The sequence below is a fragment of the Mycobacterium sp. NPDC049093 genome (assembly GCF_040704635.1).
In the GTDB taxonomy this organism is placed as follows: domain Bacteria; phylum Actinomycetota; class Actinomycetes; order Mycobacteriales; family Mycobacteriaceae; genus Mycobacterium.
The window spans coordinates 799397-1027437 of record NZ_JBEZJS010000003.1; the positions used below are offsets into that span (position 1 = coordinate 799397).

A 228041-nucleotide genomic window follows, 5' to 3' on the forward strand; every position below is an offset into this window, starting at 1 on the left:
TTTGGCAGACCGCCCACCGCCCGGCACACGAGGAGCCGCCATGCCCGAGGGGCACGAAGAACTCACCGAACAACTCACGGACGACGAACAACATCTCGCCAAACTCGGTTACGTCCAGGAACTGCAGCGGTCCTGGTCAGGATTCTCCAACTTCGCCATCTCGTTCTCGATCATCTCTATCCTCGCCGGTTGCTTCACGTCGTTCGGATTGGGCTGGAACAACGGCGGCCCGGCCGCCATCGCCTGGGGGTGGCCGATCGTCTCGGTCTTCATCCTGATCATCGGCTTCTGCCTGGCCGAACTGGTCTCCGCCTACCCCACCTCAGGTGGAATCTATTGGTGGGCGTCCAAACTCGGTGGGCCCAAGGCCGGCTTCTACACCGGCTGGCTCAACCTGATCGGCCTGATCGCGATCCTGGCATCGGTGTCCTACGGCAGCGCGACATTCCTGGATCTCACCCTGGGCACGTTCAGCGAATCCTGGCTGGCCGGCTACAGCCTGACCCGGGTGTTCATCATGTTCCTGATCATCCTGGCCGTCTCGGCCGTGATCAACATCTTCTCGTCACACCTGCTGGCCGTCATCAACAATGTCTCGGTGTGGTGGCACGTCGCCGGCGCCTCCGCGGTGATCGCGATCCTGTGGCTGCTCCCGGACCAACATGCCAGTGTCTCTGATGTTTTCGCGAAGACCATCAACAATTCGGGGATCTTCTCCGGCTCGACGTCCGGTTGGGGCTTCCTGCTGTTCGTGCTACCGATCTCGGCGATCCTCACGCAGTACACGATCACCGGATATGACGCGTCGGCGCACCTGTCCGAAGAGACCAAGAGCGCGGCCAATGCCGCCGCGAAGGGCATCTGGCAGTCGATCTTCTACTCGGCGATCGGTGGCTGGATCCTGTTGCTGTCGTTCCTGTTCGCCGTGCAGAACTCCGACGAGGTTTCGGCCAATGGTGGCGCGGTCGCAACGATCTTCACCCAGGCACTGGGATCCAAGTGGGCCGGCGTCGTGCTGCTGATCGCCACCGCGGGCCAACTGTTCTGCACCACCGCCTGCCAGACCAGCGCCTCGCGCATGCTGTTCGCCTTCAGCCGGGACCGCGCGGTACCCGGACACCAATTGTGGTCGAAGATCAGCGCCACCCGCGTCCCCGCGAACGCCGTCATCATCACTGCGGTGATCGCCGCGATCATCACGCTGCCCGCCATCGTGCCGGTGAAGATTCCGGTCAACGGCGTCGACGTGCCGTCCCCGGTCGCGTTCTACGCGGTCGTCTCGATCGGTGTGGTGGGCCTGTACCTGTGCTTCGCGGTACCGATCTACTACCGGTGGAAGGCCGGCGACTCCTTCGAGCAGGGCAAGTGGAATGTCGGCAACAGGTACAAGTGGATGGCGCCGGTGGCGATCGTCGAGATCATCGTCACCGCGATCATCGCGATGTTCCCCACCTCGCTCGGTGGCATGCCGTGGGATCCGAGCTTCCAGTGGAAGTTTGTGAACTACACCCCGCTGCTAGTGGGCAGCGTGCTGATCCTGCTCTTCATCTACTGGCACGCTTCGGTGAAGCACTGGTTCACCGGTCCGATCAAGCAGGTGGACACCGCCAGCGCGCCCGTCTCCGGTTGATCAGCCGAGGAGTTCGCGGATATCGGAGGCGGTGATGGCCGAGCCGAACAGATCGCCGTCGTCGACCACCGCGGCGAACAGGGCCCGCTTGCGGTCCTGCAGCGCAACCACTTTCTCCTCGATGGTGTTCTCCGCGACCAGACGGTAGACGCTGACCGGCCGGGCCTGCCCGATGCGGTGGGCCCGGTCGACAGCCTGCGCCTCGGCGGCCGGGCTCCACCACGGGTCGCACAGAAAGCAGTAGTCGGCGGCGGTGAGGTTGAGCCCGAATCCCCCCGCCTTCAGGCTGATCAGGAACACTTGCTTGGTACCGGCACCGAATTCCTCGATGGCCCTGGCCCTGCCGTCGGAGTCGACGGAACCGTCGAGGTAGCTGTAGGCGATCCCCGCGGAATCCAGATGCGACCTGACGATGCCGAGGAACCCGGTGAACTGGCTGAACACCAGCGCACTGTGTCCCTCTGCCACCAGCTGATCGAGCTGTTCGACCAGGAAGTCGATCTTGGCCGAACCTACCGAGCGTGCGGCGTCGTCGATCAACCCCGGGTGCAGGCTGAGCTGGCGCAGCAGGGTCAGCGACCGGAAGATCTGGAACCGGTTCTTCTCCCAGTCCCCCAGCAGTCCCAACACTTTCTGGCGTTCCCGCGCCAGCCGCGTGTCATAGATCTTGCGGTGCTTGGCGCTCAGGCCGATGGTCAGCACCTGCTCGCTCTTCGGGGGCAGCTCGGTGAGCACCTGGCCTTTGGTGCGGCGCAACAGCACCGGTTTGATCCGCCGGCGCAGCACCGGAAGCAGGTCGTCGGCCTGGCCCGATTCGATCGGCTTACGGAAGTACGTCTCGAACACCTTCGGGGACGGGAACAGACCGGGCACGGTGATCGACAGCAGCGACCACAACTCCATCAGGTTGTTCTCCATCGGTGTGCCGGTGATCGCCAGTTTGAATGGCACGTCGAGCAGGCGAGCGGCCTGATGGGTCTTGCTGTGGTGATTCTTGACGAACTGGGCCTCGTCGAGAACCATTCCAGCCCATGGGATTTGCGAATAAGCGGCGATATCCATGCGCAGCAGCGTGTAAGAGGTGACGACGATGTCGGCCGCGGCCACCTGTTCGGCCAACCCCACCGCCGCCCGGGCGGTGGTGGAGGTCAGCACCACCGCATTCAGGTCGGGGGTGAACTTGCGGCACTCGGCCACCCAGTTGCGGGCCACGCTCGTCGGCGCCACCACCAGGAACTTCCCGGCACCTCCGCTCACCGCCCGCGCGATGAGCGCCAGGGTCTGCACGGTCTTGCCCAGGCCCATGTCGTCGGCAAGCACTCCGCCGATCCCGTTGTCCCACAGGAACGAAAGCCAGTCCAGCCCGTCCCGCTGGTAGTCGCGCAGGTCGGCGTCGAGGCCCGCGGGCGGTTCGATGGGCGCCGGCGGACGCGCGGCGGCCAAACGCGCCAGATTCGCCCGCCACCGGGCGAGCTGCTCGTCGACAACGCCGAGCTCCAGCAGTTCGTCCCACAATGTGACGTTGAGCGATGCGGCATTGACCCGGTCCCCGTCGATCTCACCGAGCGCACGCGCCTCGTCGAGTAGGGCCCTCAACCGGACCAGCTCCGGCGTGTCGAGCCGGAAGTAGATACCCGACGGCAGCAACATGTGCGTTGCGCCAGTGGCCAATTCGCGAATGACCTCGGGCAGGGCCACCGTCTCGCCGTCCACGCACACCGTGACGTTCAGGTTGAACCAGTCACCCGGAACGGAGGTGTCCCCGGAGAACGACAGCACCGGGTCGGCACCGGCAGCTCGGTACCGGCCATCGGCATCGACGATCAGCTCCGCGTAGCAGTCCAGTTGCGGCAGGGTGTGGTCACACAGCACCGCGGCCTCCACCGCGGTGAGAGTGACGCCGCCCAGCAGAGTGCGCCGGGACGCGACCGCGACCGCGTCCACAGCACTCACGGCATTGACGATGGCCCGTAACTCGTGGACGGCCTCGGCGTCGAGCGTCGTGGAGATCCGGCGGTTGACATGCTGTGAGGCTTGACGTTTCCAGTCCTGCGCGGCCGCTGCGACCACCTGCAACGCCGGTAGTACCCGCTGCCAGAGCTCCTCCTCCGCGGCCGGGTCGCGATATCCGATCAGCCCGGCCGAAGACAACGGGTCGAAGTCGTGATGCTGATCGTTGACCTCGTACCGGGTGCTCCAGAAGACCCGTGCGCCGCCGTCGACGACCTTGACGGTCAGCGCGGGCTTCGGGCCGGTGATGGTCGGTGGGACGAAGAGACCGTCGGCGACCTCCATGTCCACGCTGCTGGCCAGCCGGGGCAGGATGTCGACCGCGAGTTCGCGCGCCATGTCGGCCGGGATGTGCACCTGCTCGTGGTGGCCCAGCATTTCGGCCATGGTGCGTGCGGGCACCGGATCGAAGGCACCCATGCGTAGCACCGAGTCGACAACCTGGAACATCCCGTGCGGAGCGGGCATCCCGATCAGCCCGACGCCGTCGGGCTCGCGTTCCTGTCCGTCGACGATCAGGGACACTGACATCACCGCACCGCCGCCGCCCTCGGCGGCGAAGTCCAACCGGAGGTGGACGTTCTTGGCCAACTCGACCGCACGGATGCCCGTTGCGGCGTCGGCCAGGATGGTCACGCCGGCGGCGAGCACGTCGTCGAGCCGTGGCCACAAGGTGGCGGGCATTCCGTTGAGCATCATTCCCTCGCCGCTGTGCGGCGAGGAGTACCGCACCATCTCCGACACCAGCGCCCGCACCGCCCGGTACTGCTCGCGATCGAACTCGCCCGAATCGGGATAGTCCGCTAGGCGACCCCAGGTCAATGCGCGGGTGATCCAGGTGCCCCGTTTGCCCAGCGTCAGCGGACGCAGCATCAGCAGGGTTCCCGGGCGGTAGCGGGTGGGTGCACCGATGGAGAATTCCAGCGCGATCGGTTTGCCGCCCCCTGCCGGGGCGGCCACCTCGTCGAGCACCTTGTCGAGCACGTAGCGCCAACGCTCCACCGGCTCATGGGCCGCATCGGCCGGGGACGCCGCCAGCACCAGGGCGACGGCATGTTTGCAGAACGACCCCACGGGGCATGAACACAGTGCCCACTCGACGACAGCCCGACTTCCCGGCGACAGTCCGACCTCAAGGACATACAGCTGACCATGCGAACCCACGCACCGTCCGCGCAGCAGACGCTCGTCGGCATCGAACTCGATGTCGCGGACCCGGCCCTCGGCGGCATAACGTTCGCCGCGCACGGTCGACTGCGCTCCGAAATCGCGAATCAGCTCGTCACGGGCTATCCCGAAGCCGAATCCAGGCCTCATGCGAGGAGAATAGGGCCACTGTCCGACATGTCCTGGTCACACCCCCGACACACCGCGGGTGACGCACCGACGCCAGATCCTGTGTAGGGTCGAACTGATGTGTGGAGCCGCCGGGGAGGTGCGTCTCGATGGCCGGACACCGGATATTTCAGCGGTGTCGGCCATGGCAGACGCGATGGCACCCAGGGGTCCGGACGCGGCCGGTGTGTGGTCGCAAGGCCGGGTCGCACTGGGTCACCGCCGCCTGAAAATCATTGACCTGACCGAAGCGGGCGCCCAGCCCATGGTTGATCCCGAACTGGGATTGACCGTTTGCTGGAACGGCTGCATCTACAACTACCAGGAGCTGCGCCGGGAACTGTCCGGGCACGGTTACCGCTTCTTCTCGCACAGCGACACCGAGGTGTTGCTCAAGGCCTATCACCACTGGGGTGACCGGTTCGTCGAGCACCTGATGGGGATGTTCGCGTTCGCGATCGTCGAGCGGGACACCGGCCGGGTGCTGCTCGGCCGCGACCGGCTGGGCATCAAGCCGCTGTACATCACCGAGGACAACCATCGGATCCGGTTCGCCTCGTCCCTGCCGGCACTGCTGGCCGGCGGCGGCGTCGACACCCGGATCGACCCGATCGCACTACACCACTACCTCACGTTCCATTCGGTGGTGCCCCCTCCTCTGACCATCCTGCAGGGCATCAAGAAGGTGCCGCCCGCGTCGGTGGTCGCGATCGAACCAGACGGCAGCCGGCACACCACCGTCTACTGGTCACCCGATTTCAGCCGGCACGCCGACCGGGCCGACTGGTCTGAAAAGGACTGGGAGGACGCGGTACTGGAGTCACTGCGGCGCGCTGTCGAGCGGCGTCTGGTGGCCGATGTGCCCGTCGGGTGCCTGCTGTCCGGCGGGGTCGATTCTTCGCTGATCGTCGGCCTGCTCGCCGAAGCCGGCCAACACGGTCTGTCCACCTTCTCGATCGGTTTCGAGTCCGTGGGCGGCGTGGCCGGTGACGAGTTCAAGTACTCCGACATCATCGCCGAGCATTTCGAAACCGATCATCACCAGATCCGGATCGACACCGACCGCATGCTGCCCGCCCTCGGCGGGGCGATCGGCGCGATGAGCGAACCGATGGTCAGCCACGACTGCGTGGCCTTCTACCTGCTCAGCCAAGAAGTGGCCAAACACGTGAAGGTGGTGCAGTCCGGGCAGGGCGCCGACGAGGTCTTCGCCGGTTACCACTGGTACCCGCCGATGGCCGAACCGGGCGCGGCCAGCCTTGACGGTTCGGTGGCCAGCTACCGGGGCGCGTTCTTCGACCGGGACAGCGCCGGAGTGAGTGCGCTGATCAGCGACAGCTACCGCGCCGACGGGGACCCGAGCGGGGTGTTCGTGACCGATCACTTCGCTGCGGCGGGCGCCGAGACCGGGGTGGACCGGGCGTTGCGGCTCGATACGACCGTGATGCTGGTCGACGATCCGGTCAAGCGGGTCGACAACATGACCATGGCGTGGGGTCTGGAAGGCCGCGTGCCGTTCCTCGATCACGAGCTCGTCGAGTTGGCCGCCACCTGCCCGCCGGGCCTGAAGACCGCGTACGGCGGCAAGGGTGTGCTCAAACAGGCTGCGCGCCGGGTGATTCCGGCAGCCGTGATCGATCGCCCCAAGGGGTATTTCCCGGTCCCGGCGCTGACCCACCTCGAGGGGCCGTACCTGGACATGGTCCGCGATGCGCTGTATGCGCCGGAGGCCAAGGAGCGCGGGCTGTTCCGTCCCGAGGCCGTCGACCGGCTGCTGGCCGACCCGAACGGCAGGCTGACTCCTCTGCGTGGCAACGAGTTATGGCAGATCGCGCTGCTCGAGTTGTGGCTGCAGCGCCACGGTGTGACGGGAGCCGCGGCATGACCGCCACCGACCACGATGCGTCGGCCCCGGCACTGGAGCCCGACCACACCGAGGCGATCACGCTCGGCCTGCACGATGCCTCCCCGCAGCACCTCGTCGACGCCATGGCCGACGATGTGGTGCTCGAATTAGGCTGGGGCCGGTTGATTTTCGGGCAGACGTTCGCCGACCCCGAGACACTGGCCGAGGTGCTGCAGCAGGAGGGCCCGGGCCGCCGCGACATCTGCATCTACGCCCGCGAATCGCACGTGCTGATCGCCCGCTCCCCCGCGGAACTGTTCATCGACCCGAGCCACACCTACCGGTTGCGGTTCACCGATGAGCTCACCGCGGCCGACCCCGTCGGGTTCACCGTGCGTACCTTGCAGACGCCGAACGACGCCGACGCGATGAACCGGGTGTACGTGCGGTGCGGGATGGTGCCCGCACCCGTCGACGTCATCTGGCACAACCACACCCTCACCCCCGCCGTGGTCTATCTGGTCGCGGTGCGCGACGACGACGGCAGTGTGGTGGGCACCGTCACCGGCGTCGACCACAAGCGACTGTTCGCCGACCCTGAGGATGGGTCGAGCCTATGGAGCCTGGCGGTGGATCCGGCCGCCGGACTCCCCGGCGTCGGCGATGCGCTCACCAGGACCCTGGCCGGGATCTTCCGCGAGCGGGGCCGGGCCTACCTTGATCTCTCTGTGGCCCACGACAATTCCGCCGCGATCGCGCTGTACGAGAAGCTTGGCTTCCATCGCGTTCCGGTGCTGGCCGTCAAGCGTAAGAACGCGATCAACGAGCCGTTGTTCACCCATCCTCCGGAGACCGTGGACGATCTGAATCCGTATGCCCGCATCATCGCCGACGAGGCGATGCGCCGAGGCATCCGGGTCGAGGTGCTCGATGCAGGCGCCGGAGAGATGCGGCTGTCGCACGGCGGCCGCAGCGTCGTCACCCGGGAGTCGCTCTCGGAGTTCACTTCTGCGGTGGCCATGGCCCGCTGCGACGACAAGCGCCAGACCCGGCGCATCGTCTCCGACGCCGGCATCACGGTGCCCAAGGGCCGGCTGTCCAGTTTCGACGCCGAGGATCACGAGTTTCTGGCAGAGGTCGGCGATGTGGTGGTCAAGCCCACCCGCGGCGAGCAGGGCAAGGGCATCACCGTCGGGGTGGACGGCGGCGACGAACTCGACGCCGCGCTGCACCGAGCCCGCGAGCAGTACCCCGAGGTGCTGATCGAGCAGCGCGCCGCTGGCGACGATCTTCGGTTGGTCGTGATCGACAGCAAGGTGGTGGCCGCCGCGATTCGCAGGCCGGCCGAGATCGTCGGCACCGGTAAGCACACCATCGGTGAGCTGATCGAGACGCAGTCGCGGCGCCGCGCCGCCGCCACCGGTGGGGAATCGCGCATCCCGATCGACGACGTCACCAAGGGCACGGTCGCCGAGGCCGGATGGTCATTCGACGATGTGCTGCCCGAGGGCGAGCGGCTGCGGGTGCGACGGACGGCGAACCTGCACCAGGGCGGGACGATCCACGACGTCACCGCGGAGGTGAACCCGGAACTGTGCCGGGTCGCAGTGGCAGCGGCCGACGCGCTCGGCATACCGGTGACGGGAATCGACCTGCTGGTGCCCGATGTGACGGGCCGTGAGTACGTCTTCATCGAAGCCAACGAACGCCCGGGCCTGGCCAATCATGAGCCGCAGCCCACGGCGGCGGCGTTTGTGGATTTCCTGTTCCCGCAGCAGCCGGGGTTGCCGCAGGCCTGGATGCCTTCGGAGGCGGCTGACTGAGCGCCCGCGCGAAGGCAGGCCGCCGGCCCCGCCCCGCGTTGTCACTCCAGCGTGACACTCGACGGCCGGAGCCACTCCAGCGTGACAAACGCGAACGGTCCGGTCACCGGCCCACATCTGCTGTCACTCCAGCGTGACACTCGGCGGCCAGAGCCACTCCAGCGTGACAAACCGCCGGGCGGGCTGAGCCTGTGACCTGGACCTGAACCTGGACCTGGACCTGGACCTGGACCTGGACCTGGACCTGGACCTGGACCTGGACCTGAAGCGCAGGTCACCAACTACTGGTGCGCAGCACGATCTCGGCCGCCAGTTGCGCGGTCGAATCACCGGCATTGCGCCGGCCCGGCATCTCCACCATGCGGAAGTCACCGTAGACATAGCGTTGGCTGGCCTTGGCCACTGCGCGAGCAGCCGGGGTGCTGACCAGCACGGTGGTGTTCATCTCCACCGGGGGGCATTCGTCGTCGCGGATCACGCCGGTGGCGTCGGCGACACGTGGGTGGCCGCGGTCCACGACCACCAGGCCGATGAACTTGTCCAGCCGGGTGGCAGCCAGCTCCCAGGCGAGTTCTCCCCCGAGTCGGTCACCCACCAGCAATGCCCATTTGATGTTGAGCGAATCGAGAATGCCGACCACCGACTTGGCGGTCAATCGCGGATCGGGACCGATGATCACCGTGCGCAGTGACGCGGTGTGCAACCGTCGGCAGATCGGCTCATAAGCGGCCGGACCGTGATGGCCCGCGCTCAGCACCACCACGGTGGAACCCTTCTCGGGTCCCGAGACGTCGACGGGCGTGGTGAATCCGTCGATCGTCGCGACGGTGGTAAGCATTCGGACAAACTACCGTCCAGTAGCGACGTGCGGGCCGGAATCAATATTGTCCTGACGCCTGCGTCAGCGTGCGTCGAGGCGGTGGGCCTGGATACCGAAAATATCCAGAAATGTCTGCGGCAATGCACCTTTGGCGACGATCGATGGATTCTGGGCCGGGAATGCGATGCCGAAAACCGCCCAGTTGCCGACGTTTTCGAAGGCGAAGAAGATGCTCTGTTCACCACCGCCCAGACGCATGGTCTGTTGATAGGCCAAGGCCGACGCACGCGGCGCGGCGAGCTTGGTGGTGGTCATCGGGATGCCCTTGTCCGCCGGATCGAAATATGTGGAGAACTGCGCGCACCGTTGCGCGGTGTCCGCCAGCCGATCGAGCGGCAACGGCGAGCTCATCACGGTCAGCACCATCCGCGCGCCGTCGTAGGCGGCGATGATCTGAGCGGCACTGCCCGGGCCCCGCTCGGCGGATTCGGCGATCACCCGGGTCATCCCGTCGCTGCATCCCGCCGGTGTGGACAGCATCGGTGGCGGCCCACCGGATCCGCCCGGACCCCCACCGTCGTCGATCACGCGATCGAACTGCACGCCCGGAGGGAAGTCGGCGGGCGTCAGCAACACCTTCTCGAGGGTGGCTCCGGGCCACGTGGGAGATCCGGCGACCACGGTCGAGCAACCGGACACCGTCGTCATGGCGACCAGTCCCACCAAAGCTGCCACCCACCGATGGCGCCGATTCATCTGCCCAGGTTACCGAGGTACGTCGACGAGCGCAGTGCTCATGGTGGGCCGCGGCGGAGGCCCGTGCCACACCAGGTCCATCACGGCATCGACGTCGAGATGCGCGGCCAGCAAGTCGGCCATGAGATCCAACTGGGCATCACGCCGACCCCGGACGTCGATGTCGTCGGCAACCACGAACCCTTCGCGATCCGCGGCCGCGGCGACCTCGGTGAGCCAGGCCCGACGCAGGCGGTCATTGTCGAGCAGACCGTGCCAGTGGGTGCCGTACACCGCGCCGCGACGCAGCCCGATCCCCAGCCAATCATCGGCCGCGCTGCGAGTCACCTGCCCATGATGGATCTCGTAGCCCCACAACGGTTCTTCCCAGTGTCGCAGGGTTTTCTGGAGAGCGAATTCGATGTCGGCATCGATCAGCCCCAGCCCCTCGACTGTTTCCGAGGTCGCGGACTCGACGCCGTCGTCGATGCGGCGGCACAGCATCTGGAACCCGCCGCACACCCCGAGCACGGGCCGGCCCTGGTCTGCGTGTTCGAGAATGGCCTCGGCCAGGCCGCGTCGTCGTAGCCAGGCCAGGTCGCTGACGGTGGCTTTGCTTCCGGGGATCACTACGAGGTCGACGCCGGCGAGGTCTGCGGCGTCGGCGACCCAGCGCACCGCAACGCCGGGCTCGCAGGCCAGTGCCTCGATGTCGGTGGAGTTGGAGATGCGCGGCAGCCTGATCGCGGCGACCGTGAGTGTCTGCGCCCCGCGGGGCGATTGCGGTGTGCCCACCATGCCGCCGGGCCGGACCGACACCGAATCCTCGGTGTCGAGCCAGATTCCGTCGTCGAACGGGATCACGCCGTAGGTGGGCCGTCCGGTCAGCTCGAGCAGCTGCCGCAGTCCGGGTTCGAGGAGGGCTGGGTCGCCACGGAACTTGTTGACGACGAATCCCGCGATCAGGGCCTGGTCCTCGGGGGCCAGGACCGCCACGGTGCCGTGCAGGTGGGCCAGCAGACCGCCGCGGTCGATGTCACCCACGACGATGACCGGCAGGTCCGCCGCGCGGGCCAGCCCCATGTTGGCCAGGTCAGTGGCACGCAGGTTGATCTCGGCCGGTGAGCCGGCCCCTTCACAGATCACCACGTCGAATTCGGATCTCAGCGAGGCCAATTCGTCGGCGACGACGGTGGCGAGCCGCTCCCGGCGGGTGAAGTAATCGCCGGCGGCCACCGTTCCGGCCACTTGGCCGCGGATCACCAACTGCGACGTGCGATCCCCACCGGGCTTGAGCAGGATGGGGTTGAACCTGGTGCTGGGCGCCAGCCCGGCGGCCCGGGCCTGCATGGCCTGGGCGCGGCCGATCTCGCCGCCGTCGACGGTGACCGCCGAGTTGTTGGACATGTTCTGCGCCTTGAACGGCGCCACGGACAGACCCTTACGCGCCAGCAACCGGCACAGCCCCGCCACGACCATGGACTTGCCGGCATCGGAGGTGGTGCCGGCGACCAGCAGCGCCCCGCTCACGGTTGCCGCGTCACGGCAGCGTGAGGATCTCGGCGCCGTCCTCGGTGACCACCAGGGTGTGCTCGAACTGAGCGGTCCACTTGCCGTCCTTGGTCACCACGGTCCAGTCGTCGTCCCAGATCTCGTAGTCGAGCGACCCGAGGTTGATCATCGGTTCGATGGTGAACGTCATGCCCGGTTCCAGCACGGTCTCGACAGCAGGCTGATCGTAGTGCAGAACCACCAACCCGTTGTGGAACGTGGTGCCGATGCCATGCCCGGTGAAATCGCGAACCACGTTGTAGCCGAACCGGTTTGCGTAGGCTTCGATCACCCGGCCGACGATCGACAGAGCCCGCCCCGGCTTGACCGCCTTGATGGCCCGCATGGTCGCCTCGTGAGTGCGCTCGACGAGCAGCCGGTGCTCCTCGGAGACGTCGCCGGCCAGGAAGGTGGCGTTGGTGTCGCCGTGTACGCCGTCGATGTAGGCGGTGACGTCGATGTTGACGATGTCACCGTCCTCGACCACGGTCGAATCCGGAATTCCGTGGCAGATCACCTCATTCAGCGAGGTGCAGCAGGATTTGGGAAATGCCTTGTAGCCCAATGTCGATGGATAGGCGCCGTGGTCGATCATGTATTCGTGGGCGATGCGGTCCAACTCGTCGGTGGTGACGCCGGGAGCCACCGCCTTGCCGGCCTCGGCCAGTGCCGCTGCCGCGATCTGTCCCGCGACGCGCATCTTCTCGATCACCTCTGGGGTTTGCACCCAGGGTTCGCTGCCCTCCTGCACGGTGGACTTCCACGCGTATTCCGGCCGCGGGATCGACTTCGGAACCGGCAGGGTCGGTGACTGCACGCCGGGGCGCAGGGCGGTACGAACTGGCATGTGGACAGCTTAATCGTCAGCCCACCGACAACGCCCCCAGCGCCGTGCGCACCCGCTGCGGCAGCGACCCGCCGTGCTCGAGCCAGTCGTCCAGTGCGATGCGCACCGCCGCCATCGCGAGCGCGCCGATCAGGCGCGGCCGGGCGTCGTCCGGGGTCAGGTCGGCGAATCTGGGGGCCACCAACTCGGCGATCGCCGTCTCGTAACCGACGTAGATCTGCAGCGTCCAGGCGCTCAGCGCCGGCGACGACCGGGTCAGTACGGCCAGCTCACGCACCTGATCGCTGATCGTGTCGAAGCCGTCGCCGAGGTCTCCGAACGCGGCCACCACCGCTTCGTGCGCCGACAATCCGCTGGGCTGGGCGGCCAGTTGCGCGGTGATCACGTCCAGCCAGTGCCTGGTCATCCCGTCGGCGACGGCGTCCTCCTTTGAGGAGAAGTACCGGAAGAAGGTGGCCCGTCCGACCTCTGCCTCGGCGGCGATCTGTTCCACCGTGGTGGCTGCCAGCCCGCCGGCAGCCACCAGCGCGGCGGCGCATGCGGCGATCCGGTCGCGGGTGGCCTGCCGCTTGCGAATGTTGAGGGGAATCGGTTCGGTCATTTCACATATGAGACTACGTCTCATTTGAGACCCTGTCTCGCATGAGCGAAGAACGCGCCCCGAAAACCCTCGAAGCCTGGCAGTTCGTCCAGAAAATGCTCGGCGACATCACCGAGATCGTGAAAGGCGATGCCCGCGACGAGCGCGAACTGCTCGACGGGCTACGGGTGGTGTCCCGGGTGGCGGCACTGTGCTCGGAACTGTCGGTGGAGGCCGACCCCGAAGTGCCGTGGTTCTTCGACATGTGCTCGCCCACCCGGATGGTCGGCGGCCCCAATCCCGACGGCCGCTACCTACTCGCGATGATCCGCGGCGACCGCACCTACCGGATCACCGGAACCCGCGGCACCACCGCCTATCTGGGTTTTCAGGTGCTTGCCGGCAACCGGCATGACGCCGCGACGGATGGCCGCCTACCTCAGCGACACCGATCTGAAGCTCGACGGCGACACCTTCACGATCGTCGTGTCGGCCGAGCGGCCGGCCGGACTCGACGGCGCGCAATGGCTGCAGATCCCCGCCGACGCCGCCTCGATCGTGGTGCGTGAATACGTCGGCGACGCGGCCACCGAGACCCCGGCAACCCTGCAGATCGCGACCCTCGACGCCGGTCCCCCACAAGCGCTGACCGACGCCGAGGTGGCCGATCAGTTCACCGCGATGGCCTGGACGCTGATGAAGCTGACGACTCTGCACCGCACCATCAAGCCGGAACTGCTGACCCGGCCCAACGAGCTCGTCACCGCCGAGGCCGCCGCGCTGGGGTCCGCGGACACCACACCCGACAACCTCTACATGATCGGCACGTTCGACCTTGCCGACGACGAGACGCTGCAGCTCGAATTCATCCCGCCGGACACCCGCTACTGGAACGTGACGCTGGAGAACATCTGGCACGAGTGCATCGAGCCCCGGCGCCGACACAGTTCGGTGACGGACAAAGGCGTCGCGGCCGACGCCGACGGCAAGGTGCGAATTGCCATCGGCAACAAGGACTCCGACCACGGCCACTGGCTGGACACCGGCGGCCGTCGCCGGGGGTTCGTGGTGCTGCGCTGGCTGGACAATCCGGCTGCACCCGAGGTGAAGGTGACGGTGCGATGACCCAGCACCGTTTCGATCCCGACACGCTGATCGCCCAAGCCTGCACGATCGCAGACAGCGACGACTTCGGGGAACCCGACGGCTGGCGCAAGGATCTCACACGCCTGGCCGACGGGCTGGCAGGCGAAGCCCGGCTCAACGACCTGGGTATCGAGATCGCCGTCATGGACATCGTCAACCCGCTCGTTCACCGCCTTCGAATCATGCAGTGGCGCAAGGACAATCCGGCTGTTGCGGCTACCCCAGTCGAGCGGCCCATCTTCATCGTCGGTCAGCCTCGCACCGGCACCACCATCCTGTTCGACCTGCTGGCCCAGGATCCCGCGCTACGACCGCCCCTCACCTGGGAGGTCGACGCGCCATGGCCCTTGCCCCGACCCGATACCTACACCACAGATCCGCGCATCGCCCAGATCCAGGCGAACATCGAGATGTCCGAGCAGCTGGTGCCCGGTCTGTTGGCGCATCACCCGATGGGAGCACTGGTCGGGCAGGAGTGCGTGCGGATTTCGGCCGGACAGTTCTGCAGCATGATCTTCTCGACCCAGTACCGGCTACCCACGTACTACCGCTGGCTGCTCCACGATGCCGACCACCGCAACGCCTACCGCTACCACCGGATGTTCCTGCAACACTTGCAGTCCGGAGTGCCCGGGCCAGGTACCGCACCCCAGTGGCTTTTGAAATCGCCTGCCCATCTGTGGCAACTGGACGCGTTGGTCGCCGAGTACCCGGACGCGCTGATCGTGCAGACCCACCGCGATCCGCTCAACGTGATCTCCTCGATCGCCGCGCTCACCACGCACCTGCGTCGACTGGCCTCCGATCACAGCGACATCACCGAATGCGCCACGCAATCGCGCGAGGAGATCGTCGTCGGGCTGGAGAACTCGATGAAGGCCCGCGACTCCGGGATACTGGCCGCGGGCCAGATCGTCGACGTCCAGTTCGCCGACTTCATCCGCGATCCGTTCACCACGATCCGCGGCATCTACGAGGCACTGGACCGCGAGCTCACCCCGGTGGCCGAACAGCGCATGCGGGACTTCCTGGCTGCACACCCCGGGGACAACGGCGGCGCGCGCTACACGTGGAGCAACACCGGTCTTGATGCCGGGGAGGTTCGCGCCCAGGTCGCCGGCTATCAGGAGCGGTTCGGCGTCCCCACCGAAGCGCTGCGGTAACCGCTGCGAGAGCGCCCCTCTCATGAACCGGTAATGGTGTTACCGTACGGGGATGACTGAGGCACGGCGATGACCGAAACCGTTCATGTGCTGCAACTGCTGGACTACCGCGAGGTCGAGTCGAGCGCCGACCGGCTGGTACTCGAAATGGACAACCGGCCCGACCTCGCCAACGTCCGCGGCGCCCTGCAGGGCGGGCTGGTGGCCACCCTGATCGACATCGCGGCAGGGATGCTGGCCGGCAATGCCAGCGGGGTCGGCTACGACGTGACAACCGCCGACCTCAACATCCACTTCCTCGCGCCGATCATGGGAACGGCTCGCGCGGAGGCGAAGGTCGTACGGGCCGGTAAACGCCTCATCGTGACCTCGGTCGACGTCACCGACGTCACCCGCGACCGACTCGCGGCTCGCGCGACCCTTACGTTCGCGGTGCTCGAACCCCGCTGAGATCAGGACCGGCGCAGCGTTAGCTTCCAGTTGCGCCGCGGCCCACGGATATCCACCGAACCGCACACCACCTTGCCGGTCAGGATGATGTGTGGGGAACCGTCGGCCGGCGCGTCGCGACGGTGATCGTCGGCGCTGCCCACGATCACCTCGACGTCATCGATGGAGGCGCTCGCGCCGTCCGGCAACCGGATCTCCACCGACCCGAATTTCATGTCCAGCTCGATGACCACCATCGGCCCGGCGAACCGGGCCCGGGTCAGATCCAGCTCCACCGAGCCCATCCGGCGCACCAGTGCCAGCCGGGTCGGAACGGTCCATTCACCCTGACGTTTCAGTGAGCCGAGCACACCCCGCAACTCGACGCGGTCGGTGGCGGTGGTGACGATGGCTCCAGGTCCCGGCAGATCCCCCACCAGCGCATCGAGGTCCGAATGCAGACGGGCGTGCGAGACCATCGCCGAGCGCTCCTCGAACTCGGCGATGTCGATCAGTCCGAGTGCCACGGCATTGTGCAGCCGCCGCAGCGTGCCATTGCGGTCCGCATCGGAGACCCGTAGGTCCACAGATTGTTCATTGATCCCTGTCATGGCAGGTTCAACGGTACCGCCGTTCAGGCCAGGTAGTCCGGGGGCAGGCTGTCGAACATGGTCTTGCACATCCGCACCGCGTACTCCGAGCTGCCGCCACCGACGATCAGCGCAGCGAACGCCATGTCCCCGCGGTAGCCGGCGAACCAGGAGTGCGAGCCCCCCATGAACTCGGCCTCTCCGGTCTTGCCGCGCACATCGCCGAGCCCGTTGAGATCCTTGGCCGTGCCGTTGGTCACCACCAACCGCATCATCGGCCGTAGTCCGTCCACCATCTTCGGGCTGATCGGCGCCCCCGCGCGGTCGACCATGGTCTGGCGGCCCTCGATGAGTTGCGGCACCGGCGTCCTGCCCGCCGCGACGGTCGCGGCCGCCAGCGCCATGCCGAACGGGCTGACCAGCACCTTGCCCTGACCGAAGCCGTCCTCGGTGCGCTCGGCCAGGTCCACCGTCGGCGGCACCGAACCGGTCAACGTGTTGAGGCCGTCCACCTGGTAGTCGGTACCGATGCCGTAGCGCGCAGCAGCCTGGGTGAGACCGCGCGGCGGCATGCGGCTGGCGAGTTCACCGAAGGTGGTGTTGCACGAATTGGCGAATGCGCGTGACATCGGAACGGTGCCGAGATCGAATGCGTCGTAGTTGGTGACGGTCCGGTGCCCGATGTCGAGCGTGCCGGGGCAACCCAAAAGGGTGTTGGGCGTGGCCATGTCGCGCTCGATGGCCGCGCCCGCGGTGACCATCTTGAAGGTCGATCCGGGCGGGAACTGGCCCATCGTGGCGAGCGGTCCGATGGCGTCGGCGGCCCCGTTCTGCGCGACGGCCAGGATCTCGCCGGTGGACGGTTTGATCGCGACGATCATCGCCTGCTTGCCCGTGGTGTTGACCGCGTTCTGTGCGGCGTCCTGCACGGAGCGGTCCAGGCTGATGGTGATCGACGGTGCCGGATCACCGGGCACCTCGTTGAGCACGTCGACATCGACGCCGTTCTGATTGACCGTGACGACCCGCCAGCCCGGCTGACCGTCGAGCTGGTCGGCCACCGATCTCTTGACCTCGTTGACGATCGCCGGGGCGAAAGTCTCGTCGGTGGGCAGCATTTCGGGTTGCGGGGTGATGACGACGCCGGGCAGCCGGCCGATGGCGGGCGCGATCCGGTCGTTGTCGGCTTGCCTCAGCGTGATCAGGCTCATCGGCTGCGCGGACGCGCTGGCCTGTTCGGCAAGTCGCTGCGGGTCGCCCAGGGCGGGGTCGAATCCCCGCAGGGCGTCGGCGGCCGCACGGGACGTCGGCATCAGCGCGGCACCGGCCGCTCGCGCGTCGAGTGCGTAGGCATAGATGTAGCCGGGCACCAGCACGTCGGTACCGCCACGCTCGTTGACCGATGCCCGTCGCGGCGCGTCGGCCCGCAGGGCAAAGGTCTGGTGCTCACCCAGCCTGGGGTGCAGTCCGGTGGCGCTCCAGCGCACCTCCCACCGACCCTCGTCGCGGATCATGTTGAGTTGGCCGTCGTAGGTCCAGCTGCGGTTCTTCGGCAGGTGCCAGGTGTAGCGGTAGGTGACGCTGCCGGTGTCCCCGGCGTACTTCGAACCGAGGATCTGCGCGTCGAGTCCGGTGGCCTGCAAACCGTTCCACGCCTCACCGAGGGCGGTTTTGGCATCGTCGGGCCGGTCGGCCAGCGCCGCCGCGGCGGCGGTGTCACCAGTGGCCAGCGCCGCGAAGAACTGTTCGGCGGCGGGCTCGGGCCCGTCGGGCCGCGGGGTGCAGGCACTGAGCGCCGTGGCCCCGAGGACCGCGATGACCGTCAACAGGCCTGCGGTCCGTGTGACTGATGATGTTTGAGTTGCCATTGAGGCTGATGTTAGAAACGTCGACGCCGGAATCGTCGGAGGCGCACCGATACCGAACCGAGACTGTGGTGAGACCGACGAGTTGCCCGCTTCACACGTCCAGCGCACTCAACAGGATTTCGAGGCCGCGCCGGAACTCCTCATCGGGCCCGATCCCTGCGGCGGCAGCCGCGGTCTCCGACAACAGCGGGTAGTCGCCGGCCGGCAAACCCGCCAGGACCTGAGTTCCGGGCCCGGCCAGGCTTCCCAGTGTCTCGATCTCAAGCGCTCCGAAGATGTAGGCGAGCAGTGCCCGGAACGCGTAGACCCGTCGCCTGCCGTCATATCCGGCGGCTGTGAGCACGCCGAGCACCGACTCACCCCAGCACAGTGACGCCGGCGAGCGGTGCCGATGCGTGAGCATCAGCGGTGCCACCGCCGGATGCCGCGCAGTCGCCGTACGTACCCGCTCGGCGAGCTCAGCGAGCTGGTGGCGTGTCGATCCCCGCGGCAACGCGAGGTCGACTCCGTCGAGCACGAGGTCCACCACCATCGCTTCGAGCTCGTCCCGATCGGCCACGTAGCGATACAGCGACATGGTGCCCATGCCCAACCGACGAGCGACAGCACGCATCGACAGACCCGCCAGCCCGTCGGTGTCGACGACCTCGAGCGCGGCGGCGGCAACCTGACGTTGGGTGAGTGAGCGTGGGCGAGGCATGACGATTGACAGCGTACACCGTACTCCTATAGCGTCCAATCATAGGCGTACAGCGCACTCTAACCAGGAGGAGCCGTGACCACATCCGCCTCACCCAAGGCGCCCACAACCATCGGCCGATACCAATTCCGCAGTGTCACAGGCGAACACATACCGGTGCCCGATCCGAGCGATCTGGTCCACCTACAGTTCAGGCGCTTCGCCGGCTGTCCGATCTGCAATCTGCATCTGCAGTCCTTCGTCGCCCGGCATGCCGAGATCAACGCCGCGGGCATCCGCGAAGTGGTCTTCTTCCACTCCCCTGCCGCCGAATTGGCCGAGCACACAGCGGATCTGCCGTTCGCGACGGTCGCCGACCCGGACAAGGACATCTACCGGCAGTTCGGCGTGGAGTCCAGCCCCCGCGCCCTGCTCGATCCCCGCAGCTGGCCAGCGATCATCCGGGGCAGTGCCCTGACCCTGCGCGGGCGATTCCGCGCCCCGGCCGGCCGGCAGGCCGGTGGACGACTAGGGCTACCCGCGGATTTCCTGATCGCACCGGACGGCGTGGTACTCGCGGCCAAATACGGCGCTCACGCCGACGATCAATGGTCGGTCGACGAGCTGCTGGCACGAGCCGCCGCCGGACAGCGATGACGCCCGGGCCCGACGCGCTCAGTCGAGCAGGATGGTGGCGAACGTGCCGACCTGTCCGAAGCCGATGCGGGCGTACGTCGCCCGGGCCACGGTGTTGTAGCTGTTGACGTACAGGCTCGCGATACGGCCCGAGGCCACCACGGCGGCCGCCAGCGCAGCCGTCCCGGACGTGCCGAGCCCATGGCCCCGCCACTCCGGATGCACCCACACACCCTGGATCTGGCCGACCGTGGGCGACTGCGACCCGACCTCCGCCTTGAACACCACCTCGCCGCGCTCGAACCGGGCCCACGCCCGTCCCGCGGCGATCAGGCTGGCGATGCGGCGACGGTAACCACGTCCACCGTCGCCCAACCGCGGGTCGACACCGACCTCGCCGATGAACATGTCGATGGCCGCCACCAGGTAGGTGTCGAGTTCCTCCATCCGCACCGGGCGGACCGCCGGGTCGATCGCGCAGATCGGCATCGAGTTCAACGCCATCAGCGGCTGCTGCTCGCGGACGTCGCGGGCCGAACCCCACACCGATTCCAGCCGACGCCACATCGGCATCACCAGCTCGGCGCGGCCCACCACCGAGGAGCAGCGCCGCGCGGTGCTCATCGCCTTGTCCGAGAAAGCCTTGAGATCCTCGGTGTCCCCGCGCAGCGGGATCAGATTGGGCCCGGCGTAACACAGCGATTCGGTGACGCCGCGCCGCGTCCACAGCTCCCCGCCGATCGCGCCGTGCTCGACGCCGAACTCGGCGACACGCGCGGCCACCATGCACGACCCCACCGGGTCCTCGTCGAACACCTGCAGGCAGGAGGTGGCGTCACGCACCACGGACACTCGTCGCTCGTCGACGAGTCGAAACAGCGGCGGAGCCGACATTGGCGATTCCCTCTGCTCAAGCCAAGGCTGGGTGACCCCGCTCACAGGGTCGCTATCAGCTTACGGTCACCACAGGCGAACCGCTGGCATCATCTGAACCCGCGGATTCCGCCAGGCGCATCGCCTCTTCGATCAGGGTCTCCACGATCTGCGCCTCGGGCACGGTTTTGATGACCTCACCCTTGACGAAGATCTGGCCCTTGCCGTTACCGGAGGCAACGCCCAGATCTGCCTCTCGGGCCTCGCCCGGACCGTTGACCACACAGCCCATCACCGCGACCCGCAGCGGGACGTCGAGTCCGTCCAGCCCCGCGCTCACCGCGTTGGCCAGCGTGTACACGTCGACCTGGGCGCGCCCGCAGGACGGGCAGGACACGATCTCCAGGCCACGCGGTCGCAGATTCAGCGACTCCAGGATCTGATTGCCGACCTTGACCTCTTCGGCCGGCGGCGCCGACAGGGACACCCGGATGGTGTCGCCGATGCCCTCCGACAGCAACGCGCCGAACGCCACCGCGGACTTGATGGTGCCCTGGAACGCCGGACCCGCCTCGGTGACACCGAGGTGCAGCGGGTAGTCGCACTGGGCGGCCAGTTGGCGGTACGCCTCGACCATGATCACGGGGTCGTTGTGCTTGACGCTGATCTTGATGTCGCCGTAGCCGTGCTCCTCGAACAGCGACGCCTCCCACAGCGCGGATTCGACCAGCGCCTCAGGCGTGGCCTTGCCGTACTTCTGCAGCAGCCGCGGATCCAGCGAGCCGGCGTTGACGCCGATCCGGATCGGGATGCGCGCATCCCCGGCGGCCTTGGCCACCTCTTTGACCCGGCCGTCGAACTCCTTGATGTTGCCGGGGTTGACGCGCACGGCGGCACAGCCGGCGTCGATCGCGGCGAAGATGTACTTGGGCTGGAAGTGGATGTCGGCGATCACCGGGATCTGGCTGTGCCGGGCGATCTCGGCGAGCGCGTCGGCGTCCTCCTGCCGGGGGCAGGCCACCCGCACGATGTCGCAGCCCGAGGCGGTGAGTTCCGCGATCTGCTGCAACGTCGAGTTGATGTCGTGCGTCTTGGTGGTGCACATGGACTGCACCGCGATCGGGTGCTCGCTGCCGATGCCGACACCGCCCACGTCCAGCTGACGGGTCTTGCGGCGCGGCGCCAGGGTCGGCGCCGGGGGCGCGGGCATTCCCAAACCGATGGACGTCATGTTGTCGGTTCTCCTACTGGAAGATGCTGAGTGGGTTGACCAGGTCTGCGGTCACGGTCAGCAGCATGTAGCTGACCACTACCAGCAACACCACGTACGTGGCGGGCATGAGCTTGAGGTAGTTGACCGGGGCTGCGGCCACTTTGCCGCGGGCCGCCCGGAACATGTTGCGGATCTTCTCGTACGTCGCCACCGCGATGTGGCCACCGTCGAACGGCAGCAGCGGCACCAGGTTGACCGCGCCGAGCACAAAGTTCAACTGCGCCAGGAAGAACCAGAACGCCACCCACAGCCCGGCCTCGACCGTCTCGCCACCGATGATGCTCGCGCCGACGACGCTGATCGGGGTCTCCTTGTCGCGCTCACCGCCGCCGATCGCGTCTACCAGGGCCCCGATCTTGGTCGGGATCTTGGCCAGCGAGTGGGCCAACTGGACACTCATGTCGCCGGTGAACGAGATCGTCGCGGGCACCGCGGTGATCGGGTTGTACTGCGTCGGCGGCTTGACGGGGACGGCGCTGACGCCGATCGCGCCGACGGTGGCCGCTTCCTTGGCGTCCGCGCTGGTGAACCGTTGCGTCTGGGTCACGTCGACGACGGTGGTGATGGTCTGACCGTCACGCTTGAGTTCGATGGACACCGGACCGTTGAGTTTGCGGACCGCTGCGGCCATCGCGGAGAAATCGGACACCTGCGTGTCGCCGACCTTGACGATCTCGTCACCGGCCAGGATCCCGGCCTTCGCCGCCGGCCCGGCACCTTGGCACTCACCCATCTTCTCCAGGGTCAGTTGCGGTGCGACACAACCCGTTTCACCCACGATGGCGGTGGTGGGCTGGTTGATGTTGGGCAGACCCCACATGATCGCGATGGCGTAGAGGAGCACGAACCCGATGATGAAGTTCATCGCGGGCCCGGCGAACAACACCGCGACGCGCTTCCACACCTTCTGCTTGTACATCGCATACGGCCGGTCTTCGGGTGCGATCTCGTCGACCGACGTCATGCCGGCGATATCGCAGAACCCACCCAGCGGGATCGCCTTGAGGCCGTACTCGGTCTCCCCCAGCCGGTTGGGCCGCCGCGTCGACCACAGCGTCGGGCCGAAGCCCACGAAGTAGCGTCGCACCTTCATCCCGGTGGCGCGCGCCACCCACATGTGCCCGCATTCGTGCAGGGCCACCGATACCAGGATGGCCAGCGCGAACAGCGCGATGCCGATAACGAACATCATTTGGTGACGAGCCCTTTTCTGACGGATTTCTGCTCGACCGTGCGCCGTGCCAGTTCCTTGGCCCACCGCTGCGCGTCGAGTACTTCTTCCACGGTAGCGGGTTCGGCGGCCCACTGGTCGGCAGCGTGCAACACGTCACCGACGGTTTGCACAATCGCCGGGAACGGGATGCGGCCCGCGAGGAACGCCTCGGCCGCCTCTTCATTGGCGGCGTTGTACACCGCGGTCAGGCATCCCCCGCCGGTTCCGGCCGCCCGCGCCAGGTTCACCGCGGGGAACACTTCGTTGTCCAGCGGCAGAAATTCCCAGGTGGAGGCGGTGGTGAAGTCACAAGAAAGGGCCGCACCCGGTACCCGTGCCGGCCAGCCCAGCGCCAGTGCGATCGGCAGTTTCATGTCCGGTGGGCTGGCCTGGGCCAGTGTCGAGCCGTCGGTGAAGGTGGCCATCGAGTGCACGATCGACTGCGGATGCACCACGACCTCGATGCGCTCGTAGTCGATGCCGAACAGGAGGTGGGTTTCGATCAACTCCAGGCCCTTGTTGACCAGGGTGGCCGAGTTCAGCGTGTTCATCGGGCCCATGGACCAGGTCGGATGCTTGCCGGCCTGCTCCGGGGTGACCGATTCCAGGTCGGCGGCCGACCATCCGAGGAACGGACCGCCCGACGCGGTGAGCACGATCTTGGCGACCTCGTCGGCGGTGCCGCCCCGCAGGCACTGGGCCATCGCGGAGTGTTCGGAGTCCACCGGGACGATCTGACCGGGTCCGGCCGCCTTGAGCACCAGGGGGCCACCCGCGACGAGTGACTCCTTGTTGGCCAGGGCCAGCCGCGCACCGGTGGCCAGGGCGGCCAGTGTCGGCGCCAGCCCCAACGCCCCGACCAGCGCGTTGAGCACCACATCGGCTTCGGTGTTCTCGACGAGGCGGGTTGCCGCGTCGGGCCCGGCATAGGTCACGTCGCCGACCTTCTCCGCGGCGGCCGCGTCGGCCACCGCGATGTTGGTCACGCCGGTCGCGGCGCGCTGGGCGGCGAGCAGGTCGGGGTTACCCCCACCGGCAGCCAGGCCGACGACCTCGAACCGGTCCGGATTGGCTGCGATGACGTCGAGTGCCTGCGTGCCGATGGATCCGGTGCTTCCGAGGATCAGCACGCGCTGCCGCGCCGGGGAATCGCTCACCAGACCATTGTGCCGCGCTGTGACCGGCGTCCCCTAATGCGTACGGGCCGACGGGTCGGCGGTGGCCTCGATCTTGAGTACCACCCCGTCGCGGATGGTCAGCACCACGACGGCGAACAGCCGGCGCCGGTCGTAGGCCAGCAGCACCGGCTCGGCCGCGCACACCACCGTCGCGCCTGGTCCGAGGTAGCGGAGCAGGTTTGTCGCGACGTCCCGGCGGCCGTGGTTGACCTGACGCAGGGCCGGGTCGGTGAGCACGGTGCCGACCCCCCAGACACTCGGGTCGAGCACCGAGGCCAACGCCGCCACGTCGCCGTTGGCACACGCGGTGATGAACGCATCGGTGACCTGTCGGTGCTCGTCGGTGCTGACCTCATCCAGCGTCGGCGCGGCGCCGGTCACCTTCGTCCGGGCGCGGCGCGCCAGCTGGCGGCACGTTCCGACCGGGCGTCCCACGGTGTCGGCGATGTCGTCGAACGGGATCCGGAAGATGTCGTGCAGTACGAATGCAACGCGCTCGCCGGGACTGAGCCGGGTCAGCACCGCCAGCAGTGCCGAGCCGACCTGGTCGTCGAGCGTGACGCGGTCTGCCGGGTCGGAGCCGACAGCCGCGGTGGTGTCCAGTGCCGCCGAGCCGTCGGGGCGCTCGAACCGAGCCCGGGCCGACCGCAGGAGGTCCAGGGACAGCCGGCCTGCCACCACGGTCAACCAGGCGCGAACGTCATCGAGATGTTCCTGGTCGGCGCCGGCCAGCCGCAGAAACGCCTCCTGGGCGATGTCCTCGGCGTCGCCGATGTCGCCCAGCATGCGGTAGGCGAGGTTGACCAGATAGGGATGGTGGTCGCGCCACGCCGCCTCGAGACCGGCAGATCCGTTCATGTGTCTACGACGAATCCGCGGCCCGAAAAGTTACTCGCGGCCTTGAATTGGTGCCGCTGTAACTTTTCGGACGGCCGCCCCGTCCTTGATTGCATGAACACAATTCTCGTCACGGGCGCAACCGGCAATGTCGGCCGCCCGCTTGTCACCGAACTCGTCCGTGCCGGTGCCCAGGTGCGCGCGGTCACCCGTGATCCGCAGACCGCGGCATTCCCTCCCGGCGTCGAACTGGTCCCGTCGGCCGCCGAGGGCATGGCCGGCGCATCGGCGGTATTCCTCAATTCCCGGGCGCTGGGGCAGGAGCTGGCCGCGACGGTCGAACTGGCCCGCGCCGCCGGGGTGCAGCGCCTCGTCGCGTTGTCGGCGATCAATGCCGATGACGACGACTCCCGCCAACCGTCACGTGTGCGCGGGGACCGCAACCGCGAGGTCGAGGAGCTGGCCGTGGCCTCCGGCCTGGAGTGGGTCAGCCTGCGCCCCACCGTGTTCGCATCCAACTTCGCCGGCATGTGGTCGGCGCAGATCCGGGCCGGCGATGTGGTGAGCGGACCGTATGCCGGCGCGTCTACCGCAGTGATCGTCGATGCTGACATCTCGGCCGTCTCTGCGGTCGCGCTGCTCACCGATGACCTTGTGGGACAGCGCATTCCGCTGACCGGCCCACAGGCGCTGACCAACACCGAACTGGTGGCCACGATCGGGCGCGTGCTGGACCGGCCGCTGCACTATCACGAGGTGCCCACCGAGGTGGTGCGGCAGCGGTTCGTCGATCTGGGTTTTCCGCCCGCGTTCGCCGATGCCTACATGGGCCTGTTGGCCGACACGGTCGAAAGGCCCGCACTGGTCACCCACGAGGTGGACAAGATTCTCGGGCGGCCGGCCACGCCGTTCGCCGATTGGGTAGCCGACCACCGCGAGATTTTCGCCAATAACTGAGGAGGACAAGACATGTCGGAACACGTGACCGAGCCCCACCCACCGCGGTGGCTCAAGCCGATGAACAGGGTGATGATGGCGGTGCAGAGCCTCGGCATCCCGACCGGCCCTGCGATGGTACTCACCGTTCCGGGCCGCAGGACGGGTAAACCCCGCAGCACTCCGATGACGCCGTTCGACCACGACGGCGGGCTCTACACCGTTGCCGGCTACCCCGGCTCGGACTGGGCGGCCAATGCCCGCGCCGCCCGTACCGGAACGCTGACCCGGGGCCGACGGTCCCGGACGGTCAGGATTGTCGAACTCACGCCGGACCAGTCGCGTCCGGTGCTGCGAGCGTTCGCGGTCAAGGTTCCGGTCGGTGTCGGGTTCGCCAAGCGCAGCGGCCTGGTGGTCGACGGCACACCCGACGAGTTCGAGGCACTGGCAGGACGTTTGACGGTGTTTCGGTTCGATCCGGCCTAGCGCGCCGCGGACAACCGGTCGGCTAAGCGGAGTGGCCCGCGGACACCGGACCGACGGCACGGCGGATCGAGATGTCTCCCGATCCGGTGCGGGCCTGGAGCCTGAAGGTCTCGTCGCCGTCGGCCGGGCCGTCCGAAGACTGCAACCCGTTGTCGACAGTGCCGGAGTGGGTCTTGAGTTCGAGCCGCGCGGCAGTGCCCTCCGGAATGCCGACTTCGACCTCGCCGCTGCCGGTTTGCGCACTCAGTGCACCGTTGACGGCTACGGCGATGGTGACAGAACCCGAGGCGGTTTGATGCCTGGCGTGACCGCGCAGCGTTCCGACGGTCAGGCTGCCGCTGGCCGCCTGGAACTTCAGATCGCCATCCACTCGGTCGATCTGCGCGTCGCCGGACGCCGTGGCGATCCGCGCGTTGCCCGTCAGATCGCCGACGGTGATGTCACCGGAGGCGCTGTCTGCCTTGAGGTTTCCCACGAGAGTGGCCACCCGCATCGCTCCGCTGGCCGTGGCGAGGCGGCAGTCCGAGTACCCACCGTCGGCGTCGATGTCGGCCGACGCCGAGGACAGGTTCAGCCGGGAGCCGGTCGGCAGGGCGATGTCGACGCGGACCGCTCCCCCGCGCCCCATCGACAGGACCTTCCGGCCTGCGGTCACCACGAGGGTGCCGTCGTGAAAATCGATCCGGGCCTGCTCGGCCGCACGCACGTCGGAGGTGCGTTCGGGATCCCGCGGCTTGATGTCGACGACGGTGTCGTCGCGGTCGGTGGCTGCCAGGTGCACCGAGCCGGCAACGACTTCGACGACGGCCGTGATGGGTTCGGCGGTGTGGAACTTGGGCATCGGTTTCTCCTGTCGATCGGTCAGCGGACCCAGCCGCTGAAGGTCTTGTCGGTGCCGCGACTCGGACGCCCGGTCCGACCGAGGGCCGCTGCGGCGGAACGTACGAGCCAGGCATTCACGGACACACCGTCGCGTCGAGCGGCGGCCTCCACTCCGGCACGAAGGCTGTCCGGGAGTCGTAGTGACACGCGCCAGGTACCGCCGTCGCCGTCGTCGGGGACGTCCACGACGGGCTGCGCGGGAGCGTCGGCCTCCGCGGACTCGACCGCGAACTCGGGGTCACGCCCGTTGAGCCGGACGTGGACGGATCCGGGAGCGAGTTCACGGGTGATCTGCTCGGCCGCCTCGGACAGCGCCTCCAGCAGTGCCAGCCGCAGCGCCGAATCCAGTGGCACGGTCAGTCGCTGGGCCAACGCCTCGGCCTCGACTCCTCCCGCCGCGGCGGCCACGCCGAGTTCGTGCCGGACGGTGTCGACATACGGCTGCAAGTCCATGCTGTCATATTGACATCATTTCGATGTCATCACAAGCAGCATGTTGACGCAATTCCACCGCGGCGCGCGCTGACGGACCACCTCGGCGCGACCGTATGCTCAGGCGGATGAACTCCGCCGAGGACGCCCGGACGATCCCCGTCACTGCTCGGACCGAGTACCTGACCAGCCGCCACGGGGCGACCCTGGCCGCGGCGGGCACCGCGGGAGTGGCCGGCCTGGCCGCACTGGTGGGCCTCAACTACCTCGGGGCACCAAGCCTTCTCACTGCAGTGGTCGCGGCACTGCTCGTCACCGTGGCGTTGGGCACGGCCACGTACGGGCGCCTGGAGAAGCCGGGCGCGGTGCTGATCACGGTCGATGCCGACACCGTCTATCTCGGCGATGAGACCCACGCGATCGTCAGTTACCCGTTGTCGTCGCTGACGGCAGTGAGCCGAGCAGGTCCGGCCGGTGAGACCGCGGCGACGACCAACACCCGGCGCCTGACGGTTCGTGGCCAGAACTACCTGACACTCACCTTCGCCACCGGCAGTGACGCCACCAACGGCACCGACGAGTGGCGGGTGGCTGTCGTCGGATCCGATCCCGCGGCAGCCGAGATCCTGCGCCGCCTGCGGGCGACGCTGCCCGATGCCGAACCCGACGACGTCGAGACGCCTGCCGCGCCGTCGACGCCCAACCCCACATCGCGGATCGCCGACGCCGGTACCGACGAGGCGGCAAAACGGTTGTGGGAGGAAGCATCCCGGCGCCACAACGAGATCCTGAGCGCCTATGGCAGTTACGAACTGGACCCGACGATGATGCTGCGCTATCCAGCCATCACCGATGTGACGGTCGATACCACCCAAACTTTCCACGTCGCGCTCGATGAGGCAGCGGCCCTGCGCACCGAGGACTATCCGGGCAACAGGAGCCTGGCCGACGCCTACCAACAGGCAGTGGTCACGCTGCGCCGAGCCTGGATCGCCTGCGAATCACACGGCAAGAAGGTCGGCACCACCTATCTCGAACCGGCCGACCAGACCGAATTGGACACTGCGCTCAAGCTTTACAACCACGCGGAATCGAGTACGGCACCAGCCGAGCAGGCGGCGTATTACGGGCGGGTCCGCGACATCGTCACCAAACTCGTCGACCGCGGCGTCCTGCATCCACCCAAAGTCCAACTGGTGCAGCTGGAAGGCGTCACCCGGCGGTCCATCGAGGCCGCAAGGCCGAGCTGAACTCAGTGGCCGCAAGGCCGAGCTGAACGCAGTGGCGGCCCAGCTGACGAGTCAGATCGCGCCCGGCGCGAGGAATTCTCCGGTGAGCGAGTACGTCCCCGTCGCCTCTTCGACACCCGCGAGCTCGATCCGGACCGCCAACCGGTGCTCGTCGATCTCCCGGTCCGTCAGCCAGATGTCGACGGCCTCGCGTTCGTAGGGCTCCAGGGCGCCGCGTTGCATCGCCTGTGCGCGAACGGATTCGAAAGCCTGCTGCGAGATGTCATCGAAGGAGAAGGTCTGCCGTCCCGAGTTGTACGACTCGTCGGTGATCTCGGGCAACTCTCCCGGTACGACGATGATCTGGCCGGCTCGGTCACCGGTCTGGAAATCGAGCATCACACCGCCGTTGGTCTGGACTTCGCTCGGGCGCGCTGTCGGTGTGGCCCGGTGTGTGCCCCGGATCTCGAAGTTGGTCAGCACCCGGTCTGAGGGGGCGATCCCGGCGAGCGCCAAGCCGTCTCGCGCCTTCTGGAACGAGACCGCGAAATCTGCCGGGTCGAAGATCTCGCCCACGGTGCCATCGGGCAGCGCGTCGATGGTCTTGCTGCCGAAAGTACCGGTCAGAATCACCGGAGCGCCGGGGCCCGACCGCTTGATCTCCAGGGTGTCCAGTTTGCTGAGCCGGCCCTGTGAATCAAGTTGGCGCACCATCTTGTCGACGATCGCGTTCAGATCGGTCGACGCGATGTCGGTGGCGAGAAATGTGCTGTCTTTGCGCTGAACTCGCGGCGATGGAGTGGTGAACGCGTCTCCGCCGTTGTTGATGTACACGGTCGTCGTGTCGCCGTTGGTCGGGTCGAGCACTGTCCCGTAATCCGACCCGCTGCCGGTGAGGCGGACATCGAGCAGATTGTTGGCCGCGGCCGGGCCGAATTGCGCGGTGATCGCGCGGATCATGCCGTCCCGTCGGACATTCAGATTCATGCTCTTGGACTTGGGCCCGGCGTCGGCACGCGGCGCCGCGGGGGCCGATGCGTTGGTGAGCGAGATGTGCCAGGCATCGCCGACGCCGAAGATCACCGTGAGCGCCACCAGGATGGTGACCGCCGGATAGATCACCGCCCACTTGCCGGGCTGATCGTGGAACTCGGGTGGGCGGGCCGGCTCGCGGGGCGGCAGCCGCTTGGGTGGCAACACGGTATCGGGGCTGTCGGTCAGTGACCGGAAGTCACCGCGCGACATCGAGGCGATCCACCGCGCCTGATAGGCGGTGTCGTGCGGCGGGCTGATCGTCGCGGTCACCAGCGTCGGCTGCAGATCATCCTCGGCGAGGATACTGCGGGTCAGTGCGTCAACCCGTACCGGCACCATTTCGCCGAGGGTCTGCTCGACGAACGGATCGAGTTCGGAGACGCGTGATGGCCGGGGCGTCAGCGCGACTCCCCCGACGATCAGTGGAATCGACAGCAGCAGCGCGACCCACCAGGAGTTATAGGCGCCCAGTCCGATGCCGAGAGCGATGAGCACACCGGCCGCGCCGGCCTGGCCGACCCGCACCGTCCGCTTCACCGTCGCTCCTCTGCACTGTTTGCTTTTTCAAAAGCATAGGGCGATCTGGGCGAGCTGCTCTACTGCACCTTCGCGATGATCGTCTCGGCGAACTGCTCGATGGGACCGCGGAATCGGTCGACGCCGCTGGCGCCGTTGGGCATTGAGAGCCAGGGCGCACACATCACCGCGGTGATCCCGTGATCCTCGGCCCGCTTGTACAGGTCCGGCGAGGGCGGATCCAGCAGTGCCAGGATGATGTCGAACGGCTCGTCCTGCCGCCCGTAGTCACGGCGCAGTTCGGCCAACCTGGCGGTGTAGCGGGTGGCCTGCTCCAGGGTGTACGCGTAGCCGATCCAGCCGTCGCAGGATCGGGCCGCACGCCGCAGCGCCGCCTCTGATTCACCGCCGCACAGGATCGGCACGGGGGCGGGCGGATGAGGTTCGATCATCAGCTCGGGAATCGAGTAGTACCGCCCTTCGTACGACACCCAGCCGCCGCGCCAGATCTCGCGCAGCGCCGGGATCATCTCGTCCAGCCGCTTACCGCGAGTATCGAAATCCTGGCCCATGAGCTCGAATTCCTCACGCATCCAGCCGACCCCGACCCCGAGGGCCACCCGCCCACCGGAGATCACCGCGGCCGTCGCCACCTGCTTGGCGACCTCGAGCAGCGGACGCGCGGGCGCCACGTACACGGCGTTGGAGAACTGCAACCGGCGGGTCAGCGCCGCCATTGCCCCGATCAGTACCCAGGAGTCCGGCCACGCTGTCTCCGGTGCCCACGGCGGCTTGCCCGTCGACGAGTCCGGGTACGGCGACGACAGCTCGCGCGGATAGATCATGTGATCCGAGCAGACCATGCCGTGATAGCCGGCCTCGTCGAGCAACGGCGCCACCGCCAGCGCGTCGGCGGTGTCCATGAATGCCGTACCGCTCCAGAACTGCATCTGCGACCTTCCGTGTATTCCGGTGTGTTCATCGGCAGCATGGACACATGCCCACGCTGCTCTGGTTCCGGCGAGACCTGCGGTGCCACGACCATCCCGCCCTGTTGGAAGCCGCACGAGAAGGCGGCGAGGTACTGGCCTGCTACGTGCTCGATCCGCGACTGGAGGCATCCGCGGGTGCACGTCGCCTGCAGTATCTGTACCGGGCGTTGCGCAACCTGTCCGACAACCTCGACGGAAAACTTCTGGTGACTCGTGGCCGACCAGAACAGCGGATTCCGGTTATGGCCCGGGCCATCGGCGCCACCTCGGTGCACGTCTCGCAGGACCACTCGCCGTTCGGCCGGCGCCGCGACGACGCGATCCGGGCCGCCCTCGGCGAGATCGCCCTGTGTACGACAGGATCGGGCTATCTGGTGTCGCCCGGGAGGATCACCAAATCGGATGGAGCGCCGTATCAGGTCTTCACGCCGTTTTTCCGCGCCTGGCGCCGGCACGGCTGGCGCATGCCTGCGGATTCCGGGCCCGATTCCGCGCGCTGGATGGACCCGGCCGACATCTCTGACGACGTCGGCGCCCGCGTCGACATTCCTTCTGTCACAGTCCAACTGACGTTCGAAGCAGGAGAAGACGCGGCGCGGTCGCAGTGGCGGGAATGGGTGGCGGAGGAATTGGCCGATTATGCGGCCCGGCGCGACCGCCCCGACCTCGATGCCACCAGCCGGATGTCGGCACACCTCAAGTTCGGCGCCATCCACCCACGCTCCATGGCCGTTGACCTCGACTCCAACGACGAGTCCTACCTGAGGGAGCTGGCCTTCCGCGATTTCTATGCCGCGGTGCTGTACCACTGGCCCGACAGCGCGTGGCGAAACTGGAACCGCGATTTCGACGCGATCGAAGTGGACGACGACGAGGCGGCCCGGCAGGCATTCGAGGCGTGGAAGGACGGCCGGACCGGCTTCCCCATCGTCGATGCCGGGATGCGCCAGCTCGCCTCGACAGGGTTCATGCACAACCGGGTGCGCATGATCGTGGCCTCGTTTCTCGTCAAGGACCTGCACCTGCCATGGCAATGGGGTGCGCGCTGGTTTCTGGACCAGTTGATCGACGGCGATCTGGCCAACAACCAGCACGGGTGGCAGTGGGCGGCCGGTTGCGGCACCGACGCCGCACCGTACTTCCGCGTTTTCAATCCGAACCTGCAGGGCGCGAAGTTCGACCCCGACGGCGACTACATCCGACGCTGGATACCGGAGTTGGCCGATGTCGCCGATGTGCACAAACTCGGCGCCGGCCGACCGCGGTCCTATCCGGAACCGCTCGTCGACCACGCCGAGGAGCGACAGGAGGCCCTGCGGAGGTACCGGCGTCTCGGTTGAACCCCCAGGGCCGGCGTACGACGCAGTGTCGTATGTCAGAATGTGCGGAAGCCAAGCCTGAAGCCAGTTCGATCCGGAGGAGCAACCGTGGCCAGCACCGAAGTGGAGCGCAACAACGGCGTCGACGTCGAGGAAGTGCCGTCCGCAGCGTGGGGCTGGTCGGATCTGAACATCAAGGTGATCCACCTCGGCGGCATCCTGTCCGCGATCTTCCTGCTGGTCATGATGCGCGGCAACCACATCGGCTGGGTCGAGAACTGGTTCCTCATCTCGTTTGCCGCGATCATCTTCCTGGCCGTGATCCGCAACATCTGGCTGCGTCGCCGCGGCTGGATCCGCTAGCCGCGCACCGTGCCCGCCGGCCCTACAACCGGGCCGGCACATCGATCGAGGTATCCACCGGTCGCATCGGGCGAATCAGCCCCTCCTGGGCGAACGACGCCAGCAACTCGCCATCCTCGGTATGCACCTGACCGCGGACATATGACATCCCCTGTCCGGCCGCGGTGCTCTCGTGGCTGTAGAGCAACCAACCGTCCCACTCCACCGACTCGTGGAAGCTGACCGCTGTCGACATCAGGGCTGTCGACAGCGTCGAGTGCGCCTGCGCCGTGCCGATCCCCCGATGCGGCCGCATGGTGGTGGAGATTCCGAGCTGCCCGGTGAAATACGCCAGCAGCGCCTTGGCGAGATCGTCCCGTTCGGGGATCGGGTCATAGCGCAGCCAGGCATAGAGTTCGGGCGGCCCCACCTCCTCGGGACTGTTCACGTCGACCACATCGACCAGGCGCAACTCATGACCCGCCATCGCCCGCCCGGCCGGGTGTGCATCCTCGGGCGTCTCGACGTCGGGCCGCAACGCATGGTGACTGACGACGTCGCCCGTGGGCACATCGGCGAGGACCGTAACGGTCGCGCACAACCGTGAATCCTGGGCGACGGCCACCACAGCCGTCGCCGTCGAACGGCCCTCGTGCACCACGTTCACCGCCAGCTCAACGGTGGAGTCGATCTCGATCGGCCTGGTAAAGACCGCATGCGCCGAACGAATTGTCTTGTCGGGGCACCGCTTTGCCACCGCGACGATGGCCTGGCCCAACGCTTGCGCACCCTTGGCCACCTGCCTGCCGTCGGTGCCGACCGGTCCGGTGACGCCGACGAACCGATCCGACCCGACAGGCGTCACATCGAACACCTCGAGCAGGCCGGCGACGGACGCCTGTTGGGGCATCAACACACCGGCACCAGATCGGCCTCGAGCAGGCCTGCCGACCGTCCATACCGGAACAGTGTCTCCACCTGCCCGGCCGAACCCGGATCCGCCCCGGCGACCGCCAAGGCGTGGGCCTTGAACGCCAGCGCCGCCGCACTCGGCCGGTACTGCACGCGGTCAACGGCCTCACCGAGACCGTCCGGGCCGTGTGCCCCGAAAAACACCACACCGGCACCGGATCGGCGCACGGTGCGTACGTGGTCGCCGGATTCGAACCGGTCGGTCGCGATCGCCGTCATCGCCACCGCATCCGCCTCGGTCGGCAGCCACAGGCCGGTCAGATCAACGGCTTTCAGCCCGAGGATCCGGAGCGCACGCTCGTCTGCACAGGCATCGGCGGCGACGCTGACGCGCCAGCCCGCCATCGCCCGGTCGAACAACCATCCGCCGATGGCCGACACCACGGCGGTGACATCGGCAGCCACCACGTTGAGTTCGTACTGCAGGGCCTTGTCGGGCCGCGCCCGCGGCCCGGAGAGCGGGCTGGTGCGGGCAACCGTGCCGAGCACATTGCCGCCGCGCGCTTCGGACAACTGTGCGGACATTCCTGACTGTGGGGACATAGGGCATCCAATCCGGGTCCAAAGGGCTGATCGGCCGGCACTCTCGACGGGGGTGTTGCGGTGTGGCCCGCCTCACCCAACAGCGTGACATTCTCAAGAGAATCTGTAAAGCTTCTATCTGGACGCAGCGATCAGTCCCACGAACGGACACCGCTGCGTTCGATAGCCGCGCCCACAACCAGCAGGTCTGCCAAAATGGAGGTCCCGCAATGAGTCTCGTCGCAGGGCGGGGTCCGTTGAGTACACAACCGGCCGGTTGGTTCACACCTCCGCTCGCTGATGGCACGGTCTACGTCGAACCGCACCCGCGCCGTATTCAAGCCTTGCGCGGTGATGTCGCCGTACTCGACACCGAACATGCCCTGATGGTGCACCGCGCCGGCCAGCCGCTCAGCTATGCGTTTCCGAGCGACGAGGTCGGCGACCTTCCGCACGCGCCCGTGGCCGAGGCACCGGGATATGTGACGGTGCCCTGGGATGCCGTCGACGCATGGTTCGAAGAGGGACGCAAGCTGGTGCACTACCCGCCGAACCCCTACCACCGGGTCGACTGCCGGCCGACCCGCCGCGGCCTGCGGGTGACGGCCGGTGACACCGTTCTGGTCGACACCGACGACACGGTGATCGTCTTCGAGACGGCGCTGGAACCGCGGCTGTATGTGGACCCCACCCTGGTCCGCACCGATCTCCTGCAACCCAGTTCGACCACGTCGTACTGCAACTACAAGGGCACCGCCACCTATTGGTCGGCGGTCGTCGGCGGCACCGTCATCGCCGACGTGGCGTGGAGTTACCCCGACACCCCTCCCGAGTCCCTGCCCATCCAGGGATTCCTCAGCTTCGACACCACGCGGGTGGACATCCTCGCCGAGCTCCCCTCCTCGGGGGCATCGGCAACCTGCGGCTGCGAACTCTGACCACACTGGGAATACCGAGGAAGGCGAACAACATTGGGCATCGTGACGACCAGTTCCGAAACCGCGTTCACACAATCGGCGGAGGAGATCTATGACTTCGTCACCAATCCGGCGAACTGGGTGAAGACCTATCCGGGCAGCGCGCACATCGGCGGATTACCCGAGCGGCTACCGCTGGAGGTCGGCGACACCTGGACCGAGGCCGGACCCGACGGCACGCAGATCTACACCTGGCACCTGGCGATCGCCATGCGACCGCGGATGTGGGTGTTCAACTCGGTTGGCCGGCTCGGCCACGATGCCGACGGCAACGGCGGTAAAGAAGGCCGCATCACCGTGCAGTACCAGTTCACCCGCCCGGGCAACGACATCACGCTGTTCAGCCGCACGATGACCATCGAGGCCTACAAAGATGCCCCGTTGCCGGATGCGCTGTTCCGCGTGGTCAACCCGGCCAATATCGACGCCTATCACGCCGCTGTGGCACGGGAGCTGAGCGGCGGGTCAAGCTAGGACCGCGGATCAGACGCCTGCGCCGCCCTCGAAATCGTCGGACAGCGCGGCCGCCAGCTGCAGGGTGCGGCGCCGGAACGCCGGTCGCAACAGATCGAAATGGATCTCGGTGCCCGCGGCGATGTGCTTGTCCCACGGCAGCACGAACACCCGGCCCGGGGCCACGTGCTTCTGAAACTGGTGCACCAGGTCGCCGGTGTTCACGTTGGGTTTGCGGGGCCCGACGTGGTTGACCACCACGCAGGAGCGGTTGAGCAGGTCCTGGTAGCCGTTGTGGCGCAGCCAGTCCATGGTGACCGCGGCCTGGCGGGCACCGTCGATCGAGGCGCTGGCCACGATGACCGCGCTCGAAACCGTCGCCAGCACGCCACGGCCCGCCGGCGCGAACATGTCGGCCGCGCAGTCGGCCAGCACCAGGTTGTAGTGCTTGGAGACAGCGGCGGTGGCCGCATTCCAGTCGGTGTCGTTGAAGGCCCGGCCGGCGCCGCTGTACTCATCGCTGGACAGCACCTCCAGCTTCGACTCGTTCATGCTGGTGTAGGCCCGGACATCGTTGTAACGCGACAGGTCCTTGGCGGCCAGGAGATCGCTCACCGTCGCCGCGGACTGCCGTCCTGCCCGATCGGCCAGATTGCCGCCCGCCGGGTCGGCGTCGACGGCGAGGATCCGGTCACCCCGAACCGCGCTCAGCACCGATCCGAGCGCCACGGTGACAGCGGTCTTGCCCACGCCGCCCTTCAGGCCGAAGACACCGATCTGGTGGGACTCACGGGCGGTGCGGCGCACCCTGGCGTAGAGGTCCAGTTCGTACAGTTCGTCACGGGACAACCCCAGGTTGAGGCGGGTGGTGACATAGACCGCCCGCCGCCAGCCGCGCCGTGGCTGCATCTTGACCGAGGAGCGCACGCCGACGCGGGAGAGATTGTCGATGGCGCGGGGCTCTCCCGGAGCGGCCGGCGGAACCGGCTGCTCCAGGATCCAGCTCCCGGCCGAGGACGACCCGCTGATCGGGCGGCCCGGGACCGGCGGGAGCTTGGTGGTGATCTCCGATTCGCGGGGAGCGGCGAAATTCGAGGTCAGAACGATCGGAGGAGTCGATACCCTGGCGTCGCCGTGGCGGGACCGTCCGCTCGGCAGCGCCGCGACCGGTCCACCCAGCAGGGCGTCAAGTCCGCCGTATCCCAGAGGTTCCCTGGCGTGTTTGGCGTCGCCGGAGTACATGAGCCGGTCGTCGTCGGCCGACATAGTTACCTCTCAATCGCTTACTCGCTCCCGACGTACCCGGGTTGACCCCTCGGGCGTGCCGTAGCCATCGTCGCACCGGCCGCACAGATTTGTCCGTGCGAAATCCGGATAGAACAGACCTGCATTATTGCCCACAACGTCGATCGCAACCACCGCCGAGCTGGCCAGCTACCGCGTCATCCGTGCAGGGCGCGGCGCAAAGCCGCACCTTGTAGTGCGAAAAGTTGGTGGCTGACCTCCCACTCGGGAAGCAACGAATCGAACCCGTGGCATGTCCCGGGAAACAGATGCAGTTCGGTGGCAACGCCCTCGGCCAGCAGCCTGCGCGCATAGTCGAGTGCCTCGTCGCGCAGCGGATCGAGTTCCGAGCAGGTGATCAGCGCGGGCGCCACACCGGCCAGGGTCGCGGCCCGGGCGGGCACCGCCGTCTCCGGAACGTCCCTCCCGCCCGCATAGTGCCGCCACATCGCCACCGTCGCCGGACCGTCGAACCCCGGGGTGTCGGTGAATTCCTGCTTGGACCGGGTGGGCCGGTCGTCGAGCACCGGCTGATGCAGTGCCTGGAACACGATCGGTGGAGCGGCACCGGCTGCGGAGTGCTGCGCCAGCAGCGCGGCCAGCGCGCCGCCGGCGCTGGTGCCGGCAACCGCGATGCGGCCGGCATCGATGTCGAGTTCCCCGGCCAGGGTGGCGGCCCAGTTGAGCACCACCATCGCGTCGTCGAAAGCGGCCGGATACGGGTACTCGGGCGCGAGCCGGTAGTCCATCGCGATCACCGTGCACCGGGCTCGCCGGGCCAGCTCCACGCATTGGATCTGGTCGGTGTCGAGGTTGCCGAGGACGAAGGCACCCGAATGGCAGTAGACGACCGCCGGCGACGGCGACGGTCCACCGCGGTAGATCCGTACCGGGATGGTGCGCCGCCCGAGTGCGACGCGGGCCCCGACGATCTCCACGCCGGGGGTGTCCAGGACCTGCGCAGCCTCCCGCCGACGCTGATCCAGCGAGGTACGCACCACGCCCAGCTGATCGGTGCTCAGGTCGGTCCGGGCCTCGGCAAACCCGTGTAACGCGGGGTCGAGGCGCTCCAGCCAGGCCATGGCTCAGCCGTCCGTCCGATCGGCGGCCGCGGTGACCCGGGCCGGGTAGTTGATGGGCGGTTCGAAAGTGTAGTCCGCGGACCGGAACCGACGGGTCATCGACCAGAAAGCTCTGGCGCTGCGTGGCCACTGGGTGACCACCCGGCCGCTCGGAGCCCGGAAGTAACTGCTGCATCGGGTCAGCCACACGGTGCCCTGCATCCACCGGTCAATGTCGGCGAGAAACGCGGCCATCGCGCCGGGACGCACCGCGACATAGGACTTACGTTTGCGCCGAAGGTGTTTGAGTGCCCGCACCACGTAGCGGGCCTGCGCCTCGAGGATGAAGATGACGCTGTTGGAGCCGACATTGGTGTTCGGCCCGTACAGCATGAAGAAGTTCGGGAAGCCCGGCACGGCCATTCCCAGGTAGGCGAACGCCCCGTCGCTCCAGATGTCGTGCAGCGACACCCCGCCCTCACCGGTCACCTCGATCTCGCCCAGGTAATCGGCCGCCGCATAACCGGTGGCGCACACCACCACATCGACGTCGAGTTCCCGACCGTCCTCGGTGACCAGCGACCGGGACCGCAGCGCACGAGCCGGACTGGAGACCACCTCGACGTTGGGCCGGGTCAGGGTGGCGATGAAATCCGGGGAGAACACCAGTCTCTTGCACCCCAGTGGGTGGTCCGGGGTCAGCCGGGCCCGCAACTCGTCGTCGGCCACAGTCGATTCGAGGAGATTGAGCGCAACCGCCTTGAACTCCTGGGTCTTGTCGCTGCCGTTCTCGATGACCGCGATGTTGGATTCACTGCGCAGCCAGAGCCGGGTCCGGTAGATCTTCTTCGCGAACGGCACATGGGCGAACAGCCAGCGTTCACGGTCGGTGTACGGGCGGTCGGGCTTGGGCAGCACCCAGGTCGCCGAACGCTGCACCGAGTACACCTTCTCGGCCACCTTCGCCAGCTCCGGAACCACTTGGGAGGCAGTCGATCCGGTACCGAGCACGGCCACCCGGGCACCGTCCAGCTTCACCCCGTGATCCCACTGCGCGGTGTGCATGACGGTGCCGGTAAACGGCTCCTCGGCCACCAGATCCGGCTGCAACGGCTGGGTGAACAGGCCGATCGCCGACACCACGATGTCGAATCGGTGCTGCCCGCCCGAGGCTGTGGTCAACAACCAACTGTTGGTGTCGGCGTTCCACCGCGCCGAGGTGACCTCGGTGTTCAGCTGCAGATGCGGGCCCAACCGGTAGCGCTCGGTGCAGCGCTCGAAGTACTCGAGGATCTCCGGTTGCCCCGCCCACAGCCGGCTCCAGTCGGCATTGAGATCGAACGAATACGAGTACAGGTGCGACTTCACGTCGCACGCCAGACCCGGGTACGTGTTGATCCGCCATGTCCCGCCGACCCCGTCTTCGCGGTCGAAGATCGTAAAATCGTCGAAACCGGCCTTTTTCAGGAAGATTCCGAGCGCCAGCCCACCCGGGCCGGCCCCGATGATCCCCACCGAGAGTTTCGAGCTGGGCACCGGCGTCATCCGATCTTCAGACATTGGCCGCCGTCGATGACGAGCTCCGAGCCGGTGATGAACGCCGCCTGGTCCGACAGCAGAAACGCCACGGCGTCGGCCATCTCGCTCGGCTTGCCCAGCCGCCCCAACGTCGCCCGCTCTGTGAGCCGGGCCTTGGTGGACTCGTCGAGCATCGGCGTCTCGACGGGTCCGGGAAAGATCGCGTTGACCCGGATCCCGTCGCGGCCGAGTTCGGCAGCTGCCACCTGAGTGAGCCCGCGTAGTGCCCACTTCGACGAACCGTACGCCGCGTGGTGTGGAAACGGGCGTATCGCGCCAGTGCTGCAGGTGTTCACCACTGCGGCGTTGTCCGCCCGCCGCAGCGGCTCGAGCGCGGCCTGCAGTCCCAGGAAGGGCCCCAGGCAATTCACCCGCCACAGGCTCTCGAAACCGCTCGGAGTTTCCTCGGCGATCGAGGCACTGTGCAGCACACCGGCGTTGTTCACCAGTGCGTTGAGCGCCCCGAATCGGGCCACAGTGGCTGCCACGGCGGCCCGCCAGTGCTCTGGCGATGTCACGTCCAGTTCGACCGCCAACACGTTTTCGCCGAACTCGGTTGTGGTGGGGGTGAGTTCGTCGATCAGGTGATCCCCCGCGGTCACCCGGTAGCCGTCGGCCACCAGCCGACGCACGATCGCGGCACCTTGTCCGCGGGCAGCCCCGGTCACCAAGGCCACCCGGGCGCTGCTGGGCTCTGGTCCTGCGTTCAGTTGTAGCCTCCTCGTTCGGTGGCCGGCACGGCCTGCCCTACGGCTTCGTTGAGATGCTCGGCGGCGCCGCGGCGCAACGCCTGCGATTCCGAGGCCAGCGTGACCATCTGGAACCCCAAGTCGGCCATTGCCTTTCCCAGTTTTCCTGCCCCGGCATGGATCCCGGAGACCAGCCCGGCCGCATGGGCGGCAGTCCGGATCGTGACCATCGCCGCCCGCACCTCGGGGTGCGTCCAGGCATCGGACAGTTGGTAACCCATCGAGATGGCCAGATCAGCCGGGCCGACGTAGATCCCGGCGAGGCCGGGCACCGCGCAGATCTCGTCGGCAGCGGCCAGCCCCCGTGCGGTCTCGATCATCGCGAACACACTCACCCGGGATTCCAACGCAGCGGTGTCGTGTCCCAGACCCGCCCGCAGCGGCCCGAAGCTGCGTATCCCGGCCGGCGCATATCGCGTGGCCGCCACCGCCGCGGCGGCCTGCTCGGCCGATTCCACCATCGCGATGATCACCGCGTCAGCGCCGGCGTCGAGCACTCGGCCGATCGGTGCGGGATCGGCCGAGGGCAGGCGAACGGCGGTGGCGATCGGGACGTGTTCGAGCCGCCGCAACAGCAACGCCACGTCCGCATCGTCGAGATAGCCGTGCTGAACGTCGAATCCGACGTAGTGGTAGCCGGCCGCGGCGAACTCCTCGGGACCGAGGATCGTCGGTCCGACCACCCAGCCGCCCCAGACCTGGGCGTTGGACGCCAGTGCGTTCTGCAGTCTGCTGGGGTTCATCGGCTGATCGCAATCTTGACGCGCTCGGGCACCGGACGACAGGCCAGTTCGAATGCCGCCTGCACATCGTCCGAGCCGAAAGTGTGGGTCACGTAACTGGGCAACAGGTCGGGATGCTCCCTGGCGAACTCGTCGGCCCGGCGCAGCACGCGCTGACGGTCCAGTGTCACACCGGATTTCAGGGTCAAGTTGTTCCGCAACATCGTGCGCATGCTGATCGGATAGCTGTCGTCGTCGGGCACCCCGAAGTAGAACACCGTGCCCCCGAACCCGGCAGCTTCCAAGGCATGGTTGAGCGTGGCGACCTGATGTCCGACCGCCTCGATCACGACATCGGGCTTACCGGTGGGCCCGAGGTGCCGAACCCAGCGGTCGCTGGTGGCCCGGATCGGGGTATCGACACCGAACTGGCTGCTCACCGAGAAGCGGTCCACCGGGTCCACGCCGGTGACCTGCGCCGCGCCGAAAGCTTTCGCCACATAGGAGAACAGCAGGCCGATAGAACCCTGCCCGATGACGGCGACGTGGCGGCCCTTCAGGTCCGGTAGCTGCTCGACGGCGTAGAGGACACATGCCAGCGGTTGCAGTCCGACGGCATGCTCCGGGCTCAGCGCCGGGTCGTAGGCCACCAGTCCGGCTCCGTCGGCGACGACGCGTCCCATCAGACCGTCGAATCCCGAGGCCCAGCCGACCACCCGCTCCCCCGGCCGGTGGTCGGGATGACGGCTGGCCAGTACCTCACCGACGATCTCGTGGATCGGGAAGCCGGTCATCTCCGCTGCGCAGCACCCGGTGTCGCCCGGCAACTTGCCCTGGGTGCCGCGGAACCCCGGCAGGTCGCTGCCGCAGATCCCGGCGGCCAGGAAGTCGAGCAACACCTGACCGTCGGCCAGTGATTCCGCCGAGGGCTCTGAAACCTCTTGTCTTTCAAACGTGTACGGGGCGACGAGCCGATAGGACCACACGTCATACCTCCACAGGAATGTTGTTCCAGCCCCACTGGAAACTCGACGGCGGCCGCGATGCCGCGGACTCGTCGATGTGGTAGTCGGGCACACGTTTGAGGAATTCCTGGATCATGATGGTGATCTCCAACCGAGCCACGTGGACGCCGAGGCAGAAGTGCTGCCCGTGGCCGAACGACAACAGCCGTTCGATGCGCCTGTTCCACACGAAGTCATCCGGGTTCTCGTATTCGCGTTCATCCCGGGCTGCCGAGGCCAACAGGGTGATGACACGCTGGCCGGGGTTGATCGTGGTGCCGTGAATGGTGTAGGGCCGCCGGACCGTTCGGGCGAACCACTGTGCGGGTGCACTGTGACGGATGATCTCTTCCCTGGCGATCGGCACATTGCCCTCGAGATCGGATCGGACCTCGGCCAGTTGGTCGGGGTGGCGCAGCAGTTGCCACAGCCCGGTCGCGGTGATCTTGGGAACGGTCTCGGTGCCGCCGATGAACACGCCGAGCATCTGCACGGCAGCTTCCATGTCACCGAAAGCCGAGCCGTCGGGCAACCGGAACTCGATCAGGGCATCGGCGATCGGCACGCTGCCGTCGTGCCCTTCGGCACGCCGGCGTTCGATGATCGGGGTGAGGTAGGACAGGTAGCCAGGCCGTGCGTTGCCGACCTCGACCCCTTCCCCAGGCTGCGCGAGGCTGCCTGCGTTGACCGTCGCCAACACCTCCGGCGCGAGATCGGCTGGTAGTCCGACGAATTCGCAGACCATCGCGGCCGCCACGATGCCCCCATAGTCCTGCGTGAGGTCGAAGGTACCGCGCGGCAGCAGCTCGTCCAGGCGCTCGTTGGCCAATGTTCGGATCCGCTCTGCCAGCTTGGCCGCCGACCGCGGCCGGAACTGCGCCGAGGTGCAGCGCCGCACGTTCTCGTAGAGCGGAGAATCGAAGTTGGCGTGGAACGGCATGGGATGCAACGCCGGATCCGACACCGGGCCGGTGTTGCGGTGCGCCAGCACGTTTGCGGCCGGCAGGGTGCCCTCGGAGGCGACGAAGGTTCCGTCGTTGACCCCGAGCAGGTTCCAGATGTCGTCGAACCGGGACAACGCATAGGTGTCCCACTTGTCGATGTAATACGCCGGGTACTCGTCGCGCAGGATCCGGTAGTACGGCAGCGGGTTGGCCATCACCTCCGGATCGAACGGGTCGTAGGTGAAATCCTGCAGCAGAGGCTGTTTCGTCGAGTTCATGGCCGCCTTCACTTCAGCGGTGACGGCGGCAGCGCCGAAAGGATCGAATCCTCCCAGCCGTCGCGCAGCGCGGGGGCCACGCTCATCCAGGTGACGATCTCCGCGGGCGGGTTCCCCTTCCAGGACGGGTAGTGGTTCTCGAAACAATCCCAGTCATCGTCGAGCGCCCAGTAATGGATGACCTCGTTGAACCGGAAAGTCGTGATGAACGAGCCCAGCCAGCGCTTGCCCGTACTCTCCGACCACGGCACATACAGCCGCTCCAGTTCCCGGATGTAGTCGTCCTGGCGCCCCGGCTTGGTCTCCATGATCTCCTGGATCACCAGGCCGGCACCGAAATTCGCCTCGCGCAGCTGCGCGAGGGTCCTGTTGTACTTGCCGGCGTACATGATCCGGCCCTCACCACGGGCCCCGATCTCGGACAGGTAGGCCGCCCACTGCATTGCGGGCTTCTCATGGCTGCCGCCGACCGCCTGCGCCTTGCCGATCCGGGCGTAGTCGGCAAATGCGTCGATCTCCCAGATGATCGTCACCTGCGGCCAGTGCCCGTTGTACGGCGTGGTTTCCCAGATCGAGAACAGCCGGGCTCCGAGGTCCTCCATCATCGGCTGATAGACCTCGCCGAAGATTTCTGTGAACCGATCGGTCCGACCCGACCCCAGGTCGATGGTCTCGTGCAGATACAGCAGCGTGTGGCCATAGAACTTCTTCATCTAGGGCGCTCCGGTGGTTGACAGTGGCACCCTGCGAGCGTGACACTTGAGGCGTGTTTTGTAAAGGTGCGGGAACATGACGGCGGGAACCGACCAAACCGGGACAACCGAACTGGCACAGGGTTTCTGTTTTGGTGAAGGCCCGCGCTGGTTCGAGGGTCTGCTGTGGTTTTCCGACATGCTGGGCGAGGCCGTGCACACGGTCACGCTGGCAGGCTCCATGACCACGCTGCCGGTCCCCGGACATTCCCCGTCCGGGTTGGGTTTTCGGCCTGACGGCACCCTACTGATCGTGTCCACGGAAAGCCGCCAGGTGCTGCGCTACGACGGCGACGCCGTCGAACTTCTGGCCGATCTGACCGACCTGGTCCCCGCCGCCCTCGGCGACATGGTGGTCGACGAGCACGGCCGGGCCTATGTCGGATCGCAGGCCCGGACCGACGGGGTGATCGTGCGCATCGACCCCGACGGCACCACGGCTGTCGTCGCCGAACATCTCGACTTTCCGAACGGCATAGTGATCACCCCGGACGGCAGCACCCTGATCGTCGCGGAGTCCACCGCGCGACGGCTGAGCGCGTTCACCGTCCGCACCGACGGCAGTCTCACCGACCGGCGAGTGTTCGCCGAGGGTCTCGACGGCCCTCCTGACGGTCTCGCCATCGACGCAGCGGGCGGGGTGTGGGCGGCATTGACGTTGGCTCACGAGTTCCAGCGCATCGCGCCCGACGGATCGGCCGTCACGCACCGATTCGAAACCGACGGACGTACCGCCATCGCCTGCGCCCTCGGCGGTGTCGAGGGACGCACCCTGTTTCTGGTCACCACCACCGACGCCTATCCGGAGCGACTGATCGGCACCAAACTGTCGCGGGTCGACGCGCTGATGGTCGAAACGCCCGCTCCCGGCGATCACGACGCACATCACCACCACTGACGACAGGTAGACATGTCTGACTCTTACTACGAGCTGATCGACGAGAACGATCCGATCGGCGAGAAATTTCGCGCGACCGACATGGCGCGCGGCACGTGGTCGGCGGCGATCCAGCACGGTGCGCCGGTATCGGCATTGCTGGTGCGGGCGCTGGAAGGCTGCGAACACCGCGCCGACACTCGTTTGAGCCGGGTGGCGATCGATCTGATGGGCGGGGTGCCGTCGGAAGGTGACCTGTGGGTACGTGCGCAGCTGGAACGACCGGGCAAGCAGATCGAACTGGTCAGCGCCGAAATGCTGGCGCCCGGGCCCGATGGTGATCCCCGGGTGGTGGCGCGGGCCAGCGGTTGGCGGATGTTGCAGCTGGACACCACCGCGATCGCGCACACCGGGGTCGAGCCGCTACCACCGCTCGAGCAGGCCCGCAGCCGCGACATGGCCAAGAACTGGGAGCCCAACTACGTGCACAGCGTGGACTGGCGCTGGCTGACGGTGCCGCAGGCCCCCGGGCCCGGTGAGTCCTGGCTCAAACCGACGGTCGACGTGGTCAAGGGCGAGCCGATGACGCCGCTGCAGCGGCTGTTCGCGGTCGCCGACGACGCCAACGGAATCGGCTCCAAGATCGACATCCGAAAGTGGACGTTCCTCAACACCGATCTGGTCGTGCACGTCCACCGGGTGCCCGACGGCGAGTGGATCGGCATCCGTGCCGACACCAACTACGGGCCCGACGGCATCGGCGCCACGGTCGGGACGCTGTTCGACCAGGCCGGCGCCGTGGGCGCGATCCAGCAGTCGGTGCTGGTGCGGCCCCGCCCGCCCAAGCGTTCCTAACGCGAGGAGACGTGTAGGTACTCGTCAATAGCCATTTTTGGGTACCTAAGTGTCTACTCGGCGGAGAACTGAGCGGTCGAGGTCGGCGACGCTCGCGACGCCCATCAGCGTCAGCGTGGACCGGATCTCGGCAGCCAGGATGTCGAGCACCGCGCCCACCCCCGCGCCGCCGGCCACGGCCAGCCCGTAAATGTATGGCCGGCCGATCAGCACCGCGTCGGCGCCGAGAGCCAACGCCGTCACGACGTCAGTACCGGTTCGCACACCGCTGTCCAGCAGCACGGTGGCGCGGTCGCCGACCGCGTCCGCGATATCGGGCAGCGCGTCGACCGACGCGATCGCGCCATTGAGTTGGCGCCCACCATGATTGGACACCACCACGCCGGTGGCACCCACGTCGTCGATCGCGCGCACCGCATCATCGGGCTCCAGCACGCCCTTGACGAGGAAAGGCCCGTCCCAGCGCTCACGGAGCACGGCGACGTCACGCCAACTGAGATCCGGCCGCATCCGGCGATTTTGGATGCTGACGGATTCCACTGCCCCTTTCGCTCCGGCGGTATGGGTGAGGCTGCGCATCGTCATCCGCTGGTGTCGCAGCAGCCCGTACCACCAGTGCGGCCGGATCGCGGCGTCAGCGATCCGTCGCGGAGTGAGGATCGGCGGGTGTCCCATGCCGGTGCGTCGCTCCCCGGTGCGGTTGCCCTGCACCGGAACATCGACGGTGACCACCAGGGTGCGATACCCGGCGTCGCGGGCTCGGCTGAGCATCGAATCCGAGAACGGGCCATCGCCCCAGGGATACAGCTGGAACCAGTGGTCGGCCGAGGTGCCCGCCGCGACTTCCTCGATGGAGTACGACGACGCCGTGGACAGCGTCAGCCGGGTCCCGGCACGTTCGGCGGCCTGCGCAGCGGCCAGCTCACCCGACCAGTGCGCGAGGCCGGTGAGCCCCGTGGGGGCCAGCACCACCGGCAGGTCGAGTCGCTGTCCGTCGATCGTCACACCCACGTCAGCCCCGGAGTGACCGGACAGGACCCGTTGGCGCAGTGTCCAATTCGCAAAGGCGCTGCGATTGGCACGCAACGTGCGCTCGTCTTCGGCCCCGCCGTCGAGGTAGGCCCACACCATTTCCGGCAGCACCCGGCGCGCCGCGTCCCGAAAGTCCTCGACCGTGACCAACGGGGTCGGTGTGCGCAACCGATACTGAAAGGCCGGGCTCATTTGATCGCGATGGGTGTGACCGGCGACCCGACGGCATTGCTGATGCGCAGCGGCGGCGCCACGAACAGGAAGCTCCACAGGCCGTCAGCAGCACAGTCGGCGGCCAGCTCGTCGAGATCGAGGATCTCGGCCAGCGGCATGCCCATATCGCGGATCAGGATGCAGTGCAGTGGCAGCGTCTCCCCCGTCTCGCTGGGGATCACCTCGATGGCCCAGTTGTCACTGCCCACCGCCGCGACACCGCGGTCACGCAACCAGCGCGCACAGTCGATGCCAAGGCCCGGCTCGGTGGACATCCAGTCGTCGCGGCCCTGGGCCAGCAGCCTGCCCCGCCAACCGGTCCGCACCAGCAGGAAGTCGGCCTCTCCGACGGTCACGCCCTGCGCCTGTTCGGCCGCCTCGAGGTCGGTCGGCGTGATGGCGGTGCCACCTTCGAGCCAGTCCACTCCGTGCAACCGGGCGATGTCGAGCAGCACCCCGCGCCCGGCGATCTTGTCGGTGAAGGCGTCGACGGCCAGCTGACGGGCTCCGGCGCGGGTGCGGACCTGGTCTGTCGAGTAGCCGTTGTACAGCTTGTCGTCGTAGGCGACATGCGACAGGGCGTCCCACTGGGTGCCCGATTGCAGGGGCATGATGATCCAGTCGTCGGCGACCTGCAGCCCGTGCGGTTCCCAGTCATCGGGCTGCATGGACATCAGGTGAACCGGGTTGAGCCGGCCGCCGATACCGCTCTGCGGACCGTCCTTGCCCACCGGGATGCTCAGCTGAAACACCTTGCCCGAACGGACTTCACCGGCTGCGGCCTGCACGTGGCGCGGCTCGACGAGGTTGAGGGTGCCGATCTGGTCGTCGGGCCCCCATCGGCCCCAGTTGGACAGTTCGCGGCCGAGGTCTTTGAAACTCACGCTTTACAGAATTGCACAAAATTGTCAACATGGCAGCTATGGTCGCCACCCATTTTCCGCTGCTGTCGTTCGACACCACCGACCCGGCGTTCGTCGCCGGGCCGTGGGAGCGGTACCGCGAGATCCGGGATCTGGGCGGAGTCGTTTTCAACGAGCGGATCAACCGTTGGATGGTCGGCGAATTCGACCTGGTCAAGCAGATCCTCAGTGCACCTTCGCGGTTCAGCTCCGAACGCGGTCAGGTGGAGCACGCCGCGGTGTTCGGCGGGCCGACGATGGAGTTCTACGACGGTCCGCATCATGATCAGATCCGGTCGATCTGGTCTGGCGATTTCCGCCCCAGAACCTTGGCACGGCTACGCCCGGTGATCACCGAGATCGTCCGGGCCCGACTGGAGCCGGTCGCCGCCAGATTGCGTGACGGGGAAACCGTCGAGGTGGTCTCGGAGTTGACCCGTGGCATCCCGACGGAGGTGATCGCGCACATGCTCGGCGTGGAGCCGGAGATGGTCGGCCAGTTCACGGCGTGGAGCGACGCGATGGGTGCGTCCGCCGAGGGCTACAGCATGCCGGACGGACACGGCGCCGAGTTGATCGCGGCCGGGAAACACGCCACCGCCCAACTGAATTCCTACATTCGCAAGCAGTTGCCCCGCCGGTGCTGCCCCGCCGACGACAGCTGGGATCTGATCGGGACGATGGTCGCCCACGAGTACGCGTGTGAGCACATGACCGAGCAGGAGATCGTCGCCAGCAACACCCAATTGGTGTTCGCCGGCAACGAGACCACCGCCAAGCTGCTCGCTCAGATCGTCGCGACGCTGGCCACCCATCCGGATCAGCGCCGAGTCCTGCAGGCTGATCGCACGCTGGCGCTGGACGCGGTGGAAGAGGTGCACCGCCTGGAAACGGTGTCGCACTCCATCTTCCGCGATGTGGTCGGTGAGGGCGTGACCGTCGGTGATGTTGCCATGGCCGATGGTGAACGGATCACTCTGCTCCTGGGCGCGGCCAACCGCGATCCGCGACGCTGGGAGCGCCCGGACGACTTCGACGTCACCCGGCGCAAGTTGTCGCATCTGGGCTTCGCGTTCGGTCTGCACAGTTGTCTCGGGATGAACCTGGCCCGCCTTGAGGCCCAGATCTTCCTCGAAGAACTGATCGACACCGTAGGCGACTGGCAGCTGGCCGGTCCGCTGGACTACGGCACCAACTACACGGTGCGCGGGCCGAGCCGGGTCCTTGTGTCGCTGGGCTGACGCTTCAGTCGCCCAATGGCCGGTTATGACACGAATTCCGGGAAATCGCGTGGCATAACTGGTCGCTCGACGTGATTCAGCCCTGCATCCGCAACGCCCCGGCCGGGCACTGAGTCACGGCCTGCTGCAACCGTTCCCGGTCACTGTCGGGGTGATCGTCGCCGTGGATGTGCACCATGCCCTCATCGGAGACCTCGAACACGTCCTCGGCGATCGATTCGCAGATGCCGTGTCCGGTGCACTTGCCCAGATCGACTTCGACGCGCACGGTCGCGACCTACGCGATGTGCGCGGGCACGCGCTTGATGCCGTGCACGAAGCTGCTGTACAGCAGTTCGGGCTCACCGAACTCGATGGTCTTGAGCCGAGTCAGCAACTCACGGAACAGATGTCGCAGCTCGGTCTTGGCCAGCTGGTTACCCAGGCAGAAGTGCGGACCGCCACCGCCGAAACCGACCTGCGGGTTGGGCGAACGACTGAGGTCGAAACGGCCGGGCTCGGTGAACACCGACTCGTCCCGGTTGCCCGAACAGTAGAACAGGCCCACCTTGTCGCCGGCCCTGATCTGCTGACCGGCCAGCTCGACGTCCTCGGTGGCATGCCGCGCGAACTGGATCACCGGGGTGGCCCACCGCACGAATTCCTCGGTGGCCAGACCGATCCGGTTGTCGAAATCCTCCAGCAGCCAATCCTTCTGGTCAGCGTTGGCAGCCAGTGCCATCATCGCGTGGGTGGTGGTCTGCTTGGTGGTGTCGTTGCCGGCCGAGGCCAGCAGGATCAGAAAGGCCCCGATTTCCTCGTCGGTGAGCCGGTGGCCGTCGACCTCGGCGTTGACGATGCTGGTCATCAGGTCGTCACCGGGGTTGGCCCGCCGGAATTTGGCCAGCTCGACCCCGGTGTTCGAGATCAGCATGATCTCGTTGATGGTGGCCATCGCCCGCTCCTCGAGTGACGAGTACTCGTCGTCGCTCATGCTGAAGAGCTTTTCGGCCGCCTTGGCCAGTGCAGGCTGATCGGCGGTGGGCACACCGAGCATGTCGGAGATCGTCCGCATCGGAAGCTGCGCAGAGCAGGCCTCGACGAAATCGACGTCGCCGGCACCGATCAGGTCGTCGACGACGGCAACCGCGTTGCGGTGAATCTGCTCCTCGATCTTGCGCACGTTCCGCGGGGTGAACGCCGAACTGATCAGGCGGCGATAGGTGGTGTGCTCGGGCGGATCCATCATGAGGAAGAACGTGGCGAACTTCTGCACGTCGGCCGGCATCGGATCCAGCGCCACACCCTTGGTCGAGGTGAACAACTCTGGGTGTTGGCTCACGAACTGAATGTCGGCGCGGCGGGTGATCGCCCAGAAACCCGGCTCTTCGACGTCGAAGAGTGTCGACAGCGGCTCATGCCAGCTCAGGCCCTCACCGGCCCGCAACCGAGCGAAAGTCTCGTCGCGCTCCGCGAACGGCCGGCTCCAGAAGTCGTGCGACGTGATGTCGAATGGGCTGTATTCGCGTGCCTGCGGTGAGCTGGCAACTGTCACGGTATTCCCTCCCTGCACAGGCGTTCGACCACGGTGTCGCGCCACGAATTAGCGTGACAGTTCGTCGATAGTTTGTAAAGCTGTGGGCATGGCGGAAATAGCGTCTGTCGACGACGAGAGCAGTACCCGCGGGCGGATCCTGGCCGCCACCGCCGAGGTGCTCGGGGCCAACGGGATGACCAAACTCAGCCTGTCCGAGGTGGCGGTGCAGGCCGGGGTGTCCCGACCTACGCTCTACCGCTGGTTCGCCTCCAAGCAGGAGCTGCTCGACGCGTTCGTCGTATGGGAGCGCAGGTACTACGAACAGGCGGTGGCAGAGGCCTCCGCCGATCTGCCCGAGGGGGAGCACCTGGATGCCGCCCTGCGCACAGTGGTCGAGTACCAGCAGTCCTACCCGGGCCTGCGCATGGTCGATATCGAGCCCGAACATGTCATCAAACGCCTCACGCAGGTCATCCCGCTGATGCGGGAGCGCCTCCAGCGGCTGACCACCGGGCCCGACGCCGACATCGCCGCGGCCACCGCGGTGCGGGTGGCGGTCTGCCACTACCTGGTCCGCAGCGATGACGCCGACGACTTCCTCGCACAGCTCCGCCATGCCGCAGGCGTCCGAAACCCGCATTGACCTGGGCAAGCCGAGCCCAGCGCTACGCTGGCGGCGGTGACCGACTCCACTGATGCCATCGCCGGGCTCGACCTGACCGACCAGGCTGCGCTGGGCAGCGGCGCGAGCTTCTGGACCACCAAACCGATCGGCTCGGTGCCGGCCATCATGCTCACCGACGGACCGCACGGCGTCCGTCGTCAATCCGGTAGTGCAGCAGATCATCTGGGCATCTCCGGCAGTGAGCCGGCGACCTGTTTCCCGCCCGCGGTCGGGCTCAGCCAGACCTGGGATCCCGAGTTGGTGGAACGGATCGGTCAGGCTCTCGGCGACGAAAGCCGTACGCTGGGCGTACACGTGTTGCTCGGCCCCGGAGTCAACATCAAGCGCGACCCACGGTGCGGGCGCAACTTCGAGTACTACTCCGAAGACCCGCTCCTGTCCGGCACGCTCGGGGCGGCCTGGGTGCGGGGCGTGCAGAGCCGTGGTGTCGGCGCATCGCTCAAACACTTCGCGGCCAACAACGCCGAGCACGATCGCATGCGGGCCAGCTCCGACGTCGATGTCCGCACATTGCGTGAGATCTACCTGAGGACGTTCGAGATCGTGGTGCGCCAGGCCCGGCCTTGGACCGTGATGTGTTCCTACAACCGGATCAACGGCGTCTATGCCTCGGAGAACACCTGGCTGCTGACCACCGTGCTGCGCGACGAATGGGGTTTCGACGGCGTAGTGGTCAGCGACTGGGGCGCGGTGGCCGACCGGGTCGCGGCGGTGGCCGCCGGCCTGGATCTGGAGATGCCGACGACCGGTGGCAGCTCCGATACCGAGGTGGTGCGCGCGGTCGGTGCCGGCGAGTTGGACGCGGCCGCCGTCGCACAGGCCGCCGCACGGGTGGCCGACCTGTCACGCCGCGTCGCCCAGACACCCACCACTGCAGCATCATTCGATATCGACGCCCACCACGAGCTGGCCCGTGAGGCGGCCACCCGCGCCATCGTGTTGTTGAAGAACGACGACGATCTGCTGCCGCTGGCGCCGTCAACCCTTGCAGTGATCGGCGGGTTCGCTCAGGAGCCCAGATATCAGGGCGGCGGCAGTTCCCATGTGAACCCGACCCGCGTCGACATTCCGTTGGACGAGATCCGCAGGCTCGCGGGCGGCCATCCGGTCAGCTACTCCCCCGGAACCGACGTTGCGGCTGCGGCCGCGGCCGCTGAATCTGCGGAAACCGCAATCGTATTCCTCGGCCTCACCGCCGAAGAGGAATCCGAGGGTTACGACCGCGAGCACATTGATCTGCCGGCGGAACAACTCGACCTGTTGCGTGCCGTCGTCGAGGTCCAACCGCGCACGGTGGTGGTGCTGGCCCACGGTGGCGTGGTGCGCCTCGACACCGTCGCCGATCTGGCCCCCGCGGTCATGGACGGGGCGCTGCTCGGGCAGGCCGGCGGCGGCGCGCTCGCCGATGTGCTGTTCGGCGTCGCGAACCCCTCGGGCCGGTTGGCCGAGACGGTGCCGCTGCGACTGCAGGATTCCCCGGCCTATCTCAACTTTCCGTCCGAATCGGGCCACACCGTCTACGGGGAGCGGATGTTCGTCGGCTACCGCTGGTATGACACCCGGGCACTACCGGTGGCATTCCCGTTCGGCCACGGCTTGTCCTACACCCGGTTCACGTACTCGGATCTCGAGCTGGAGGCCACCGGTGACGGTGTGACCGTGCGCGTGACGGTCACCAACACCGGAGACCGACCGGGCCGGGACGTGGTGCAGGCTTACGCCGGGCTACCCGGCTCCCGCGTCGGCAGGCCGGTGCGTTGGCTGGCCGGATTCGCTTCGGTCACCCTCGAACCAGGACGCCGACAGACCGTCGAAATCACCATCGACCGAACCGATCTCGCGTACTGGAGCACCGATGCCGCACGCTGGGTCGTGGAACCCGGCAGGTACGAGGTGTCGGTGGGGGCATCGAGCCGGGACATCCGGCTGAGCGCGACGGTGACCGTCGCCGGCGACGAGCCGACGCGGCCGTTCACCCGGGAATCGACGCTGGGCGAACTGCTCGCCGACCCCTCGGCAGCGCAGACCATCCTGACGGTGCTGGGTAGTGCATCGCCGTTCGGAGCCGCCGATTCCGCACTCGGCAGCGACCTGCTGCGGATGCTGGAATCAGTGCCGATCGGGCGGATGGTCGGGTTTTCGGCGGGCAAGGTCACCCACGAGCAGCTCGATGAACTGCTCGCGGGCATCAACGCTCACCGATCCTGACCGTCCCGTAGCTCATCCAGGATCTCGTCGGTGTGCGCACCGAGAGTCGGGGCAACCATGCGCGGCTGCCACGGCGTGGCCGAGAAGTCGGCCGGACTTGCCACCATCGGCACAGTCGAAATGCCATCGGGCACTTCGACAATGCCGCCGGCGGCGTGGAACTGCTCGTCGGCGATGACGTCGTCCAGGCTGTTGATCGGCGACCAGAAAAAGTCGGGCTCGCCATCGAAGAGCGGGGTCCAGTGGTCCATCGGATGAGCCGCGAAGATCACGTCCAACTCCGCGATCAATTCGCGGGCGTTGAGGTACCGATCGCGCGCCGTGGCGAACCGGGTGTCGGTCAACCAGTCATCACGGGCCACCACCCGGCACAGCGCGGGCCAGTGCCGGTCCCCCTGCAGTCCGACGATCCAGAACCGCTTGCCGTCGCCGGCGGTGTAGTTGTTCATGCTCGGGTTGGCCATTGCCTCGCGTTGGCCGATCGCGATCTGCTCACCGCTCATCAGGACGGTGTTGAGATCGAAGCTGACGGTGTAGGCACCCTGCCGGTACAGCGAGGTGCTGACCAATTGTCCTGTTCCCGTGCGGTTTCGGGCGAGCAGCGCGGCGCACACCGCGGCCGCCAGTGTCATGCCCGCGGAGTGGTCCCCCATGCCGCCGCGCTGGAACGGCGGAGTGTCGCCCGGGCGGGTGAGCAGATCGGCCAGACCGGCGCGAGCCCAGAACGCGGCGACGTCGTAGGCCGCCCGGTCCGCCTCCGGCCCGGTCAGGCCATAGCCGGTGACCAACCCGTACACCAGACGTGGATTGCGTGCGGCGACGGTCTCGAAGTCGAGTTCGAGCCGACGCAATGCAGCCGGGCGCACATTTGTCAGGAAAACGTCTGCGGTAGACAGCAATTCCTTCGCGGTATCACGCCCCTCAGTGGTGGCGAGGTCGAGGACGATGCTGCGCTTGGATCGGTTGTCCATCTCGAAGGGTGGGTTGGCCGCCACGCCGAGGTCCGGATCGAGGCCGAGCATCCGACCGAAGGTTCGCGCCGGATCACCCGAGGGCGGTTCGATCTTGATGACGTCGGCGCCCCAGTCGGCGAGGATCGCTCCGGCTGCGGGCGCGGCTACCCACACGCCCAACTCGATGACCCGAAAACCCTCCATCGGACCCGCCATCAACGCTCCTTCCGAAAGTGCTTTACAATCTGACTGAGATTTGTAAACTTGGCCAATGCTTACACCGGCCCGCCGCCTCGTCCCTGTCGCCGGCTTGGCCGCACACATCGGCCATGGCGTGCAACGTATCGCAACCGACGCGGCCATCAGCCGAATGCGTGCGATGCCCCGGCACATCGGCGACCTCGATCCGGCCTACCTGTCACAGATCACCGGGCACAGGATCGAATCGGTATCGGTCATCGGCGGCGACGCCGGGACGTCGTCGCGCGCCCGCCTCGCACTGACAGGACCCGGGGCGCCCGAATCGGTGTTCGTCAAGATGCCCGCCGAGACCGCGGCCACCCGGATGATGGGCGAGCTCGGCCGGCTGGGGCACACCGAGGTGCGCTTCTACCAACAACTGGCCGACGGCCTGCCGGGGGTTCCCCGCTCCTACGGCGCCGCCTTCGATGCCCTGACCGGTCGGTACGTGCTGGTATTGGAAGACCTGACGCTGAACCCGTGCGAGTTCACCGACACCCTCCATCCACTGGACAAGGACCGCGCCGCACAGACCGTCGAGCTTCTGGCCCGGGTCCACGCCGCGTTCTGGGGACGGCTGCCGGCCCGAAGCGGCACCGGGCCGCTGGGCTGGCTGTATTCCGCGTCCGGCGACCACACCTCGCTGATGACCGGTTCCCTGCTCAAGCTGTCGACGAAACGACTGGCCGAGAACACCGACATCCCGGTGGCCGACGGCCGGTTCATCGACGAGAACTACCGCGCAGCGGCCCAACTACTGGACCGGCCACCGCACACCGTCATGCACGGTGACGCGCACCCGGGCAACCTGTTCTTCCGCAACGGCGCGGCGGGCCTGCTCGACTGGCAGGCCGTACGCCGCGGCCACCCGGGCCGCGAGCTGGCCTACACCCTGGTCACCTGCATGACCACGGCCGACCGGCAAGCTGCCGAACGCGACCTGCTCGACGAGTACCGAAGCGCACTCGCCGCGGCGGGCGGCCCGACACTGGGTCATGACGACCTGTGGGAGCGCTACCGCCTCGGTGCGATCTACGCCTATGCCGCACCGGTCATCACCGCCGGACTCGGCGGTATGCAGGACGAAGGTATTGCAATCGAAGGAGCCAGACGGGGCGTGGCAGCCTTGGCTGACCTCGAGACTGTGGCAATACTCAAGAAGTTGCTGTGATGGTCCTACCATTTGGTGAACCACGAACAACCAAGGCCTGGACGTGAATGAACCTCTACCCGCACAGCGGGACGCATCAGTCGAAGACACCTCGACGCGCCACCGAATCCTGGTCGCGACCGCCGAGGTGCTGGCCCGCAGCGGTCAGACCAAACTGAGTCTGTCCGAGGTGGCGCTGCAGGCGGGCGTTTCCCGGCCCACGTTGTACCGCTGGTTCGCCGACAAACAGGAGCTCCTCGACGCGTTCGGTACCTACGAGCGCGAGATGTTCGACCATGGCATCAGCCGCGCGACCGTAGGCCTGCGCGGCAACGAGAAGCTTGACGCTGCACTGCGTTTCATCGTGCAGTATCAGCAGTCATATTCGGGGGTCCGGCTGGTCGACATCGAGCCGGAAGTCGTGATCGCCCAACTGGCCAACGTCATCCCCCTCATGCGCGCACGGTTGCTCAAGCTGCTGTCGGGCGCCAATGCCCCGGTCAAGGCGGCCACCGCGATCCGGGTCGCGGTCTCGCACTACATCGTGCGCAGCGATGACGGCGACCAGTTCCTCGCGCAACTGCGTCATGCCGTGGGCCTCAAACAGCCCGACTCGAACTGAGAACTCCAGCCTCGGCGCTACTCGTTTCTGCACCCCTTTCCGTCACGCCGGCGTGACGCTCGGCACCGACTGCCACTCTGGCGCGACATTCAAGTCTCTACGATTGCAGAGACTCTCCGATCGGTCAATCCTCGTTTTGAGGGGTGACACGACACGCAATTTTTGTAAAGCTATCGGCATGACTCAGGTGCAGAGCGACACCGGCGTGCTCGCCGGGGATGAGCGGATGCTCATCGACGGGGAACTCCAATACACCAGCAGCGGCGCAAAGTTCGACGTCGTGCACCCCGCCAGCGAGCAGGTGGCGGGCCAGGCCACCGACGGCACGGTGGCCGACATCGAGCGTGCCGTCGGTGCCGCGCGACGCGCCTTCGACGAAACCGACTGGAGCCGCGACGTCGAGTTCCGCTACCACTGCCTGATGCAGCTGCACGACGCGCTGGACGCCGAGAAGGAGCGGCTGCGCCGGATTCTGGTGACCGAGGTGGGCTGTCCGGTGACCGTCACCGGCTCCCAGATCGAAGATCCGATCGGCGAGGTCAAGCACTGGGCCGAGCACGGCAGGAATTTCGAGTACGTGGTCGACAACGGCGTCCACCAAACCCAGCTCGGGCCGGCGCGACGCAAGATCGCCTATGAACCGGTCGGTGTGGTCGGCGCCATCACGCCGTGGAATGTGCCGTTCTACCTCAACGTCGCCGAGACCGTTCCGGCGTTGATGGCCGGCAACACGGTGGTGCTCAAGCCCGCGCAGCTCACCCCCTGGTCAGGCACCGAGTTGGGCCGCATCGTGGCCGAGCACACCGACATCCCGGCCGGCGTGTTCAACGTCGTCGTCTCGAACGCCAACGAGGTCGGCGCCGCACTGTCGGCGGATCCGCGGGTCGACATGATCACCTTCACCGGTTCGACCGCAACCGGACGCGCCATCTTGGCCGCCGGGGCGTCGACGGTCAAGAAGACGATGCTCGAGCTGGGCGGCAAGTCCGCGCATATCGTGCTCGACGATGCCGACTTCAACTCGGCACTGCCCATCGCGGCGATGATGGCCTGCGTCATGAGCGGGCAGTCCTGCATCCTGCCCAGCCGAATCCTGCTCCCCCGCAGCCGTTACGACGAAGGCGTCGAGCTCCTCAAGGGCGCGATGGAGAATTTCCCGGTCGGCGACCCGTGGACCCCGGGCATCATGCAGGGTCCGCAGATCAGCACGACCCAGCGCGAAAAGGTGCTCGGGCTCATCAAATCGGGCATCGATTCGGGCGCCCGGCTGGTCACCGGCGGCGGTGTGCCGGAGAACCTGCCCACGGGTTACTACACTCAGCCGACGCTGCTCGCCGACGTCGACCCCGATTCGCAGGTCGCCCAGGAGGAGATCTTCGGACCCGTGCTGACGGTCACCCCGTATGACTCCGACGACGAAGCGGTCGCCATCGCCAACAACTCCATTTACGGCCTGTCCGGGGAGGTTTCGTCCGGCGACGTCGACCGGGCCTTCGCCGTCGCGCGCCGCATCCGAACCGGCAACGTCACCATCAACAGCCGCAGCCACTTCGGTATCAACAGCCCGTTCGGCGGTTCTAAGCAGAGCGGTCTGGGCCGGCGCAACGGCGAGGAAGGTTTCAAGGAGTACTTCGAATCCAAGACCATCGGGATGCCCGAATAGTGAGCGAGCATTCCGACATCTCGGCCCTGCTGTACCGCTACGCGCGGGCGGTCGATTCCAAGGACTGGGAGCTGTACCGGTCGGTGTTCACCGAGGACGCCCACATCGACTACTCGTCGGCGAGCGCCATCGTGGGCAGCCGCGATGAGGTGGTCGACTGGTTCGCCGCCAATTTCGGGGTGATCCCGTGGAGCATGCACTACATCACCAACATCGAGATTCTCGACGGCGACGGCGACGGCGACACCGCGACGGTGCGGGCGATGTTCTACAACCCCATGCAGTTGCCCGGGATGGCCGAGATGAGCGCATGCGGCGGGTACTACCACCACGAGTTGGTGCGTACCCCCGACGGTTGGCGTAGTCGCAGCCTGCGCGAGGAGAATCTCTGGTTCACCAACGCGCCGGGCTAGCACTGCCGGTCACGTTGACATTGAATCTACGCAGACGTCTACTCGATCTTTTGCGACCTCAGTTCAAAGTCGACGCCGCGACTCAGCCCTCGGCGGCCAACTGGCCACAGGCCGCGGCGATCTCACGCCCTCGGGTGTCGCGCACGGTGCACGAGACTCCCTTGGCCTGAACGCGTTTGACGAACTCCCGCTCCACTGGTTTGGGACTGGCGTCCCATTCACTGCCCGGCGTCGGGTTGAGCGGAATGAGGTTGACGTGCACCAGCTGCCCCAGCTTGCTGCGCAGCTTCTTGCCGAGAAGATCTGCGCGCCAGGGCTGATCGTTGACATCACGGATCAGCGCGTACTCGATGGACACCCGCCGGCCGGTGACGTCAGCGTAGTACCGGGAGGCATCGAGAACCTCGTCGACGCTCCACCGGTTGTTGACCGGCACCAGCGTGTCGCGTAGTTCGTCGTCGGGGGTGTGCAGGGAAACAGCCAGGGTGACGCCGAGGCGCTCATCGGCCAATTTGCGAATGGCTGGGGCCAGCCCGACCGTCGACACCGTCACCGAGCGGGCGCTGATCCCGAAACCGTTCGGCGGCGGGGCGATGATGCGCTTGACGGCCGCCAGCACCCGGTTGTAGTTGGCCAGCGGCTCACCCATACCCATGAAGACGATGTTGGACAGCCGCCCGTCATGCTCGGACCGCATCGCCGACGACGCCGCCCGAACCTGTTCGAGAATCTCGGCGGTGGACAGATTGCGCATCAGGCCGCCCTGGCCGGTGGCACAGAACGGGCAAGCCATACCGCAGCCGGCCTGCGAGGAGATGCACACCGTGTTGCGCTGCGGGTAGCGCATCAGCACCGACTCGAAGGTCGTGCCGTCACCCGCACGCCACAGCGTCTTGCGGGTCTCCCCCGCGTCGCACTGGACCTGCTTCACCGGGTCGATCAGCGTCGGGAACAGCGCCTCGGCCACCTGATCTCGCACCGCGGTAGGTAGATCGGTCATCTGCTTCGGGTCGGCGATCAGGCGGCCGTAGTACTGGTTGGCCAGCTGTTTGGCCCGGAATTTCGGCAGACCCAGCTCGGTGACGGCAGCGGCGCGGCCGTCCTCGTCGAGGTCGGCAAGGTGGCGCGGCGGCATACCGCGTCGCGGGGCTTCGAAGACCAGTTCCTGCTTCATGTCTTTTCCAGTATCAGGCTTGTTCGGTGAGAACATCGTGAACAGTGCGCTCAACGGTGTTCAGGACATCGTTGTCCACCCCGGGACGGCCGCGGACGAAGACCGATGCGCGGCTGGCCGGGGCCAGCCCTTCGGCCAGACACAGCCCGTCGGGCAGTCGGCCGATCATCGGCAGCAGGGCCACCCCGAGACCAGAGCGCACCGCTGCGAACAGGCCGGACAGGTTGGCGGATTCGGCGGCGATGCGGTAGTCGGTCCCGCTTCGGTCGAGGGTGGCAAAGGTGGGTTCGCGCAATGTGCACGGTTCGGAGAACATCACCACCGGCAACGGCTGGTTCACCGCAGTGCTGAAGCCGCGGCCCGAAACCCACTTCAGTGCAAGCGTTCCGGACGCGTGCGCGGGATCCATGCCGGACCCGTCGAGCATCACCGCAAGATCGACCAGACCGTGTTCGACGGCGTCGGCGAGCGTGACATTGCGGTCGAGACGAAACCGCAGCCGCCAGTTGGGCAACCGCTCGCCCAGCGCCGCCGTGAGGGCGGGCAACATGACATCGGCGCCGTGCTCGGTGGCACCGATCAGCAGCACCTGCTCCTCGGCTGCACCGAGATCGGTCAGCGCCGCGTCGTGGGCGGCGAGGATGCCCCGGGCGTGCCCGAGTACCCGGTGGCCCAGTTCGGTGAAGGCGACACCGCGACCGGACCGTTCGACGACGGGGCCACCCACGACGGCCTCGATCCGCCGCATGTGCTGGCTGACCGCCGACTGCGTCATGTGCAACACCGCGGCGGCGCGGTGAAACCCGCCACAGTCCGCCACCGCCACCAGGCTGCGCAGCGGCGCGATGTCCAGCACCTGACCCATGCGATCAAGGTACTCCGATCAGTACTTACGATCAAAGACCTGGCATTTCTCGACATACACCAAGTTATTCCACCAGATTGATTAGCGTCGATGATCGATCGTGATTGCCGATAATCGTTGGACCGCGCGTACCAGGCTCGCTCACGATGGGGGCATGCCGCCCACTCCGATGCCGATGCGCACGGCGACAACCGTGACGTTCTTCTACGCCCTGGGTTATCCGATCGGGAACCTGGCGGTGCACGCCGTCTCCCCGATGGCGGTACTGGCTGTTCGTTTCGGGGCGGCGGGGCTGATCCTCGGCACCTGGGCCGGACTGGCCCGGGTGGGCTTCCCCACCGGCCGGAAGCTGCTCCACGTCGCGGTGGCGGGTCTGCTCATGCAGGCCGTGCAGTTCTGCGCGCTCTACGTTGCGATTCAGCAGGGCGCGCCCGCAGTGCTCTGCGCGGTGGTCATCGCGATGAACCCGGTGGCGACGGCGCTGCTCGCGGCGGTGTTCCTACGTGACCGGTTGACACCACGCCGGATCGTCGCGTTGGTGCTCGGTATCGCCGCAGTGGTGGCGGCCTGCGCGACGCGACTGGCCACCTCAGGTGGTATCGACCCGGTGGTCGGATTGCTGCTGGTGGCACTGCTCGGGCTGGCGGCGGGTGGGGTCTATCAACAGCGGTTCTGCTCTGACGTCGACTTCCGGGCCTCGACCTCTGTGCAGAACGCCGTCGCGTTCCTGCCCGCCTTGGCGCTCACGCTCAGCGCGCCGGTCGAGGTGCATGACGCGACCAGGGCCGCGCTGGCGGTGGCCGGTGTGGTGCTGCTCAACGCCGTGCTCGGGGTGTCGCTGTATGTGCGGGCCATCAACCTGCACGGAGCCTCGGCGGTCGCGATGCTGTTCTGCGTGATCCCCGCGGTCGCCGGGGTGTTGTCCTGGCTGATGCTCGGCGAGCGGGTGAACATCGGCATCGCCGCCGGGCTGGTCCTCGGTGCGATCGCGTGCTGGCTGAACGCGTCTGCCACGCGCAGCGAACGCGGTCTACGCGAGGAGCGTGAGCACGATCCAGCCGACGACGGCGGACGGCAACATCGCGTCGATGCGGTCCATGATGCCGCCGTGGCCCGGCAGTAGCGTGCCCATGTCCTTGATGCCGAGATCGCGTTTGACCTGCGATTCGACGAGGTCCCCGAGCACACCGGTGATCACCAGCAACAGGCCGAGCGGTACGCCCACCCAGGCTGGCTTGTCCAACAGGAACGCCACGGACAGCACCGCTGCGGTGACACCGAACAGCAGCGATCCGCCCAGACCTTCCCAGGACTTCTTCGGGCTGATCGCCGGTGCCAGGAGATGCTTACCGAACAGGACGCCCGCGACGTAGCCACCGATGTCGGCGAAGACGACCGTCACGATGATGGTGAAAACCCGGGCTCCGCCGTGGTCGGCAAAGATGAGCAGGGCGGTGAAGGCGGCGAACAACGGCACCCAGGTGGCGAGCAGAACCGTCGCGGCGATATCGCGCAGGTAATTGACCGGCTGCTGGTCGAGACCCTGACCGACCAGACGCCAGACCATGCAGACGACGATCGTGCCGCCGTAGGCGCCAAGCAGACCGGCGGCCCCGAACGGCCAGGTCAGCCAGATCATCGCCTGGCCACCCAAGAGCAGCGGGACGGCGGGCAATGCGTAGCCGTGCTCGCGCATCCGCCGGATCACCTCATGGGTGGCGATGGCGATGGCGACTGCCAACAGCGGCAGCCACCAGATGGGCGCAAAGAGCAGGGTGCCTATCGCGAGGGCGCCGAGGACCACGCCGACGGTGATGGCGGCCGGCAGGTCACGGCCGGCGCGCGAGGTCTTCTGCGGTGGCTCGGTCTGTGCCACGGGACTGGGGTGCTGAAGGTCGCCTAGACCTCCAGCAACTCGCCTTCCTTGTGCTTGACCAACTCGTCGATCTGACTGGTGTAGGTGTGGGTGGATTTGTCGAGGTCCTTTTCCGCGCGTCCGACCTCGTCCTCGCCGGCCTCGCCGTCCTTCTTGATCCGGCTGAGCTCTTCCATCGCCTTACGACGAATGTTGCGCACCGACACCTTGGCGTCCTCGCCCTTGGACTTTGCCTGCTTGACCAGCTCGCGGCGGCGCTCCTCGGTGAGCTGCGGGATGGAGATCCGGATGATGTTGCCGTCGTTGGTCGGATTGACCCCGAGATCGGAGTTGCGGATCGCGTCCTCGATCGGCCGGAGCTGAGCGGCCTCGTAGGGCTTGATGACGACGAGCCGCGCCTCGGGGACGTTGATGCTCGCCATCTGCGTGATCGGTGTCATCGACCCGTAGTACTCGATGTTGATCCGGGAAAACATGCCCGGATTGGCCCGGCCGGTCCGGATCGTGGCCAGGTCGTCACGGGCCACACTCACGGCCTTTTCCATCTTCTCTTCGGCGTCGAAGAGAGTTTCGTCGATCACTTCGGGTTCTCCATCGATCTTGCTCCTCGCGTGCGCGGCAGGTCAGGTGGTGGTGGTGACCAGTGTTCCGATCTTCTCACCCGCCACGGCACGGGCGATATTGCCTTCGGTGAGCAGGTTGAACACCAGCATCGGCATGCGGTTGTCCATGCACAAACTGAAGGCAGTGGCATCGGCGACCCGCAGGCCACGGTCGATGACATCACGATGGCTGACTTCGGTGAGCAACTCGGCGTTCAGGTCTTCGCGTGGGTCGGCGGTGTAGACGCCGTCGACAGCCTTGGCCATCAGCACCACGTCGGCCCCGATCTCGAGAGCCCGCTGCGCGGCCGTCGTGTCGGTGGAGAAGTACGGAAGGCCCATGCCGGCTCCGAAGATGACGACGCGACCCTTTTCCAGGTGTCGCACGGCCCGCAACGGGATGTACGGCTCGGCGACCTGCCCCATCGTGATGGCGGTCTGCACGCGGGTGTCGATGCCCTCTTTCTCCAGGAAGTCCTGCAGCGCAAGGCTGTTCATCACCGTGCCGAGCATGCCCATGTAGTCGCTGCGGGTGCGTTCCATCCCGCGCTGCTGCAATTGGGCGCCGCGGAAGAAGTTGCCGCCACCGATCACGACCGCGACCTGGACTCCGCTGCGCACCACTGCGGCGATCTGGCGGGCCACCTGGTGCACGACGTCGGGGTCGAGGCCGACCTGGCCGCCGCCGAACATCTCTCCGCCGAGTTTCAGCAGAACCCTTTTGTAGAAGGGACGAATGGGTGCTGCGCCCTCGCCGGCGACATTCGGATCCGCCATCGGTCTCCTCGGCACTCCTCGCATGTAGAGAGCCACCCGGGTTACCCCTGGACGGCCTCTCCATCCTGCCCTATGGCGGGCGGCGCACCTAGTGGGGGGAGCCTTCGCGGACCGAGTGTCGCCGGCGGGCGCAGGTCAACCGGCGCCTACCCCAGGTGCGCCTGAAGCAGCCAGGCGGCCATCGACTTACGGTCCTTGCCCTCGTCACGGAGGTCCATTCGGGCGAAATCGGCGAAGTTGGCGAATTCCGCCGGCACGTGCGCGTGGATGCGAGCCGGTCGCACGTCGTCGATCACCCAGTACTTGCCGACGACCTCACGCAATTCGTCCTCGCTGACCGGATTGGCCGGTCCGGAATCGCCCATCGTCCCCTTGTCGAACACCAGCACGAAGTAGGAGGCGCCGGGAGCGGCGGCCCGCACGATCGACTGCTGGTAGCCGTCCCGCAGTTCCACGGGCATGGAGTGGAACAGCGTGCTGTCGACGATCGTGCCGAAACGGCCGTCGTAGCCGGTGAAGGCACTGATATCGGCCACTTCGAAGCTCGCGTTGGCGAGCCCGCGCTTGGCGGCCTCGGCCCTGGCCAACTCGATGGCGGTGGCCGACTGATCCAGCCCGACCGTGGTGAATCCGCGCTCGGCCAGGTCGAGCGCGGTGGCCGCCTCACCGCAGCCGGCGTCGAGCACCTCACCGTGGAACTTGCCCTCGGCGATCAGGGCCGCGATCTCGGGCTGCGGTTCGCCGATGCTCCACGGCGGGCGTACCCCAGCGAACTCCGGAGCCTCACCGCGGTAAGCGGATTCGAACATTGCATCTGACATTTCGCTTGGCGTGGTCATACGTCCGGTATATCAACCTAGTTGATATGTGTCAATATGCTTGATATGAACTCCGATAAGGGAGCCGCCCTGGAGGAGCAGCCACTCGGCTACTTGATGTATCGCGTGGTCGCGGTGCTGCAGCCACGGGTCTCCGCGCAACTGCAACCACTGGGCCTCAAACTGCCCGAGTTCGTCTGCCTGCGCATCCTGTCCATGGCCCCGGGCCAGTCCAACGCCGAGCTCGCGCGCCACACGAACGTGTCACCACAGGCGATGAACAACGTGCTGCGCGGACTCCAAGACCGAGGGGCGGTTCGCAGGCCGGCCACCGTCGACTCCGGACGCGCACTGCCCGCCGAGCTGACCAGCGAGGGTGCCCAATTGCTCGAACGCGCCGAAGCCGCCGTGTACGCCGCCGAGGAGGAGGTGCTCGATCGCCTCGACGCCGAGCAGCGACGCGAACTCAAGCGACTGTTGGCCCACGCCGTTCCCTGAACCGGCATGCCGTCCGGCGCGCCGTGTGGCGTCACAGTCGGTAATGTCGCCAGCCGATGAAGATCGTGCTGGCCCCGGACTCGTTCAAGGAGTCGATGACCGCGTCGCAAGCGGTCGCAGCGCTGCGCGAGGGCGTCCGGTCGGCACTGCCCGATGCCGAATGCATCGGGGTGCCGATGGCCGATGGCGGTGAAGGCACCGTCGACGCCGTCGTCGACGCGCTCGGCGGTGACCGCATCATCGAGACGGTGCAGGACCCGCTCGGCCGCCCGGTCGCGGCCACCTACGGCTACGTTGCCGAGCGTCACCTGGCCGTGATCGAAATGGCCGCCGCCTCCGGCCTCGAGCTGGTGGCACCGGAGGATCGAGATATCCTGCGCGCCAGCACCTTCGGAGTCGGACAGCTCATCACCTCAGCCCTGGAGCACGGCGCGACCGAGCTGCTGATCGGCATCGGCGGCTCGGCGACCAATGACGGCGGGGCCGGCATGCTCACCGCGCTCGGCGCCGCCTTCACCGACAGCGACGGAGCCGCCCTGCCACCCGGCGGCGCAGCACTGACCCGGCTGCACCACATTGACGTCGGCGGCCTGGATCCCCGGCTCGCCGAAGTGCACGTCCGGATCGCGTCCGACGTCACGGCACCGCTGCTCGGCACCGGCGGTGCCAGTGCGGTTTTCGGACCGCAGAAGGGAGCCACCCCCTCGGACGTCGCGACCCTCGAAGCGGCCCTGGCCCGCCTGGTCGAAGTGACCCAGACCGCGCTCGGACACGCCCGGCCTGATCGCCCGGGCGCCGGCGCTGCCGGGGGCCTGGGCTTCGGGCTGATGGAATTCCTTGCCGCCGAATGCGACCCGGGTGTCGAGGTGATCGCCGAGACCGTGGGGCTGGCGCAGGCACTGATCGGAGCGGACTGGGTGTTCACCGGGGAGGGCAGCGTGGACGCCCAGACCATGTTGGGCAAGACTCCGTTCGGAGTCGCCCGGGTGGCCGCGCACACCGGCACCCAGGTGGTGATCTTCGCCGGTCGGGTCTCCCCCGACGCCGACGTCCTGCTGGTCAACGGCGTCGAGAAACTGGTGGAGATCACCGCGCCGGGCACCCCGTTGGAGCAGGCGTTGCGTGACGGCCCGGCCGCGCTGACCCGTGCGGCCGCCGAAGTGTGCCGGACCCTGTAGCGCGAGCTACAGGATCGCCGCCGCGACGATCAGCCCGAACGCCAGGTAGGAAGCCGTCACGACCAGCACCTGGGGCGTGAACCGCTCGGAGGCCAGCACCATGCCGATGTCGATGCCTTTGATCGCACCGATGAGCCGGACGGAAAACGCCTGGGCCGCAATGCCCAAGAGCCCGAACACCAGCGTCATGATGAGGCCCTGGACGAGGTCGCCCGACGACGAGTAGATGGCCAGAACGATGATGAATGCCATCGACACCACGCCGGAGGCCGTCACAGCGGCAGCATTCGGACGGCCAGCTCGGACCAAGGTCCGCAATGGCCCGGGTGTGGTCCAGTCGATCACGTAGAAACCCAGGACCATCAGTGCCACACCGACAATCGTGTACAACACGATCGCCGAGACGCCGTGGCCGAGAACCGACCAGTAATCGGAGTCGAGCGCAACCAGGGTGGTTGTCATAGGTATTCCTTCCGGGTCACTGCGGGATGCGGTGTGGCACAAAGGCAGCGCCGTTGTCGGTGACGAGACCCGAGGTCTCGCGGATCCCGAGTCCGGCGGATTCGTCGCCGACGATCCACGCCCCCAACGCGGGGCGCATGTCGTCGAATTGCGGTAGCGGATCGAGCAACTGGTACACGTAGCCCTCTTCGCCGTAGACACCGCCGGTCTCGGTCTCGAAGCCTGCGCCGACGATGGTGATGTTGGCGCCCTCACGGCCCAGCTTCGGTTTGCGCACGTAGTCAGTGAGCTCGTGCGGGTCATCGACGTAGGCGGGCAACAGATTCGGATGCCCGGGATACATCTCCCACAGGACGGCCAGGATCGCCTTGTTGCTCAGCAGCGTCTTCCACAGCGGCTCCACCCACATGGTGGCCGGCAGCGATTCGACGGCCCGGCGGCCGAAATCGTCGTCGAGCATCCACTCCCACGGGTAGAGCTTGAAGATCGACGACATGGGAGCTTCCTCCAGGTCGACGAACCGGTCGAGGTCGCGGTCGAACCCGATGTCCTCGATGGCCAGGCCCACGGTGTGCAGGCCGGCTTCTGCTGCGCACTCCTGGAGGTAGGCCACAGTGACGTGATCCTCACCGGTGTGCTCGGCACCCGACCAGGTGAAGTAGGTCTCGGCGCCCGGGAGGCGGTCACGGACCTCAGCCCAGCGGGCAACCAGCTTCTCGTGCAACGAGTTCCACTGATCGTCGGCCGGGTAGACGTCGGTCTTCCAGTGCCACTGCAGGATCGCCGCCTCCAGCAGTGTGGTGGGCGTATCGGCGTTGTATTCCAGCAGAACCGGCGGCCGACGACCGTCGTAGCGAAGGTCGAACCTGCCGTACAGATGCGGGTCGCTGCGCCGCCACGACTTCTCGATGTGCTCCCAGCTCCATTCGGGAAGCCCGAAGTCGCGGTAGCGCCCGGTCAGCACGACGTGCTCGACGGCCTCCAGACACATCGAGTGCAGCACCTCGACGGAGGCTTCGATCGACAGCACCTCGTCCATGTCGAAGACGTAGTGCACCGACTCGTCCCAGTACGGGCGGTCGGCACCGGTCGCGTCGCGCGCCGGAGTGCCATAACACATGCCTTGGTCGGCGACGATCTGTTCCCAGCCTGGTCGCGGGGAACTGCGTTGGCGGTGCATTCAGCTCCCCGAACTCTTGCCGTAGCTCGACGACGAGCCGAAACCGCCGCGTGAGATCGACGTCCCCGACTTGGTCTTGGCCGTAGTGCCCTTGGGCTGTTCGATGGTCCCGCCCCGGGCGATGGTGCCGACGCCGCTGTTGTTGCCGCCGTAGTAGTACCGGTACGGCGAGCCGAGGTAGATGAAGGTGCCCCCGGAGCCGCTGTGGCCGCTGGAGCAATACGAATCGGGCACCACCTCGTTGGTGCCGTCCTTGACGCACGACGCCGCGATTTCCTCTTTGTGCAGCAGGTGGTAGCCCAGCGCGATGACTCCGACCACACCGACCACTGCCACCGAGCCCATCAGGATCTTCTTGCCGGTGGCAGCACGCTGTTCGCGTGTCGCCTCCTGCTGCCTGGCCCACTCCTCGGCGGCCTCGCGCTCCTTCTGCATCCTGTCCCGTTGGCGCGCTTCGGCCACGGTAGGAGGCCGCGGCGTGGCGGTAGCCGGGTCCTGCCAACGAATTGATCCCTCGCTGACCTGGTTCCACTGCTCGTCTGGCCCCGACGTCATTCACACCCCCGCATACTCTGACACCTGACGGTCATCATAAGAGCACATCGCCACCCATGAGCGCAGCACCTGAGCAAAACCCCGGCGCGCAGGCGGGAGCGCGCCTGGAATCTGGCTCAGGTTGGGTAAAAACGGTCTATTTCACCGCTTTTCGCGCCCGCTTCCGCGGAGCTGCGGGAACCGGATCCTGAATACGTGGCCAGGGCCTCGCCTCCTCCAGCTCGTAGGCCAACTCCAGCAGCAGCGCTTCGCGGCCACGGGTCGCCGACAGCATCATTCCCACCGGAAGGCCGGTTTTCGTCTGGGCCAGCGGCAACGAGATGGCCGGATCCCCGGTGGCGTTCTGCAGCGGTGTGAACGCCACCCAACCCAGCAGCCGGTCGATGATCTGCTCGTAGTCCGCCGTCGGATCGAGCCGGCCGATCTCCAGGGTGGGCTCGGCCAGGGTGGGCATGAGCACCGCGTCATAGCTGTTGGACAGCCGCTCGGTGATCCGCCGCGACCGGGCCAGGTGGGCGATCGCCGCCGGGACCCGATACAGGTTGCGCGACGCGTGTCGTTCCAGGCCCAACGTGAGATTGTCCAGCTTGCCGCGGTCGAAGCTCGGGCCGAAGGAACGCTTCCCACCGCGTACCAACGCATACGCCAGGAACGACCAGTACAGCAGGAAATCATCCTTGAACCGGGGCTGGACCGGATTGCCGATCACGGTGATCTGGTGGCCGAGCTCCTCGAGCAGCGCAGCGGTCTTGTGGGTCAGCTCGGTCATCTCCGGGCCGGCATCGTGCACGACGGACTGCGTGCACACCGCGATGCGCAGGCGCTGTTTGCCCGGGCGGCTGACATCGCCGATCGGCGGCAGTTTGGGGTTGCGGTAGACGCGTTCCATCTCCCGGTACAGCGCTGCGGTGTCACGCACCGACCGGGTGAGCACCCCGTCGGCCACGATCCGCAACGGCATCATCCGCATGTTCTTGTCCTGCGGCAGTCGGCCCCGGGTCGGCTTGAGGCCGACCAGACCATTGCAGGCGGCGGGGATGCGGATCGAGCCGCCCCCGTCATTGGCGTGCGCGATGGGTACGACGCCCGCCGCGACGAAGGCACCCGAACCCGACGACGACGCACCGGCCGTGTAGACGGGGTTCCACGGGTTGCGCACCGGGCCCAGCCGAGGATGCTCGCACGACGCGCTGAAACCGAACTCCGAGAGCCGGGTCTTGCCCAGCGGCACTAGACCGGTGGCGAGATACGCGCGGGCGAAGTCGCCGTTGGCCGGTTCGGGCCGAGGTTCCCAGGCATCCGTGCCGCTCATCGTCGGCATGCCCTCGACCGCGGAGTTGTCCTTGACGAAGGTCGGGACACCGTCGAAGTACCCGCCGTATTGACTGGGCGCGGCACCGCGGGCATGGGCCCGGTCGAAGGCTTCGAACGCCAGCCCGTTGAGGGTGGGATTGACCGCCTCGACGCGCGCCACCGCGGCTTCGATCAGGTCGGCCGCCGATACCCGGCCGGCTTGCAGTTCTTCCACCAGGCCGACGGCGTCGTGTTCACCGAGGGCGTCGTCGCCGAAGGCGAAGATTCGACTCATGACCAGACGGTACCAACTGGTACCGATCGGGCGGCGGCCTCTCGCCGCCCAACCGCCCTCACTGCGTGCGGGCCACGCTCTGCAGCACAGCAAGATGCTCGTCGACGGTCCGCAGACCGGCTCCCATGGTGTTCACCGTGACGTGCGTGGCCCCGGCGTCGGCCCACGCGGCGATGTCGGCGACCACCTTGTCCGGATCACCGGTCCAGGTCACCCGACCCTCCATGCCGATCCCGGCGGGATCTCGCCCGGCGGAGACGGCCGCACGCTCGACCCTGGCCCGAGCGTCATCGAGTTCCAGTCCGGGCGCGACCATCGGAAACCAGCCGTCGCCGAGCCGCCCGGCCCGCTCCAGCGCCCGCGCGGACGCAGCGCCGAACCACACCGGGATCGGACGCTGCACCGGCAGCGGCGCCAGGCCCGCACCGGTCACCCGGTGGTGGCGACCTTCGAAGGTCACCGACGATTCGGTCCACAGCCGACGCATCAGCTCGACCTGCTCCTCGGACCGCTTGCCACGGTTTCCGAAATCCTCGCCCAGCGCCTCGTACTCGACCGCATTCCAGCCCAGCCCGACGCCCAGGCGCATCCGCCCACCGCTGAGCAGGTCGACCTCGGCGGCCTGCTTGGCCACCAGAACGGCCTGGCGCTGCGGCAGGATGATCACCCCGGTGACCAATTCCAACGAGGTGACCGCGGCCAGATAGCCGAACATCACCATCGGCTCGTGAAAGGTGGTGTAGAGGTCATAGGGCCCCGACCAGTCCCGGTGAACAGCCGGATCGGCGCCGACCACATGGTCGTAGGCCAGGATGTGGGTGAAGCCCAGCTCTTCGACACGCTGGCCGTATGCGCGCACCGCTCCCGGATCTCCGCCGAGTTCCGTCTGCGGAAATACCACACCTACGCGCATGTCACCTCCAACACCACTCCCCAACCCATTCGTACCTGCCACACTCCCACATCGGCAAAGCCCGTTGCCCCGCCGTGAGCAACTACCCGGCACCGACCGGGTTACGAATGAACAAAACCCCGCGCTTTCCGGGATCGCCGGAATGAGCGCGGGGTTTTGCGGCGGGCGGCGACGGCCGAGCCGTCAATCGGGTGTGATGTGCCGCCCGAGTCTTCTGGGTGTTAGGCCTGACCGACCTCGAACCGCACGAAGCGGGTCACGGTGACACCGGCCTCGTCGAGCAGCGCCTTGACGGTCTTCTTGTTGTCGGACACCGACGGCTGGTCCAGCAGCACGACGTCCTTGTAGTAGCCCGTGACGCGACCTTCGATGATCTTGGGCAGCGCCTGCTCGGGCTTGCCCTCTTCCTTCGCGGTCTCCTCGGCGATGCGCCGCTCGTTGGCGACGATGTCGGCGGGGACGTCCTCACGGGTGAGGTACTTGGCCTTGAGTGCGGCGATCTGCAGGGCGACCGCGTGGGCGGCCTCCTTGCCCTTCTCCGCGTCGCCGGCGGTGTACTCGACCAGGACACCGACGGCCGGCGGCAGGTCCGCGGCACGCTTGTGCAGGTAGGTCTCGACCGTGCCGTCGAAGTAGGCGACCCGACGCAGTTCGAGCTTCTCGCCGATCTTGGCGGACAGGTCGGCGATGGCCTGTTCGACCGTGGTGTCGCCAACCTTGGCGGCCTTGAGGGCGTCCACGTCGGCGGCCTTCGCGGCGGCGGCGGCCGCCACGACCTGGTTTGCGAGCTCCTGGAATTCGGCGTTCTTGGCGACGAAGTCGGTCTCGGAGTTCAGCTCGATCAGCGCACCGTCCTTGGCCGCGACCAGACCCTCGGCGGTGGCGCGCTCAGCGCGCTTGCCGACGTCCTTGGCGCCCTTGATACGGAGCAACTCGACGGCCTTGTCGAAATCGCCGTCCGATTCGGCCAGCGCGTTCTTGCAGTCCATCATGCCGGAGCCGGTCAGCTCCCGAAGGCGCTTGACGTCGGCGGCGGTGTAGTTAGCCATTTAAGACTTCTCCTGGAATTACGAAGCGTCAGTGGATGTTTCGGGTGCAGCAGCGGCTTCGCCTTCGGCGGTACCAGCGGTCGCACCGGCGAGCAGCTCCTGCTCCCACTCGGCGAGCGGCTCAGCGGCACCCTCGGTGTCCTGCTTCTCACCGGCACCCTGGCCGGCGCGGGCCTGCAGGCCCTCGGCAACCGCGGAGGCGACGACCTTGGTCAGCAGGGCGGCCGAACGGATGGCGTCGTCGTTGCCCGGGATCGGGTAGTTGACCTGATCGGGGTCGCAGTTGGTGTCCAGGATCGCGATGACCGGGATGCCGAGCTTGATGGCCTCGTTGACCGCCAGGTGCTCCTTGTTGGTGTCGACGACCCAGATCGCCGAGGGCACCTTCTGCATGTCCCGGATACCGCCGAGGCTGCGCTCAAGCTTGTTCTTCTCACGCGTGAGCATGAGGATTTCCTTCTTGGTGCGACCCTCGAAGCCACCGGTCTGCTCCATGGCCTCGAGTTCCTTGAGGCGCTGCAGGCGCTTGTGCACCGTGGAGAAGTTGGTGAGCATGCCGCCCAGCCAGCGCTGGTTCACGTAGGGCATGCCGACGCGGGTGGCCTCTTCGGCGATGGACTCCTGCGCCTGCTTCTTGGTGCCGACGAACAGGATGGAGCCGCCGTGGGCCACCGTCTCCTTGACGAACTCGTAGGCCTTGTCGATGTAGGTCAGCGTCTGCTGCAGATCGATGATGTAGATGCCATTGCGGTCGGTGAAGATGAACCGCTTCATCTTGGGGTTCCAGCGTCGGGTCTGATGCCCGAAGTGAGCGCCGCTGTCCAGCAGCTGCTTCATGGTCACAACAGCCATGAGCTCATTCCTTTATGTGTCGGTTGACGCCCGGCGTCGGGTGATGCCAGGCCCTGGTGCCTGCCGGACGCCGAACCCGATCCGGGAAATCCCAGGTCAGGACCGTCGGCATCCGTGTACGACCCCATCGAGGCGATCGATATGCGCAGACACGCGAAGTCAGCCCGCAAGCGAGCTGCGGGTAGAAGTTTACACGCTGGGCAGGGGTGCTTTTACCACGCGGCAAACCCATGCCCGTCCATCCACAGCCCCCGACTTCGGGGCTTCCGGACCGCCCGGTTTGACGCTGAACTGGAGTGGTGAGGTTTGCCGCCACAGCGCTGCTGCTGAGTATGACGTGGATCTGGCCGACAGCGGCCCACGCCGAGGGCTCCCGACTGCAGTGGCCGGTGTCCCCGCGACCGGCCGTGACCAGGGGTTTCGATGCCCCCTCCCCCAATTGGAACCGCGGCCACCGCGGCGTCGACCTCGCTGCCCCACCGGAGCAGCCGATCTATGCCGCAGCTCCGGGAACTGTGGTGTTCGCCGGTGTGCTGGCCGGGCGGCCCGTGGTCTCGCTCGCGCATCCGGGTGGACTGCGCACCAGCTACGAGCCGGTGCAGGCCGCGGTGCGGCCCGGGCAGAGCGTTGGGGCCGGACAACTGCTCGGCACGCTGCTGGCGGGCCACCCCGGTTGTCCGGTGGCGGCTTGCCTGCACTGGGGAGCGATGTGGGGCCCGGCCTCGAACGCCGACTACGTCAACCCTCTCGGGCTGCTCGCCGAGACCCCGATCCGGCTCAAGCCGGTGGGTGGGTAAGCGGGCTGAATCCCTGGTTGTGGCCAACGATCCCGCGGCGTCGGTGTCTGCAATTTGGTGCGGATGATGCCCTGACGTGGCCGCTAGCCTCATTCCTGGTCACCGACGCGAAGGGCACACATGAGTAGGGCGCGATGGATCCTTATGTCGATATTCACCGTGGCGCTATTCGCTGTCGGCCTGGCACTGGCGATTCCCGGGCTGGAGCTGGCCTTCCGCACCGATGTCACCTGCGGCGACTGGGTAATGCGCCCTGGGGATCAGTGCCGCAACATCGTTCGAAGCTCGTCATTTCTCTATGACTACGACCAGCAGCGATCTCGAAACCGGGATGAAGGCTCCACTCTGGCCACTTTCGGTGGGCTCCTGTTGTTCGGGGGCGTCCTGTCCGTGTTCGGTTTGGTTACTTCGTACCTGTACTTCAAGCGCGAAGCCGCGGACAGCACGACGATCACCGACTAGAAATTTCGCGCATGCGCACACGTCAGTGAGTTCGGCCTAGGGTCGGAATATGACCGTCGCGTCGCATTTCCACCGCACCCGGCCGATGCGCTTCGGTCTGCACACCGCACTCCCCCGCGGTGCCGATTTCGCCGAGTTCGCGCGCACCGTCGAACAATCCGGGTTCGACGTCATGACCATCCCCGACCATCTGGCACCGACCGTGTCGCCGTTCGCCGGAGCCGCCACTGCCTGCGCGGTCACGTCGAATCTGCGCACCGGAACACTGGTACTCAACAACGATCTGCGTCATCCGGTCGATACCGCACGGGAAACCGTAAGCGTGGCAGCCCTGTCGGGTGGACGATTCGAGCTGGGGCTGGGCGCCGGCCACATGAAGGCCGAATATGACGCGGCCGGACTGAAATTCGACGCCGGCGCCACCAGGGTGGACCGACTGATCGAATCGGTCAATGTGATCCGCCCGCTCCTGGCCGGTGAACCGGTTGACGTGGACGGCGCGCATTACTGCGTACGGGCGGACGCCGGCGCACTTGTCGCCCCGGCGGGTGTCGACGTGCCGCTGCTCATCGGCGGCAACGGCACGCGCGTGTTGCAACTCGCCGGCCGGGCCGCCGATATCGCCGGGCTGGCGGGTTTCAGTCACAACCACGACGCCACGGAGGTCCGGCTGACCCACTTCGACGCGAAGGGCCTGCTGGACCGGATCGCGGTTGTGCGCGCTGCCGCCGGCGACCGGTTCGAAGCCATCGAGCTCAACGGGTTGCTGCAGTTCGTGGTCCACACCGACGACCCCGCGGCCGCGGCAGCCGAGGTGGCCGGGCCATTGGGCACCTCGGCGGAGTTGCTGCTGGAATCGCCGTTTGCGTTGTTCGGCAGCTACGAGCAGATGGCCGAGTCTCTGGCCGAGCGGCAGCGCCGGTTCGGGATCAGCTACTGGACGGCGTTCGACGCCTGGACGGACCGCGAGTCGGCACTTCCGCACCTGGCCGAAGTCATCAAGCTGCTGCGCTAACGGCCGACGAGGCCGCCGAGAAACCCGGCCATCGCCTCGAGCACCGCGTCCGGACGGTCGCGCTGCACCCAATGTCCGGCTCCTGCAATGATTTTGAGCTCCGCGTCAGGGATCAGCTGCGCGGCCGCCCGGGCCCGCGCAACCGGCACGCCCGGATCACGGTCACCGTGGACGATCAGCGCCGGCCGGCGAAACGACGACAACCGTCCGCTGTAGTCCGTGCGCAGCCGGTTCCACCGGACCTGATCGCGCTGCCACTGCTCGAACGCCGAGAATCCCTCCGGTTGGCCCGCGGCGGCCATGACCTCGTCCATCAACGCGTCGGTGACCTGCACGGGGTCGGTGATCAAGGCCTGCATGCTGCGCGCCATCGCTCGGCGGTTGGTGCCCACCCACCGGGTCACCGCGCCGAGCAGACCGGTACGCAACGTCACCCAGGTGACCAGTTGCCGCACCCCCGACATCGGCCCGTCCGAGAGGCGTGGCATCAGGCCGTAACTGCCCAGCAGCATCGCACCCGTCACCCGTTGCGGCCGGTCCAGGACATGGCCGATGGTCATGCCCCCACCGAGTGACAGCCCGCCGATCGCATAGCGCTGCAGGTCGAGTCCGTCGACGAACTCCCCCACATAGCCGACCAACCGGTCCTGTGTCACGGGCAACCGCGCCGGCGGACTGCAGCCATAGCCGGGATGGTCCGGCGCAATCACGCGGTAGCCCGCCTGCGCCAACCGCGGGCCGATACCGCCCCAGGACAACGACGCGCTGTCCACGCCTCCGCCGTGCAGCAACACGACAGTCGGCGCCGCGTGGTCGGTGGCCCAGCTGAGATAGGACACCGGCCCGCAGGGCAGATCGACGGTGGTTCGGGTCGGATCGACAGTCAACTCCGGCACGATCTCCTCTTCAGGCTCGTGGGTGCGCCTGGTCGTGCACCGCGCGCAACCGTTCCACTGTGACGTGGGTGTAGAGCTGGGTGGTGGCCAGCGAGCTGTGACCCAGCAACTCCTGTACGACGCGCAGGTCGGCACCGCCTTCCAGCAGGTGGGTGGCCGCGCTGTGGCGTAGTCCGTGGGGGCCGATGTCGGGGGCGCCGTCGACGGCAGAGACGGTCTGGTGCACCACGGTTCGGGCCTGACGGGGGTCGAGGCGCTTGCCGCGGGCCCCAAGCAGGAGCGCGGGGCCGGAATCGGCAGTGGCCAGCGCAGGCCGCCCGTCGGTGAGCCAGGCGGTCAACGCGACCAGGGCCGGTTCACCGAACGGGACCGTGCGCTGCTTGTTGCCCTTACCCAAGACCCGCAGCACCCGGCGCGGGGTGTCGATGTCATCGATGTCCAGACCGCACAGTTCGCTGACCCGAATACCGGTGGCGTACAGCAGCTCGACGATCAACCTGTCCCGCAATGCCAGCGGGTCACCTTCCTGCACAGCTGAATTCATCGCTTCCATGGCGTCCACTGCCTGGTCGCGGCGCAGCACCGCAGGCAGGGTGCGGTGGGCCTTGGGCACCTGCAACCGCGCGGCGGGGTCGTTCGGCAATAGTCCCCGCCGTGTCGCCCAGGTCGAGAAGGTCTTGACCGAGGAGGTTCGGCGCGCCAACGTGGTCCGCGCAGTTCCGGCTGCAGCCTGGGCGGCCAACCAGGACCGCAACCTCGGCAGGGTGAGAGTCTCCACTCCGCCGCCGGTGAAATCGAACAGCGCAGTCAGGTCACCCCGGTACGCGCGTCGGGTGTGCGCAGACCGGCCACGTTCCAGCTCGAGATACTGGTCGAACTCGTCCAGTATCGCGTCGGTCCCGGTGCTCACCCCACCACCGTGTCAGACCGTTCCAACCGTCGCAGCCAACCGCCTGCGCGTGTCGCGGCGTTCAGTTGGTTGCTGCGAGCGGGTCAGTCCACCCGGCGCAGGGCGTCCGGCGTGAGATCGCCCAGCGTCGGATAACCGTCGACCCCCATGATCAGGTCGGCCTCGGCGAGCAGCGACCGCAGCACGTGCACGATGCCGTCGGCCCCGCCCAAGGCCAGCCCGTAGGCGTACGGACGGCCCACACCGACCGCGGTGGCACCCAGCGCGAGAGCCTTGACGATGTCGGCGCCGTTGCGGATTCCCGAGTCGAACAGCACCGGCAGGCCGTCAGCGGCCTCGACCACACCGGGCAGGCAGTCGATCGCCGGCAGGCCACCATTGGCTTGGCGCCCACCATGATTCGAGCAGTAGATACCGTCGACACCGCCGTCCTTGGCCCGCCGGACGTCGTCGGGGTGACAGATGCCCTTCAGGATCAGCGGCAGCGTGGTCAGCGACCGCAGCCACGGCAGGTCGTCCCAGGTCAGCGGATTGCCGAACAGGCTCACCCAGCGAAGTACCGTCGCTTGGGGGTTCTCCTCGGGCGGCTGCTGCAGGCCGGCGCGGAACACCGGGTCACTGGTGTAGTTGGCCAGGCACTTGCCGCGTAACTGCGGGAAGTTCGAGGTGGACAGGTCGCGCGGGCGCCAGCCCGGCACCCAGGTGTCAAGCGTGACGACGATGCCCTTGTACCCGGCCTTCTCGGCGCGCTGCACCAGACTGGCGGCCAGGTCCTTGTCGGTCGGTGTGTACAGCTGGAAAAAGCCTGGGGTGTCGCCGAATTCGGCGGCGACGTCTTCGATCGGGTCCTCGGTGAGGGTGGACACCACCATCGGCACCCCGGTCCGCGCGGCGGCACGCGCGCCGGCCAGGTCACCGTGCCCGTCCTGCCCGCAGATGCCCAGCACCCCGATCGGTGCCATGAACAACGGGGACGGCAGTTTCAGCCCGAACAGGTCCACCGACAGGTCACGTTCTCGGTGGGCGTTCAACATGCGCGGCATCAGCCCCCAGCGATCGAAGGCGGTGCGGTTGACCTGCTGGGTGCGCTCGTCACCGGCACCACCGGCCACGTAGGACCAGATCGAGGCCGGCATGGCCGCCTGGGCCTTGGCCTCAAGGCCCGCGTAGTCCATCGGCATGGTCGGCAGTACGCCGGACAGCCCCTGCAGGTAGATCTCGAGTTGGTAATCGCCGAATGCCATGACGGCTACCTTGCCATCTGGCGTCAGCCCGCGGTGGCGGCCTCCGCTTTTGCCAGCTCAGCCTTCCACTGCCGGAACGTCTCCTCGGTGCGTCCGCGACGCCAGTACCCCGAGATCGAGGCGGCCCACTTCGCCGGGACGCCGCGCTCCTTGCGGATGTAGGGGCGCAGGTTGTGCATGACGGCCTGGGCCTCGCCATGGATGAACACCTGAACCTGCCCCGGCAGCCAGGCCGCCTCTTTGACCGCGGCAACCAGCGGTGCGTTGTCCCCCGCGTGGTCGTCGCCGACCAGGTCGGCGCGCCCACCCCGATGGATCCAGGTGACCTCGACGCCGCCGGGAGCGGTGAGATCGATTTCGTCTCCTGGGCCGGCGACCTCGATGAAGACCTTGCCGATTGCGTTGTCGGGCAAGGCTTCCAGTGCTGTGCTGATGGCGGGAAGCGCGGCTTCGTCACCGGCCAGCAGATGCCAATCAGCGGCTGGGTCCGGGGCATAGGCTCCGCTGGGCCCCATCAGGTACGCGGGCTGACCGGGTTGGACCGCCGCGGCCCACGGTGCGGCTACGCCCTGCTCACCGTGCACGACGAAGTCGATGGTGATCTCACCACGCTCGGTGTCGATGTTGCGCACGGTGTAGGTGCGCACCGTCGGTCGCTGTTCGGCGGGCAATTCCTGAAAGCTGTCCAGCGTCAAGGGTTTCGGCAGCTCCGCTACATCGACACTTTCGGGAACGATGGCGATCTTGACGTAGGCATCGCTGAACTCGTTGGGCGAGAACGTGTCGAAGCCGTTGGCGCCATTGCCGCCCAGTACCAGCCTGACCATGTGGTCGGTCAGTTGCTCGCGGCGCACCACTTCAAACGTGTGCACGGGACGTCCTGCCATACCGCCTCCAAAACTCGCTCGGCCGATCTCTTTATTAGCCGACCTCATCGACTATACGGAGACAGTCCACGTGCATGGGGTCTACCGGCGCCGGCGCAACCGCCAGCACCCGTCCTCGCTGACGACCATCCCCGCGAGCTCCAGCGTCGTCAACGGCCCCAATATCTGATGCGGTGGAAGGGCGGCGAGCATCGCGATCTCGTCCACGGTGTGGGCGCCGCGCGACGGCAGCGCGTCGTAGACCTGTTTCTCAACCGGCGAGAGCTTGTCGAGCGGCGCCACCGGATGCGGTTCCTCCGACGCGAGTTCGCCTATGCGGCCGACGAGTTCGACGATCTCCTCGGCGCGGCCGACCAGGGTGGCACCGCCTCGGAGCAGCGCATGGCAGCCCGCCGATGCCGCCGAGGTCACCGGCCCTGGCACCGCGCACACCGACCGGCCCAGCAACTTGGCCCACCCGGCAGTATTGGCCGCACCGCTGCGCAACCCGGCCTCGACGACCACCGTCGCACCCGAGAGGGCCGCCACCAATCGGTTCCGGGTGAGGAATCGCAGCCTGCCCGGCGCAACCCCCGGCGGATACTCGCTGACCAACAGGCATTCCTGACGGATCCGGTGGAACAGTGCGCTGTGCCCGGCCGGGTACGGATTGTCGATACCGCCGGCCACGATCGCGACGGTCATGCCCTCACAGGCCAGGGCGGCGCGGTGCGCTGCTCCGTCGATGCCATAGGCACCGCCGGACACCACCGTCACCTCGCGCTCAACCAACCCGGCAGCCAAGTCAGCGGTCACGTGCTCGCCGTACGCCGTGGCCGCGCGGGTACCGACGATCGCCGCGGCGCGCTCAGTCACCTCATCGAGCCGCACCGGCCCGCACGCCCACAACACCAACGGCGGATACGCATTGGAACGCTTGGGATCCTTTTTCACGCCCAATGCTTGGAATCGCAGCAGCGGCCACTCGTCGTCACCGGGGGGTGATCAACCGCCCACCCATGCGGTCGAGGGCCTCGAGGTCTCTGACTGCACAATCGAATTCCCGACGGGCCTCGACCCGGCTCAACAACTCCGGCGCGACGTCACCGGATTTGACCCGATCAGCCGCCTCGACCGGGCCCACCTGCGCGACGAAAGCCGCCAGTTCCGCGCACGGCGGCTCGGCGACCCGTGACAGATAGGCCCAGGCACGCCGGACTTCGTCGGTCATGACACGCCCCCGGCCCGACGGAAGCCCAACGCCGTGGCCACGTCCTCACGGGCCGGCATCGTCCGGCCGGCGAGATCGGCCAACGTCCAGGCGACCCTCAAACTCCTGTCGGCTCCGCGCATGCTGATCACCCCGAGGTCGAGTGCGGACCGCAACGGCTCCATGGCGGCTCTGGGCAATCGGAATTCGCGCCGCAGCAGCGAACCGCCGACCTCGGCATTGGTGCCGATCCCGTACGGTTTCCACCGTTCCTGGGCGGCAAGGCGGGCGGCCGCAACACGGGCTCGCACCACGTCACTCGACTCGCCGGCCTGCGGAGTGAACGCCCCGACGCTGACGGGATGCAGCTCCACCTGCAAGTCGACGCGGTCTACCAGTGGCCCGGACAGCTTGCCGCGATACCGCAGCCTGGCCTGGGCCGAACAGACACAGTCCTGCGATTTGGGCGGTGCGCACGGGCACGGGTTGGCCGCCAGAACCAGTTGGAAGCGGGCCGGATAACACGCCACCCCGTCCCGGCGGGCGAGCCGGATCTCACCGTCTTCCAGTGGGGTTCGCAGGGCTTCGAGGGCACTTGAGCCCATCTCGGGGAACTCGTCGAGAAACAACACACCGCGGTGTGCCCGGCTGACCGCGCCGGGGCGAGCGAATCCGCTTCCGCCTCCGACGAGAGCCGCCACGGTCGAGGTGTGGTGGGGAGCCACGAACGGCGGTCGGGTGATCAGCGGTGTGTCGCCTGCCAGCAACCCGGCCACGGAGTGGATCGCGGTCACTTCCAGCGATTCCCCCGGAGACAACGGCGGCAACAAGCCCGGAAGACGCTGCGCCAACATCGTTTTGCCGATACCGGGTGGGCCGGTGAGCATCAGATGATGCGCACCCGCGGCCGCAACCTCCAGGGCGTAGCGCGCCTGGGTCTGACCGACCACATCGGCAAGATCGGATGTGGGCCCGGGAGCGCACCCCGGCGCAGCCACCCGCGCCACCAGATCCGCTTTGCCGTTCAGCCAGGCCTGCAGCTGGCGCAACGTGCGCACACCGCACACCTCGATCCCGTCGACCAGACTCGCCTCCGCCAGGTTGTCGACGGGCACCACCACCAAGGGCCAGCCCTCCTGCTTGGCCGCCAACACCGCCGGCAGGACGCCATGGACCGGACGGATGCGGCCGTCAAGGGCGAGTTCACCGAGCAGCACCGACTTCTCCAGCCGGGCCCACGCCGTCTTGGTGTGCGCCGAGAGCACCGCAGCCGCCAGCGCCACGTCATAGACCGAACCGACCTTGCGCAACGTCGCCGGGGACAACGCCAACGTCAGACGCGACATCGGCCATTCGTTGCCGCAGTTGGTGATCGCCGCGCGCACCCGATCCCGCGACTCCTGCAGGGCGGTGTCGGGCAAGCCCACCAGATGCACGCCCGGCAGCCCCGAGGTGATGTCTGCCTCGATCTCCACGATGACGCCGTCGACCGCACGCACGGCCACCGAATATGCTCTGCCCAAACCCATTTCAGCCCACCCCCTTGAGGTGCGTCAGCTCAGGTTCTCGGCGGCGGCCGAGGCGCACGCCGATCACGTCGATGCGCAGTGCGGCGAAGCGAACCTCCTGCTCGGCCAGCCACAGCGCCGCCAGTCGGCGGATCCGGCGCACCTTCTGTGCCGTGACCGCCTCGGCCAGCCCGCCGAAGCCGTCGCCGGTGCGGGTCTTCACCTCGACGAAGACCGCCGTGTTGGTGGCGACGTCCACGGCGATCACATCCAGCTCGCCGTAGCGGCATCGCCAGTTGCGCGTCAGGGTGCGCATGCCCTGTGCCGTCAGATACTCGACGGCCAGCTGTTCACCCAGTGCGCCGATCTCGGCCCGTGTCAGAGAACTCATGCCCACACCGTGCGGACACGGTCCGACAGCATCGGCTCAATTCGGCCGAGTTATCCCCAGCGTGGCTTTCATCCACAGGACTGAGAGATGCAGAACGACGCCAGGTCAGATCTGATCCACCGGCAATGTTGTCGAGATGAGCTCGTGGTAGGCATCGGATACGTCAGCCGAAAGGGCACCGGGATCGTCGCTCAACTTCTTCGTTTTTCAAACACCATGTGTCACGGCGGTTTTCGTTGCCACCGCGCCTGTCATGCGAATGACGTAATTTCTCGCCGAGGCACCCGTCAGCAAACCTCGGGAGCTACTCTCTACTGGTACGGCTACAACTCGGCAACCTACCGCGGTGAGTCGTTCAGTGAACGTAGGTATCACCATGAACGTCACGAAGTTGATCATCGGCGTCGCGACCGTGACGACGGCACTGACTCTCTCGCCGCCTGCGTGGGCCGACCCTGACCCGCACATCCCTGACGGCAACGCAGGGTGGTGCCCGGGCGGCGACTACCGCGAGAAACTCTCTGGCGGCGGCAGATACTGCCTCGGCGAACCGTTCTCAAACGGCGCGTTCTACGCGCAACGTTGGGGTCACAGTCCGAGTCCTTTCGGCCCGGGCTACTGGATGGACGGAGTGTCGTGCAGCGTGATGGTTGACGGAACGGTCCAGGGCGGTATTCCCTACGGCGGCGTCCCAGATTGCAACGGTGGGCCACGGGTTCTGCACTGATCTCGGCGCGCTCGCTCCGCCGCCGAGGTCGCGAATCTCGTCATCGCCGCGGGTGAGGAACCACTGAGCGCCGCGTCCTTCCGCTACGCCACGGTTCCGGCTGTCCAGGGGCTGGCACCCGCCCACCCCGGTAGTGTCCTTAGGTGATGCTCAGCTAACGCCGAAAGGATTCACTTGATGCTCACACGTTGGAGCCGCCGGGTTGCTGTTGTCCTGTCCGCCGTCGCGGTCGCCGCCGGCATGGTCGCGTGCTCCAGTTCGGGGTCCGATGAGCTGCTCATCTACAACGCGCAGCACGAATCCCTGACCAAGGAGTGGATCGACGCCTTCACCAAGGAGACCGGCATCAAGGTCACCTATCGCCAGGGCGGTGACACCGAGCTCGGCAACCAACTGGTGGCCGAGGGCAACGCCTCACCGGCCGACGTCTTCCTCACCGAGAACTCCCCCGCGATGGCCGCCGTCGAGAAAGCCGGGCTGTTCGCCGACGTCGAGCAGCAGACTCTCGACCAGGTCCCGGCCCAGTTCCGGCCGTCGTCGAACAAGTGGACCGGCGTGGCGGCGCGCTCGACCGTCTTCGTCTACAACAAGGCCAAGCTGCCCGCGGATCAGCTGCCGCACTCGATCATGGATCTGCAGCAGCCACAGTGGAAGGGCCGTTGGGGTGCACCACCGGCCAAAGCGGACTTCCAGGCGATCGTCGCGGCCATCCTCGAACTGAAGGGTGAGCCGGCCACCGCGCAGTGGCTGGCCGGGTTGAAGACGAATGCCGTTGTGCTCCAGGACAACATCGCCACGCTGCGGGCCGTCAACGACGGCCAGGTCGCCGGCGGCATCATCTATCACTACTACTGGTTCCGCGATCAGTCCAAGACCAAGGAAATCAGCGGCAACACCGCGCTGCACTACTTCAAGAACGAAGATCCCGGCGCGTTCGTCAGCCTGTCCGGCGGCGGCGTCCTGAAATCCAGCAAGAAGCAGGACCAGGCCCAGCAGTTCCTCCGGTTCATCACCGGCAAGGCCGGCCAGGAGGTACTGCAGAAAGGCACCTCGTTCGAGTATCCGGTCGCCAGTGGGGTCGCTGCCAATCCCGCACTGCCGCCGCTGGACTCGCTGCAGGCGCCCGCGGTCAACCCGTCCAATCTCGATGCCGCCAAGGTCACCGACCTGATGACAAAGGCTGGCTTGTTGTAATTGGTTGCGACAGAGCCGCCTCCGACACCGCCGGTCACCCAACAGCCCACCTCACGTGCCAGGCCGGGACCGGCGCTGAGCACGGCTGTGACGCTGCTGCTGGCCGCCACCTTCATACCGTTGGCCTACGTCGGCTGGTCGGTGATCACCACCGGCCCGAGTCGGGTGATCGAACTGGTGGTCCGACCGCGCGTCGGGGAACTCCTGGTCAACACGGTGGGACTGGTGCTGATCACGGTGCCTGTGTGCGTGGTGCTCGGTGTCGGTGCGGCGTGGCTGGTTGAGCGTACCGACCTCCCGGGGCGGACGTGGTGGCGGCCGGTGTTCGTCGCACCGCTGGCGGTACCCGCGTTCGTCAACAGCTACGCCTGGGTGAGCGTGGTGCCGTCGCTGCACGGATTCTGGGCCGGGGTGCTGATCGCGACGCTGTCGTACTTCCCGTTCGTCTACGTGCCCGCCGCGGCCACCCTGCGCCGTATCGATCCGGCGTTGGAGGAATCGGCCCGGGCGCTTGGATCCGGATCGTCCGGCGTGTTCGTCCGGGTCGTGCTGCCGCAGTTGCGCCTGGCGATCCTCGGCGGTGCCCTGCTGATCGGTGTGCACCTGCTGGCCGAATACGGCGCGTTCGCGATGATCCGCTTCTCGACCTTCACCACCGCGATCTTCGAACAGTTCCAGGCCACGTTCGACGGCGCCGCCGGCGCCACGCTGGCCGCCGTCCTGGTGCTCCTGTGCCTCCTGCTGCTGGTCACCGAGGCCGCCGCCCGCGGTAACGCCCGGTTCGCCCGGGTGGGTTCGGGAGCCCAGCGCACCGCCGCACCGATGCGATTGGGCCGCACGACGCTCCCGGCCATCGTGGGGCTGCTGGCACTGGCCGCACTGGCGTTGGGCGTGCCGCTGTGGACGCTGACGCGATGGACGTGGATCGGTGGCGCGCAGGTGTGGGACGCCGCCGAGATCGGTACCTCGCTGGTCCAGACCGCGACGCTGGCCGCTGCGGCCGCGGCCCTGACCACGGTGCTGGCTTTCCCGTTCGCCTGGGTCGCCGTCCGGTACCGCGGACTACTCGCCCGCTCGATCGAGGGAGCCAATTTCATCACCAGCTCGATGCCCGGCATCGTGACCGCGCTGGCGCTGGTCACCGTCGCCATCCGCTACGCTCCCCCGCTCTATCAGACTGCCGCCCTGGTGATCTGCGCCTATGTTCTGCTGTTCTTGCCACGCGCTCTGGTCAGCCTGCGCTCGGGTCTCGCGCAGGTCCCGCCGTCGGTGGAAGAAGCCTCGCGCTCGTTGGGAGCCTCGCCGGCGCGGACCTTCATCCGCATCACCCTGCGGTTGACCGCCCCAGCCGCGGCTGCCGGCGCCTCGCTGGTATTCGTCGCGGTAGCAACGGAATTGACCGCGACACTGTTGCTGGCACCCACCGGTACCCGCACCCTGGCGATGCGGTTCTGGTCGCTGAGCAGCGAGCTCGACTACGCCGCAGCCGCGCCCTACGCGCTGATGTTGATCGCCCTGTCCATCCCGGTGACCTTGATGTTGTTACGCCAATCGACGAAGGTGGCCGCCCTGTGACCGACGACGTCCTGCAGGTATCCGGACTCCACAAGTCCTTCAACGGCGCCGAGGTGCTGCGCGGTATCGACCTGACCCTGACACCGGGAACCATCACCGCCGTCCTCGGGTCCTCCGGCTGCGGCAAGACGACGTTGCTGCGGGTGATTGCCGGTTTCGAATCCCCTGATGCCGGCACAGTGATCATCGGCGGGCGCCAAATGGCAAGCTCTACAACACTTGTCGCTCCACACCGTCGCGACGTCGGCTACGTAGCACAGGACGGCGCGCTGTTTCCGCACCTGACGGTGGCGCAGAACGTCGCCTACGGATTGCGTGAGCGTGGGGCTGCGGCCCGAGCCAGGGTCATCGACCTGTTGGACACCGTGTCCCTGGATTCCTCGTTCGCACCGCGCCGTCCGCACCAGCTCTCCGGCGGTCAGCAGCAGCGGGTGGCCCTGGCCCGGGCGCTGGCCCGCCGGCCGGTGGTGATGCTGCTCGACGAGCCGTTCAGTGCGCTCGACACCGGATTGCGCGCGGCCACCCGAAAGTCCGTGGCCCGGGCGCTGTCCGACACCGGGGTCACCACCCTCATCGTGACGCACGACCAGGAAGAAGCGCTGTCGATCTCCGACCAGGTCGCGGTGATGCGCGAGGGCAGATTCACCCAGGTCGGCACACCGCAGGAGGTGTACCGGCACCCCGCCGATCGGTTCACCGCCGAATTCCTCGGTGACTGCGTCACCTTGCCGGGGACCGTCACGTCGGGGGTCGCCGACTGCGCGCTGGGTCCGATACCGGTCCAAGCCGGCGCAGCCGCTGGGCCGTGCACGCTGGTGCTGCGGCCCGAGCAGCTTGTCGCCACCGCGATTTCGGATAGCGAGGGCGATGTCGCGGCAGCGGCCGGCGTCGGGACCGTGGTCGCCACCGAATTTCTCGGCCACGACGTACTGCTCACCATCGATCCGGCCGGCGCCGCCGACCCGATCGTCGTGCGCCAGCACAGCCTCCAACCGCCCGCCCGTGACACCAAGGTCCGCATCGACGTACGGGGCAGCGGAACGGCGCTGCCTTGATCGACGTCCTCGAGGCGCTGCGGGCGCACGGCGAGCGGATCGCGGTGGTGACCGAGAACGAACAGGTCACGTACCGGGAGCTGGCCGGCATGGCCTCGGAGGCCGCGGCACAGCTGGGACCCGGCCGTCGCCTCGTGCTGCTGGAGAGCCGTAACGACCTGCGCACTCTCGTGTACTACCTCGGCGCGCTCGCCGGCGGCCACGTGTCCCTGCCGGTTCCGGCGGGCGGCGATCACCGCGCGATCCGCCAGACGTACTCCCCCGATACCGTCGTCGACGCCACGGGCGTCCACCACCAGCGCGCCTACGGCAACCACCAACTGCACGACGATCTGGCGCTGCTGATGTCGACCTCGGGCAGTACCGGGTCACCGAAGCTGGTGCGGTTGTCCTACACCAACCTGATCAGTAACGCCGCCGCCATTGCCGAGTACCTGACGATCGGCGAAACCGACCGGGCCGCAACCACCTTGCCCATGTCGTACTGTTACGGGCTGTCGGTGGTCAACAGCCATCTGCTACGCGGCGCGGGGCTGGTCCTCACCGATCGCTCGGTGGTCGACGACGAGTTCTGGGACCTGTTCACCCGCCACCGGGCCACCACCTTCGCGGGCGTGCCGCATACCTTCGAACTGCTCGACCGCATCGGGTTCGACACCATAAACCTGCCCCACCTGCGGTACGTCACGCAGGCCGGTGGACGGATGGCACCCGATCAGGTGCGCCGCTTCGTGACGCTCGGACAACACCGAGGCTGGCAGCTGTTCGTCATGTACGGCGCCACCGAGGCGACCGCCCGGATGGCCTACCTGCCACCGGAGTTGGCCTTGACCCATCCCGCAGCCATCGGTCGACCGATCCCCGGCGGCAGCCTGTCCATCCGCACCGACGAGGCCTGGCCGGACGGCACGGGTGAGCTGATCTACCGCGGCGCCAATGTGATGCTCGGGTACGCGCACCGGCCCGAGGATCTGGCATCGGGCGCCACCGTAACGGAGTTGCGCACCGGCGACATCGCGCGACGCACTCCCGAGGGCTTGTACGAGATCATCGGCCGCAGTGGCCGATTCGTGAAGCTGTTCGGACTGCGCATCGATCTCGACCGTCTCCAGACCGCCCTCGCCGACCAGGGGGTGACGGCGTTGTGCACCGAAGACGGCGAAACGCTCGCGGTGGCAGCCGTCGACACCGGCGCAACGACCGCCGGCGATGTGCAGCAGTTGACCGCCACCCTGGCCGGCGTCCCGACCGCTGCGGTGCGCTCGGCGCTCGTCCCCGAACTGCCCCGGTTGATCTCGGGCAAACCCGATTACCCCGCGGTGCGCACGTTGGCCGCCGCACCACGCGTGACCGACAGCGCGGATCTGCAGGGCCTGTTCGCCGAGGTTCTGCACCTTCCGGCAGAGTCGATCGACCGCGACGCCAGCTTCATCGACCTCGGCGGTAACTCGCTGTCCTATGTGGCGATGTCGGTACGGCTGGAACGCACCCTGGGCCGGCTGCCGAAGGATTGGCACCGGATGGCGCTGCGGGACCTGGAGCGCCGCTGCACGCCCCGCCGGCGCCGATGGGCAACCGTCGAGACCAGTGTCGCCCTGCGTGCCGCGGCGATCGTCCTCATCGTCGGCTCGCATGCCGAGTTGTTCGCGCTGTGGGGCGGAGCGCATGTGCTGCTCGGGGTGGCCGGATACAACTTCGGCCGGTTCTGCCTGACGCCGGTGCCCCGACGGACACGACTGCGGCATCTACGCAACACGGTCGCCTGGATCGCTGTGCCCTCCATCGTGTGGGTGGCCGTGGCACTCGTCCTCACCGACGACTACCACGCGTCGAACCTGCTGCTGGCCAACAAGTTTCTGGGTCCCCATGACAGCATGACCGCCGGGCGGTTGTGGTTCGTCGAAGTGCTGGTCTGGATTCTGGTGGCGCTGACCGCGGTGTGTGCGCTGCCGGGCGCCGACCGGTTGGAGCGGCGCCGTCCCTTCGCGTTCGCCGCGGCGTTCCTGGCATTGGGGCTGGTACTGCGTTACGACCTGCCCGGTTTCGGCCTGGACCGCGAAGCCTGGTTCACCGTGCTGGCGTTCTGGTTCTTCGCGGCCGGATGGGCGGCGGCCAAGGCCACCGCCGCCTGGCAGCGGGTGATCGTCACCGTCGTATTGGCGGTCGGACTACACGGCTACTTCGGCAACAGCGGCCGAGAAACCCTGGTTCTGGCGGGTTTGACGCTGCTGGTCTGGTTGCCCGCGGTGCGCTGTCCCGCGGTGGTCGCGACCGGCTGCGGTCTGCTCGCCGAGGCCTCGCTGTACACGTACCTGACGCACTACCAGGTCTATCCGTTGTTCGGTGACCACCGGGTGCTCGGTGTGGTGGCCGCCTTGATCGTGTGCGTCGCACTCACCTATGTGGTCAACGCGGCCCGGAAGTATCTGGGATCTGTGGCGACGACGCACGGACGTGGCCCTCGATCGTGGCGTGCAGTACCGAGGCACTCCCGTCCGGAAGTACCCGCCGGGCCACCAGAAACTCGCTACCAACCCAGCCGTGCCGGATGAACTTCCCGAACCTCAGGCGTGTTCCGGGCGCACCGCTCGCGGCCGGCAGCATCTTGATACGTTCCAACGCCTCTTTGACCGCCGCGCCGTTCAACGGTCGCGCGCCGGCGACCGCGGTCATCATCAGTCGGCCGATGTCATAGCAGTACAGCGGGAAGAAGTACGCCGGACGGCGTCCGTGGGCCCGCTCGAATCGATCAAGGAACGCCTGTCCGGTCACATTGCGTTCGTCGTACTGGTCAAGCCCGATCCAGCCCGCGAGTTGCTCACTCCACCACTGTGCCGTGGCAGCGAATTCGAATGCGGTCGTGGTGTAGCGCCTCGGCATCCAGCCGATGCCCTCCAGCGCCGCGTTCATGCCGATCAGGCCCAGGCCGAACCCGACATGCATGATGGCATCGGGCTTGTCGGCGGCCAGCGTGGACATGGCGGCCCGCTTTTCGCTCTCGACCTGTGGAATGGCCACCTCGGCGGTGATCGTCAATCCGGTATCGCGACAGGCCTCCCGCGTGGTTCGCAGGTATTCGCGACCGATGAGGCTGTCCTCGAACGCCAACCCCACGGTGCGGCACCCGTCGAGGGCCGCCACGGTGGCCATGATGATCGGCTCTTCCTCCATCGATCCGGCCGGAAGGCCGAAAACCCACTCCCCCAACATGCTTTCGGAGGCGGCCATCGTGATGATCGGGACTTCCGCGAGTTCCTCGACATACCGACGCAATGCGACGCCGTTCTCCGAAACCCACGGCCCGAAGATCACCAGTGCATCCTGGTCGACGAGTTCGCGGAACGCATCACGCACTGCCCGAAACGATCCGTTCGGCAGACCCTGAACCGCGCGAACGACGAATTCGACTGGCCGTTCGAGGATTCCACTCTGCAGATATTCGTCGGCGACGAGTTGCAGCGCCGGAACAATGTTCTCGTCGTACCCGCCGTTCCCGTCCAGATAGTCGATGAGCAATCCGATGCGTGCCGGGGACACGTCGGCCATGGGCATCTCTCCAGAAACATCTGACAATTCGACGCATTGAAGTTAACGCACCAACGCTGATCGAGTCTAGAAAAACCTTTATAGGTTTGCGGTCGAGACAACGCGTTTGCCGGCGTCAACGATGGCTGGTCGCCTCGACCGTCGAACTGCCGTGATCGCCGAGCAGCGTCCCCCGCAGGCGCGCCATCTGTGCCGCACAGTGCGCTTGCGCACCATCACCGTCGCCGGCCGCGATCAGGTCCACGAGCTGCTCGAACTCCCGTATAGTGCGGCGTCGCGACGCGATGGGCTCGTTCTGGCTCCGCGTCAGCACATCGGCCACCGCCGCGCGCACGATGACCTCGTTGATCATCTCGCAGATCAGGATGAGCGTCTGATTGCCGGCCAACTGCACCATGTCACTGTGGAATCCGACCATGGCGGTGGTGCATGCCACCGGGTCCTGCACAGTCCGTTTCATCTCGAGCACGAAACCGCGCAGTTGCTGGGCCGCTCGTTCACGCCCGCGTGACATGGCCACCATCCGGGCTGCGGCAGGCTCGATCACGGCGCTGGCCTCGAAAACGTCGGCCAGCGAAACACTGCGGGACTGCAGCACCAGAGCGGCTGCGCGGGCCGTCATCCGTTGATCGGGCCGATGCACGACGACACCGCCGAGTACGCCTCGCACCACCGAGATCAGGCCCTCGGCCTCCAGGATGCGCAACGCCTCGCGCAACGACGGCCGGGACACCTCGAAGCGGTCCAGCAACTCGGCCTCGGTTCCCAGCAGGTCACCCTCGTCGAGTCTGCCGGCGATGATCAAACCGCGCAGTTCGTCGGCGATCTGCTTGGGCTTGCCTGGCGCAGAACTGCCCGCGGTAGCGCCTTTGCCCACGGTCTCTTTGGCCACGTCTCTTCCTACCACCCAACCGATGTGTGCGCCGCGTCCCAGCCTGCCCGCACCCTTTACAGAAGATACCTCTAGAGGTTTAAATGTGGATCTGGACACCGTTATGGACTCGATCTATCCGCTCCGAGCCGCGAGAGGTATCCGATGAAATCCCAAGCCGCTGTACTACACGGGGTCGGCCAGGACTGGCAGATCGAAACCATCGAGCTCGACCCGCCGCGGGCAGGCGAGGTGCTCGTGAAGATGAGCGTCGCCGGTATCTGTCATTCCGACGATCATTTCGCCACCGGCGACAGCGTCCCCGACGACAATCTGAGCGCCCTCATCGAAGCATCCGGAATGCCGAGGCCCGAATGGTTTCCGCTGCTCGGCGGCCACGAGGGCGCCGGCGTGGTCGAGGAGGTCGGTGCCGGGGTGACGTCGCTCAAGCCCGGCGACCATGTGGCCGTCTCGTTCATCCCGTCATGCGGGGATTGTCGGTTCTGCGCCACGGGCGCGAGCTATCTGTGCGACGTCGGTGCACAGGTTTTCAACAAGAACATGATCACCGACGGCACCTCGCGGAGACACCTCGGCAATCAGGATCTGATGGCGCTGATGCAGGTCGGCACCTTCTCCGAGTATGTGGTGGCCTCAGAGCGTTCGTTCATCAAGGTCCACGACTGGCTCCCGCTGGATGCCGCCTCACTGGTGTCCTGCGGTGTCACAACAGGATTCGGATCGGGAAGCGTGTGCGCGGGGACGAAGCCGGGCGATACCGTGGTGGTGATCGGCACCGGCGGTGTCGGGATGAACGCCGTGCAAGGCGCCCGAGTAGCCGGCGCCAAGCATGTCATCGCCGTCGACCCTGTCGATTTCAAACGCGCGGCGGCACCGTCGTTCGGCGCCACCCATGTGCTGGGCGACGCCGCCGAAGCGCTGGCACTGGTCAAGGAGCTCACCTGGGGGGTGATGGCCGACGCAGTGGTCCTGACCGTCGGCGTGCTGTCGACCGACCTGATCCCGCTGGCTTTGATGTTGACCCGCAAGGGTGGAACCTGTGTGGTGACCGCGATGACCCCGTTGGCGCAGATGTCCGTGCCGCTGATCCTGTCCGACCTGGTCAATTCGTGCAAGACGCTCAAGGGCTCGCTCTACGGGGAGATGAACGCCCGCGCCAGCATGCCGATGCTGCTGTCGATGTACGAGGCCGGCACGCTCAAACTCGACGAGCTCATCACCCGGCGTTATCGGCTTGACGAAATCAACACGGCGATAAAGCATCTCCGTGAGGGCAGCAATATCCGTGGCGTGATCGACTTCGGTTTGGGGGCATGACAGTGGACAGTTTCGAGTTCACCGTCGCGACACATCCACCCACACTCGACCACTATCGCCGGGACTGGCTCCCGGGGCCGGACGTCGGGCTGGCCGGCATGTGGATCGGGGCGGTGGTCACCGACGAAGCGGGACAGACCTATTGGGGACTGCGCGGGGCCGATGACTTCCTCACCGGAATGACGCATGTGGTGTCACCGATCACCGGCTTCAAGAAGCTGCCGGCGTCGTTCGATCCCGACCCGCCCCACCTGTTCGCGGAGTACTCGACCATCGACTGGTTCGAGCCGATGACCTACGCCGACACCGGCGCCTCGGTCACGCTGACCTATCCCAGCGGGCGCATCGAGCGCGACGCTGAGGGGTTCCACTGGCACGATGCGAGCGGACGCTGGGAAATGCACGGTACCAACGTCACCGACGTGTTCACCGTCCACGTTCCGGTTCAGCAGGGTGTCACTGAGCAGGTGTACTACCGGCACGAATTGATGGCCGCCACCGGGACCATCGAGGGCGTATCCGTCTCGGGCTACCTGCACCAGGACTATGCCTACGGCCCGTCAGGACGGGTGTACCCGGAGCTCCCCATCGCGCGGCACCTGCAGGGAATGTGGGTGTCGTGGATGCACGAGTATCCGGACGGGAAGTGGGGCGGCGGCTGTTTCTGGCAGGGGCGCGCCGGCGTCGCCTTCGGACCCGGCTATCAGGTCGTCGACGGAAAGACCACCGCGTATGACGACATCACCGCAACGCCGACGTTCGACGACGCCGGCAAGCTGACCAGGCTGGTCACCAATATCGGGTCGGACACATACACATTCACGTTCGACACGTCGGGCAGCTACATCCACTACTTCGGCCGCCTCACCGCCACGGACTCGGGCAAGCTACCATCGCGCAGCTGGTGCTGGGTCGAATACGCCGGTGCGCTGCTCACCCCTGAAATCCTCGACATGGTGATGACACCCTTCAACCTCGCACGCGGGCGCTGAGGCCGGACAACTGTTCGGAACCGAAGCCGAAAGAAACTCAGTCCGTCAGGCGGTCGGCGACCAGCCCCTCCTGCACCAGGGTGGCGGCGACCGCACCATCGGCGCGCAGCAGGCTTGACGTGATCAGCCCGCGTCCCCGCTCGGCGGCAGGTGAGCGCGACTCCAGCAGGTTCCACTCCCCGGCCTGCACCGGGCGGTGGACCCAGATCGACGAATCCGTGGTGCCACTGCGGTGACTGCGCGACCGCATGCTGTGCCCGTGCACGGCCAGCGCCGGATCGATGCCGTACAGATCAGTGATGTACACCGCGATCAGCATGTGCACCAACGGATCGTCCGGCAGCTCGGTGGTGACCCGCCACCACATGCGGCGCACGAACTCCTCACCCGCACCGTCGTCGGCGATGCGGATGTCGAACTCGTCGAGTGGCAGGGACGGCGCCGGACCGGGCGGGCCGGTGCACGGAAGCACCTCGGGGTCGTGTGGCATCGCACCGAGCCCGTGCGCGGGTCCGGCGAGCGCTGTCGCGAACGACACCGTGGCCGTGGTCAGCATGCGACCGTGCTCATAGGATTCGACACGCCGGGCCGAAGCGGTACGCCCGTCGTACACGCGGTGCACGCGATGCTCGACGGGTTCCCCGGCGTCCCCACCGCGCAGGAACTGCAGGTGCATGTTGGTCGGTGACCGGTCATCCCCCACCGTCCGGCAGGCGGCCGCCAGGCTCTGCGCGGCCAGCAGACCGCCGTAGGCCCGCTTGCCGGCCGGACCGCTGGCCTGCCCGGTGAACACATCACCGTCGGCGGCGCGTACGTCCAGCAGCTTCAGCAGGGTGCTCACTGAGCGGTACCCGTTGCGACGGTGCCTGATTCGGTCAGCACAGCAATCTCGTCGGCACCGAGCCCTAGGTGCTCGGCCAGCACGGAGCCCGTGTCGTCGCCGAGGGCGGGAGCGGGGACCGCGGGCGGATACATCCCGCCGATCGACACCGGCAGGCCCGGCGCCAGGTAGGTGCCGATGCGGGGTTGCTCCAGCGGAGCGAACAGCGGGTTGGCGACCACGCGCGCGTCGACGGCGACCTCGGCGAAGCTGCGGTACCGCTCCCACAACACCGACGTCCCCGAGAGCGCCGCGCTGATCTCGTCGGCGGTGTGCTCGGAGAACCACAAGGTGAACAATCCGGTCAGCGCGTCGCGGTGGATGTATCGCTGCCCCTCGTCGGTGAAGTCTGCGCCGAATGCTTCAGCAAGGGCGGCAACGGCTTTCGTGGTGCCCGTGACCTCGGTGAGGTCACGGAAGTGCCGTCCGGTGAGTGCCACCAGCATGAAGCCGACGCCGTCGCTGCTGGTGAAGTTCTGGCCGTACGTGCCGTAGAGCGTGTTGCCGAGCCGCTCACGCCCGGTGCCGTTGATCATCACCTCGGTCAGGAATCCGAGATTGCCCGCCGTGGCGAGTGCGACGTTCTCCAAGGGAATGCTGATCCGGGCGCCCTCCCCGGTGGAATCGCGGTGGCGCAGCGCGGCACTGACCGCCAGCGCCACGTACAGCCCGCAGCTGACATCCCAGGCCGGCAGCACGTGGTTCACCGGGGTGGACAGCTGGGCGGGCCCGGTGACCATCGGGAAGCCCAAACCGGCGTTGACGGTGTAATCCACCCCGGTGCCGCCGTCGGCGCGGCCGGACACCTCCACATGGATCAGGTCGGGCCGCATGGCTGCCAACACGTCATACGAATGCCATTGCCGTCCGGCCACATTCGTGATCAGCACGCCCGCTCCGGCGATCAGCCGCTGCACCAGCTGCTGGCCCTCCGGCGAACGCATATCGGCCGCCACCGAACGCTTACCCTTGTTCAGCCCGGCCCAGTAGATGCTGTCGCCACCGTCGGTCAGCGGCCAGCGGTGATAGTCGGCAGCGCCCCCGATGGGATCGACGCGCACCACCTCGGCGCCCAGCTGGGCCAGGGTCATGCCGGCCAGCGGCACGGCGACGAAACTGGAGATCTCGACGATCCGCACCCCGGCCAGCGGGCGGGTCGGGTCCGGCGTTACGGATTCGGCCATGGGAGTCAAGCTATCAAGCGGATGCCGCGGCCGGCGCGCGCCTACTGGACCGCCGACTGATCTAGCGTTCCACCGTGGCGAGCACCGTGTTGTTCGCGTCGACGATGTTGAGCTTTCGCAGCTTCGGCATGGGAATCGACGTCGCACCCTGGACCACGCCTGCCCCGGTCGGCATTCCCGCCCAGGTGGCTGCGGGCTGCATCTTCCCGCTGTCGTCCATCGTGCGCAGCGTGAACACGCCCTCGGTCGGCAACTGATTCAGGTCGAGGACGATGGCGGTCCCCCACGGCTTGGGCGTCAGCGTCACCGCCCCCGAGGCCCCCGCAGCAGCTACCGAATGCATGACGAAGGTTCCCGTACCCGGCGGACTGGTGTCTCCACGTGGGATGACCACCACCAGCGCGGCTGCGGCCAGGACAGCCGCGCATGCGCCCACAGCCACCCGGCGACGGACAAGCCGGCGGTTGGCCACGGCTCGTCGCACGGCGAGCAGCTCGCGCAGAGCCGGCTCGGCGTCGCCGCCATCGGTGGGTTCGGTCTCCAGATCTACCCGACTGGCTTTACTCAGGAGTGCCGGCAGAGGCGCGAAATCGGCGGCCTGGGCCCGGCACTGCGCACATTCTTTGAGGTGGGTCTCGAACCGCGCGCGTTCTTCTGCATCGAGACCGCCGAGAATGTAGGCGCCCAGCAGGACATGAGGTTCATCGATCACAGCAGCCCCATCTCGTCGAACACCGCCCGCAATGCGCGCACGGCATAGTAGCTGCGCGACTTCACAGTACCCACAGCAACATTGAGCCTTTCCGCCGCTTCGGCGAGAGTCAGGTCATCGAAGTACAGCGCTCTGACCACCTCGCGATGTTCGGGGGACAATCGTTGCAAGGACTCGCCGATCACGATGCGCTCCAGGGACTTGTTGACGGCGTCAGCGCTGGGCAGCACCATGTCGGTGTCGACCAGCACTTCGCCTCGTCGTGACCTCCGCCGCCACTGATCGACGATGACGTTGCGGGCGATGGTGAACAGGAACGACCTGGGATTGCCTTCGGCCGTGTCGATCTGATCGATGTTCTTCCAGGCCCGGGCGAACGTCTCCTGCACGACGTCTTCGCGGTGTTGCACATCGACAACGTGGCCTGCGACGAACCGCCGGACGGCATCGCCGTGGCTGGTGTACAGCATGGTCAGGAGCCGATCATCAGCCGCACGCCCGAGCTGTGCGGCCGGCGATCGGCGACGTCGTGGACGGTTCGGCACGATTCAGTACCTGCGAAGACCGTCACGTTGCACGACTCCCACTGTTCCTTCCATCCGATTACTATCCACGGGCTTACATACGCCGCGTGAGCTCACGAGGTTCATGGCTCCCGGGAGTCATTCGGCGCAGCATCCCATCGCGCAGAGTCAGGGTATGCAACAGCACGGCTGACACATGTGCGGCAATCAGCACGACCAGGGCGTAGGCCACGACCGAGTGACTGTTGCGCAGTAGGCCGAACAGGTCGGCGTCGACGGGTGCGATCGACGGCAGCCGGAGGCCGCCGCCCAGCACGACCGGAACTCCACTCGCCGACAACATCGCCCACCCCAGCAGCGGCTGCGTCAACAGCAACACGTACATGCCGAGCTCCGAGCCGATGACTGCGACACGCTCGACCCGTCCGACCGTGGCAGGCAAGGCGGGCCCGCGATCGGTGAGCCGGTTCACCACGCGGACCACGAACACCACAAAAACCAGTCCGCCCAGAACTTTGTGCACGCTGAGCAGCACTGCATAGTCCGCAAGCGAATTCGCCAGCAGGAACCCGGCCAACAGGGTGGTGAACACCAGGATTGCGCCCAGCCAATGCAGAAGTTGAGTCCTGAGGGCGTAGCGGCGGCCACATCGTCCGGGCGATGCACTCATCGCGCCACCGCCTCTGCCTCGACCGCTGGGGTGGCTCCCGCTACACCGGCACGGCGGCGAAATGATGCCGCGTAGACCGATGACCGTGCCGGCAGGAGCGGGTCCTCCGACGGTTCGATCCCGTCCGGCAGCACCATGGGGTCGAAGTTGACATCGCGGGCGTTTCCGGCGGACTCCGCCGCGATCGAGTCGAGCACGACGGTCCCGGTATCGATCGTGCGCCGGCCGACCGGCCACGCGATGGTCGCGTCGCGCACGTCGTCCTGCGGTTCACCGATCGTCACGAGTAACCGCCAGCGCAGCGGGCCGGATCGAAGGTCTCGAACGACATTGTCGAACAACCAGTTCGGACTGTTCGACTCTTGGCTTGGCGGCTTCACCTCCTGCAGCGGGACCAGTGACCACCGCACGGGGGTACGGTCGCCGGCCTCGTTCACAAAGTAGAAGGCGTTCAGTCCCCGGAAAGTGCTGTCGGCGAAACCGGACGTCGGCGGTTGCCGCTTGATCACCGACATCGCGGCGACGGTTTCGGGATGAGCAGCCAGGAAATCTGCCATGGCGGCGGGATCCGGCTTGCCGGTACCTGGTACCGGCTTGGACGCCAGCAACCGGTCGTAGAACCCCTGCACCGAATTATCTTGAAATACGGGCAGGTTCAGCATGGCGGTCCGCCATTGTTGTCTGTCGGGATATCCGATCGCCAGAGCCAGGCCGCGCGGGGCGGCGGCGGTGTCAGACACCGTGGGATTGCCGCCGGGCACCGAGAATCGTCCGACCAGCGGAATACGGCCGGCCCGGAACACAGCTGCCTCGGTCAGTTCGGCGCCGGCGCCGTTGCTTTCGAAGAACCCACTGACGGCAACGCCTTTCGCATGGTTGAGCCGGTATCCGCGATGGACGCCGGCGACCTTGTGAAAGGCGTCGACGAATGCCTGCGGGGTCAGGCGTGCCTGGGACCCGAGCGGACCACGGGCGAGCAACACCGAGCCCAGATCGACAGCCAGAAAGCCGCCGACGGCAGCGGCGCCGACCAACATGCTGCGCCGACTGATCGAACTGCTGCGCCACGCTGCGGGAATGACCGATCTCCGGTCCATGACGACCTACCTAAGTGTTGGGGGCAGTACCCGCGGGTATACGCACACCGGCCGTCAAAGGTTCACCGCGGCGGCCTCGATGGTGTCCTCGGACAACAGCACCTCCAGTGCGGCATCGCCCAGCGGGATGAAGCTGTCGGCACTGGAGACCCGCCGCACCCGCCCGGTGAAGCCGTGGTCAGCGAGTTCGGCCAGGATGCCTTCCCCCACGCCCCCGGTGCGGCGGGTCTCGTCGACGATGAGGACGCGGCCGGTGGACTCCGCCTCGCGCAGCATGTCCTCGACCGGCAGCGGCGACAGCCAACGCAGGTCGACCACCCGGGCCGCGATCCCGGCGCGCTCCAGGCGAGCCGCGACCCGCAGGCTCATCCAGAGCCCATTGCCGAAAGTCAGGATGGTCAGGTCGGTGCCATCGCCGTAGGTACGCGCCCGGCCGATCGGAACCGGCTGCGCCGGATAGGGCGCCAGCCACCGCTGATCGCCGTCGCCGTGAAGATCCCTGGTGTGGTAAAGCGCGATGGGTTCGAGGTAGATACACACCGCGCCGGCAGTTTTCGCGGCGGCAACGCAGGTGTGCAGCATGGCCGCGGCATCGTCGGGCCGGGCCGGTGAGGCGATCACCACCCCGGGGATGTCGCGGATCGCGGCGATCGTGTTGTCGTTGTGGAAATGCCCGCCGAATCCCTTCTGGTACCCGTAGCCCGCGATCCGCACCACCATCGGATTGCGGTACTGACGGTTGGAGAAGAACTGCAGCGTGGCTCCCTCACCGCGGATCTGATCGGCGGCGTTGTGCAGATAGGCCAGGTACTGGATCTCCGGGATCGGCACCAGCCCCGAAATTCCCGCGCCCAGGGCCAGTCCCAGGATGGTCTGTTCATCGAGCAGGGTGTCGAAGACCCGCCCGGGCCCGACCGCAGCCCGCAGGCCGCGGGTCACCCCGTAGACCCCGCCCTTGCGGGCGATGTCCTCACCGAACACGATCGCCTCCGGATGCGCCTCCAGCACCTCCTGTAGCGCCCGATTGATGGCCAGAGCCAGGGTCAGCGGTGGGCCACCGGGCTCCCCCAGCGCAACACCGGAGACCGACCTGGCGTCATCGAGCGTTTCGCGCAGCGGTGCCGTCACCGCCGTCGCACTGTCCAATTGCGGACAACCGGTCACCTGACGAGCCAGGCCCATCACCTCGGCCCGTTTGTCCTCATAGCGTTGCAGCACCTGCTCGGGCGTCAGGATGCCATGGGCCACAAGTGTTCTCGCGGTGTTCAGCACCGGGTCACGCTCATAGTCGGCAACGATGTCGGCCGGCCGCAGGTAGGCCTGCTCGTAGTCGGACCCGGCATGGCCCATCAGCCGCACCGTGCGCAGGTGCAGAAATGCCGGTTTGCGAACGCGCCGGACCCAATTGGCCGCGGCGCGTGCGGTTTCGACCGCGTCGACGAGGTCGCAGCCGTCTGCGGCGAAGTACTGCAACCCTTCGCGGCCCCCGTAGGCACGGGCGATCCACCCGCGCGGCGTCGGCGTGCTGATCCCGATGCCGTTGTCCTCGCAGACCAACAGCAGTGGCATCGGCAAACCCTGGTAGGCGGCGTGCAGGGCGGCATTGACGGCGCCGACGGTCGTCGAATGATTGGCCGAGGCGTCACCGAAACTGCACACCGTGACCGCGTCCTCCGGCCATGGGCAGACCACACCGAGCTTGCGGGTGCGGGCGATCGAGAAGGCCACCCCGACCGACCGCGGCAGATGTGACGCGATAGTGGACGTCTGCGGAATGATGTTGAGGTCGTGACGGCCGAACACCTTGTGCCGCCCGCCGGAGATCGGCTCAGCCGTGGCCGCCACCAACCCGAGCAGCACGTCACGCAGCGGATCGGAGCCGTCGACCTGCGCGGCGCGGGCCAGGTAGAAGCCGCCCGACCGGTAGTGCAGCAGCGCCGGATCGGTCGGTTGCAGGGCGGCGGCGACGGCGGCATTGCCCTCATGTCCGGACGATCCGATGGTGTAGAAGCCCTGTCCCTGCGAGCGCAGCCACCGGGCGGCGAGGTCCAGATGCCTGCTGCCCAGCTGAGCATCGAAGAGCGCCAAGGGATTCGGCACATCCAGTGCAGGGACATCCTCTGAGCCCGGTGCGGTGAGCGACGCTACCGTCGCCGTGAAGTACGCGTCGATGGGCTCGATGGTCATTCAGATCAGCTCGATCGCCTCGGCGATCGACGGCAGCACGCGACTCGGCCGGAACGGATAGCGCTCGATGTCGGCGACCGAGGTGGAACCGGTCAGCACCAGGATGGTGTCCAGACCCGCCTCGATCCCGGCCACCACATCCGTGTCCATCCGGTCCCCCACCATCACGGTGTTCTCCGAGTGCGCCTCGATCCGGTTGAGCGCGCTGCGGAACATCATCGGATTGGGCTTCCCGACGAAGTAGGGGTCGCGGCCGGTGGCCTTGGTGATCATCGCCGCGACTGATCCCGTCGCGGGCAACGGGCCCTCGGCCGACGGACCTGAGACATCGGGGTTGGTGGCGATGAATCGGGCGCCGCCGAGAATCAGCCGGACGGCCTTGGTGATCGCCTCGAAGGAATAGGTGCGGGTCTCCCCCAACACCACATAGTCGGGATCGATGTCGGTCAGGGTGTAGCCGACCTCGTGCAGCGCGGTGGTCAGCCCGGCCTCGCCGATCACGTACGCCGAGCCGCCCGGCTGCTGGTCGGCCAGGAACGCCGCGGTCGCCAGGGCCGACGTCCAGATCGACGTCTCGGGCACGATCAGCCCCGACCGCGCCAGGCGGGCTGCCAGATCACGCGGGGTGAAGATCGAGTTGTTGGTGAGGACCAGAAACGGCCGTTGTTTGTCCGCCAGAGTCTGCAGGAATTCGGCCGCGCCCGGAAGCGCGTGCTCCTCGCGGACCAGGACGCCGTCCATGTCGGTTAGCCAGCACTGGGCAGGTGAACGCACCGGTCCAGTGTCTCAACTTGCAGTGCGGATCAAGCGGCAACGGAGTTATCCACAGGGTGTGGCAATGGCATGGCGGTAACGCCCCCGCCTCCATACGATGGGGCGATGGCAGCCCTCGAAGACCTCGAAGCGCGGGTGGCAGCGCTGGAGGCCTCCCATTTTGACTATCGCGCGGTGCTTGCGGCAGTCAACGCGTTGGGTGTCAATCAGCGTGAGCAGGGCCAACGACTCAGCTCCGTCGAGGGCCGGCTCACCTCGGTCGGGCGCGAACTGACGGACTTCCGTCAAGAGACCCGAGCCCGCCTGCGCTCAGTCGACGAGCATCTGGCCGAGATCAAGGACCTCATAACCGGCCGGCGCTGAAAGCAACGGCCCGGTGAGCGGAAACCGCACAGCCGGGCCGTTGACTACTCAGTGGAGATCAGTTGGCGTGCTGATCGGCGACGTCGAGCGCTGAGTCCAGGATCGCCAGACCCTCGCGCGCCTCGTCTTCAGTGACGTTGCACGGCGGCACCACATGGATGCGGTTGTAGTTGGCGAACGGCAGCAGACCGTTGGCCTTGCACGCACCGACCACGGCGTTCATCGCCGGGCTGGAGCCACCGTAGGGCGCCAACGGCTCCCGGGTCTGCTGGTCGGCGACCAGTTCGACGGCCCAGAACACGCCGGCGCCGCGCACCTCGCCGACGCTGCGGTGCTTCGCGGCCAGCTCGGCCAGGCCCGGTGCCAGAACCTCGGCCCCGATCTTGGCCGCGTTCTCGACCATGCCCTCGTCGGCCATCGCGTTGATGGTCGCAACGGCTGCCGCGGTGGCCAGTGGATGCCCGGAATAGGTCAACCCACCGGGGTAAGCCCGGTGCGCGAATGTGTCGTAGATGTCCGGGCTGATCGCCACCCCACCGAGCGGCACGTAACCGGAGTTCACCCCCTTGGCGAAGGTGAGCAGGTCCGGCACCACGTCGAAATGATCGATCGAGAACCACTTTCCGCTACGCCCGAATCCCGCCATCACCTCGTCGGCGATGAACACGATGCCGTAGCGGTCGCAGATCTCCCGCACCCCGGCCATGTATCCCGGCGGGGGCACCATGATGCCCGCGGTGCCCGGGATCGACTCCAGGATGATCGCGGCGATGGTGGTCGGGCCCTCCATCTGGATCAGCTTGTCGAGGTACTCCAGGGCGCGCTGGGATTCCTGTTGCTCGGTCTCGGCGTAGAACGAGGAGCGGTAGAGGAACGGTCCGTTGAAGTGCACGGTGCCGGCATTGCCGCGGTCGTTGGGCCAGCGGCGCGGGTCACCGGTCAGGTTGATCGCGGTGTCGGTGCCACCGTGGTAGGCGCGGTACCGCGACAGCACCTTGTAGCGGCCGGTGTGCAGGCGGGCCATGCGGACCGCGTGCTCGACCGCGTCGGCGCCACCGTTGGTGAAGAACACCTTGTTCAGCTCACCGGGGGTGCGCTCGGCGATCAGCCGGGCGGCCTCCGAGCGTGCCGAGTTGGCGTATTGCGGGGCCACTGTGCAGAGCTTGGCGGCCTGCTCGGCAATGGCGGCAACAACTTTCGGGTGCTGGTGACCGATGTTGGTGTTGACCAGCTGGGAGGAGAAGTCCAGCAGTCGGTTGCCGTCGCCGTCCCAGACGTACGAGCCCTGGGCGGCGGTGATCGACATCGGCGAGATCTCCTCCTGCGCCGACCAGGAGTGGAACACGTGTGCGCGGTCTAGTTCGTAGGCCCGCGCGGCCTCGGCCTTCGCCGCGTCGACGGTCAACCCGTTGGGCAGCGTGGCGGACTCTTGAATCGCAGTCATGAGTTGAATTCTCTCACTTGTTCTCGGGGAAGCCGAGGTTGATGCCACCGTGGCTGGGGTCCAGCCAGCGGGTGGTGATGGCCTTGGTACGGGTGAAGAAGTGCACGCCTTCGGCGCCGTGCGCATGGCTGTCGCCGAACAACGACGCCTTCCAACCACCAAAGCTGTAGTAGGACATCGGAACCGGGATCGGCACGTTGATGCCGACCATGCCGACCTCGACCTCGTTCTGGAACCGCCGCGCGGCGCCACCGTCGTTGGTGAAAATCGCCGTGCCGTTGCCGTAGGGGTTGTTGTTGATCAACTCAAGAGCCTCGTCGTAGGACTCGACGCGCAGCACCGACAGCACCGGGCCGAAGATCTCGTCGGTGTAGACGCTCATCTCCGGGGTGACGTTGTCGAGCAGGGTCGGGCCGAGCCAGAAGCCACCCGAATCCCGTTGACCCGCCCCGTCCAGCACGGTACGACCGTCGACGACGACCTTGGCACCGTCGGCCTCGCCCGCGTCGATGTAGGAGGCAACCTTGTCGCGGTGGGCCTTGGTGACCAGCGGCCCCATGTCCGAATCCTTGGTTCCGTCACCGGTTTTGATGGTGGCGGCACGCTCGGCGATCTTGGCGACCAGCTCGTCGGCAACGGGGCCGACGGCGACGGCGGCCGAGATCGCCATGCAGCGCTCACCAGCGGAACCGAATCCGGCGTTGATCATGGCATCGGCGGCGAGATCCAGATCGGCGTCGGGAAGGATCACCGCGTGGTTCTTGGCCCCACCCAGGGCCTGCACACGCTTGCCTGCCGCGGTGGCGGTGGCGTAGACGTACTGGGCGATCGGGGTGGACCCGACGAAGGACACCGCCTTGATCTTGGGGTTGGTCAGCACCTCGTCGACGGCGGTCTTGTCGCCCTGCAGAACGTTGAACACGCCCTCGGGCAGACCGGCCTCGGCCCACAGCTGCGCCATCCACAGCGAGGCACTGGGATCCTTCTCCGACGGCTTGAGCACCACGGTGTTACCCGCGGCGATGGCGATCGGGAAGAACCACATGGGCACCATGGCGGGGAAGTTGAACGGCGAGATGATGCCCACCGGGCCCAGCGGCTGCAGCACGGAGTGCACGTCGACGTTGGTCGAGGCGTTCTCGCTGAATCCACCCTTGAGCAGATTCGGGATGCCGCAAGCGAACTCGACGACCTCCAGGCCACGGCTGACCTCGCCGAGCGCGTCGGAGAGCACCTTGCCGTGCTCGCTGGTAATGATCTCTGCGAGTTCGCCCTTCCGCTGGTTGAGCAGCTCGCGGAAGGCGAACAACACCGAGGTGCGCTTGGTCAGGGACGTGTCACGCCAGGCCGGGAACGCCGCGGCGGCGGCGTCGATCACCGCACGCGCGTCATCCACGCTTGCCAGCGCGACCTCGCCGGTGACCGCACCGGTCGCCGGGTTGGTCACCGGGGCGGTGGCGGTCGAAGTGCCGGCAAATACCTTGCCGTCGCGCCAGTGCTGGATGACATTGCTCATGGATTCCCGAACCTTCCTGTGGCGGTAAGTACTGGTAATCACTTTGGGCCACCGTCAACACCAGCGGGACGATCATCTTGTAATCCTGATTGGCTGGTTCATTACACTTTGTAAAATGATCCCGACCGTGCGCGATATCGTCAGCCTCCCCGTCGTGCAGGCCGGCGAGCCCGAGGTACTCAGCGCACAACAGCTGGACCGCCCGGTGCGCTGGGTCCACGTGAGCGATATGCCCGACTTGGCCGGCCTGCTGCAGGGTGGCGAACTGGTGCTCACCACCGGTGCGGCACTGCGTGACGCACCCCGCGACTACCTGCGACGGATGCACCGAGCGGGAGTGGTCGGCGTGGTCGTCGAATTGGGCACCCGCATCGAATCACTTCCCGACAGCGTCGGCAAGATGGCGCAGACTCTCGGCCTGGCGCTGGTGGTGCTGCACCGACAGACCAAGTTCGTCGAAGTCACCGAGGCGGTGCACCGCCTCATCGTGGCCGACCAGTACGAGGAACTCGAGTTCGCCCACCGCACCCACAAGACCTTCACCGAGCTGAGCATGAAACGCCCGTCGATGGCGGACATCGTCCGCGCGGCCGCCGAGATGATCGATGAATCGGTGGTACTGGAGGACCTGTCCCGCCAGGTGCTGGCGATCTCACCGCGCAACGAGCCGGCCACCACCGTGCTCGCCGACTGGCAACAGCGATCCCGGGCGATGACGGAACCGTGGGTCACCACGGCCGTCGGCCCACGGGCCGAGGAGTGGGGTCGGCTGATCGTCCCGCACGCCCCGGCCGCCGCGGACAAGACAAAGATGGTCCTGGAACGCGCCTCACAGGCACTCGCTCTGCACCGGATGGCCGAAAGGGGCCGGACCGGCCTCGAGCATCAGGCCCAGAGCGGGTTGATCGACGACGTTCTCGGCGGACGGATCGACGACGACCGCGAGGCCGACGCCCGGGCGCTGGCCCTCGGTCTACGCGCCGGCGGCACCTACCTGCCTGCCACCGTCCGGGTGGGTGCGCCACCGGACCGGCTCGACCCGGTGGGCACCCAACGCCGCAACATCCGGATCCTCGATGCAGTCACTCACAGCGTGAAAGCCCAAGGGCACAGCGCGATCTGCTCGATCCGGCGAGACGGCGAGATCGGCCTGGTGCTGGCGCTCAATCCGCGGCGCGGATCCAGTGCCGAAGTCACCCTGAGCAGGCTGGCCGAGGGCTGGCGTGAGGCCATCGCCCGCGGCGGCGACGCGGACAAGGTCGTCATCGCCGTCGGAGGTGGCGCCGGGGCGTTCGCCGACGCCGTCCACGGGTTGCGCGAAGCCGCCCACGTCGCCGAAGTCGCGGCGTCGATGCCGGATCTGACACGGCCGTTCGTGCGAGCCTCCGACGTCCGACTGCGGGGGCTGATCACGCTGCTGCTCGACGATCCGCGCGTTCAGATGTTCGCCGAAACCGAACTCAAGTCCGTTCTGATTCACGACGCCGATCAAGGCAGCGATGACCTGGCCGTGCTCCGCGGTTACCTGGAACTCGCGGGCAACAAATCCGCACTGGCCAAACGTCTGCACATGAGCCGCCCCGCGCTCTACGCCCGACTGGCCTCGATCGAACGGAGACTCGGCGTCAACCTGGACGACGGCGAATCGATGACGTCGCTGCACGTGGCACTGCTGGTGCTCGACGCGCAACGCAGTGCCGCCGCACAGCCGCCACGCTGAGAGCACCTCGGGACCCATACTTGTGCGATGGCAGATCGCAATGTGTTGGGCGGCCCGCTCGAGGAGTGCGGCACCGACCCACTTACCGGCTTCTACCGCGACGGATGCTGCTCGACGGGCGACGCCGACGCGGGCCGGCACACCATCTGCGCCGTCGTGACCACTGAGTTCCTGGACCACCAGCGGTCGATCGGCAACGACCTGTCGACACCGGCACCGCAGTACCGGTTTCCCGGCCTGGTGCCCGGGGACCGCTGGTGTGTCACCGCGGTGAACTGGCTGCGCGCGCACAACGACGGCCAGGCGGCCCCAGTGGTGCTGGCCGCCACCCACGAGCGCACCCTCGACGTGGTGCCGCTCGACGTTCTTCGGCAGTACGCGGTTGATGTGCCCGACGACCTGGGCAGCCTCTGAGGCTCCGTAGGCTCGAGACGTGAGCGTCGCACCCGATACGAGCGTCACCCTGGACAACCGCTTCGCCCGCGCGCTTCCCGAGATGGCCGTCGCGTGGCAGGCCGAACCGGCCCCCGCACTGCGGTTGCTGGTGCTCAATGAGGAGTTGGCGGCCGAACTCGGCCTCGACGCCTCGTGGCTGCGCAGCCACGACGGCCTCGGCCTGCTGTCGGGCACTGCCGTGCCCGACGGAGCCACCCCGGTCGCCCAGGCCTACGCCGGACACCAGTTCGGCGGGTACGTTCCGCGCCTGGGCGACGGCCGTGCGCTGCTGCTGGGCGAATTCGTCGGCGCCGATGACCGTCCCCGCGACCTGCATCTCAAGGGGTCGGGGCGCACGCCGTTCGCCCGCGGCGGGGACGGCATGGCCGTCGTCGGGCCCATGTTGCGCGAGTACATCGTCAGCGAAGCGATGCATGCCATGGGCATCCCCACCACCCGTGCCCTCGCCGTGGTGGCCACCGGGCGGGACGTCCGCCGCGAGACGCTGCTGCCCGGGGCGGTGCTGGCCAGGGTCGCCGACAGCCATCTGCGGGTAGGCAGCTTCCAGTACGCGAGCGCACACGCCCAGACCGTGGGCGACATCGCGCTGCTGCGGCGGCTGGCCGACCACGCCATCGCCCGGCACCATCCCGGCGCGGCCGATTCCGAGAACCCCTACCTGGCGCTGTACGAGGGTGTCGTCACGGCGCAGGCCAAGCTGCTGGCCCAGTGGATGCTCGTCGGGTTCGTCCACGGCGTGATGAACACCGACAACATGACCATCTCCGGTGAGACCATCGACTACGGGCCGTGTGCCTTCATGGAAATCTTCGATCCGGCAACGGTATTCAGCTCGATCGATCATGGCGGCCGCTACGCCTACGGGAATCAGCCGACCGTGGCCGCGTGGAACCTGGCCCGCTTCGCCGAAGCCCTGCTGCCTCTGCTCGCCGAGGAGGGTGACCACGCCGTCGAACTCGCCACCGGTGCACTGCGCGAGTTCGGGCGGCAGTTCGACGCCGCGTGGTCGGCTGGGATGCGCGCCAAGCTCGGACTGCCCACCGATGTCGACGACGAACTGGCCCGCACCCTGATCGACGACCTGCTCGTGCTGTTGCAGCAGAACCGAACTGACTACACGTCGTTCTTTCGCGACCTCGGCCGTACCGCACGCGGAGAAGCCGCGATCGCCGCCGGGTTCGACGAGTGGCTGGCACGGTGGCAAGCCGTGGGCCCTGACACCGCTGCGATGGACCGGGTGAACCCCGTCTACATCCCCCGCAATCATCTCGTCGAAGAAGCGTTGAACGCCGGGATGAACGGCGACATGGAACCCGTCGAGCATCTGATGGACGCGCTCGCTGCGCCCTTTGACGAACGTCCCGGGCTCGAACGGTATGCCGCACCCGCGCCCGACGACTTCGGTACCTACCGCACGTTCTGCGGAACCTGACGACCAGCCGCTACGGTAGGTCGGGTGACGACGATCACCTTGAATACACCCGACGGCCCGATCGACGCTCTGCTCGGCCTCCCCAGCGGGGAGGGTCCGTGGCCCGGGGTGGTGATCATCCATGACGCGATCGGCTACACACCCGACAACGAGGCGATCTCCGAACGCGTCGCGGCCGCGGGTTATCTCGCGCTCACGCCGAATCTCTACGCGCGCGGCGGTCGGGCCCGCTGCATCACCCGGGTGATGCGGGAGCTGCTGACCCAGCGTGGCCGGGCACTGGACGACATCCTGGCCGCACGCGACCACCTGCGGGCACACCCGCAGTGCACCGGAGCGGTGGGCATCGCGGGTTTCTGCATGGGCGGACAGTTCGCACTCGTCCTGGGCCCCAAAGGGTTTGGCGCGTCAGCACCGTTCTACGGCACCCCGCTGCCGAAGCGGCTCGACCAGACCTTGGACGCCTCATGCCCGGTGGTGGCCAGCTTCGGCCGCCGTGACCCGTTGGGCATCGGTGCGGCGGGCCGTTTGCAGCGCGTCGTCGACGCCAAGAACATCCCGGCCGACATCAAGGTCTACCCCGATGCCGGACACAGCTTCGCCAACCAGTTGCCCGCGCAGTCGTTTCTGCGGATCACCGGCTTCGGCTACAACGAGGCCGCCACCACCGACGCCTGGTCGCGCGTGTTCGCGTTCTTCGGCGAGCACCTGAGCGCTAAAGCCAACTGAGGCCGGCCACCACGAGCGCTTCGGTGCCGGTGTCCAACGTCGGCTGGAGCACCGGGCCGAACCGCGGTGAATGGTTCACCGGAATGTCCACACGAGCGCGATCGGCGGCCACGGCCGCGCGGAACGCCTCCTCGTCGATCCCGCCGAAGCCCCAATAGGTGTACGGCGCGCCCAGCGCAGCCGGGATGTCACCGAAGTCTTCACTGGCCGAACCGGCCGGCATGGTCTGTGCCCGGTCTCCGAAATACTCACGGAACGCAGCCTCGACACGAGCCGTCACCGCATCGTCGTTGACGGTCAGCGGAAAATTGGCGTACAACTCGAATTCCGGGTCGCGCGGCGAGTCGGACGCCTGACACTCAGCGATCACCACGCGCCGGATCGCCGCGAGCACCGCGGTGCGCACCGATTCGTCGAAGGTACGCAGGTTCAGTTCGAGTACCGCGTGGTCGCCGATGACATTGCTCTTGGTCCCGGCCTGAATGCTGCCGACGGTCAGGACGACCGTCTGGCTTGGATCAACCTCACGGGACACGATCGTCTGCAGCCGGATGACGATCATCGACGCCAGCACCACCGGATCCACCGTGGCCTGCGGCATCGAACCGTGCCCGCCACGACCGTAGACCGTGATCCTCATGCTGTCGGCCGCAGACAACACCGGCCCGCTGCGGGTACGCACCTGCCCCGCGGGCGCCGGAAACACATGCTGGGCCAACGCCACATCGACCGGGCCGACCAGATCAGCCAGACCGTCCTCAACCATCCCACGGGCGCCGTCGCCCACCTCTTCGGCAGGCTGGAAAACCGCAATCATGGTGCCGCGCCAGTGATCCCGCGCGCGGGCGAACAGTTCCGCAGCGCCCAGTAGGCACGTCACGTGCACGTCGTGGCCACAGGCATGCATGACCCCGTCGTGAGTGCTCGCGTACGGCAGCCCCGTCGCCTCCGTCACCGGCAGCGCGTCCATATCCGCACGCATCAGCACCCGGGGGCCGTCGCCGTTACCCAGAACGCCGACCACACCGGTTCCACCGACGCCTTCGTGCACGGTCAGGCCCGACCGACGCAGGCGCTCGGCCACCAAACCGGCAGTGCGTTTTTCCTGATGCGAGAGTTCGGGATTCTGATGCAGATCCCGGTACAGCGGCTCCTGCCAGGTGCGGACCTCGGGTAACCGCGTCAGCACCGCCTCGGCACGCCGACGAATATCGTCCCCGGTACTGTCCGTCGCCACTGCCGGCCCCCTGTCCGTCCGCTGCTACTCCGGCAACCGCAGTTCGGGCTTCTCGACCTCTTCGATGTTCACGTCCTTGAACGTGATCACCCGTACCTGCTTGACGAACCGGGCCGGGCGGTACATGTCCCACACCCAGGCGTCGGCCAGCCTCAACTCGAAGTAGACCTCGCCCTCGGAGTTACGCGGAATCAGCTCCACGCTGTTGGCCAGGTAGAACCGGCGCTCCGTCTCGACGACATAGCTGAACTGCCCGACGATGTCCTTGTATTCGCGGTAAAGCGAGAGCTCCATCTCGGTTTCATACTTCTCGAGATCCTCGGCGCTCATCTGGTGTGCTGTCCTTCTCGTTGTACTGGTGCCCTGTCGACCATCTTTGCGTACGTGGTTTCAGCATGCCGCATTGGTGCCACATCCCGCCGCACGTCTGTCATCTCTGCGGCCCGCCGCAGATCTACCGTCTCTGCGGCCCGCCGCACATCTACCGTCTCTGCGGCCCGCCGCACATCTACCGTCTCTGCGGCCCGCCGCACGTTCACATACGAGTAGCGGTGCTCCACACACGGCCCCAACTCCGTCAATGCCGCGGAGTGCGCCGGTGTGCTGTATCCCTTGTGCTCGGCGAACCCGTAGCCGGGATGGTGCTGCTCCATCTCGACCATCAACCGGTCTCTGCTGACCTTGGCCAGCACGCTGGCCGCCGCGATACAGGCGGCCGCGGCATCTCCCCCGATCACCGGCAAGGACGGCACTGCCAGGCCCGGAACCCGGAATCCGTCGGACAACACATATCCGGGCCGCAGAGACAACCCGGCCACCGCACGCCGCATGCCCTCGATGTTCGCCACGTGAACACCGAGTCGGTCCACCTCGTCAGAGGGGATGAACACCACGTGATAGGCCAGTGAATACCGGCGGATCAGGGGGAACAACCGCTCCCGCTCGCGCTCGCCCAGCTTCTTGGAATCGTCGAGGGAGGCCAGGCTGTCCATCCGGTTGGGGCCCAGTACACAGGCGGCCACCACCAACGGTCCCGCACAGGCCCCGCGCCCCACCTCGTCCACCCCGGCGACCGGCCCGAGCCCGTTGCGATACAGCGCTGATTCCAGGGTGCGCAGGCCGGATGACCTCCGGATCACCGGTCGCGGCGGCCACGACGTCTTCACCACTGGAGGCACAGGGCAGCTCCTAGGAGTCGGTCTGCGGGTTCACGCCATTGATACCGCCCCATCGGGACGGCGGCCAGGCGATGAACCGTGCCTTTCCGATCACATTCTCCACCGGAACGGTGCCGACCACAGGGTCGCCGGTACACATCACGCGTTCCTGCACGGGCATTTCTCCGGCGTCGGTGCGCGGACTGTCGCAATGCGCGCGCGAGTCGGCCGAATGGGTCCGGTTGTCACCCATCACCCACAGGCGATCGGGCGGAACAGTGACCGGACCGAACTGATTGCCCAGACACGGATAGAGGTTGGGGTCGACCATCATGGTGGCCGGGTCCAGGTACGGCTCGTTCAGACGTTTGCCGTCGACCGTCAGACCCGTGTCGGCACGACACTGCACCGTTTGGCCGCCCACGGCGATCACACGCTTGACCAGATCGTTCTCATCCGGCGGCACGAAACCGACGAAGGAGAGGGCGTTCTGCACCCAGCGGATCGCGGTGTTGTCCGAGCGGATCGATTTGTAGCCGATGTTCCACGACGGCGGGCCCTTGAACACGACCACGTCGCCGGGTTCGGGCTTGGAGAACCGGTAGGTCACCTTGTCGACCATGATCCGGTCACCCACGCAGCCGGCGCAGCCGTGCAGCGTGGGTTCCATGGATTCCGACGGAATCAGATACGGACGTGCGATGAACGTCAGCGTCACGTAATAGAGGACGAGCGCGATGGTCGCCAGAATGGCGATTTCACGGGCCGTGGAGTGCTTGCCCTTGGGCGACTCGTCCGGCGATTCGTCCTCGGGCGCGTCCGAAGGCGGCCCTGAATCAGAGTCGACGTCCGAATCGGATTCGGATCTTTCCTCCGAGCGCGCGTCGGCAGAGTCGGTAGGTCCGGTCACAGGCACCACAGTAGCGACGGTCGTGACCGGTCCCGCGACGAGAGCATCGTCAGGCGGAGCAGCGCGCTCAGCGCTTTTCCTTGATCTTCGCCTTCTTGCCACGCAGTTCGCGCAGGTAGTAGAGCTTGGCACGACGGACGTCACCGCGGGTCACGACATCGAGGTGATCGATGTTGGGCGAATGCACCGGGAAGGTGCGCTCGACGCCGACGCCGTAGCTCTCCTTGCGGACGGTGAAGGTCTCGCGGATACCGCCGCCCTGGCGACGGATCACGACACCCTTGAAGACCTGGATGCGCTCCTTGGAGCCCTCGATCACCTTCACGTGCACGTTGACGGTGTCGCCGGGGCTGAAGGTCGGGATGTCGTCGCGCAGCGACGCCTGATCGACGAAGTCCAGCGTGTTCATCGGTGACACTTCCTTGTTGTTGGCTGCTCCGGGCAGGCACGTACAGATCGCGCAGCCGAAGCTATTTTCGGGTGTATCGGGTTGCATCTCGCAGCGGAACGCGGACAAGCCGGCCCAGTCCTGCGCAGACAACTGCTCAATTGTGCCAGACGGGTCCCCATACCGTGAAATCCGGCGGGTCGGTCCACCCGTTTGCCCCGACTCCTGCACCATACTGCGAGCACTACTGAGCAGCGGGCCACCCGTCGGACAGTTAGGCTTCATCCACCGATGCGCCGGTCCTGCAGAGCCCATCGGGTTTTTGACGGTTCAAGGAGGACCATGCGACGGGGGCCGTCGAAGCTGACGATGGCGAGCGCAGCCAGCGTCACCGCAGTCGTGGCGAGTGCCGTGATAGCCGTCGGTTGCGAAGCCCGGGTGTACGGCACTCCCCCGGCTGCACCCGGAGCACTGCCGCAGCTGACCGTCGTCGTCCCCCAGGGCGGCATGGCTCCGCTGCCCGAGCCATCGCCCGGCGAACCCGCCGCCACCTTCCTGGGCCTCGAGGGCCGCGCACAGCAGGCGACCGAGGACGCTGCCGACGCCGGCGCCGAGATCACCGTGCTGGTCCTCGACCGCAACACCGGCCAACTGGTCTCCAACGGAAACGCGACGACCATCGCCATCGCCTCGGTGGTCAAGCTGTTCATCGCCGATGATCTGCTGTTGCAGGAAGCCAAACGGCAAACGGTGCTCAGCCCCGAGGACCGTGAGAACCTCGACGTGATGCTGCGGTCCTCGGACGACAGCGCCGCCGAGGTGTTCTGGAACCGCAGCGGTGGAAGCGCCATCGTCGACCGGGTGGCCGCCCGCTACGGCTTGAGCTCGACCCAGCGGCCGAACGACGGGCGCTGGTGGAACACCATCAGCACCGCAGCCGATCTGGTGCGCTACTACGACATGTTGATGAACGGCAGCGGCGGCCTGCCCGCCGAACAGGCGAACGTCATCCTGTCCAACCTGGCACAGTCCACCCCGGACGCCATCGACGGCACGCAACCGGACGGCACGTACCCGCAGCGATTCGGAATTCCTGAGGGCCTTTACGCCGAACCGGTCGCGGTCAAGCAGGGTTGGATGTGCTGCATCGGTTCGGACTGGATGCACCTGTCGACCGGCGTGGTCGGCCCCGATCGCCGGTTCATCATGGTGATCGGCTCGCTGCAGCCCACCAACGCCGCCACTGCACGCGACACCATCACCGACGCCGTGAAGACGATGTTCCCCGGCGGCCGGATCTAGGACTCGTCGAGCAGGTCCGGTCGGCGCTCGCGCGTGCGCTGCAGCGACTGCTCGTGGCGCCACGCTTCGATCTTGGCGTGGTCCCCCGACCGCAGCACATCGGGCACATCCAACCCCCGCCAGCTCTGCGGGCGGGTATAGCTGGGTCCTTCGAGCAGGCCGTCGGAATGCGAATCCTGCTGGTGCGATGCCGGATTACCCAACACGTCCGGCATCAACCGGACCACCGCCTCGATCATGACCAGTGCCGCCGACTCGCCGCCGTTGAGGACGTAATCACCGATGGAAACCTCTTCGACCCGCATCCGGCGGGCCGCGTCGTCGGCTACCCGCTGGTCGATCCCCTCGTAGCGTCCACACGCGAACACCAGATGCGACTCTGCACTCCAGCGCTCGGCCACGACCTGGGTGAAGGGGCGTCCCGCCGGAGTCGGCACGACCAGAAGTGTTTCCTCAGAACATATTTCGTCGAGCGCTTCGCCCCATACGGGCGCTTTCATGACCATTCCCGGACCGCCACCGTACGGTGAGTCGTCCACCGACCGGTGCACATCGTGGGTCCAGTTCCGCAGGTCATGCACGGCAACGGAGAGTATTCCGGCGTCGATCGCCTTGCCCGGCAACGCTTGCCGGATGGGATCGAGGTAGGCCGGGAAGATCGTGATGACGTCAATACGCACTGCGCGGCCCGTCAGACCTGGTCCAGGTTCAGCAGACCGTCTGGAGGATCGATGACGACAGTTCCGGTGTCCCGGGACACCGAGGTGACGATGGCACTGACGAACGGCACCAACACTTCGCGGCCATCCGAATCCGCCTTGACCGACAACAGCTCGCCGGCCGCGGTGTGCAGCACCTCGCGAATCACACCCACCGCGGCACCCTCGACCGTGACGACCCGCAAGCCTTCGAGTTCGTGGTCGTAGAACTCATCGGGATCGTCGATGGCGGGCAGGTCGGCGGTGTCGACGATGAACACCGTGCCACGCAACTCGTCGGCCGCGTTGCGATCGGCCACACCGGCCAGGCGGATCAGTAACCGACCCGCGTGATCACGCACGGATTCGACTGAGAAAGTGCGCTCGGCACCCCCCTTGGCGCGGCCCCGAAGGACCGCGCCGGGGGTGAAACGGGCATCCGGGTCGTCGGTACGAATCTCGACGACGACCTCACCGGTAATGCCGTGAGCTTTGGCAACCCGCCCGACAACCAGGTCCATGGATCCGACGCTACTGGTCGGTGTCCACCACGTCGACGCGGATTCCGCGCCCACCGATGCCTGCGACCAGGGTGCGCAGCGCGGTGGCTGTGCGGCCGCCGCGACCGATGACCTTGCCCAGGTCATCGGGGTGCACGTGCACCTCGACGGTCCGCCCACGGCGGCTGGTGACCATGTCGACGCGTACGTCGTCGGGATTGTCCACGATGCCGCGGACCAGGTGCTCGACGGCGTCGACCACGACAGAACTCACTGCGATGCTCAGCTCTCGCTTGCGGCGTCGTCGGCAGCGGCCTCGGCAGGTGCCTCAGCGGCGGCCTCGGCAGCGTCGTCCTTCTTGGGAGCCTTCTTCTTCTTGGGCGTGACGGCCGCGGCACCGGTGCCGCTCTCGGCCTCGGCCAGCGCCGCATTGAACAGGTCCAGCTTGGACGGCTTGGGCTCCTTGACCTTCAGGGTGCCCTCGGCGCCCGGCAGGCCCTTGAACTTCTGCCAGTCACCGGTGATCTTCAGCAGGGCCAGCACCGGCTCGGTGGGCTGCGCGCCCACACCCAGCCAGTACTGCGCGCGCTCCGAATCGATCTCGATCAGGCTGGGCTCTTCCTTGGGGTGGTAGCGCCCGATGACCTCGATGGAGCGGCCTTCGCGGCGGGTGCGCGCGTCGGCGACGGCGATGCGGTACTGGGGGTTGCGGATCTTGCCAAGCCGGGTGAGCTTGATCTTGACAGCCATGGTTAAGCACTTCTCCTTGAGTGTCACGCTGCAATTCAGCGATGCGGGCGGATTGCCCGATCCGGTTTTGCCTTACGTGTGTGACCGCCGCGCAGCGCATTGAACGAGTCGCGGGGCAGACAGCGCACAATTGTGCCAGAACGATGCCGACCAGCCCAAATCCAGCTCGAATGGCCAGTTATCGCACAACGTCCCGCCGGTTGCGTGTCACAACTGGCCACTCGGCGCCTGAGGCGCTCGGCGTGCGACGGCTAGACGACCTTGTCGAAACACTTGGTCTCGACGCGGCGGCTCATCCGCCAACCGTCTGCGGTCCGCACGAACTCGTCCTCGTACCAGAGTCCGCAGAACAACACCTGTTGCTCCAGCCCCGGCAGCACCATCGGGTTGAAGCAGATCGTGCGCGACGATGCCTTGTCGCCGTCGATCCGGACATCGAAGTTGCCGAGCATGTGGGCGTAGGCCGGGAAGTTCGGCAGCACCTCGGCCAACCAGGCCTTGACCTCCGGATAGCGACCGTCGATGCCCCCCATCGCCCGGTAGTCGATGTAGGCATCGGAGGTGAACACCGCATCGAGGTCATCGAATAGTCGACGGTCTATCGCCGTGGAGTAGTCGATCAACAACTGCTGGATCTCCAGACGGTCCGAAATCTCGGCCAGGCTCAACATGTCTCGATTCAACACCAGGTCAGGATTGAGGACCCTCCGACGGCGGCCAATACGTGCCTGGCGAGGCCTCCCCCGGCTCGGTGAAGTCGCCGCGGGACAACGGCACCCACTGCTCACTGGGAGCGGGCTGCTTCGAGGACGGGAAGTCACGCAGCGCACCGGTCGGGCTGGAATCCCAGGCCTCAAACGTCAACGGTGTCTGCAGCCAAGCGTTGAGCAACAGATAGGTAGCCTCCAACGAGTCCAGGTGGGTCCGTTCCCAGCCGTGGCTCCCGTCGACGCCGAACCCCAGCAGTGCCGCGCGGGTGCCCGCGCCGGCCTCGATGGCGGCTGCCGCGTCGGACCGGTAGTAGCGGAACACGTCCCGCGCGAACGGGATGCCCTGTCCCTCGGCCAGGCGGCAGAGCTTGCGGGTCAAGTGATAGTCGAACGGGCCGTGCAGGTCGGCCATCGGGATCGTCACGCCGTGTTCGATCGAGTGCTGTCCGGGGGCGCAGACCGCGTTGTCCACCGAAACCAACTCGGCGACATCGGGCGGAAGCCCGTGACTGGCACCGTGCCCCACTTCCTCGGTGATGGTCACCATGAGGGTGGCGCGGTGCGGCAGCACGATCTTCTGCTCCGAAATCGCCTTGGCCAGGGCCAGCGCGACCGCCACCCCGGCCTTCCCGTCGAGGTGCCGCGACACCACGAAGCCGTCCTGGGTGAGTTCTGGGCCGGCGATCAGCGCGACGAAGTCACCCACGTTCAGACCCAGCCGTTCCAGATCCGCACGCGTCGACACATTTCGGTCCACGCGCACCTCGACGTGATCCCAGTCGGTGGGCTGGGTGTCGATCTCGTCGCCGTAGGCGTGCCCGCTGGCCTTGAGCGGCATGATCGTGCCCGTGAAGAACTCGTCGGGGTCGTCGGAGAAGATCCGCACCCGCGCGCCCGCAGCGAACCGTGCGGAGAATGTGCCGACCGGGACCAATTCGAGGCGACCGTTGTCCTTCAGATTTCGGACCATGCAGCCGATGGTGTCGGCGTGCACCACCAGCGCTCGGTCAATCGTGGCCGACTCACCAGGCAGTTCGGCGGTCAACGCACCGCGCCGGGTCAACGTGAACGGCACGCCCAGATCGTTGAGAGTATCGCCGATCAACTGCATCACGGCGTCGGTGCGTCCCGACGGGCTCGGGGTCTGCAGCAACGCCAGCAGCGTGTCGACCATCCACTTACGTTCGGCCTCCGGCATGGCGGCGGTGTCGGCCACGTTTTCTCACCTCGAATTCGTCGGATCTTCCTCACACACCGATGCCCGCGGATTGTGCCACTAGGGTCAGTGGACATGGTCAGGCTCGTCGGCGCGATCTCGCTCTGTCTCGCAGTACTTCTCCCAACAGCTATACCAAGCTCCCCCGTCGCCGTCGCCGACAGCAGCGTGCAGCAGGTCGGCGCGACCCCCATCCCGAACGGCCCCGCCCCGGCCTGGATCGTCGCCGACATGGATACCGGCCAGATCCTGGCCGGCCGGGATCAGTACGTTCCGCACGCACCCGCCAGCACCATCAAGACCCTGCTGGCGCTGGTGGCCCTCGACGAAATTCCATTGGATGCAACCATCGTCGCCGACGAAGCCGATGCCAAGGTCGAGTGCACCTGCGTCGGGGTCAAAGCCGGACGCACCTACACGATGCGGCAACTGCTGGATGCGGCACTGCTGGTGTCCGGCAACGACGCCGCCAACACATTGGCGCACATGCTCGGCGGGACCGACGCCGCGGTGGCGAAGATGAACGCCAAGGCCGCCGCGCTCGGCGCGAACGCCACCCATGCCGGGTCGCCATCGGGTCTGAACGGTCCCGGCATCGACGGGGCGACCACCCCGCGGGACCTGGCCGTGATCTTCCGCGCCGCGCTGGCGAATCCGGTGTTCGCGGCGATCACGTCATCGCCATCGGCGTCCTTCCCCGGTGCCACGGGACCGGTCACGTTGGTCAACCAGGACGAGATGTTGGGCCGCTATCCAGGCATGCTCGGCGGTAAGACCGGTTTCACCGATGTGGCTCGCAAGACGTTCGTCGGCGCTGCACAGCGCGACGGCCGCCGGTTGGTGGTCGCCATGATGTACGGGTTGGTCAAGGAAGGTGGCCCGACCTACTGGGACCAGGCCGGCAGCCTGTTGGACTGGGGTTTCGCTCAGGACCACTCAGCCGGTATCGGCCAGCTGTAGCGGGCTGATCGACACTCCGGCGCCGCAACCATACGGAGACCTGATCGCGCGCTGAGCGAGTCCTGTGATCCGTAGCGTCAAGCTCCGTGCGACGACGTTTCGCGGCGACCGTGCTCGCCCTCGGCGCGGTGCTCGCGGTCACGCCCACCGCGCACGCGCAGCCGGGCGTCCAGCCGGCAGGCGCCCAGATTCCCGACGGACCCGCCAAGGCCTGGCTGGTCGCCGACATGGACACCGGCCAGGTGCTGGCCTCCAAGGACCCCAACGGCTCCTATGCCCCGGCCAGCACCATCAAGCCGCTGTTGGCGATGGTGGTGCTCGACCACCTTCGACCCGACAATTTCGCCCGGGCCAACGAGTCGCACACCAAGGTCGAATGCTCGTGCGTGGGCCTCAAGCCAGGTCAGCCGTACACCACCCGCCAACTGCTCGAAGCACTGCTGATGGTGTCGGGCAACGACGCGGCGAACATGCTCGCCGACATGCTCGGCGGCCGCCCCGCCACAGTGGCGGCGATGACGCGCAAGGCGGCCAGCGTCGGTGCCCGCAACACCCGGGCCGGCTCCCCGTCGGGCCTCGACGGCCCCGGCTGGGAAACCGTCACCACCCCGCACGATCTCGCGGTGATCCTGCGCGCAGCGTTGAGGTATCCGCTGATCGCACAGATCATGCACCAACCGACGGCGCAGTTCCCCGGCAAGACCCTGACCAACCAGAACGAACTGCTGGCGCGCTACCCCGGCGACATCGCGGGAAAGACCGGCTACACGGACCTGGCCCGCAAGACGTATGTCGGTGCCGCGCAACGGGGTAACCGCCGCCTGATCGTGGTGCAGATGTACGGCACCGGCGATCTGTACGGGCAGGCGATCGACTTGTTCGATTACGGTTTCTCGCACTGACCTTCGGCGGTAAAAGGTAGGGCCCCATCGGGACTCACATCTAACTAAGGTGACCCTAAATTCGTGTGGAGTGCCCGCGCGCGATGAGGGGAGCCGATGTGTCCGACCGTGAATTCTCGTTGGTGGTCGCCTATGGCACCGACATGGGCAACGCCGAAGACGCTGCCATGTCGTTCGCCGAGGCCGCCACCGCCGCCGGAATTCCTGCCGAGGCTGTCGAGCTCAACCAGGTCGAACTCGGCCAGCTCAGCACCGCAACGCATTTCATCGTGGTGACATCGACGTTCGGCGACGGCGAGTTCCCCGACACCGCCACGCTGTTCTGGGAGGCGATCAGTGCCTCGACCGAGCGCCTGGAGCACATGAGCTTCGCAATCCTGGCCCTCGGCGACACTTCGTATGAATTGTTTTGCAACGCAGGAAAACTCCTCGATGCCCGGCTGGAAGAGTTGGGCGCCACCCGGCTCGCCGACCGCGTGGACGTCGACGGGTACTACGAAGAGCCTGCCGCGGCCTGGACCACCGACCTGGTCAAACAACTCATCGCCGCCCAGTCCGGCCCCGTGGCTGCCGTCTCTGTCGTCGAAGCCGTCGCGGCCGATCCCCCGCTTCGCAGCCAGGAGCGCAACCACCCCTTCGCGGCTGCTCTGAGCGTCAATCGACTGCTCACCGCGGCAGAATCCGACAAGGAGGTCCGCCACTACGAGCTGGACCTCACCGGTTCCGGGATCGCCTATCAGGCCGGCGATTCGCTGGCTGTGCACCCGGTCAACGATCCCGATCTGGTGGCTATGATCCTGGCCGAACTGCAGGTCGGCCCCGAGCATCGCGTCGGCGACACGGAGGAGACTCTGGGCGTCCTGCTGACCGAACACCTGGAGATCCGGACCCCCTCGCGAGCGCTGCAGGAGCTGGCGGGTCCCGCCGCCTACGGTGAGGATGTCCTCGATCTGATCAGACGCGCCGACCTCACCGTCGACGAGGTGGTAGATACGTTGCGTCCGCTACAGTTCCGCGACTACTCGATCGCCTCGAGTCCGCTGACGCACCCCGATCACGTGCACCTGACCGTGGCCACCGTGCGCTACCCCGGCGCCGACCGCCACCACGGCGGCGTCGCCTCGACCTACCTGGCCGAGCGCACCGGGACGGTGCGGGTTCACCTGCGCCCCAACCATCATTTCCGGCTACCTGCAGCCGATGTGCCGATCATCATGATCGGGCCGGGCACCGGCATCGCCCCGTTCCGGGCGTTCCTGCAGGAGCGGCAGGCCGCCGCCGCGCCCGGTCGGTCCTGGCTGTTCTTCGGAGACCGTCGCCGGTCCACCGACTTCCTCTACGGCGAGGAGTTGACCGGATTCGTCGAGTCCGGCACGCTGACCCGGCTCGATCTGGCCTTCTCCCGCGACCAGGACACGAAAGTGTATGTGCAGCACCATATGCGGGAGCACTCAGCCGAGTTGTTCGCGTGGCTGCAGGACGGTGCGCACCTCTACGTGTGCGGTGACGCCGACCAGATGGCCAAGGATGTCGATGCCGCCCTGCACGAGATCGTCGCCGAGAACGGCTCGATGGATGCCGCAGCCGCGCACGCCTACGTCAACGACCTGATCAAGACCCACCGCTACCTGCGCGACGTGTACTGATATCACCCGCGAGGGGTCAGAACACGCGCCCGCGCAGGATCACCAGATCCGGGTGGCTGACCCCGCCGTGACGCGGGTCCTCGGCGTAACAGACCAAATCAGCGGATGCGCCGTGCTCCAACGCCGGCCGACCCAGCCAGGCCCGGGCATCCCAACTGGCCGCCCCCAGTGCGGCGGTGGGGCTCATCCCGATGCCCTTGAGCGCCTCGATCTCGTCGGCAATGCGGCCGTGCGCGATCATGCCGCCGGCGTCGGTGCCCGCGAAGATCGGCACCCCGGCCTCGTAGGCCGCACCGACCCGGGAGCGACAGGACCCGTACAGGTCACGCATGTGCTTGGCATACTGCGGATACTTGCCCGCCGCGTCGGCGATGCCGGGGAAATTGTCGATGTTGATCAGTGTCGGCACCAGCGCCGTGCCGTGTTGGAGCATCAATTCGATTGTGTCATCGGTAATCCCGGTGCCGTGCTCGATGCAGTCGATTCCGGCCTTGATGAGTCCGGGCAGCGCATCCTCACCGAAGACGTGCGCGGTGACCCGCGCCCCCTCGGCGTGGGCGGCGTCGATCGCGGCTTTGAGGATGTCGTCGGACCACAGCGGAGCCAGGTCCCCGACCCCGCGGTCGATCCAGTCGCCGACCAGCTTCACCCAGCCGTCACCCCACCGGGCCTGCTCGGCCACGGCGGCGGGTAGTTGCGACTCGTCCTCGATGTCGATCGGCAACCCGGGTGAATAACGCTTGGGTCGGGCCAGATGGCGGCCGGCTCGGATGATGCGCGGCAGGTCGTCACGGTCGTCGAAGCTTCGGGTGTCCACCGGGGAACCGGCGTCCCGCAACAACAGTGCGCCCGCGTCCCGTTCGGTTTCGGCCTGGGTGACCGCCTCGTCCAGCTCGACGGCGCCATGAGGGCCGAGGCCGACGTGGCAGTGCGCGTCGACCAGGCCCGGAATGATCCAGCCACCGTCAAAGACAGTGTCGGCGTTCGCGATCGGCTCGGCCGACAGCACGCCCTGGTGGATCCACCACTGCACTTCTTCGCCGCCGGGAAGCCCGCGACCACGAATGTGCAGGGCCATCGGTTACTTCTGGCCCGGGAACTTCAGCTTCGACAGGTCGAAATCGGCCAGGCCGGGCGGCAATTCGTCCAGGCCCTTGGGCATGTTGGACAGGTCCGGGAAGCCCGCGGGCATCGCGGCACCGAACGGGTTCTTCGGCGGGGTCGGACCCCGACCCTTCTTCTTACCGGCCTGCTTGTTCTTGCCCTTGGCGGCCTTGCGCGGGGAGTTCTTGCGCCCGAACGGCATTCCCATCTGGCCGGCCATCGACGACATCATCTTGCGGGCGTCGAAGAACCGGTCCACGAGCGAGTTGACCTCGGACACCTCGACCCCGGAGCCTTTGGCGATACGCAACCGGCGCGAGGCGTTGATGATCTTCGGATCGGCCCGCTCGGCCGGTGTCATGCCACGGATGATGGCCTGCACCCGGTCCAGCTGCTTGTCATCGACCGCGGCAAGCGCGTCCTTCATCTGGCCGGCCCCGGGCAGCATGCCCAGCAGGTTGCCGATCGGGCCCATCTTGCGGATCGCCAGCATCTGCTCGAGGAAGTCCTCCAGCGTCAGCTCGCCGGAGCCGATCTTGGCGGCGGCCTCCTCGGCCTTCTGCTGGTCGAAGACCTGCTCGGCCTGCTCGATGAGGGTGAGCACGTCGCCCATGCCCAGGATGCGGCTGGCCATCCGGTCGGGGTGGAAGACGTCGAAGTCTTCGAGCTTCTCCCCCGCGGAGGCGAACAGGATCGGCACGCCGGTGATCTCGCGCACCGACAGCGCGGCACCACCGCGGGCGTCGCCGTCGAGCTTGGTCAGCACGACACCGGTGAAGCCGACGCCCTCGCGGAAGGCCTCCGCGGTGGCGACGGCATCCTGACCGATCATCGCGTCGAGCACGAACAGCGTCTCGTCGGGCTTGACGGCGTCGCGGATGGCCGCAGCCTGACCCATCAGCTCGTCGTCGATGCCCAGGCGGCCGGCGGTGTCGACGATGACGACGTCGTAGTGCTTGGCCCGCGCCTCGGCCATACCGGCAGAGGCGACCGCGACCGGGTCGCCGTGGCCACCGATCTCCAGGCCATCGGGCGAGGTGCCCGGGTGCGGGGCGAAGGACGCCACACCGGCGCGCTCGGCCACGATTTGAAGCTGGTTGACCGCGCCGGGCCGCTGCAGGTCACACGCCACGAGCAGCGGGGTGTGGCCCAGACCCTTGAGCCATTTCGCCAGCTTGCCGGCCAGCGTGGTCTTACCGGCACCTTGCAGACCGGCGAGCATGATCACCGTCGGCGGGTTCTTCGCGAACGCCAGCTGACGGGTCTCGCCGCCGAGGATGCCGATCAGCTCCTCGTTGACGATCTTGACCACCTGCTGCGCGGGATTCAGCGCGGCGGAGACCTCGGCGCCCTTGGCGCGATCCTTGATGCGCGCCACGAACGCACGCACCACAGGCAGCGAGACGTCGGCCTCCAGAAGGGCCAACCGGATCTCGCGCGCCGTGGCGTCGATATCGGCGTCGGTCAACCGCCCCTTGCCGCGTAGGCCCTGCAGGGCTCCGGTCAACCGGTCAGACAGGCTCTCAAACACGTGGTAAGCCTAGCGGCCCGGGATTTGTGCTGTGGTTGGCCGCCGCGAGGCGGAAGCTGTCGCGTCCAGCGCCCAGCAGATCAGGCAGGACAGCACGAAGGCACCCACCTCAACAGCCCAGGCGTTGATCCAACTGGAAGAAGCCTTGAAGACGTCGACGGCCTCTGTCTCGTGAATCCATCGCACGACCATTGCGGCCACCACTGCCCCCACCAGCCCGACCGACCAGATCTTGTTCCGCCGGCGCGCGACGCCCCAGGCGGCGACGTAACCCACAAGGATCAACACATGGGCTGCCTGATAGAACCAGCCCGGCAGGACAAACGAAGGTCGTGCCGACAGGTCCAACTCACCGCCACGGAGAAGTTGGTGGGCTATGCCGGACTGCACCGTGTCGAACAGAGCGACGACGCCGGCGATCGCCACTGCGGGGAGCCGGCGACCCGGCCGAGCCCAACACGCGACGACGACCACGAAATACACCGCGAGCAAGACGCCCGGTAGCCACATATGGCCACTCGTGCATCCACGCTCTCCGGAATGGCCGCGAACCCACGTAGAAGAACGCGATCGTCGGCAGTATCAGCAGGGCGCTGATGAGGACCTGCCCGAACGGAAGGATTCGCTCGGTCGCCGGTGGCGGAGTCGGGATCTGCGCGGGCGCGCCGTACCCGTACTGAGGCGGCGCACCGAACCCGTATTGAGGTGGCGCACCGAACCCGTTCTGATATCCCCCGAAATTCGTCACGCCGGCAATCATCACCTATCGGCGGGGATCAGCTCGCATGCTCGGCCGGTTTCGGTTTGGCCGGTGGCGGCGCGGGCAGGATCGCGAGCAAGTCGCGCTCCAGCTCGGCGCGTACCGTGGCCCGTTGCGTTTCGTCGCCGGCCAGTGCCGGTGCGGTGATGCAGAAGACGTCGACGACGGATGAGCCCAGTGTGGTTACCTTGGCCCACGCAACGTCCAAGCCGTCGCGCTCGAACACCGCCGTCAGCCGAGCCAACAGGCCGGCCCGGTCGATCGTGCGGATCTGGACGATCAGGTCTTCGGCGGCCGTGCCGGGCGACCACAGGATGCGCGGCGGGGCGGGCACGTGGTTGGCCGGCACCGACGCCAGGATCTCGCCGGCGCGGGTGGTCGGATGCTGGGCCGCCTCCTGGTCGCGGCGTTCCAGTGCGCCCATCACATCCAGCTCGCCGTCGAGCGCCAGAATGAACTGCTGGCGCAGCAGTTGAGCAGGTGGTGGCGAACCGAAGTGCGGAGACACCGCGAAGGTGTTGATCGCCGAACCCTCATGGCTGTTGACCGACGCCGAGTGCACCCGCAGGGAGTTCAGCGCCAGCACGGCGGCCGCCTTGGACAGCAGGCCACGCCGGTCCGCGCCGATCATCGTCACGTTGTAGATGTGTGGGCTGTCGCCCGGGGTGAGCTCGACGTGGACGCCGGCGTCAGCGGCCAACGCCACGAACCGCGAGTCGATCGGATCGGGTTCGGGCAACGGTTCACCCGCCATCACCAGCCGGCACCGTCGCACCAGGTCGCCGATCAGCGATGCCTTCCAGTCGCCCCATACCCCGGGACCGGTGGCCAGTGAGTCGGCTTCGGCCAGGACATGGAGCAGCTCCAGCAGCACCATGTCCCCACCGAGCGCCTCGGCCACCGCGTCAATGGTCTTGGGGTCCTGAAGGTCTCGCCGCGTCGCAGTCTCCGGCAACAGCAGGTGGTACCGGACGATCTTCGACAGCACATCGATGTCAGACGGCCACAGACCCAGCCGAGTTCCGATCTGGGTGGCCAACTCGGCACCGATCACGCTGTGGTCGCCGCCACGCCCCTTGCCGATGTCGTGGCACAGTGCCCCCAGCAGCAGTAGATCGGGACGGGACACCCGGGTGGTGAAAGCACTTGCCCGCGAGACAGTCTCGACCAGATGACGGTCAACTGTCCAGGTGTGCACGACATCCCGCGGGGGCAGATCCCGCACTGCGCCCCACTCCGGGAACAACCGGCCCCACAGGCCGGTGCGGTCCAGGGCCTCGATGGTGGCGACCGCCGCGGGGCCCGACGCGAGCAACACCAGGAGGTCCTTGAGCGCCTGACGCGGCCACGGCGTACGCAGTTCGGGCGCCGTCTCAGCCAGCCTGCTCAGTGTGGACACCGCCATCGGCAGCCCAGTGGCGGCCGACGCCGCGGCGACCCGCAGGATCAGACCCGGATCGCGTTCCGGCCGGGCGTCGCGGGCCAGGATCACCTCACCGGCGAACTCGATCACGCCCTCGTCGAGCGGGCGACGCACCGGGCGGCGAAGCGCGGCGAAACCGCGCCGGGGTAAGGCGTTGGCGGCGGTCCGGATACCCGAGTCGACGTAGTAGCTCACGGTCCGGGCCGCATCCGACAGGGTGCGGGCGAGGTCGAACCGATCTCCGATCCGCAGCGCTGCGCCGATCTCATCGGCATGCTGGGCCAACAGCAGTTCCCGGCCACGGCCCGAGGCGCGGTGCAGTTCGGTGCGCACATTCAGCAACGACAGGTGGGCACCGCCGAGTGTTCCGGTCGGTGACGCCAGCGCCTGGCTCGGATAGACATCGGCCAGTTGCGCTATGGCCAGCGCGTTGAGCAATTGTACGTCCCGCAGACCGCCGCGACCCGATTTCAGGTCAGGTTCGGCGCGGTGCGCGATCTGGCCGCTGCGCTGCCAGCGCGCCTGCGCGTGCTCGACGAGTTCGTCGAACCGCGAGCCGATTCCGATCCGCCACTGCCGGCGCGCCCCGCCGACCAGTAGCGCCGACAGATCGGCGTCGCCGGCCATGTGACGGGCGTCCAGCATCGCCAGACCTACCGCGATGTCCTCACCCGCGACCTTGAGAGCCTCGGGGACCGTGCGCACACTGTGATCGATCCGGATGTTGGCGTCCCACAGCGGATACCAGAGTTTCTCGGCCACTTCAGAGACGAGCTCGACAGGCATGTTGTCATGCAGCAGCATGAGATCGAGATCGGAGTACGGCAACATCTCGCCGCGGCCCAGACCACCGGTGGCCACGATGGCGAATCCACTGGTGGCCGTGATCCCGATCTCGGCAGCCTTTGTGGTGAGCCAGAATTCGTGCAGATCGAGTAACGCATCCCGCAGGGCGGCCGCATCCAGTTGACGGGATCCCCCGGTCAGCAGCTGCTGGCTGGCCGCCGCCAGATCGGTTGCCGGCCGCGGCGAGCCGGCCGGACCCTCCTGTCCGGAGGTTCCGGCCGGCCCGTGGATGGAATCTGGCTGCTGCTCTGTCATTTGGACTCCTCCCCCGGTCGACTACCTGCCACCGCACTTCCTGACCGGGAGATCGGTCGTCTACCTCTACGACCGGCCGCGGTTACAGGGCGTCGGCGCCCCGCTCCCCGGTACGGACGCGGACAACGGTGTCGACCGGGCTGACCCAGACCTTCCCATCGCCGATCTTGCCGGTACGGGCGGCCTGCACGATGACATCCACGACCTTGTCGACCGCGGAATCGTCGACGACAACCTCCACCCGGACCTTCGGTACGAAGTCGACCGAGTACTCGGCACCGCGGTAAACCTCGGTGTGGCCCTTCTGCCGGCCGTAGCCCTGTACCTCGCTGACCGTCATCCCCAGGATGCCCGTCTGCTCCAGGCCGGTCTTGACATCCTCCAGCGTGAACGGCTTGACGATCGCAGTGATCAGCTTCATATTCCCTTATTCCTCCCCGCCGTGACGACCAAGAACAGAACCGGTTCCGACAGCGACGAAGTCGTAAGCGCTCTCAGCGTGCTCGGACTCGTCGATACCGGAAGCCTCCTCTTCTTTGTCCAGGCGCAGGCCCACGGTGTATTTGACAATCAACGCCAAGATAGCGGTACCCACCGCCGAATAGAGCAGAACAGCACCGGCCCCGACCGCCTGTCGCCACAGTTGATCGAACCCGCCACCGTAGAACAGACCGGCCACACCGGCAGGTGCTTCCTTGGTGGCCACCAGGCCGACCAGCAACGTACCGACGATACCGCCGACCAGGTGGACACCCACGACGTCGAGAGAATCGTCGAAACCGAACCTGAACTTCAAGCCCACCGCCAAGGCACACAGTGCGCCTGCGGCAACACCGATCACGAGCGCGCCCACGACGTTCACCGACGAGCACGACGGGGTGATGGCGACCAGCCCGGCGACGATGCCCGATGCGGCGCCCAGCGAGGTCGCGTGCCCGTCACGGATCCGCTCGGTGAGCAGCCAGGCCAGCATGGCCGCGGCAGTCGCCACCGTGGTGGTGACGAAGGTCGAACCGGCAACTCCGTTGGCCGACACCGCAGAACCGGCGTTGAAGCCGTACCAGCCGAACCACAGCAAGCCGGCGCCGAGCATCACGAAAGGAAGGTTGTGCGGGCGCATCGGCGTACCCGGCCAACCGAGCCGCTTGCCGAGAATGATGGCCAGGACCAGGCCCGCAGTACCGGCGTTGATGTGCACCGCGGTGCCACCGGCGAAGTCAATTGCCTTGAGCTGGTTGGCGATCCATCCCCCATGGTGGATCACGGTCTCACCGTCGGAGCCCTTGACGTCGAAGTCGAAGACCCAGTGCGCCACCGGGAAGTAGACGACGGTCGCCCACAGCGCGGCGAACAGCAGCCAGCCGCCGAACTTGATGCGGTCGGCGACGGCACCGGAGATCAGGGCGACGGTGATGATCGCGAACATCAGCTGGAAACCCACGAACACGGTGGCCGGGATCGTGCCGACCAGCGCGATGGGCGCATCGGCCGAACCGTTCGTTCCGATCAGACCCTTGAGTCCGAAGAATTGCCCGGGGTCGCCGATGACGCCTGCGGTGTTGTCACCGAACGCGACCGAGTAGCCGTACAGCGCCCACAGCACTGTCACGACACCCATCGCGCTGACGCTCATCATGATCATGTTGAGCACGCCCTTGGCCCGCACCATGCCGCCATAGAAGAAGGCCAGCCCCGGCGTCATCAACAGCACAAGCGCAGCGGCGGCCAGCATCCATGCTGTGTCACCGGTGTCCGGCGCACCCAGTATCGGGAATTGCTCCACTCGCAGTTTCCTCCTTCACCACGCCACGGCCGCAAGGATTTACGGGCCGTTGACCTGGTCAAGACAATGCTGAGTGGATGTTTCGGCTACGACGCCACTGCGTTTCGCTCGTGTGAACGGATAGCCGGGCTGCGTTTCGCCGGTGTTACACCGTGGGTTTTCCTGGGTTTTCGGGGGTCAGCCCAGCAGCGCGTCGACGAACGCCGCGGGCTCGAACGGCGCGAGGTCGTCTGGCCCCTCGCCGAGTCCGACGAGTTTGACCGGGACGCCGAGTTCCTGCTGGACACGGAAGACGATGCCACCCTTGGCGGTGCCGTCGAGCTTGGTCAGCACCACGCCGGTGATGTCGACGACCTCGGCGAACACCTTGGCCTGCGGCAGGCTGTTCTGTCCGATGGTCGCGTCGAGCACCAACAGCACCTCGTCCACAGCGGCACGCTTCTCCACCACCCGCTTGACCTTGCCGAGCTCGTCCATCAGGCCGGTCTTGGTGTGCAGGCGGCCTGCGGTGTCGACAACGACGACGTCGGCGCCGGCCTTCACACCCTCGTCGACGGCGTCGAACGCCACCGATGCCGGATCGGCGCCTTCGGGCCCGCGCACCACCTCCGCGCCGACGCGGGCGGCCCAGGTCTGCAGCTGATCGGCGGCCGCAGCGCGGAACGTGTCGGCCGCGCCCAGCACGACACGACGGCCGTCGGCGACCAGAACCCGCGCCAGTTTGCCCACGGTGGTGGTCTTGCCGGTGCCGTTCACACCGACCACCAACAGCACCGACGGCTTGTCGGCATGCGGCAGAGCCTTGATCGACCGGTCCAGCTCGGGCCGCAGCTCCGACATCAGCACCTCACGCAGCACCGCGCGGGCGTCGGCTTCGCTGCGCACGTTCTTACTTGCCATCCGCTCGCGCAATGCCGCGACCACGGATTCGGTCACCACCGGGCCGAGGTCGGCGATCAGCAGGGTGTCCTCGACTGCCTCCCACGAGTCCTCGTCGAGATCGCCGCCGCCGAGCAACCCGAGCATGCTGCGGCCCAGCGCGTTCTGGGACTTGGCGAGGCGGCCGCGCAGCCGATCCATGCGCCCTTCGGCCGGGGCGATGTCCTCCACGGCGGCGGCGACGGCGTCGTCGGGAGCCGTTTCCGGAGCGGCCGGCTCAGCGGGGATGACCGGGGCGCCGACAGAGTCGGCCGGCTCAGCGGGCGCAGGCGGCACTTCAGGCGCTGCCGTCTCGACCGGCGGCTCCGGCAGCTGCACATCGGAGATGGTGCGTTTGGGTGCATCCCGCGGGATGGTGGCGTCATCGCCGACGGCCGGGAGTCCGCTGGTGTCGATGCGGTCAAGCGTCGGCGTACCCGACTTGCTGAACGTGATACCGGAGGACGCCGTATAGCCGCCGGAGCGGTCGATCGGTTTCGAGGCGTCTCGTTCGGACAGGCTGATCCGCCGCCGTCGGTACCGCACCAACCCCACGGTGACGGCAACGACGACCAGAACAGCGACGACCGCAATGGCGATCCACAGACCCAACAACGCACCTTCTGTCACGCCGCCATTGTCTCAGGGCGGCCGCGCGCGAAGGATCGGCCCCGTTCCGCCGCCCCGCACCGGCGCATGCCGCACCTGAGAACCCGCCAGAACATCGAAGTGCGGGATTGCCGAAAATGGTGGTACACGCACGTACCGAGGCGGTATATTCCGTTCACCCACACGAGCGGAAGAACATGGTCGAGCGAGCCGCAGAATTCATCTGCGGCTTAGCTGTCGTGATGGATGAGATCACCACGATAATGCGCTTAACTGTTGTTTTTCATTAATCATTCCAGTTATTTGAATTCGCTGACAGCCGGGCTCGATGTGGTTCACGATCCACGTGGGTCGGGAATGGCTTCGGCGTCGGTGAGCATGTGGTCCTTCCCTTGGAATTTGTCGAGAGGGAGGACGGGAATGCACATTCGTGTGCTTCGGGGGGTAGCACTGACGCTGGTCGCTCTGATCGGCACCGTCGGGCTGGTCGTGACAGCGACCATGTCCACGCTGGTTCAGCTGGCTGCCACAGCGCTCATCATGGGCGGAACCGGGATGAAGGCGCTGGGCGATCCGCATCAATGGGGTACCGGCACGTACGTGGACCAGGTCAACAGCACGTACCTGTCCGGCTACCACCTCGATGAGGACGACTTGAAATGGGTGTCGACACCGGAGCAGTTCTGGCCCGCGACCAGCCTGACCGACGTCAGCTTCGACACCTCGGTGGCCCGCGGCGTCCTGAGCCTCAACAACGCTGTGCAATCCACACCGGGCGAGAAAATTATTGTCGGTTACTCGCAGAGCGCCAACATCGCCACCCGGGAGAAGCGCAATCTGGCCGAGCTCCGGGCGCAGGGCGCGGCGGTGCCCACGCCTGACGAGTTGTCTTTCGTATTCGTGGCCAATCCCAACCGGCCCAACGGCGGAATCCTCGCCAGGTTCGACGGCCTCTACATACCGATCCTCGGCGTCAGCTTCGACGGCGCCACCCCGGACGACGAATACCGGACGATCGACGTGGCCCGCCAGTACGACCTGATCGCCGACTTCCCCAAGTATCCACTCAATCTGCTGGCCGATCTCAATGCCCTGATGGGCTACGTCTACCTACATCCGAACTACGGGTCATCGGTGGTCAACCTGAACGACCCGAGTACATATCAGTCCTACACCTCCGGCAACACCACCTACTACCTGGTGCATACCGAGCACCTTCCGCTGCTGCAACCGTTGCGCGGCATAGGAATTCTGACGCCGGTGCTCGACCTGGTCGAGCCGACCCTGCGTGTGCTGATCGAACTCGGCTATGACCGCACGCCGGAGAACATGGGGGTGCCGACCCGGGCCGGGCTGATCCCCCACATCGACCTCGGCAAGCTGGCTTCGGATCTAAGGGCAGCAGCCAGGGAGGGCGTGCGCAATGCGCTCGCCGACCTGGGCATCGACACCGGCGACGCCGTTGACAGCAACACAGAAAGCGTTGGCGCACTGTCCAAGTCGGACACCGCAAGAGCAGGGATCAAACTGCCCGCGACCATCGGTGCACCGGACCGCACGCGGGTGCGCCCGATCGGCACCGACTCCGCGGGTAGTGCCGGAACCCTCCCCCGCGATCCCGACGCCGCGCCGACCGAGCCCAAGGCGCAGAAGACCGATGAGGAGGCCGGCACCGAAACCGGAACTGACACCGAGACTCGTTCCGACACAGCACTTCAGCAGAAACAGCAACAGAGGCAGGCGAATCCGGGAGCTGAACGCATCCGGCAGTCGCTACGACAGGCATTCTCACCCAAGAGGCCGTCCGACGATGCGACCGACACCGACGCTGCGCCACAAGACAACCCACGCCCACAGCGCTCGCCGCAACGTCACGTCGGCCAAACCAAGTCAGCCCAGTCGAAATCCGGCTCCACAGACACGAAAACCAGCGACACCAAACAGAAGCCGCGCGGCAACCACCGTTCCGGACACTCCGACGCAGCGTAGGTGCGCACCGTTCGAGCGTGCGGGTCAGGCCCGGATCCACGGGGGAACCCGAGCCTGAGCCGCACGCTCGGCACAGTTTCTTCGGCAGTGCCCCGACATTCGAGTAGTCCACTACGCATGCGTTGCCCGTGATCATGGCGTGATCATTTCCGTACGTCAGCCGACAAGCCCTCGGCAGGCGTCATCTCGAAAGGATGAAGTCCAAGCACGGAGCACTGCCATGACCACACATTCACAATCCGTCGGCCGGCTGTTCAAACTGCGCCATTCAGCCGACGCCACCGATGGGCCGGCAAAAGGGAGCGACGTGTCGGTGGCCAAGATCACCGTCATCGGCGCCATCGCAACGGCGCTCATCGGAGCCGTTCCCGCCGTGTACAACATGATGAAGGACGAGCCCGGTACTGTGGCCATCCCGACGACCCAGACCCAGAGCAATGACCGCGTTTTCGTTGACGATCCGATGGTTCTCAGCGATTCCGGCAAGACGCTGACCATCTCCGGTACGGCGGACCCCTTCGTGGAGACCGTGGGCCTGACGGTCCGTCAGCGCGACACCAAGGCGCCGGTCTTCACGGGCACGACGAATGTCACCGACGGAACGTGGAACCTGGTGGCCACCAGCGACCAGGCGATCGCGCAGCCGCTGGAGGTGAAGGCCTACTACAAGGAGAGGCCCGTCACCATTGCGGGAATCACGAAGGCGTCCTACATCTTCCGGCTGGACCCGCCGACACCGCCGTCGCCTCGACCCGGACAGCAGAATGGCTGTCCGACACCGTCAGCCAATGGCTGCTTCAGCGGCCCCGGCTGGTCGGCGCCGTCGATCTACGAGTCGGAATAGCCCCGGATCAGCCTGAGCTGGCGGCCAGTTCCTGTCCCCGCATGCGCTGCGAGATCACTGTGGTGATCCCGTCACCGCGCATGGTCACACCGTAGAGGGCGTCAGCCACTTCCATGGTCGGCTTCTGGTGAGTGATCACGATCAGCTGGGACTTCTCCCTCAACTGCTCGAACAGGCTGATCAGCCGGCGCAGGTTCACGTCGTCGAGCGCGGCCTCGACCTCGTCCATCACGTAGAACGGGGACGGACGGGCCCGGAAGATCGCCACCAGCATGGCCACCGCGGTCAACGACTTCTCACCGCCGGACAGCAGCGAGAGTCGCTTGATCTTCTTGCCCGGCGGCCTGGCCTCGACTTCGATTCCCGTGGTGAGCATGTCGGCGGGATTGGTGAGCAGAAGCCGTCCCTCACCACCGGGGAACAGGGTGGAGAACACCTGCTCGAACTCGCGCTCCACATCGACATAGGCCTCGGTGAACACCTGCAGAATCCGGGTGTCGACATCGGCGATCACATCGAGCAGATCACTGCGCGCGGCCTTGACGTCCTCAAGCTGCGTCGAGAGAAAGTTGTAGCGTTCTTCCAGCGCGGCAAACTCTTCCAGGGCAAGCGGATTCACGCGGCCCAGCTCCGAGAGCTCACGTTCGGCCTTCTTGGCCCGCCGCTCCTGGGTGGGCCGGTCGAATGGCATCGGCGCGGGCGCCATGACCTGCTCGCCCCGCTCACGGGCCTGCTCGTACTCTGCCATCTCCAAGTCGCTGGGCGGCAACGCGATCTGTGGGCCGTATTCGGCGATCAGATCCGCCGCGGGCATCCCGAACTGCTCGAGCACCTGTGCCTCAAGCTGCTCGATACGAAGTGACGCTTGCGCTTTGGCCATCTCGTCGCGGTGCAGGGCATCGGTGAGTCGGGTGATCTTCGCGTTGAGTTCGGTGACCGTCTCGCGCACCTGGGACAGCGATGTGGCACGCAGTTGACGCTCGGTGGCCAGCTCGTCACGCATCCGCGACGCCACCGCCACCACCGCACTCAACCGTTGGGCCACAACACGTCCCGCCTCGGACACCGCGGCGGCGACCCGCGCCGCATGTTCACGGGCCTCACGGGCACGCTGCGCCCGCACCCGGGCCTCGCGCTCGGCAGCGGCGGCCCGGCGCAGTGAATCAGCGCGTCCGCGAACCGCATTCGCGCGTTCCTCGGCGGTACGGACCGACAGCCGGGCCTCCACCTCGACCGAACGAGCCGCCTCGGCAGCGGCCATCGAGGCCTGCCGGTCAACAGGCTCGGCCTCGAACATCGGAAGCTGTTCGGCATTGTGCAGCCGCGACTCAAGTTCGGTGAGTTCCTCGACCGTCTTGGTGCGTCCGGCCTCAAGCTCGTCGCGTTGGCGGATCAACCGCTGCCACTCGTCACCGGCGCCGCGGGCCTCCTGCCCCAAGCGGCCCAGTTGCTCGTAGATGGCCGAGATCGCGGAGTCGGATTCGTTGAGCGCGGCCATCGCCTCTTCGGCCGCCTCCTGTCGGGCGGCCTGCTCGGTCAACGCACCCGACAATGCGGCCGCCAGCTCACCGGTCTGCCGCTCGACGATCTCCAGTTCGCGTCGGGCCTTGTCGATCTCGGAACTGATCTCAAGTGTGGAGGGCTTGCGGTCGGACCCGCCGCTGATCCAGCCGGCACCGACCAGATCACCGTCGGCGGTCACCGCACGCAGGTCCGGGCGCGCCGAAACCAGTTGCACGCCGGCGGGCAGATCGCTGACCACGGCCACCCCGGCCAGCATCGCGGTGATCGCCCCACGCAGCCGGTCCGGGACGCTGACCACGTCGTTGGCCCAGATCGCGCCGTCGGGAAGCGTGCCCGACGGGGCTGAGCCGTTGACCTTCCAGTCCCCCAGCAACAGAGCGGCCCGCCCGCCGTCGGACTCCTTGAGCGCGGCGACGGCGGCGGCGGCCACACCGAAATCTTCGGCGGCCAGCGCGTCGGCGGCCGCCCCGAGAACCGTGGCCACTGCTACCTCATGACCCGGCTGGACTTTCAGGTATTCCCCGATGGAGCCGAAAAGCCCTGAGCCACTGTGGTTCTTCTGCAACCAGGCGGCACCGTCACGCCGGTCGAGGCTGACGGAGAGCGCCTCGATGCGGGCCCGTAGCGAGGCGACCTGCCGTTCGGCGGCACGCTCGGCCGACTGCAGTTCGGCCACCCGTTCGTCGGCGATCCGCAGAGCCGCCACCGAGCGGTCGTGCTGCTCGTCCAGACCCACTTCTCCGGCATCGAGTTCGCTGACCCGGCTCTGCACGGTCTCGAACTCGGCCTGTGTCAGTTGGGCTTTGGTGGCTGCTTCCTCGATGTTGACCGACATCCGCATGACCCCGTCGTCGATCGACTCGACGCGGGTGCGCATGGTGTCGACCTGCCCGGACAACCGGGCCAGCCCTTCACGGCGGTCGGCTTCGGCCCGCGCCGCGGCCAGATGCGCCCGTTCGGCCTCGGCGGCGAGTTGCTCACGCTCGGCGAGCTCGACCCGGGCGCTCTCCAAGACGATGCGCGACTCCTCGAGCTCACCGAGCAGCTCCATCTCGAGCTCGGCAACCTCGTTCGCCTCGGCCTCCAGGGCCTCGGGGTCCTGCCCCGTGGAAACCTCCGTCTCGGCTTCGAACAGCTGCGCCCGGTCGGTCGCGATCCGCACAGTGGCGCTCACCCGTTCGGCCAGTGCCGAGGCCCGGAACCAGGTCTGCTGGGCAGCCTCGGCGCGGCGGGTCAGTTCGGCCACCGCGGCCTCGTGTGCCTGCAGTTCGACGGTCGAGGTTTCCAGCTGAACGGTCGCCTCGTCATGCTCGCGACGCAGTGTGGTCTCGGCCTGGTTCGTGTTGTGGAATTCGACCTGCCTTCTGACCAGGTCGTCGGCGGCCAGGCGCAGCCGGGCGTCGCGCAGATCGGCCTGGATCGTCGCCGCCCGGCGCGCCATCTCGGCCTGGCGGCCCAACGGCTTGAGCTGACGGCGCAACTCTGTGGTCAGGTCGGTCAGCCGGGCCAGGTTCGCGGCCATCGAGTCGAGCTTGCGGACCGCTTTTTCCTTGCGCTTACGGTGCTTGAGAACCCCGGCAGCCTCCTCGATGAAGGCGCGGCGGTCCTCGGGACGCGATTCCAGGATCTCGGCGAGCTTGCCCTGGCCGACGATGACGTGCATCTCGCGGCCGATGCCGGAGTCGCTCAGCAGCTCCTGCACGTCCATCAATCGGCAACTGCTGCCGTTGATCTCGTATTCGCCTGCGCCGTCACGGAACACCCGGCGGGTGATCGACACCTCCGAGTATTCGATCGGCAGCGCGTTGTCGGAGTTGTCGATGGTCAGCGTCACCTCGGCGCGGCCCAGCGGTGCCCGTGAGGACGTGCCGGCGAAGATGACGTCCTCCATCTTGCCGCCGCGCAGCGTCTTGGCGCCCTGCTCTCCCATCACCCAGGTCAGGGCGTCGACGACGTTCGACTTGCCCGATCCATTGGGGCCGACGACGCAGGTGATCCCGGGTTCGAAGCGCAGAGTCGTCGGCGAGGCGAAAGACTTGAAGCCTTTCAGCGTCAGACTCTTGAGGTGCACGGAGTCAAACCCTACCGCCGACCCGGCTACCGTTCGATGAACCCCGCCATCGGGGCGTCGGCATCCGCCCAATCTGCGACGACGTGATCCACCGACCCCGGGGTTTCCCCGCTCTGTAGCAGCTCGAGCAATCGCTGGCATTTCCCGCGTGGCCCTTGCGCCACCACATGCACCCGGCCGTCGGGCCGATTCGAAGCAAACCCGGTCAGGCCGAGTTCCAGCGCGCGCGACCGGGTCCACCACCGAAACCCCACGCCTTGCACATGGCCATGCACCCAGGCGCTCAGACGCACCTCGGTGTCGGGCCCGGCGGGGAGTTCCGGTCCATTCATCGCGTGGCGACCTCGAATTTCACCTCGGTGCCGGATTTGAGGGTGCGGCCCACCGTGCAGACCTGGTCGATGGCGCGCTCGACGACGGTCAACACGCGGGCCACCTCGGCCTCCGAAAGGCCCGATACGTCGATTTCGAGTTTCTCCTCCAGCAGCGGGTAGCGCTCCTGCTCCCGGTCGGGCGGTCCCGACACCCGGATCGTCGCCGGGTAGTCGTCACCCAGGCGCCGGCGCAGGGGCTGGTCACTGGACATTCCGCTGCACGCCGCCAGGGCGATCTTCATCAGCTCCCCCGGGGTGAACACGCCCTCGACGTCCTCACTGCCCACGAGTACCTCTGCACCGCGCGAACTGCGTCCGACATACCTGCGCACACCGGTGCGGTCAACCCAAAGTTCGGTCATGCGGTATTTCTACACGCCGCGATACGCAGTTATTCCAGGGGTAATCGCCGTCGGATCGGTCAACTGCCCCCGTTGGACACGGCGGCGACACAGGCAGCGACGATAGACTCGGCACACCGACATCGCTGAGGAGCACTGTGACCTATCCGCCGAGCAATCCGCCCACCCCGCCGTCGGGAGCGCCCGGGCCGTGGCAGCAGCCGTACCAGCAGCCGGGCGGGCCAGAGGGATATCCGAACACTGCCGGAAACCCCGAGCAGCAGCCGTACGGCTCCCCTTACGGGGCACCTCAGCAGCCACAACAGCCGTACGGCTCACCGTATGGAGCGCCGCAACAGCCTCAGCCTCCATATGGAGCGCCTTACGGTGCACCCCAGCCGTACGGGGCGCCCTACGGAGCCCAGCAGCCCTACGGGGCGCCGCAGTCGCCGTACGGATACCCCACCCCGCAGCCGCCCGGCGGCGGCAACCGCATGTGGTTGGCGATCGGCGCCGCCGTACTGGCCGTGGTGGTCATTGTCGGCGGCGTCCTGATCTTCGCGTTGAACGGCGATTCGGGTTCGAGCGGGGGCCGCAACAGCGCAGGCTCGTCGCAGTCCTCCGGTTCCAGCGATGCCGAGAAAGAGGTGCGGGCTTTCCTCGACGAGGTGATGTCGAGTTCCGGTGACCTCAAAGAGGCCCTGCCTTACTTCTGCCAGGCGGATCAGGACCTGTTCAAGAAGATCGGCGGCCTGGACGCGATCGACATTCCGAAGACAACCGACAGCAGCGGGTCGGCGGAGATCACCAAGATCACGGTGAACGGCAGCAAGGCCACCGTCGACATCTCGAGCAGCGCGGGCCCCGGCAAGTTGTACCTGCGCAAGGAAAGCGGATCGTGGAAGATCTGCATGTCCGACATGCCGGGCATGCCCAGCATGCCCTGATCTGCTTCCGATGAGGCTCGGGTCAGCCCCGCGGACGGGGCTGACACTTCGGGCAGTAGAACGATGACCGGTTCATGAATTTGTCGCGGCGCATGACCGCGCCGCACCGTCGGCACGGCTCCCCTTCGCGGCCGTAGGCATCCAATGACCGCTCGAAATAACCGGATTCGCCGTTGACATTCACGTACAGCGAATCGAACGAGGTGCCGCCCTGACCCAACGCATCGGTCATAACGTCCGCGGCTGCATCGAGTAGCTCCCCCAGCCGACGCCGGGTCAGCAGCGCAGCGGTCCTGGCGCCGTTGACCTTGGTCCGCCACAGTGCCTCGTCGGCGTAGATGTTGCCGATACCGGACACCACAGTCTGGTCGAGCAGCTGCCTCTTGATCTCAGAATGCTTGTGCCGCAACACGGTAACCACCTTGTCGCGGTCAAAGCGCGGGTCGAGCGGATCGCGTGCCACGTGCGCGACCGGTTGCGGCACGGCGGTGCCGTCGACCGTCACCAATTCGGCCAGCTGCCAGCCGCCGAACGTACGCTGGTCGACGAAACTCAGCGCCGTGCCGTCGTCGAGCAGCGCGGCGATCCGCAGATGCCGGTCATCACGGATCGGCCCCAGCAGCATCTGGCCGCTCATCCCCAGATGCACCACCAACGCTTCGGTCTCGTCCTGATCGTCGTCGTCGGCCAGCGTCAACCAGAGATACTTACCGCGACGTCCCGTTCCGGTGATACGGGCCCCGAGGAGTCGGGCGGTCAGGTCGGCGGGACCGGCCTCGTGCCGACGGACGGCACGCGGATGATGCACGCGTACCGCCGAAATTGTTTTGCCCGCAACATGTTCCTGCAGCCCGCGGCGGACGACCTCTACCTCTGGCAGCTCGGGCATCGGTGCTCACGCATTGTCGAGTGCGGTCCACGCCGCGGCCGCGGCCTTGAGCTCGGCCTCTTTCTTGTTGCGCCCGACGCCCCTGCCGTATTCGACATCGGCCACCACCACGGCAGCCGAGAATTCCTTGTCGTGATCGGGCCCGGTGGAGGTCACCACATAGGTGGGCGCACCGAGCCCGCGCGAGGCGGTCAACTCCTGCAGGCTGCTCTTCCAGTCCAACCCGGCTCCGAGCGTCGGCGCGGTATCGAGCAGCTCACCGAACAACCGCAGGATGACCTCACGGGCAGTAGTCAGGCCGTGCTCCAGATAGATTGCGCCGAGCAGGGATTCGACGCCATCGGCAAGAATGCTGGACTTGTCGGCCCCGCCGGAGTTCTCTTCGCCCTTGCCCAGGAACAGGTGGCTGCCCAGCCCGCCTTCGGTGAGCCCACGGCCGACATCGGCCAGTGCCTGGGTGTTGACGATGCTGGCGCGAAGCTTGGCCAGATCACCTTCGGAGCGTTCGGGGTGGCGGTGGTAGAGCTCCTCGGTGATCGTCAACCCCAGTACGGCATCTCCGAGGAACTCCAACCGCTCGTTGGTGGGAAGGCCGCCGTTCTCGTACGAGTAACTGCGATGCGTCAATGCGATGGTGAGCAGTTCGGCGGGGATATCGACGCCCAGCGCGGCCAGCAGCGCCGCGTGTGAATCGGTCACTTCTTGCCCCCGGGCTGCTCGTCGTCGGGCAGCATGGCGGCCAGCTTGGCCCAGCGGGGATCGATCTTGTCGTGGTGATGGCCCGGCTCTGCGGTGGCCAGCGCGACCCCGCAGTCGGGGCACAGCCCGGGGCAGTCCGGACGGCACAACGGGGAGAACGGCAACGCCATTCCGACGGCATCGATGATCGGCTGTTCCAGGTCGACGGTGTCGGCCTGACCCGAGGCGCCCACCCGGCCCATCTCGTCGGCCTCGGTGGTCTCGTCGGTGGCGCTGTCCGGGTACGCATACAACTCGGTGAGGTCGATCTCGACGTCGCCGGTGAGCTTGGTCAGGCAGCGCGCGCACTCACCGACCGTGGGCGCCGATACGGTCCCACTGACCAGCACGCCCTCGGATACCGACTGCAGTTGCAGGTCGAGTTCGAGCGGTGCGCCTTTCTCGATGGCGACCAGCTCGGCCCCGATCCGCACGGGACTCGGCACCGTCTCCTGGTGTGCCAGGAACGAACCCGGCCGCCGGCCGAGTCGCGAGACGTCGATCACCAGCGGCGATCGGGCACCTCCGCGCCGTTCAGGCCCTCCCCGCCCAGCCGATTTCGCATGCGTCGCCATGCATCGATCCTACGGCGGGGTCTGACCACACCACGACGCAGTGCGCCGACCGCCACCCACGGTCGTCAGCGGGTGGCGTAGTCGTGCGTTCCCGCAGTCGTGCGTAGCTGGTGACGTCCGCGGCCGACGGAGCGCAGCGTGCCGTTGAGGAAGTCCTCGAACTCGGCCAGTTTGCTGTCGACGTAGATGTCGCACTCGCCGCGCAGCCGATCGGCTTCGGCATGTGCCGCGTCGATGAGCCGGGTGGCCTCGGCGGTGGCGGTCGAGACGATCTCGGTCTGCGACACCAGACGCTGCTGCTCCTTGATGCCCTCTTGCACGGCCTTCTCGTAGGAGATGTTGCCGTTCTCGGTCAGCCGATCGGCCTCGGCCTTGGCCCGGCCGGTGCTCGCGTCGTACTCCCGCTTCGCCGCGGCCGCGAGCCGCGCTGCCTCTTCGCGCGCCTCCCCGACCATGCGCTCGCTGTGCTGACGGGCCTCGGCGACCATCCGATCGGCCTGTGCCTTCGCGTCGGACAGCAACCGGTCGGCCTCGCCCCTGGCGTGATTGAGCATGCCGTCGGCGTCGGCGTTCGACTTGCCCATCACCGACTCGCAGTGTTCCTTGGCCTCGCGCAGCAGCGAATCACGCGCATCCAGCACGTCCTGTGCGTCGTCGAGCTCACCGGGGATCGCGTCCTTGATGTCGTCGATCAGCTCGAGGACATCACCGCGGGGCACCACGCAGCCGGCCGTCATCGGCACACCGCGCGCTTCTTCGACGATCGCGCCGAGCTCGTCGAGCGCTTCAAAAACTCGGTACACGGCAAAACCCTCCAGGTCGTCGTTGTCAGTGACCAGTGTGCCTGGTGTTACGCCTGTGACTTGGGAGCACAATCGGTGTGTCGCCGACGGGCTTGCTCACCTGGGTTTGCCGCTTTTGCTGCCCAACGTGGGCTGATGTGCGAATTGCCGACCTCGACGGGGCTAGCGGTTGAGCTTCTCCTGCAGCCTGCGATTGACCGGTTCGGGCAGCAACGCCGAGACGTCACCACCGAGGGTGGCCACTTCCTTGGCCAGTGACGACGAGACGAACGAGTACTGCGGGGTGGTGGCCACGAAGAAGGTATCGACGCCGGCGACGTGCTTGTTCATCTGCGCCATCTGGAGCTCGTACTCGAAGTCGGTGCCGGTGCGCAGACCCTTGACGATCGCGGTCAGGCCGCGGTCCTTGACGAAGTCGACCACCAGACCCTGACCCGACTCGACCCGAAGGTTGGGCAGATGCGTGGTCGATTCGGCGATCATCGCCATTCGCTCGTCGAGGTCGAACATTCCCTTTTTGTTGGGATTCACCAGAATCGCCACCACAACCTCGTCGAACTGCGCTGCCGCACGCTCGAAGATGTCGATATGGCCAAGGGTCACCGGGTCGAAGGAGCCGGGACATACCGCGCCACTCATGGGTGACGACGCTACAGGCCCCGTCGCCGCGACCGACCTGCTAGCCCACTTCGGCGAGTTCGACGCGGGTGTCACCGTAGCGGCGGGCACTCAACGCATCCCAGCCCTCCGGCCAGCTCACCGGCCGGCTCGACGACCGTCGCTCCACCAGGACGAGGGTGCCCGCGGCGACCCAACCGGCAGCGACCAGCGTTGTGAGCATCGCGTCGACCGCGGCGTCACCGAGGTCGTACGGCGGGTCGGCGAACACCAGATCGACCGGCCGCGTGGCACCCCCGGCCAACACCACGTCGACGTTGCCCCGGCGCACCGCCGCGTTCCGCACGCCCAGCGCGGTGACGTTCTCGGCGATGACCGCGGCCGCCCGCGCATCCGCCTCGACAAAGGTGGCCGACGTCGCACCACGCGAAAGTGCTTCCAGCCCAAGCGCCCCCGAGCCGGCGTACAGATCCAGCACCGACAGTCCGGCGAAATCCAGCCGCGCCGTCAAGGCGTTGAACACGGCTTCGCGGACCCGATCTGAAGTCGGCCGGGTACCGCTGCGGGGCACCGCAATCCGACGGCCTCCGAGCGCGCCCGCAATGATGCGGGTCAGGTCGATTCCCCGGTTGCTTCGCTCCGGCCCGCCGAACCGGTTACCACGACCAGCAGGTCGCCGCCCTCGACCTGGGCGGTGGCGGCCACCGCGACACGTTCGACGGTGCCGGCCTTGGGCGCGGTGATGGCGGCTTCCATCTTCATCGCCTCGATGGTGGCGATGGTGGCGCCGGCCTCGACCGTGTCGCCTGCGGCCACACCGACGGTGACCACACCGGCGAACGGCGCCGCGACATGGTCGGGGTTGTTGCGGTCGGCCTTCTCGGCGGCAGGAACCTCGCTGGCGATGCTGCGGTCGCGCACCGTGATCGGACGCAGTTGCCCGTTGAGGATGCACATCACCGTGCGCATGCCGCGCTCGTCGGCATCGGAGATCGCCTCCAGTCCGATCAGCAACTGCACACCGCGCTCCAGCTCGACCCGGTGCTCCTCGCCGTAGCGCAGCCCGTAGAAGAACTGATTGGCACTCAGTCCGGAGGTGTCACCGTAGGTCTCGCGGTGTGTCTCGAACTCCTTGGTCGGCGCCGGGAACAGCAACCGGTTCAACGCCGCCTGACGTTTCGGTCCGGGCGCAGCCAGCAGTGCCTCGTCCTCGACCGAGAGTTCCTGGATCGGCTTGGCCGGCCCCCGGCCCTCAAGTGCCTTGGTGCGCAACGGCTCCGGCCATCCACCCGGCGGGTCACCGAGCTCACCGCGCAGGAATCCGATCACGCTGTCGGGAATGTCGTATTTGGCGGGATCCGCAGCGAACTCCTGCGCACTGACCCCGGCCCCCACCAACGCCAACGCCAGGTCCCCCACCACCTTGCTCGACGGGGTCACCTTCACCAACCGGCCCAGCACCCGATCGGCGGCGGCATAGGCGGTCTCGATCTCCTCGAACCGATCCCCCAAACCGAGTGCGATCGCCTGCTGTCGCAGATTGCTCAGCTGCCCGCCGGGGATCTCATGGGTGTAGACCCGTCCCGTGGGAGAAGGCGGACCGGATGCCGCAACATCAAATGGCGCGTACACCTTGCGCAGCGCCTCCCAGTAGGGCTCGAGATCGCAGACAGCGCTCAGCGACAACCCGGTGTCGAACGACGTGTGCGCGGCTGCGGCCACGATCGAGGACAACGCCGGCTGGCTGGTGGTGCCGGCCAACGGCGCCGCGGCACCATCGACCGCGCTCGCGCCGGCCTGCCAGGCCGCCAGATACGTCGCCAACTGCCCACCGGGGGTGTCATGGGTGTGCACATGCACCGGCAGATCGAACCGCGACCGCAAGGCGCCCACCAGCAGGTGCGCCGAATGCGGGCGCAACAGTCCGGCCATGTCCTTGATCGCCAGCACATGTGCGCCGGCGTCGACGATCTGCTCGGCCAGCTTCAGGTAGTAATCCAGCGTGTACAGGTTCTCGCCCGGGTCAGACAGGTCCCCGGTGTAGGACATGGCCACTTCGGCGATGGCGGTGCCGGTCTCGCGGACCGCGTCGATCGCCGGACGCATCGACTCGACGTTGTTGAGCGCGTCGAAGATCCGGAAGATATCTATGCCGGTCGCCGCTGCTTCTTCTACAAACGCCTCAGTCACCAACTCCGGATACGGCGTGTATCCCACGGTGTTTCGACCCCGCAGCAGCATCTGCAGACAGATGTTGGGCACCGCCTCACGCAGGGCGGCCAGCCGCTCCCACGGATCTTCCTTCAAAAACCGGAGCGCCACGTCGTAGGTCGCGCCACCCCAACACTCGATGGACAACAACTGCGGCATCATCCGCGCCACATAGGGCGCGACCTTGAGCAACCCCGTCGACCGCAGCCGAGTGGCCAACAACGACTGATGCGCATCACGGAACGTCGTATCGGTGACCCCGAGAGCTTTGCTGTCGCGCATCCACGCCGCGAACCCCTCGGGCCCCAACTCGATCAGACGCTGCTTGGACCCCGCCGCCGGCACCGTCGACAGATCCAACGCAGGCAACTTGTCCTGCGGATACACCGCCGAGGGCCGCTCACCGTTGGGCTTGTTCACCGTGACATCGGCCAGGTAGTTCAAGATCTTCGTGCCGCGGTCGGCAGGCGTGTGCGCGGTCAGAAGCTGCGGACGGTCATCGATGAACGACGTGGTGACCCGTCCGGCCCGGAAATCGGGATCCTCGATCACGGCCTGCAGGAACGGAATGTTCGTCGACACGCCGCGGATGCGGAACTCCGCCAGCGCGCGGCGGGCCCTCGCCACCGCAGTGGAGAAATCACGCCCGCGGCAGGTCAACTTGACCAGCATCGAGTCGAAGTGCGCCAGTACCTCGGCCCCGACATTGGTGCCGCCATCCAGGCGGACACCCGCACCCCCGGGTGACCGGTAGGCGGTGATCCGGCCGGTGTCCGGACGGAATCCGTTGGCCGGATCCTCGGTGGTGATCCGGCACTGCATCGCGGCCCCGCGAATGACCAGCGAGTCCTGGCTCAAACCCAGATCGGCCAGCGTCTCCCCCGCCGCGATCCGCAGCTGCGAACCGACCAGGTCCACATCGGTGATCTCCTCGGTCACCGTGTGCTCCACCTGAATTCGTGGATTGCACTCGATGAACACGTGATGCCCACGCTCGTCGAGCAGGAACTCCATGGTGCCCGCACAGCTGTAGCCGATCTGGCGGGCCAGAGCCACCGCATCCGCGCAAATCCGCTCGCGCAGCGCAGGATCCAGGTTCGGCGCCGGCGCCAGCTCGATCACCTTCTGGTGGCGCCGCTGCACACTGCAATCCCGCTCGAACAGGTGCATCACATTGCCCTGCGTGTCGGCCAGGATCTGCACCTCGATGTGGCGCGGGTTGATGACGGCCTGCTCCAGGTACACCTCGGGATCGCCGAACGCCGACTCGGCCTCGCGCGAAGCCGCCTCCACCGCCTCGGGCAGCGCCTCGGGATCGGTCACCCGGCGCATACCGCGCCCACCGCCACCGGACACCGCCTTGACGAACAACGGGAACTCCATATCCCGTGCCGCAGCGACCAATTCATCCACCGACGACGACGGTGCCGAGGACGCCAGCACCGGCAGGCCCGCTGCCCGCGCGGCGTCGATCGCCCGCGCCTTGTTACCGGTCAATTCCAGAACCTGCGCCGAGGGCCCCACAAACGTGATGCCCGCCTCCGCACACGCCGAAGCCAATTCCGGATTCTCCGACAGGAACCCGTAACCCGGATACACCGCATCCGCACCCGAATGCTTGGCGACCCTGATGATCTCCTCAACAGACAGGTACGCCCGTACCGGATGGCCGATCTCGCCGATCTGATACGACTCGTCGGCCTTCAGGCGGTGCAGCGAATTGCGGTCCTCATACGGATACACCGCCACCGTCGCGATGCCCATCTCATAAGCAGCGCGAAACGCACGGATCGCGATCTCGCCACGATTGGCGACTAACAGCTTGGAAATCACGGGTAGACCTAACCGACAAGTTATTTCGGAAGTGTTACAGCAGCGTTGACCAGTATTCCCAGAAACGCACCAAGATCAACAGCACAAGTGAGGTGAACCAGAGTGCCACCAGCGACCACCGCCACTGGTAGATCGCCCGGGCGACCGCGTTGGTGTGCAGCGGTCGAAGCGCGATGGAACTCGTGACCACGAGCAGCGGGATCGTCACCGACCACACGACCATGCAGTACGGGCACAGCGCCCCGATGCGGTAGAGACTCTGGAAGATCAGCCAGTGCACCATGACTGCACCGAGCAGGCTCCCAGCCGCCATCCCCGCCCAGTACCACCGGGGCAGCCGAACGCCTGCCAGCGCCAGCACGCCGGTGGCCAGGGTCACCGTGAACGCGACCACCCCGATCAGCGAGTTGGGGAACCCGAAGACCGATGCCTGCCAGGTGGTCATCACCGAGCCGCAGGAGATGACCGGGTTGATGCTGCACGACGGCACATAATTCGGATCGATCAACAGCTCGATCTTCTCGACCGTCAGCGCCAGTGCCGCCGCCAGCCCGAGGACACCGGCGATAAGTATCCAGATCGCAGCGGGCTTGCCGACAGCGACGCCCGCGGCCTTCTCGGCCCCGGAATCGCCGAGTTCGTCGAGCTCGGGCGCTGCGGCGTCACTCATGGGTGGGCCGGAGCGGGGGCTGCCGGTGCGCCGGGCGCGGGTGCGGGGGCTGCCGGTGCGCCGGGTGCAGGAGCGGGCGCGGCCGGTGCGGGAGCGGGGCCGTTCAGCGCCGGCAGGTCACCGACGATCTCCTTGACCTTGGCGATCAGCGCGTCGGGCGTGCTGGGGCTGTAGTCCTCACCGTTGAACTTGACGGTCGGCGTCGAATGGATTTCGGTGGCTGCGGCCATGCCCTGCACCATCTCCACGTAGCGAGCCTTGGTGATGCAGTCGGGGACATCACCGGCGGCACCGGCCTGGCGGGCCAACTCGATGATCCGGGCGTTGTCCGGGTAGACGCCGCCGCCCTCTTCCGGCTGGATCCCGGGCGTGAACAGCGCGGAGTGGAAGCGGCGGAACGCGTCATTGGACTCGTCGGCGACGCAGTAGGCGGCACCCCCGGCCCGGGACGAGTAGCCGTTGCCGGCCTTGTCCAGGATCGCGACCATGTGGTAGTCGACGGCCACGGCGCCCGCGTCGATCAGCTTGTTGATGGTCGGACCGAACTGTTGCTCGAGCATCCCGCAAGCGGGGCACAGGAAATCTTCGTAGAGGCTCAGCGTCACCTTGGGCTCAGATGTCCCCTCTTTGGTGACCACGCTGGGTGCGGCCACGTGGATCGCCCTGGCCTCCCCGGTGGCCGGCCGCTTGTGGCCGGTCGTCACGATGTAGAGCACCAGGCCGACGGCGAACACCACCACCACGGCTGTCAGCCCGATCTGAACGAACAGGTTGCGCTTGCGGTCAGCCGCCTTGAGGTCGTACTTCGCGGTCTTCTTCGGTTTGGCCACGTCGACAAGCGTACCGGCGCCGACAGGTCAGCTTTCGGCGTGGCTGAGATGTGCGCGCAGGGCCGAGATCATTGCGCTCGTCGCGGTGGCACTGCCGCCGCCCAGCGGGAAGAAGTTGGCGAACGCATGGATCATCGACCGTTCTTCGCGCAGGTCCACGACCACCCCGGCATCCTGCATGGCCCTCGCATACCGGTTTCCCTCGTCCCGCAGTGGGTCGAACCCGGCCGTGACCACCAGCGCGGGGGGCAGGCCGGAGAGATCTTCACTGAGCAGCGGTGACACCGCCGGGTCGTTCGCGGACACCTCGGCGCCATCGAGGTAATGCGCGGCAAACCAGTCCATGTCGCGTTTCTGCAGGAAGAAGCCGTCGGAGAACAGCGTCTTGGATCGCGTCTCGCTCGACCAGTCGGTGACGGGGTAGAGCAGCAACTGCAGCGCGGGCAGCGGCAGTTCCGAGTCGCGGGCCTGTTGGGCCACCACGGCAGCCAGGTTGCCGCCGGCACTGTCTCCCCCGACGACGATGCGTGTGGCCCCCAGACCCGCGGCATGGTCGAGCGCCCAGCGATAGGCCGCGTAGGCGTCGTCGACGGCCGCCGGCGCCTTGTGCTCGGGCGCGAGGCGGTAGTCGACGGAGATCACCTGGATGCCACCGTCCCGGCAGATCAGCCGGCACAGGTTGTCATGGGTGTCGAGGTCGCCGATCACGAAACCGCCGCCGTGGAAGTACAGCAACAGCGCCGACGTGCCCGGGGATCCGGTGCCGTCCGGGACGTAGCGTCGCGCCGGGACGGGCCCGGCCGGACCCGGAATCGACATTTCGGTCACATCTGCGCGGATCCGTGCCTTCATCATGGCCGCGGTGGCCCGCAGCGCGGCTCGCGAAACCGCGACGCCGGACTCCGGGCTGTAATCGGCGACCAGGCCTCCGACCCCCGCCGCACGCTGGGCGGCGAGAGTGAATTGGAGCGTGGTGTCCAGGGTGTTGCCGTCGACCACCACCGAACGCCCGCCCAGCAGCAGGCGCTTGGTCCGGTCGGAAATCCGCGGGATCGCCGCCAGGCTGAACTCGGTCGCCCGCTCGAGCACCGCCTGTTTGACCGCCTCCCGGCTGTGGCCACCAGGTCCACCCGGGGCCGGCCCGCCTGGCAGACTTTCAGTCATGGCTGCTCCCTCTGTGAGTCCTCGTGTCACGCTGAACGACGGTAATTCGGTACCGCAAGTCGGGTTGGGGGTTTGGCAGACCCCTGCCGAGGAGACCGTGCGCGCGGTGAGCGCGGCCCTGCAGGCAGGCTATCGGCACATCGATACCGCCGCCGCGTACCGCAACGAGGCCGAAACCGGCCGCGGCCTGGTTGACTCCGGGGTCCCCCGTGAAGACGTGTTCCTGGTGACCAAGCTGTGGAACAGCGATCAGGGATACGACTCGACGCTGGCCGCGTTCGACGCGAGCCTGGAGCGGCTCGGCGTCGACTACCTCGACCTGTATCTGATCCACTGGCCGGTCCCGGCCAACAATGCCTACGTCGACACCTTCAAGGCCTTCGCGCACCTGCGTGATCAGGGCCGGATCCGGTCAATCGGGGTGAGCAACTTCGCGCCCGAACACCTGAATGTGCTGATCGACGCCACCGGCATCGTGCCCGCGGTCAATCAGATCGAATTGCACCCGCTGCTACCGCAACACGAGCTGCGCGAGGTACACGCCAGATTGGGCATCGCCACCGAGGCGTGGAGCCCGCTGGGCCAGGGTTCACTGCTCACCGATCCGGTGATCACCGGCATCGCCGAACGGCACGGTAAAACCCCCGCACAGGTACTGATTAGGTGGCATATACATCTGGGTAATATCGTCATCCCCAAGTCGGTGAACCCCGAGCGGATTGTCAGCAATTTCGACGTGTTCGATTTCGATCTGGACGAGTCGGATATGTCGGCCATCGCCTCGCTGGAGACGGACACTCGCCTGGGACCCGACCCCCGAACCTTCAACTTCACAGGATAGGTGCCATGACCTCCTCCGACGGGGCTGCGATTCCCACCGTCACGCTCAATGACGACCGCACGATCCCGGTCGTCGGCCTGGGTGTCGGCGGACTCTCGGACTCCGAGGCGGAGCGCGTGGTATCGGCGGCACTAGAGGCCGGTCACCGCTTGATCGACACCGCGGCCGCCTATGACAACGAGGCCGGCGTCGGCCGTGCCATTGCGGCCTCGGGGATTCCGCGCGAGGAGATCTCGGTCACCACCAAGCTGGCCATCACCGATCACGGTTTCACGTCGTCCCAGGACGCCGGGCGGGCCAGCCTGGAGCGGCTCGGCCTGGATTACGTGGACCTGTACCTGATTCATTGGCCGGGCAACGACATCGGCAAGTTCGTCGACAGCTGGGGTGGGCTGATGGCGCTCAAGCAGGCCGGACTGGCCCGCTCCACCGGAGTGTCCAACTTCAGCCCCGAGAACCTGTCGACGATCGTCGACCTGACCTTCGTCGCGCCTGCGGTCAACCAGATCGAGCTGCACCCGCTGCTGAATCAGAGTGCCTGGCGTGCCGCCAACGCCCAGTACAACGTCACGACGCAGGCTTACAGCCCGCTCGGCGTCGGCAACCTGCTCGACAACCCGGCCGTCACCGCCATCGCCGAGGCGCACGGCAGAACGCCGGCGCAGGTGCTGATCCGCTGGAGCATCCAGTTGGGCAACAGCGTGATTTCCCGCTCAACCAACCCGGAACGGATCGCCTCCAATCTCGACGTGTTCGGCTTCGAGTTGACCGCCGAGCAGATGGACAGCCTCAGCAGCCTGGACGACGGCACCCGGTTCCGGCCCGACCCGGCGACCTTCACGGGCTAGCCCGTAGGGCAGGTCCCGGCCGCCTCACGCAGGACCCCGGCCGAGGCGGTGTCGACCGGCAGCGCGTACCCGCGCAGCACCTCGACGAACTGCACCGCGTACTGGCACCGAAACGCCAGGTTCGGCGGCATCCAGTGCGCAGGCTCCTGGTCGCCCTTTTCCTGGTTCGGTTTACCGGCCACCGCCAGCAGGTTCGCCGGGTCGTTGGCGAACCGCAACCGCAGGTCGTCGGGCCAGTTCCGGGCGCCCAGGTCCCACGCCAACGCCAGCGGCACGATGTGATCGATCTGCACCGAGGCCCCCGTCTGATTGCCGCGGACGAACGACACCACCGCATTCGTGTACGGGTCGTGCAGCGTGCCGGTCGCCACGGCAGTCGGACACCGTTTGATCGCGACGAACGTCTTGTCGACGAGGTCACGATTGAGAATGTCGTTGCGGGTGTCACAGCCGTTGTGACCACCGGGTGCGCTGTTGTCGTCGTCCCACGACTCGCCGAATGCCGCGCGGCGATAGTCGTTGCCACGCACCCGCACCGGCACTTCGGGCACTCCGGCCAACACATCGACCCCGGCCGCCACGCTGGGCGGTTGGGCCCCGGCGGTGAACCGGACGGAGCGTTGCGTCGACCAGGTCACCTGGATGGCGACGACCACCGCGAGTGCGACGGCTGCGGCCAGCCACCACATCCGGCGGCGGGTCATGCCTTGTCCAGGTACTCGACGCGGTCGGTGTCGACGAATTGCGCTGCCAGCAGTGCCATCCCGGGATCGTCAGGCCGCTTCTCATACACCGACTCGCAGAACTCCCGGGCATCGGTGATCACGCCCAGATGGTCGGCCAGCGACAGGAAGCGCAGATTGATCGTGCGCCCGGATTGGTTGAGCCCCAGCACATCCCCCTCGCGACGCTCCTGCAGATCGAGATCGGCCAGGGCGAACCCGTCGAGCGTGGCGGCGACAGCTTTGATCCGTTCGCCCGCCTTTGAGGTCTCCGGCAGCCGGGTGGCGAGCAGGCACAGGCTGGGATGCTGACCACGACCGATCCGGCCGCGCAGCTGATGGAGCTGACTGATCCCGAACCGGTCGGAATCCATCACCACCATGACCGTGGCATTGGGGACGTCGACGCCGACCTCAATCACCGTGGTGCACACCAGAACATCGATCTCCCCCGCGCGGAACGCGGCCATGACCAGGTCCTTGTCCTCCCCGGACAGCCGGCCGTGCATGAGGCCGAGACGCAACCCCGCCAGAGGTCCTGCGCCGAGTCGGTCGAACAGTTCAAGGACCGTGACCGGTGGGGGCCCGCCTTCGCCGTTGTCCTTGTCGGATTCGTCGATGCGCGAGGCCACCACGTAGGCCTGACGTCCGGCGCCGACTTCCTCACGGATCCGGGCCCAGGCCCGGTCCAGCCAGGTCGGCTTCTGCGTGACGAAGATAGTGTTGGTGGTGATGGGCTGGCGACCGCGGGGAAGCTCACGCAACGTCGAGGTCTCGAGGTCGCCGTAGACGGTCAGTGCCACCGTGCGCGGAATCGGCGTGGCCGTCATCACCAGCAGATGGGGGGTCACCCCGTCACGTGCCTTGGCACGCAAGGTATCCCGCTGCTCCACCCCGAACCGGTGTTGCTCGTCGACCACGACCATCCCGAGGTTGTGGAACTCCACCGCGTCCTGCAGCAGCGCGTGGGTGCCGATGACGATGCCGGCCGCGCCGGAAGCCACTTCGCCGCGAGCCTCACGCTTTTGCTGCGGCGTCATCGAGCCAGTCAGCAGCGCAACTCGGGTACCGTACTCGGCGCCACCGAGCTGGCCTGCCATGGCCAGCGGACCCAGGACGTCGCGAACCGACCGGGCATGTTGGGCGGCAAGCACTTCCGTCGGCGCCAGCAGGGCACATTGGTAGCCCGCATCGACCATCTGCAGCATCGCCAGGACCGACACGATGGTCTTGCCCGAGCCCACCTCGCCCTGCAGCATCCGGTTCATCGGCCGCGTCGAGGCCAGCTCATCCGAGATCACGTCGAGCACCTCGGCCTGGCCCTGCGTGAGCGAGAACGGCAGGCGGGTCGACATCTCGGCGGCAAGCCCGTCGGCCCTGCGCGGCGCAACGGGCCCGGATTCGCTGAGCTCGCCGTAGCGCCGGGCCACCAACCCCCACTGCAGACCGATGGCCTCGTCGTAGGTCAGCCGCTCGATGGCCCGATCCCGGTCAGCCGAGTTCTCGGCCAGGTGGATGGCCCGTAGCGCCTCGTCCTCGCTCATCAGATCCCGCTCGCGCACAAATGATTCCGGAAGCGGATCGGCGACGGGGTCCAGCACAGCGAGCACCTGACGCACGCAGGCATAGATGTCCCAGCTCTGCATCTTGGCGCTGGCCGGATAGATCGGGAAGAAGTCGCGCTCGAAGGCCGCCAGCAACTCGTCGCCGGTGGCACCTGAGCTGGTGGCGATCGCCTTCATCGCCTTGCTGCCAGGGGTCTTTCCGGTGGGCGAATCCAGAACCAGGTAGGCCGGATGCGTCAATTGCATTGTGCCCTTGAAGAATCCGACCTCACCCGACAACATGATCCGGGTACCGGTGGGCAGTTGGTCGATCATCCAGCCAGCGTTGAAGAACGTCGCGGTCACCTTGGGCCGGTGTTCTCCCAGGGTGACGCGCAGCCATTTGCGGGCGCGTTTGCCGGGCTGAGCGCGCATCAACCCGTCTTTGGTCTCGGTCACCTCATCGACGAACGTGACGTGTTCGCCTTCCTCGAGGTCCAGCGCATCGTCCTCGCCGCGGACCGACATGCCCTCGCTGTACTTGCGTGGATAGTGGCGCAGCAGGTCGTTGACGGTGCGCAAGCCGAAATTGTCGAAGAGCTTGTCGGCACCCTTTTTGCCGAGGACGAACTCGAGGCGTTCGCCGAGGCTGACCACTACTCCACCCCGATCAGCAGGGCGTCACCGCGGTGGCCCGTGTGATACGTCACCAACTCCGCGCCGAGGTGTGCCCGGTGTACGTGGGCCTGCAGCGCCTTTCCGACCTCATCGTCCACACCGTCACCGGTCAGCACCGTGATCAGCTCTCCGCCGGCCACCATCATCAGATCGATCAACCCTGCGGCCGCGGAGGTGAGATCAGACCCGACGATCAGGACCTCGTCGCCGGCGATGCCGAGCCCGTCACCCGGCTTGCAGGTGCCTGCCCAGGTCAACGCCTCCTCGGTGGCGATCCGCACGGCACCGTGCCGCGCCCCCGCAGCGGCGCGCGCCATGGTGTACCCGTCGTCGACGGCTTGCCGTCCCTCGTCGTGGACGGCCAGCGCCGCCAACCCCTGCACCATCGAACCGGCCGGCACCGGCACCACGTCGATGCCCCAACCGATCGCGGCGGTGCAGCCCGCCACGAGTTCCTCGGCGGCGACATACCCGTTGGGCAACACCATCACCTGGGCCGCCCCCACATCGATCAGGGCACGCAACAACTGTTGCGCATTGATCGGCTCACCTGCTTCGGGCCGCAACACCTGCGCCCCCTCACCGGCGAACAGTTCGACGCCACCGTCCCCGTCGACCACGGCCAGCACAGCCCGCTCACGGGTCCATCCACCGGCGGGTCTCACGCCCGCCGCGACGGTCAGCGCGGTGATCTGGATGCGGTTCAGCGACCCCACCGCCAGCCCGGCCTCGACCGCGGCGCCGGCATCGTCGAGATGGACGTGCACGGAGTACTGATCGCTGCCGGAGGCGGCAATGGCGACCGACTCACCCATCTGCTCCAACGCTGCCCGCAGCCCCTCGACAGCGGGCGCGCCGCACCCACTCAGCAGATACATCACCTCGAACTGCGGGGGTGCCGCCGCGGCCGCCAGTGCGACCTGGGGCGAGGCCGGGGTGTAGACGGGCCGGCGAGGCGCGTGGCCGGCCAGGGTGGTGGTCATCGCGTCGAGCAGCACGAGCAGGCCCCGACCACCGGAATCGACGACCCCGGCCCTGGCCAGCACGTCGAGCTGTTCCGGTGTGCGATCGAGGGCGGCCGATGCGGCCTCACCGGCAGCGGCCGCCACATCGGCGACGTCGCCGCCGGTAGCCGCGCAGCGCTCCCCGGCCTCAGCGGCCGCCTGCAGCACCGACACGATGGTCCCCGGTACGGGCTCACCCATCGAGGCGACGGCCAGGACGGCGGCGTGGCGCAGCGCCGTTCCGAACAGCGCGCCGTCCACCGCAGTGAGATCACCGTCACGCTGGGCCGCCGCGGTGGTGATGACCTCGGCCAGGCCGAGCAGAATCTGGGACAGGATGACCCCGGAGTTGCCGCGGGCCCCCTGCAACGCTCCGGCCGCCAACGCGCTCGCCATTGCCGTGATGTCGGCATCGGCCGGCTCGCCGTCGACGTGCGCCCACGCCGAACGCATCGTGAACAGCATGTTTGTGCCGGTATCGGCATCAGCCACCGGGAACACGTTGAGCCGGTTGATCTCATCGGTGTGCACGATCAGCTCATCGACGGCTGTATGCGCCCAGGCCCGCAGAGCGTGGGCGTCCAACCGCCGAGCCGACATCGGACCTCCCAATCCCAAATCAGATCCCCGCCGAAACCCGGTGCGATCCCCCGTGCAGCGCAGACACCGCCGTGACCGCCAGCCTATCCAGTGACAGCGACAAACCCGATCAGAGCATCGCCGGCTGTGGACAACCTGGGGCCGTGTTCACGAGCCGTTTTGGCGATCCTCTGGCCTCCCGGTATTCTGATCAGGTTGTCGGGTCGAGCCCCGCCGTTTGCGGCGAGCGGGCCCAGCCCCCCAAGTACTGATTTCGAGGAGTTGTTGATATGGCTGCCGTGTGCGATATCTGCGGAAAGGCCCCGGGCTTCGGCAAGTCGGTGTCGCACTCGCATCGGCGGACCAGCCGGCGCTGGGATCCGAACATCCAGTCGGTGCGTGCCGTGGCGCGTCCGGGTGGCAACAAGCAGCGCGTGAACGCCTGCACCTCCTGCATCAAGGCCGGCAAGGTCTCGCGCGGCTAGTCACGCGCGCCTGATTCGGTGCGCGACGCCGTTGTTTACCTGAGGTGACGGCAGGGTATTTCCTGTCGTCATGACCTCACGTCGCGCATCGTACTCACCGCTCTGTGCATTTGCGGCCGCAGTCGCGGCCGGTCTCGTGCTGTCCGCGTGCGGCGGCACCAGTTCCGATGGCAACACCACCTCGGAGACTCCCACGACGACGGAGGCTCCGGTGACCTCGGAAGGTCCGGCGACCCATACCGAGACCACCGTCATCGAAACTCCGGTATCGCCCGCACCTGCGTCGCCGTCGGCTGAGATGCCCGTTCCTCCCGGCAACGGCGGCGGTGACGGCGACATGACCGTCCAGATCCCCTCACCGGGTATCCCCTCACCCCCGCCGATCCCGGCGCCGCCGGCGATTCCCGCGCCGCCGGCCATCCCGATGCCCTGACCAGGTCAGGGCAGCCGCCAGTCGATCGGGTCGGCGCCTTTCTGCTGCAGCAGTTCGTTGGCCCGGCTGAACGGGCGTGACCCGAAGAATCCCCGCGATGCCGACAGCGGCGACGGGTGCGGCGATTCGATCGTCGCGCAGTCGCCTTCGGCCAGGAGCGGTTTGAGCGTCGAGGCGTCACGGCCCCACAACACCGCCACCATCGGCTGCTCACGTGCGACGAGTGCCCGGATCGCGCACTCCGTCACCGCTTCCCAACCCTTGCCTCGGTGTGAGGCCGGAGTGCCCGGCGATACCGTCAGCACCCTGTTGAGCAGCATCACGCCCTGTTGCGCCCATGGGGTGAGATCACCGTTGGCCGGCTGCGGGTAGCCCAGATCCTCGGAATACTCACTGAAGATGTTCGACAGGCTGCGCGGCAGTGGGCGCACGTCGGCGCCCACCGAGAAACTGAGACCGACAGCATGCCCCGGTGTCGGGTAAGGATCCTGACCGACGATCAGCACGCGCACCCGGTCGAAGGGAAAGGTGAAGGCGCGCAGAACATTCTGGCCCGAAGGCAGATAACGTCTGCCTTCGGTGAGCTCGTCGCGGAGGAACTCCCCCATCTGCGCGACATGCGTTTCCACCGGCGCGAGCGCGCGGGCCCAGCCGTCCTCGACAAGTTCATTCAGGGGGCGTGCAGTCACGGAAAGCCAACTTAGCGTGAGCCGTTAGTCGAACGACTGCCATCCCGCGTTTCCGGCCCACGGCGCGCCGTCGACGAGCACCTTGGCCGGGCCTTCGAGCACCCGCCCGATGGCGCGCCAGCCTGGTGGCAACGCACCGGGGAATGTCGCGGCCAGCGCGTGGTCCTCGCCACCGCCGAGCACCCACTCCCACGGGTCCGCTCCCGCGGCCATGGCGGCATCGGTGACCGCGAGACGATCGGCGTCGAGAAGGCTGCTCTCCAGGTCGATGCCGACGCCGGAGGCCGTCGCGATGTGGCCCAGGTCGGCGAGGAGCCCGTCGGAGACATCGGTCATCGCGGTGGCCCCGGCGTCGGCCGCACGGGCGCCCTGGCCATACGGCGGCTGCGGGGTCAGGTGGCGCTGCCGCAACTCGGCGAATCCGTCCTGCCCTTCGATGCCGCGCTCCCACAGCGCGAAGCCCGCCGCCGAGCGGCCCAACTCACCCGCCACCGCGACGGTGTCGCCGACTCGGGCACCGCTGCGGCGCACCGGTTCCCGGCCGCCGAGATCACCGAGCACCGTGACAGATATCACCCACAGCGGGGCGCTGACCAGATCTCCCCCGGCAATGCTGGCGCCCAGCGGCCGAGCCTCATCCCACAGCCCGTCGGACAGTCCCGCCGCGGAAACGACAGAGGTATCGGACGGTGCACCGAAGGCCACCACGAAAGCGGTGGCCCGCCCGCCCATCGCCTCGATATCGGCGGCGTTCTGGGCGATGGCTTTTCGCCCGATATCGTGCGGCGTCGACCAGTCGAGCCGAAAGTGGCGGTCCTGCACCAGCATGTCGGTGGAGACGACGGTGCGCCCGTCTGGCGCGGTCACCACGGCCGCATCGTCACCCGGGCCCAGCGCCACGGCTTCGGCTTGTGTGCGGCCGGCCACCAGGCGGTCGATGACCACGAATTCCCCCGCGCCCGCCAGGGTGTCGCCGTCGTCGTCTCCGGGATCGTCGCCGATCGTCTCGCCGGTCATATCGCCTCCTGCCGGTCGGCCGCCGTGTCCTGAGAGCCCGGACCCGACCTGCGGTACGTTTGGTGCCTGCGGCCAGCAGTTTATGCAGCGAGATCAAGGAGACAGCCGGTGGTGGAGGCTTACGTGCTGATCCAGACCGAGGTGGGCCGTGCCGAAGTCGTCGCCAAACAGCTCGCCGGACTGCCCGGTGTGGTCTCCGCGGAATACGTGACCGGGCCCTATGACGTGGTCTTGCGGCTCAGCGCCGACACCTTGGCCGCGCTGCAGTCCGACGTGGTGCCTGCGGTGCAGCAGGTACCCGGAATCACCCGGACCCTGACCTGCCCGATCGCCAACACCGGCCGGCCATAGAGTTGGTGGTGTGACCGACTCGCCCGCCGCCGACGGACCGCCCCGCACCCTGCTGATCGCAGCGGTCGTCGTTGCGGTCTCGGTGCTGATCACCGTCCTCGGTATCGCGGCGTCCCGGCAGCGCTCACCCGAGCAGCAACCCGTCGCCATTCCGTCGATACCGGCACCGCAGGCCGACAGCCAGCAGTGCCACGACCTCCTGAACGCGCTACCCCAGCAGCTCGGCGATTTCCGCCGTGCCCCGACGGTGGACCCGACGCCCCCGGGCACCGCGGCCTGGCGTGCCGAGCCCGACACCGAGCCGGTCGTCCTGCGCTGTGGGCTGGAGCGCCCCACCGATTTCGTCGTCGGCACGCCACTGCAGGTGGTCGACGAGATCCAGTGGTTCCGGGTGGGCGAATCGGGACCGGCCACCGATGATCAGGGCCGCAGCACCTGGTACGCGGTCGACCGCCCGGTGTACGTCGCACTGACGCTGCCCGCCGGGTCGGGGCCGACACCCATTCAGCAGATCTCAGGTCAGATCGCCCGGACCATGTCCGCGCAGGAGCCGGCACCGGCTCCGGCGCGCTGAGGTCAGCGCAGGCCGGTCCCGCGTGCCAGCGCGGTCTCGACCATCGCGGTCAGCAATGTCGGGTAGTCGACGCCGCTGGCCGCCCACATCCGCGGGAACATCGAGATGGTGGTGAACCCCGGCATCGTGTTGATCTCGTTGATCACCGGGCCGTCATCCGTCAGGAAGAAGTCGACGCGGGCCAACCCCTGGCAGTCGATCGCGGTGAAGGCACGCACCGCCAACCGGCGGACCTCGTCGGAAATGTCGTCGTCGACCTTCGCCGGTACATCCAATTCGGCTGCGTCGACGAGGTATTTGGTGGCGAAGTCGTAGAAGCCGTCCTCGCGTCCGCGCACGCCGGCCACCCGGATCTCGCCCACGGTGCTGGCCTCGATGCTGCCGTCGGGGAATTCGAGTACCCCGCATTCCAGTTCGCGGCCCGGAATCGCGGCCTCGACGATGACCTTGGGGTCGTGACGGCGCGCGAGTTCGATCGCCGCAGGCAGCTCATCCCATGCCGAGACCCGGCTGACGCCGATCGAGGAGCCACCCCGGGAAGGCTTGACGAACACCGGCAGGCCGAGGCGCTCGCGGTCCTCCAGGTCGAGGGTCGGAACTGAACCGTCGGGGCGGGGACGCAGCACCACGAAGTCGCCGATCGGCAGCCCCTCGGCGACGAGCAGCTTCTTCGTGAACTCCTTGTCCATGCCGGCTGCGCTGGACAGCACACCGGAGCCCACGTAGGGAATTCCGGCCAACTCCAACAGTCCCTGGATGGTGCCGTCCTCGCCGTACGGGCCGTGCAGCACCGGGAAGACCACGTCGACGGCGGCCAGCAGCTCACCGGGACCGTTGCTCAGCGCCAGCAGCTGGCCACTGCGGTTCGGCGCGGCAGGCAGCGCGAGCTCGGTACCGGACGTCTCGGTCACCTCGGGAAGCCGGCCGTCGGTGATCGCGAGGGTCTCGGGGCTTCCGTCGGTCAACATCCACGAACCGTCGGGGGTGATCCCGACGGCGACGACCTCGAACCGCTCCGGGTCGAGGTTGCGCAGGATGCTGCCTGCCGATACGCAGGAAATCGCGTGCTCAGAGCTACGCCCGCCGTAGACGACGGCGACGCGGGTGCGGGATCCGGTCTGGTTGCGGGCTGTCACAACCTAGAGAGGCTACCGTCCCGGGCCGGGCCTGCCTTCCGGCGCATCCCGACCTGGGCCTTCACCGCCGCAGCGCCTGCTCGACATCGGCGAGCAGGTCGTCGGTGTCCTCGACCCCGGCCGAGATGCGGGCGAAACCGGCGGACACGGGGTCGCCCCAACGTGCCCTGCGGTCGACCGAGGTATGGATCCCGCCGAAGCTGGTCGAGGCGATGAGCAGCGCGCTGCGCTCCACCAGGGCGTGCACGGCCGCGGCATCGGCCAATTCGATCGACACCAATCCGCCGAAGCGCCTCATCTGGGTGGCCGCCAGATCGTGTGCCGGATCTTCGGGCAACCCCGGATAGCGCACCGAGCGCACCGCTGGATGGCTGCGCAGCATCATCGCCAGGGCTGCGGCGTTCTGGCACTGCCGTTCGAAGCGCAGTCCGGCACTGCCGAGGCTGCGCAGTACCAACCACGCCTCGAACGCGCCCAGGATCGGCCCGGCCAGCAGCCGGTCGCGCTCCACCGCGGTCATCAGCTCGGGCTGGCTGCCGGCCACGTAGCCGGCCACCAGGTCGCTGTGCCCTGACAGTGATTTGGTGGCACTGGCCACGACCAGGTCGGCGCCCAGCGAAAGCGGTTGTTGACCCAGCGGTGTGGCGGTGGTGTTGTCGACGACGAGGGTGGCGCCACGACTGCGGCAGGTGATCGCCAACCGGTGCAGATCGACGACGTCGAGCCCCGGGTTTGCCGGCGTCTCGGCAAGCACCACGTCGGCTTGCGCGGCCGCCTCACAGATGTCGGCGACAGTTGCCTCGATCACCCTAATTCCTTGCGGTGCAAGGTATTCCACTGCATAACGGCGGACCTGGTAGTAGCCGTCGGCGGGGACCACGAGCGTGGTTCCCGGTTTGGCCAGCACCCGCAGCGCCGAGGTGATCGCGGCCATGCCCGACCCGAACGTGAGTGCAGCTGCGGCACCCTCCAGTTCGGCCAGCGCGGCTTCCAGCTGCCGCCATGACGGATTGGAGCTGCGGCCGTAGCTGTCCAGCGGCTCGGTTTCGTCGGGCGAAAGATGGAACGTCGACGCAGGCACCGGGATCGGCGCCACCGGTTGACCTGGAATTGATTCCAGTCCAACAGCTTTGACGCTCCGAGTGGAATCCCCGTACAAGCCGTCCATACCTGTTTTTCCTCCTCGCACCCGGAGGCCGGTCACTCCGGTTTGGTGCTGCGACCCAGTAGTCCCGCGACTGCCTCGTGCACAGACAATCCCTTGTGACACACCCGATAAACGGCGTCGGTCAACGGCATCTCGACACCGTAACTGGAGGCCAGCGCCAGCACCGATTCACACGAGGCCACTCCTTCGGCCACGTGGCCGCCTCCCGCGATCATCGCCGATTCCATCGTGCCGCCCTTGCCGAGCCGCTCGCCGAACGTGCGGTTACGCGAATGCCGGGAGGTACAGGTGGCCACGAGGTCTCCGACACCGGCCAACCCGGCCAGCGTGGCGGGGGTGGCACCCAGTGCGATGCCCAGCCGCATGACCTCAGCCAGGCCGCGGGTGATGATCGCGGCCACGGTGTTCTCCCCCAGCCCGACGCCGACCGCCATTCCGCAGGCCAGTGCAATGACGTTCTTGCAGGCCCCACCGACTTCTGCACCGACCACGTCGGCGTTGGTGTACGGCCGGAAGTATCCGGTGGCCAGGGCGCGTTGCAGCGCGACGGCACGTCCCGAATCGCTGCAGGCCACGACGGTGGCCGCGGGCTGCTCGTCGGCGATCTCGCTGGCGAGGTTCGGCCCGGTCACGACGGCGACCCGGGACGGATCGGCGCCGGTCACCTGGACGATGACCTGACTCATCCGCATGAGCGAACCGAGCTCAATTCCCTTGGCCAGGCTCACCAGGGTCACATCGTCACCGATGAGGTGCTTCCACCCCTCCAGGTTCGCCCGGAGCTGCTGGGCAGGCACACCGAGCAGCACCGTGCAGGCACCGGCCAGCGCCTCGGCGGGATCCGAGGTGGCCCGGATCGTCGACGGCAGCACGACATCGCCGAGATACCGACTGTTGCGATGCTCGGTGTTGATCTCCTCGGCAACCTCGGGCCGACGGGCCCACATCGTCACCGGATTTCCCGCATCCGCCAGCACCTTGGCCAGCGCCGTCCCCCACGCACCGGCACCCATCACCGCAGCCTCTACCACCCGTTCACCCTATCCCGGCGGCAGCGCCACGCGCCGTCACCGGCCGGGCTGGCAGGATGAACCCATGAGCGGCTCCCGGAGCGGCAACGCCGCGGCAACACAGGCCGCTGATGTCACCCTCGTGATCGCGGTGAAACGGCTGTCGGCCGCCAAAACCCGGCTGGCACCCATCTTCTCCGCGGCCACCCGCGAGGCCGTCGTGCTGGCGATGCTCGTCGACACCATCAATGCCGCGTCGACCGTCGCCCCGGTCACCGTGGTCACCCCCGACGAGACGGCGGCGGCGGAAGCGCGGAAACTCGGCGCCGGGGTACTGATGGACCCGACACCGCCCGGTCATCGTGACCCACTCAACAACGCCATCGCCGCCGCTGAGGCCGAGCTCCGCTCTTCGGCACCGAATATCGTTGTCCTCCAAGGGGATCTACCCGCCCTGCAGCCTCAGGAGCTGGCCGAGGCGCTGTCTCTGGCCCGCGGTTATCAACGCAGTTTCGTCGGCGATCGGCACGGCACCGGAACCTCGGCACTGTTCGCGTTCGGTACTCCCCTGGCTCCGCACTTCGGATCCGATTCGGCTGCGCGCCATCGTCACTCCGGCGCGATCGAACTGACCGGCGCGTGGCCCGGTTTACGCTGCGACATCGACACTCCCGACGATTTGCAGGCGGCACGCCGACTCGGCGTGGGCACCGCCACCGCACGCACCCTCGGCAGGCATGCCGTTAGGTAGCCGGGGACCCGCGCGATAGGGAATGATCGGACAGATGAGCGAAGCCACCGAAGCCGAGCCAGGTACCCGGTCGAACAACTCTCACCGGGACACCGCGGCAGCCGTATCGGGGCAGTCCGACGAGTCGGCGACACCCGAAGCCCCACCGGCGGCCACCTCACCTGCAGTGGACGACGCGCTGCCCGAGGACCGCTACCTCAACCGCGAGCTGAGCTGGCTGGACTTCAACGCCCGGGTCCTGGCCCTGGCGGCCGACACCTCGCTCCCACTGCTCGAGCGGGCGAAGTTCCTGGCGATCTTCGCGTCCAATCTCGACGAGTTCTACATGGTCCGGGTGGCCGGCCTCAAACGCCGCGACGAGATGGGACTTTCGGTGCGCTCGGCCGACGGCCTGTCCCCGCGTGAACAGTTGCGTCGCATCAACGAGCGCACCCAGCAGATCGCCAACCGGCATGCCAAGGTGTTTCTCAGCTCGGTCCGCCCGGCTCTGGCCGAAGAGGGCATCGTCATCGTCAACTGGGCCCAACTCGACGAGTACGAACGCGCAAAGCTCTCCACGTACTTCCACGAACAGGTGTTCCCGGTCCTCACCCCGTTGGCGGTGGACCCGGCCCACCCGTTCCCGTTCGTGAGCGGGCTCAGCCTGAACCTGGCCATCACCGTCAAGCACCCCGACGACGGCGGACAACACTTCGCCAGGATCAAGGTGCCTGACAACGTCGGTCGCTTCGTGGAATTGGCCGCACCGGCCGATGGATCGACAGTGGTGCGGTTCCTGCCGATGGAAGAGCTCATCGCGGCGTTCCTGCCGGTCCTGTTCCCCGGCCTGGAGATCGTCGAGCACCACGCGTTCCGGATCACCCGCAATGCCGATTTCGAGGTCGAAGAGGATCGCGACGAGGATCTGCTGCAGGCACTGGAACGCGAACTGGCTCGACGACGGTTCGGGTCGCCGGTCCGGTTGGAAGTCTCCGACGACATGACCGAGAGCATGCTCGAATTACTGTTGCGGGAACTCGATGTGGCCCCCGGCGACGTGATCGAGGTGCCCGGGCTGCTGGATCTCTCGGCGCTGTGGCAGATCTACGACGTGGACCGGCCCGCACTCAAGGACCGGCCGTTCGTGCCTGCCACCCCACCGGCTTTCGGCGAACGCGAGACACCGAAGAGCATTTTCTCGACGCTGCGCGACGGGGATGTACTGGTACATCACCCGTATGACTCGTTCTCCACCACGGTGCAGCGCTTCATCGAGCAGGCCGCCGCCGACCCCAACGTGCTGGCCATCAAGCAGACCCTCTACCGCACCTCCGGTGACTCACCGATCGTCAACGCCCTGATCGACGCGGCCGAGGCCGGCAAGCAGGTGGTGGCGCTCGTCGAGATCAAGGCCCGCTTCGACGAACAGGCCAACATCAAGTGGGCCAGAGCGCTTGAGCAGGCCGGCGTACACGTGGTCTACGGGTTGATCGGACTCAAGACCCATTGCAAGACCTGCCTTGTGGTGCGGCGCGAGGGGTCGACGATCCGGCGCTACTGCCACATCGGCACCGGCAACTACAACCCGAAAACCGCGCGGCTGTACGAGGACGTCGGGTTGCTGAGCGCCGATCCCGACATCGGCGCCGATCTCACCGATCTGTTCAACTCGCTGACCGGCTATTCACGCAAGGACGCCTACCGCAATCTGCTGGTGGCTCCGCGTGGCGTGCGCAAGGGCATCATCGAACGCATCGACCGCGAAATCGCCGCTCATCACGAGGGAGCGACGACCGGAATCCGGTTGAAGGCCAACGCCCTGGTCGACGAGCAGGTGATCGACGCGCTGTACCGGGCGTCGCAGGCCGGGATCCCGGTCGAGATCGTCGTGCGGGGCATCTGCGCGCTACGCCCCGGCGTGGCCGGCTATTCCGACAACATCACGGTGCGTTCGATCCTCGGCCGCTTCCTGGAGCACTCGCGAATTATTCACTTCCGCGCCATCAACGAGTTCTGGATCGGCAGTGCCGACATGATGCATCGTAATCTCGACCGCCGTGTCGAAGTGATGGCTCAGGTCAAGGACCCCAGGCTGACCGCACAACTCAACGAGGTGTTCGAGTCCGCGATGGATCCGGCCACCCGGTGCTGGGAGTTACGACACGACGGCCACTGGACTGCGCTGCCCCAGGAAGGGCAGACGGTCCGCGACCACCAGGTGTCGCTGATGGAACGTCACCGGCACCCCTGATCCCCACATGGCCGGGCCCATTGCCCGGACCGGTGAATGACCTGCAGGAGTTGAGGTGTCCGACGACAGCACGAAGGCGGCCAAACCGGGCACCAAGCTGGTGCCCGCAGCGGGCGCCGTGTTGTGGCGCGGCGGCCAGGACGCCGCAGGCGCGGCCGTCACCGAGGTAGCCGTGATCCACCGTCCGCGATACGACGATTGGTCCCTTCCCAAAGGGAAGGTCGAGCTCGGCGAGACCGAACCCGTCGCCGCGGTGCGTGAGGTTCACGAGGAGACCGGGTACACCGCACAGCTCGGCCGCCGGCTCAGTTCGATCTCGTACGAGATTCCGCAGGGGACCAAACGGGTCTGGTACTGGGCGGCCCGTGCGACGGGTGGCGACTTCACCCCCAACGACGAGGTGGACAAACTCATCTGGCTGCCGGTTCATGCGGCCATGGATCAGGTCGTCTATCCGCATGATCGAAAAGTGTTGCGCCGCTTCGAAAAACACCCACCGGACACGAAGACTGTGATTGTGGTGCGGCATGGATCTGCCGGGCGGCGGTCACGCTTCAAAGGTAACGACCGATGTCGACCGCTGGACAAGAAGGGCCGGGCGCAGGCCGAGGCAATGGTCGCCCACCTACTGGCATTCGGTGCCACAACGCTTTACGCGGCCGATCGGTTACGCTGCCATCAGACCTTGGAACCCCTGGGTCAGGAACTCGGGGTGGACATCCACAATGAGCCGGCACTGACCGAAGAGGCCTACGCCGACGATCACAAGGCCGCTCGCAATCGATTGCTCGATATCGCCGCGCGCGCAGGTACACCGGTCATCTGCTCACAAGGCAAGGTCATCCCCGGGTTGATCTCCTGGTGGTGTGACCGGGACCGCGTACGACCCGCCACGACTGGGAATCGCAAGGGCAGTGCGTGGGTGTTGTCGATCGCGGACGGTCGACTACTGGCCGCTGACCATATGTGCAGCCCGTTGTCCAAGCCGCAGTAGACCCACACAGGAAAGGCACGTCGTGAGCTCATCTAAGGCTCACGACGTGCCTTTACCGTAATTACTTGCGGCCCTTCTTGGCCGGTGCCTTCTTGACTGCGGCCTTCTTGGCGGGCGCCTTGGTCGCGGCCTTCTTGGCAGGAGCCTTGGTCGCGGCCTTCTTGGCCGGGGCCTTCTTGACAGCCGCCTTCTTGGCGGGCGCCTTGGTCGCGGCCTTCTTGGCCGGGGCCTTCTTGACAGCCGCCTTCTTGGCCGGTGCCTTCTTGACTGCGGCCTTCTTGGCGGGCGCCTTGGTCGCGGCCTTCTTGGCAGGAGCCTTGGTCGCGGCCTTCTTCGCCGGGGCCTTCTTGGCGGCGGTCTTCTTGGCGGCAGTGCGCTTGGCAGGGCCTGCGGTGACGCCACGCTTGACGGCGGGGCCGTCAGCCGGGAGACGCTGCGCCCCAGCGACAACCGCCTTGAACTGTGCACCCGGCCGGAAAGCCGGCACCGAAGTGGGCTTGACCTTCACGGTCTCGCCGGTGCGCGGGTTACGGGCCACCCGGGCAGCGCGACGGCGCTGCTCGAAAACACCGAAGCCGGTGATCGTGACGCTGTCACCCTTGTGCACCGCGCGGACGATGGTGTCCACGACGTTCTCGACCGCGGCGGTAGCCTGCCGACGATCGGTGCCCAGTTTGGTTGTGAGTACGTCGATGAGCTCCGCTTTGTTCATCCAAAACCTCCGAAACCAGTGGTCCTCTTTGGACCGACTAGAGGACACGGTAAACCCTGTGACCACTGATTTCCAAGAGCCACGCGCAATTTCAGGCGTAGCTAGCGAACAATCCGGCAATCCGCTTGCCCCACTTGGACTCCGCCGGGATGGGTCCAGAACCGGTTTGGCAGGCGGCGAATTCGGGCGCTGAAGCGCCCTCTGGAGGCCTAGATCAGGCCGGCAGAGTACGCGGCTTCCAGCTCGGCCTGCGCTTCTCGTAATCCTCGATCGAAGACAGTTTCCGCAGCGTAAGGCCTATATCGTCGAGCCCTTCGAGCAGCCGCCAGGCCGTGTAGTCGTCAATTCTGAACGGCAACACAACCGTTCCGGCGACGATATTTCGATCTTGAAGATTCACAGTGATTTCCAGGCCGGGATTCTGCTCGATGAGCTTCCATAACAGCTCGACATCGTCTTGGGCGACCTCGGCGGCCAATAGCCCGGCCTTGCCGGCGTTGCCGCGGAAAATATCGGCGAATCGGGATGAGATAACCACCCGGAAGCCATAGTCCATGAGTGCCCAGACGGCGTGTTCGCGAGAAGATCCGGTGCCGAAATCGGGTCCGGCGACCAACACGGAGCCTTTGTCGAATGGCGGGAGATTCAGAATGAACGACGGATCCGTGCGCCAGGCGGCGAACAATCCGTCCTCGAAACCTGTTCGGGTAACCCGCTTCAAATAGACCGCGGGGATGATCTGGTCGGTGTCGACATTGGACCGCCGCAGCGGGACGCCGATTCCGGTGTGGGTACTGAAAGCGTCCATCACGCTTCTCCTTCTGGCTTTTTAGCGGGTCGCGGCGGGCAGATCGGCAGGCGAGGCGAGTTTTCCGCGCACGGCGGTGGCAGCCGCGACAGCCGGTGACACCAGGTGGGTACGGCCGCCCTTGCCCTGTCGGCCTTCGAAATTCCGGTTGGATGTGGAGGCGCAGCGCTGCCCCGGGGACAGTTGATCGGGGTTCATGCCCAGACACATCGAGCAGCCGGCCTGCCGCCATTCGGCGCCTGCGGCGGTGAATATCTGGTCGAGACCTTCCGATTCGGCCTGGGCGCGCACCCGCATCGAGCCCGGCACGACCAGCATCCGCACCCCGTCGGCCACCTTACGATCGCGCAGCACGTCGGCAACCACTCGGAGGTCCTCGATGCGACCATTGGTGCAGGACCCGACGAAGACGGTGTCCACGGCGATGTCACGCATGGCCATCCCGGGCCGCAGATCCATGTAGGCCAAAGCCTTCTCCGCCGACTGACGCTCGCCGTCGTCGCCCATCAACTCAGGATCCGGGACCGACGCGGACAGCGGGACCCCCTGCCCCGGGTTGGTGCCCCACGTCACGAACGGGCTCAACGCGGCGGCATCCAGGTAGACCTCGGTGTCGAATTCGGCACCCTCGTCAGTGCGCAACTGGCTCCACGCGGCAATGGCGGCGTCCCAGTCCGCTCCCTTGGGAGCGTTCGGACGGCCCTTGAGGAACTCATAGGTGGTCTCGTCGGGAGCCACCATCCCGGCCCGCGCCCCGGCCTCGATGCTCATGTTGCAGATCGTCATCCGGCCTTCCATGGACAGCGCCTCGATGGCACTGCCCCGGTATTCGATGACGTGGCCCTGGCCGCCGCCGGTACCGATCTTGGCGATGACGGCCAGGATGATGTCCTTGGCGCTCACCCCGGGCGGCAGCACGCCGTCGACATTGACCGCCATGGTCTTGAACGGCTTGAGCGGCAGTGTCTGCGTGGCCATCACATGCTCGACCTCGGATGTGCCGATACCCATTGCGATGGCACCGAATGCGCCATGGGTCGAGGTGTGGCTGTCTCCACACACCACCGTCATACCCGGCTGCGTCAGTCCGAGCTGCGGTCCGATGATGTGCACGATGCCCTGCTCGACGTCACCCATCGGGTGCAGCCGGATGCCGAATTCCTCGCAGTTGCGCCGCAATGTCTCGACCTGCGTACGCGAGACCGGGTCTGCGATCGGCTTGTCGATGTCGACCGTGGGCACGTTGTGGTCCTCGGTGGCGATCGTCAGGTCGGGCCGTCGCACCGGCCGGCCCGCCATGCGCAGACCGTCGAACGCCTGCGGGCTGGTGACCTCGTGCACGAGATGCAGGTCGATGTAGATCAGGTCGGGCTCGCGGGCCGCGCCCTCTCCCTCACCGCGCGCCACGACGTGGTCTTCCCAAACCTTTTCGGCCAGGGTGCGCGGCTTCACGGATGTCTGTGTCGATTGGTCCATCGCTACTTCTCGATTCGATTAACGGCAAATGCGGGCTTGCATCAAGAGTCCGCCAGGGCTGGGCGGTACTGTCGTCATCTCGCCTGTCATCTCACAATGCGAGACGCTAGTATCTCTCTGTGAGAAATGATAGCGGCATCGGCGTTCTCGACAAAGCGGTGGGTGTGCTGCACACCGTGGCCGAGTCACCTTGCGGGCTGGCCGAACTCTGCGAGCGGACCGGCCTCCCCCGAGCGACCGCGCACCGGCTGGCCGCGGGACTCGAAACCCACCGGCTGCTGGCCCGCGACGGCGACGGCCGCTGGCGTCTCGGCCCGGCCCTGACCGAATTGGCCTCCCACGTCAACGATCCGCTGCTGGCCGCGGGGGCCGCGGTACTGCCCCGCCTACGCGAGATCACCGGCGAGAGCGTCCAGCTGTACCGGCGCGAGGGCCAATCACGGGTCTGCGTGGTGGCGTTGGAGCCCCCGGCCGGACTTCGCGACACCGTGCCGGTGGGCACCCACCTCCCGATGACCGCGGGCTCTGGAGCCAAAGTGCTACTGGCCTACGCCGACCCGGCCACCCAGCAGGCCGTGCTTCCGGCAGCGAAGTTCACCGATCGCGCGCTGGCCGAGGTCCGCAAGCGCGGCTGGGCCCAGAGTGCCGCCGAACGCGAGCCGGGAGTGGCCAGTGTCTCGGCGCCGGTGCGTGACGGGCGCGGCGCCGTGATCGCGGCAGTGTCGGTGTCCGGACCGATCGACCGCATGGGCCGCCGGCCGGGGGCCCGTTGGGCAGCCGATCTCCTCGCCGCGGCCGACGCCCTGACCCGGCGACTGTGAGGCGAATCTCAGTAGCCCGGTTTGTCACGCCAGAGTGGCCGTCGAGCGTCAGCGCCACTCTGGCGTAACAGACCAGGCGGCCCACCGCCGCCGACGCCACCAAGTCTCACCGAGCGTCACACCAGAGTGACCTTCGACACCCAGAGCCACTCTGGCGTGACAAAGCCGGCGGGAGGCAGCGCAAACCGGGCGGGCGAACCCATACAACGCAAAAGCGCCCAGTTCCTGAGAACTGGGCGCTTTTACTTCTGTACCCCCGATGGGATTCGAACCCACGCTACCGCCGTGAGAGGGCGGCGTCCTAGGCCGCTAGACGACGGGGGCTAGAACTTCCGGATGGTCAGCATAGCTCAGGCAGTAGTGCTCGCCTAATCCGGCTGAACCGCTCCGGATGGCTGGGGTACCAGGACTCGAACCTAGAATGGCGGTACCAGAAACCGCTGTGTTGCCAATTACACCATACCCCATTAATTGCCTATCACCGCAGGTGGCAGGCAATTTCGATCCGATCGGCTCAGCGGGGGCTTCCCCGTTTTGCTTTTCGGGCCGACGAGCAGACTACCAAAGATTTTCGGCGCTTTTTACCAAGCCCCGTCGCCCCGGCGCTCACAGCCGGGCCCGGGCGGACCGCAACCGCGTCAGGCTGCGATCGGCTCCCAGCAGTTCCATGGATTCGAACAGCGGCGGGCTGATCGTGGCGCCCGTGACGGCGACGCGGATCGGTCCGAACGCCTTCCGTGGCTTGAGCTCCAGACCGTCCAGAAGGGCCTCCTTGAGCGCCGCCTCGATGTTGGCGGTGTTCCACTCCCCGAGCCCCTCCAGGGCGCTCAGAGCGGCATCCAGGACCGGTGCGGCCTCCTCGCGCAGTTCCTTGGCAGCGGCCTTCTCGTCGATCTCGTAGGAGCCGTCGTCGAAGAACTTCAGCAGGCCCCACGCATCGCCGAGCACGACGATGCGGGTCTGGACCAGCGCGGCGGCTTCGGCGAATGCGGCGTCGTCCAAACCTGTGTCGTGACCATGGGCGTCGAGGTACGCGCGCAGCCGGGCCGTGAAGTCCTCGACCGTCAGCAGCCGGATGTGCTCGGCGTTGATCGCGTCGGCCTTCTTCTGGTCGAACCGCGCCGGGTTGGAGTTGACGTTGACGACGTCGAACGCGGCCACCATCTCCTCGAGGCTGAACACGTCGTGATCGTCGGCGATGCCCCAGCCCAGCAGCGCCAGGTAGTTCAGCAGACCCTCCGGCAGGAAGCCGCGGTCGCGGTGCAGGAACAGGTTGGACTGCGGATCCCGCTTGGACAACTTCTTGTTGCCCTCGCCGAGAACACTTGGCAAATGAGCGAATTCAGGCACCCGCTCAGCCACGCCGATCCGCATCAGCGCCCGGTACAGCGCGATCTGACGCGGCGTCGAGGGCATGATGTCCTCGCCGCGCAGCACGTGGGTGATCTTCATCATCGCGTCGTCGACCGGGTTGACCAACGTGTACAACGGATCTCCGTTGGCGCGGGTGATCGCGAAATCGGGCACCGAACCCGCCGGGAAGCTCACCGGCCCGCGCACCAGATCGGTCCAGCCGAGGTCCTCGTCGGGCATGCGCAAGCGCAGCACGGGCTTGCGGCCCTCGTCGACGAATACCTTGCGCTGCTCGTCGGTCAGGTCCCGGTCGTAGTTGTCGTACCCGAGTTTGGGATTGCGCCCGGCCGCCACGTGCCGTGCCTCGACCTCTTCTGGCGTCGAATATGCCGCGTAGACCTCGCCGGCCTCGAGCAGGCGGTTGATCACGTCACGGTAGATCTCGCTGCGCTGCGACTGCCGGTACGGCTCGTAGGGGCCGCCGACCTCCGGGCCCTCGTCCCAGTCCAGGCCGAGCCAGCGCAGCGCGTCGAGGATCGCGGCGTAGCTCTCGGCACTGTCACGCGCGGCGTCGGTGTCCTCGATGCGGAAGACGAACGTTCCACCGGTGTGCCGGGCGTAGGCCCAGTTGAACAGCGCGGTACGCACCAACCCGACGTGCGGGGTGCCGGTCGGTGACGGACAGAACCTCACCCGGACCGGACGAGAGGGAGATGTCATCACTTGCCTCTATTTCTGCTTACGCACAACGGGATTGGTAAGGGTGCCGATACCTTCGACGGTGACGCTCACGGTGTCCCCGTCTTCGATCGGACCGACCCCCTCCGGGGTTCCGGTCAGGATCAGATCACCGGGTAGCAGCGTCATCACGGCCGAGACCCACTCAACGATGGCGCCGATGTCGTGAATCATCAGCGAGGTTCGGCTGCGCTGCCGCACTACACCGTTCACTTCGGTGCGAATCTCCAGATCGGACGGATCGAGGTCGTTGACGATCCACGGGCCCACCGGACAGAAGGTGTCGTGACCCTTGGCGCGCATCCACTGACCGTCCTTGGCCTGCTGGTCGCGTGCCGAGATGTCGTTGGCAATGGTGTAGCCGAGGATGTTCTCGGCGGCGCGCGCGGCGGGGACATCCTTGCACGGCCGCCCGATCACGATCGCCAGCTCGCCCTCGTGGTGAACGGGGTTGGCATCGGCCGGCAACTGGATCGGCACATTCGGGCCGATGATCGCGGTGTTGGGCTTGAGGAAGATCACCGGATCCTCAGGAGCCGCACCGCCCATCTCCTCGGCGTGGGCCTCGTAGTTCTTGCCCATGCAGATGACCTTGCTGGCCAGGATGGGCGCCAGCAGGCGGACGTCGGCCAGCGGCCAACTCCGCCCGGTGAAGTTGGGGTTGCCGAACGGATGCTCGGCGATCTCTTTGCAGACGGCATCTGCACCGTCGCCTTCGACACTGACGAAAGCGACGCCGTCGGGACTGGCGATTCGACCTAAGCGCATTTTGACCAGGGTAGTGCGCAGTGTCTTACGACCAGCGCTGACGCCTCCGGTCGGTTTTCGTCAGTGCCCGTCGAACAGCGCGGCGAGGAAAGGTGTGGAGTCCGGGACGGAGGCCAGCACGGTGCCCGAGTGATCCTCGTCGGGATAGACCTTGAGGGTGACGTCCTGGCCGTTGGCGCGTAGCTGATCGGCGAGCTGCTGCGACATGTTCGGCGGAACATCGCGGTCCAGGAGCCCGACGCCGAGGAAGATCGGCCGGTCGTAGCCGCTGGTCGGTGTCCCCATGTAGGCGTCGAGAGCTTCCGGGAGGCCGGGCCGGGTCGCCAACGGCGCGCTGAAGTACGCCGTCGGTGTCATACCGGCCAGCTGCTGATCCAGGTCGGGCTTGCACAGCGTCTCGGCCTTGTTGACCGCGTCCAGTCCGGCGGGGGTGAGCACGCTGTCGATATCGAGATCGGGCCGCGCCTCGCGCAGTCCGGCGAGGATGTAGCCGGTGTAGCTGTTGGCCGCGGGTCCCAGATTCGGCGGCAGCAACATATCGGGGCCGGACTGTTCGACAATGCTCTGGACGTTGAACGGTGTCCCGGTCGCCACCACGCCGCGGTAGTCCAGACCGGTCCCCCGGCTGAATTCGGTGGCCCAGCGCGCACTGTTGATCGCAGCGCCGCCACCCTGCGACTGACCGACGATGGCCCACTTCGGCGACAACGGCAGGTCCATGTGGTGCATCGCGATCACCGAGTCGACGACGCTGTGGGCGGTGGCCACGCTGTTGAGATAGCTCATCAGCCCGGGGGTGCCCAGGCCGGCGTAGTCAGAGCCGACGATGGCGTAGCCCTGGTCGAGCCAGTGCGTCAGGTATTCGACATCCCGTGCGCTGCGGGGCTGCGCCGACGGCGCGCAATCGTCACCGAGTCCCACCGTGCCGTGAGCCCACGCGATGGTCGGCCAGCCGCCGTCGGGTGCCTGGCCGTGCGGGATGAAGACCACAGCGGTACTGAGTGCGGCCGCATCATGCTGATCGACAGTCGAATACAGGATGCGGTAGGCACTCGCCGCCCCTGGCACCGACAGCGCCGGGTCGAGCGGAACCGTCTCGATCAGGGTGCGTGCCACCGGAATCGGTGCGTCATAGTGCCGGGCATCCAGGCCCGACCAGTTCGGTGCGACCGCCGCCACCGCCGTCGGCGCTGTCAGGAATCCACACGTCAGCAGGGCGGTGACCGCAAACCACATCTTCACGGTCACAGCCTAGGACAGGCTCGACGTTTCTCATATATTGGGATAACAGTTCAATATTTTGGGACATCCGTGGAACGATGCAGACATGCCGGTTTCGTCGATCAGCACGTTTCGCCGTTGGTCGATGTTGGTGATCGCGTTGACTGCGACCACATGTGCCAACGTGTTCATCAACGGCGCGGCATTTCTCATCCCCACCCTGCACGCCGAGCGCGGCCTGGATCTGGCGCAGGCGGGCCTGCTGTCGTCGATGCCGAGCTTCGGTCTGGTGGTCACGCTGATCGCCTGGGGCTACATCGTCGACCGGGTCGGTGAACGGATCGTGCTGACGGTGGGCTCGGCCCTGACCGCCGCCGCGGCGTTCGGAGCGTCCGCCGCGCATTCCCTGGTGGCCGTCGGTGTGTTCCTGCTACTGGGCGGAATGGCCGCAGCCAGCAGCAATTCGGCGAGCGGGCGGGTCGTGGTCGGCTGGTTCCCGCCCGACCAGCGTGGGCTCGCCATGGGAATCCGCCAGACGGCAACGCCTCTGGGTGTCGGACTGGGCGCGTTGGTCATCCCACGCCTGGCCGAATCCCACGGTGTGGCAACCGCATTGCTGTTTCCGGCGATCGTGTGTGCGCTGTCGGCGGTGATCTGTGCTGTGGGAGTGCTGGATCCGCCACGGCCGCCCCGTCACGAAGCACCGGCCGAACACCTGGCCAACCCGTACCGCGGTTCAAACGTGTTGTGGCGCATCCATGCAGTGTCGGTCCTACTGGTCGTGCCCCAGGGCCTGGTCTGGACCTTCACCCTGGTGTGGCTGATGGGCGATCGGGGTTGGTCTGCGGCCTCGGCGGGCACGCTGGTGACCGTCGCCCAATTACTCGGCGCGGCAGGCCGAATCGCCGCGGGCCGCTGGTCCGACGTGATCGGACAGCGGCTGCGACCCATCCGCACCATCGCGTTGGCGGCGGCAGCCACGATGGGGCTGCTGGCGCTCACCGACTGGCTGGGCTCCCCGATCAGTGTCGCCCTGATCGTGATCGCCTCGGTGATCACGGTGTCCGACAACGGTTTGGCGTTCACCGCAATCGCGGAGATCGCCGGCCCGTTCTGGAGTGGGCGCGCGCTGGGTACCCAGAACACCAGCCAGCATCTGGCCACCGCCAGCTCTGCGCCGTTGTTCGGTGCGCTGATCGGTGTGGCCGGATATCCCGTGGCGTTCGCAGTGTGCGCATTGTTGCCGTTGTTGGCGGTGCCGTTGGTTCCGGCCGATGAGCGCTCGCGCGAAGAGCATTAGGCCCAGGATCCGGTGCGCAAAGAACCGTAAGGCAGGGGGTCTCGGCCGACATACGCTGCACTGATGAGATCGGGCATCCCCAGTCGAGTAGGTGCGGCGAGCCGGCCGGGCAGAACCGGTCGTGTCGTATCCGCACTCTTGGCGCTCGTGCTGGCCACAAACGCATGTCAGGTGCACGACCAGCCGTCGAGCCCGCCGTCTCCAACCGCCCTGCCAGGGCGTCACGGCCCGCTGATCGCCTACACCGTGCCGAGAGCCACCCCATGGTTCGACTCGGGAGACGTGGGTTTCGTGCTGGCAGAAGGCTCGAATCCCATTGCCAACTGGAAAAAACAAGTTGGTGCGTCCAGGTTCGTGAGCTTGAGCAGGCCGGGCTTCACCACCGATACGAAGTACGCATTCACGCGGTACGCCGACGAACAGTTCGGGCGCTATCCCTACGACGGCGGCGATATGCACGCCGAGCTGGTGTGGATAGATGTGGCAAGCGGTCAAACTCACGAGGTGGCCATTCCAGCCCAGTCCCGCACCGACTCTCAACGGCCGAGTCGACCCGGCGCCCCGTATCCCTTGCAGGGCAGCACAATCGTCTGGCAGGCCCCGCGGGCAGCGGACGCTCCCGACGGTCAGGTAACCCTGATGCAGCTGGACCTCAGCCGGCCGAGCCCGATGCCCAGTGTGTTGCGCACTGTCCAATTACCGCCACGAACGCCCGAGCAACAGGCGGTACCGGCCGAAACCCAGGACTTCACCGGAAACGTGATCGGAACCGGCCATGGACGGGTGGCCATCGTCAAGAAGTACGGCTCAGACAGATTCACCCAGGCCGATCGCCTGTTCGTCGTCGATGCCGACGGCACCGTCCGCGATGTCGTGCACCAACCGACCAGGCAATGGGTGTCGGCGGTCTTCAGCCCCGACGGCACCCGATTCGCCTACGAAACCGGTGCCATCGACAAGACCGGCTCCTGCGACCGGCACCAGGTCACGGTGTTCGACTCGGCCACCGGCCACCAAGTTGCCGGGTTTCCACAGGGTCCCTTCGATGCGACCCCCAGGCCCTTCTTTTATGGCAATCAGAGCGGCGCGGTGTGGTGGACATCCGACGGGAGGTTGCGGGCCACCGCGGGTGCCGAGCAGTGCCCGACGAATCGGTCCGAGCCCACACCGGACGGCGGCGTGTGGGAGCTGGACGGCGGGCATTGGACACAAGTCGCGCCGTCGGGAACCTACCGCGACTACCCCCTGCCCAACGGGGACGCGGCGATCATCGCGAAGGTGCCCCGACCGTCCGATCAGCAGCAGCCCAACCAACCATCCACCGTCACAAGCTTGTTCATGCGCGAAGGCGATCAGCGCGTCCACATCGCCGATGTCGACGCCACCAGCGTCGCCGTGGCACCGGCCCAGCCCTGACAGCGCACGACCGAGCTCATTGACCCGGCGCGCTCATGTCCCCTCTCCCCGGGATTCCGTCGGCAAGTCCGTACCGCAGATGCACGATGCCGTTCGGGCTGGCGACCGGCGGTTGCAGCAGTGTGACGTTGGTGGGCACCGCGCCACCGTCGAATACTTTCTTCCCCGCCCCCAGCATGATCGGGTGCACCCACAGGTCGAGGCGATCAAAGAGCTTCTCGCGCAAGAGCGTCTGGACCAGGTTCAGGCTGCCGACGACCTTCACCTGCTCGTGCCGGTCCCGGATCTCGCGCACGGCGGCACCCAGATCCGGGCCGAGCTGAGAGGAGCCGGCCCACGACAGGTCAGGCTCGCCCCGGGAGGCGACGTACTTGGGGATGCTGTTGAACAGCGTGCCGAAGTCGTCCGTCTGGTGCGGCCAGTAAGCGGCGAAGATGTCGTACGTCCGGCGCCCGAGCAGGAGGGCATCGGTGCCCTCGTATGCAGCGCCGACCTGGGCGCCCGAAACGTCGTCGATCAGTGGCGCCTGCCAGCCGCCGAATGAGAACCCCTCGGGGTCCTCGTCAGGGCCGCCGGGCGCCTGCGCGACGAGGTCCAGGGTCGCGAATAGTTCGATGTCGATGAGTCCCATGCCCATATAGACCGACCGGCGCCGAAAGACTCATCGCCTCGATGATCGACTCTGCAGCCAGGACACCAAAGTGCGAGTGACGCGCACCCTCAGCGCAGAGTTGGTGCCGTCGACCGACGGGGACGCAGCATCAACGCCGCGGCCAGAAAACACAACGCACCGATGAAGGTGCCGAAATTGGCGAGCCGCTCGTCGACCGTCACGCCGGTCTTGCGGACGAATGCGGCGAGCGCGGAGACCCCGAATGCCACACAGCCCATCATGTTTACCCACGCGGCCTGCCAGCCAACGGATTTCGGCGACCACGCACCGACCGCCAGCACTGCCAGCACGCCGCTGAGCAGGAAGGCCAGTGAGCCGGTCGCATCGGGGGCCCAGACGAACCGGCGCTCGGCCAGTACCGCGTGGGCCCAGACCGACACGCCGGTGCTGAGGTTGAACAGGAGGGTCCCGGCGAATTGTGTGGCCGCCGACCACCAGTCGAGTCCGCGTCCGGCGAGCACTAGCTGGATGCCCGCGGCCGTGGTGAAAAACCACGAGCCGATGAAGCACAGCGTGTTCGTCACGCCGGCACCGGCCAGCGCCGGAAAGCCCGGCACGGTGGCGGCCGCGAAGAACGACGATCCGATGGCGAACAGCCAACACTGCCGCGTCAGGGTGGCGAAGCGGGCAGTCACCGCCGACTCAGCGCCGAACCACCGGCTACAGCAGCGACAGGATCCGCTCGCCGACCTCGCTGGTCGAGAGCTTCGCGTCGCCGCGGGTGGCCAGGTGCTCGCTGACGGCCTTGTCGACCCGCGCCGCCGCGTCGGTCTCGCCGAGGTGGGTCAGCAGCAGTGCCACGCTCATCACCGCGGCCGTCGGATCGGCGATCCCCTGCCCGGCGATGTCGGGTGCGCTGCCGTGCACGGGCTCGAACATCGACGGGTTGGTGCCCGTCGCATCGATATTGCCCGAGGCGGCCAGGCCGATACCGCCGGAAACTGCGGCCGCCAGGTCGGTGATGATGTCGCCGAACAGGTTGTCGGTGACGATCACGTCGAACCGGCCGGGATCGGTGACCATGTGGATGGTGGCGGCATCGATGTGCTGGTAAGCCGTCTCGACGTCCGGGTATTCCGTACCGACCTCGTCGACGGTGCGCTTCCACAGCGAGCCGGCGAACGCCAGCACGTTGTTCTTGTGCACCAGAGTCAGGTGTTTGCGTCGCGCGCGGGCTTTCTCGAACGCATAACGCACCACGCGCTCCACGCCGAACCGGGTGTTGGTGGACACCTCGGTGGCAACCTCGTGCGGGGTGCCCACCCGGATCGCGCCGCCGGTGCCGGTGTAGGGACCTTCGGTGCCCTCGCGCACCACCACGAAGTCGATCTCCGGGTTGCCGGCCAAGGGACTGGAAACCCCGGCGAACAACTTCGACGGCCGCAGGTTCACGTGGTGGTCCAACGCAAACCGCATGTTGAGCAGCAACCCGCGTTCGAGCACACCACTGGGGACCGACGGATCGCCGATGGCGCCCAACAGGATTGCGTCATAGCCCTTGAGCTCCTCGACGAATCCCTCGGGCAGGGTCTCCCCCGTCGCGTGGTAACGCCGCGCGCCCAGGTCGTATTCAGTCCGGTCCACGCCGGGCAGCACCGCGTCGAGCACCTTCAGCGCCTCGGCGATGACCTCCGGACCGATGCCGTCACCGGCGATTACAGCGAGTTTCATGACAGGTCGACCACTTCCAGCGTCGTGGCGTCAACGGCAGCGGCAAGCGCCGAACGCACATCCTCTGGCACGTCGGTGTCCAGCCGCAGCATCACGATGGCACTGTCGCCATCGACGTCCTGGCTCAGCTGCGCGGCCAGGATGTTGACGTCCGCCCCACCCAGCAGGGTGCCGATCTTGCCGAGGGCGCCCGGCTGATCGTTGTAGTGGACGATGAGGTTGTAGCCCTCGGCGCGCAGGTCGAAGTTGCGGCCGTTGATCTGGACGATTTTCTCTACCAGCTGCGGCCCCGACAGGGTGCCCGCGACGTTCACCGCGCTGCCGTCGGCGTGCACGACGCGCACGTCGACCACGCTGCGGTGGTTGGGACTCTCGGTGGCGGTGCTGATCTCGGAGGCCACGCCACGGTCGGCGGCCAGCGTCGGAGCGTTGACGAACGTCACCTGCTCGTCGACCACCGCGGAGAACAGCCCGCGCAGCGCCGACAGCCGCAGGATCTCGACGTCTTCGGACGCCAGCTCGCCGCGTGCCTGGACGGTGAGCGACACCGGGGCCGCATCGGACAGGGCACCGGCCAGCAGACCGAGCTTGCGCACCAGGTCCAGCCAGGGCGCCACCTCTTCGCCGACGGCGCCGCCGCCGACGTTGACGGCGTCCGGCACGAATTCGCCGGCCAGGGCGAGCTTCACGCTGGCGGCCACATCGGTACCGGCCCGGTCCTGCGCCTCTGCGGTCGAGGCACCCAGGTGCGGGGTCACGACGACCTGCGGCAGCTCGAACAGCGGGCTGTCGGTGCACGGTTCGGTCGAGAACACGTCCAGACCGGCGGCACGCACATGGCCGCTCGTGATGGCGTCGGCCAGGGCCTGCTCATCGATCAGACCACCGCGGGCGGCATTGACGATGATGACGCCCGGCTTGGTCTTGGCCAGGTTCTCCTTGCCGAGCAGGCCGGCGGTCTCCTTGGTCTTCGGCAGGTGCACCGAGATGAAGTCGGCACGGCCGAGCAGCTCCTCCAGCGGCAGCAACTCGATACCGAGCTGGGCGGCGCGGGCCTGCGAGACGTAGGGGTCGTACGCCACGATGTGGGCGCCGAAGGCGGCCAGGCGCTGGGCGACCAGCTGACCGATGCGGCCCAGACCGACGACACCGACGGTCTTGTCGAAGATCTCGACACCCGAGAACGACGACCGCTTCCAGGTGTGGTCGCGCAGGGTCGCGTCGGCGGCGGGGATCTGCCGCGCCGTGGACAGCAGCAGGGCCAGGGCGTGCTCGGCCGCACTGTGGATGTTGGAGGTCGGCGCGTTGACGACGAGCACCCCGCGGGCGGTCGCGGCGTCGACGTCGACGTTGTCCAGGCCGACACCCGCGCGGGCGACGATCTTGAGTTTGGGGGCCGCGGCGATGACCTCGGCGTCCACCGTGGTAGCGGAACGCACCAGCAGCGCGTCGGCTTCCGGCACCGCAGCGAGCAGCTTCTCGCGGTCCGGACCGTCGACCCACCTGACCTCTACCTGGTCGCCGAGGGCGGCGACGGTCGATTCCGCGAGCTTGTCGGCAATCAAAACAACGGGGAGACTCACGCGGACAGCCTAGTGTGTGCGCCCTACCACAGCCGAACCGCGTGCGGTGTACTGATGGGCGTGGACGTCACAATCGTCGGCAGCGGCCCCAACGGCCTGTCCGCGGCGGTCATCTGTGCCCGGGCCGGACTGGCCGTACGCGTCATCGAAGCGCAACCCACCGCAGGCGGCGGGGCACGCACCCTGCCCGACCCGGAATATCCCGGAGTCAGCCACGACATCTGTTCAGCGGTGCACCCACTGGCGTTGGCGTCGCCGTTCTTCGCCGCCTACGACCTGACTGCCCGTGGGGTGCAACTGGCGGTCCCCGAGATCTCCTACGCCAGCCCGTTGCAGCACCGCCCGGCGGCGATCGGTTACCGCGACATCGAGCGCACGTGCTCCGAACTGGACCACGGAGATTCCTGGCGACGGCTGCTCGGTCCGCTGGCTGCCGAGTGCGATGACGTGGTCAGCCTGATCCTCGGCGACAAGCGGTCGCTACCACCGTCGCTGACCGCGGCGGCCCGTGTCGCGCCCCGATTACTCGCCCAAGGCACCCCGCTGTGGCGCACCCTGGCAGGCGAAGACGCCCGCGCGCTATTCAGTGGTGTTGCAGCACACACGATTTCGACGATGCCCTCACTGGTTTCCGGCGGGGCCGGTCTGATGCTGGCGACGCTGGGGCATGCGGTCGGATGGCCGATCCCGATCGGTGGATCCCAGGCCATCCCGGACGCGCTGATCGCCGATCTCACTGCGCACGGCGGCGAACTCGTCCTCGGACACGAGGTCACTGAACCGCCGTCGGGCGTGGTCATCTACGACTCCGCACCGACCGCCCTGCTGTCGATCTACGGCAAGGCCCTGCCGCCTCGCTACGCGCGGGCGTTGAGCCGCTACCGCTACGGGCCCGGAGTGGCGAAGGTCGATTTCGTACTGAACGGCGAGATCCCTTGGCGTGACCCGCGTCTGGCCCAGGCGCCGACACTGCACCTGGGTGGCAGCCGGGCACAGATGGCACTGGCCGAGTCCGAGATCGCCGCGGGCCGTCACGCCGAGTGGCCGATGGTGCTGGGCGCGCTCCCCCACATCGCCGACGCATCCCGCATCGATGACGCCGGCCGCCGCCCGCTGTGGACCTATGTCCACGTACCCAACAATTCGACGCGGGACATGGCCACGGCGGTCACCGACATCTTCGAACGATTCGCCCCGGGCTTCCGCGATCTGGTGGTCGGGGTCCGCAGCGTGCCCGCGTCCCGGATGGACGAGCACAACGCCAACCTGGTCGGCGGCGATATCGGTGTGGGCAGCAACAACATGACCAGCGCACTGCTGGGCCCCACTCCACGGTTCGACCCCTGGACCACACCGATCCCCAAGGCCTACCTGTGCTCGTCGGCCACTCCGCCGGGTGGTGGCGTGCACGGGATGGCCGGGTTCTACGCCGCCCGCACCGTGCTCAAACGCGAGTTCGGTATGCGGGATCTGCCTAAGCTGGCACCATGACCACTCCTGCACCCAAGGTCGCCGTCATCTACTACTCCGCGACCGGACACGGCACGCACATGGCCCAGCGCGTCACCGCCACCGCCGAGGCCGCAGGCGCCGAGGTGCGGTTGCGGCCCGTCGCCGAGACCGCCGATCCGGAGTCTTTCGCCCACAATCCGGCCTGGACCGCGAATTACGGAGCCACCAAGGATCTTCCGACTGCCACCGGTGACGACATCGTCTGGGCGGACGCCGTGATCTTCGGCTCCCCCACCCGATTCGGTTCTGTCGCTTCGCAATTGCGCGCGTTCCTCGATTCGCTCGGCGGCCTGTGGTCACAGGGCAAGCTCGCCGACAAGGTCTACGCCGGGTTCACCTCGACCAACACCGCGCACGGCGGGCAGGAGACCACGCTGCTGACGCTCTACGTGACGCTGATGCACTGGGGCGGCATCATCGTGCCGCCGGGCTACACCGATCCACTCAAGTTCGCCGACGGCAACCCGTACGGCGCGAGCCTGCTGGCCAACCACGACAACATCAGCGAGTTCGACGACACCACCTACGACGCGCTGGATCACCTGGCCCGGCGAGTCGTCAGCGTGGCGGCGCGGCTGGGTTCGTAGCCGCCGACGGCCGGCCGATTTCGCCCAACAGGGCGGACACCCGGGGCCGGCGCTCTACAGTCGACTTGGTCAGACCTTTGCATTCAACTCGAGGGGGCGACGAGGTGTCGACTCGATACGTGCAGCGAGTGGCGACCGCCTGCGGCGCAGCCATCATGTTGGCCGCGGTGGTGTCGTGCGGCTCGGAAAAACCGATCCAGAAGATCGAAGAAGACGTCACCATTCCGCAGATGACGATCGGCGAGACGATAACGGGTCAGCCGGAAGCACCGGCCGGTGACACGGAGACGCCGACGGCGCCACCGACGGTTCCCGAGACGCCGAAGGCCACCCCGCCGATCACCACCCGGCCGCAGGTCGCCGTCCCGCACTGACGGTGATTTCGCGGCGGGAAAACTGCTGCACTGCAATACTGCCGAGGCCGCTTAGATTTGATGCGTGAACTTTGGGGGCGTCGCACGGTTGGTGGGATCCGTCCCACACCTGGATCCGGTCATGAAGTTGTTCGCAGTGGGCGACCTGGAGCTCTATCACGTGAGCCCACCGCTACACGGGTACAACGTCGTCGCCGCCGCGCAGACGATGTGGGCCATGCGAGCGCAGTGCATCTACCCGGACGGCCGCATCGAGCCGGCCGAGCCCGACGATCCGGTGTCGACCGAACTCTACGGCGTGGTCGGTGAAGGGCTGCAGATCGACAGCACCGAGAAGCTTCCCGGCAGCGCCGAAGGGAGAAATGTGGCCCGCACGCTTGCGGCGATCGGCTACCGAATTGCCTAGAAATGCCGAAAGGCCAGTTATCGCACGCGTTTTTGTGAATCGCGTGCAATAACTGGCCAGTGAACGCAGCAGTTAGGCCGTTTCGGTGATCGGCCGGTCGACCCAGCTCATCAGGTCGCGCAGCTTCTTGCCGGTGACCTCGATCGGGTGCTCGGCGTTGGCCTTGCGCAGCGCCTCGAGCTCCTTGTTGCCGCCCTCGACGTTGGCGACCAGGCGCTTGACGAAGGTGCCGTCCTGGATGTCGGTCAGGATGTCCTTCATGCGCTTCTTGGTGTCGGCGTCGATGACCCGCGGGCCCGACAGGTAGCCGCCGAACTCCGCGGTGTCGGACACCGAGTAGTTCATCCGGGCGATGCCGCCCTCGTACATCAGGTCGACGATGAGCTTGAGCTCGTGCAGCACCTCGAAGTAGGCCATCTCCGGGGCGTAGCCCGCCTCGACCATGACCTCGAAGCCGGCCTTGACCAGCTCTTCGGTGCCACCGCAGAGCACGGCCTGCTCACCGAACAGGTCGGTCTCGGTCTCTTCCTTGAAGGTGGTCTTGATGACACCGGCGCGGGCACCACCGATGGCGGCGGCGTACGACAGTGCCAGGGCCTGGCCCTCGCCCTTCGGATCCTGGTCGACGGCGATCAGGCAAGGCACACCCTTACCGTCGACGAACTGGCGACGCACCAGGTGGCCGGGCCCCTTGGGAGCGACCATGCCGACGGTGACGTTGGCCGGAGCCTTGATCAGACCGAAGTGGATGTTGAGGCCGTGGCCGAAGAACAGCGCGTTGCCGTCCTGCAGGTTGGGCTCGATGTCGTTCTTGAAGATCTCGGCCTGCGCGGTGTCGGGCGCGAGCACCATGATCACGTCGGCCCACTTGGCGACCTCGGCCGGGGTGTCGACCTCGAGACCCTGCTCTTCGACCTTGACGCGGGACTTCGAGCCCTCTTTCAGGCCGACCTTGACCTGCACGCCCGAGTCGCGCAGCGACAGCGAATGCGCGTGCCCCTGGCTGCCGTAGCCGATGACGGCGACCTTGCGACCCTGGATGATCGACAGGTCCGCGTCGGCGTCGTAAAACATCTCAACTGCCATGCGAAATTTTCCTTCTCTTTCTAGCTCTACAGCCGACTAACGCTACTTGACGTGCTTACTTCACTGCGCTGATACCACGGGGTCCGCGCGAGACCGACACCATGCCGGACTGTGCGATCTCACGGATACCGTAGGGCTCCAGGACCCGCAGCAGGGCCTCCAGCTTTTCCGAGGTCCCGGTGGCCTCGACGGTCAGGGACTCGGTCGAAACGTCAACCACCTTGGCGCGGAACAGGTTCACCGCTTCGATGACCTGACCGCGGTTGCTCGCGTCGGCGCGCACCTTGATCAGGGCGAGTTCGCGGGAGACCGAGCTGTCGTCCTCCTGCTCGACGATCTTGATCACATTGACCAGCTTGTTGAGCTGCTTGGTGATCTGCTCCAGCGGCGATTCCTCGACGCTGACGACGATCGTCATCCGCGACATGTGCTTCTGCTCGGTGGCACCGACAGCCAGGGACTGGATGTTGTAGCCACGACGGGAGAACAGCGTGGCGACCCGGGCGAGAACGCCAGGTTTGTCCTCGACCAGCACCGAAAGCGTGTGGGTGGGCGTGGTGTTGCTCATCAGGCGTGCCCCTCGGCGTCGTTTTCGTCGAACAGCGGCCGGATGTCCCGAGCTGCCATGATCTCGTCGTTGCTGGTGCCGGCCGCGACCATCGGCCACACCTGCGCATCCGCACCGACGATGAAGTCGATGACCACCGGGCGGTCGTTGATGGCCCGGGCCTGGTTGATGACGTCCTCGACGTCCTCGGCCCGCTCGCAGCGCAGCCCGACGCAGCCCAGCGCCTCGGCCAGCTTGACGAAGTCCGGGATCCGACGCGAGTGCGTGGCCAGATCGGTCTGGCTGTAGCGCTGGTCGTAGAACAGCGTCTGCCACTGCCGCACCATGCCCAGGTTGCCGTTGTTGATCAATGCCACCTTGATCGGCGCGCCTTCGATGGCACAGGTGGCCAGCTCCTGGTTGGTCATCTGGAAGCAGCCGTCACCGTCGATGGCCCACACCTCGGCCTCGGGGCGGGCGAACTTGGCACCCATGGCCGCCGGGACGGCGAAGCCCATGGTGCCGAGGCCACCGGAGTTCAGCCACGTCTTGGGGTTCTCGTACTTGACGAACTGCGCGGCCCACATCTGGTGCTGGCCGACCCCGGCGACATAGACCGCCTCGGGTCCGGCGATCTGACCCAGCTTCTCGATGACGTACTCGGGGCTCAGGCTGCCGTCGCTCTGCGGGCCGTAGCTCAGCGGGTAGGTCGTCTTGAGGCCGGACAGGTACTCCCACCAGGCGTCCAGTTTCAGTGCGGCACTGGTCGTTCCATCGCGGCGCAGCACCTCGATCAGATCGGTGATGACGGCCTTCACGTCACCCACGATGGGCACGTCGGCGTGCCGGTTCTTGCCGATCTCGGCGGGGTCGATGTCGGCGTGGATCACCTTGGCCTCAGGGGCGAACGAGGACAGCTGACCGGTGACGCGGTCGTCGAACCGGGTGCCGAGGGCGATCAGCAGGTCGCTCTTCTGCAACGCGCCCACCGCGGCCACGGTGCCGTGCATGCCCGGCATCCCCAGGTGCTGCGGGTGGCTGTCCGGGAACGCGCCGCGGGCCATGAGCGTGGTGACGACCGGGATACCGGTCAGCTCAGCCAGCTCGAGCAGTTCGGCACTGGCCTCACCACGGATCACACCACCACCGACGTAGAGGACCGGCTTGTGCGCGGCGGCGATCAGCTTGGCGGCCTCGCGCACCTGACGGCTGTGCGGCTTGGTGTTGGGCTTGTACCCGGGCAGGTCCATCTGCGGCGGCCAGGAGAAGGTGCACTGGGCCTGCAGGATGTCCTTGGGGACGTCGACGAGCACCGCGCCCGGGCGCCCCGAGCTGGCGATGTAGAAGGCCTCGGCCATCACCTGGGCGATGTCGTCACCGTTGCGCACCAGGAAGTTGTGCTTGGTGATCGGCATGGTCATGCCGGTGATGTCGGCTTCCTGGAAGGCGTCGGTGCCGATCAGGCTGCGACCCACCTGCCCGGTGATGGCCACCACGGGGATGGAGTCCATCTGGGCGTCGGCCAGCGGGGTGATCAGGTTGGTCGCGCCGGGGCCGGAGGTGGCCATCATCACGCCGACCTTGCCCGTCGCGTGGGCATAGCCGCTGGCGGCGTGGCCGGCGCCCTGCTCATGGCGGACCAGCACGTGGCGCAGCTTCTGCGAGTCGAACAGCGGATCGTAGACCGGCAGCACGGCGCCACCGGGGATCCCGAAGACGACGTCGACGCCGAGCTCTTCCAACGACCGGACGACCGCCTGGGCGCCGGTGAGCTGCTGCGGTGCAACCCGGTTGGGCTGACCCGTTTCTGATTTGGCGGTGCTTGCGCCGTTGGCAGGCGCGGTTCCCGACCGGGCTGGCGGTCGCGTTGTCGGTGCGCTCACGATGTCCTCTTCACGGTCTGCTTCACATTCCTCTTCAGGAAGTTCAATTTTTCATTGATTCCGGCGCGCTTGTGGGCAAATAAAAAACCCCCGTCAGCCGGTAGCTGTACGAGGGTGGCGCGTCGATGCGGTTTGCTATGCCCGGCAGAGGGCTAGCGCGGCATCAACGCGCCAACCAATTACTACGAGCAATCCGGGGTTCTGCATAGCACCCGACGGTAGCTGCCGTACAGGTTAAAGGTCAAATTGGTTCCGCCGAGGTCCGGTTGCCCGGTGACGCCGGCGGGCCGCCCGCCGGGTGGTGCAAGGATGAACCTGTGAGCGCACGATCGGCAACCGCCCCTGTCGTCATCCGGATATCGCCCATGGCGCACCTGGCAGTCGGATTCCTGACGCTCGGCCTGCTGACGCTGGTCCTGAGCAATCCGACCTGGTTCTCGGTGCTACTGGTGATCCCGATTGCGTTGTCGGCGGCCATCATCCGGTACCGCACGACCGCCGATGCCGACACCGTCACCGCGCGGTCGCTGACGCGCAGCCGCACGGTGTCGTGGACGGAGATCAAGGGGTTGCGGTTCGACCGGTCATCTTGGGCGATCGCAGATTTGAGCGACGGGACGGACCTGCGCCTGCCCGCCGTGACGTTCGCAACACTGCCGTTGCTCACCGAGGTGAGCGGCAGCCGCGTACCGAATCCGTACGCCTAACGGTTCAAACGACCTTCAGCGCCGTCTTAACCCAGCGGGTTGCCGCCGTTGAGCAGCACCCAGATGGCGATGCCGCCGGCCACGCCGAGCACCAGGGCCACGAACGAACCCACGAAGGGGCGCCGGGCCCAGCCGCGGCCGGCGTCGAATCCGTAGCGACCCGGCCCGGTCAGGATGATCGCGGCCGCGGCGACGACGACGATCAACCGGTATTCGGTGCCGTCGGTGATGACTTCCGCGAGGCGGGCCTGCTCATGCGCCGCCATCGCCGTGGCCAGCACCCCGTTGATCAGGTAGGCCAGCGCGCCGGCCGCCGCGATCGGGGTGAACAACCCGAGGACCAGCAGTACGCCGGCGGCGATCTGCCCGCCGGTGGCGGCGTAGGTCAGGATGTCGGCGTTCTTGAAGCCCATCTCGTCCAGCGACGAGTTGAACCCGTCCAACCCGGGGCCGCCCCACCAGCCGAAGGCCTTCTGCAGGCCGTGGATGATCATCAGCCCGCCCAGCGCGACGCGCAGGATCAGCAGGCCGAGGTCCTGGGTGCCGCGTCGACCGGCTGCCCGGACCCGGTCGTCGATGAACTCGTCACGCTCGATCTCCGCAGGTTCGGCCGCGAAGGGGCCCATGGGGGCGGGCCCTCCGGCTTGCACGTACGGCAGTGGCTCCGGGTCGGAGACCAGGCTGAATGCGGACTGGTCGCCCGATTTCGAGTCGTAGCGGGGAATGGCGGTGGTCTCGAAGTCGCCGCCGTAGTTCTCCGACGGCAGGTCGTCTTCGGGGTCGACCAGGCTGGCCCCGGCCGGCCTGGCGGAATCGTCCGAGTAACCCGGTCGTTGCCAGGCTTGTGGGTCCTGTGGGTGGCTGGTCACAGCTGCCAGGGTAAGTGCAAGTTCGGTCCGATCCGGGTATTTACCCCGGCGCTTCCGCCTGGTATCGACCTGCTACGGATACGACGGGCGGTCCCGACGTGGCGCGCACTGCCGAGCGATCCGTAATCTGGCGGCATGAAATCGCGCCGGCTGATGGGGGTGGCCGCCGTTCTGTGTGCCGCGATGCTTGTCGGGTCGGGCTGTGCCCGGTTCGACGCGGCCCAGTCCGAACCTTTCACCACCGAGCCCAAGATGGCACCGGGGCCGACCACGACACCCCCGCCGCCGCCACCGCTGCCGGCCAAGCCGTTCCCCAAGGAATGCAAGGCGACAGGGGTCATGCAGGGCTGCCTGGACAGCACCAGCGGTCTGATCATGCTGCCCGACAGCCAGTCCGCACTGGTCGCCGAGAGGCTCACCGGCGCGGTCAAGCAGGTGTCGGTGAAGGCCGAGCCGAAGGTCAAGGTGACGATCCCGGTCGATCCGTCCGGTGACGGCGGCCTGATGGACATCGTGCTGTCGCCGACCTACGGCCAGGACCGGCTGATGTACGCCTATATCAGCACTCCGACAGACAACCGCGTGATCCGCATCGCCGACGGCGACGTGCCGAAGCCCATCCTCACCGGCATCCCGAAGGGCGCCACCGGCAACATGGGGGCGCTGACGTTCACCAGCAAGACCACCCTGCTGGTGCAGACGGGCGATGCCGGCGACCCGGCATTGGCTGCCGACCCCGCATCGCTGGCAGGCAAGGTGCTGCGCATCGAGCAGCCCACCACCGTCAACCAGGCCCCGATCACCACGGCGCTCAGCGGCCTGGGTGGCGCGGGCGGCATGTGCGTCGATTCGTCGGACGGCTCGCTCTACGTCACCGACCGCACGCCGAGCGCCGACCGACTGCAGCGCATCACGAAGGATTCCAAGATCTCCACGGTGTGGACCTGGCCGGACCGGCCCGGCGTCGCCGGGTGCGCCGCCCTGGAGGGCACGGTGTTGGTGAACCTGGTCAACGTCAAGAAGACCGTCGCTGTACGCCTCGCACCGGATACCGGCGCGGTCACCGGTGACCCGGAGGTGGTCCGGGAGAACGTGCGCGGTCATGCGTGGGCGTTGCAGCTCTCCCCCGACGGCAACGTGTGGGGTGCGACCGTGAACCGGACCGCCGGCGATGCCGAGAACTTCGACGACGTCGTCTTCCCGCTGTTCCCGCAGGGCGGCGGCTTCCCGCGCAGCAATGCCGACAACACCTAGGGCACAAAACATTTCGGCCTAGATCGACTCTCCGGACCTGACCGGACCCGGCAGCGTCAATCGGTCGATATGAATACAACGCACACAATGTGCCCTTAGAAATGGTTCGTCTATCACGTACCATTACCCGGGTGCCTGACCGCCAGCGCCGCAGATATGCACCGCGGCTACCGCGTGAAGAGCGGCGCGAGCAACTGCTGGACGCAGCTTTGACGGTGCTCCACGATTGCCCCCTGCACGAGCTGACCATGGAGGGCGTCGCCGAGGCCGGTGGCGTCGGCAAACCCGTTCTCTATACCGCGTTTCGGACCCGCACCGAACTGGTGGCTGCGTTGCTCGTCCGCGAGCATCAGCGGGGCCTGAGCCAGGTCCTGACCACCCTGCCCGAGAATCTGTCGGTAACCGGACCGGCAGATGCCTACACGGCGACGGTCACCGGTTTCCTGCGCTGCGTGTTGGAGAATCCGGCCCGCTGGCGGCTCATCCTCACCGAACCCGACACCGCGCCGCGGGATGTCCACGCAGCGGTCCGCAACGCCCGCAACCAGATCCTCGCGGAGCTCGAGCAAATGGCGAAGGCGGGCATAGCGGTGGATCCCCGGCTTTCCGCACTGGATCCCGAGCTTCTCGGCCACACCTTGCTGTCGTTCGCGGAGATGCTCGGCCGTCTGGCTGTGCACGACCCCGCCAGCTACCCGCGCGAACGGCTCGAACAATATGCCGCCGCTGCGATGACGATGTTCGCCGGCTCGGTCAAGTAGCCGCGGCTACCCGTTCTGACCGCAGGCCGCCAGCACCAGCTCGCGAACCCGGGCCGCGTCGGCCGAGCCCTTGGTTGCCTTCATCACCGCACCGACGATCGCCCCGGCGGCCTGGACCTTGCCACCGCGGATCTTGTCCGCGACATCGGGGTTGGCGGCCAGCGCCTCGTCCACCGCAGCCTGGATCACCGAGTCGTCGCGCACGAGTGCCAGCCCGCGGTCGGCCATCACCTGCTCGGGTTCGCCCTCGCCGGCCAGCACTCCCTCGATGACCTGGCGGGCCAGTTTGTTGGACAGCTTGCCCTCGTCGACGAGCTTGACCACGGCGGCGACCTGGGCCGGGGTGATCGGCAATGTCTCGAGCTCGACCCCGGACTCGTTCGCCTTCTGCACCAGGAAGTTGCCCCACCAGGCTCGGGCGGCCTCGCTGGAGGCGCCGTGGGAGACGGTGGCGGCCACCAACTCCACCGCACCGGCGTTGACCAGGTCACGCATCACCTCGTCGGAGATGCCCCAGTCCTGCTGAATCCGCTTGCGTGCCAACCACGGCAGCTCAGGGATGGTTTGACGCAGTCGTTCGACGAGCTCTGCGTCGGGGGCGACAGGCTCGAGGTCGGGCTCGGGAAAGTACCGGTAGTCCTGCGCGGTCTCCTTGCTGCGGCCCGGCGAGGTGTAGCCGTCCTCGTGGAAATGCCGTGTCTCCTGGGTGACCGTGCCACCGGAATTGAGAACCGCTGCCTGGCGGCGCATCTCATACCGGACGGCAACCTCGACGCTCTTGAGCGAGTTCACGTTCTTGGTCTCGGTGCGGGTGCCGAACTCGGTGGCCCCGACCGGCTTGAGTGACAGGTTCGAGTCGCACCGCATCGACCCCTGGTCCATCCGGACATCCGATACACCCAAGCCACGCAACAGGTCTCGCAGCGCGGTCACATAAGCACGGGCGATCTCGGGTGCCCGCGCCCCGGTGCCCTCGATGGGCCTGGTGACAATCTCGATCAGCGGAACACCGGCTCGGTTGAAATCAGCGAGCGAGGTCGTCGCCCCCGCGATACGGCCGGTGTCGCTGCCAAGGTGGGTCAGCTTGCCGGTGTCCTCCTCCATGTGCGCACGCTCGATCTCGACGCGGAAGGTGGTGCCATCGTCGAGCGGCACGTCGAGGTATCCGTCGATCGCGATCGGCTCGTCGTACTGCGAGATCTGGTAGTTCTTCGGCTGGTCCGGGTAGAAGTAGTTCTTCCGGGCGAACCGGCCCCACGGCGCGATATCGCAGTTGAGTGCGAGGCCGATGCGGATCGCCGACTCGACCGCCGCCTCGTTGAGCACCGGCAGCGAACCGGGCAGCCCCAGGCACACCGGGCAGACCAGGGTGTTGGGCTCGGCACCGAACCGGTTGGCGCAGCCGCAGAACATCTTGGTGGCCGTGGACAGCTCGACGTGTACCTCCATGCCCATCACGGGCTCATAGGTGGCGATGACGTCGTCGTAGTCAACGAGTTCAGCGGTAGCGACAGACATGCCGTCGATCCTAGTGGGGCGGCGTTTCAGGCCAGTCCGGGGTGGACGCCGGGGATCAGGCCGGCCGCGGCCGACAACCGGCGCAGCAGGTGGCGCAGCGCGGTGCGCTCCTCGTCGGACAGCGACGCGGTCACCTCATCCTCGAGCGCACGGCCGGCGGAGTCGAGAGCCGGGACCAGTTCCCGTGCCCGCCCGGTCAGAGATACGGCGAATGCCCGCCGGTCATCTGGATGCGGCCGGCGTTCGACGAGGCCCTCGGCCTCCAGCGTGTCGATCAGCGCGACCATCACATTGCGGTGCAGCCCGAGGCGTTCGCAGAGCTCGCGTTGCGACTGCCCGTCGACTCCGGCCAGCGCCAGCAGAACCGCGGTGGCCCTGGGATGCAGCCCCAACGGCTCCAGCTTGGCCCTGAAGCCATCGGCCACATACGCGCCGAGCTGGGACAGCAGGAACGGGATGCGCTCGTCGAGAGCGGACACACCGGTCGGTTCCTCAGCCATGCCGCCAACACTAGCACCGTTGGTGATTGTCTTATAGCGTGATTATCACTATTAGTGACTAATTGGGAGGCAACATGCGAATCGTCATCTTCGGCGCCAACGGGGCAACCGGACGTCTGCTCACCCGCCGGGCCCTCGACGCCGGGCACAGCGTCGTGGCAGTCACCCGCCACCCCGAGGCGTTCCCCGTTACCGGCGCCGCACTCACCGTGGCCGAGGCCGACGTGCGGGACGCGGACGCGGTCACCGCCGCCGTCGACGGCGCCGACGCAGTGCTGTCCACCCTCGGCGTCACGTTCACGATGGATCCCGTCGACACCTACTCGGCCGGCGTGGGCAACATCGTCACGGCGATGCGCCGGACCGGGGTCGAGAGGTTGACCGTCGTGAGTTCCACCGCCGTCGCCGACTATCCCGGCCGCACCGATACGCCATTCGCGCTGCGTCTGGTCCAGCCCGTGATCAGCCGCATCTTCGGCAGGACCCTCTACGCCGACATGCGCCGCATGGAGGACGTCGTGGCCGCCAGTGGACTGAACTGGACGATCGTGCGGCCGTCGGGCCTGTTCGACCTGCCGAACGTCACCGACTACATTGCCGGCCAGTGCGACCCGGTGGGCGCGTTCACCTCACGCACCGACCTTGCCGACTACCTGCTGAAGCTGGCCGATTCACCGGAAACCGGTGCGACCGTGACGGTTTCGACGACAGCCGACACCCCGTCCATGTGGCAGCTGCTACGCCGCGAGGCGCTCAAGAGCGCATGAATATCGCCCGCGGACCCAGGCCTAGCCGAAGAACTCGGCGGCGTCGTCGTAACGGGACTGCGGTACCAGTTTGAGGTGGCGGGTCGCATCGGCCAGCGATACCCGGCCGATGTCCTGCCCCTGCAACGACACCATCATCCCGAACTCACCGGCATGCGCGGCGTCGGCCGCGTTCACACCGAACCGAGTGGCCAGTACGCGGTCATAAGCCGTCGGGGTACCGCCACGCTGCACGTGGCCGAGGACCGTGACGCGCACATCCTTTTTGATCCGCTTCTCCACCTCGAGCGCCAATTGCTGTGCCACACCGGTGAATTTCTCATGCCCGAACTCGTCCATGCCGCCCTGACGTAGTTGCATGGTGCCCTCGGCCGGCTTCGCCCCCTCTGCCACCACGCAGATGAAGTGTGACGATCCGTGCTGGAACCGCTTCTTGACCAGCCGGCACACTTCCTCGACGTCGAAGGGCTGCTCGGGGATCAGGGTCATGTGCGCGCCCGACGCCAGCCCGGCGTTGAGTGCGATCCAGCCGGCATGCCGGCCCATCACCTCGACCAGCATGACGCGCTGGTGCGATTCCGCGGTGCTGTGCAACCGGTCGATGGCCTCGGTCGCCACCTGCAGGGCCGTGTCGTGGCCGAAAGTCACATCCGTGCAGTCGATGTCGTTGTCGATGGTCTTGGGCACGCCGACCACCGGGACATTCTCCTCGGACAACCAGTGCGCGGCGGTCAATGTGCCTTCACCGCCGATCGGGATCAACACGTCGATCCCGTTGTCTTCGAGTGTCTGTTTGATCTGATCCAGGCCCGCCCGCAGCTTGTCCGGGTTGACCCGCGCGGTGCCCAACATGGTTCCGCCCTTGGCCAACAACCGATCATTGCGATCATCGTTGGCCAACTGGATGCGGCGATCCTCCAACAACCCTCGCCAGCCGTCGAGAAATCCGACCACCGACGAGCCGTAGCGCTGGTCGCAGGTACGCACCACCGCCCGGATCACCGCGTTCAGGCCAGGACAATCACCGCCGCCGGTGAGAACTCCGATGCGCATGGGCACCATCTTGCCCCGCCCGGCACGACCGTGCCGGGCATAAGGGCGTGCTGCCTACAACGCGCTGGGCAACGGGCCGCGGGCGGCCTCGTAGGCCGCGCCGACGCGGTACAGCCGGTCATCGGCCAGGGCCGGCGCCATGATCTGCAGACCGACCGGCAGGCCGTCGTCGGGCGACAGACCCGACGGCACCGACATGCCGCAGTGGCCGGCCAGGTTCAACGGCAACGTGCACAGGTCGAACAGGTACATGGCCAACGGATCGTCGACCTTCTCCCCCAGCCGGAATGCAGTGGTCGGGGTCGCCGGGGACACCAGGACGTCCACGTTCTGGTAGGCCTGCTCCAGGTCGCGGGCGATCAGGGTCCGCACCTTCTGCGCCTGGTTGTAGTAAGCGTCGTAGTAGCCCGCCGACAACGCGTAGGTACCGATCATGATCCGGCGCTTGACCTCGGGCCCGAACCCGGCGGCCCGGGTCAACGCCATGACCTCCTCGGCGCTGTGCGTGCCATCATCACCCACCCGTAGCCCGAATCGCATCGCGTCGAACCGTGCCAGGTTGCTCGACACTTCCGACGGCAGGATGAGGTAGTAGGCGTCCATCGCGTGGTCGAAGTGCGGGCAGTCGACCTCGGTGACCTCGGCGCCGAGCGCGGTCAGCTGGGCCACTGCGGCATTGAACGACTCCAGCACGCCGGGCTGGTAACCCTCGCCCCGCAGCTGCTTGACGACACCGACGCGCACGCCCTTGAGATCGCCTGCTGCTCCGGCCCGGGCGGCACCGACCACGTCGGGCACCGGGGCGTCGACGGAGGTGGAGTCGCGGGGATCGTGGCCGGCGATCACCTGGTGCAGCAGCGCGGTGTCGAGCACCGTGCGCGCACACGGCCCGCCCTGATCCAACGAGGACGCGCAGGCGATCAGGCCGTAGCGCGAGACCGTGCCGTACGTCGGCTTGACACCCACGGTCGCGGTCAGCGCGGCGGGCTGACGGATCGATCCGCCGGTATCGGTGCCGATCGCCAGCGGAGCCTGATAGGCGGCCAGCGCCGCAGCGCTACCGCCGCCCGACCCACCGGGCACCCGCTCGGTGTTCCACGGGTTACGGGTCGGTCCGTAGGCCGAATTCTCGGTCGACGATCCCATGGCGAATTCGTCCATGTTCGTCTTGCCGAGGATCGGGATACCTGCGGCGCGCAGCTTGGCGGTCACGGTCGCGTCGTACGGTGCGCGCCAGCCTTCGAGGATCTTGGATCCCGCGGTGGTCGGCATGTCGGTGGCGGTGAAGACGTCCTTGAGCGCCAACGGAACCCCGGCCAGCGGCGAGGGCAGCGTCTCGCCCGCGGCGACGGCCGCGTCGATCCGGGCCGCCTCGGCCAGCGCCGAATCGGCAGCCACGTGCAGGAAGGCGTTGAAGCGCTCGTCGGTCTCGGCGATCTGGTCCAGGTGGGCCCGGGTCACCTCGGTCGAGGAGACCTCCTTGGCCGCGATCTGGGCACCCAGGGTCGCCGCATCGCTACGGATCAGCTCACTCATGCTCGTCATTCACCCTCTCCGAGAATCCGCGGCACGGCGAAGCGGCCGTCTTCGGCGCGCGGCGCCGCAGCCAGCGCCTCCTCCTGCGTCAGGCACGGCACGACGACGTCAGGGCGGCTGACATTCACGTCCTTCAGCGGGTTGCCCGTCGCCTCCACGCCGGTGACGTCGACGGACTGGATCTGGCTGACATGGCCGAGGATGGCATCCAGCTGGCCGGCGAAACTGTCCAGTTCGTCGTCGGTCAACGCCAGACGCGCCAGACGCGCCAGATGGGCAACCTCGTCTCGGGAGATCTTCGACACGACAAAGCAGCCTAGTCAAAGCAGTAGAACTGCCACACAGCGGCAGCACACCCAGCCATGCACCGGCATGCCCCGAGACTCCCCCTGTGCAACAGTTATACGTGTGCCTTCGTATCTGCTCCGGGTCCAGCTAGAGGACCGACCAGGCAGCCTCGGCTCGCTCGCCGTGGCGCTCGGGTCGGTCGGCGCCGACATCCTGTCCCTCGACGTCGTCGAGCGCGGAACCGGCTACGCCATCGATGATCTGGTCGTCGACCTGCCGCAGGGCTCGATGCCCGACAGCTTGATCACCGCCGCCGAAAACCTGTCCGGCGTCTATGTCGACAGCATCCGGCCCCATACCGGACTGTTGGAGGCGCACCGCGAACTCGAGTTGATCGATCACGTCGCGGCGGCCCGCTCGAAGGCACAACGGCTGCAGGTGCTCGCCGAAGAAGCACCACGAGTTCTGCGGGTCGGCTGGTGCACGGTGGTCCGGTCCACCGGTGACGGAGTGGAACGGGTCGCCGCGAGCCACGGCGCACCCGAGACCCAGGCACAGTCGGCGCCGTGGCTGCCGTTGGAACGGGCTTCGACGCTCAACGGCACCGAGCCATGGGTGCCGCAGGTCTGGAGTGACATGGACACCACGCTGGCCGCCGCACCACTGGGCGACCACAACACCGCGATCCTGCTGGGCCGCCCCGGCGGTCCAGGGTTCCGGCCGTCGGAGGTGGCGCGGTTGGGTTACCTGGCCGGGATCGTCGCGACGATCCTGCGTTGAATTGGACTAGCCTTCGTCGGCCGTAGCCTCATCGGCGGCCGGGGGGCCCTCGGCGAGCAGCGTGCGGAACCCGTCCTCGTCCAGGATCGGGACCCCGAGTTCGACGGCCTTGTCGTACTTGGATCCGGGCGCATCCCCGGCCACCACGTACGCGGTCTTCTTCGACACCGAGCTGGCGGCCTTGCCGCCGCGGCTGATGATGGCCTCCTTGGCCTCATCGCGGGAGAACCCGGGCAGTGAGCCGGTCACCACGATCGACAGACCTTCCAGCGTGCGCTCGATGCTCGCGTCGCGCTCGTCGGCCATCCGGACCCCGGCGGCCCGCCACTTGTCCACGATGGCGCGGTGCCAGTCGACGGTGAACCAGTCGATAACCGCGGCGGCGATGGTCGGGCCCACGCCTTCCACCGCGGCGAGCTGTTCTTCGGAGGCCGCGACGATGGCGTCCAGGCTGGCGAACTCCGTGGCCAAGGCACGTGCCGCGGTGGGCCCGACATGGCGGATCGACAAGGCCACCAGGACCCGCCACAGCGGTTGGGCCTTGGCCTTGTCGAGATTGGCCAGCAGGCGCTTGCCGTTGGCCGACAGTTCGCCGGCCTTGGTGGTGAACAGCTCGGTGCGCAGCAACTGGTCGGCGGTCAGGGTGAACAGATCGCCCTCGTCGGCGATCACCCCGGCCTGCAGCAGCGCAGTGGCAGCCTCGTAACCGAGCCCCTCGATATCGAACGCGCCGCGACCCGCGACGTGAAACACCCTCTCCCGCAACTGCGCCGGGCAACTGCGGGTGTTCGGGCAGCGGATGTCGGCGTCGCCCTCCTTGGCCGGGGCCAAGACGGTGCCGCACTCGGGGCAGTTGGTCGGCATGACGAATGCGTGCTCGGATCCGTCGCGGAGATCGACCACCGGGCCGAGCACCTCGGGGATGACGTCGCCGGCCTTGCGGATCACCACGGTGTCGCCGATCAGCACCCCCTTGCGCTGAACTTCGGTCGCGTTGTGCAGCGTGGCCAGGCCGACGGTCGAGCCGGCCACCTTGACCGGTTCCATGTAGGCGAACGGGGTGACCCGGCCGGTCCGTCCCACGCTCACCCGGATGTCGAGCAGCTTCGTGGTGGCCTCTTCCGGTGGGTACTTGTAGGCCACTGCCCAGCGGGGTGCGCGTGAGGTCGAGCCGAGCCGACGTTGCAGTGCCACCTCGTCGACCTTGACGACCAGGCCGTCGATCTCGTGGTCGACGTCATGGCGGTGCTCACCCCAGTAGGCGATCCGCTCGGCGACCGCGGCGACGCCGGACACCTTGGCCGTGTGTTCGGACACCGGCAGGCCCCACTGGTCCAGCGCCCGGTAGGCGTCATGCAACGATTTGAACGGGAAACCTGCAGCGCTTTCTATGTGGCCGAGCCCGTGACAGATCATCCGCAACCGGCGACGCGCGGTGACCGCAGGATTCTTCTGGCGCAGCGAGCCCGCCGCGCTGTTCCGTGGGTTGGCGAAGGGCGGCTTACCCTCGGCGACCAATCCTGCGTTGAGCTCCTCGAAGTCGGCGACCCGGAAGAACACCTCGCCACGTACTTCCAGTACCGCGGGCACCGGGAACTCGTCAGACGCGGTCAGCTGCTCGGGGATGTCGGAGATGGTGCGGGCGTTGAGTGTCACGTCCTCACCGCTGCGTCCGTCGCCGCGGGTTGCCGCCCGAACCAGCCGCCCGTCGCGGTAGACCAGTGCGAGCGCGACGCCGTCGATCTTGAGCTCGCACAGATAATGTGCGGCATCGCCCGTCTCCCCGCTGATCCGGGCTGCCCAGGCCGACAGCTCATCGGAATCGAACACGTTGTCCAGGGACAGCATCCGTTCGAGATGCTCGGCCGGGGCGAATTCGGTGGCGAACCCGGCGCCACCGACCAGTTGGGTCGGGGAATCGGGTGTCCGCAGGTCGGGGTGCTCCTCCTCGAGCGCCTGCAATTCGCGCAGCAGCACATCGAAATCGGCATCCGAGATGACCGGTGCGTCTTTGACGTAGTAGCGGAACTGGTGCCCCCGCACCTCGTCCGCGAGTTCCTGCCAACGTCGCCGCACGTCGGCATCGGCCTGTTCAGGCAGCACGGCGTCGGCAGGTCCGGTCGGCTCATCGCTCACCCTGGCAGGCTATCGGAGCCATCTGACGCCCCCATTAACCTTGGGGCATGCCGCACCCGATCATGTTCAGCGACGACGACTTGGGCCTGGCCGAACTTCGCACCGTTGCCCTGGGGTTTCCCGAGGCATTCGAGAAGGTTTCGTGGGGCAGGCCGGTTTTCTGCGCGCCGAAGATGTTCGCCATGTACGGCGGGAACGTCAAACCCGAGAGCCGCGGCGAGATGGTGCCCTATCCACATTCGCTGCTGATCAAGGTCGACGAGAGCGACCGCCGCGCGCTCGAACAGGACAGCCGCTTCTTCTTTCCGGCCTACATGGGCCCCTTCGGCTGGCTCGGTCTGGACTTCACTGCGGCGAAGGTGGATTGGACCGAGGTCCACGAACTCATCGACGCCTCGTTCCGCCTGGTCGCCTCACGGCGGCTCATCAAACAACTCGACGAGAACTGATCGGAAACAGCCATGAGTTTTGCCAGCCCTTTCCCCGACGTCGACCTGCCGACTGTCAGCGTCTACGACTACCTGTTCGCCGACATGTCCCCGGCCGACGCGGACCGGATCGCCTTGGTGGACGCCAAGTCCGGTACCGAAACCAGCTACGGCGATCTGGTCAGCCGGATCGACGCGTTCGCCGGCGGGTTGGCGGCCCGCGGGATCGGTGTCGGTGACGTGGTCGCACTGCTGTCCCCCAACAGTTCGGGTTTCGCGATCGCGTTCCACGGCATCCTGCGCGCCGGCGCCACCGCCACCACCGTCAACGCGCTGTTCACCGCGCGGGACATCACCAAGCAGCTCAAGGATTCGAAGGCCCGCCTGCTGGTCACGGTGAGCGCGCTGCTGCCCCAGGCATTGGAAGGAGCCGCCGCCGCGGGCTTGGATACCGAGGACGAGGTGGTGGTGCTCGACGGCGCCGGACTCGGCGCCGTCGGCCCGGCGCCCGAGGTGAGCTTCGATCCGGCCACCCATCTGGCGGCGCTCCCCTACAGCTCGGGCACCACGGCCAACCCCAAGGGTGTCATGCTCACCCACGCCAACCTGACCGCCAACGTCGCCCAGATCCGCCCGTTGCAGGGCTTGACCGCCGATGACCGGCTGTTGGCCGTGCTGCCGTTCTTCCACATCTACGGTATGACGGTGCTGCTCAACGCCGCCCTGCATGCGCGCGCCCAACTGGTCATCATGCCGTCGTTCGATCTCGGTGAATTCCTGGGCAACATCGCGGACCGCCGGTGCACGTTCGTCTACATCGCCCCGCCGGTGGCCGTCGCGCTGGCCAAGCACCCGCTGGTCGATTCCTATGACCTGTCCTCATTGCGGGCCGTCCTCTCCGGTGCGGCCTCCCTCGACGCCGATCTGGGTCGCGCGGTGGCAGATCGATTGAGCTGCACGGTTTCTCAGGGATACGGCATGAGCGAGTTGAGCCCGGTCAGCCACATCACCCCGCACGACGGCGGACTGGCATCGGTGGGCACGGTCGCACCGCTGGACTCCTGCGGGTGGACTGTCCCCAACGGCGTGAGCAAGCTGGTCGACCCCGACACCGGCAAGGAAATCGAGATCCCGGCAGAGGGTTTGAGCGAAACCGGCGAACTCTGGTTCAAGGGCCCCAACGTGATGGCCGGCTACCTCAACAACGAGGCGGCCACGCAGGAGACCGTCGACGCCGAAGGCTTCCTGCACACCGGAGATCTGGCGCAGGTCGATTCCAACGGCTGCGTCTACGTCGTCGACCGGCTGAAGGAACTCATCAAATACAAGGGCTACCAAGTGCCGCCGGCCGAGCTGGAGGCCGTCCTGCTGGGCCACCCCGGCATCGCCGATGCCGCGGTGATCGGGGTACAGGACAAGGAATCCGGCGAGGAAGTGCCGAAAGCCTTTGTGGTCAAACAGCCTTCATCAGAGTTGAGCGCCGACGAGGTGATGACCTTCGTGGCCGGCCTGGTGGCGCCCTACAAGAAGGTGCGCCAGGTCGAATTCATCGACGCGATCCCCAAGTCGTCGGCCGGCAAGATCCTGCGCCGGGAACTGCGCGGCGGCTAGACCACTTTGTCACGCCAGAGTGACACTCGGCGTCGACAGCCACGCTGGCGTGACAATGGGCGAACGAGTCGTTCGCTACTCCTCGACGTAGGCCCGCAGTCGGTCGATTGCACTGTCCCAGCGCTGCGACAGCGCTGTCAGGTAGTCGCTGGCCTGCACCAGCGGCTCGGGCTGGATCCGCCAGATGCGTTCGCGGCCCTTGCGGTCGCTGGTCACCAATCCCACCGCCTCCAGTAGCAGTAAGTGCTTGGTCGCGGCCTGACGGGTCACCGAGATCACCTGCGTCAGTTGCACTGTCGAGCACGGCCCGCCCTCGCACAGTCGGGTGACGATGCGCAGCCGGTTGGGATCGCCGAGCGCATTGAAGAACGGGGACAGTGGTTCCGCCGAACCGACCGAGGTGCTCACACCGGCTCGCCGAGGGCAAGGTACTTGCGGACCATCTCGGTCTGGTGGGCCCAACCCTCACTGTTGGCCTCGAACGCCGACCTCCGCCGCGCCTCGGGAATCGCATCGAACCCGGATTCGACGATGCGCAACAGCACGCCGCCCTCGGATTCGGTCAAGGTGAACTCCACGAGCGTCGTGGGCGCCTCGGGCTCGCGGGCGCCCGGTTCGACGGCGTAGGGATGCCAGCGGTAGGCCAACCGGTGCGGCGCCTCCACCGCGACGATGTGCCAGGCGTCGGCCTCCCCGGCGTAGGGCTCCTGCATCGCGGCGACCTCCTCGTCGACCTCGGTCGGGGTCATCACCCCGTTGACCGATTTCCCGGCGACGAACGGCCCGTCGAAGCGCACACCGAACCAGCGGCCGAACTCCTTCGAATTGCTGATGGCCCGCCACACCCGGTCCAGCGGCGCCTTGAGCAGAACTTCTTTTTCGATCCGGTCGGTACTCATATGCAACCTTTCAGTTGCTTCTTAGCGTAGGAGCCTTCGCAATCAAGCGCAACCTTTTAGTTGCTTTTTTCAGATGGCGTCCGGATCTTCGGCGAAGGCGTCGGCGGCCTTCTGCGTGAGTTCCACCGCGGTGCGCGCCCACTTCGCGGTGGCGCCGGCCAGCCCACAGGCCGGCGTGATGCCGATCCGGTCGCGAAGGACCGGCCTGCCGAAACCGAGTCGGTCCGTCAACGCAGCGGCCGCCTTGGCAACCTCTTCGGCCGAGGGCCTGCCCTCAGGAGCCGTCGAGGGCACCACGCCGAGCAACACCGTCCGGCCCGAGTCGACGAACTCCCCGATTCCGTCCAGATCAGCGGGTGTCAAGGTCGAAACATCGACCGAGACGGCGTGAACAGCACTGCGCAACAACGCTTTCCACGGCAGATCGGGCGCACAGCTGTGCAGCGCGACCTCCGACCCGGTCGCAGCCACGCACGCGTCGAGCAGGTTCATCGCCAGAGGCTCGTCCACCGGATGCACCGGGGTGAAACTCGTGACCCCGGACAGCCGCCCCGCCAGTGCAGCGGGCAGCGACGGCTCGTCCAGCTGGACCACCACCGGGGTCTCCAACCGCCGGGCCACCTCCGCCCGGTGAACCGCCAACCCCTCGGCGAGGGAGGCCGAAAGATCCCGCAGCGCACCGTGATCGGTGATGGCGCGATGACCGTTGGGCAGCTCCAGCTGGGCCGCCAGCGTGATCGGACCCGGAGCCTGCACCTTCACCGCACGACCGCTACCCCGCAGGCCGGCGCGCTCCCACGCCTCCTCCAGCGCGTCGATGTCCTCACCGAGCAGGCTCACCGCCCGGCGAAGCGCAGCGCTACGCCCCGGGGCGATGCGGTACCCGCGCGGCACGGTGTCGATACCGATGTCGACCAGCAGGGCCCCGGCCCGGCCGATCAGATCGGCACCGATCCCCCTGGCCGGAAGCTCCACGAGGTGTGACAGGGTGTGCAGCTCACCTACGACGACTTCTGCGGCAGTCCGCGGCTCTGTCCCCGGCCAGGACCCGATACCGGTGGCCGTCGAGAAAACACTCATGCGAAAACACTCACGCGCGTGCGATGGTCGCGCTGGCGATGACCTCGTCGCCCTCGGCATCGGGCCGGTACAGCACCACGGTCTGCCCGGGAGCGACCCCGCGCAGCGGCGCCCGCAGGGACAGCACCAACCTGCCGTCGCACAGCTCGGCCACCGCGTCGGTGATGCCGCCGTGTGCGCGCACCTGAATCTGGCATTCCACCGGTCCGTCGATCGGGGTCCCGCTGGTGAATACCGGCTTGTCGCCGAACAACTCCCGCACCTCGAGATCCTCGGCAGGCCCGACCCGCACGGTGCCCGTCTCGGCGTCGATCGCGGTGACATACCGCGGCCGGCCATCGGCTCCCGGTCCCGGAATACCCAGGCCCTTGCGCTGCCCGATCGTGAAACCGTGCACGCCTTCGTGCTCGGCGAGCACCGTGCCGTCGTTGTCGAGCACCGCTCCGGGCCTGATACCGATGCGGGCGCCCAGGAACGCCTGGGTGTCCCCCGACGGAATGAAGCAGATGTCATGACTGTCCGGCTTTTTCGCGACCGCCAGACCACGCTCGGCGGCCTCGGCCCGGATCTGGGGCTTGGGCGTGTCACCGATCGGGAAGATCGCATGTGCCAACTGCTCGGCCGTCAGCACACCCAGCACGTAGGACTGGTCCTTGTCGGCATCGACGGCGCGCCGCAACCTGCCGTCGGCCAACCGCGCGTAGTGACCGGTGGCCACCGCGTCGAAACCTAGCGCCAGGGCCCGCGCCGCCAGCGCGGAGAACTTGATCCGCTCATTGCACCGCACACAGGGGTTGGGAGTCTCGCCGCGGGCGTAGGACTCGACGAAGTCGTCGATCACGTCGTCCTTGAACCGGTCGGCGAAATCCCACACATAGAACGGGATGTCGAGGATGTCGGCCACCCGGCGGGCATCGCCCGCGTCTTCCTTGGAGCAGCAACCCCGCGATCCGGTGCGCAACGTGCCGGGCGCCGACGAGAGCGCCATGTGCACTCCGACGACATCGTGACCGGCGTCGACCATACGGGCAGCGGCCACCGAGGAATCCACGCCGCCGCTCATCGCGACCAGGACTCTCATGAGAAGGCCCTCCCCGCACTGGCCAGTGCCGCCTGCCGGGCCCGCTCGACCGCCGCGGGCAGCACGTCCAGCACCGCGTCGACATCAGCGTCGGTGCTGGTGTGCCCCAACGAGAATCGCAGAGATCCCCGGGCCGTGACAGGATCGGCACCCATCGCGATCAGAACATGTGACGGCTGCGCCACGCCGGCCGTACACGCCGACCCGGTGGAGCACTCGACGCCCTTGGCGTCGAGCAGCATCAGCAGCGAATCGCCTTCGCAGCCACGGAAAGTGAAGTGTGTGTTGGCGGGCAGCCGGCCGGCTCCACGGGGCCCGTTCAGGTAGGTGTCCTCGATCATGGACAGCACGCCCTCGATCAGCCTGTCCCGCAACGCCTGCACCCGCGAGCTGTGTTCGGCCAGCCCGCCGATGGCCACCTCGGCCGCCGCGGCCATCGCCACGGCACCGGCCACATCCGGGGTCCCGGAGCGTACGTCGCGCTCCTGCCCGCCGCCGTGCAGCAGGGGCACGCAGGCGGTGTCCCGACGCAGGACCAGCGCGCCGACGCCCATCGGGCCGCCGAACTTGTGGGCGGCCACGCTCATCGCCGCCAGTCCGGTCTCGCCGAAATCGACGGGGACCTGGCCGACGGCCTGAATGGCGTCGCTGTGCATCGGGATGTCGAGCTCGGCCGCGACGGAAGCCAGTTCGGCGATCGGCATGATCGTGCCGACCTCATTGTTGGCCCACATGATGCTGACCAGGGCAACGTCAGCGGGCCCGCCGCCGGCCTCGAGCGCCGAGCGCAGTGACTCGGGTGTGACGACGCCCTCGGCGTCGACCGGGAGCCAGGTCACCTCGGCGTCCTCATGGTCGACGAGCCACTGCACGGCATCGAGAACGGCGTGATGCTCGACGGCGGTCGTGACGATGCGGCGCCGCTTCGGCTCGGCGTCGCGGCGGGCCCAGTAGATGCCCTTGACGGCGAGGTTGTCGCTCTCGGTGCCACCGGCGGTGAAGATCACCTCCGACGGCCGGCAGCCCAGCAGGCGCGCCAGCGTCTCGCGGGCCTCCTCCATCCGGCGCCGTGCCAGGCGCCCCGAACCGTGCAGCGAGGAGGCGTTGCCCACGTTCGCCAGCGCAGCCGTCATCGCTTCAATGGCGGCTGGGTGCATCGGGGTGGTGGCGGCGTGATCGAGATAGACCGGCCTGCCCGCGGAGGAGCTCATAACCTCTCCAGGATAGCCGCTGGCAGGCGACCCGCCCGCCGGCCGCCTCAGGCGACCAGAATGTGCGCGGGAGCCCCAGGAAGCTCCTGGTGGCCCCGCACCACTGCCTCGCAGCGTCCGGCCAGCGCCCGACGGTCCTCCCCGGGCAGTTGCAGCGACCCGACGTGGACGTGACATACCGTGCGACGCGCGGTGATGACCCGCCGCACCGACCGCAACAGGGTGTCCTCGCCCACAAAGGCCGGAATCGTCGACGGGCGGCCGTCGCGGTGACGGTAGTCCAGCCGCAGTGGCTGCACCGGCCGGGCCGCATCGATCGCGGCCTGGAACATCGCCGGCCGGAACGGGCCGTACGCCAACCCGCACCAGGTCGTACCCTCCGGGAAGGCCACCACGGTGTGTCCGGCCCGCAGACGTTCGGCCACGGTGTTGACCACCGCGGGCAGTCGGCGCAGGCTGCCCCGGTCGATCGGGATCACCTTCATCACCCGGGCCAGCCGGCCCAGCGCGGGCCATTCCACCAGATCCGCGCGGGCCACGAAGGAGCCGGGCAGCACTGCCCCGACCGTGAAGATGTCCAGCCACGACACGTGACCGGTAACCACGAGCACCCCTTGCAGATTACGAATAGGGCCGCCCGACAATGCGATTCGCACCCCGAAGCAGCGCAGCATCAGCCGGCAGTAGAACCGCTGCAGGTGCCAGCGGCCCGGCATCGGCACTGCCAGCAGCACTGCCCCCGGGAACAGGACGATCGCCATGACGACGCGCACCGTGGTGCGCACCCACACCACCGGCCGCCTACCGGCGTCCGCACCGTCCACGTGCACACAGCTGGAGTCACACGACGCCCTGGGCAGCCACGGGTGCTGGAAGGTCGCGGTGGTCACGACGCGTCCCCGGCCACCCCGCCGGCCATGTCGGCGGCCGCCGAGACCGAGCGCAGGCGCTTGAGGTAGCGAACGTCCGCGCGGCGCTTGTCCAGCAGGGCCGGGAAATCCCCCACCCCGAAGTCGGGGTCGTGGGCGGGTTCCCCGCACACCTGCGCACCGAGGCGCAGATAGCCGCGCATCAGGGGCGGCACCGTCGTCCGTGACGGCGGGTCGATGTCGTCGAGCACCACCGGCCGGTACGGGTACACGGTGTGCTCAGCGGGTGCCGCGTGGCGGCGCCGCACGAAGTCGCGGACCCCGCGGATCTGGGTTCCGGGCGGCCCGTCGGCATTGCCTGCGACCGGAACCGATACGCAGCCGGTCACGTAGTCGTACCCGGAACGGTCGAGGTAGGCCAGGATGCCTGCCCACATCAGCAGGACGACGGCTCCGTTGCGGTGGTCGGTCCGCACCACCGCGCGGCCCATCTCGACCAGGGACGGCCGCAGCGCGTCGAGACCGCGTACGTCGAACTCGGTGGCGGTGTACAGCCCGCCCGCGGCGATGGCGCCCGGTGGCGGCAGCATCCGGTAGCAACCCACCAGCTCACCGGTGCGGTCCTCCCGGACCAGCAGGTGGTCGCAGTGCTCGTCGAATCGGTCGGCGTCACGTCCATCGGTGGCCCCGGCCAGAGCGAATCCGGGTTCGGAGGTGAACACGTCGTGCCGGAGCCGCTGGGCGGCTTCGATGAGGTCGGGGTCGGCGGACAACAGCAGGGTGTAGCGCGGCGCATCGGGCGTCGCACTGTCGGTGTGATCAGCGGCGATGAGTACAGATGCAGTGCTCATACCGAGCACGGTCGCCCAGCCGGGTCTCCAGACGGCATCGGCCGTATGACATGTCTGTGAGCGCCAGGTGACGTTTTGTGCGCCGATCAGGCGTCGAGGAACACCACGTTCTCGGCGATCGGATCGCGCGGTGTGTCCAGGTGGTTGGCCGGAAAGTCCGGGTCGGCATAGCCGATCGACACCCCGCACAGCACCGTCAGGTCGTCGGGGATGCCGAGTTGTTCACGCAACACGTCCGGATAGAACGAGATCGACACCTGCACGCAACTGCCGATTCCCCGTTCGTTCAGCGCCAACAGCAGGGTCTGCAAGAACATCCCGACACCCAGCGCGTCGACGTTCGTGAAATCGCGATGCATGCAGACCACCGCGGCGACCGGGGCGTAGAAGAATTCCCAGTTTCTCCGCTGGGCTGCCCAGCGCCCCTGGGCGTCGTCGCGGGCGATCCCCATGGCTCCGTAGACCAGGGCGCCGCTTTCCCTGCGCCGGTGGGCGAACCGGGGCGGCAGGCCCGCGGAGCCGATCGCCGGCGGGGCCGCATCGACCGCGGTGAGCAGCGCGTCGACCAGTCGGACGCGCTGCTCACCGGTGGCGAAGAAGACGTGCCACGGCTGCGTGTTGGAGTTCGACGGTGCCCGCATCGCCAGCGCGAGTGCCTCGTCGAGCAGTTCTCGCGGAACGGGCTTGTCCGGCAAGAACATCCGCGATGACCGCCGCGACCGGACGACGTCTCCGAACTCGGCCATCAGCGCACTCGCCGGTCCTTGCGGGCCTCGAGTTCGTCGTCCTCGACGATGACGAGCATCGGTTCGCCGGGCACACACAGCATGTTGACGAGGAATCGCAGTGGAACGTCGTCGCGGTTGTTGGCATCCGAGTAGTGGATGACGTCACCGCCCGGCTCCCAGAACGCCTCGCCCGCCTTGACCACGCGCGGTGCCTCACCCTCCAATTCGAAGAGCATCTCGCCCTCGAGGACGTAGCCGAAGGCGGGTCCGGCCGGGTGCCGGTGCGGCGGCGCGCCGGGTGAACCCGCCGGCCACTCGATGATCGTCGTCATCACTTCGGCGTTCGGCGGGATGAACGGCGGTGTCACACTGGCGATCACGGTCATCGCATCGTGGAGGGCCTTTTCCTGCTCCGCAGTCACAGGCATGTCAGTGAGCCCCGCTCCATGCGGCCCAACGGGTTTCACCCAGGATCCCGTCGTCACCGGTGACCAGGCTGTTGTCGTCGACAGCAGTACCGAAATACTTTGCCTGCGGATCGATCACGACCGACTTGTCGTCGCCCTGCTCGGCAAGCACCGCACGCGCCATGTCGGCGAACGAGAATTTGTCGGGCCCACCGATGTTGACGATCCCGTTGAGCGGAGCGCCCTGGGCCACCTTCGCGACCTCACCGGCGACGTCGTCGACCGAGATCAGCTGGATCCGCGCGTCGGGGACCCGCACCTCGTCACCCACCACCAGCGATCCCGTGATGGCCTCGGCGAACTCCTGGAACTGCGTGGCCCGCACGATCGAGTACGGCAGTCCGGATTCGGTGATGATCTTCTCCTGGGCCACCTTGGCCCGCATGTAGCCGCTGTCCGGAAGTCCGTCGGTCCCCACGATCGACAACGCCACGTAGTGCCCGACACCGGTCTCCTTCGCGGCGGCCACCAGGTTGCGCGAGGACGCGGTGAAGAAGTCCAGCACCGGGCCGTCCTCGAACGAAGGCGAGTTGACCACGTCGACCAGCGCGTCGGCGCCGCTGAGAGCCTCAGCGAGGCCCTCGCCGGTGAGGACGTTGGCGCCCGTCGAAAGGGAGGCCGCGACCACGTCGTGTCCGGCTTCGGTGAGCAACCGCACCACCCGCGAGCCGATCTGGCCGCTGGCACCTATGACTGTGATTTTCATTGTGCGAATCCTTTTCTCTGGCGTGCTGACAAAACCAACACTGGCACCGCATGCCGAGATCCAAACCCTGGAAAGTCCGTAGTCGGGTCGCCTGGCCCACCGCCGCCTTGTCACGCGAGAGTGGCTCTCGGGCGCGAGCGCCACTCCAGCGTGACACTCGGCACGCGTTGCGGGCTCGGATTGCGCCACGCCGTTGCCCCACACAGCACAGAACCCCGGCGCACCAGGTGCACCGGGGTTCTGCGTTGACAGCTTGGGGGAACTAGCCCTTACGCGCCTTGACCGCCTCGGTCAGCTGCGGGCTGACCTTGAACAGGTCACCGACGATGCCGAGGTCGGCGATCTCGAAGATCGGAGCTTCCTCGTCCTTGTTCACCGCGATGATCGTCTTCGACGTCTGCATGCCGGCACGGTGCTGGATCGCGCCGGAGATGCCCAGCGCGATGTACAGCTGCGGCGACACGGTCTTACCGGTCTGGCCGACCTGGAACTGGCCCGGGTAGTAACCCGAGTCGACCGCGGCGCGGGAGGCACCGACGGCACCGCCCAGCGAGTCGGCCAGCTCTTCGACGACCGAGAAGCTCTCGGCGCTGCCGACACCACGGCCACCGGCGACCACAACGCTGGCCTCGGTGAGCTCGGGACGGTCACCGGCGACGACGGGCTCGCGCTTGGTGATCTTGGTCGCGTTCTCGGCCTGGGCCGGGACCTCGACGTTGACGACCTCGCCGGCACCGTCGGCCGGGGCGGCCTCGACGGCACCCGGGCGCACCGTGATCACCGGGGTGTCACTGGTGACCTGGGCCTCGACGGTGAATGCGCCACCGAAGATGCTGTGGACGCCCACTGCACCTTCGCGGACCTCGACGACGTCGACGAGCAGGCCCGAGCCGATACGCGCGGCCAGGCGGGCGGCAATTTCCTTGCCGTCTGCGGTGGCGGCGACAACGACGCCTGCGGGGGCGGCCGACTCGGCCAGCCCGGCGAGCACGTCGACGACGGGGGTGATCAGGTAGCTCTCCGCGTCGTCAGACTCGGCGACGTAGATCTTGGCCGCGCCGGCGGCCTTCAGGCCGTCGACCAGCGGAGCAGCGGTGCCGGGCTTGCCCACCACGACGGCGGAGGGCTCACCCAGTGCGCGGGCGGCGGTGATGAGCTCGGCGCTGACCTTCTTCAATGCACCTTCGGAGTGCTCAGCGAGCACAAGTACTTCAGCCATGAGTTTCGATTCGTCTTTCTGCTAGATCAGCTTCTGAGCGACCAGGTACTCGGCGATCTTGGTGCCGCCTTCGCCTTCGTCGGTCACCTTTTCACCGGCGGTCTTCGGCGGCTTCGGGGTCGAAGACAGCACCTTGGAACCGGCATTGGCAACGCCGACCTCATCGGCTTCCACGCCGATCTCGGCGAGGGTGAGCACGGTGACTTCCTTCTTCTTCGCGGCCATGATGCCCTTGAAAGAGGGGAAGCGGGGCTCGTTGATCTTCTCGTTGACGCTGACCACGGCCGGCAGCGAGGCCTCGAGGCTGAACACGCCCTCGTCGGTCTCACGCTCGGCGGTGACCTTGCCGCCCTCGACGGTCAGCTTGCGCACGTGGGTGAGCTGCGGCAGTCCGAGGTACTCGGCGATCACGGCCGGGACTGCGCCGCCGACACCGTCGGTGGCCTCGTTACCGGCGATGACCAGCTCGGTGCCCTCGATGGTGCCCAGCGCGCGGGCCAGTGCCCAGCCCGTCTGGATCACGTCGGAGCCGTGCAGGCCGTCGTCCTTGAGGTGCACGGCCTTGTCGGCACCCATGGACAGCGCCTTGCGGATCGCCTCGGTGGCGCGCTCCGGACCGGCGGTCAGCACGGTGACGGTGCTGTCTCCACCCTCACGCTCCTTGATCAACAGCGCCTCTTCCACGGCGCGCTCGTTGATCTCGTCGAGCACGGCGTCGGCAGCCTCGCGGTCGAGGGTGAAATCGCCGTCGGACAGCTTGCGCTCCGACCAAGTGTCTGGGACCTGTTTGATCAGGACCACGATGTTCGTCATGACTCTGGTTCGTCCTCCTCGATGAGACCGGTGGCCCGGGCTCATATCACGTTCTAAGCAACTAGCACCATGTTACCGGTCGGTAACTTATAGTGGTTCGCAGGAACACCATAGCTGGTCGGAGTTTGTATTCCGGCCTCCCCTACCACACCTCTGGGGTGAGGGAACCGTTGGTCGAATCGCTACCGACCCTTCAACCTGGGTAAGCCTGGGTTAGCCTGCCTTCCAATGAGCGCATTCGTTGGCGATCCGGATCACGCCCTACCCCTGACCGGCGAGCGGACCATCCCCGGCCTGGCCGAGGAGAACTACTGGTTTCGCCGACATGAGGTGGTGTACCAGCGATTGGCCGGCCGGTGCGTCGATCGCGAGGTCCTCGAGGCGGGCTGCGGTGAGGGCTACGGCGCCGATCTGATCGCCGACGTGGCCCGCCGGGTCGTGGCACTGGATTACGACGAGGCGACGGTGGCACACGTGCGGGCCCGCTACCCCCGGGTCGAGATCCAGCACGGCAACCTCGCCGAGCTGCCGCTGGCCGACGAGTCGGTGGACGTCGTCGTGAACTTCCAGGTGATCGAGCACCTCTGGGACCAGGCGCAGTTCGTCTCCGAATGCTTCCGGGTGCTGCGCCCGGGCGGTGTTTTCCTGGTGTCCACCCCCAATCGCATCACCTTCTCCCCCGGCCGCGACACCCCGCTCAACCCGTTCCACACCCGTGAACTCAACGGCGCCGAGCTGACCGAGCTACTGCAGGACGCCGGATTCACGGTCGAGTCGATGCTCGGGGTCTTTCACGGTGCCGGGCTCGCCGAGCTCGACGCCCGGCACGGTGGCTCGATCATCGAGGCGCAGGTACAGCGCGCGGTGGCCGACGCGGAGTGGCCCGAGCAACTGCTCGCTGACGTCGCGGCGGTGAGCATCGACGACTTCGACCTGACCTCCGCCGACGAGCGCGACATTGATGACAGCCTCGATCTGGTGGCGATCGCGGTGCGGCCGTGACCTCGAATCCCGACCCCGAACCGGTACCCGGTTTATTCACGCTCGTCCTACACACCCACCTGCCCTGGCTCGCCCATCACGGGCGCTGGCCGGTCGGCGAGGAGTGGCTCTACCAGTCCTGGGCGGCGGCATACCTTCCGTTGATGCGGGTACTGCGCGGCCTTGCCGCCGAGGATCGCAGCCACCTGATCACCCTCGGTATGACGCCGGTGGTCACCGCCCAGCTCGATGACCCGTACTGCCTCACCGGGATGCACCACTGGCTGTCCAACTGGCAGCTGCGCGCCCAGGAGGCGACGACGCTTCGCGAGCCAGACGGTTTGCGGCAGTTCGGGATTCGCGAGTACGCCGAGGCCGGCGCGGCCATCGAGGAATTCGCCACCCACTGGCGTCACGGCGCCAGCGGGCTGTTGCGCCAACTGATCGACGCCGAGACCATCGAGCTGCTCGGCGGCCCGCTCTCGCACCCGTTCCAGCCTCTGCTCAACCCGCGGCTGCGCGAGTTCGCGCTACGCGAAGGCCTGGCCGATGCGCAGCAGCGGTTCGGGCACACCCCCGTCGGCATCTGGGCGCCGGAGTGTGCGTACGCGCCCGGCATGGAAACCGGTTACGCCGCGGCCGGTGTCGGCCATTTCATGGTCGACGGTCCGTCCCTCCACGGCGACACGGCGCTGGGCCGGCCCGTCGGTGAGTCCGACGTGGTGGCCTTCGGCCGCGACCTGCAGGTCAGTTACCGGGTGTGGTCGCCCAAGTCGGGGTATCCCGGTCACGCCGCCTACCGCGATTTCCACACCTACGACCACACCACGGGCCTCAAACCCTCCCGGGTGACCGGTCGCAACGTCCCGTCCGAGGAGAAGGCGCCCTACGATCCACAGCGCGCCGACCGGGCGATCGACGAGCACGTCGCCGACTTCGTCGGGGTGGTCCGTCGCCGCCTGATCAGCGAGAGCGAACGGCTCGGCCGGCCGACTCACGTGGTGGCCGCGTTCGACACCGAGCTGTTCGGGCACTGGTGGTACGAGGGACCGGAGTGGCTGGGCCGGGTACTTCGGGCGCTGCCCGAGGCCGGGGTGCGGGTGGGCACCCTCGCAGACGCCAAGGCCCAGGGTTTCGTCGGCGCCCCGGTCGAATTGCCGCCTAGCTCTTGGGGTTCGGGCAAGAACTGGCAGGTGTGGAATGGCGAGAAGGTGGCCGATCTGGTGCAGCTCAACAGCGAGGTGGTCGACGGCGCCCTGAGCACCGTCGACAAGGCGCTCACCCAGCACGCCGCAGTCGGTGCACCCACCGCGCGCGACCGGGTGGCCGATCAGATCCTGCGGGAGACCCTGTTGACGGTCTCCAGCGACTGGCCGTTCATGGTGAGCAAGGATTCGGCGGCCGAGTACGCGCGCTACCGCGCTCACCTACACGCCCACGCGACCCGCGAGATCTCGGACGCTCTGGCCTCGGGTCGTCGCGACCATGCCGAGCGCCTCGCCGACGGCTGGAACAAGGCCGACGGCCTGTTCGGCGCCCTCGACGCCCGGCGTCTGCCAAAATGACCACCAGCGCGAGCGTGCGTGTCTGCCGCTCGACACCCCGCCAAACCTCAGCATTGTGCGCACGCTCGCACCGGCACGAAGGCACGCAGTCATGAAGATCCTGATGGTGTCATGGGAATACCCGCCCGTCGTCGTCGGCGGTCTGGGCCGGCATGTGCACCACCTGGCGACCGCACTGGCCGAAGCCGGTCACGAGGTCGTGGTGCTCAGCCGCAGGCCCACCGACACCGACCCGAGCACCCACCCGTCGACCGACGAGCTCAGTGAGGGCGTGCGGGTGGTCGCTGCCGCACAGGACCCGCACGAGTTCGAGTTCGGTACGGACATGATGGCCTGGACCCTGGCCATGGGGCATGCGATGGTGCGCACCGGCCTTGCCGTCAAAGACTATTCGGGTGACCGCTGGGTACCCGATCTCGTACACGCCCACGACTGGCTGGTCGCCCATCCTGCCATCGCTCTGGCCGAATATTTCGACGTACCACTGGTTTCCACCATCCACGCCACCGAGGCCGGCCGGCATTCCGGGTGGGTTTCCGGGCCGATCAGCCGTCAGGTGCACGCCGTGGAATCCTGGCTGGTGCGCGAATCCGATTCGCTGATCACATGTTCGGCGTCGATGAGCGACGAGATCTCCGAGCTGTTCGGTCCCGAGCTGTCCGAGATCCGGGTGATCCGCAACGGGATTGACGCCGACCTCTGGCCGTTTGCGCCCCGCCGGCCCCGTCAGGGTCCGCCCGAGCTGCTCTACCTCGGCCGCCTGGAATACGAGAAGGGTGTGCACGACGCGATTGCCGCCCTCCCCCGCATCCGCCGCGCACATCCGGGCACCACACTGACCATCGCCGGTGACGGCACCCAGCAACAGTGGCTCGTCGAACAGGCCCGAAAGCACAAGGTGCTCAAGGCAACCCGCTTCGTCGGACGGCTCGGCCACGAGGAATTGCTGCAGGCCCTGCAGGCGGCCGACGCCGCCGTGCTGCCCAGCCACTACGAGCCGTTCGGCATAGTGGCGCTGGAGGCCGCGGCCACCGGCACCCCGCTGGTGACCTCCAACGTCGGCGGGCTGGGCGAAGCGGTGATCGACGGTCAAACCGGAATGTCCTTCGCGCCACGGGATGTGGTGGGGTTGGCCGCAGCGGTCCGCGCGGTACTCGACGATCCCGAGGCCGCGCAGCACCGGGCGATCGCCGCGCGTGAGCGCCTCAGCGCCGACTTCGACTGGCACACCGTGGCCGCCGAGACCAGCCAGGTCTATCTGGCCGCCAAACGCGCCGAACGCGAACCGCATCCGCGTCGGCCGATCGTCGAGCACGCGCTGCCCGACCGCTGATTCGACCGGCATCGAATCAATCCGCACCTAGCGTGCGGATATGGCACCACAACGATCTGCCGTCCTCACGCTGATCGCGGCGTATCTCGGGCTGTTCATCGGCCTGGTCGATGCAAACGCGGTCAACCTGGCGCTGCCCGCCATCGGCGGTGACCTGGGCGGCGGGGTGACCGGCGCGCAATGGACCATCGACGCCTACAACGTGACGTTCGCGGCGTTCCTGCTCACCGCGGGTTCCCTCGGTGACCGGTTCAGCCGGCGCAGGATGCTCCGCATCGGACTGATCACCTTCGCCACAGCCTCGGCGGCCTGCGCGCTGGCTCCGTCACTGACCTGGCTCGTGGTGGCGCGGGCGGCACAGGGAGCCGGTGCGGCCATGATGCTGCCGCAGGGCCTGGCCATCGCCGCCGCGGCGTTTCCGGACTCACGCGGCCGGGCCCGCGCCACCGCGGCGTGGGCGATGGCCGCGGCGAGCAGCACCGCGCTGGGTCCACTGCTGGGCGGAGCGCTGGCCGAAACCCTAGGTTGGCGCTGGATCTTCTGGGTCAACGTGCCGGTCTGTGCGCTGGCGTTGGCCGCCAGTGTCACGCATCTGCCCGATTCCCATGATCCGAACGCCGCGCGCATCGATCTGTCGGGCCAGCTCCTGGCCGTGGTGGCGCTCGGGGCGGCAACTCTGGTCCTGGTCGAGGGGCATGACTGGCGCTGGCCGCAGACGGTCGCGGTCGGCGCGATCGCCCTGGCCGCGGTCGGCGGGTTCCTGGCCACCCAGCGGCGCAACCCACACCCGATGCTCCCGCTGGATCTGTTCGCCGGCCGCCGACTGGTGGGCGCCCTGCTGGCGACCTTCACCATGACGTTCGGCATCTACGGGCTGCTGCTGGTGAACAGCTTTGCCTTCCAACAACTCCGCGGCTTCAGTGCGTTGGAGACCGCAGCGTGGTTCCTGCCGATGGCGCTCGTCTACCTGGCGCTGATACCCGCGGTCAACGCACTGGCCCGCCGCACCGGCCCACGTCTTCCGATGGCGGCCGGACTGGTGTTGATGGCGACGGGTTCACTGTTGTACGCCGCAGCGGGGCCGCACGCCGCGATCGGATGGCTGGAACTGTCCTTCGTGCTGGCCGGTGCCGGGCTGGCCCTCAACACCGGCCCGGCGGTGACACTGGCCATGGCCGCGATCCCGGTGCGGCGGGCAGGTCTGGCCGCGGGCGTGGTGAATCTGTCCCGGCTGCTGGGTATCACTGTCGGTGTCGCGGTGTTGGGTAGTGCCATGACCGTCGTCGGCGGCGCCGCGGGTGTGCGCACCGCGCTGTTGCTCGGTGCGCTGTTCCAGTTGGTCGGTGCGGTGCTGGCCCTGCGGCTGACGCGGCACACACCGGCGCCCACGGTCGCCATCGGGAAGGAGTCCTGCCATGCGTGAGGCGCAGGAGTTGGCCGGAGCAACCGAGGTGGACATCGCCGCGGTGGCCGCGCTACTGGCCGACCCGGCCCGCTGCAAGGTGCTGCTCGCGCTCGACGACGGCCGTGCCCTTCCGGCCGGTGTGCTGGCCGAGGAAGCCGGCATCAGCCGTCCCACGGCCAGCAGTCATCTCGCGAAGTTGACCGACGCCGGCCTGCTTACCGTTCGCACCCAGGGGCGGCATCGGTATTACCGGTTGGCCGGTCCCGAGGTCGGCGCGCTCATCGAGCAGCTCGGCCGGCTGGCGCCGGCCCGTCCGGTCACCTCGCTGCGGGAAGGGACCCGCGCGGCCCGGCTACGCTCGGCCCGCACCTGTTACGACCACATCGCCGGCCGGCTCGGTGTGCAACTCATGGGCAGTCTGTTGGAGCGGGGCGTGCTCACCGGAGGGGACGGGTGGTTTCACCCCGGTGGCACCGACCGGTTGAGCAGTCCCGGCCACGACGTGGATTACCAGCTCACCGATGGCGGCCGTGACCTGTTGCGGCAGATGGGCGTCGAAATTCCTACCGGCCCAAGGCCATTGGTGCGTTATTGCGTCGATTGGACTGAACAACGTCACCATGTCGCCGGCGGGCTGGGCTGCGCGCTTCTGGATCATTTCCTGGCCGCGGACTGGCTGCGTCGCACACCGCGTCACCGCGCACTCACCGTGACCGGTCCCGGCCGCGCTGCCCTGAGCAAACAATTCGACATCGACTGGACGGGTTGACGCACGCGTTCGAGAATCGCGGAACCCCTGTCGGTCGCGGTGTCCACCAAGCACAATCGAGCCGTGACCCCCACCCGGAGACACCTACGCAAGGCTTGCGCTGCACTCGTCGGTGCAGCTCTCTCACTCGGTCTGGCGGCGCCGGCAGCCGGCGAACCCAGCGGCGCCACCCCCAGCCTGCCCGCCTTCGCGCCCCATCCCTCGGACTGGGCGCCGAACTACACGGTGTTCCCGTACAACCTGTGGCAGGTCCGCGTCACTCCCGAGCAGATCGACGCCCAGCGCGAGTCCTGCCAGTGGTTCAACGCCCAGTACGGCACTTTGATGACGCAGATCGTGGGTTTCCAGAATTTCCTGGGCGGGCAGCACGATTATTGGACCGCGCCCGGTGTGCAGGCTGCCGGCGACGCCGTGAGGGCCAACGTCGACCAGTCGGCGGCTTTCCTGGATCCCCGCGCCCACACCCTGTACATCACCAATTACCCAGACCAGAGCCAGTATTCACCGCTGTACAACGGTGACTCGATCTATCACCTGTGGTACCAGCTGACCCAGATCAGCGACAAGATCGCCAAGCAGCAGCCGTCCGGCGTCATCAACGCCAACGTCGCCACGGCCAATGTCTACGGGAACGTGATCCGCGACTCCGGGGTGTGCAACGGGGCGTGAGCCGCCTCAGTTGCTGTTGGCGGCCTTCTTACGCTCGATGTCGGCCAGTGCGGCGGCGAGTTCGGCACGCTCGGCGGCCGACGTCTCCCAGTCCAGCTTGCGGTTCTTGACCACCTTGGCCGGGGCACCCACCGCAATCGAGTAATCCGGGATCTCACCCTTGACCACCGCGTGGGCACCCAGCACGCATCCGCGACCCACCGAGGTGTTGCGCAGGATGGTGACCTTGGCGGCGATCCAGGTGTCCGGTCCGATGCGCACCGGGCCCTTGATGATGCCCTGGTCCTTGATCGGCATGTCGATGTTGTCCATCTTGTGGTCGAAGTCGCACACGTAGCACCAGTCGGCCATCAGCGCGGAGTCGCCGAGCTCGATGTCGAGGTAGGTGTTGATCACGTTGTCGCGGCCCAGCACGACTTTGTCGCCGATACGCAGCGAACCTTCGTGGCAGCGGATCGTGTTCTTGTCGCCGATGTGGACCCAGCGACCGATCTCCATCTGCGCGAGTTCGGGGGTGCACTGGATCTCCACACCCTTGCCGAGGAACACCATGCCGCGGGTGATGATGTGCGGGTTGGCCAGCTTGAACTTCAGCAGCCGCCAGTACCGCACCAGGTACCACGGCGTGTAAGCGCGGTTGTCGATGACCCATTTCAGCGACGCTTTCGTCAGGAAATCGGCCTGGCGCGGATCACGTAGCCGGGAGCCCCGCCAGCGTTTGTGAATTGGGGCGCCCCACATCGTCGTCATGGCCGGACAGCCTACTTGAGCACTTCCGACGGCTTCCGGGTCCTGCGCCGCTACGCAGTCGCGTTACCCTCACCTGGGTCACAATTACGAGCGCCCTGCGTGTTCGGCGACGAAAGGACATCGTGTTCCGGCGATACCTTGCACTGGCGGTCGCGGTGCTGCTCACGGGCCTGCTCGCCGGTTGCGAGAACACCGATTCATGGGTGGACGCAAAGGCCGCACAGGGGTGGTCAGCGCAGTACGGAGACGCCGCCAACAGCAGCTACATCCGATCTCGTGGTCCCGAAGCGCTCCGGCTCGAGTGGAGCCGGTCCGTCAAGGGTGAGCTGGCGGCCCAGGTGGCGCTGAGTTCGGATGGCCGCCTGGCCGTGAACGCGCAGACCGCCGGTGGTTGTTCGTTGATGGTGTGGGAGGCCGACAACAACGCCCGCCAGCGCTGGTGTACGCGACTGGTCCTCGGCGGTGGCTGGTCCAGTCCCCTGTTCGACGGGTTCGACAACGTCTACGTCGGCCAGCCCGGCACCATCTTGTCCTTCCCTCCTACCCAGTGGATCCGCTGGCGCCAGCCGGTGATCGGCATGCCGACCACGCCCAGGCTTCTCGATGACGGCCAGCTGCTGGTGGTCACCCATCTGGGTCAGGTGCTGGTGTTCGACGGGCATCGCGGCACGGTCGAGGGCACGCCGCTGGACCTGGTCTCCGGGGTGGACCCGACTGATTCGCAGCGCGGTCTCGGCGATTGCCAACCGGCCCGGTCCCGCTGCCCGGTGGCGGCCGCACCGGCGTTCTCGCATGAGGCCGGCCTCGTGGTGCTCAGTGTGTGGCAGCCCGGCGCCGAGGCGCCCGTACTGATGGGTTTGCGCTACCACCCCGGCGAGAAGACATTGCTGACGCAGGAATGGACGAGCACCGCCGTGGACCGCGGGCCGCTGGCCAGCCCGGTGCTGTCGGCCGACGGCTCGACGGTGTACGTCAACGGCCGTGACCAGAAGCTGTGGGCGCTCAACTCCGCCGACGGCTCCGCCAAATGGTCGGTGCCGCTGAGCTATCTGGCGCAGACCCCGCCTTCGGTGTCACCGGACGGACTGATCGTTGCCGGCGGCGGGCCGGAGGCCAAGCTGACCGCGGTGCGCGACGCCGGCGATCACGGCGAGGTGGCCTGGATCCGTGACGACGTCGTTCCGCTGACCACGTCGAGCCGCGCGGACGGGGTGGGTTACACGGTCGCCCGGGAGGGCGGACACGGCCAGACGCTGTTGGTCTTCGATACCGGCGACGGGCACACCCTCAACAGTTATCCCGTGCCCGAGGCCACGGGCTGGCCGGTCGGCGTGTCGATCGGGCATGACCACCGGATCGTCACCGCCACCAGTGATGGTCAGGTGTACGGGTTCGCGCCGGCCTGATCGGCGCTCAGGCCAGCAGCGCCGCCACCGCTGAGCGCGGGACGTTGGCCTGGCTGGCGCCGGCGGCCTCGGGCAGCAGTTCGCCCTGGCCGAAGAAGAAGATCACCGAGTCATCGGTGATCGCGAAGTTCTGATAGTGCGCGGGGTCCAGGCCGACGGCCGGCGTGATGGCCTGTTCGACGCCGGACTGCTTCTGCAGTTCGCGCTGCACGATCGGGAAGATGACGTCCAGCGGTTTGGATCCCGGCTTGAACAAGGTGTCGAAGGTGATCGGCGCCCGAGTGGCCACGTTGTAGTTGAACGTCTTGTACCAGGTCTGTGGGTGGGCGCCGCCGACATTCTGATAGACCTCGAACACCAGGCTCTGGGTGTGCGGTGGGGTCCCCGAGCTGTACGCGGTGCCCTTGGCGTCCAGGACGTAGGGCTGATCGCGTGAGCCGGGCATGCCCGAGACGTTGACGAAACCGTCACGGGTCTGGATCAGGTATCCGGCGACGGCCTGTTGATCGGGATAGTCGACCGGGAACGTGTAATCCAGTGTGTAGGTGGCGTTGGCGGTGTGCACCTGACAGGTCTGGTCACCGTCGACGGTGCCGCCGAGGTCGGCACAGGCCGACTGCGCAGCCGCCACGGGCATGCCGAGCCAGCCGAGCAGCGCACCGGCCGCCAGCAGCGCTGTCACATGGGAAATTCGCATCGTCAGTCGTCCTCGCAGGCGATCAACTCACACCGGTGGATCCACCGGCGTGTTTCGTTCAGGGTACGTGCCAGTTATCGAGACGGGCGACAAATGAATGCCGTTGCCCGACTGGCCGCTCCGGAGCCGAGGCGGGCGATCACCACCGCCAGGCGCTCGGTGCCACGCAACCGCATCCGCTTCCGGAGCACGTCGGGGTCGATGTCCACCCCGCGGATCAGGATTTCCAGCGCTCCTACCGACCGTGCCGCCAGTGCGGACCGGAGCCGACGTTCCTGGAATTGCAGCTGTTCCAGGACCTCGAAACCTCGTACCCCGGCGGGCAACTCGTCACCGGACAGGTAGGCGATGTCGGGGTCGAGCTGCCACAGGCCGTGCCGGGCCGCGTAGTGGCGCACCAACCCCGCGCGCACGACCGCACCGTCGGGGTCGACGATCCAGCGGCCCGCCTCGGCGACGGGACAGTCGTCCGGTTGGGCGTCGGTGAGTTCCTCACCGGTCTCGAGCATGCTGGCCCGCCTCCGCACCCCGGGCGCGGTCAGCCCGGGTGACCACAGGCAGGCCTCCCGTACGCTGCCGCCCACCGAGGTCACCTCGATCTCCCCGGTGAAGCCCATCTTGGTGAGCTCGTCGAAATCGATTCCCGGAGCGCACTTCACCACCAGGTCCCGGCCGGCGTAAACGTCCAGGACCGCATCGAGCGCCGGGGTGTAGGCCCGCGGGTCGAAACGGCGCCGTCCGCCGGCGCGGCGGGCCGGGTCGATGATCACCACCGTGTCGTGGGTGACGGGCACCAGCGCGTCGGCGCGGCAGAGGTCGACGCCTTCGGCGTTGTGCGCGGCCATCGCCAACCGCACCGGATCGAGGTCGCTTCCGAGCAGCTGCGCTGCGCAATCACGCAGTGCCACAAGCTCACTGCCGATCGAACAGGTGGCGTCATGAACCCGGGCACCGGTCAGCCTTCGGGCCCGGTGGACGGCCACGGGTGCGGCCGTGGCCTGTTGCAGTGCTTCGTCGGTGAACAACCACCGGTCCGGGTCGGTGAACTTGACCTGCGCACGCCTGCGCAGCTGCACGGTTTCCACGAGCACCGCCGCATGGTCACCGAACTGCGCTCGGACAGAGGCGATGTCACTGACCAGGCTGGCTCCGGTGAGGCGGCGCTCGGCCACCTCACCCAGGGCCTGCTCCCCCGCCTCCGAGCGCAGATATGCGACGGCTCCGATATCAAACAGCGGGCGGCCTCAATCTACTGTCGGCTTAACCCCGGTGACCATCACGTTGTAGAACCAGCCCTTGGGCACCACGCGGCGCCAGATGTTGGAGTCGACCCAGCTCAGCGTGGTCCAGCTGTTGAACGCGAACTTGACCCAGCCCCAGCCCAGACGCCCCGGCGGCACCGCGGCCTCGAAGGTGCGGACCGGCCAGCCGAGCATCGCCGCGGTGAATTCCTCGCTGGCGGTACGAACTTCGACAGCGCCGGCGTTCGAGGCCATCCGCTCCAGATCGGCCGGGTCGAACGTGTGCAGGTCGACGACTGCTTCCAACGCCGCGGCGCGGGAGGACTCGTCAAGTTCGGCCTGCGGGCGCCGCCATTCGCTCAGCCACGGCAGCTTGGTCAGGTTGGTGGTGGCGTGCCAGGTCAAGGTCGACAGCTCACGCGCGTACTTGTTGCCGACCGTGGTGGGCTCACCGGCGAACACGAAACGGCCGCCGGGCTTGAGCACCCGGACCACCTCGCGCAGCGAGAGTTCGACATCAGGGATGTGATGCAGCACGGCGTGCCCGACCACCAGGTCGAAGGTGTTGTCCTCGTACGGGATGCCCTCGGCGTCGGCGACGCGCCCGTCGATGTCCAGGCCGAGTGACTGACCGTTGCGGGTCGCGACCTTGACCATGCCCGGGGACAGGTCGGTGACCGAACCGCGGCGCGCCACCCCGGACTGGACCAGGTTGAGCAGGAAGAACCCGGTACCGCAGCCGAGCTCGAGGGCCCGGTCATACGGCAGCTCACGCTGCTCGGCCTCGGGCACGATGGCATCGAAACGGCCGCGGGCATAGTCGATACACCGCTGGTCGTAGGAGATCGACCACTTCTCGTCGTAGGTTTCGGCTTCCCAGTCGTGGTAGAGCACCTGCGCGAGCTTGCTGTCGTGCATCGCGGCTTCGACCTGCTCGGCCGTGGCGTGCGGGTTAGGAGTCGGCATGCCGGCAATATCGGCGTCGGTGCCGGAATCCTTGATGTCAGTCATGCAGGGCAGCCTAACTGCCCGGGTCGAGTCGGCGTCAGGGCCGGTCCACCACTTTGTCGACGGCGGCCTTGGCCGCAGCCAACACGTCCACGGGATGGTCCACGAATCGCCGCGCCCAGGCCAACGCCTCGTCATAGACGTGGTCGGGTGCCACCATCTGGTCGATCAACCCGAGCTCCAGCGCCTCCTCGGCACCGACGAAACGTCCGCTGAAAACCAGCTCTTTGGCCTTGCTGGCGCCGATCGTCTGGGCCAGCCGTGCCCCGCCCCCGGCGCGGGGCGCCAGTCCGGCCAGGATCTCGGTCGCTCCGAACTTGACGTTGTCGCCGCTCACGCGCCAGTCCGCAGCCATCGCCAGGGTCATCCCGCTGCCCAATGCATAACCGGTGATCGCTGCCACGGTGGGTTTGGGGATGGCGGCCACAGCCTCGACGCACTGGCGCAGCGCCGTGTCCGCGGCAGCCGCCTCGGCCGCGTTCAGCGTGCGCAGCTCGGGTACGTCGTCGCCGGCGCAGAAGATCTCGTGACCGCCGAACAGGATCACCACGGAGATGTCGGTGCGCTCACCCAGCTCGTGGGCGGCCGCAACGATCTCGCGGTACATCTGCCGGGTCAGGGCGTTGGTCGGGGGCCGCGACAACATCAGGGTTCCGACGCCGTCCTGCTCCGGCGTCACCCCGGAGATCACGCTGACGAACTCGTTCATTGTGCAGATTCCCCGCCCCGGCCCAACGGCGCCCGGTGGTTCCTGGCCGCGTTGTAACGACCGCTGTCGAAGAACTCGATCTGCCAGCTGCCCTCACCGAGGGACAGGTTCGGTTCGATGGGGGCGATCTTGCGCTCACTGGCCAGCACGTCGGCTACCGATCGGCCGGCCAGTGAATTCAGCTGGGTCCAGGTCGGTGGCAGCAGGAACGAGTTGCCCTGCTCGAAGTCGTCGAGGCCGGCCTGCGGAGTGCTCCAGAAGGCGCGGTCCGTTTCGGTGTTCTCGCCGTCGGCCCGCTGCCCCTCGGGCAGGGCGCCGACGAAGAAGAAGGTGTCGTAGCGGCGGGTGCGCTCCTCTTTCGGGGTGACCCAGTTGTCCCACGGCCGCAGCAGGTCGGCCCGCAGCACGAGCTTCTCGTCGCGAAGGAAGTCGGCGAACGACAGGGAGTGGTTGGCCAGGGCGGCGCGTGCGTCGCCGTAGACGGAGGCATCGGAAATGATGCCCGGGGCCCCCGACCCAACGGAGGGCCCGGCGAACAGGACCCCGGACTCCTCGAAGGTCTCGCGGGCCGCGGCGCACACCAGCGCCTCGGCCAGTCCGGTGTCGACCCCGAGCCGTTGTGCCCACCAGTCCGGTTCGGGACCGAACCAGGCGATGTCGGCGTTGCGGTCGCGTTCGTCGACTCCGCCGCCGGGGAACACCATCACGCCGGCCACGAACTCCATCGCCGCGTGCCTGCGCATCATGAAGACTTCGATCGATTCGGCGGCGTCGCGGACCAGCATCACCGTGGCCGCTGGTCGCGGCACCAGTGGGTCGGTCGTTGTGGTCATTCACGCCTCCTATGAGCCGCCCGGCTCCTGGTTCGCCGGGCGAAGTAACGCCCGTCGATCACGTCAAGGGCGATCGACTGGCCGAACGCCTTGGACAGGTTCTCAGCAGTCAACACCTCGGTCAGTAGACCCGAGGCAACCGCCTTGCCTTCCGAGAGGATCAGCGCGTGGCTGAATCCGACCGGAATCTCCTCGACATGATGGGTGACCAGGACCATGGCCGGCGCATCGGGGTCGGCAGCGAGATCGGTCAACCGCGCCACCAGCTCCTCGCGGCCACCCAGGTCGAGCCCGGCCGCGGGCTCGTCGAGCAGCAGGAGTTCGGGGTCGGTCATCAACGAGCGGGCGATCAGGACCCGTTTGCGTTCGCCTTCGGACAGCGTTCCGTAGGTCCGCTCGGCGAGGTGTTCGGCACCGACGCTTTCCAACATGTCGATCGCCTGGGCGTAGTCGACGTCCTCGTAGTCCTCACGCCAGCGGCCGAGCACGGCGTAGCCGGCCGACACCACCAGGTCGCGCACGACCTCGTCGTCGGGGATCCGCTGGGACAGCGCCGAGCTGCTGAGGCCGACGCGAGCGCGCAGCTCGGACATGTCGGTGCGGCCCAGGCGTTCCCCGAGCACATACGCGGTGCCCGACGAGGGGTATTCGGTGGCGGCGGCGATCCGGAGCAGCGAGGTCTTGCCTGCGCCGTTGGGGCCGATCACCACCCAGCGCTCGTCGAGTTCGACGGTCCACGTGATGGGCCCGACGAGAGTGTTGCCGCCTCGCCGGAGGCTGACCCTCGCGAAGTCGATCAACAGGTCGGGGTCGGTTCCGTTTCCGTCGTCGCCGGTTGTCGAGTCGGTGAGTTCCCCTGCGGCCACTCGCTCATCGTAGTGACCGGTTCCCGTTCTGCCCGGGCGCGTCCGCCGCTGAAATCGTGGAACAACAATGACCGTGGTGTCAGCCGCAGGAACAGCTGCACGAGCGGGCCGATCCCGAAGGCATAGACCAGGGTGCCGATCCCGACGGTGCCGCCCATCAGCCAGCCCAGGGCCAGCACGGTCGCCTCAATCCCGGTGCGCACCAGTCGCACCGACAATCCGGTGCGCGCGACCAGCCCGGTCATCAGGCCGTCCCTGGGTCCGGGGCCGAGGCCGGCACCGATATAGAGCACGGTGCTGATGGCGTTGAGCACGACGGCACCGATCATCATGGCGATGCGCAGCGGTAACGCCGACGGCGCCGGAAGTACCGCGAGGGTGGCGTCGACAGTGACGGCGATGACGATGACGTTGGCGACGGTCCCGATTCCGGGCCGGTTGCGCAGCGGGATCCAGGCCAGGAGGACCACAACGCCGACGACGGCGGAGGCCATCCCGAGCGACAGTGCGGTGTGCCGGGTGATTCCCTGGTGGAAGACGTCCCATGGGTCCAGTCCGAGACCGGCGCGCACCATCATGGCCATCGACACGCCGTAGCCGCACAGGCCGATCAGGAGCAGCGCACCGCGGGTGAATGCCGTCCTCATGCGTGGTCGGGAAATCGGACGCGGATCGCGTCGAGTTCGCTACGCACCCGGCGGGCGTCCACATCGCGGTCGCCGGCGTAGTTGCCGGGATCGTGTAGACGGCGCAGATTCTCTGCCAATCGGGAAATCCAGTTCCGTGCCATGCCGCCATGGTCTCGGCGATGTGGCTTGTCCAGCAATAGCCAGTTAGACCATACTGGCCTCATTATGTCGGCAGATATGGCTACCAGAGCCCTCGATGTGGACCTCTTGGCCCGCGAACTAGGTAACTGGCGTACCTCCAGCCAAAGTGGACCCGCCTACCTCGGCCTGGCCGACGCGATCCGGCTGCTCATCGTGGACGGCCGCGTTCCGGTCGGGTCACGCATTCCCTCCGAGCGGGCACTGGCCGAGTCCCTGCGGGTGTCGCGCACCACGGTCACGGCGGCCTTCGCCCAGCTGCGTGACGACGGTTATCTGCACGCCCGCCGCGGAGCCCGCAGCGTCACCGCGCTGCCCACCGCAGGTCACCTCCAGCCCGAGGCCACCACGCCGACGGTCAGCCTGGCCGCCGCGGCGTTGTCCGCGCCGGGCACTGCCGTGTTGGAAGCCTTCGCCGAAGCCGCCCGCGACATCGCGCCGTATCTGCGCGAGCCGGGTCACGAACTGATGGGCGTCGTCCCCCTGCGTGCGGCCATCGCCGAAAGGTATTGCGCCAGAGGGTTACCCACCGACCCGAGTCAGATCATGGTGACCAGCGGCGCCCAGCACGCCATCGGGCTGATCCTGGCCAGTCACACTCAGCCCGGGGACCGGGTCCTCGTCGAGCAACCCACCTATCACGGTGCGCTGTCGGCGATCTCGACTGCCGGGGCACGGGCGGTTCCGGTCGCGCTCACCGAGCATGGCTGGGAACTCGACGCGGTACAGGCCGCACTGCGTCAGCTCGCGCCGAGCCTGGCCTACCTGGTTCCCGACAGCCACAACCCGACTGGGTTCACCATGCCCGCGGCCGAGCGAAAGCGGTTGGGGCAGATCATTTCCGATACCCGCACCCGCACCATCGTCGACGAATCGATCGCCGACATGTGGATCGACGAGGCGCCGCCTGAGCCGCTGGCGGCCTCGGTGCCCCGGAATGATCTGGTGCTGACCATCGGCTCGATGTCGAAATCGTTCTGGGGTGGCCTGCGGGTCGGCTGGATCCGCGCCGAGCGCGGAACTCTGGCCACCATCGCGGCGATCCGGCCGTCGGTGGACCTCGGTA

At 67.2% G+C, this 228041-nt stretch carries 221 protein-coding genes, 2 tRNA genes and 3 pseudogenes (1 of these 226 cut by a window edge); 79 read left to right on the plus strand and 147 right to left on the minus strand.

The genetic code is table 11. The features are described 5' to 3' along the window. Nucleotides 1-40: 40 nt before the first annotated feature. Nucleotides 41-1630 carry an amino acid permease gene (locus tag AB0876_RS14355; protein WP_526042241.1) on the plus strand — a complete coding sequence of 530 codons (1590 nt, stop codon included), beginning with the start codon at nucleotides 41-43 and terminating at the stop codon, nucleotides 1628-1630. Here AB0876_RS14355 and AB0876_RS14360 read toward each other — a convergent pair whose 3' ends face one another. Continuing rightward, a complete protein-coding gene (locus AB0876_RS14360) occupies nucleotides 1631-4957 on the minus strand; it encodes a DEAD/DEAH box helicase (RefSeq protein WP_526042242.1) in 3327 nt (1108 codons plus the stop codon). A gap of 97 nt (nucleotides 4958-5054) precedes the next feature. Between AB0876_RS14360 and AB0876_RS14365 the strand changes: the two genes are divergently transcribed. After that, on the plus strand, nucleotides 5055-6860 hold the full coding sequence (locus AB0876_RS14365) for an N-acetylglutaminylglutamine amidotransferase (protein WP_491838730.1): 1806 nt from the start codon (nucleotides 5055-5057) through the stop codon (nucleotides 6858-6860). Beyond that, nucleotides 6857-8644 (plus strand): N-acetylglutaminylglutamine synthetase, encoded by a 1788-nt coding sequence (gene ngg / locus AB0876_RS14370; protein WP_526042243.1) that lies wholly within the window; start codon nucleotides 6857-6859, stop codon nucleotides 8642-8644. Before AB0876_RS14365 ends, ngg begins: the two co-directional genes overlap by 4 nt. A 274-nt stretch (nucleotides 8645-8918) precedes the next feature. On the opposite strand, the gene AB0876_RS14375 is transcribed toward ngg, so the two are convergent. The 5 genes from AB0876_RS14375 to AB0876_RS14395 all read right to left on the minus strand — a co-directional run bounded on the left by AB0876_RS14375 (nucleotide 8919) and on the right by AB0876_RS14395 (nucleotide 13198). Next, nucleotides 8919-9482 carry an alpha/beta fold hydrolase gene (locus AB0876_RS14375; protein ID WP_491838728.1) on the minus strand — a complete coding sequence of 188 codons (564 nt, stop codon included), beginning with the start codon at nucleotides 9480-9482 and terminating at the stop codon, nucleotides 8919-8921. 63 nt (nucleotides 9483-9545) lie between these two features. Further along, a complete protein-coding gene (locus AB0876_RS14380) occupies nucleotides 9546-10220 on the minus strand; it encodes a hypothetical protein (RefSeq protein ID WP_526042244.1) in 675 nt (224 codons plus the stop codon). A 9-nt stretch (nucleotides 10221-10229) separates the two neighbouring features. Then, nucleotides 10230-11729, minus strand: coding sequence for a cobyric acid synthase (locus tag AB0876_RS14385; protein ID WP_491838726.1), 1500 nt, complete (start codon nucleotides 11727-11729; stop codon nucleotides 10230-10232). Nucleotides 11730-11739: 10 nt separating this feature from the next. Further along, on the minus strand, nucleotides 11740-12597 hold the full coding sequence (map, locus tag AB0876_RS14390; RefSeq protein ID WP_491838725.1) for a type I methionyl aminopeptidase: 858 nt from the start codon (nucleotides 12595-12597) through the stop codon (nucleotides 11740-11742). 16 nt (nucleotides 12598-12613) lie between these two features. Continuing rightward, nucleotides 12614-13198, minus strand: a complete 585-nt coding sequence (locus AB0876_RS14395; protein ID WP_491838724.1) for a TetR family transcriptional regulator — start codon at nucleotides 13196-13198, stop codon at nucleotides 12614-12616. A 41-nt stretch (nucleotides 13199-13239) separates the two neighbouring features. Here AB0876_RS14395 and AB0876_RS14400 point away from each other — a divergent pair. The 3 genes and pseudogenes from AB0876_RS14400 to AB0876_RS14410 all read left to right on the plus strand — a co-directional run bounded on the left by AB0876_RS14400 (nucleotide 13240) and on the right by AB0876_RS14410 (nucleotide 15936). Then, nucleotides 13240-14302 (plus strand): annotated as a pseudogene (locus AB0876_RS14400) (DUF1214 domain-containing protein). Continuing rightward, complete coding sequence (locus AB0876_RS14405; protein WP_526042245.1) at nucleotides 14299-15486, plus strand: sulfotransferase; 1188 nt, start codon at nucleotides 14299-14301, stop codon at nucleotides 15484-15486. The pseudogene AB0876_RS14400 and the gene AB0876_RS14405 overlap by 4 nt, the downstream one beginning before the upstream one ends. Nucleotides 15487-15555: 69 nt before the next feature. Continuing rightward, on the plus strand, nucleotides 15556-15936 hold the full coding sequence (locus tag AB0876_RS14410) for a PaaI family thioesterase (RefSeq protein ID WP_491838721.1): 381 nt from the start codon (nucleotides 15556-15558) through the stop codon (nucleotides 15934-15936). 2 nt (nucleotides 15937-15938) lie between these two features. On the opposite strand, the gene AB0876_RS14415 is transcribed toward AB0876_RS14410, so the two are convergent. The 3 genes from AB0876_RS14415 to AB0876_RS14425 all read right to left on the minus strand — a co-directional run bounded on the left by AB0876_RS14415 (nucleotide 15939) and on the right by AB0876_RS14425 (nucleotide 19073). Next, nucleotides 15939-16526, minus strand: a complete 588-nt coding sequence (locus tag AB0876_RS14415) for a DUF1707 SHOCT-like domain-containing protein (RefSeq protein WP_491838720.1) — start codon at nucleotides 16524-16526, stop codon at nucleotides 15939-15941. Between the two features lie 23 nt (nucleotides 16527-16549). Further along, nucleotides 16550-18373: a penicillin-binding transpeptidase domain-containing protein gene (locus AB0876_RS14420; RefSeq protein WP_526042246.1), complete on the minus strand. Its 1824-nt coding sequence runs from the start codon at nucleotides 18371-18373 to the stop codon at nucleotides 16550-16552. Nucleotides 18374-18464: 91 nt separating this feature from the next. After that, nucleotides 18465-19073 carry a TetR/AcrR family transcriptional regulator gene (locus AB0876_RS14425; RefSeq protein WP_526042247.1) on the minus strand — a complete coding sequence of 203 codons (609 nt, stop codon included), beginning with the start codon at nucleotides 19071-19073 and terminating at the stop codon, nucleotides 18465-18467. Between the two features lie 75 nt (nucleotides 19074-19148). On the opposite strand from AB0876_RS14425, the gene AB0876_RS14430 reads away from it, so the two are divergent. Beyond that, the gene (locus tag AB0876_RS14430) at nucleotides 19149-19709 is read left to right on the plus strand and encodes a peroxiredoxin-like family protein (RefSeq protein WP_526042248.1); all 561 of its coding nucleotides are present in this window, start codon (nucleotides 19149-19151) and stop codon (nucleotides 19707-19709) included. Nucleotides 19710-19727: 18 nt separating this feature from the next. On the opposite strand, the gene AB0876_RS14435 is transcribed toward AB0876_RS14430, so the two are convergent. From AB0876_RS14435 to sigI, 5 genes are read right to left on the minus strand one after another with little or no spacing between them, the layout of a single operon-like run. Continuing rightward, the gene (locus AB0876_RS14435) at nucleotides 19728-20582 is read right to left on the minus strand and encodes a GNAT family N-acetyltransferase (RefSeq protein WP_491838716.1); all 855 of its coding nucleotides are present in this window, start codon (nucleotides 20580-20582) and stop codon (nucleotides 19728-19730) included. Between the two features lie 55 nt (nucleotides 20583-20637). After that, nucleotides 20638-21792 carry a flavodoxin-dependent (E)-4-hydroxy-3-methylbut-2-enyl-diphosphate synthase gene (gene ispG / locus AB0876_RS14440; protein ID WP_491838715.1) on the minus strand — a complete coding sequence of 385 codons (1155 nt, stop codon included), beginning with the start codon at nucleotides 21790-21792 and terminating at the stop codon, nucleotides 20638-20640. A gap of 13 nt (nucleotides 21793-21805) precedes the next feature. Next, nucleotides 21806-23026, minus strand: coding sequence for a M50 family metallopeptidase (locus tag AB0876_RS14445; RefSeq protein WP_491838714.1), 1221 nt, complete (start codon nucleotides 23024-23026; stop codon nucleotides 21806-21808). Then, on the minus strand, nucleotides 23023-24207 hold the full coding sequence (dxr, locus tag AB0876_RS14450) for a 1-deoxy-D-xylulose-5-phosphate reductoisomerase (protein ID WP_491839330.1): 1185 nt from the start codon (nucleotides 24205-24207) through the stop codon (nucleotides 23023-23025). Before dxr ends, AB0876_RS14445 begins: the two co-directional genes overlap by 4 nt. A gap of 30 nt (nucleotides 24208-24237) precedes the next feature. Further along, nucleotides 24238-25083, minus strand: a complete 846-nt coding sequence (sigI, locus tag AB0876_RS14455; RefSeq protein WP_491838713.1) for an RNA polymerase sigma factor SigI — start codon at nucleotides 25081-25083, stop codon at nucleotides 24238-24240. Between the two features lie 93 nt (nucleotides 25084-25176). On the opposite strand from sigI, the gene AB0876_RS14460 reads away from it, so the two are divergent. Together AB0876_RS14460 and AB0876_RS14465 are read left to right on the plus strand one after the other, a co-directional pair. Beyond that, nucleotides 25177-26019 carry an NmrA family NAD(P)-binding protein gene (locus AB0876_RS14460; protein ID WP_491838712.1) on the plus strand — a complete coding sequence of 281 codons (843 nt, stop codon included), beginning with the start codon at nucleotides 25177-25179 and terminating at the stop codon, nucleotides 26017-26019. Nucleotides 26020-26043: 24 nt separating this feature from the next. Next, a complete protein-coding gene (locus AB0876_RS14465; RefSeq protein ID WP_526042352.1) occupies nucleotides 26044-26484 on the plus strand; it encodes a nitroreductase family deazaflavin-dependent oxidoreductase in 441 nt (146 codons plus the stop codon). A gap of 22 nt (nucleotides 26485-26506) precedes the next feature. Here the strand turns inward: AB0876_RS14465 and AB0876_RS14470 are convergent, their stop codons facing one another. Together AB0876_RS14470 and AB0876_RS14475 are read right to left on the minus strand one after the other, a co-directional pair. After that, the gene (locus AB0876_RS14470) at nucleotides 26507-27325 is read right to left on the minus strand and encodes a DUF4097 family beta strand repeat-containing protein (RefSeq protein WP_491838711.1); all 819 of its coding nucleotides are present in this window, start codon (nucleotides 27323-27325) and stop codon (nucleotides 26507-26509) included. Between the two features lie 20 nt (nucleotides 27326-27345). Next, nucleotides 27346-27819, minus strand: coding sequence for a histidine kinase (locus AB0876_RS14475; RefSeq protein ID WP_491838710.1), 474 nt, complete (start codon nucleotides 27817-27819; stop codon nucleotides 27346-27348). Between the two features lie 107 nt (nucleotides 27820-27926). Here AB0876_RS14475 and AB0876_RS14480 point away from each other — a divergent pair, with 107 nt between their 5' ends. Then, nucleotides 27927-29048: a hypothetical protein gene (locus AB0876_RS14480; protein ID WP_491838709.1), complete on the plus strand. Its 1122-nt coding sequence runs from the start codon at nucleotides 27927-27929 to the stop codon at nucleotides 29046-29048. 51 nt (nucleotides 29049-29099) lie between these two features. Here the strand turns inward: AB0876_RS14480 and AB0876_RS14485 are convergent, their stop codons facing one another. Further along, nucleotides 29100-30401, minus strand: a complete 1302-nt coding sequence (locus tag AB0876_RS14485; RefSeq protein ID WP_491839328.1) for a hypothetical protein — start codon at nucleotides 30399-30401, stop codon at nucleotides 29100-29102. A 257-nt stretch (nucleotides 30402-30658) separates the two neighbouring features. Beyond that, nucleotides 30659-31528, minus strand: a complete 870-nt coding sequence (locus AB0876_RS14490; protein WP_526042249.1) for a TIGR03619 family F420-dependent LLM class oxidoreductase — start codon at nucleotides 31526-31528, stop codon at nucleotides 30659-30661. Nucleotides 31529-31575: 47 nt separating this feature from the next. On the opposite strand from AB0876_RS14490, the gene AB0876_RS14495 reads away from it, so the two are divergent. Then, nucleotides 31576-32910, plus strand: coding sequence for a cryptochrome/photolyase family protein (locus AB0876_RS14495; protein ID WP_526042250.1), 1335 nt, complete (start codon nucleotides 31576-31578; stop codon nucleotides 32908-32910). 87 nt (nucleotides 32911-32997) lie between these two features. Further along, complete coding sequence (locus AB0876_RS14500; protein WP_088304089.1) at nucleotides 32998-33252, plus strand: DUF2631 domain-containing protein; 255 nt, start codon at nucleotides 32998-33000, stop codon at nucleotides 33250-33252. A 22-nt stretch (nucleotides 33253-33274) separates the two neighbouring features. Here the strand turns inward: AB0876_RS14500 and AB0876_RS14505 are convergent, their stop codons facing one another. Both AB0876_RS14505 and AB0876_RS14510 read right to left on the minus strand, forming a co-directional pair. Beyond that, a complete protein-coding gene (locus AB0876_RS14505; RefSeq protein ID WP_526042251.1) occupies nucleotides 33275-34141 on the minus strand; it encodes an acyl-CoA thioesterase in 867 nt (288 codons plus the stop codon). Beyond that, nucleotides 34141-34746, minus strand: coding sequence for a hypothetical protein (locus tag AB0876_RS14510; RefSeq protein WP_526042252.1), 606 nt, complete (start codon nucleotides 34744-34746; stop codon nucleotides 34141-34143). Before AB0876_RS14510 ends, AB0876_RS14505 begins: the two co-directional genes overlap by 1 nt. Before the next feature lie 209 nt (nucleotides 34747-34955). Here AB0876_RS14510 and AB0876_RS14515 point away from each other — a divergent pair, with 209 nt between their 5' ends. Together AB0876_RS14515 and AB0876_RS14520 are read left to right on the plus strand one after the other, a co-directional pair. Further along, the gene (locus AB0876_RS14515; RefSeq protein ID WP_491838704.1) at nucleotides 34956-35663 is read left to right on the plus strand and encodes a DUF427 domain-containing protein; all 708 of its coding nucleotides are present in this window, start codon (nucleotides 34956-34958) and stop codon (nucleotides 35661-35663) included. A gap of 33 nt (nucleotides 35664-35696) precedes the next feature. Continuing rightward, complete coding sequence (locus AB0876_RS14520) at nucleotides 35697-36176, plus strand: SRPBCC family protein (RefSeq protein ID WP_491838703.1); 480 nt, start codon at nucleotides 35697-35699, stop codon at nucleotides 36174-36176. 9 nt (nucleotides 36177-36185) lie between these two features. Here AB0876_RS14520 and AB0876_RS14525 read toward each other — a convergent pair whose 3' ends face one another. The 8 genes from AB0876_RS14525 to AB0876_RS14560 all read right to left on the minus strand — a co-directional run bounded on the left by AB0876_RS14525 (nucleotide 36186) and on the right by AB0876_RS14560 (nucleotide 44488). Then, entirely contained in the window at nucleotides 36186-37421 is a 1236-nt protein-coding gene (locus tag AB0876_RS14525) for a MinD/ParA family ATP-binding protein (protein WP_526042253.1), read from the minus strand. Nucleotides 37422-37597: 176 nt separating this feature from the next. Next, on the minus strand, nucleotides 37598-38521 hold the full coding sequence (locus AB0876_RS14530) for an alpha/beta hydrolase (RefSeq protein WP_526042254.1): 924 nt from the start codon (nucleotides 38519-38521) through the stop codon (nucleotides 37598-37600). Nucleotides 38522-38524: 3 nt separating this feature from the next. Next, nucleotides 38525-40060, minus strand: coding sequence for a flavin-containing monooxygenase (locus AB0876_RS14535; protein WP_526042255.1), 1536 nt, complete (start codon nucleotides 40058-40060; stop codon nucleotides 38525-38527). Then, nucleotides 40042-40746 carry an SDR family NAD(P)-dependent oxidoreductase gene (locus tag AB0876_RS14540; RefSeq protein WP_526042256.1) on the minus strand — a complete coding sequence of 235 codons (705 nt, stop codon included), beginning with the start codon at nucleotides 40744-40746 and terminating at the stop codon, nucleotides 40042-40044. Before AB0876_RS14540 ends, AB0876_RS14535 begins: the two co-directional genes overlap by 19 nt. 38 nt (nucleotides 40747-40784) lie before the next feature. Continuing rightward, nucleotides 40785-41570, minus strand: a complete 786-nt coding sequence (locus AB0876_RS14545; protein ID WP_526042257.1) for an HpcH/HpaI aldolase family protein — start codon at nucleotides 41568-41570, stop codon at nucleotides 40785-40787. Then, nucleotides 41567-42535 carry a zinc-binding dehydrogenase gene (locus tag AB0876_RS14550; RefSeq protein ID WP_526042258.1) on the minus strand — a complete coding sequence of 323 codons (969 nt, stop codon included), beginning with the start codon at nucleotides 42533-42535 and terminating at the stop codon, nucleotides 41567-41569. The genes AB0876_RS14545 and AB0876_RS14550 overlap by 4 nt, the downstream gene beginning before the upstream one ends. A 1-nt stretch (nucleotide 42536) precedes the next feature. Beyond that, on the minus strand, nucleotides 42537-43775 hold the full coding sequence (locus AB0876_RS14555; protein WP_491838696.1) for a cytochrome P450: 1239 nt from the start codon (nucleotides 43773-43775) through the stop codon (nucleotides 42537-42539). A gap of 8 nt (nucleotides 43776-43783) precedes the next feature. After that, nucleotides 43784-44488 carry an NIPSNAP family protein gene (locus AB0876_RS14560; protein ID WP_526042259.1) on the minus strand — a complete coding sequence of 235 codons (705 nt, stop codon included), beginning with the start codon at nucleotides 44486-44488 and terminating at the stop codon, nucleotides 43784-43786. A gap of 76 nt (nucleotides 44489-44564) precedes the next feature. Between AB0876_RS14560 and AB0876_RS14565 the strand changes: the two genes are divergently transcribed. Continuing rightward, nucleotides 44565-45425 carry an SMP-30/gluconolactonase/LRE family protein gene (locus tag AB0876_RS14565; RefSeq protein WP_526042260.1) on the plus strand — a complete coding sequence of 287 codons (861 nt, stop codon included), beginning with the start codon at nucleotides 44565-44567 and terminating at the stop codon, nucleotides 45423-45425. Nucleotides 45426-45437: 12 nt separating this feature from the next. Continuing rightward, nucleotides 45438-46259: an acyl-CoA thioesterase domain-containing protein gene (locus AB0876_RS14570; RefSeq protein ID WP_526042261.1), complete on the plus strand. Its 822-nt coding sequence runs from the start codon at nucleotides 45438-45440 to the stop codon at nucleotides 46257-46259. Nucleotides 46260-46304: 45 nt separating this feature from the next. Here AB0876_RS14570 and AB0876_RS14575 read toward each other — a convergent pair whose 3' ends face one another. Both AB0876_RS14575 and AB0876_RS14580 read right to left on the minus strand, forming a co-directional pair. Further along, nucleotides 46305-47483 (minus strand): alpha-hydroxy acid oxidase, encoded by a 1179-nt coding sequence (locus tag AB0876_RS14575; RefSeq protein ID WP_526042262.1) that lies wholly within the window; start codon nucleotides 47481-47483, stop codon nucleotides 46305-46307. After that, complete coding sequence (locus tag AB0876_RS14580) at nucleotides 47480-48388, minus strand: cyclase family protein (RefSeq protein WP_526042263.1); 909 nt, start codon at nucleotides 48386-48388, stop codon at nucleotides 47480-47482. The genes AB0876_RS14575 and AB0876_RS14580 overlap by 4 nt, the downstream gene beginning before the upstream one ends. A gap of 29 nt (nucleotides 48389-48417) precedes the next feature. Here AB0876_RS14580 and AB0876_RS14585 point away from each other — a divergent pair, with 29 nt between their 5' ends. Continuing rightward, nucleotides 48418-49647 carry a cytochrome P450 gene (locus tag AB0876_RS14585; protein WP_526042264.1) on the plus strand — a complete coding sequence of 410 codons (1230 nt, stop codon included), beginning with the start codon at nucleotides 48418-48420 and terminating at the stop codon, nucleotides 49645-49647. 76 nt (nucleotides 49648-49723) lie between these two features. Here AB0876_RS14585 and AB0876_RS14590 read toward each other — a convergent pair whose 3' ends face one another. Next, nucleotides 49724-49915 (minus strand): ferredoxin, encoded by a 192-nt coding sequence (locus tag AB0876_RS14590; RefSeq protein WP_526042265.1) that lies wholly within the window; start codon nucleotides 49913-49915, stop codon nucleotides 49724-49726. Nucleotides 49916-49924: 9 nt separating this feature from the next. Continuing rightward, nucleotides 49925-51181 (minus strand): cytochrome P450, encoded by a 1257-nt coding sequence (locus tag AB0876_RS14595; RefSeq protein ID WP_526042266.1) that lies wholly within the window; start codon nucleotides 51179-51181, stop codon nucleotides 49925-49927. Nucleotides 51182-51269: 88 nt separating this feature from the next. On the opposite strand from AB0876_RS14595, the gene AB0876_RS14600 reads away from it, so the two are divergent. Together AB0876_RS14600 and AB0876_RS14605 are read left to right on the plus strand one after the other, a co-directional pair. Then, on the plus strand, nucleotides 51270-51806 hold the full coding sequence (locus AB0876_RS14600) for a TetR/AcrR family transcriptional regulator (protein WP_491838688.1): 537 nt from the start codon (nucleotides 51270-51272) through the stop codon (nucleotides 51804-51806). A 36-nt stretch (nucleotides 51807-51842) separates the two neighbouring features. Continuing rightward, nucleotides 51843-54056 carry a glycoside hydrolase family 3 C-terminal domain-containing protein gene (locus AB0876_RS14605; protein WP_526042267.1) on the plus strand — a complete coding sequence of 738 codons (2214 nt, stop codon included), beginning with the start codon at nucleotides 51843-51845 and terminating at the stop codon, nucleotides 54054-54056. Here the strand turns inward: AB0876_RS14605 and AB0876_RS14610 are convergent. Continuing rightward, nucleotides 54044-55225, minus strand: a complete 1182-nt coding sequence (locus AB0876_RS14610) for a CaiB/BaiF CoA transferase family protein (RefSeq protein ID WP_526042268.1) — start codon at nucleotides 55223-55225, stop codon at nucleotides 54044-54046. The genes AB0876_RS14605 and AB0876_RS14610 overlap by 13 nt on opposite strands. Nucleotides 55226-55280: 55 nt before the next feature. Between AB0876_RS14610 and AB0876_RS14615 the strand changes: the two genes are divergently transcribed. The 4 genes from AB0876_RS14615 to AB0876_RS14630 all read left to right on the plus strand — a co-directional run bounded on the left by AB0876_RS14615 (nucleotide 55281) and on the right by AB0876_RS14630 (nucleotide 59097). Then, nucleotides 55281-56420: a phosphotransferase gene (locus AB0876_RS14615; protein ID WP_526042269.1), complete on the plus strand. Its 1140-nt coding sequence runs from the start codon at nucleotides 55281-55283 to the stop codon at nucleotides 56418-56420. A gap of 43 nt (nucleotides 56421-56463) precedes the next feature. Next, nucleotides 56464-57021: a TetR/AcrR family transcriptional regulator gene (locus tag AB0876_RS14620; RefSeq protein ID WP_064886940.1), complete on the plus strand. Its 558-nt coding sequence runs from the start codon at nucleotides 56464-56466 to the stop codon at nucleotides 57019-57021. Between the two features lie 178 nt (nucleotides 57022-57199). Then, a complete protein-coding gene (locus tag AB0876_RS14625; RefSeq protein ID WP_526042270.1) occupies nucleotides 57200-58684 on the plus strand; it encodes an aldehyde dehydrogenase family protein in 1485 nt (494 codons plus the stop codon). Next, nucleotides 58684-59097, plus strand: coding sequence for a nuclear transport factor 2 family protein (locus AB0876_RS14630; protein ID WP_491838683.1), 414 nt, complete (start codon nucleotides 58684-58686; stop codon nucleotides 59095-59097). Before AB0876_RS14625 ends, AB0876_RS14630 begins: the two co-directional genes overlap by 1 nt. 82 nt (nucleotides 59098-59179) lie before the next feature. On the opposite strand, the gene rlmN is transcribed toward AB0876_RS14630, so the two are convergent. Then, the gene (rlmN, locus tag AB0876_RS14635; protein ID WP_491838682.1) at nucleotides 59180-60271 is read right to left on the minus strand and encodes a dual-specificity RNA methyltransferase RlmN; all 1092 of its coding nucleotides are present in this window, start codon (nucleotides 60269-60271) and stop codon (nucleotides 59180-59182) included. 13 nt (nucleotides 60272-60284) lie between these two features. Further along, nucleotides 60285-61136 (minus strand): LysR family transcriptional regulator, encoded by an 852-nt coding sequence (locus AB0876_RS14640; RefSeq protein ID WP_526042271.1) that lies wholly within the window; start codon nucleotides 61134-61136, stop codon nucleotides 60285-60287. A 169-nt stretch (nucleotides 61137-61305) separates the two neighbouring features. Between AB0876_RS14640 and AB0876_RS14645 the strand changes: the two genes are divergently transcribed. Further along, a complete protein-coding gene (locus tag AB0876_RS14645) occupies nucleotides 61306-62259 on the plus strand; it encodes a DMT family transporter (RefSeq protein WP_491839327.1) in 954 nt (317 codons plus the stop codon). Here AB0876_RS14645 and AB0876_RS14650 read toward each other — a convergent pair. The 4 genes from AB0876_RS14650 to AB0876_RS14665 all read right to left on the minus strand — a co-directional run bounded on the left by AB0876_RS14650 (nucleotide 62167) and on the right by AB0876_RS14665 (nucleotide 65230). Then, nucleotides 62167-63012 carry a phosphatidate cytidylyltransferase gene (locus tag AB0876_RS14650; protein WP_055112953.1) on the minus strand — a complete coding sequence of 282 codons (846 nt, stop codon included), beginning with the start codon at nucleotides 63010-63012 and terminating at the stop codon, nucleotides 62167-62169. The genes AB0876_RS14645 and AB0876_RS14650 overlap by 93 nt on opposite strands. A 23-nt stretch (nucleotides 63013-63035) precedes the next feature. Next, nucleotides 63036-63593: a ribosome recycling factor gene (frr, locus tag AB0876_RS14655; protein WP_055112951.1), complete on the minus strand. Its 558-nt coding sequence runs from the start codon at nucleotides 63591-63593 to the stop codon at nucleotides 63036-63038. Between the two features lie 42 nt (nucleotides 63594-63635). Then, a complete protein-coding gene (gene pyrH, locus AB0876_RS14660; protein ID WP_055112949.1) occupies nucleotides 63636-64391 on the minus strand; it encodes a UMP kinase in 756 nt (251 codons plus the stop codon). 146 nt (nucleotides 64392-64537) lie between these two features. Next, nucleotides 64538-65230, minus strand: a complete 693-nt coding sequence (locus AB0876_RS14665; protein WP_491838680.1) for a class I SAM-dependent methyltransferase — start codon at nucleotides 65228-65230, stop codon at nucleotides 64538-64540. 45 nt (nucleotides 65231-65275) lie between these two features. On the opposite strand from AB0876_RS14665, the gene AB0876_RS14670 reads away from it, so the two are divergent. Both AB0876_RS14670 and AB0876_RS14675 read left to right on the plus strand, forming a co-directional pair. Continuing rightward, nucleotides 65276-65707, plus strand: coding sequence for a MarR family winged helix-turn-helix transcriptional regulator (locus tag AB0876_RS14670; protein WP_526042272.1), 432 nt, complete (start codon nucleotides 65276-65278; stop codon nucleotides 65705-65707). A gap of 56 nt (nucleotides 65708-65763) precedes the next feature. Continuing rightward, entirely contained in the window at nucleotides 65764-66885 is a 1122-nt protein-coding gene (locus AB0876_RS14675; protein WP_526042273.1) for a glycerate kinase, read from the plus strand. Nucleotides 66886-66891: 6 nt separating this feature from the next. Here the strand turns inward: AB0876_RS14675 and AB0876_RS14680 are convergent, their stop codons facing one another. The 7 genes from AB0876_RS14680 to rpsB form a co-directional block, all read right to left on the minus strand. Then, nucleotides 66892-67347 (minus strand): DUF350 domain-containing protein, encoded by a 456-nt coding sequence (locus tag AB0876_RS14680; protein WP_055112942.1) that lies wholly within the window; start codon nucleotides 67345-67347, stop codon nucleotides 66892-66894. A gap of 16 nt (nucleotides 67348-67363) precedes the next feature. Beyond that, nucleotides 67364-68527 carry a glutathionylspermidine synthase family protein gene (locus AB0876_RS14685; RefSeq protein ID WP_064959905.1) on the minus strand — a complete coding sequence of 388 codons (1164 nt, stop codon included), beginning with the start codon at nucleotides 68525-68527 and terminating at the stop codon, nucleotides 67364-67366. Next, nucleotides 68528-69082 (minus strand): hypothetical protein, encoded by a 555-nt coding sequence (locus AB0876_RS14690; RefSeq protein ID WP_491838677.1) that lies wholly within the window; start codon nucleotides 69080-69082, stop codon nucleotides 68528-68530. Nucleotides 69083-69218: 136 nt separating this feature from the next. Then, the gene (locus tag AB0876_RS14695) at nucleotides 69219-70670 is read right to left on the minus strand and encodes an amidase (RefSeq protein ID WP_491838676.1); all 1452 of its coding nucleotides are present in this window, start codon (nucleotides 70668-70670) and stop codon (nucleotides 69219-69221) included. Between the two features lie 58 nt (nucleotides 70671-70728). After that, nucleotides 70729-71583: an LLM class F420-dependent oxidoreductase gene (locus AB0876_RS14700; protein ID WP_055112927.1), complete on the minus strand. Its 855-nt coding sequence runs from the start codon at nucleotides 71581-71583 to the stop codon at nucleotides 70729-70731. A 221-nt stretch (nucleotides 71584-71804) separates the two neighbouring features. Continuing rightward, nucleotides 71805-72632 carry a translation elongation factor Ts gene (gene tsf, locus AB0876_RS14705; RefSeq protein WP_491838675.1) on the minus strand — a complete coding sequence of 276 codons (828 nt, stop codon included), beginning with the start codon at nucleotides 72630-72632 and terminating at the stop codon, nucleotides 71805-71807. An 18-nt stretch (nucleotides 72633-72650) separates the two neighbouring features. Beyond that, on the minus strand, nucleotides 72651-73484 hold the full coding sequence (gene rpsB / locus AB0876_RS14710) for a 30S ribosomal protein S2 (protein ID WP_055112923.1): 834 nt from the start codon (nucleotides 73482-73484) through the stop codon (nucleotides 72651-72653). Nucleotides 73485-73816: 332 nt separating this feature from the next. On the opposite strand from rpsB, the gene AB0876_RS14715 reads away from it, so the two are divergent. The 3 genes from AB0876_RS14715 to AB0876_RS14725 all read left to right on the plus strand — a co-directional run bounded on the left by AB0876_RS14715 (nucleotide 73817) and on the right by AB0876_RS14725 (nucleotide 75758). Next, nucleotides 73817-74281: a M23 family metallopeptidase gene (locus tag AB0876_RS14715; RefSeq protein ID WP_491839326.1), complete on the plus strand. Its 465-nt coding sequence runs from the start codon at nucleotides 73817-73819 to the stop codon at nucleotides 74279-74281. A gap of 120 nt (nucleotides 74282-74401) precedes the next feature. Next, the gene (locus AB0876_RS14720) at nucleotides 74402-74743 is read left to right on the plus strand and encodes a hypothetical protein (protein ID WP_491838674.1); all 342 of its coding nucleotides are present in this window, start codon (nucleotides 74402-74404) and stop codon (nucleotides 74741-74743) included. A gap of 49 nt (nucleotides 74744-74792) precedes the next feature. After that, on the plus strand, nucleotides 74793-75758 hold the full coding sequence (locus tag AB0876_RS14725) for a TIGR03621 family F420-dependent LLM class oxidoreductase (RefSeq protein WP_491838673.1): 966 nt from the start codon (nucleotides 74793-74795) through the stop codon (nucleotides 75756-75758). On the opposite strand, the gene AB0876_RS14730 is transcribed toward AB0876_RS14725, so the two are convergent. The 7 genes and pseudogenes from AB0876_RS14730 to AB0876_RS14760 form a co-directional block, all read right to left on the minus strand. Beyond that, nucleotides 75755-76654 (minus strand): alpha/beta fold hydrolase, encoded by a 900-nt coding sequence (locus AB0876_RS14730; RefSeq protein ID WP_526042274.1) that lies wholly within the window; start codon nucleotides 76652-76654, stop codon nucleotides 75755-75757. The genes AB0876_RS14725 and AB0876_RS14730 overlap by 4 nt on opposite strands. Before the next feature lie 10 nt (nucleotides 76655-76664). Beyond that, nucleotides 76665-77564 carry a tyrosine recombinase XerC gene (locus AB0876_RS14735; protein WP_491838671.1) on the minus strand — a complete coding sequence of 300 codons (900 nt, stop codon included), beginning with the start codon at nucleotides 77562-77564 and terminating at the stop codon, nucleotides 76665-76667. An 83-nt stretch (nucleotides 77565-77647) separates the two neighbouring features. After that, nucleotides 77648-78808, minus strand: a complete 1161-nt coding sequence (locus AB0876_RS14740) for a lactate 2-monooxygenase (RefSeq protein WP_526042275.1) — start codon at nucleotides 78806-78808, stop codon at nucleotides 77648-77650. Between the two features lie 23 nt (nucleotides 78809-78831). Next, nucleotides 78832-79695, minus strand: a complete 864-nt coding sequence (locus AB0876_RS14745) for a siderophore-interacting protein (RefSeq protein WP_526042276.1) — start codon at nucleotides 79693-79695, stop codon at nucleotides 78832-78834. 81 nt (nucleotides 79696-79776) lie between these two features. Further along, nucleotides 79777-80905, minus strand: a pseudogene (dprA, locus tag AB0876_RS14750) (DNA-processing protein DprA). Then, nucleotides 80902-82413 (minus strand): YifB family Mg chelatase-like AAA ATPase, encoded by a 1512-nt coding sequence (locus tag AB0876_RS14755; protein ID WP_491838667.1) that lies wholly within the window; start codon nucleotides 82411-82413, stop codon nucleotides 80902-80904. Before AB0876_RS14755 ends, dprA begins: the two are co-directional and overlap by 4 nt. A 1-nt stretch (nucleotide 82414) precedes the next feature. After that, nucleotides 82415-82783, minus strand: coding sequence for a YraN family protein (locus tag AB0876_RS14760; protein ID WP_003881061.1), 369 nt, complete (start codon nucleotides 82781-82783; stop codon nucleotides 82415-82417). 376 nt (nucleotides 82784-83159) lie between these two features. Between AB0876_RS14760 and AB0876_RS14765 the strand changes: the two genes are divergently transcribed. The 5 genes from AB0876_RS14765 (at nucleotide 83160) to AB0876_RS14785 (ending at nucleotide 89886) form a co-directional block, all read left to right on the plus strand. Next, the gene (locus AB0876_RS14765) at nucleotides 83160-83510 is read left to right on the plus strand and encodes a hypothetical protein (RefSeq protein ID WP_491838666.1); all 351 of its coding nucleotides are present in this window, start codon (nucleotides 83160-83162) and stop codon (nucleotides 83508-83510) included. Between the two features lie 177 nt (nucleotides 83511-83687). Then, nucleotides 83688-84704: an iron ABC transporter substrate-binding protein gene (locus tag AB0876_RS14770; RefSeq protein ID WP_526042277.1), complete on the plus strand. Its 1017-nt coding sequence runs from the start codon at nucleotides 83688-83690 to the stop codon at nucleotides 84702-84704. After that, on the plus strand, nucleotides 84705-86279 hold the full coding sequence (locus AB0876_RS14775; RefSeq protein WP_526042278.1) for an ABC transporter permease: 1575 nt from the start codon (nucleotides 84705-84707) through the stop codon (nucleotides 86277-86279). Continuing rightward, complete coding sequence (locus tag AB0876_RS14780) at nucleotides 86276-87334, plus strand: ABC transporter ATP-binding protein (RefSeq protein ID WP_526042279.1); 1059 nt, start codon at nucleotides 86276-86278, stop codon at nucleotides 87332-87334. Before AB0876_RS14775 ends, AB0876_RS14780 begins: the two co-directional genes overlap by 4 nt. Continuing rightward, nucleotides 87331-89886, plus strand: coding sequence for a non-ribosomal peptide synthetase (locus AB0876_RS14785; RefSeq protein ID WP_526042280.1), 2556 nt, complete (start codon nucleotides 87331-87333; stop codon nucleotides 89884-89886). Before AB0876_RS14780 ends, AB0876_RS14785 begins: the two co-directional genes overlap by 4 nt. A 40-nt stretch (nucleotides 89887-89926) precedes the next feature. On the opposite strand, the pseudogene AB0876_RS14790 reads toward AB0876_RS14785, so the two are convergent. Then, a pseudogene (locus AB0876_RS14790) lies at nucleotides 89927-90886 on the minus strand (ABC transporter substrate-binding protein); the annotation flags it as partial. 109 nt (nucleotides 90887-90995) lie between these two features. After that, on the minus strand, nucleotides 90996-91772 hold the full coding sequence (locus AB0876_RS14795) for a FadR/GntR family transcriptional regulator (RefSeq protein ID WP_491838661.1): 777 nt from the start codon (nucleotides 91770-91772) through the stop codon (nucleotides 90996-90998). Nucleotides 91773-91916: 144 nt separating this feature from the next. Here AB0876_RS14795 and AB0876_RS14800 point away from each other — a divergent pair, with 144 nt between their 5' ends. Both AB0876_RS14800 and AB0876_RS14805 read left to right on the plus strand, forming a co-directional pair. Then, nucleotides 91917-93089 carry an NDMA-dependent alcohol dehydrogenase gene (locus AB0876_RS14800; RefSeq protein ID WP_526042281.1) on the plus strand — a complete coding sequence of 391 codons (1173 nt, stop codon included), beginning with the start codon at nucleotides 91917-91919 and terminating at the stop codon, nucleotides 93087-93089. Next, nucleotides 93086-94081: a hypothetical protein gene (locus tag AB0876_RS14805; protein WP_526042282.1), complete on the plus strand. Its 996-nt coding sequence runs from the start codon at nucleotides 93086-93088 to the stop codon at nucleotides 94079-94081. The genes AB0876_RS14800 and AB0876_RS14805 overlap by 4 nt, the downstream gene beginning before the upstream one ends. A gap of 37 nt (nucleotides 94082-94118) precedes the next feature. On the opposite strand, the gene AB0876_RS14810 is transcribed toward AB0876_RS14805, so the two are convergent. From AB0876_RS14810 to AB0876_RS14845, 8 genes are all read right to left on the minus strand, one after another. After that, nucleotides 94119-94922 carry an acyl-CoA thioesterase gene (locus tag AB0876_RS14810; protein ID WP_526042283.1) on the minus strand — a complete coding sequence of 268 codons (804 nt, stop codon included), beginning with the start codon at nucleotides 94920-94922 and terminating at the stop codon, nucleotides 94119-94121. Next, nucleotides 94919-96145, minus strand: a complete 1227-nt coding sequence (locus AB0876_RS14815; RefSeq protein ID WP_491838657.1) for a CoA transferase — start codon at nucleotides 96143-96145, stop codon at nucleotides 94919-94921. Before AB0876_RS14815 ends, AB0876_RS14810 begins: the two co-directional genes overlap by 4 nt. Nucleotides 96146-96206: 61 nt before the next feature. Next, a complete protein-coding gene (locus AB0876_RS14820; RefSeq protein WP_526042284.1) occupies nucleotides 96207-96857 on the minus strand; it encodes an anti-sigma factor family protein in 651 nt (216 codons plus the stop codon). Next, complete coding sequence (locus tag AB0876_RS14825; protein ID WP_491838655.1) at nucleotides 96854-97402, minus strand: sigma-70 family RNA polymerase sigma factor; 549 nt, start codon at nucleotides 97400-97402, stop codon at nucleotides 96854-96856. Before AB0876_RS14825 ends, AB0876_RS14820 begins: the two co-directional genes overlap by 4 nt. Nucleotides 97403-97475: 73 nt before the next feature. Next, nucleotides 97476-98051, minus strand: a complete 576-nt coding sequence (locus AB0876_RS14830; protein WP_526042285.1) for a cytochrome b — start codon at nucleotides 98049-98051, stop codon at nucleotides 97476-97478. After that, entirely contained in the window at nucleotides 98048-99148 is a 1101-nt protein-coding gene (locus AB0876_RS14835) for a catalase family peroxidase (RefSeq protein ID WP_526042286.1), read from the minus strand. Before AB0876_RS14835 ends, AB0876_RS14830 begins: the two co-directional genes overlap by 4 nt. A gap of 54 nt (nucleotides 99149-99202) precedes the next feature. Next, nucleotides 99203-101335: a thiamine pyrophosphate-dependent enzyme gene (locus tag AB0876_RS14840; RefSeq protein ID WP_526042287.1), complete on the minus strand. Its 2133-nt coding sequence runs from the start codon at nucleotides 101333-101335 to the stop codon at nucleotides 99203-99205. Then, a complete protein-coding gene (locus AB0876_RS14845; RefSeq protein WP_491838651.1) occupies nucleotides 101336-102109 on the minus strand; it encodes an HAD-IIA family hydrolase in 774 nt (257 codons plus the stop codon). A 105-nt stretch (nucleotides 102110-102214) separates the two neighbouring features. Between AB0876_RS14845 and AB0876_RS14850 the strand changes: the two genes are divergently transcribed. After that, on the plus strand, nucleotides 102215-102472 hold the full coding sequence (locus tag AB0876_RS14850; RefSeq protein WP_491838650.1) for a hypothetical protein: 258 nt from the start codon (nucleotides 102215-102217) through the stop codon (nucleotides 102470-102472). Between the two features lie 58 nt (nucleotides 102473-102530). On the opposite strand, the gene AB0876_RS14855 is transcribed toward AB0876_RS14850, so the two are convergent. Both AB0876_RS14855 and AB0876_RS14860 read right to left on the minus strand, forming a co-directional pair. After that, nucleotides 102531-103916, minus strand: coding sequence for an aminotransferase family protein (locus AB0876_RS14855; protein WP_526042288.1), 1386 nt, complete (start codon nucleotides 103914-103916; stop codon nucleotides 102531-102533). 13 nt (nucleotides 103917-103929) lie between these two features. Continuing rightward, the gene (locus tag AB0876_RS14860) at nucleotides 103930-105432 is read right to left on the minus strand and encodes a CoA-acylating methylmalonate-semialdehyde dehydrogenase (protein WP_526042289.1); all 1503 of its coding nucleotides are present in this window, start codon (nucleotides 105430-105432) and stop codon (nucleotides 103930-103932) included. Nucleotides 105433-105547: 115 nt separating this feature from the next. Here AB0876_RS14860 and AB0876_RS14865 point away from each other — a divergent pair, with 115 nt between their 5' ends. Genes AB0876_RS14865 through AB0876_RS14880 form a run of 4 tightly spaced genes read left to right on the plus strand, consistent with a single transcriptional unit; the run spans nucleotide 105548 to nucleotide 109769 of the window. After that, entirely contained in the window at nucleotides 105548-107152 is a 1605-nt protein-coding gene (locus AB0876_RS14865) for a PucR family transcriptional regulator (protein WP_491838648.1), read from the plus strand. 27 nt (nucleotides 107153-107179) lie between these two features. Continuing rightward, a complete protein-coding gene (locus AB0876_RS14870) occupies nucleotides 107180-107566 on the plus strand; it encodes a DUF2237 family protein (protein WP_491838647.1) in 387 nt (128 codons plus the stop codon). A gap of 19 nt (nucleotides 107567-107585) precedes the next feature. Further along, the gene (locus tag AB0876_RS14875; protein WP_491838646.1) at nucleotides 107586-109040 is read left to right on the plus strand and encodes a protein adenylyltransferase SelO; all 1455 of its coding nucleotides are present in this window, start codon (nucleotides 107586-107588) and stop codon (nucleotides 109038-109040) included. Nucleotides 109041-109064: 24 nt separating this feature from the next. Then, on the plus strand, nucleotides 109065-109769 hold the full coding sequence (locus tag AB0876_RS14880) for a dienelactone hydrolase family protein (RefSeq protein WP_491838645.1): 705 nt from the start codon (nucleotides 109065-109067) through the stop codon (nucleotides 109767-109769). On the opposite strand, the gene AB0876_RS14885 is transcribed toward AB0876_RS14880, so the two are convergent. The 5 genes from AB0876_RS14885 to rplS form a co-directional block, all read right to left on the minus strand. After that, a complete protein-coding gene (locus tag AB0876_RS14885; protein WP_491839325.1) occupies nucleotides 109756-110958 on the minus strand; it encodes an amidohydrolase in 1203 nt (400 codons plus the stop codon). The genes AB0876_RS14880 and AB0876_RS14885 overlap by 14 nt on opposite strands. Before the next feature lie 72 nt (nucleotides 110959-111030). Next, the gene (locus AB0876_RS14890) at nucleotides 111031-111336 is read right to left on the minus strand and encodes a DUF2469 domain-containing protein (RefSeq protein ID WP_003881082.1); all 306 of its coding nucleotides are present in this window, start codon (nucleotides 111334-111336) and stop codon (nucleotides 111031-111033) included. Further along, nucleotides 111333-112172: a ribonuclease HII gene (locus AB0876_RS14895; protein WP_491839324.1), complete on the minus strand. Its 840-nt coding sequence runs from the start codon at nucleotides 112170-112172 to the stop codon at nucleotides 111333-111335. The genes AB0876_RS14890 and AB0876_RS14895 overlap by 4 nt, the downstream gene beginning before the upstream one ends. Before the next feature lie 22 nt (nucleotides 112173-112194). Then, complete coding sequence (gene lepB, locus AB0876_RS14900) at nucleotides 112195-113073, minus strand: signal peptidase I (protein ID WP_491838644.1); 879 nt, start codon at nucleotides 113071-113073, stop codon at nucleotides 112195-112197. 67 nt (nucleotides 113074-113140) lie between these two features. Beyond that, nucleotides 113141-113482 carry a 50S ribosomal protein L19 gene (rplS, locus tag AB0876_RS14905; RefSeq protein WP_029111328.1) on the minus strand — a complete coding sequence of 114 codons (342 nt, stop codon included), beginning with the start codon at nucleotides 113480-113482 and terminating at the stop codon, nucleotides 113141-113143. 321 nt (nucleotides 113483-113803) lie between these two features. Here rplS and AB0876_RS14910 point away from each other — a divergent pair, with 321 nt between their 5' ends. After that, the gene (locus AB0876_RS14910; RefSeq protein WP_491838643.1) at nucleotides 113804-114763 is read left to right on the plus strand and encodes a serine hydrolase; all 960 of its coding nucleotides are present in this window, start codon (nucleotides 113804-113806) and stop codon (nucleotides 114761-114763) included. Here the strand turns inward: AB0876_RS14910 and trmD are convergent. The 6 genes from trmD to AB0876_RS14940 form a co-directional block, all read right to left on the minus strand. Then, complete coding sequence (gene trmD / locus AB0876_RS14915) at nucleotides 114760-115443, minus strand: tRNA (guanosine(37)-N1)-methyltransferase TrmD (protein WP_491838642.1); 684 nt, start codon at nucleotides 115441-115443, stop codon at nucleotides 114760-114762. The genes AB0876_RS14910 and trmD overlap by 4 nt on opposite strands. Before the next feature lie 11 nt (nucleotides 115444-115454). Further along, nucleotides 115455-115982 carry a ribosome maturation factor RimM gene (gene rimM, locus AB0876_RS14920; protein WP_491838641.1) on the minus strand — a complete coding sequence of 176 codons (528 nt, stop codon included), beginning with the start codon at nucleotides 115980-115982 and terminating at the stop codon, nucleotides 115455-115457. A 10-nt stretch (nucleotides 115983-115992) separates the two neighbouring features. Then, nucleotides 115993-116235 (minus strand): RNA-binding protein, encoded by a 243-nt coding sequence (locus AB0876_RS14925; protein ID WP_003881089.1) that lies wholly within the window; start codon nucleotides 116233-116235, stop codon nucleotides 115993-115995. Between the two features lie 8 nt (nucleotides 116236-116243). Beyond that, complete coding sequence (gene rpsP, locus AB0876_RS14930) at nucleotides 116244-116711, minus strand: 30S ribosomal protein S16 (RefSeq protein WP_064881782.1); 468 nt, start codon at nucleotides 116709-116711, stop codon at nucleotides 116244-116246. Between the two features lie 251 nt (nucleotides 116712-116962). Next, on the minus strand, nucleotides 116963-117382 hold the full coding sequence (locus AB0876_RS14935; protein WP_055112870.1) for a nuclear transport factor 2 family protein: 420 nt from the start codon (nucleotides 117380-117382) through the stop codon (nucleotides 116963-116965). Nucleotides 117383-117401: 19 nt separating this feature from the next. After that, nucleotides 117402-118637, minus strand: a complete 1236-nt coding sequence (locus AB0876_RS14940; protein ID WP_491838639.1) for an osmoprotectant NAGGN system M42 family peptidase — start codon at nucleotides 118635-118637, stop codon at nucleotides 117402-117404. A gap of 75 nt (nucleotides 118638-118712) precedes the next feature. On the opposite strand from AB0876_RS14940, the gene AB0876_RS14945 reads away from it, so the two are divergent. The 3 genes from AB0876_RS14945 to AB0876_RS14955 all read left to right on the plus strand — a co-directional run bounded on the left by AB0876_RS14945 (nucleotide 118713) and on the right by AB0876_RS14955 (nucleotide 122145). Next, nucleotides 118713-119597, plus strand: coding sequence for a D-alanyl-D-alanine carboxypeptidase family protein (locus tag AB0876_RS14945; RefSeq protein ID WP_526042290.1), 885 nt, complete (start codon nucleotides 118713-118715; stop codon nucleotides 119595-119597). Between the two features lie 86 nt (nucleotides 119598-119683). Further along, entirely contained in the window at nucleotides 119684-120499 is an 816-nt protein-coding gene (locus tag AB0876_RS14950) for a D-alanyl-D-alanine carboxypeptidase (RefSeq protein ID WP_491838637.1), read from the plus strand. An 83-nt stretch (nucleotides 120500-120582) separates the two neighbouring features. Next, nucleotides 120583-122145 carry a diflavin oxidoreductase gene (locus tag AB0876_RS14955; RefSeq protein ID WP_491838636.1) on the plus strand — a complete coding sequence of 521 codons (1563 nt, stop codon included), beginning with the start codon at nucleotides 120583-120585 and terminating at the stop codon, nucleotides 122143-122145. Between the two features lie 16 nt (nucleotides 122146-122161). Here AB0876_RS14955 and AB0876_RS14960 read toward each other — a convergent pair whose 3' ends face one another. The 7 genes from AB0876_RS14960 to ftsY all read right to left on the minus strand — a co-directional run bounded on the left by AB0876_RS14960 (nucleotide 122162) and on the right by ftsY (nucleotide 131380). Next, complete coding sequence (locus AB0876_RS14960) at nucleotides 122162-123223, minus strand: metal-dependent hydrolase family protein (RefSeq protein ID WP_491838635.1); 1062 nt, start codon at nucleotides 123221-123223, stop codon at nucleotides 122162-122164. A gap of 3 nt (nucleotides 123224-123226) precedes the next feature. Next, a complete protein-coding gene (gene ffh, locus AB0876_RS14965) occupies nucleotides 123227-124780 on the minus strand; it encodes a signal recognition particle protein (RefSeq protein ID WP_491838634.1) in 1554 nt (517 codons plus the stop codon). A gap of 9 nt (nucleotides 124781-124789) precedes the next feature. Continuing rightward, nucleotides 124790-125206, minus strand: coding sequence for a hypothetical protein (locus AB0876_RS14970; protein WP_526042291.1), 417 nt, complete (start codon nucleotides 125204-125206; stop codon nucleotides 124790-124792). Between the two features lie 350 nt (nucleotides 125207-125556). After that, nucleotides 125557-128064 (minus strand): [protein-PII] uridylyltransferase, encoded by a 2508-nt coding sequence (locus tag AB0876_RS14975; RefSeq protein ID WP_526042292.1) that lies wholly within the window; start codon nucleotides 128062-128064, stop codon nucleotides 125557-125559. Between the two features lie 82 nt (nucleotides 128065-128146). Then, complete coding sequence (locus AB0876_RS14980; protein ID WP_003881099.1) at nucleotides 128147-128485, minus strand: P-II family nitrogen regulator; 339 nt, start codon at nucleotides 128483-128485, stop codon at nucleotides 128147-128149. Nucleotides 128486-128491: 6 nt separating this feature from the next. Then, nucleotides 128492-129847 carry an ammonium transporter gene (locus tag AB0876_RS14985; protein ID WP_526042293.1) on the minus strand — a complete coding sequence of 452 codons (1356 nt, stop codon included), beginning with the start codon at nucleotides 129845-129847 and terminating at the stop codon, nucleotides 128492-128494. A 177-nt stretch (nucleotides 129848-130024) separates the two neighbouring features. Further along, a complete protein-coding gene (ftsY, locus tag AB0876_RS14990) occupies nucleotides 130025-131380 on the minus strand; it encodes a signal recognition particle-docking protein FtsY (RefSeq protein WP_526042353.1) in 1356 nt (451 codons plus the stop codon). 414 nt (nucleotides 131381-131794) lie between these two features. Between ftsY and AB0876_RS14995 the strand changes: the two genes are divergently transcribed. Together AB0876_RS14995 and AB0876_RS15000 are read left to right on the plus strand one after the other, a co-directional pair. Next, a complete protein-coding gene (locus tag AB0876_RS14995; protein ID WP_526042294.1) occupies nucleotides 131795-133363 on the plus strand; it encodes a PE-PPE domain-containing protein in 1569 nt (522 codons plus the stop codon). 220 nt (nucleotides 133364-133583) lie between these two features. Next, the gene (locus AB0876_RS15000; protein WP_491838629.1) at nucleotides 133584-134207 is read left to right on the plus strand and encodes a hypothetical protein; all 624 of its coding nucleotides are present in this window, start codon (nucleotides 133584-133586) and stop codon (nucleotides 134205-134207) included. 7 nt (nucleotides 134208-134214) lie between these two features. Here AB0876_RS15000 and smc read toward each other — a convergent pair whose 3' ends face one another. The 3 genes from smc to AB0876_RS15015 are packed head-to-tail and all read right to left on the minus strand — an operon-like array spanning nucleotide 134215 to nucleotide 138538. After that, nucleotides 134215-137802: a chromosome segregation protein SMC gene (smc, locus tag AB0876_RS15005; RefSeq protein ID WP_491838628.1), complete on the minus strand. Its 3588-nt coding sequence runs from the start codon at nucleotides 137800-137802 to the stop codon at nucleotides 134215-134217. A gap of 26 nt (nucleotides 137803-137828) precedes the next feature. Next, nucleotides 137829-138134: an acylphosphatase gene (locus AB0876_RS15010; RefSeq protein WP_491838627.1), complete on the minus strand. Its 306-nt coding sequence runs from the start codon at nucleotides 138132-138134 to the stop codon at nucleotides 137829-137831. Continuing rightward, a complete protein-coding gene (locus AB0876_RS15015) occupies nucleotides 138131-138538 on the minus strand; it encodes an OsmC family protein (protein WP_135359906.1) in 408 nt (135 codons plus the stop codon). Before AB0876_RS15015 ends, AB0876_RS15010 begins: the two co-directional genes overlap by 4 nt. 137 nt (nucleotides 138539-138675) lie before the next feature. On the opposite strand from AB0876_RS15015, the gene AB0876_RS15020 reads away from it, so the two are divergent. Continuing rightward, complete coding sequence (locus AB0876_RS15020) at nucleotides 138676-139464, plus strand: Rv0361 family membrane protein (RefSeq protein WP_491838626.1); 789 nt, start codon at nucleotides 138676-138678, stop codon at nucleotides 139462-139464. Nucleotides 139465-139486: 22 nt separating this feature from the next. Here the strand turns inward: AB0876_RS15020 and mutM are convergent, their stop codons facing one another. The 10 genes from mutM to AB0876_RS15070 all read right to left on the minus strand — a co-directional run bounded on the left by mutM (nucleotide 139487) and on the right by AB0876_RS15070 (nucleotide 149795). Beyond that, nucleotides 139487-140353, minus strand: a complete 867-nt coding sequence (gene mutM / locus AB0876_RS15025; protein WP_491838625.1) for a bifunctional DNA-formamidopyrimidine glycosylase/DNA-(apurinic or apyrimidinic site) lyase — start codon at nucleotides 140351-140353, stop codon at nucleotides 139487-139489. Between the two features lie 6 nt (nucleotides 140354-140359). Next, on the minus strand, nucleotides 140360-141052 hold the full coding sequence (rnc, locus tag AB0876_RS15030) for a ribonuclease III (RefSeq protein WP_055112814.1): 693 nt from the start codon (nucleotides 141050-141052) through the stop codon (nucleotides 140360-140362). Further along, nucleotides 141049-141666: a YceD family protein gene (locus AB0876_RS15035; protein ID WP_491838624.1), complete on the minus strand. Its 618-nt coding sequence runs from the start codon at nucleotides 141664-141666 to the stop codon at nucleotides 141049-141051. Before AB0876_RS15035 ends, rnc begins: the two co-directional genes overlap by 4 nt. A 65-nt stretch (nucleotides 141667-141731) precedes the next feature. Continuing rightward, nucleotides 141732-142469, minus strand: a complete 738-nt coding sequence (gene sepIVA / locus AB0876_RS15040; protein ID WP_491838623.1) for a cell division protein SepIVA — start codon at nucleotides 142467-142469, stop codon at nucleotides 141732-141734. 162 nt (nucleotides 142470-142631) lie between these two features. Further along, the gene (gene coaD, locus AB0876_RS15045; protein WP_491838622.1) at nucleotides 142632-143108 is read right to left on the minus strand and encodes a pantetheine-phosphate adenylyltransferase; all 477 of its coding nucleotides are present in this window, start codon (nucleotides 143106-143108) and stop codon (nucleotides 142632-142634) included. A 40-nt stretch (nucleotides 143109-143148) separates the two neighbouring features. Then, nucleotides 143149-143703, minus strand: coding sequence for a 16S rRNA (guanine(966)-N(2))-methyltransferase RsmD (rsmD, locus tag AB0876_RS15050; RefSeq protein WP_491839322.1), 555 nt, complete (start codon nucleotides 143701-143703; stop codon nucleotides 143149-143151). Next, entirely contained in the window at nucleotides 143700-147131 is a 3432-nt protein-coding gene (locus AB0876_RS15055) for a pyruvate carboxylase (RefSeq protein WP_491838621.1), read from the minus strand. The genes rsmD and AB0876_RS15055 overlap by 4 nt, the downstream gene beginning before the upstream one ends. 34 nt (nucleotides 147132-147165) lie before the next feature. Next, complete coding sequence (locus AB0876_RS15060) at nucleotides 147166-147801, minus strand: vitamin K epoxide reductase family protein (protein WP_526042295.1); 636 nt, start codon at nucleotides 147799-147801, stop codon at nucleotides 147166-147168. Beyond that, nucleotides 147798-148631, minus strand: coding sequence for a DsbA family protein (locus AB0876_RS15065; protein WP_491838619.1), 834 nt, complete (start codon nucleotides 148629-148631; stop codon nucleotides 147798-147800). The genes AB0876_RS15060 and AB0876_RS15065 overlap by 4 nt, the downstream gene beginning before the upstream one ends. Before the next feature lie 27 nt (nucleotides 148632-148658). After that, a complete protein-coding gene (locus tag AB0876_RS15070) occupies nucleotides 148659-149795 on the minus strand; it encodes an alpha/beta hydrolase (RefSeq protein ID WP_491838618.1) in 1137 nt (378 codons plus the stop codon). A 13-nt stretch (nucleotides 149796-149808) separates the two neighbouring features. On the opposite strand from AB0876_RS15070, the gene AB0876_RS15075 reads away from it, so the two are divergent. Together AB0876_RS15075 and AB0876_RS15080 are read left to right on the plus strand one after the other, a co-directional pair. Next, nucleotides 149809-150636 (plus strand): aldo/keto reductase, encoded by an 828-nt coding sequence (locus AB0876_RS15075; RefSeq protein ID WP_491839321.1) that lies wholly within the window; start codon nucleotides 149809-149811, stop codon nucleotides 150634-150636. 5 nt (nucleotides 150637-150641) lie between these two features. Then, entirely contained in the window at nucleotides 150642-151484 is an 843-nt protein-coding gene (locus AB0876_RS15080; protein ID WP_491838617.1) for an aldo/keto reductase, read from the plus strand. Here AB0876_RS15080 and AB0876_RS15085 read toward each other — a convergent pair. The 3 genes from AB0876_RS15085 to fakA are packed head-to-tail and all read right to left on the minus strand — an operon-like array spanning nucleotide 151481 to nucleotide 156032. Further along, nucleotides 151481-152188, minus strand: coding sequence for an HNH endonuclease family protein (locus tag AB0876_RS15085; protein ID WP_491838616.1), 708 nt, complete (start codon nucleotides 152186-152188; stop codon nucleotides 151481-151483). The genes AB0876_RS15080 and AB0876_RS15085 overlap by 4 nt on opposite strands. Further along, nucleotides 152185-154407, minus strand: coding sequence for an ATP-dependent DNA helicase RecG (gene recG, locus AB0876_RS15090; RefSeq protein ID WP_491838615.1), 2223 nt, complete (start codon nucleotides 154405-154407; stop codon nucleotides 152185-152187). Before recG ends, AB0876_RS15085 begins: the two co-directional genes overlap by 4 nt. Next, complete coding sequence (gene fakA / locus AB0876_RS15095; protein ID WP_526042296.1) at nucleotides 154407-156032, minus strand: fatty acid kinase ATP-binding subunit FakA; 1626 nt, start codon at nucleotides 156030-156032, stop codon at nucleotides 154407-154409. Before fakA ends, recG begins: the two co-directional genes overlap by 1 nt. A gap of 269 nt (nucleotides 156033-156301) precedes the next feature. Between fakA and rpmB the strand changes: the two genes are divergently transcribed. Next, nucleotides 156302-156496: a 50S ribosomal protein L28 gene (gene rpmB, locus AB0876_RS15100; protein ID WP_003881125.1), complete on the plus strand. Its 195-nt coding sequence runs from the start codon at nucleotides 156302-156304 to the stop codon at nucleotides 156494-156496. A 70-nt stretch (nucleotides 156497-156566) separates the two neighbouring features. Next, entirely contained in the window at nucleotides 156567-156929 is a 363-nt protein-coding gene (locus AB0876_RS15105; protein WP_491838613.1) for a hypothetical protein, read from the plus strand. Between the two features lie 5 nt (nucleotides 156930-156934). On the opposite strand, the gene AB0876_RS15110 is transcribed toward AB0876_RS15105, so the two are convergent. Continuing rightward, nucleotides 156935-157618: a uracil-DNA glycosylase gene (locus AB0876_RS15110; RefSeq protein ID WP_526042297.1), complete on the minus strand. Its 684-nt coding sequence runs from the start codon at nucleotides 157616-157618 to the stop codon at nucleotides 156935-156937. 24 nt (nucleotides 157619-157642) lie between these two features. After that, a complete protein-coding gene (locus AB0876_RS15115; RefSeq protein ID WP_526042298.1) occupies nucleotides 157643-158635 on the minus strand; it encodes a thiamine-phosphate kinase in 993 nt (330 codons plus the stop codon). Between the two features lie 108 nt (nucleotides 158636-158743). Between AB0876_RS15115 and AB0876_RS15120 the strand changes: the two genes are divergently transcribed. Together AB0876_RS15120 and AB0876_RS15125 are read left to right on the plus strand one after the other, a co-directional pair. After that, entirely contained in the window at nucleotides 158744-158986 is a 243-nt protein-coding gene (locus AB0876_RS15120; protein ID WP_418022543.1) for an Lrp/AsnC ligand binding domain-containing protein, read from the plus strand. 10 nt (nucleotides 158987-158996) lie between these two features. Beyond that, nucleotides 158997-159560 (plus strand): DUF3515 domain-containing protein, encoded by a 564-nt coding sequence (locus tag AB0876_RS15125; RefSeq protein WP_064881849.1) that lies wholly within the window; start codon nucleotides 158997-158999, stop codon nucleotides 159558-159560. 2 nt (nucleotides 159561-159562) lie between these two features. Here AB0876_RS15125 and AB0876_RS15130 read toward each other — a convergent pair whose 3' ends face one another. From AB0876_RS15130 to AB0876_RS15140, 3 genes are all read right to left on the minus strand, one after another. After that, on the minus strand, nucleotides 159563-160696 hold the full coding sequence (locus AB0876_RS15130; RefSeq protein WP_064931317.1) for a D-alanine--D-alanine ligase family protein: 1134 nt from the start codon (nucleotides 160694-160696) through the stop codon (nucleotides 159563-159565). A 61-nt stretch (nucleotides 160697-160757) separates the two neighbouring features. Further along, nucleotides 160758-161864 (minus strand): cystathionine gamma-lyase, encoded by a 1107-nt coding sequence (locus tag AB0876_RS15135; RefSeq protein ID WP_526042299.1) that lies wholly within the window; start codon nucleotides 161862-161864, stop codon nucleotides 160758-160760. A gap of 32 nt (nucleotides 161865-161896) precedes the next feature. Next, nucleotides 161897-162877 (minus strand): NAD(P)H-dependent glycerol-3-phosphate dehydrogenase, encoded by a 981-nt coding sequence (locus tag AB0876_RS15140; protein ID WP_526042354.1) that lies wholly within the window; start codon nucleotides 162875-162877, stop codon nucleotides 161897-161899. 82 nt (nucleotides 162878-162959) lie between these two features. Between AB0876_RS15140 and cofC the strand changes: the two genes are divergently transcribed. From cofC to mutT1, 3 genes are read left to right on the plus strand one after another with little or no spacing between them, the layout of a single operon-like run. After that, nucleotides 162960-163625, plus strand: coding sequence for a 2-phospho-L-lactate guanylyltransferase (gene cofC / locus AB0876_RS15145; protein WP_526042300.1), 666 nt, complete (start codon nucleotides 162960-162962; stop codon nucleotides 163623-163625). Nucleotides 163626-163647: 22 nt separating this feature from the next. Further along, nucleotides 163648-165855 (plus strand): RNA degradosome polyphosphate kinase, encoded by a 2208-nt coding sequence (locus tag AB0876_RS15150; RefSeq protein WP_491838607.1) that lies wholly within the window; start codon nucleotides 163648-163650, stop codon nucleotides 165853-165855. Between the two features lie 55 nt (nucleotides 165856-165910). Next, entirely contained in the window at nucleotides 165911-166849 is a 939-nt protein-coding gene (gene mutT1, locus AB0876_RS15155; RefSeq protein WP_526042301.1) for an 8-oxo-(d)GTP phosphatase MutT1, read from the plus strand. Between the two features lie 61 nt (nucleotides 166850-166910). Here mutT1 and AB0876_RS15160 read toward each other — a convergent pair whose 3' ends face one another. The 3 genes from AB0876_RS15160 to leuC all read right to left on the minus strand — a co-directional run bounded on the left by AB0876_RS15160 (nucleotide 166911) and on the right by leuC (nucleotide 169845). Further along, nucleotides 166911-167561 (minus strand): HU family DNA-binding protein, encoded by a 651-nt coding sequence (locus AB0876_RS15160; RefSeq protein WP_491838605.1) that lies wholly within the window; start codon nucleotides 167559-167561, stop codon nucleotides 166911-166913. 214 nt (nucleotides 167562-167775) lie between these two features. Then, complete coding sequence (gene leuD / locus AB0876_RS15165; RefSeq protein WP_064881882.1) at nucleotides 167776-168369, minus strand: 3-isopropylmalate dehydratase small subunit; 594 nt, start codon at nucleotides 168367-168369, stop codon at nucleotides 167776-167778. 21 nt (nucleotides 168370-168390) lie between these two features. Continuing rightward, on the minus strand, nucleotides 168391-169845 hold the full coding sequence (gene leuC, locus AB0876_RS15170; RefSeq protein ID WP_491838604.1) for a 3-isopropylmalate dehydratase large subunit: 1455 nt from the start codon (nucleotides 169843-169845) through the stop codon (nucleotides 168391-168393). Nucleotides 169846-169964: 119 nt separating this feature from the next. On the opposite strand from leuC, the gene AB0876_RS15175 reads away from it, so the two are divergent. After that, the gene (locus AB0876_RS15175) at nucleotides 169965-170666 is read left to right on the plus strand and encodes an IclR family transcriptional regulator (protein WP_055112748.1); all 702 of its coding nucleotides are present in this window, start codon (nucleotides 169965-169967) and stop codon (nucleotides 170664-170666) included. 251 nt (nucleotides 170667-170917) lie between these two features. On the opposite strand, the gene AB0876_RS15180 is transcribed toward AB0876_RS15175, so the two are convergent. The 5 genes from AB0876_RS15180 to AB0876_RS15200 all read right to left on the minus strand — a co-directional run bounded on the left by AB0876_RS15180 (nucleotide 170918) and on the right by AB0876_RS15200 (nucleotide 174761). Next, nucleotides 170918-170990: transfer RNA gene (locus AB0876_RS15180), tRNA-Glu, on the minus strand. 68 nt (nucleotides 170991-171058) lie between these two features. Next, nucleotides 171059-171133, minus strand: a tRNA-Gln gene (locus AB0876_RS15185). A 139-nt stretch (nucleotides 171134-171272) separates the two neighbouring features. Next, complete coding sequence (gltX, locus tag AB0876_RS15190; protein ID WP_526042302.1) at nucleotides 171273-172739, minus strand: glutamate--tRNA ligase; 1467 nt, start codon at nucleotides 172737-172739, stop codon at nucleotides 171273-171275. A gap of 9 nt (nucleotides 172740-172748) precedes the next feature. Then, nucleotides 172749-173525, minus strand: a complete 777-nt coding sequence (locus AB0876_RS15195; RefSeq protein ID WP_055112741.1) for a fumarylacetoacetate hydrolase family protein — start codon at nucleotides 173523-173525, stop codon at nucleotides 172749-172751. A gap of 60 nt (nucleotides 173526-173585) precedes the next feature. Then, nucleotides 173586-174761 carry an alpha/beta hydrolase family protein gene (locus tag AB0876_RS15200; protein WP_526042355.1) on the minus strand — a complete coding sequence of 392 codons (1176 nt, stop codon included), beginning with the start codon at nucleotides 174759-174761 and terminating at the stop codon, nucleotides 173586-173588. Nucleotides 174762-174852: 91 nt separating this feature from the next. On the opposite strand from AB0876_RS15200, the gene AB0876_RS15205 reads away from it, so the two are divergent. Both AB0876_RS15205 and AB0876_RS15210 read left to right on the plus strand, forming a co-directional pair. Further along, nucleotides 174853-176046 carry an MFS transporter gene (locus AB0876_RS15205; protein ID WP_526042303.1) on the plus strand — a complete coding sequence of 398 codons (1194 nt, stop codon included), beginning with the start codon at nucleotides 174853-174855 and terminating at the stop codon, nucleotides 176044-176046. A gap of 354 nt (nucleotides 176047-176400) precedes the next feature. After that, nucleotides 176401-177462, plus strand: a complete 1062-nt coding sequence (locus tag AB0876_RS15210; RefSeq protein WP_491838601.1) for a hypothetical protein — start codon at nucleotides 176401-176403, stop codon at nucleotides 177460-177462. 16 nt (nucleotides 177463-177478) lie between these two features. On the opposite strand, the gene AB0876_RS15215 is transcribed toward AB0876_RS15210, so the two are convergent. The 4 genes from AB0876_RS15215 to serA all read right to left on the minus strand — a co-directional run bounded on the left by AB0876_RS15215 (nucleotide 177479) and on the right by serA (nucleotide 181389). Next, on the minus strand, nucleotides 177479-178093 hold the full coding sequence (locus tag AB0876_RS15215) for a dihydrofolate reductase family protein (RefSeq protein ID WP_526042304.1): 615 nt from the start codon (nucleotides 178091-178093) through the stop codon (nucleotides 177479-177481). Between the two features lie 89 nt (nucleotides 178094-178182). Further along, nucleotides 178183-178770: a hypothetical protein gene (locus tag AB0876_RS15220; RefSeq protein WP_491838599.1), complete on the minus strand. Its 588-nt coding sequence runs from the start codon at nucleotides 178768-178770 to the stop codon at nucleotides 178183-178185. Nucleotides 178771-178795: 25 nt separating this feature from the next. Then, nucleotides 178796-179806 carry a 3-isopropylmalate dehydrogenase gene (locus AB0876_RS15225; RefSeq protein WP_491838598.1) on the minus strand — a complete coding sequence of 337 codons (1011 nt, stop codon included), beginning with the start codon at nucleotides 179804-179806 and terminating at the stop codon, nucleotides 178796-178798. Continuing rightward, nucleotides 179803-181389: a phosphoglycerate dehydrogenase gene (serA, locus tag AB0876_RS15230; RefSeq protein ID WP_526042305.1), complete on the minus strand. Its 1587-nt coding sequence runs from the start codon at nucleotides 181387-181389 to the stop codon at nucleotides 179803-179805. The genes AB0876_RS15225 and serA overlap by 4 nt, the downstream gene beginning before the upstream one ends. 60 nt (nucleotides 181390-181449) lie before the next feature. Between serA and AB0876_RS15235 the strand changes: the two genes are divergently transcribed. The 4 genes from AB0876_RS15235 to AB0876_RS15250 all read left to right on the plus strand — a co-directional run bounded on the left by AB0876_RS15235 (nucleotide 181450) and on the right by AB0876_RS15250 (nucleotide 184268). After that, nucleotides 181450-182880, plus strand: coding sequence for a phytoene desaturase family protein (locus tag AB0876_RS15235; RefSeq protein WP_526042306.1), 1431 nt, complete (start codon nucleotides 181450-181452; stop codon nucleotides 182878-182880). Continuing rightward, nucleotides 182877-183488: an NAD(P)H:quinone oxidoreductase gene (wrbA, locus tag AB0876_RS15240; protein WP_491838596.1), complete on the plus strand. Its 612-nt coding sequence runs from the start codon at nucleotides 182877-182879 to the stop codon at nucleotides 183486-183488. Before AB0876_RS15235 ends, wrbA begins: the two co-directional genes overlap by 4 nt. Before the next feature lie 104 nt (nucleotides 183489-183592). Then, a complete protein-coding gene (locus tag AB0876_RS15245; RefSeq protein WP_526042307.1) occupies nucleotides 183593-183862 on the plus strand; it encodes a hypothetical protein in 270 nt (89 codons plus the stop codon). Between the two features lie 64 nt (nucleotides 183863-183926). After that, entirely contained in the window at nucleotides 183927-184268 is a 342-nt protein-coding gene (locus tag AB0876_RS15250; RefSeq protein ID WP_491838594.1) for a hypothetical protein, read from the plus strand. A gap of 72 nt (nucleotides 184269-184340) precedes the next feature. On the opposite strand, the gene ilvC is transcribed toward AB0876_RS15250, so the two are convergent. The 3 genes from ilvC to AB0876_RS15265 are packed head-to-tail and all read right to left on the minus strand — an operon-like array spanning nucleotide 184341 to nucleotide 187784. Then, nucleotides 184341-185354, minus strand: coding sequence for a ketol-acid reductoisomerase (gene ilvC / locus AB0876_RS15255; protein WP_448492473.1), 1014 nt, complete (start codon nucleotides 185352-185354; stop codon nucleotides 184341-184343). Between the two features lie 55 nt (nucleotides 185355-185409). Then, the gene (ilvN, locus tag AB0876_RS15260) at nucleotides 185410-185922 is read right to left on the minus strand and encodes an acetolactate synthase small subunit (RefSeq protein WP_055112725.1); all 513 of its coding nucleotides are present in this window, start codon (nucleotides 185920-185922) and stop codon (nucleotides 185410-185412) included. Further along, on the minus strand, nucleotides 185922-187784 hold the full coding sequence (locus AB0876_RS15265) for an acetolactate synthase large subunit (RefSeq protein WP_526042308.1): 1863 nt from the start codon (nucleotides 187782-187784) through the stop codon (nucleotides 185922-185924). The genes ilvN and AB0876_RS15265 overlap by 1 nt, the downstream gene beginning before the upstream one ends. A 365-nt stretch (nucleotides 187785-188149) precedes the next feature. Between AB0876_RS15265 and AB0876_RS15270 the strand changes: the two genes are divergently transcribed. Next, nucleotides 188150-188491, plus strand: a complete 342-nt coding sequence (locus AB0876_RS15270) for a PH domain-containing protein (protein ID WP_526042356.1) — start codon at nucleotides 188150-188152, stop codon at nucleotides 188489-188491. Between the two features lie 26 nt (nucleotides 188492-188517). On the opposite strand, the gene AB0876_RS15275 is transcribed toward AB0876_RS15270, so the two are convergent. Further along, on the minus strand, nucleotides 188518-189360 hold the full coding sequence (locus tag AB0876_RS15275) for a DoxX family protein (protein ID WP_491838592.1): 843 nt from the start codon (nucleotides 189358-189360) through the stop codon (nucleotides 188518-188520). Between the two features lie 135 nt (nucleotides 189361-189495). Here AB0876_RS15275 and AB0876_RS15280 point away from each other — a divergent pair, with 135 nt between their 5' ends. Further along, entirely contained in the window at nucleotides 189496-190614 is a 1119-nt protein-coding gene (locus tag AB0876_RS15280) for a PQQ-dependent sugar dehydrogenase (protein ID WP_526042309.1), read from the plus strand. Between the two features lie 101 nt (nucleotides 190615-190715). Beyond that, nucleotides 190716-191375, plus strand: coding sequence for a TetR/AcrR family transcriptional regulator (locus AB0876_RS15285; RefSeq protein ID WP_491838590.1), 660 nt, complete (start codon nucleotides 190716-190718; stop codon nucleotides 191373-191375). Between the two features lie 6 nt (nucleotides 191376-191381). On the opposite strand, the gene gatB is transcribed toward AB0876_RS15285, so the two are convergent. After that, nucleotides 191382-192893, minus strand: coding sequence for an Asp-tRNA(Asn)/Glu-tRNA(Gln) amidotransferase subunit GatB (gatB, locus tag AB0876_RS15290; protein WP_526042310.1), 1512 nt, complete (start codon nucleotides 192891-192893; stop codon nucleotides 191382-191384). Between the two features lie 26 nt (nucleotides 192894-192919). Continuing rightward, nucleotides 192920-193393, minus strand: a complete 474-nt coding sequence (locus AB0876_RS15295) for a MarR family winged helix-turn-helix transcriptional regulator (RefSeq protein WP_491838588.1) — start codon at nucleotides 193391-193393, stop codon at nucleotides 192920-192922. Between the two features lie 74 nt (nucleotides 193394-193467). Here AB0876_RS15295 and AB0876_RS15300 point away from each other — a divergent pair, with 74 nt between their 5' ends. Further along, on the plus strand, nucleotides 193468-194160 hold the full coding sequence (locus AB0876_RS15300; RefSeq protein ID WP_526042311.1) for an NAD(P)-dependent oxidoreductase: 693 nt from the start codon (nucleotides 193468-193470) through the stop codon (nucleotides 194158-194160). 21 nt (nucleotides 194161-194181) lie between these two features. Here AB0876_RS15300 and AB0876_RS15305 read toward each other — a convergent pair whose 3' ends face one another. The 3 genes from AB0876_RS15305 to gatC are packed head-to-tail and all read right to left on the minus strand — an operon-like array spanning nucleotide 194182 to nucleotide 197054. Beyond that, the gene (locus AB0876_RS15305; RefSeq protein ID WP_019343140.1) at nucleotides 194182-195213 is read right to left on the minus strand and encodes an ATP-dependent 6-phosphofructokinase; all 1032 of its coding nucleotides are present in this window, start codon (nucleotides 195211-195213) and stop codon (nucleotides 194182-194184) included. 54 nt (nucleotides 195214-195267) lie between these two features. After that, on the minus strand, nucleotides 195268-196749 hold the full coding sequence (gene gatA / locus AB0876_RS15310) for an Asp-tRNA(Asn)/Glu-tRNA(Gln) amidotransferase subunit GatA (protein WP_491838586.1): 1482 nt from the start codon (nucleotides 196747-196749) through the stop codon (nucleotides 195268-195270). Between the two features lie 5 nt (nucleotides 196750-196754). Continuing rightward, nucleotides 196755-197054 (minus strand): Asp-tRNA(Asn)/Glu-tRNA(Gln) amidotransferase subunit GatC, encoded by a 300-nt coding sequence (gene gatC / locus AB0876_RS15315; protein WP_064931354.1) that lies wholly within the window; start codon nucleotides 197052-197054, stop codon nucleotides 196755-196757. A 103-nt stretch (nucleotides 197055-197157) separates the two neighbouring features. On the opposite strand from gatC, the gene AB0876_RS15320 reads away from it, so the two are divergent. Beyond that, nucleotides 197158-197817 (plus strand): ACT domain-containing protein, encoded by a 660-nt coding sequence (locus tag AB0876_RS15320; RefSeq protein WP_526042312.1) that lies wholly within the window; start codon nucleotides 197158-197160, stop codon nucleotides 197815-197817. A gap of 6 nt (nucleotides 197818-197823) precedes the next feature. On the opposite strand, the gene ligA is transcribed toward AB0876_RS15320, so the two are convergent. Further along, a complete protein-coding gene (ligA, locus tag AB0876_RS15325) occupies nucleotides 197824-199920 on the minus strand; it encodes an NAD-dependent DNA ligase LigA (RefSeq protein ID WP_491839318.1) in 2097 nt (698 codons plus the stop codon). Between the two features lie 80 nt (nucleotides 199921-200000). Between ligA and AB0876_RS15330 the strand changes: the two genes are divergently transcribed. Next, entirely contained in the window at nucleotides 200001-200402 is a 402-nt protein-coding gene (locus tag AB0876_RS15330; RefSeq protein ID WP_526042313.1) for an MmcQ/YjbR family DNA-binding protein, read from the plus strand. Nucleotides 200403-200414: 12 nt separating this feature from the next. Continuing rightward, nucleotides 200415-201992: a 4-coumarate--CoA ligase family protein gene (locus tag AB0876_RS15335; RefSeq protein WP_491838583.1), complete on the plus strand. Its 1578-nt coding sequence runs from the start codon at nucleotides 200415-200417 to the stop codon at nucleotides 201990-201992. Nucleotides 201993-202067: 75 nt separating this feature from the next. Here AB0876_RS15335 and AB0876_RS15340 read toward each other — a convergent pair whose 3' ends face one another. From AB0876_RS15340 to AB0876_RS15395, 12 genes are all read right to left on the minus strand, one after another. Then, the gene (locus tag AB0876_RS15340) at nucleotides 202068-202400 is read right to left on the minus strand and encodes an ArsR/SmtB family transcription factor (protein ID WP_491838582.1); all 333 of its coding nucleotides are present in this window, start codon (nucleotides 202398-202400) and stop codon (nucleotides 202068-202070) included. Further along, nucleotides 202397-202891, minus strand: a complete 495-nt coding sequence (locus AB0876_RS15345; RefSeq protein ID WP_526042314.1) for an SRPBCC family protein — start codon at nucleotides 202889-202891, stop codon at nucleotides 202397-202399. The genes AB0876_RS15340 and AB0876_RS15345 overlap by 4 nt, the downstream gene beginning before the upstream one ends. 69 nt (nucleotides 202892-202960) lie before the next feature. After that, nucleotides 202961-203971 carry a uroporphyrinogen decarboxylase/cobalamine-independent methonine synthase family protein gene (locus AB0876_RS15350; RefSeq protein ID WP_526042315.1) on the minus strand — a complete coding sequence of 337 codons (1011 nt, stop codon included), beginning with the start codon at nucleotides 203969-203971 and terminating at the stop codon, nucleotides 202961-202963. A 10-nt stretch (nucleotides 203972-203981) separates the two neighbouring features. Then, nucleotides 203982-205052: a tRNA 2-thiouridine(34) synthase MnmA gene (gene mnmA, locus AB0876_RS15355; RefSeq protein WP_491838579.1), complete on the minus strand. Its 1071-nt coding sequence runs from the start codon at nucleotides 205050-205052 to the stop codon at nucleotides 203982-203984. Continuing rightward, a complete protein-coding gene (locus tag AB0876_RS15360) occupies nucleotides 205049-206263 on the minus strand; it encodes a cysteine desulfurase family protein (protein ID WP_526042316.1) in 1215 nt (404 codons plus the stop codon). The genes mnmA and AB0876_RS15360 overlap by 4 nt, the downstream gene beginning before the upstream one ends. Before the next feature lie 47 nt (nucleotides 206264-206310). Continuing rightward, nucleotides 206311-207153, minus strand: coding sequence for a lysophospholipid acyltransferase family protein (locus tag AB0876_RS15365; protein WP_526042317.1), 843 nt, complete (start codon nucleotides 207151-207153; stop codon nucleotides 206311-206313). After that, nucleotides 207150-207983, minus strand: a complete 834-nt coding sequence (locus AB0876_RS15370) for a GNAT family N-acyltransferase (protein WP_526042318.1) — start codon at nucleotides 207981-207983, stop codon at nucleotides 207150-207152. Before AB0876_RS15370 ends, AB0876_RS15365 begins: the two co-directional genes overlap by 4 nt. Nucleotides 207984-208069: 86 nt before the next feature. Further along, nucleotides 208070-208729 carry a nitroreductase gene (locus AB0876_RS15375; RefSeq protein WP_526042319.1) on the minus strand — a complete coding sequence of 220 codons (660 nt, stop codon included), beginning with the start codon at nucleotides 208727-208729 and terminating at the stop codon, nucleotides 208070-208072. Further along, nucleotides 208729-209139: a cupin domain-containing protein gene (locus tag AB0876_RS15380; RefSeq protein ID WP_064881955.1), complete on the minus strand. Its 411-nt coding sequence runs from the start codon at nucleotides 209137-209139 to the stop codon at nucleotides 208729-208731. The genes AB0876_RS15375 and AB0876_RS15380 overlap by 1 nt, the downstream gene beginning before the upstream one ends. Before the next feature lies 1 nt (nucleotide 209140). Beyond that, on the minus strand, nucleotides 209141-209884 hold the full coding sequence (locus AB0876_RS15385; protein WP_526042320.1) for an SDR family oxidoreductase: 744 nt from the start codon (nucleotides 209882-209884) through the stop codon (nucleotides 209141-209143). 262 nt (nucleotides 209885-210146) lie between these two features. Then, nucleotides 210147-211103: an electron transfer flavoprotein subunit alpha/FixB family protein gene (locus AB0876_RS15390; RefSeq protein ID WP_526042321.1), complete on the minus strand. Its 957-nt coding sequence runs from the start codon at nucleotides 211101-211103 to the stop codon at nucleotides 210147-210149. A 21-nt stretch (nucleotides 211104-211124) separates the two neighbouring features. After that, complete coding sequence (locus tag AB0876_RS15395; RefSeq protein ID WP_055112679.1) at nucleotides 211125-211916, minus strand: electron transfer flavoprotein subunit beta/FixA family protein; 792 nt, start codon at nucleotides 211914-211916, stop codon at nucleotides 211125-211127. Between the two features lie 228 nt (nucleotides 211917-212144). Between AB0876_RS15395 and AB0876_RS15400 the strand changes: the two genes are divergently transcribed. From AB0876_RS15400 to AB0876_RS15425, 6 genes are all read left to right on the plus strand, one after another. Next, the gene (locus tag AB0876_RS15400) at nucleotides 212145-212918 is read left to right on the plus strand and encodes a class I SAM-dependent methyltransferase (protein ID WP_491838573.1); all 774 of its coding nucleotides are present in this window, start codon (nucleotides 212145-212147) and stop codon (nucleotides 212916-212918) included. Then, nucleotides 212915-214462: a 1,4-alpha-glucan branching protein domain-containing protein gene (locus AB0876_RS15405; RefSeq protein WP_526042322.1), complete on the plus strand. Its 1548-nt coding sequence runs from the start codon at nucleotides 212915-212917 to the stop codon at nucleotides 214460-214462. The genes AB0876_RS15400 and AB0876_RS15405 overlap by 4 nt, the downstream gene beginning before the upstream one ends. A gap of 91 nt (nucleotides 214463-214553) precedes the next feature. Continuing rightward, on the plus strand, nucleotides 214554-215795 hold the full coding sequence (locus tag AB0876_RS15410) for a glycosyltransferase family 4 protein (RefSeq protein ID WP_064881965.1): 1242 nt from the start codon (nucleotides 214554-214556) through the stop codon (nucleotides 215793-215795). Between the two features lie 40 nt (nucleotides 215796-215835). Then, nucleotides 215836-217218 carry an MFS transporter gene (locus AB0876_RS15415; RefSeq protein WP_526042323.1) on the plus strand — a complete coding sequence of 461 codons (1383 nt, stop codon included), beginning with the start codon at nucleotides 215836-215838 and terminating at the stop codon, nucleotides 217216-217218. After that, nucleotides 217211-217969: an ArsR/SmtB family transcription factor gene (locus AB0876_RS15420; protein WP_498883028.1), complete on the plus strand. Its 759-nt coding sequence runs from the start codon at nucleotides 217211-217213 to the stop codon at nucleotides 217967-217969. Before AB0876_RS15415 ends, AB0876_RS15420 begins: the two co-directional genes overlap by 8 nt. Nucleotides 217970-218032: 63 nt before the next feature. Beyond that, entirely contained in the window at nucleotides 218033-218638 is a 606-nt protein-coding gene (locus tag AB0876_RS15425) for a hypothetical protein (protein ID WP_064881995.1), read from the plus strand. Between the two features lie 6 nt (nucleotides 218639-218644). Here AB0876_RS15425 and AB0876_RS15430 read toward each other — a convergent pair whose 3' ends face one another. Then, nucleotides 218645-219388 carry an acyltransferase gene (locus tag AB0876_RS15430; RefSeq protein WP_029111445.1) on the minus strand — a complete coding sequence of 248 codons (744 nt, stop codon included), beginning with the start codon at nucleotides 219386-219388 and terminating at the stop codon, nucleotides 218645-218647. 122 nt (nucleotides 219389-219510) lie between these two features. On the opposite strand from AB0876_RS15430, the gene AB0876_RS15435 reads away from it, so the two are divergent. Continuing rightward, nucleotides 219511-220794, plus strand: coding sequence for a BamB-related PQQ repeat family beta-propellar protein (locus tag AB0876_RS15435; RefSeq protein ID WP_498883029.1), 1284 nt, complete (start codon nucleotides 219511-219513; stop codon nucleotides 220792-220794). 7 nt (nucleotides 220795-220801) lie between these two features. Here the strand turns inward: AB0876_RS15435 and AB0876_RS15440 are convergent, their stop codons facing one another. The 8 genes from AB0876_RS15440 to AB0876_RS15475 form a co-directional block, all read right to left on the minus strand. Further along, nucleotides 220802-221491: an esterase gene (locus AB0876_RS15440; RefSeq protein ID WP_498883030.1), complete on the minus strand. Its 690-nt coding sequence runs from the start codon at nucleotides 221489-221491 to the stop codon at nucleotides 220802-220804. A gap of 74 nt (nucleotides 221492-221565) precedes the next feature. Next, nucleotides 221566-222726 carry a THUMP-like domain-containing protein gene (locus AB0876_RS15445; RefSeq protein ID WP_498883066.1) on the minus strand — a complete coding sequence of 387 codons (1161 nt, stop codon included), beginning with the start codon at nucleotides 222724-222726 and terminating at the stop codon, nucleotides 221566-221568. A gap of 9 nt (nucleotides 222727-222735) precedes the next feature. Beyond that, nucleotides 222736-223698, minus strand: a complete 963-nt coding sequence (locus tag AB0876_RS15450) for a methyltransferase domain-containing protein (RefSeq protein WP_526042357.1) — start codon at nucleotides 223696-223698, stop codon at nucleotides 222736-222738. A gap of 79 nt (nucleotides 223699-223777) precedes the next feature. Next, on the minus strand, nucleotides 223778-224449 hold the full coding sequence (locus AB0876_RS15455; RefSeq protein WP_526042324.1) for an enoyl-CoA hydratase: 672 nt from the start codon (nucleotides 224447-224449) through the stop codon (nucleotides 223778-223780). Continuing rightward, nucleotides 224446-225282 carry an NUDIX hydrolase gene (locus tag AB0876_RS15460; protein ID WP_491838563.1) on the minus strand — a complete coding sequence of 279 codons (837 nt, stop codon included), beginning with the start codon at nucleotides 225280-225282 and terminating at the stop codon, nucleotides 224446-224448. The genes AB0876_RS15455 and AB0876_RS15460 overlap by 4 nt, the downstream gene beginning before the upstream one ends. Beyond that, a complete protein-coding gene (locus tag AB0876_RS15465) occupies nucleotides 225279-226148 on the minus strand; it encodes an ABC transporter ATP-binding protein (protein ID WP_491838562.1) in 870 nt (289 codons plus the stop codon). Before AB0876_RS15465 ends, AB0876_RS15460 begins: the two co-directional genes overlap by 4 nt. Next, nucleotides 226079-226795 (minus strand): membrane protein YczE, encoded by a 717-nt coding sequence (gene yczE, locus AB0876_RS15470; RefSeq protein ID WP_526042325.1) that lies wholly within the window; start codon nucleotides 226793-226795, stop codon nucleotides 226079-226081. Before yczE ends, AB0876_RS15465 begins: the two co-directional genes overlap by 70 nt. After that, complete coding sequence (locus tag AB0876_RS15475) at nucleotides 226792-226938, minus strand: hypothetical protein (RefSeq protein WP_085980426.1); 147 nt, start codon at nucleotides 226936-226938, stop codon at nucleotides 226792-226794. Before AB0876_RS15475 ends, yczE begins: the two co-directional genes overlap by 4 nt. Before the next feature lie 64 nt (nucleotides 226939-227002). Between AB0876_RS15475 and yczR the strand changes: the two genes are divergently transcribed. Then, nucleotides 227003-228041, plus strand: the 5' portion of a protein-coding gene (yczR, locus tag AB0876_RS15480; protein ID WP_526042326.1) for a MocR-like transcription factor YczR. The gene runs 401 nt beyond the window's last position; the window shows 1039 of its 1440 coding nt (coding positions 1-1039); its start codon is at nucleotides 227003-227005; the stop codon falls past the right edge of the window.

Excerpts from the sequence above, each read along its gene's own strand:
- AB0876_RS14355 (WP_526042241.1), top strand. The coding sequence starts at position 41 with ATGCCCGAGGGGCACGAAGAACTCACCGAACAACTCACGGACGACGAA.
- AB0876_RS14360 (WP_526042242.1), bottom strand. The coding sequence starts at position 4,957 with ATGAGGCCTGGATTCGGCTTCGGGATAGCCCGTGACGAGCTGATTCGC.
- AB0876_RS14365 (WP_491838730.1), top strand. The coding sequence starts at position 5,055 with ATGTGTGGAGCCGCCGGGGAGGTGCGTCTCGATGGCCGGACACCGGAT.
- ngg (WP_526042243.1), top strand. The coding sequence starts at position 6,857 with ATGACCGCCACCGACCACGATGCGTCGGCCCCGGCACTGGAGCCCGAC.
- AB0876_RS14375 (WP_491838728.1), bottom strand. The coding sequence starts at position 9,482 with ATGCTTACCACCGTCGCGACGATCGACGGATTCACCACGCCCGTCGAC.
- AB0876_RS14380 (WP_526042244.1), bottom strand. The coding sequence starts at position 10,220 with ATGAATCGGCGCCATCGGTGGGTGGCAGCTTTGGTGGGACTGGTCGCC.
- map (WP_491838725.1), bottom strand. The coding sequence starts at position 12,597 with ATGCCAGTTCGTACCGCCCTGCGCCCCGGCGTGCAGTCACCGACCCTG.
- AB0876_RS14395 (WP_491838724.1), bottom strand. The coding sequence starts at position 13,198 with ATGACCGAACCGATTCCCCTCAACATTCGCAAGCGGCAGGCCACCCGC.
- AB0876_RS14405 (WP_526042245.1), top strand. The coding sequence starts at position 14,299 with ATGACCCAGCACCGTTTCGATCCCGACACGCTGATCGCCCAAGCCTGC.
- AB0876_RS14410 (WP_491838721.1), top strand. The coding sequence starts at position 15,556 with ATGACCGAAACCGTTCATGTGCTGCAACTGCTGGACTACCGCGAGGTC.
- AB0876_RS14415 (WP_491838720.1), bottom strand. The coding sequence starts at position 16,526 with ATGACAGGGATCAATGAACAATCTGTGGACCTACGGGTCTCCGATGCG.
- AB0876_RS14420 (WP_526042246.1), bottom strand. The coding sequence starts at position 18,373 with ATGGCAACTCAAACATCATCAGTCACACGGACCGCAGGCCTGTTGACG.
- AB0876_RS14425 (WP_526042247.1), bottom strand. The coding sequence starts at position 19,073 with ATGCCTCGCCCACGCTCACTCACCCAACGTCAGGTTGCCGCCGCCGCG.
- AB0876_RS14435 (WP_491838716.1), bottom strand. The coding sequence starts at position 20,582 with ATGTCGGCTCCGCCGCTGTTTCGACTCGTCGACGAGCGACGAGTGTCC.
- ispG (WP_491838715.1), bottom strand. The coding sequence starts at position 21,792 with ATGACGTCCATCGGTTTGGGAATGCCCGCGCCCCCGGCGCCGACCCTG.
- AB0876_RS14445 (WP_491838714.1), bottom strand. The coding sequence starts at position 23,026 with ATGATGTTCGTTATCGGCATCGCGCTGTTCGCGCTGGCCATCCTGGTA.
- sigI (WP_491838713.1), bottom strand. The coding sequence starts at position 25,083 with ATGAACGGATCTGCCGGTCTCGAGGCGGCGTGGCGCGACCACCATCCC.
- AB0876_RS14460 (WP_491838712.1), top strand. The coding sequence starts at position 25,177 with ATGAACACAATTCTCGTCACGGGCGCAACCGGCAATGTCGGCCGCCCG.
- AB0876_RS14470 (WP_491838711.1), bottom strand. The coding sequence starts at position 27,325 with ATGCCCAAGTTCCACACCGCCGAACCCATCACGGCCGTCGTCGAAGTC.
- AB0876_RS14475 (WP_491838710.1), bottom strand. The coding sequence starts at position 27,819 with ATGGACTTGCAGCCGTATGTCGACACCGTCCGGCACGAACTCGGCGTG.
- AB0876_RS14480 (WP_491838709.1), top strand. The coding sequence starts at position 27,927 with ATGAACTCCGCCGAGGACGCCCGGACGATCCCCGTCACTGCTCGGACC.
- AB0876_RS14485 (WP_491839328.1), bottom strand. The coding sequence starts at position 30,401 with ATGGTGCCGGTACGGGTTGACGCACTGACCCGCAGTATCCTCGCCGAG.
- AB0876_RS14490 (WP_526042249.1), bottom strand. The coding sequence starts at position 31,528 with ATGCAGTTCTGGAGCGGTACGGCATTCATGGACACCGCCGACGCGCTG.
- AB0876_RS14495 (WP_526042250.1), top strand. The coding sequence starts at position 31,576 with ATGCCCACGCTGCTCTGGTTCCGGCGAGACCTGCGGTGCCACGACCAT.
- AB0876_RS14505 (WP_526042251.1), bottom strand. The coding sequence starts at position 34,141 with ATGCCCCAACAGGCGTCCGTCGCCGGCCTGCTCGAGGTGTTCGATGTG.
- AB0876_RS14510 (WP_526042252.1), bottom strand. The coding sequence starts at position 34,746 with ATGTCCCCACAGTCAGGAATGTCCGCACAGTTGTCCGAAGCGCGCGGC.
- AB0876_RS14515 (WP_491838704.1), top strand. The coding sequence starts at position 34,956 with ATGAGTCTCGTCGCAGGGCGGGGTCCGTTGAGTACACAACCGGCCGGT.
- AB0876_RS14525 (WP_526042253.1), bottom strand. The coding sequence starts at position 37,421 with ATGTCGGCCGACGACGACCGGCTCATGTACTCCGGCGACGCCAAACAC.
- AB0876_RS14530 (WP_526042254.1), bottom strand. The coding sequence starts at position 38,521 with ATGGCCTGGCTGGAGCGCCTCGACCCCGCGTTACACGGGTTTGCCGAG.
- AB0876_RS14535 (WP_526042255.1), bottom strand. The coding sequence starts at position 40,060 with ATGTCTGAAGATCGGATGACGCCGGTGCCCAGCTCGAAACTCTCGGTG.
- AB0876_RS14545 (WP_526042257.1), bottom strand. The coding sequence starts at position 41,570 with ATGAACCCCAGCAGACTGCAGAACGCACTGGCGTCCAACGCCCAGGTC.
- AB0876_RS14555 (WP_491838696.1), bottom strand. The coding sequence starts at position 43,775 with ATGAACTCGACGAAACAGCCTCTGCTGCAGGATTTCACCTACGACCCG.
- AB0876_RS14560 (WP_526042259.1), bottom strand. The coding sequence starts at position 44,488 with ATGAAGAAGTTCTATGGCCACACGCTGCTGTATCTGCACGAGACCATC.
- AB0876_RS14565 (WP_526042260.1), top strand. The coding sequence starts at position 44,565 with ATGACGGCGGGAACCGACCAAACCGGGACAACCGAACTGGCACAGGGT.
- AB0876_RS14570 (WP_526042261.1), top strand. The coding sequence starts at position 45,438 with ATGTCTGACTCTTACTACGAGCTGATCGACGAGAACGATCCGATCGGC.
- AB0876_RS14575 (WP_526042262.1), bottom strand. The coding sequence starts at position 47,483 with ATGAGCCCGGCCTTTCAGTATCGGTTGCGCACACCGACCCCGTTGGTC.
- AB0876_RS14585 (WP_526042264.1), top strand. The coding sequence starts at position 48,418 with ATGGCAGCTATGGTCGCCACCCATTTTCCGCTGCTGTCGTTCGACACC.
- AB0876_RS14600 (WP_491838688.1), top strand. The coding sequence starts at position 51,270 with ATGGCGGAAATAGCGTCTGTCGACGACGAGAGCAGTACCCGCGGGCGG.
- AB0876_RS14610 (WP_526042268.1), bottom strand. The coding sequence starts at position 55,225 with ATGGCGGGTCCGATGGAGGGTTTTCGGGTCATCGAGTTGGGCGTGTGG.
- AB0876_RS14615 (WP_526042269.1), top strand. The coding sequence starts at position 55,281 with ATGCTTACACCGGCCCGCCGCCTCGTCCCTGTCGCCGGCTTGGCCGCA.
- AB0876_RS14625 (WP_526042270.1), top strand. The coding sequence starts at position 57,200 with ATGACTCAGGTGCAGAGCGACACCGGCGTGCTCGCCGGGGATGAGCGG.
- rlmN (WP_491838682.1), bottom strand. The coding sequence starts at position 60,271 with ATGAAGCAGGAACTGGTCTTCGAAGCCCCGCGACGCGGTATGCCGCCG.
- AB0876_RS14640 (WP_526042271.1), bottom strand. The coding sequence starts at position 61,136 with ATGGGTCAGGTGCTGGACATCGCGCCGCTGCGCAGCCTGGTGGCGGTG.
- AB0876_RS14645 (WP_491839327.1), top strand. The coding sequence starts at position 61,306 with ATGCCGATGCGCACGGCGACAACCGTGACGTTCTTCTACGCCCTGGGT.
- pyrH (WP_055112949.1), bottom strand. The coding sequence starts at position 64,391 with ATGGCGGATCCGAATGTCGCCGGCGAGGGCGCAGCACCCATTCGTCCC.
- AB0876_RS14665 (WP_491838680.1), bottom strand. The coding sequence starts at position 65,230 with ATGACCACGCCAAGCGAAATGTCAGATGCAATGTTCGAATCCGCTTAC.
- AB0876_RS14670 (WP_526042272.1), top strand. The coding sequence starts at position 65,276 with ATGAACTCCGATAAGGGAGCCGCCCTGGAGGAGCAGCCACTCGGCTAC.
- AB0876_RS14675 (WP_526042273.1), top strand. The coding sequence starts at position 65,764 with ATGAAGATCGTGCTGGCCCCGGACTCGTTCAAGGAGTCGATGACCGCG.
- AB0876_RS14680 (WP_055112942.1), bottom strand. The coding sequence starts at position 67,347 with ATGACAACCACCCTGGTTGCGCTCGACTCCGATTACTGGTCGGTTCTC.
- AB0876_RS14685 (WP_064959905.1), bottom strand. The coding sequence starts at position 68,527 with ATGCACCGCCAACGCAGTTCCCCGCGACCAGGCTGGGAACAGATCGTC.
- AB0876_RS14690 (WP_491838677.1), bottom strand. The coding sequence starts at position 69,082 with ATGACGTCGGGGCCAGACGAGCAGTGGAACCAGGTCAGCGAGGGATCA.
- AB0876_RS14695 (WP_491838676.1), bottom strand. The coding sequence starts at position 70,670 with ATGAGTCGAATCTTCGCCTTCGGCGACGACGCCCTCGGTGAACACGAC.
- AB0876_RS14700 (WP_055112927.1), bottom strand. The coding sequence starts at position 71,583 with ATGCGCGTAGGTGTGGTATTTCCGCAGACGGAACTCGGCGGAGATCCG.
- tsf (WP_491838675.1), bottom strand. The coding sequence starts at position 72,632 with ATGGCTAACTACACCGCCGCCGACGTCAAGCGCCTTCGGGAGCTGACC.
- rpsB (WP_055112923.1), bottom strand. The coding sequence starts at position 73,484 with ATGGCTGTTGTGACCATGAAGCAGCTGCTGGACAGCGGCGCTCACTTC.
- AB0876_RS14715 (WP_491839326.1), top strand. The coding sequence starts at position 73,817 with ATGACGTGGATCTGGCCGACAGCGGCCCACGCCGAGGGCTCCCGACTG.
- AB0876_RS14720 (WP_491838674.1), top strand. The coding sequence starts at position 74,402 with ATGAGTAGGGCGCGATGGATCCTTATGTCGATATTCACCGTGGCGCTA.
- AB0876_RS14725 (WP_491838673.1), top strand. The coding sequence starts at position 74,793 with ATGACCGTCGCGTCGCATTTCCACCGCACCCGGCCGATGCGCTTCGGT.
- AB0876_RS14740 (WP_526042275.1), bottom strand. The coding sequence starts at position 78,808 with ATGGCATTCGGCGATTACCAACTCGAGATCTACCTGCAGGGGCTGTCC.
- AB0876_RS14745 (WP_526042276.1), bottom strand. The coding sequence starts at position 79,695 with ATGGCAGGACGTCCCGTGCACACGTTTGAAGTGGTGCGCCGCGAGCAA.
- AB0876_RS14755 (WP_491838667.1), bottom strand. The coding sequence starts at position 82,413 with ATGGGTTTGGGCAGAGCATATTCGGTGGCCGTGCGTGCGGTCGACGGC.
- AB0876_RS14760 (WP_003881061.1), bottom strand. The coding sequence starts at position 82,783 with ATGAGTTCTCTGACACGGGCCGAGATCGGCGCACTGGGTGAACAGCTG.
- AB0876_RS14765 (WP_491838666.1), top strand. The coding sequence starts at position 83,160 with ATGAACGTCACGAAGTTGATCATCGGCGTCGCGACCGTGACGACGGCA.
- AB0876_RS14770 (WP_526042277.1), top strand. The coding sequence starts at position 83,688 with ATGCTCACACGTTGGAGCCGCCGGGTTGCTGTTGTCCTGTCCGCCGTC.
- AB0876_RS14800 (WP_526042281.1), top strand. The coding sequence starts at position 91,917 with ATGAAATCCCAAGCCGCTGTACTACACGGGGTCGGCCAGGACTGGCAG.
- AB0876_RS14805 (WP_526042282.1), top strand. The coding sequence starts at position 93,086 with ATGACAGTGGACAGTTTCGAGTTCACCGTCGCGACACATCCACCCACA.
- AB0876_RS14815 (WP_491838657.1), bottom strand. The coding sequence starts at position 96,145 with ATGGCCGAATCCGTAACGCCGGACCCGACCCGCCCGCTGGCCGGGGTG.
- AB0876_RS14830 (WP_526042285.1), bottom strand. The coding sequence starts at position 98,051 with ATGAGTGCATCGCCCGGACGATGTGGCCGCCGCTACGCCCTCAGGACT.
- AB0876_RS14835 (WP_526042286.1), bottom strand. The coding sequence starts at position 99,148 with ATGGACCGGAGATCGGTCATTCCCGCAGCGTGGCGCAGCAGTTCGATC.
- AB0876_RS14840 (WP_526042287.1), bottom strand. The coding sequence starts at position 101,335 with ATGACCATCGAGCCCATCGACGCGTACTTCACGGCGACGGTAGCGTCG.
- AB0876_RS14850 (WP_491838650.1), top strand. The coding sequence starts at position 102,215 with ATGGCAGCCCTCGAAGACCTCGAAGCGCGGGTGGCAGCGCTGGAGGCC.
- AB0876_RS14855 (WP_526042288.1), bottom strand. The coding sequence starts at position 103,916 with ATGACTGCGATTCAAGAGTCCGCCACGCTGCCCAACGGGTTGACCGTC.
- AB0876_RS14860 (WP_526042289.1), bottom strand. The coding sequence starts at position 105,432 with ATGAGCAATGTCATCCAGCACTGGCGCGACGGCAAGGTATTTGCCGGC.
- AB0876_RS14865 (WP_491838648.1), top strand. The coding sequence starts at position 105,548 with ATGATCCCGACCGTGCGCGATATCGTCAGCCTCCCCGTCGTGCAGGCC.
- AB0876_RS14870 (WP_491838647.1), top strand. The coding sequence starts at position 107,180 with ATGGCAGATCGCAATGTGTTGGGCGGCCCGCTCGAGGAGTGCGGCACC.
- AB0876_RS14890 (WP_003881082.1), bottom strand. The coding sequence starts at position 111,336 with ATGAGCGCCGAGGATCTCGAGAAGTATGAAACCGAGATGGAGCTCTCG.
- rplS (WP_029111328.1), bottom strand. The coding sequence starts at position 113,482 with ATGAACACGCTGGACTTCGTCGATCAGGCGTCGCTGCGCGACGACATC.
- AB0876_RS14910 (WP_491838643.1), top strand. The coding sequence starts at position 113,804 with ATGCGACGGGGGCCGTCGAAGCTGACGATGGCGAGCGCAGCCAGCGTC.
- rimM (WP_491838641.1), bottom strand. The coding sequence starts at position 115,982 with ATGGACCTGGTTGTCGGGCGGGTTGCCAAAGCTCACGGCATTACCGGT.
- rpsP (WP_064881782.1), bottom strand. The coding sequence starts at position 116,711 with ATGGCTGTCAAGATCAAGCTCACCCGGCTTGGCAAGATCCGCAACCCC.
- AB0876_RS14935 (WP_055112870.1), bottom strand. The coding sequence starts at position 117,382 with ATGTTGAGCCTGGCCGAGATTTCGGACCGTCTGGAGATCCAGCAGTTG.
- AB0876_RS14945 (WP_526042290.1), top strand. The coding sequence starts at position 118,713 with ATGGTCAGGCTCGTCGGCGCGATCTCGCTCTGTCTCGCAGTACTTCTC.
- AB0876_RS14955 (WP_491838636.1), top strand. The coding sequence starts at position 120,583 with ATGAGGGGAGCCGATGTGTCCGACCGTGAATTCTCGTTGGTGGTCGCC.
- AB0876_RS14960 (WP_491838635.1), bottom strand. The coding sequence starts at position 123,223 with ATGGCCCTGCACATTCGTGGTCGCGGGCTTCCCGGCGGCGAAGAAGTG.
- AB0876_RS14975 (WP_526042292.1), bottom strand. The coding sequence starts at position 128,064 with ATGACAGAGCAGCAGCCAGATTCCATCCACGGGCCGGCCGGAACCTCC.
- AB0876_RS14980 (WP_003881099.1), bottom strand. The coding sequence starts at position 128,485 with ATGAAGCTGATCACTGCGATCGTCAAGCCGTTCACGCTGGAGGATGTC.
- AB0876_RS14995 (WP_526042294.1), top strand. The coding sequence starts at position 131,795 with ATGCACATTCGTGTGCTTCGGGGGGTAGCACTGACGCTGGTCGCTCTG.
- AB0876_RS15000 (WP_491838629.1), top strand. The coding sequence starts at position 133,584 with ATGACCACACATTCACAATCCGTCGGCCGGCTGTTCAAACTGCGCCAT.
- AB0876_RS15010 (WP_491838627.1), bottom strand. The coding sequence starts at position 138,134 with ATGAATGGACCGGAACTCCCCGCCGGGCCCGACACCGAGGTGCGTCTG.
- AB0876_RS15015 (WP_135359906.1), bottom strand. The coding sequence starts at position 138,538 with ATGACCGAACTTTGGGTTGACCGCACCGGTGTGCGCAGGTATGTCGGA.
- mutM (WP_491838625.1), bottom strand. The coding sequence starts at position 140,353 with ATGCCCGAGCTGCCAGAGGTAGAGGTCGTCCGCCGCGGGCTGCAGGAA.
- AB0876_RS15035 (WP_491838624.1), bottom strand. The coding sequence starts at position 141,666 with ATGGCGACGCATGCGAAATCGGCTGGGCGGGGAGGGCCTGAACGGCGC.
- coaD (WP_491838622.1), bottom strand. The coding sequence starts at position 143,108 with ATGAGTGGCGCGGTATGTCCCGGCTCCTTCGACCCGGTGACCCTTGGC.
- AB0876_RS15060 (WP_526042295.1), bottom strand. The coding sequence starts at position 147,801 with ATGAGTGACGCCGCAGCGCCCGAGCTCGACGAACTCGGCGATTCCGGG.
- AB0876_RS15070 (WP_491838618.1), bottom strand. The coding sequence starts at position 149,795 with ATGACTGAAAGTCTGCCAGGCGGGCCGGCCCCGGGTGGACCTGGTGGC.
- AB0876_RS15080 (WP_491838617.1), top strand. The coding sequence starts at position 150,642 with ATGACCTCCTCCGACGGGGCTGCGATTCCCACCGTCACGCTCAATGAC.
- AB0876_RS15085 (WP_491838616.1), bottom strand. The coding sequence starts at position 152,188 with ATGACCCGCCGCCGGATGTGGTGGCTGGCCGCAGCCGTCGCACTCGCG.
- fakA (WP_526042296.1), bottom strand. The coding sequence starts at position 156,032 with ATGTCGGCTCGGCGGTTGGACGCCCACGCTCTGCGGGCCTGGGCGCAT.
- rpmB (WP_003881125.1), top strand. The coding sequence starts at position 156,302 with ATGGCTGCCGTGTGCGATATCTGCGGAAAGGCCCCGGGCTTCGGCAAG.
- AB0876_RS15105 (WP_491838613.1), top strand. The coding sequence starts at position 156,567 with ATGACCTCACGTCGCGCATCGTACTCACCGCTCTGTGCATTTGCGGCC.
- AB0876_RS15115 (WP_526042298.1), bottom strand. The coding sequence starts at position 158,635 with ATGACCGGCGAGACGATCGGCGACGATCCCGGAGACGACGACGGCGAC.
- AB0876_RS15135 (WP_526042299.1), bottom strand. The coding sequence starts at position 161,864 with ATGGACGGCTTGTACGGGGATTCCACTCGGAGCGTCAAAGCTGTTGGA.
- AB0876_RS15140 (WP_526042354.1), bottom strand. The coding sequence starts at position 162,877 with ATGGGTGCCGGTGCGTGGGGGACGGCGCTGGCCAAGGTGCTGGCGGAT.
- cofC (WP_526042300.1), top strand. The coding sequence starts at position 162,960 with ATGAGCGGCTCCCGGAGCGGCAACGCCGCGGCAACACAGGCCGCTGAT.
- AB0876_RS15150 (WP_491838607.1), top strand. The coding sequence starts at position 163,648 with ATGATCGGACAGATGAGCGAAGCCACCGAAGCCGAGCCAGGTACCCGG.
- AB0876_RS15160 (WP_491838605.1), bottom strand. The coding sequence starts at position 167,561 with ATGAACAAAGCGGAGCTCATCGACGTACTCACAACCAAACTGGGCACC.
- leuD (WP_064881882.1), bottom strand. The coding sequence starts at position 168,369 with ATGGACGCTTTCAGTACCCACACCGGAATCGGCGTCCCGCTGCGGCGG.
- leuC (WP_491838604.1), bottom strand. The coding sequence starts at position 169,845 with ATGGACCAATCGACACAGACATCCGTGAAGCCGCGCACCCTGGCCGAA.
- gltX (WP_526042302.1), bottom strand. The coding sequence starts at position 172,739 with ATGACATCTCCCTCTCGTCCGGTCCGGGTGAGGTTCTGTCCGTCACCG.
- AB0876_RS15195 (WP_055112741.1), bottom strand. The coding sequence starts at position 173,525 with ATGCGCTTAGGTCGAATCGCCAGTCCCGACGGCGTCGCTTTCGTCAGT.
- AB0876_RS15200 (WP_526042355.1), bottom strand. The coding sequence starts at position 174,761 with ATGTGGTTTGCGGTCACCGCCCTGCTGACGTGTGGATTCCTGACAGCG.
- AB0876_RS15205 (WP_526042303.1), top strand. The coding sequence starts at position 174,853 with ATGCCGGTTTCGTCGATCAGCACGTTTCGCCGTTGGTCGATGTTGGTG.
- AB0876_RS15215 (WP_526042304.1), bottom strand. The coding sequence starts at position 178,093 with ATGGGACTCATCGACATCGAACTATTCGCGACCCTGGACCTCGTCGCG.
- AB0876_RS15225 (WP_491838598.1), bottom strand. The coding sequence starts at position 179,806 with ATGAAACTCGCTGTAATCGCCGGTGACGGCATCGGTCCGGAGGTCATC.
- wrbA (WP_491838596.1), top strand. The coding sequence starts at position 182,877 with ATGACCACTCCTGCACCCAAGGTCGCCGTCATCTACTACTCCGCGACC.
- ilvC (WP_448492473.1), bottom strand. The coding sequence starts at position 185,354 with ATGGCAGTTGAGATGTTTTACGACGCCGACGCGGACCTGTCGATCATC.
- ilvN (WP_055112725.1), bottom strand. The coding sequence starts at position 185,922 with ATGAGCAACACCACGCCCACCCACACGCTTTCGGTGCTGGTCGAGGAC.
- AB0876_RS15270 (WP_526042356.1), top strand. The coding sequence starts at position 188,150 with ATGGCGCACCTGGCAGTCGGATTCCTGACGCTCGGCCTGCTGACGCTG.
- AB0876_RS15280 (WP_526042309.1), top strand. The coding sequence starts at position 189,496 with ATGAAATCGCGCCGGCTGATGGGGGTGGCCGCCGTTCTGTGTGCCGCG.
- AB0876_RS15285 (WP_491838590.1), top strand. The coding sequence starts at position 190,716 with ATGGTTCGTCTATCACGTACCATTACCCGGGTGCCTGACCGCCAGCGC.
- gatB (WP_526042310.1), bottom strand. The coding sequence starts at position 192,893 with ATGTCTGTCGCTACCGCTGAACTCGTTGACTACGACGACGTCATCGCC.
- AB0876_RS15295 (WP_491838588.1), bottom strand. The coding sequence starts at position 193,393 with ATGGCTGAGGAACCGACCGGTGTGTCCGCTCTCGACGAGCGCATCCCG.
- AB0876_RS15300 (WP_526042311.1), top strand. The coding sequence starts at position 193,468 with ATGCGAATCGTCATCTTCGGCGCCAACGGGGCAACCGGACGTCTGCTC.
- AB0876_RS15305 (WP_019343140.1), bottom strand. The coding sequence starts at position 195,213 with ATGCGCATCGGAGTTCTCACCGGCGGCGGTGATTGTCCTGGCCTGAAC.
- gatA (WP_491838586.1), bottom strand. The coding sequence starts at position 196,749 with ATGAGTGAGCTGATCCGTAGCGATGCGGCGACCCTGGGTGCCCAGATC.
- AB0876_RS15330 (WP_526042313.1), top strand. The coding sequence starts at position 200,001 with ATGCCGCACCCGATCATGTTCAGCGACGACGACTTGGGCCTGGCCGAA.
- AB0876_RS15335 (WP_491838583.1), top strand. The coding sequence starts at position 200,415 with ATGAGTTTTGCCAGCCCTTTCCCCGACGTCGACCTGCCGACTGTCAGC.
- AB0876_RS15345 (WP_526042314.1), bottom strand. The coding sequence starts at position 202,891 with ATGAGTACCGACCGGATCGAAAAAGAAGTTCTGCTCAAGGCGCCGCTG.
- AB0876_RS15350 (WP_526042315.1), bottom strand. The coding sequence starts at position 203,971 with ATGAGTGTTTTCTCGACGGCCACCGGTATCGGGTCCTGGCCGGGGACA.
- mnmA (WP_491838579.1), bottom strand. The coding sequence starts at position 205,052 with ATGAGAGTCCTGGTCGCGATGAGCGGCGGCGTGGATTCCTCGGTGGCC.
- AB0876_RS15360 (WP_526042316.1), bottom strand. The coding sequence starts at position 206,263 with ATGAGCTCCTCCGCGGGCAGGCCGGTCTATCTCGATCACGCCGCCACC.
- AB0876_RS15370 (WP_526042318.1), bottom strand. The coding sequence starts at position 207,983 with ATGAGCACTGCATCTGTACTCATCGCCGCTGATCACACCGACAGTGCG.
- AB0876_RS15375 (WP_526042319.1), bottom strand. The coding sequence starts at position 208,729 with ATGGCCGAGTTCGGAGACGTCGTCCGGTCGCGGCGGTCATCGCGGATG.
- AB0876_RS15380 (WP_064881955.1), bottom strand. The coding sequence starts at position 209,139 with ATGCCTGTGACTGCGGAGCAGGAAAAGGCCCTCCACGATGCGATGACC.
- AB0876_RS15385 (WP_526042320.1), bottom strand. The coding sequence starts at position 209,884 with ATGAAAATCACAGTCATAGGTGCCAGCGGCCAGATCGGCTCGCGGGTG.
- AB0876_RS15390 (WP_526042321.1), bottom strand. The coding sequence starts at position 211,103 with ATGGCTGAAGTACTTGTGCTCGCTGAGCACTCCGAAGGTGCATTGAAG.
- AB0876_RS15395 (WP_055112679.1), bottom strand. The coding sequence starts at position 211,916 with ATGACGAACATCGTGGTCCTGATCAAACAGGTCCCAGACACTTGGTCG.
- AB0876_RS15400 (WP_491838573.1), top strand. The coding sequence starts at position 212,145 with ATGAGCGCATTCGTTGGCGATCCGGATCACGCCCTACCCCTGACCGGC.
- AB0876_RS15410 (WP_064881965.1), top strand. The coding sequence starts at position 214,554 with ATGAAGATCCTGATGGTGTCATGGGAATACCCGCCCGTCGTCGTCGGC.
- AB0876_RS15415 (WP_526042323.1), top strand. The coding sequence starts at position 215,836 with ATGGCACCACAACGATCTGCCGTCCTCACGCTGATCGCGGCGTATCTC.
- AB0876_RS15420 (WP_498883028.1), top strand. The coding sequence starts at position 217,211 with ATGCGTGAGGCGCAGGAGTTGGCCGGAGCAACCGAGGTGGACATCGCC.
- AB0876_RS15430 (WP_029111445.1), bottom strand. The coding sequence starts at position 219,388 with ATGACGACGATGTGGGGCGCCCCAATTCACAAACGCTGGCGGGGCTCC.
- AB0876_RS15440 (WP_498883030.1), bottom strand. The coding sequence starts at position 221,491 with ATGCGAATTTCCCATGTGACAGCGCTGCTGGCGGCCGGTGCGCTGCTC.
- AB0876_RS15450 (WP_526042357.1), bottom strand. The coding sequence starts at position 223,698 with ATGCCGACTCCTAACCCGCACGCCACGGCCGAGCAGGTCGAAGCCGCG.
- AB0876_RS15455 (WP_526042324.1), bottom strand. The coding sequence starts at position 224,449 with ATGAACGAGTTCGTCAGCGTGATCTCCGGGGTGACGCCGGAGCAGGAC.
- AB0876_RS15460 (WP_491838563.1), bottom strand. The coding sequence starts at position 225,282 with ATGACCACAACGACCGACCCACTGGTGCCGCGACCAGCGGCCACGGTG.
- yczE (WP_526042325.1), bottom strand. The coding sequence starts at position 226,795 with ATGAGGACGGCATTCACCCGCGGTGCGCTGCTCCTGATCGGCCTGTGC.
- AB0876_RS15475 (WP_085980426.1), bottom strand. The coding sequence starts at position 226,938 with ATGGCACGGAACTGGATTTCCCGATTGGCAGAGAATCTGCGCCGTCTA.